The sequence below is a fragment of the Pseudonocardia hierapolitana genome, from assembly GCF_007994075.1.
Taxonomy (GTDB): domain Bacteria; phylum Actinomycetota; class Actinomycetes; order Mycobacteriales; family Pseudonocardiaceae; genus Pseudonocardia; species Pseudonocardia hierapolitana.
Genome location: NZ_VIWU01000001.1, coordinates 6,702,015 through 6,932,700, shown reverse-complemented (window position 1 = coordinate 6,932,700; position 230,686 = coordinate 6,702,015). Strand labels below are relative to the sequence as shown.

197 protein-coding genes and 3 pseudogenes (2 of these 200 only partly in view) are annotated in these 230,686 nt (G+C 72.0%); 75 read left to right on the top strand and 125 right to left on the bottom strand.

Going from position 1 to position 230,686, the window contains the following annotated elements; translation table 11 throughout:
* Positions 1 to 409, top strand: partial view of a glycoside hydrolase family 130 protein gene (locus FHX44_RS32750; RefSeq protein ID WP_147259317.1) — the end only. Its footprint begins 1,082 nt before the window's first position; the window shows 409 of its 1,491 coding nt (coding positions 1,083–1,491); its start codon lies beyond the left edge, outside the window; its stop codon occupies positions 407 to 409.
* Between the two features lie 7 nt (positions 410 to 416).
* Here the strand turns inward: FHX44_RS32750 and FHX44_RS32745 are convergent, their stop codons facing one another.
* The 4 genes from FHX44_RS32745 to FHX44_RS32735 form a co-directional block, all read right to left on the bottom strand.
* The gene (locus tag FHX44_RS32745) at positions 417 to 635 is read right to left on the bottom strand and encodes a hypothetical protein (RefSeq protein ID WP_147259316.1); all 219 of its coding nucleotides are present in this window, start codon (positions 633 to 635) and stop codon (positions 417 to 419) included.
* Positions 636 to 797, bottom strand: a complete 162-nt coding sequence (locus FHX44_RS42415; RefSeq protein WP_170309132.1) for a DUF6307 family protein — start codon at positions 795 to 797, stop codon at positions 636 to 638.
* Between the two features lie 27 nt (positions 798 to 824).
* Positions 825 to 1,274, bottom strand: a complete 450-nt coding sequence (locus FHX44_RS32740) for a DUF5994 family protein (RefSeq protein ID WP_246170715.1) — start codon at positions 1,272 to 1,274, stop codon at positions 825 to 827.
* Positions 1,275 to 1,368: 94 nt separating this feature from the next.
* The gene (locus FHX44_RS32735; protein ID WP_246170714.1) at positions 1,369 to 2,232 is read right to left on the bottom strand and encodes a TetR/AcrR family transcriptional regulator C-terminal domain-containing protein; all 864 of its coding nucleotides are present in this window, start codon (positions 2,230 to 2,232) and stop codon (positions 1,369 to 1,371) included.
* 241 nt (positions 2,233 to 2,473) lie between these two features.
* On the opposite strand from FHX44_RS32735, the gene FHX44_RS32730 reads away from it, so the two are divergent.
* Positions 2,474 to 3,451 (top strand): acyl-CoA desaturase, encoded by a 978-nt coding sequence (locus FHX44_RS32730; RefSeq protein WP_147259315.1) that lies wholly within the window; start codon positions 2,474 to 2,476, stop codon positions 3,449 to 3,451.
* Positions 3,452 to 3,504: 53 nt separating this feature from the next.
* On the opposite strand, the gene FHX44_RS32725 is transcribed toward FHX44_RS32730, so the two are convergent.
* A complete protein-coding gene (locus FHX44_RS32725) occupies positions 3,505 to 3,837 on the bottom strand; it encodes a hypothetical protein (protein ID WP_147259314.1) in 333 nt (110 codons plus the stop codon).
* A gap of 316 nt (positions 3,838 to 4,153) precedes the next feature.
* On the opposite strand from FHX44_RS32725, the gene FHX44_RS32720 reads away from it, so the two are divergent.
* Together FHX44_RS32720 and FHX44_RS32715 are read left to right on the top strand one after the other, a co-directional pair.
* Positions 4,154 to 4,903: a GAF and ANTAR domain-containing protein gene (locus FHX44_RS32720; protein WP_170309131.1), complete on the top strand. Its 750-nt coding sequence runs from the start codon at positions 4,154 to 4,156 to the stop codon at positions 4,901 to 4,903.
* Positions 4,900 to 5,652 (top strand): GAF and ANTAR domain-containing protein, encoded by a 753-nt coding sequence (locus FHX44_RS32715; protein ID WP_147259312.1) that lies wholly within the window; start codon positions 4,900 to 4,902, stop codon positions 5,650 to 5,652. The genes FHX44_RS32720 and FHX44_RS32715 overlap by 4 nt, the downstream gene beginning before the upstream one ends.
* A 359-nt stretch (positions 5,653 to 6,011) precedes the next feature.
* Here the strand turns inward: FHX44_RS32715 and FHX44_RS32710 are convergent, their stop codons facing one another.
* Positions 6,012 to 6,941: an EamA family transporter gene (locus FHX44_RS32710; protein ID WP_246170713.1), complete on the bottom strand. Its 930-nt coding sequence runs from the start codon at positions 6,939 to 6,941 to the stop codon at positions 6,012 to 6,014.
* 334 nt (positions 6,942 to 7,275) lie between these two features.
* Here FHX44_RS32710 and FHX44_RS42410 point away from each other — a divergent pair, with 334 nt between their 5' ends.
* Complete coding sequence (locus tag FHX44_RS42410) at positions 7,276 to 7,626, top strand: CAP domain-containing protein (protein ID WP_170309130.1); 351 nt, start codon at positions 7,276 to 7,278, stop codon at positions 7,624 to 7,626.
* A gap of 19 nt (positions 7,627 to 7,645) precedes the next feature.
* On the opposite strand, the gene FHX44_RS32700 is transcribed toward FHX44_RS42410, so the two are convergent.
* The 8 genes from FHX44_RS32700 to FHX44_RS32665 form a co-directional block, all read right to left on the bottom strand.
* Entirely contained in the window at positions 7,646 to 8,476 is an 831-nt protein-coding gene (locus FHX44_RS32700) for a class II glutamine amidotransferase (RefSeq protein WP_147259309.1), read from the bottom strand.
* 109 nt (positions 8,477 to 8,585) lie between these two features.
* On the bottom strand, positions 8,586 to 9,032 hold the full coding sequence (locus FHX44_RS32695) for a thioesterase family protein (protein WP_147259308.1): 447 nt from the start codon (positions 9,030 to 9,032) through the stop codon (positions 8,586 to 8,588).
* Positions 9,022 to 9,978: a 3-hydroxyacyl-CoA dehydrogenase NAD-binding domain-containing protein gene (locus FHX44_RS32690; protein ID WP_147259307.1), complete on the bottom strand. Its 957-nt coding sequence runs from the start codon at positions 9,976 to 9,978 to the stop codon at positions 9,022 to 9,024. The genes FHX44_RS32695 and FHX44_RS32690 overlap by 11 nt, the downstream gene beginning before the upstream one ends.
* Positions 9,975 to 10,862 carry a beta-keto acid cleavage family enzyme gene (locus FHX44_RS32685; protein WP_147259306.1) on the bottom strand — a complete coding sequence of 296 codons (888 nt, stop codon included), beginning with the start codon at positions 10,860 to 10,862 and terminating at the stop codon, positions 9,975 to 9,977. Before FHX44_RS32685 ends, FHX44_RS32690 begins: the two co-directional genes overlap by 4 nt.
* A gap of 13 nt (positions 10,863 to 10,875) precedes the next feature.
* Complete coding sequence (locus tag FHX44_RS32680; protein ID WP_147259305.1) at positions 10,876 to 12,657, bottom strand: ABC transporter ATP-binding protein; 1,782 nt, start codon at positions 12,655 to 12,657, stop codon at positions 10,876 to 10,878.
* Positions 12,658 to 13,482, bottom strand: a complete 825-nt coding sequence (locus FHX44_RS32675) for an ABC transporter permease (protein ID WP_147259304.1) — start codon at positions 13,480 to 13,482, stop codon at positions 12,658 to 12,660.
* Positions 13,479 to 14,519: an ABC transporter permease gene (locus FHX44_RS32670; RefSeq protein WP_147259303.1), complete on the bottom strand. Its 1,041-nt coding sequence runs from the start codon at positions 14,517 to 14,519 to the stop codon at positions 13,479 to 13,481. Before FHX44_RS32670 ends, FHX44_RS32675 begins: the two co-directional genes overlap by 4 nt.
* Complete coding sequence (locus FHX44_RS32665; protein ID WP_246170712.1) at positions 14,516 to 16,048, bottom strand: ABC transporter substrate-binding protein; 1,533 nt, start codon at positions 16,046 to 16,048, stop codon at positions 14,516 to 14,518. The genes FHX44_RS32670 and FHX44_RS32665 overlap by 4 nt, the downstream gene beginning before the upstream one ends.
* A gap of 109 nt (positions 16,049 to 16,157) precedes the next feature.
* Here FHX44_RS32665 and FHX44_RS32660 point away from each other — a divergent pair, with 109 nt between their 5' ends.
* From FHX44_RS32660 to FHX44_RS32640, 5 genes are all read left to right on the top strand, one after another.
* Positions 16,158 to 16,943, top strand: a complete 786-nt coding sequence (locus FHX44_RS32660; RefSeq protein WP_147259301.1) for an IclR family transcriptional regulator — start codon at positions 16,158 to 16,160, stop codon at positions 16,941 to 16,943.
* A gap of 143 nt (positions 16,944 to 17,086) precedes the next feature.
* The gene (locus FHX44_RS32655; protein WP_147259300.1) at positions 17,087 to 18,010 is read left to right on the top strand and encodes an ABC transporter substrate-binding protein; all 924 of its coding nucleotides are present in this window, start codon (positions 17,087 to 17,089) and stop codon (positions 18,008 to 18,010) included.
* The gene (locus FHX44_RS32650; protein ID WP_147259299.1) at positions 18,007 to 18,774 is read left to right on the top strand and encodes an ABC transporter permease; all 768 of its coding nucleotides are present in this window, start codon (positions 18,007 to 18,009) and stop codon (positions 18,772 to 18,774) included. Before FHX44_RS32655 ends, FHX44_RS32650 begins: the two co-directional genes overlap by 4 nt.
* Positions 18,771 to 19,520 carry an ABC transporter permease gene (locus tag FHX44_RS32645; protein WP_147259298.1) on the top strand — a complete coding sequence of 250 codons (750 nt, stop codon included), beginning with the start codon at positions 18,771 to 18,773 and terminating at the stop codon, positions 19,518 to 19,520. Before FHX44_RS32650 ends, FHX44_RS32645 begins: the two co-directional genes overlap by 4 nt.
* 2 nt (positions 19,521 to 19,522) lie before the next feature.
* The gene (locus FHX44_RS32640; protein WP_147259297.1) at positions 19,523 to 20,272 is read left to right on the top strand and encodes an ABC transporter ATP-binding protein; all 750 of its coding nucleotides are present in this window, start codon (positions 19,523 to 19,525) and stop codon (positions 20,270 to 20,272) included.
* A 20-nt stretch (positions 20,273 to 20,292) separates the two neighbouring features.
* Here FHX44_RS32640 and FHX44_RS32635 read toward each other — a convergent pair whose 3' ends face one another.
* From FHX44_RS32635 to FHX44_RS32610, 6 genes are all read right to left on the bottom strand, one after another.
* Positions 20,293 to 20,613 (bottom strand): hypothetical protein, encoded by a 321-nt coding sequence (locus FHX44_RS32635; RefSeq protein ID WP_147259296.1) that lies wholly within the window; start codon positions 20,611 to 20,613, stop codon positions 20,293 to 20,295.
* A gap of 32 nt (positions 20,614 to 20,645) precedes the next feature.
* Complete coding sequence (locus tag FHX44_RS32630) at positions 20,646 to 21,884, bottom strand: S8 family serine peptidase (protein WP_147259295.1); 1,239 nt, start codon at positions 21,882 to 21,884, stop codon at positions 20,646 to 20,648.
* Positions 21,885 to 21,935: 51 nt separating this feature from the next.
* Positions 21,936 to 22,676 carry a DUF2182 domain-containing protein gene (locus FHX44_RS32625; RefSeq protein WP_147259294.1) on the bottom strand — a complete coding sequence of 247 codons (741 nt, stop codon included), beginning with the start codon at positions 22,674 to 22,676 and terminating at the stop codon, positions 21,936 to 21,938.
* Between the two features lie 9 nt (positions 22,677 to 22,685).
* Positions 22,686 to 24,083, bottom strand: coding sequence for a tyrosinase family protein (locus FHX44_RS32620; protein WP_147259293.1), 1,398 nt, complete (start codon positions 24,081 to 24,083; stop codon positions 22,686 to 22,688).
* A gap of 115 nt (positions 24,084 to 24,198) precedes the next feature.
* A complete protein-coding gene (locus tag FHX44_RS32615; protein ID WP_147259292.1) occupies positions 24,199 to 24,798 on the bottom strand; it encodes a YdeI/OmpD-associated family protein in 600 nt (199 codons plus the stop codon).
* Positions 24,795 to 25,235, bottom strand: a complete 441-nt coding sequence (locus FHX44_RS32610) for a VOC family protein (protein WP_147259291.1) — start codon at positions 25,233 to 25,235, stop codon at positions 24,795 to 24,797. The genes FHX44_RS32615 and FHX44_RS32610 overlap by 4 nt, the downstream gene beginning before the upstream one ends.
* 93 nt (positions 25,236 to 25,328) lie before the next feature.
* Here FHX44_RS32610 and FHX44_RS32605 point away from each other — a divergent pair, with 93 nt between their 5' ends.
* A complete protein-coding gene (locus tag FHX44_RS32605; protein ID WP_170309129.1) occupies positions 25,329 to 25,931 on the top strand; it encodes a CGNR zinc finger domain-containing protein in 603 nt (200 codons plus the stop codon).
* Positions 25,932 to 25,943: 12 nt separating this feature from the next.
* Here FHX44_RS32605 and FHX44_RS32600 read toward each other — a convergent pair whose 3' ends face one another.
* The 3 genes from FHX44_RS32600 to FHX44_RS32590 are packed head-to-tail and all read right to left on the bottom strand — an operon-like array spanning position 25,944 to position 27,897.
* Positions 25,944 to 26,789 (bottom strand): alpha/beta fold hydrolase, encoded by an 846-nt coding sequence (locus FHX44_RS32600; RefSeq protein ID WP_147259290.1) that lies wholly within the window; start codon positions 26,787 to 26,789, stop codon positions 25,944 to 25,946.
* The gene (locus FHX44_RS32595) at positions 26,786 to 27,604 is read right to left on the bottom strand and encodes an SDR family NAD(P)-dependent oxidoreductase (RefSeq protein ID WP_147259289.1); all 819 of its coding nucleotides are present in this window, start codon (positions 27,602 to 27,604) and stop codon (positions 26,786 to 26,788) included. Before FHX44_RS32595 ends, FHX44_RS32600 begins: the two co-directional genes overlap by 4 nt.
* Positions 27,601 to 27,897, bottom strand: coding sequence for a YciI family protein (locus FHX44_RS32590; protein WP_147259288.1), 297 nt, complete (start codon positions 27,895 to 27,897; stop codon positions 27,601 to 27,603). Before FHX44_RS32590 ends, FHX44_RS32595 begins: the two co-directional genes overlap by 4 nt.
* 189 nt (positions 27,898 to 28,086) lie before the next feature.
* On the opposite strand from FHX44_RS32590, the gene FHX44_RS32585 reads away from it, so the two are divergent.
* Both FHX44_RS32585 and FHX44_RS32580 read left to right on the top strand, forming a co-directional pair.
* Complete coding sequence (locus FHX44_RS32585; RefSeq protein ID WP_147259287.1) at positions 28,087 to 28,392, top strand: YciI family protein; 306 nt, start codon at positions 28,087 to 28,089, stop codon at positions 28,390 to 28,392.
* Positions 28,393 to 29,388: 996 nt separating this feature from the next.
* A complete protein-coding gene (locus FHX44_RS32580; protein ID WP_212612752.1) occupies positions 29,389 to 30,822 on the top strand; it encodes an HNH endonuclease signature motif containing protein in 1,434 nt (477 codons plus the stop codon).
* Positions 30,823 to 30,855: 33 nt separating this feature from the next.
* Here the strand turns inward: FHX44_RS32580 and FHX44_RS32575 are convergent, their stop codons facing one another.
* Genes FHX44_RS32575 through FHX44_RS32550 form a run of 6 tightly spaced genes read right to left on the bottom strand, consistent with a single transcriptional unit; the run spans position 30,856 to position 36,026 of the window.
* Entirely contained in the window at positions 30,856 to 31,677 is an 822-nt protein-coding gene (locus FHX44_RS32575; protein ID WP_147259286.1) for an alpha/beta fold hydrolase, read from the bottom strand.
* A gap of 9 nt (positions 31,678 to 31,686) precedes the next feature.
* A complete protein-coding gene (locus tag FHX44_RS32570) occupies positions 31,687 to 32,259 on the bottom strand; it encodes a thiamine pyrophosphate-dependent enzyme (RefSeq protein ID WP_147259285.1) in 573 nt (190 codons plus the stop codon).
* A gap of 55 nt (positions 32,260 to 32,314) precedes the next feature.
* Positions 32,315 to 32,836, bottom strand: coding sequence for a thiamine pyrophosphate-binding protein (locus FHX44_RS32565; protein ID WP_147261634.1), 522 nt, complete (start codon positions 32,834 to 32,836; stop codon positions 32,315 to 32,317).
* Positions 32,837 to 32,844: 8 nt separating this feature from the next.
* Complete coding sequence (locus FHX44_RS32560; RefSeq protein WP_147259284.1) at positions 32,845 to 33,996, bottom strand: acyl-CoA dehydrogenase family protein; 1,152 nt, start codon at positions 33,994 to 33,996, stop codon at positions 32,845 to 32,847.
* A 9-nt stretch (positions 33,997 to 34,005) separates the two neighbouring features.
* The gene (locus tag FHX44_RS32555; RefSeq protein ID WP_147259283.1) at positions 34,006 to 35,184 is read right to left on the bottom strand and encodes a CaiB/BaiF CoA transferase family protein; all 1,179 of its coding nucleotides are present in this window, start codon (positions 35,182 to 35,184) and stop codon (positions 34,006 to 34,008) included.
* Positions 35,181 to 36,026 (bottom strand): HTD2 family dehydratase, encoded by an 846-nt coding sequence (locus tag FHX44_RS32550; RefSeq protein WP_147259282.1) that lies wholly within the window; start codon positions 36,024 to 36,026, stop codon positions 35,181 to 35,183. Before FHX44_RS32550 ends, FHX44_RS32555 begins: the two co-directional genes overlap by 4 nt.
* Before the next feature lie 83 nt (positions 36,027 to 36,109).
* On the opposite strand from FHX44_RS32550, the gene FHX44_RS32545 reads away from it, so the two are divergent.
* Positions 36,110 to 37,072 (top strand): LysR family transcriptional regulator, encoded by a 963-nt coding sequence (locus FHX44_RS32545; RefSeq protein WP_147259281.1) that lies wholly within the window; start codon positions 36,110 to 36,112, stop codon positions 37,070 to 37,072.
* Here the strand turns inward: FHX44_RS32545 and FHX44_RS32540 are convergent.
* Positions 36,987 to 39,371, bottom strand: a complete 2,385-nt coding sequence (locus tag FHX44_RS32540; RefSeq protein WP_147259280.1) for a bifunctional salicylyl-CoA 5-hydroxylase/oxidoreductase — start codon at positions 39,369 to 39,371, stop codon at positions 36,987 to 36,989. The genes FHX44_RS32545 and FHX44_RS32540 overlap by 86 nt on opposite strands.
* Before the next feature lie 57 nt (positions 39,372 to 39,428).
* On the opposite strand from FHX44_RS32540, the gene FHX44_RS32535 reads away from it, so the two are divergent.
* The 4 genes from FHX44_RS32535 to FHX44_RS32520 are packed head-to-tail and all read left to right on the top strand — an operon-like array spanning position 39,429 to position 42,535.
* A complete protein-coding gene (locus tag FHX44_RS32535; RefSeq protein WP_147259279.1) occupies positions 39,429 to 40,556 on the top strand; it encodes an acyl-CoA dehydrogenase family protein in 1,128 nt (375 codons plus the stop codon).
* Positions 40,553 to 41,380: an enoyl-CoA hydratase family protein gene (locus FHX44_RS32530; protein ID WP_147259278.1), complete on the top strand. Its 828-nt coding sequence runs from the start codon at positions 40,553 to 40,555 to the stop codon at positions 41,378 to 41,380. Before FHX44_RS32535 ends, FHX44_RS32530 begins: the two co-directional genes overlap by 4 nt.
* A gap of 4 nt (positions 41,381 to 41,384) precedes the next feature.
* Positions 41,385 to 42,140: an SDR family NAD(P)-dependent oxidoreductase gene (locus FHX44_RS32525; RefSeq protein ID WP_147259277.1), complete on the top strand. Its 756-nt coding sequence runs from the start codon at positions 41,385 to 41,387 to the stop codon at positions 42,138 to 42,140.
* Positions 42,137 to 42,535, top strand: coding sequence for a RidA family protein (locus FHX44_RS32520; protein ID WP_147259276.1), 399 nt, complete (start codon positions 42,137 to 42,139; stop codon positions 42,533 to 42,535). Before FHX44_RS32525 ends, FHX44_RS32520 begins: the two co-directional genes overlap by 4 nt.
* A 5-nt stretch (positions 42,536 to 42,540) precedes the next feature.
* Here FHX44_RS32520 and FHX44_RS32515 read toward each other — a convergent pair whose 3' ends face one another.
* Entirely contained in the window at positions 42,541 to 43,350 is an 810-nt protein-coding gene (locus FHX44_RS32515; protein WP_147259275.1) for a PaaX family transcriptional regulator, read from the bottom strand.
* Positions 43,351 to 43,458: 108 nt separating this feature from the next.
* Between FHX44_RS32515 and FHX44_RS32510 the strand changes: the two genes are divergently transcribed.
* Positions 43,459 to 44,496 carry a glycoside hydrolase family 183 protein gene (locus FHX44_RS32510; protein WP_147259274.1) on the top strand — a complete coding sequence of 346 codons (1,038 nt, stop codon included), beginning with the start codon at positions 43,459 to 43,461 and terminating at the stop codon, positions 44,494 to 44,496.
* A gap of 65 nt (positions 44,497 to 44,561) precedes the next feature.
* On the opposite strand, the gene FHX44_RS32505 is transcribed toward FHX44_RS32510, so the two are convergent.
* The 3 genes from FHX44_RS32505 to FHX44_RS32495 all read right to left on the bottom strand — a co-directional run bounded on the left by FHX44_RS32505 (position 44,562) and on the right by FHX44_RS32495 (position 49,254).
* Positions 44,562 to 45,689, bottom strand: a complete 1,128-nt coding sequence (locus FHX44_RS32505; RefSeq protein WP_246170711.1) for an acetate/propionate family kinase — start codon at positions 45,687 to 45,689, stop codon at positions 44,562 to 44,564.
* 2 nt (positions 45,690 to 45,691) lie between these two features.
* Positions 45,692 to 48,088: a phosphoketolase family protein gene (locus tag FHX44_RS32500; protein WP_425469163.1), complete on the bottom strand. Its 2,397-nt coding sequence runs from the start codon at positions 48,086 to 48,088 to the stop codon at positions 45,692 to 45,694.
* A 134-nt stretch (positions 48,089 to 48,222) separates the two neighbouring features.
* The gene (locus tag FHX44_RS32495; protein ID WP_170309128.1) at positions 48,223 to 49,254 is read right to left on the bottom strand and encodes an AraC family transcriptional regulator; all 1,032 of its coding nucleotides are present in this window, start codon (positions 49,252 to 49,254) and stop codon (positions 48,223 to 48,225) included.
* A gap of 150 nt (positions 49,255 to 49,404) precedes the next feature.
* Between FHX44_RS32495 and FHX44_RS32490 the strand changes: the two genes are divergently transcribed.
* A complete protein-coding gene (locus FHX44_RS32490; protein WP_147259272.1) occupies positions 49,405 to 50,268 on the top strand; it encodes a dioxygenase family protein in 864 nt (287 codons plus the stop codon).
* Entirely contained in the window at positions 50,258 to 51,313 is a 1,056-nt protein-coding gene (locus tag FHX44_RS32485; protein ID WP_246170710.1) for a maleylacetate reductase, read from the top strand. Before FHX44_RS32490 ends, FHX44_RS32485 begins: the two co-directional genes overlap by 11 nt.
* 95 nt (positions 51,314 to 51,408) lie before the next feature.
* On the opposite strand, the gene FHX44_RS32480 is transcribed toward FHX44_RS32485, so the two are convergent.
* Together FHX44_RS32480 and FHX44_RS32475 are read right to left on the bottom strand one after the other, a co-directional pair.
* Positions 51,409 to 52,275 carry an alpha/beta fold hydrolase gene (locus FHX44_RS32480; RefSeq protein WP_147259271.1) on the bottom strand — a complete coding sequence of 289 codons (867 nt, stop codon included), beginning with the start codon at positions 52,273 to 52,275 and terminating at the stop codon, positions 51,409 to 51,411.
* 100 nt (positions 52,276 to 52,375) lie between these two features.
* Entirely contained in the window at positions 52,376 to 52,831 is a 456-nt protein-coding gene (locus tag FHX44_RS32475; RefSeq protein WP_212612751.1) for a MarR family winged helix-turn-helix transcriptional regulator, read from the bottom strand.
* 66 nt (positions 52,832 to 52,897) lie between these two features.
* Between FHX44_RS32475 and FHX44_RS32470 the strand changes: the two genes are divergently transcribed.
* The 5 genes from FHX44_RS32470 to FHX44_RS32450 all read left to right on the top strand — a co-directional run bounded on the left by FHX44_RS32470 (position 52,898) and on the right by FHX44_RS32450 (position 58,852).
* Positions 52,898 to 54,100, top strand: a complete 1,203-nt coding sequence (locus FHX44_RS32470; protein WP_212613082.1) for a multidrug effflux MFS transporter — start codon at positions 52,898 to 52,900, stop codon at positions 54,098 to 54,100.
* Between the two features lie 94 nt (positions 54,101 to 54,194).
* Positions 54,195 to 55,130 carry a tetratricopeptide repeat protein gene (locus tag FHX44_RS32465; protein WP_147259270.1) on the top strand — a complete coding sequence of 312 codons (936 nt, stop codon included), beginning with the start codon at positions 54,195 to 54,197 and terminating at the stop codon, positions 55,128 to 55,130.
* 18 nt (positions 55,131 to 55,148) lie between these two features.
* Positions 55,149 to 56,093 (top strand): aldo/keto reductase, encoded by a 945-nt coding sequence (locus FHX44_RS32460; RefSeq protein ID WP_212612750.1) that lies wholly within the window; start codon positions 55,149 to 55,151, stop codon positions 56,091 to 56,093.
* A 43-nt stretch (positions 56,094 to 56,136) separates the two neighbouring features.
* Positions 56,137 to 57,717 carry a SagB/ThcOx family dehydrogenase gene (locus tag FHX44_RS32455; protein WP_147259269.1) on the top strand — a complete coding sequence of 527 codons (1,581 nt, stop codon included), beginning with the start codon at positions 56,137 to 56,139 and terminating at the stop codon, positions 57,715 to 57,717.
* Positions 57,718 to 57,721: 4 nt separating this feature from the next.
* Entirely contained in the window at positions 57,722 to 58,852 is a 1,131-nt protein-coding gene (locus FHX44_RS32450) for a cytochrome P450 (protein WP_147259268.1), read from the top strand.
* 36 nt (positions 58,853 to 58,888) lie between these two features.
* Here the strand turns inward: FHX44_RS32450 and FHX44_RS32445 are convergent, their stop codons facing one another.
* The 5 genes from FHX44_RS32445 to FHX44_RS32425 form a co-directional block, all read right to left on the bottom strand.
* Complete coding sequence (locus FHX44_RS32445) at positions 58,889 to 60,010, bottom strand: ROK family transcriptional regulator (protein WP_147259267.1); 1,122 nt, start codon at positions 60,008 to 60,010, stop codon at positions 58,889 to 58,891.
* Complete coding sequence (locus tag FHX44_RS32440; RefSeq protein ID WP_147259266.1) at positions 60,007 to 60,438, bottom strand: Rieske (2Fe-2S) protein; 432 nt, start codon at positions 60,436 to 60,438, stop codon at positions 60,007 to 60,009. Before FHX44_RS32440 ends, FHX44_RS32445 begins: the two co-directional genes overlap by 4 nt.
* Positions 60,435 to 61,511 carry an amidohydrolase family protein gene (locus FHX44_RS32435; protein WP_147259265.1) on the bottom strand — a complete coding sequence of 359 codons (1,077 nt, stop codon included), beginning with the start codon at positions 61,509 to 61,511 and terminating at the stop codon, positions 60,435 to 60,437. The genes FHX44_RS32440 and FHX44_RS32435 overlap by 4 nt, the downstream gene beginning before the upstream one ends.
* A gap of 6 nt (positions 61,512 to 61,517) precedes the next feature.
* Entirely contained in the window at positions 61,518 to 62,618 is a 1,101-nt protein-coding gene (locus FHX44_RS32430; protein ID WP_147259264.1) for an amidohydrolase family protein, read from the bottom strand.
* A 105-nt stretch (positions 62,619 to 62,723) separates the two neighbouring features.
* The gene (locus FHX44_RS32425; RefSeq protein ID WP_147259263.1) at positions 62,724 to 63,605 is read right to left on the bottom strand and encodes a sigma-70 family RNA polymerase sigma factor; all 882 of its coding nucleotides are present in this window, start codon (positions 63,603 to 63,605) and stop codon (positions 62,724 to 62,726) included.
* A gap of 66 nt (positions 63,606 to 63,671) precedes the next feature.
* Here FHX44_RS32425 and FHX44_RS32420 point away from each other — a divergent pair, with 66 nt between their 5' ends.
* From FHX44_RS32420 to FHX44_RS32405, 4 genes are all read left to right on the top strand, one after another.
* A complete protein-coding gene (locus FHX44_RS32420) occupies positions 63,672 to 64,400 on the top strand; it encodes a DUF6081 family protein (protein WP_147259262.1) in 729 nt (242 codons plus the stop codon).
* A 77-nt stretch (positions 64,401 to 64,477) separates the two neighbouring features.
* Positions 64,478 to 65,173 (top strand): DUF4230 domain-containing protein, encoded by a 696-nt coding sequence (locus tag FHX44_RS32415; RefSeq protein ID WP_147259261.1) that lies wholly within the window; start codon positions 64,478 to 64,480, stop codon positions 65,171 to 65,173.
* 146 nt (positions 65,174 to 65,319) lie between these two features.
* The gene (locus tag FHX44_RS32410) at positions 65,320 to 65,910 is read left to right on the top strand and encodes an RNA polymerase sigma factor (protein ID WP_147259260.1); all 591 of its coding nucleotides are present in this window, start codon (positions 65,320 to 65,322) and stop codon (positions 65,908 to 65,910) included.
* A complete protein-coding gene (locus FHX44_RS32405) occupies positions 65,907 to 67,076 on the top strand; it encodes a hypothetical protein (protein ID WP_147259259.1) in 1,170 nt (389 codons plus the stop codon). Before FHX44_RS32410 ends, FHX44_RS32405 begins: the two co-directional genes overlap by 4 nt.
* Positions 67,077 to 67,081: 5 nt before the next feature.
* On the opposite strand, the gene FHX44_RS32400 is transcribed toward FHX44_RS32405, so the two are convergent.
* The 10 genes and pseudogenes from FHX44_RS32400 to FHX44_RS32355 all read right to left on the bottom strand — a co-directional run bounded on the left by FHX44_RS32400 (position 67,082) and on the right by FHX44_RS32355 (position 78,698).
* Positions 67,082 to 68,329: an MFS transporter gene (locus tag FHX44_RS32400; RefSeq protein ID WP_147259258.1), complete on the bottom strand. Its 1,248-nt coding sequence runs from the start codon at positions 68,327 to 68,329 to the stop codon at positions 67,082 to 67,084.
* Positions 68,326 to 69,960: an AMP-binding protein gene (locus tag FHX44_RS32395; protein ID WP_147259257.1), complete on the bottom strand. Its 1,635-nt coding sequence runs from the start codon at positions 69,958 to 69,960 to the stop codon at positions 68,326 to 68,328. The genes FHX44_RS32400 and FHX44_RS32395 overlap by 4 nt, the downstream gene beginning before the upstream one ends.
* Complete coding sequence (locus FHX44_RS32390) at positions 69,957 to 70,859, bottom strand: amidohydrolase family protein (RefSeq protein WP_147259256.1); 903 nt, start codon at positions 70,857 to 70,859, stop codon at positions 69,957 to 69,959. The genes FHX44_RS32395 and FHX44_RS32390 overlap by 4 nt, the downstream gene beginning before the upstream one ends.
* Positions 70,856 to 71,719 (bottom strand): MaoC/PaaZ C-terminal domain-containing protein, encoded by an 864-nt coding sequence (locus FHX44_RS32385; RefSeq protein WP_147259255.1) that lies wholly within the window; start codon positions 71,717 to 71,719, stop codon positions 70,856 to 70,858. The genes FHX44_RS32390 and FHX44_RS32385 overlap by 4 nt, the downstream gene beginning before the upstream one ends.
* Complete coding sequence (locus FHX44_RS32380) at positions 71,719 to 72,759, bottom strand: ABC transporter ATP-binding protein (protein ID WP_147259254.1); 1,041 nt, start codon at positions 72,757 to 72,759, stop codon at positions 71,719 to 71,721. The genes FHX44_RS32385 and FHX44_RS32380 overlap by 1 nt, the downstream gene beginning before the upstream one ends.
* 287 nt (positions 72,760 to 73,046) lie before the next feature.
* Positions 73,047 to 74,189: pseudogene (locus FHX44_RS32375) on the bottom strand (ABC transporter substrate-binding protein); the annotation flags it as partial.
* Positions 74,190 to 74,386: 197 nt separating this feature from the next.
* Positions 74,387 to 75,451, bottom strand: coding sequence for an ABC transporter ATP-binding protein (locus tag FHX44_RS32370; RefSeq protein ID WP_147259252.1), 1,065 nt, complete (start codon positions 75,449 to 75,451; stop codon positions 74,387 to 74,389).
* The gene (locus FHX44_RS32365; protein WP_170309127.1) at positions 75,448 to 76,293 is read right to left on the bottom strand and encodes an ABC transporter permease; all 846 of its coding nucleotides are present in this window, start codon (positions 76,291 to 76,293) and stop codon (positions 75,448 to 75,450) included. Before FHX44_RS32365 ends, FHX44_RS32370 begins: the two co-directional genes overlap by 4 nt.
* Before the next feature lie 7 nt (positions 76,294 to 76,300).
* Positions 76,301 to 77,326 carry an ABC transporter permease gene (locus tag FHX44_RS32360; RefSeq protein ID WP_147259250.1) on the bottom strand — a complete coding sequence of 342 codons (1,026 nt, stop codon included), beginning with the start codon at positions 77,324 to 77,326 and terminating at the stop codon, positions 76,301 to 76,303.
* A gap of 13 nt (positions 77,327 to 77,339) precedes the next feature.
* Entirely contained in the window at positions 77,340 to 78,698 is a 1,359-nt protein-coding gene (locus FHX44_RS32355; RefSeq protein WP_147259249.1) for a Rieske 2Fe-2S domain-containing protein, read from the bottom strand.
* 208 nt (positions 78,699 to 78,906) lie between these two features.
* Between FHX44_RS32355 and FHX44_RS32350 the strand changes: the two genes are divergently transcribed.
* The 3 genes from FHX44_RS32350 (at position 78,907) to FHX44_RS32340 (ending at position 80,393) form a co-directional block, all read left to right on the top strand.
* Complete coding sequence (locus tag FHX44_RS32350) at positions 78,907 to 79,578, top strand: GntR family transcriptional regulator (RefSeq protein ID WP_147259248.1); 672 nt, start codon at positions 78,907 to 78,909, stop codon at positions 79,576 to 79,578.
* 99 nt (positions 79,579 to 79,677) lie between these two features.
* Positions 79,678 to 79,947, top strand: coding sequence for a hypothetical protein (locus FHX44_RS32345; RefSeq protein ID WP_147259247.1), 270 nt, complete (start codon positions 79,678 to 79,680; stop codon positions 79,945 to 79,947).
* Positions 79,948 to 79,973: 26 nt separating this feature from the next.
* Positions 79,974 to 80,393 carry a hypothetical protein gene (locus tag FHX44_RS32340; protein WP_212612749.1) on the top strand — a complete coding sequence of 140 codons (420 nt, stop codon included), beginning with the start codon at positions 79,974 to 79,976 and terminating at the stop codon, positions 80,391 to 80,393.
* A 25-nt stretch (positions 80,394 to 80,418) separates the two neighbouring features.
* On the opposite strand, the gene FHX44_RS32335 is transcribed toward FHX44_RS32340, so the two are convergent.
* From FHX44_RS32335 to FHX44_RS32300, 8 genes are all read right to left on the bottom strand, one after another.
* Entirely contained in the window at positions 80,419 to 81,165 is a 747-nt protein-coding gene (locus tag FHX44_RS32335; protein WP_147259246.1) for a hypothetical protein, read from the bottom strand.
* A 176-nt stretch (positions 81,166 to 81,341) separates the two neighbouring features.
* Positions 81,342 to 83,588: a catalase/peroxidase HPI gene (katG, locus tag FHX44_RS32330; RefSeq protein ID WP_212612748.1), complete on the bottom strand. Its 2,247-nt coding sequence runs from the start codon at positions 83,586 to 83,588 to the stop codon at positions 81,342 to 81,344.
* On the bottom strand, positions 83,528 to 83,986 hold the full coding sequence (locus FHX44_RS32325) for a Fur family transcriptional regulator (protein WP_147259244.1): 459 nt from the start codon (positions 83,984 to 83,986) through the stop codon (positions 83,528 to 83,530). The genes katG and FHX44_RS32325 overlap by 61 nt, the downstream gene beginning before the upstream one ends.
* Positions 83,987 to 84,137: 151 nt before the next feature.
* Positions 84,138 to 84,935 (bottom strand): IclR family transcriptional regulator, encoded by a 798-nt coding sequence (locus tag FHX44_RS32320; RefSeq protein ID WP_170309126.1) that lies wholly within the window; start codon positions 84,933 to 84,935, stop codon positions 84,138 to 84,140.
* Between the two features lie 50 nt (positions 84,936 to 84,985).
* Positions 84,986 to 85,933, bottom strand: coding sequence for a DUF6282 family protein (locus FHX44_RS32315; protein WP_147259242.1), 948 nt, complete (start codon positions 85,931 to 85,933; stop codon positions 84,986 to 84,988).
* A 66-nt stretch (positions 85,934 to 85,999) separates the two neighbouring features.
* The gene (locus FHX44_RS32310; RefSeq protein WP_147259241.1) at positions 86,000 to 87,409 is read right to left on the bottom strand and encodes an MFS transporter; all 1,410 of its coding nucleotides are present in this window, start codon (positions 87,407 to 87,409) and stop codon (positions 86,000 to 86,002) included.
* An 88-nt stretch (positions 87,410 to 87,497) separates the two neighbouring features.
* Positions 87,498 to 88,421 carry a hypothetical protein gene (locus FHX44_RS32305; RefSeq protein WP_147259240.1) on the bottom strand — a complete coding sequence of 308 codons (924 nt, stop codon included), beginning with the start codon at positions 88,419 to 88,421 and terminating at the stop codon, positions 87,498 to 87,500.
* A gap of 6 nt (positions 88,422 to 88,427) precedes the next feature.
* On the bottom strand, positions 88,428 to 89,216 hold the full coding sequence (locus FHX44_RS32300; RefSeq protein WP_170309125.1) for an HpcH/HpaI aldolase family protein: 789 nt from the start codon (positions 89,214 to 89,216) through the stop codon (positions 88,428 to 88,430).
* Between the two features lie 140 nt (positions 89,217 to 89,356).
* Here FHX44_RS32300 and FHX44_RS32295 point away from each other — a divergent pair, with 140 nt between their 5' ends.
* Positions 89,357 to 89,926: a carboxymuconolactone decarboxylase family protein gene (locus FHX44_RS32295; protein ID WP_147259238.1), complete on the top strand. Its 570-nt coding sequence runs from the start codon at positions 89,357 to 89,359 to the stop codon at positions 89,924 to 89,926.
* A gap of 108 nt (positions 89,927 to 90,034) precedes the next feature.
* Here the strand turns inward: FHX44_RS32295 and FHX44_RS32290 are convergent, their stop codons facing one another.
* On the bottom strand, positions 90,035 to 90,790 hold the full coding sequence (locus FHX44_RS32290) for an SDR family NAD(P)-dependent oxidoreductase (protein ID WP_147259237.1): 756 nt from the start codon (positions 90,788 to 90,790) through the stop codon (positions 90,035 to 90,037).
* On the bottom strand, positions 90,787 to 91,728 hold the full coding sequence (kce, locus tag FHX44_RS32285) for a 3,5-dioxohexanoate:acetyl-CoA acetone transferase (protein ID WP_147259236.1): 942 nt from the start codon (positions 91,726 to 91,728) through the stop codon (positions 90,787 to 90,789). The genes FHX44_RS32290 and kce overlap by 4 nt, the downstream gene beginning before the upstream one ends.
* A 210-nt stretch (positions 91,729 to 91,938) precedes the next feature.
* Here kce and FHX44_RS32280 point away from each other — a divergent pair, with 210 nt between their 5' ends.
* Positions 91,939 to 92,637, top strand: a complete 699-nt coding sequence (locus tag FHX44_RS32280; protein WP_147259235.1) for a GNAT family N-acetyltransferase — start codon at positions 91,939 to 91,941, stop codon at positions 92,635 to 92,637.
* Between the two features lie 54 nt (positions 92,638 to 92,691).
* On the opposite strand, the gene FHX44_RS32275 is transcribed toward FHX44_RS32280, so the two are convergent.
* From FHX44_RS32275 to FHX44_RS32240, 8 genes are all read right to left on the bottom strand, one after another.
* Positions 92,692 to 94,164, bottom strand: coding sequence for a protein adenylyltransferase SelO (locus FHX44_RS32275; protein WP_147259234.1), 1,473 nt, complete (start codon positions 94,162 to 94,164; stop codon positions 92,692 to 92,694).
* Positions 94,165 to 94,208: 44 nt separating this feature from the next.
* Positions 94,209 to 94,553 (bottom strand): nuclear transport factor 2 family protein, encoded by a 345-nt coding sequence (locus tag FHX44_RS32270; protein WP_147259233.1) that lies wholly within the window; start codon positions 94,551 to 94,553, stop codon positions 94,209 to 94,211.
* Positions 94,550 to 96,022 carry a carboxyl transferase domain-containing protein gene (locus tag FHX44_RS32265; protein WP_147259232.1) on the bottom strand — a complete coding sequence of 491 codons (1,473 nt, stop codon included), beginning with the start codon at positions 96,020 to 96,022 and terminating at the stop codon, positions 94,550 to 94,552. Before FHX44_RS32265 ends, FHX44_RS32270 begins: the two co-directional genes overlap by 4 nt.
* Complete coding sequence (locus FHX44_RS32260; RefSeq protein WP_147259231.1) at positions 96,019 to 97,209, bottom strand: CaiB/BaiF CoA transferase family protein; 1,191 nt, start codon at positions 97,207 to 97,209, stop codon at positions 96,019 to 96,021. Before FHX44_RS32260 ends, FHX44_RS32265 begins: the two co-directional genes overlap by 4 nt.
* Positions 97,210 to 97,223: 14 nt before the next feature.
* On the bottom strand, positions 97,224 to 98,528 hold the full coding sequence (locus FHX44_RS32255; protein ID WP_147259230.1) for an SLC13 family permease: 1,305 nt from the start codon (positions 98,526 to 98,528) through the stop codon (positions 97,224 to 97,226).
* 154 nt (positions 98,529 to 98,682) lie between these two features.
* Positions 98,683 to 99,396 carry a FadR/GntR family transcriptional regulator gene (locus FHX44_RS32250; protein WP_147259229.1) on the bottom strand — a complete coding sequence of 238 codons (714 nt, stop codon included), beginning with the start codon at positions 99,394 to 99,396 and terminating at the stop codon, positions 98,683 to 98,685.
* A 60-nt stretch (positions 99,397 to 99,456) separates the two neighbouring features.
* Positions 99,457 to 100,122: a hypothetical protein gene (locus tag FHX44_RS32245; RefSeq protein WP_147259228.1), complete on the bottom strand. Its 666-nt coding sequence runs from the start codon at positions 100,120 to 100,122 to the stop codon at positions 99,457 to 99,459.
* Between the two features lie 144 nt (positions 100,123 to 100,266).
* Positions 100,267 to 101,241 (bottom strand): helix-turn-helix transcriptional regulator, encoded by a 975-nt coding sequence (locus FHX44_RS32240; protein ID WP_147259227.1) that lies wholly within the window; start codon positions 101,239 to 101,241, stop codon positions 100,267 to 100,269.
* Between the two features lie 61 nt (positions 101,242 to 101,302).
* On the opposite strand from FHX44_RS32240, the gene FHX44_RS32235 reads away from it, so the two are divergent.
* Positions 101,303 to 101,875 (top strand): DinB family protein, encoded by a 573-nt coding sequence (locus tag FHX44_RS32235; protein ID WP_147259226.1) that lies wholly within the window; start codon positions 101,303 to 101,305, stop codon positions 101,873 to 101,875.
* A 1-nt stretch (position 101,876) separates the two neighbouring features.
* On the top strand, positions 101,877 to 102,314 hold the full coding sequence (locus tag FHX44_RS32230; RefSeq protein ID WP_147259225.1) for a VOC family protein: 438 nt from the start codon (positions 101,877 to 101,879) through the stop codon (positions 102,312 to 102,314).
* Positions 102,315 to 102,330: 16 nt separating this feature from the next.
* Here the strand turns inward: FHX44_RS32230 and FHX44_RS32225 are convergent, their stop codons facing one another.
* Both FHX44_RS32225 and FHX44_RS32220 read right to left on the bottom strand, forming a co-directional pair.
* A complete protein-coding gene (locus FHX44_RS32225) occupies positions 102,331 to 102,678 on the bottom strand; it encodes a hypothetical protein (RefSeq protein ID WP_147259224.1) in 348 nt (115 codons plus the stop codon).
* A gap of 213 nt (positions 102,679 to 102,891) precedes the next feature.
* Positions 102,892 to 104,631, bottom strand: a complete 1,740-nt coding sequence (locus FHX44_RS32220; RefSeq protein WP_147259223.1) for a sigma-54-dependent Fis family transcriptional regulator — start codon at positions 104,629 to 104,631, stop codon at positions 102,892 to 102,894.
* Between the two features lie 142 nt (positions 104,632 to 104,773).
* Here FHX44_RS32220 and FHX44_RS32215 point away from each other — a divergent pair, with 142 nt between their 5' ends.
* From FHX44_RS32215 to FHX44_RS32205, 3 genes are all read left to right on the top strand, one after another.
* Positions 104,774 to 106,288 (top strand): flavin-containing monooxygenase, encoded by a 1,515-nt coding sequence (locus tag FHX44_RS32215; protein ID WP_147259222.1) that lies wholly within the window; start codon positions 104,774 to 104,776, stop codon positions 106,286 to 106,288.
* Positions 106,289 to 106,301: 13 nt separating this feature from the next.
* Entirely contained in the window at positions 106,302 to 107,117 is an 816-nt protein-coding gene (locus FHX44_RS32210) for an alpha/beta fold hydrolase (protein WP_147259221.1), read from the top strand.
* A gap of 132 nt (positions 107,118 to 107,249) precedes the next feature.
* Positions 107,250 to 108,422, top strand: coding sequence for a serine hydrolase domain-containing protein (locus FHX44_RS32205; RefSeq protein WP_147259220.1), 1,173 nt, complete (start codon positions 107,250 to 107,252; stop codon positions 108,420 to 108,422).
* 9 nt (positions 108,423 to 108,431) lie between these two features.
* Here the strand turns inward: FHX44_RS32205 and FHX44_RS32200 are convergent, their stop codons facing one another.
* Positions 108,432 to 108,833 carry a nuclear transport factor 2 family protein gene (locus tag FHX44_RS32200; protein WP_147259219.1) on the bottom strand — a complete coding sequence of 134 codons (402 nt, stop codon included), beginning with the start codon at positions 108,831 to 108,833 and terminating at the stop codon, positions 108,432 to 108,434.
* A gap of 421 nt (positions 108,834 to 109,254) precedes the next feature.
* On the opposite strand from FHX44_RS32200, the gene FHX44_RS32195 reads away from it, so the two are divergent.
* The 3 genes from FHX44_RS32195 to FHX44_RS32185 are packed head-to-tail and all read left to right on the top strand — an operon-like array spanning position 109,255 to position 112,923.
* Positions 109,255 to 110,691 carry a GntP family permease gene (locus FHX44_RS32195; RefSeq protein ID WP_147259218.1) on the top strand — a complete coding sequence of 479 codons (1,437 nt, stop codon included), beginning with the start codon at positions 109,255 to 109,257 and terminating at the stop codon, positions 110,689 to 110,691.
* A 43-nt stretch (positions 110,692 to 110,734) separates the two neighbouring features.
* Positions 110,735 to 111,961: a CaiB/BaiF CoA transferase family protein gene (locus FHX44_RS32190; protein WP_147259217.1), complete on the top strand. Its 1,227-nt coding sequence runs from the start codon at positions 110,735 to 110,737 to the stop codon at positions 111,959 to 111,961.
* On the top strand, positions 111,958 to 112,923 hold the full coding sequence (locus tag FHX44_RS32185; protein ID WP_147259216.1) for a hydroxymethylglutaryl-CoA lyase: 966 nt from the start codon (positions 111,958 to 111,960) through the stop codon (positions 112,921 to 112,923). Before FHX44_RS32190 ends, FHX44_RS32185 begins: the two co-directional genes overlap by 4 nt.
* On the opposite strand, the gene FHX44_RS32180 is transcribed toward FHX44_RS32185, so the two are convergent.
* From FHX44_RS32180 to FHX44_RS32170, 4 genes and pseudogenes are all read right to left on the bottom strand, one after another.
* Positions 112,889 to 113,674: an IclR family transcriptional regulator gene (locus FHX44_RS32180; protein WP_147259215.1), complete on the bottom strand. Its 786-nt coding sequence runs from the start codon at positions 113,672 to 113,674 to the stop codon at positions 112,889 to 112,891. The two genes, FHX44_RS32185 and FHX44_RS32180, sit on opposite strands and share 35 nt — an antisense overlap.
* A gap of 112 nt (positions 113,675 to 113,786) precedes the next feature.
* Positions 113,787 to 114,095: pseudogene (locus FHX44_RS44070) on the bottom strand (aldehyde dehydrogenase family protein); the annotation flags it as partial.
* A 94-nt stretch (positions 114,096 to 114,189) separates the two neighbouring features.
* A pseudogene (locus FHX44_RS44065) lies at positions 114,190 to 114,393 on the bottom strand (aldehyde dehydrogenase family protein); the annotation flags it as partial.
* A gap of 132 nt (positions 114,394 to 114,525) precedes the next feature.
* Entirely contained in the window at positions 114,526 to 115,452 is a 927-nt protein-coding gene (locus FHX44_RS32170; protein ID WP_147259214.1) for an AraC-like ligand-binding domain-containing protein, read from the bottom strand.
* 300 nt (positions 115,453 to 115,752) lie between these two features.
* Between FHX44_RS32170 and FHX44_RS32165 the strand changes: the two genes are divergently transcribed.
* The 4 genes from FHX44_RS32165 (at position 115,753) to FHX44_RS32150 (ending at position 119,091) form a co-directional block, all read left to right on the top strand.
* The gene (locus FHX44_RS32165; RefSeq protein WP_147259213.1) at positions 115,753 to 117,408 is read left to right on the top strand and encodes an amidohydrolase; all 1,656 of its coding nucleotides are present in this window, start codon (positions 115,753 to 115,755) and stop codon (positions 117,406 to 117,408) included.
* A 133-nt stretch (positions 117,409 to 117,541) separates the two neighbouring features.
* Positions 117,542 to 117,922: a DUF6319 family protein gene (locus FHX44_RS32160; protein ID WP_147259212.1), complete on the top strand. Its 381-nt coding sequence runs from the start codon at positions 117,542 to 117,544 to the stop codon at positions 117,920 to 117,922.
* Between the two features lie 29 nt (positions 117,923 to 117,951).
* Complete coding sequence (locus FHX44_RS32155; RefSeq protein ID WP_147259211.1) at positions 117,952 to 118,551, top strand: gamma carbonic anhydrase family protein; 600 nt, start codon at positions 117,952 to 117,954, stop codon at positions 118,549 to 118,551.
* 117 nt (positions 118,552 to 118,668) lie between these two features.
* A complete protein-coding gene (locus FHX44_RS32150; RefSeq protein WP_147259210.1) occupies positions 118,669 to 119,091 on the top strand; it encodes a DUF4870 domain-containing protein in 423 nt (140 codons plus the stop codon).
* Positions 119,092 to 119,109: 18 nt separating this feature from the next.
* Here the strand turns inward: FHX44_RS32150 and FHX44_RS32145 are convergent, their stop codons facing one another.
* The 3 genes from FHX44_RS32145 to FHX44_RS32135 form a co-directional block, all read right to left on the bottom strand.
* Positions 119,110 to 120,477 carry an aldehyde dehydrogenase family protein gene (locus FHX44_RS32145; protein ID WP_147259209.1) on the bottom strand — a complete coding sequence of 456 codons (1,368 nt, stop codon included), beginning with the start codon at positions 120,475 to 120,477 and terminating at the stop codon, positions 119,110 to 119,112.
* Between the two features lie 93 nt (positions 120,478 to 120,570).
* A complete protein-coding gene (locus FHX44_RS32140; protein WP_147259208.1) occupies positions 120,571 to 121,164 on the bottom strand; it encodes a dienelactone hydrolase family protein in 594 nt (197 codons plus the stop codon).
* A 17-nt stretch (positions 121,165 to 121,181) separates the two neighbouring features.
* Positions 121,182 to 122,090 carry a LysR family transcriptional regulator gene (locus FHX44_RS32135; RefSeq protein ID WP_170309123.1) on the bottom strand — a complete coding sequence of 303 codons (909 nt, stop codon included), beginning with the start codon at positions 122,088 to 122,090 and terminating at the stop codon, positions 121,182 to 121,184.
* A gap of 147 nt (positions 122,091 to 122,237) precedes the next feature.
* On the opposite strand from FHX44_RS32135, the gene FHX44_RS32130 reads away from it, so the two are divergent.
* Positions 122,238 to 123,059 (top strand): NAD(P)H-binding protein, encoded by an 822-nt coding sequence (locus FHX44_RS32130; protein ID WP_147259207.1) that lies wholly within the window; start codon positions 122,238 to 122,240, stop codon positions 123,057 to 123,059.
* A 46-nt stretch (positions 123,060 to 123,105) separates the two neighbouring features.
* Here the strand turns inward: FHX44_RS32130 and FHX44_RS32125 are convergent, their stop codons facing one another.
* Entirely contained in the window at positions 123,106 to 124,089 is a 984-nt protein-coding gene (locus FHX44_RS32125; RefSeq protein WP_147259206.1) for a TerC family protein, read from the bottom strand.
* A 240-nt stretch (positions 124,090 to 124,329) separates the two neighbouring features.
* On the opposite strand from FHX44_RS32125, the gene FHX44_RS32120 reads away from it, so the two are divergent.
* The 3 genes from FHX44_RS32120 to FHX44_RS32110 all read left to right on the top strand — a co-directional run bounded on the left by FHX44_RS32120 (position 124,330) and on the right by FHX44_RS32110 (position 125,530).
* Positions 124,330 to 124,635 (top strand): DUF4232 domain-containing protein, encoded by a 306-nt coding sequence (locus FHX44_RS32120; RefSeq protein ID WP_147259205.1) that lies wholly within the window; start codon positions 124,330 to 124,332, stop codon positions 124,633 to 124,635.
* Positions 124,636 to 124,653: 18 nt separating this feature from the next.
* On the top strand, positions 124,654 to 125,058 hold the full coding sequence (gene tsaA, locus FHX44_RS32115; protein WP_246170709.1) for a tRNA (N6-threonylcarbamoyladenosine(37)-N6)-methyltransferase TrmO: 405 nt from the start codon (positions 124,654 to 124,656) through the stop codon (positions 125,056 to 125,058).
* A 79-nt stretch (positions 125,059 to 125,137) separates the two neighbouring features.
* Positions 125,138 to 125,530 (top strand): hypothetical protein, encoded by a 393-nt coding sequence (locus FHX44_RS32110; RefSeq protein ID WP_147261625.1) that lies wholly within the window; start codon positions 125,138 to 125,140, stop codon positions 125,528 to 125,530.
* A gap of 20 nt (positions 125,531 to 125,550) precedes the next feature.
* On the opposite strand, the gene FHX44_RS32105 is transcribed toward FHX44_RS32110, so the two are convergent.
* The gene (locus FHX44_RS32105; RefSeq protein ID WP_212612747.1) at positions 125,551 to 126,747 is read right to left on the bottom strand and encodes a TerC/Alx family metal homeostasis membrane protein; all 1,197 of its coding nucleotides are present in this window, start codon (positions 126,745 to 126,747) and stop codon (positions 125,551 to 125,553) included.
* A 355-nt stretch (positions 126,748 to 127,102) separates the two neighbouring features.
* Between FHX44_RS32105 and FHX44_RS32100 the strand changes: the two genes are divergently transcribed.
* Positions 127,103 to 128,041 carry a sporulation protein gene (locus tag FHX44_RS32100; RefSeq protein WP_147259203.1) on the top strand — a complete coding sequence of 313 codons (939 nt, stop codon included), beginning with the start codon at positions 127,103 to 127,105 and terminating at the stop codon, positions 128,039 to 128,041.
* 88 nt (positions 128,042 to 128,129) lie between these two features.
* Here FHX44_RS32100 and FHX44_RS32095 read toward each other — a convergent pair whose 3' ends face one another.
* From FHX44_RS32095 to FHX44_RS32085, 3 genes are all read right to left on the bottom strand, one after another.
* Positions 128,130 to 128,612 carry an NUDIX hydrolase gene (locus FHX44_RS32095; protein ID WP_147259202.1) on the bottom strand — a complete coding sequence of 161 codons (483 nt, stop codon included), beginning with the start codon at positions 128,610 to 128,612 and terminating at the stop codon, positions 128,130 to 128,132.
* Positions 128,613 to 128,774: 162 nt separating this feature from the next.
* Complete coding sequence (locus FHX44_RS32090) at positions 128,775 to 129,338, bottom strand: NUDIX hydrolase (protein ID WP_212612746.1); 564 nt, start codon at positions 129,336 to 129,338, stop codon at positions 128,775 to 128,777.
* 655 nt (positions 129,339 to 129,993) lie between these two features.
* Complete coding sequence (locus tag FHX44_RS32085; protein ID WP_147259200.1) at positions 129,994 to 131,055, bottom strand: LLM class flavin-dependent oxidoreductase; 1,062 nt, start codon at positions 131,053 to 131,055, stop codon at positions 129,994 to 129,996.
* Positions 131,056 to 131,126: 71 nt separating this feature from the next.
* Here FHX44_RS32085 and FHX44_RS32080 point away from each other — a divergent pair, with 71 nt between their 5' ends.
* A complete protein-coding gene (locus FHX44_RS32080) occupies positions 131,127 to 132,110 on the top strand; it encodes a GlxA family transcriptional regulator (RefSeq protein ID WP_246170708.1) in 984 nt (327 codons plus the stop codon).
* Between the two features lie 12 nt (positions 132,111 to 132,122).
* Here FHX44_RS32080 and FHX44_RS32075 read toward each other — a convergent pair whose 3' ends face one another.
* Positions 132,123 to 133,070 carry a TIGR03564 family F420-dependent LLM class oxidoreductase gene (locus FHX44_RS32075; protein WP_147259198.1) on the bottom strand — a complete coding sequence of 316 codons (948 nt, stop codon included), beginning with the start codon at positions 133,068 to 133,070 and terminating at the stop codon, positions 132,123 to 132,125.
* Between the two features lie 101 nt (positions 133,071 to 133,171).
* Here FHX44_RS32075 and FHX44_RS32070 point away from each other — a divergent pair, with 101 nt between their 5' ends.
* Positions 133,172 to 134,137, top strand: coding sequence for an AraC family transcriptional regulator (locus FHX44_RS32070; RefSeq protein ID WP_147259197.1), 966 nt, complete (start codon positions 133,172 to 133,174; stop codon positions 134,135 to 134,137).
* Positions 134,138 to 134,256: 119 nt separating this feature from the next.
* Here the strand turns inward: FHX44_RS32070 and FHX44_RS32065 are convergent, their stop codons facing one another.
* The 10 genes from FHX44_RS32065 to FHX44_RS32020 form a co-directional block, all read right to left on the bottom strand.
* Entirely contained in the window at positions 134,257 to 135,069 is an 813-nt protein-coding gene (locus FHX44_RS32065; RefSeq protein ID WP_147259196.1) for an SAM-dependent methyltransferase, read from the bottom strand.
* Between the two features lie 43 nt (positions 135,070 to 135,112).
* The gene (locus tag FHX44_RS32060) at positions 135,113 to 136,606 is read right to left on the bottom strand and encodes a purine-cytosine permease family protein (protein ID WP_170309122.1); all 1,494 of its coding nucleotides are present in this window, start codon (positions 136,604 to 136,606) and stop codon (positions 135,113 to 135,115) included.
* A 119-nt stretch (positions 136,607 to 136,725) separates the two neighbouring features.
* The gene (locus tag FHX44_RS32055) at positions 136,726 to 137,520 is read right to left on the bottom strand and encodes an SDR family NAD(P)-dependent oxidoreductase (RefSeq protein WP_147259194.1); all 795 of its coding nucleotides are present in this window, start codon (positions 137,518 to 137,520) and stop codon (positions 136,726 to 136,728) included.
* Between the two features lie 55 nt (positions 137,521 to 137,575).
* Complete coding sequence (gene pta / locus FHX44_RS32050) at positions 137,576 to 139,654, bottom strand: phosphate acetyltransferase (RefSeq protein WP_147259193.1); 2,079 nt, start codon at positions 139,652 to 139,654, stop codon at positions 137,576 to 137,578.
* Positions 139,655 to 139,715: 61 nt separating this feature from the next.
* Complete coding sequence (locus tag FHX44_RS32045) at positions 139,716 to 140,384, bottom strand: ferredoxin-NADPH reductase (RefSeq protein WP_147259192.1); 669 nt, start codon at positions 140,382 to 140,384, stop codon at positions 139,716 to 139,718.
* Positions 140,381 to 141,286: a carbohydrate ABC transporter permease gene (locus tag FHX44_RS32040; protein WP_147259191.1), complete on the bottom strand. Its 906-nt coding sequence runs from the start codon at positions 141,284 to 141,286 to the stop codon at positions 140,381 to 140,383. Before FHX44_RS32040 ends, FHX44_RS32045 begins: the two co-directional genes overlap by 4 nt.
* Positions 141,286 to 142,221 (bottom strand): carbohydrate ABC transporter permease, encoded by a 936-nt coding sequence (locus tag FHX44_RS32035; RefSeq protein ID WP_147259190.1) that lies wholly within the window; start codon positions 142,219 to 142,221, stop codon positions 141,286 to 141,288. The genes FHX44_RS32040 and FHX44_RS32035 overlap by 1 nt, the downstream gene beginning before the upstream one ends.
* Positions 142,222 to 142,279: 58 nt before the next feature.
* Positions 142,280 to 143,548, bottom strand: coding sequence for an ABC transporter substrate-binding protein (locus tag FHX44_RS32030; RefSeq protein ID WP_147259189.1), 1,269 nt, complete (start codon positions 143,546 to 143,548; stop codon positions 142,280 to 142,282).
* Between the two features lie 54 nt (positions 143,549 to 143,602).
* Entirely contained in the window at positions 143,603 to 145,471 is a 1,869-nt protein-coding gene (locus FHX44_RS32025) for a DUF2264 domain-containing protein (protein WP_147259188.1), read from the bottom strand.
* Positions 145,468 to 146,484, bottom strand: coding sequence for a hydroxyacid dehydrogenase (locus FHX44_RS32020; RefSeq protein ID WP_246170707.1), 1,017 nt, complete (start codon positions 146,482 to 146,484; stop codon positions 145,468 to 145,470). The genes FHX44_RS32025 and FHX44_RS32020 overlap by 4 nt, the downstream gene beginning before the upstream one ends.
* Positions 146,485 to 146,583: 99 nt before the next feature.
* On the opposite strand from FHX44_RS32020, the gene FHX44_RS32015 reads away from it, so the two are divergent.
* Positions 146,584 to 148,428, top strand: a complete 1,845-nt coding sequence (locus FHX44_RS32015; protein WP_147259187.1) for a heparinase II/III domain-containing protein — start codon at positions 146,584 to 146,586, stop codon at positions 148,426 to 148,428.
* Positions 148,425 to 149,528, top strand: coding sequence for a substrate-binding domain-containing protein (locus FHX44_RS32010; RefSeq protein ID WP_147259186.1), 1,104 nt, complete (start codon positions 148,425 to 148,427; stop codon positions 149,526 to 149,528). The genes FHX44_RS32015 and FHX44_RS32010 overlap by 4 nt, the downstream gene beginning before the upstream one ends.
* Before the next feature lie 12 nt (positions 149,529 to 149,540).
* Here FHX44_RS32010 and FHX44_RS32005 read toward each other — a convergent pair whose 3' ends face one another.
* The gene (locus tag FHX44_RS32005; RefSeq protein ID WP_147259185.1) at positions 149,541 to 150,479 is read right to left on the bottom strand and encodes a LysR family transcriptional regulator; all 939 of its coding nucleotides are present in this window, start codon (positions 150,477 to 150,479) and stop codon (positions 149,541 to 149,543) included.
* Positions 150,480 to 150,676: 197 nt separating this feature from the next.
* Here FHX44_RS32005 and FHX44_RS32000 point away from each other — a divergent pair, with 197 nt between their 5' ends.
* Positions 150,677 to 153,037: an arylsulfatase gene (locus FHX44_RS32000; RefSeq protein ID WP_147259184.1), complete on the top strand. Its 2,361-nt coding sequence runs from the start codon at positions 150,677 to 150,679 to the stop codon at positions 153,035 to 153,037.
* Between the two features lie 120 nt (positions 153,038 to 153,157).
* Here FHX44_RS32000 and FHX44_RS31995 read toward each other — a convergent pair whose 3' ends face one another.
* On the bottom strand, positions 153,158 to 154,699 hold the full coding sequence (locus tag FHX44_RS31995) for a PstS family phosphate ABC transporter substrate-binding protein (protein WP_147259183.1): 1,542 nt from the start codon (positions 154,697 to 154,699) through the stop codon (positions 153,158 to 153,160).
* Positions 154,700 to 154,978: 279 nt separating this feature from the next.
* Between FHX44_RS31995 and FHX44_RS31990 the strand changes: the two genes are divergently transcribed.
* Entirely contained in the window at positions 154,979 to 155,773 is a 795-nt protein-coding gene (locus tag FHX44_RS31990) for an SAM-dependent methyltransferase (protein ID WP_246170706.1), read from the top strand.
* Between the two features lie 40 nt (positions 155,774 to 155,813).
* Here FHX44_RS31990 and FHX44_RS31985 read toward each other — a convergent pair whose 3' ends face one another.
* From FHX44_RS31985 to FHX44_RS31965, 5 genes are read right to left on the bottom strand one after another with little or no spacing between them, the layout of a single operon-like run.
* Positions 155,814 to 156,047, bottom strand: a complete 234-nt coding sequence (locus FHX44_RS31985; RefSeq protein ID WP_147259181.1) for an MbtH family protein — start codon at positions 156,045 to 156,047, stop codon at positions 155,814 to 155,816.
* A 53-nt stretch (positions 156,048 to 156,100) separates the two neighbouring features.
* A complete protein-coding gene (locus tag FHX44_RS31980) occupies positions 156,101 to 180,052 on the bottom strand; it encodes a non-ribosomal peptide synthase/polyketide synthase (protein WP_147259180.1) in 23,952 nt (7,983 codons plus the stop codon).
* A 48-nt stretch (positions 180,053 to 180,100) separates the two neighbouring features.
* Positions 180,101 to 181,864, bottom strand: a complete 1,764-nt coding sequence (locus FHX44_RS31975) for an ABC transporter ATP-binding protein (protein ID WP_147259179.1) — start codon at positions 181,862 to 181,864, stop codon at positions 180,101 to 180,103.
* Positions 181,864 to 183,585: an ABC transporter ATP-binding protein gene (locus FHX44_RS31970; protein WP_147259178.1), complete on the bottom strand. Its 1,722-nt coding sequence runs from the start codon at positions 183,583 to 183,585 to the stop codon at positions 181,864 to 181,866. The genes FHX44_RS31975 and FHX44_RS31970 overlap by 1 nt, the downstream gene beginning before the upstream one ends.
* A 5-nt stretch (positions 183,586 to 183,590) precedes the next feature.
* On the bottom strand, positions 183,591 to 184,916 hold the full coding sequence (locus FHX44_RS31965; RefSeq protein ID WP_147259177.1) for a lysine N(6)-hydroxylase/L-ornithine N(5)-oxygenase family protein: 1,326 nt from the start codon (positions 184,914 to 184,916) through the stop codon (positions 183,591 to 183,593).
* A gap of 244 nt (positions 184,917 to 185,160) precedes the next feature.
* Between FHX44_RS31965 and FHX44_RS31960 the strand changes: the two genes are divergently transcribed.
* Together FHX44_RS31960 and FHX44_RS31955 are read left to right on the top strand one after the other, a co-directional pair.
* Positions 185,161 to 186,108 (top strand): ABC transporter substrate-binding protein, encoded by a 948-nt coding sequence (locus tag FHX44_RS31960; RefSeq protein WP_246170705.1) that lies wholly within the window; start codon positions 185,161 to 185,163, stop codon positions 186,106 to 186,108.
* 369 nt (positions 186,109 to 186,477) lie between these two features.
* Positions 186,478 to 188,133 (top strand): hypothetical protein, encoded by a 1,656-nt coding sequence (locus FHX44_RS31955; RefSeq protein WP_147259175.1) that lies wholly within the window; start codon positions 186,478 to 186,480, stop codon positions 188,131 to 188,133.
* 41 nt (positions 188,134 to 188,174) lie between these two features.
* Here the strand turns inward: FHX44_RS31955 and FHX44_RS31950 are convergent, their stop codons facing one another.
* The 3 genes from FHX44_RS31950 to FHX44_RS31940 form a co-directional block, all read right to left on the bottom strand.
* On the bottom strand, positions 188,175 to 188,417 hold the full coding sequence (locus tag FHX44_RS31950) for a hypothetical protein (protein WP_147259174.1): 243 nt from the start codon (positions 188,415 to 188,417) through the stop codon (positions 188,175 to 188,177).
* 173 nt (positions 188,418 to 188,590) lie between these two features.
* Positions 188,591 to 189,271: a hypothetical protein gene (locus tag FHX44_RS31945; RefSeq protein ID WP_147259173.1), complete on the bottom strand. Its 681-nt coding sequence runs from the start codon at positions 189,269 to 189,271 to the stop codon at positions 188,591 to 188,593.
* 11 nt (positions 189,272 to 189,282) lie between these two features.
* Positions 189,283 to 197,643: a hypothetical protein gene (locus FHX44_RS31940; protein ID WP_147259172.1), complete on the bottom strand. Its 8,361-nt coding sequence runs from the start codon at positions 197,641 to 197,643 to the stop codon at positions 189,283 to 189,285.
* 323 nt (positions 197,644 to 197,966) lie between these two features.
* Between FHX44_RS31940 and FHX44_RS31935 the strand changes: the two genes are divergently transcribed.
* Positions 197,967 to 198,152, top strand: coding sequence for a VOC family protein (locus tag FHX44_RS31935; RefSeq protein WP_147259171.1), 186 nt, complete (start codon positions 197,967 to 197,969; stop codon positions 198,150 to 198,152).
* A 98-nt stretch (positions 198,153 to 198,250) separates the two neighbouring features.
* Here the strand turns inward: FHX44_RS31935 and FHX44_RS31930 are convergent, their stop codons facing one another.
* Positions 198,251 to 199,171 (bottom strand): alpha/beta fold hydrolase, encoded by a 921-nt coding sequence (locus FHX44_RS31930; protein WP_212612744.1) that lies wholly within the window; start codon positions 199,169 to 199,171, stop codon positions 198,251 to 198,253.
* A 65-nt stretch (positions 199,172 to 199,236) separates the two neighbouring features.
* On the opposite strand from FHX44_RS31930, the gene FHX44_RS31925 reads away from it, so the two are divergent.
* From FHX44_RS31925 to FHX44_RS31910, 4 genes are all read left to right on the top strand, one after another.
* On the top strand, positions 199,237 to 199,782 hold the full coding sequence (locus FHX44_RS31925; RefSeq protein ID WP_147259170.1) for a helix-turn-helix domain-containing protein: 546 nt from the start codon (positions 199,237 to 199,239) through the stop codon (positions 199,780 to 199,782).
* 92 nt (positions 199,783 to 199,874) lie between these two features.
* Positions 199,875 to 200,240 carry a PadR family transcriptional regulator gene (locus tag FHX44_RS31920; protein ID WP_246170704.1) on the top strand — a complete coding sequence of 122 codons (366 nt, stop codon included), beginning with the start codon at positions 199,875 to 199,877 and terminating at the stop codon, positions 200,238 to 200,240.
* Positions 200,241 to 200,243: 3 nt separating this feature from the next.
* Entirely contained in the window at positions 200,244 to 201,584 is a 1,341-nt protein-coding gene (locus tag FHX44_RS31915; protein ID WP_147259169.1) for a permease prefix domain 1-containing protein, read from the top strand.
* A gap of 211 nt (positions 201,585 to 201,795) precedes the next feature.
* Positions 201,796 to 202,080, top strand: coding sequence for a hypothetical protein (locus FHX44_RS31910; RefSeq protein WP_212612743.1), 285 nt, complete (start codon positions 201,796 to 201,798; stop codon positions 202,078 to 202,080).
* Between the two features lie 44 nt (positions 202,081 to 202,124).
* On the opposite strand, the gene FHX44_RS31905 is transcribed toward FHX44_RS31910, so the two are convergent.
* From FHX44_RS31905 to FHX44_RS31885, 5 genes are all read right to left on the bottom strand, one after another.
* On the bottom strand, positions 202,125 to 202,730 hold the full coding sequence (locus FHX44_RS31905) for a TetR/AcrR family transcriptional regulator (protein WP_147259168.1): 606 nt from the start codon (positions 202,728 to 202,730) through the stop codon (positions 202,125 to 202,127).
* A 64-nt stretch (positions 202,731 to 202,794) separates the two neighbouring features.
* Positions 202,795 to 203,094, bottom strand: a complete 300-nt coding sequence (locus FHX44_RS31900) for a hypothetical protein (protein ID WP_147259167.1) — start codon at positions 203,092 to 203,094, stop codon at positions 202,795 to 202,797.
* A 160-nt stretch (positions 203,095 to 203,254) separates the two neighbouring features.
* Positions 203,255 to 203,983 (bottom strand): HlyD family secretion protein, encoded by a 729-nt coding sequence (locus tag FHX44_RS31895; RefSeq protein ID WP_212612742.1) that lies wholly within the window; start codon positions 203,981 to 203,983, stop codon positions 203,255 to 203,257.
* Between the two features lie 39 nt (positions 203,984 to 204,022).
* Positions 204,023 to 205,582, bottom strand: a complete 1,560-nt coding sequence (locus FHX44_RS31890; RefSeq protein ID WP_170309121.1) for an efflux RND transporter periplasmic adaptor subunit — start codon at positions 205,580 to 205,582, stop codon at positions 204,023 to 204,025.
* 232 nt (positions 205,583 to 205,814) lie between these two features.
* Complete coding sequence (locus FHX44_RS31885) at positions 205,815 to 206,474, bottom strand: TetR/AcrR family transcriptional regulator (protein ID WP_147259164.1); 660 nt, start codon at positions 206,472 to 206,474, stop codon at positions 205,815 to 205,817.
* Between the two features lie 96 nt (positions 206,475 to 206,570).
* Here FHX44_RS31885 and FHX44_RS31880 point away from each other — a divergent pair, with 96 nt between their 5' ends.
* A complete protein-coding gene (locus tag FHX44_RS31880) occupies positions 206,571 to 208,169 on the top strand; it encodes a DHA2 family efflux MFS transporter permease subunit (protein ID WP_147259163.1) in 1,599 nt (532 codons plus the stop codon).
* Between the two features lie 17 nt (positions 208,170 to 208,186).
* Here FHX44_RS31880 and FHX44_RS31875 read toward each other — a convergent pair whose 3' ends face one another.
* Positions 208,187 to 208,636 (bottom strand): substrate-binding domain-containing protein, encoded by a 450-nt coding sequence (locus FHX44_RS31875; protein WP_170309120.1) that lies wholly within the window; start codon positions 208,634 to 208,636, stop codon positions 208,187 to 208,189.
* Between FHX44_RS31875 and FHX44_RS42405 the strand changes: the two genes are divergently transcribed.
* The 4 genes from FHX44_RS42405 to FHX44_RS31860 all read left to right on the top strand — a co-directional run bounded on the left by FHX44_RS42405 (position 208,635) and on the right by FHX44_RS31860 (position 212,465).
* On the top strand, positions 208,635 to 208,871 hold the full coding sequence (locus tag FHX44_RS42405) for a hypothetical protein (protein WP_170309119.1): 237 nt from the start codon (positions 208,635 to 208,637) through the stop codon (positions 208,869 to 208,871). The genes FHX44_RS31875 and FHX44_RS42405 overlap by 2 nt on opposite strands.
* A gap of 231 nt (positions 208,872 to 209,102) precedes the next feature.
* Entirely contained in the window at positions 209,103 to 210,419 is a 1,317-nt protein-coding gene (locus FHX44_RS31870; RefSeq protein ID WP_147259161.1) for an MFS transporter, read from the top strand.
* A gap of 582 nt (positions 210,420 to 211,001) precedes the next feature.
* Positions 211,002 to 211,682: a DUF3159 domain-containing protein gene (locus FHX44_RS31865; RefSeq protein ID WP_246170703.1), complete on the top strand. Its 681-nt coding sequence runs from the start codon at positions 211,002 to 211,004 to the stop codon at positions 211,680 to 211,682.
* A 63-nt stretch (positions 211,683 to 211,745) separates the two neighbouring features.
* On the top strand, positions 211,746 to 212,465 hold the full coding sequence (locus FHX44_RS31860) for a helix-turn-helix domain-containing protein (protein ID WP_147261619.1): 720 nt from the start codon (positions 211,746 to 211,748) through the stop codon (positions 212,463 to 212,465).
* A gap of 58 nt (positions 212,466 to 212,523) precedes the next feature.
* Here the strand turns inward: FHX44_RS31860 and FHX44_RS31855 are convergent, their stop codons facing one another.
* Positions 212,524 to 213,336 (bottom strand): alpha/beta fold hydrolase, encoded by an 813-nt coding sequence (locus FHX44_RS31855; RefSeq protein WP_147259160.1) that lies wholly within the window; start codon positions 213,334 to 213,336, stop codon positions 212,524 to 212,526.
* 72 nt (positions 213,337 to 213,408) lie between these two features.
* On the opposite strand from FHX44_RS31855, the gene FHX44_RS31850 reads away from it, so the two are divergent.
* Positions 213,409 to 214,350 carry a LysR family transcriptional regulator gene (locus tag FHX44_RS31850; protein ID WP_147259159.1) on the top strand — a complete coding sequence of 314 codons (942 nt, stop codon included), beginning with the start codon at positions 213,409 to 213,411 and terminating at the stop codon, positions 214,348 to 214,350.
* A 127-nt stretch (positions 214,351 to 214,477) separates the two neighbouring features.
* Here FHX44_RS31850 and FHX44_RS31845 read toward each other — a convergent pair whose 3' ends face one another.
* The 8 genes from FHX44_RS31845 to FHX44_RS31810 all read right to left on the bottom strand — a co-directional run bounded on the left by FHX44_RS31845 (position 214,478) and on the right by FHX44_RS31810 (position 222,372).
* Positions 214,478 to 215,512, bottom strand: a complete 1,035-nt coding sequence (locus tag FHX44_RS31845; protein WP_147259158.1) for an alcohol dehydrogenase catalytic domain-containing protein — start codon at positions 215,510 to 215,512, stop codon at positions 214,478 to 214,480.
* Entirely contained in the window at positions 215,512 to 216,375 is an 864-nt protein-coding gene (locus FHX44_RS31840; RefSeq protein WP_170309118.1) for an MBL fold metallo-hydrolase, read from the bottom strand. Before FHX44_RS31840 ends, FHX44_RS31845 begins: the two co-directional genes overlap by 1 nt.
* The gene (locus tag FHX44_RS31835) at positions 216,372 to 217,412 is read right to left on the bottom strand and encodes an aldo/keto reductase (protein ID WP_170309117.1); all 1,041 of its coding nucleotides are present in this window, start codon (positions 217,410 to 217,412) and stop codon (positions 216,372 to 216,374) included. Before FHX44_RS31835 ends, FHX44_RS31840 begins: the two co-directional genes overlap by 4 nt.
* Entirely contained in the window at positions 217,409 to 218,362 is a 954-nt protein-coding gene (locus tag FHX44_RS31830; RefSeq protein WP_170309116.1) for a 2-hydroxyacid dehydrogenase, read from the bottom strand. Before FHX44_RS31830 ends, FHX44_RS31835 begins: the two co-directional genes overlap by 4 nt.
* A gap of 43 nt (positions 218,363 to 218,405) precedes the next feature.
* Positions 218,406 to 219,413 (bottom strand): 2-hydroxyacid dehydrogenase, encoded by a 1,008-nt coding sequence (locus tag FHX44_RS31825; protein ID WP_147259154.1) that lies wholly within the window; start codon positions 219,411 to 219,413, stop codon positions 218,406 to 218,408.
* Positions 219,410 to 220,207 carry an HpcH/HpaI aldolase family protein gene (locus tag FHX44_RS31820; protein WP_147259153.1) on the bottom strand — a complete coding sequence of 266 codons (798 nt, stop codon included), beginning with the start codon at positions 220,205 to 220,207 and terminating at the stop codon, positions 219,410 to 219,412. Before FHX44_RS31820 ends, FHX44_RS31825 begins: the two co-directional genes overlap by 4 nt.
* A 20-nt stretch (positions 220,208 to 220,227) precedes the next feature.
* Positions 220,228 to 221,424: an enolase C-terminal domain-like protein gene (locus FHX44_RS31815; protein WP_147259152.1), complete on the bottom strand. Its 1,197-nt coding sequence runs from the start codon at positions 221,422 to 221,424 to the stop codon at positions 220,228 to 220,230.
* 234 nt (positions 221,425 to 221,658) lie between these two features.
* A complete protein-coding gene (locus FHX44_RS31810) occupies positions 221,659 to 222,372 on the bottom strand; it encodes an RraA family protein (protein ID WP_147259151.1) in 714 nt (237 codons plus the stop codon).
* Positions 222,373 to 222,482: 110 nt separating this feature from the next.
* Here FHX44_RS31810 and FHX44_RS31805 point away from each other — a divergent pair, with 110 nt between their 5' ends.
* Both FHX44_RS31805 and FHX44_RS31800 read left to right on the top strand, forming a co-directional pair.
* Positions 222,483 to 223,163, top strand: a complete 681-nt coding sequence (locus FHX44_RS31805; RefSeq protein ID WP_147259150.1) for a FadR/GntR family transcriptional regulator — start codon at positions 222,483 to 222,485, stop codon at positions 223,161 to 223,163.
* A 53-nt stretch (positions 223,164 to 223,216) separates the two neighbouring features.
* Positions 223,217 to 224,002, top strand: a complete 786-nt coding sequence (locus FHX44_RS31800) for an inositol monophosphatase family protein (protein ID WP_147259149.1) — start codon at positions 223,217 to 223,219, stop codon at positions 224,000 to 224,002.
* A gap of 18 nt (positions 224,003 to 224,020) precedes the next feature.
* On the opposite strand, the gene FHX44_RS31795 is transcribed toward FHX44_RS31800, so the two are convergent.
* The 3 genes from FHX44_RS31795 to FHX44_RS31785 are packed head-to-tail and all read right to left on the bottom strand — an operon-like array spanning position 224,021 to position 226,751.
* Positions 224,021 to 225,046: an NAD(P)-dependent alcohol dehydrogenase gene (locus FHX44_RS31795; RefSeq protein WP_147259148.1), complete on the bottom strand. Its 1,026-nt coding sequence runs from the start codon at positions 225,044 to 225,046 to the stop codon at positions 224,021 to 224,023.
* The gene (locus FHX44_RS31790) at positions 225,043 to 225,735 is read right to left on the bottom strand and encodes an iron-sulfur cluster assembly protein (RefSeq protein WP_147259147.1); all 693 of its coding nucleotides are present in this window, start codon (positions 225,733 to 225,735) and stop codon (positions 225,043 to 225,045) included. Before FHX44_RS31790 ends, FHX44_RS31795 begins: the two co-directional genes overlap by 4 nt.
* A 2-nt stretch (positions 225,736 to 225,737) precedes the next feature.
* Entirely contained in the window at positions 225,738 to 226,751 is a 1,014-nt protein-coding gene (locus FHX44_RS31785) for an amidohydrolase family protein (protein ID WP_147259146.1), read from the bottom strand.
* Positions 226,752 to 226,926: 175 nt separating this feature from the next.
* On the opposite strand from FHX44_RS31785, the gene FHX44_RS31780 reads away from it, so the two are divergent.
* Both FHX44_RS31780 and FHX44_RS31775 read left to right on the top strand, forming a co-directional pair.
* On the top strand, positions 226,927 to 228,390 hold the full coding sequence (locus FHX44_RS31780; protein WP_147259145.1) for an AAA-type ATPase lid domain-containing protein: 1,464 nt from the start codon (positions 226,927 to 226,929) through the stop codon (positions 228,388 to 228,390).
* Between the two features lie 258 nt (positions 228,391 to 228,648).
* Positions 228,649 to 229,779 (top strand): PucR family transcriptional regulator, encoded by a 1,131-nt coding sequence (locus FHX44_RS31775; RefSeq protein WP_246170702.1) that lies wholly within the window; start codon positions 228,649 to 228,651, stop codon positions 229,777 to 229,779.
* Between the two features lie 39 nt (positions 229,780 to 229,818).
* Here FHX44_RS31775 and FHX44_RS31770 read toward each other — a convergent pair whose 3' ends face one another.
* Positions 229,819 to 230,686 carry the 3' portion of an IS5 family transposase gene (locus tag FHX44_RS31770; protein WP_147254064.1) on the bottom strand. It continues 38 nt past the right edge of the window, so 868 of the gene's 906 nt are visible here — the last part of the coding sequence; its start codon lies beyond the right edge, outside the window; its stop codon occupies positions 229,819 to 229,821.

The window sequence follows — 230,686 nt, the reverse complement described above, 5'->3', positions numbered from 1 at the left end:
ATCCGACGGCTTCGTGTGGGGGGAACCGCGCACGCTGCACGTCCCGAGCCGTGCGTGGGAGCTCACGCAGACCGGCAACTGCGGCTCCCCGGTCGAGACCGACGCGGGCTGGCTGGTCCTCACCCACGGCGTCGGGCCGATGCGCGAGTACGCCATCGGTGCCCTGCTGCTCGACCTGGAGGAACCGAGCCGCGTGATCGGCGCGCTGCGCGAACCGCTCATGCGGCCACGCGAGGACGAACGCGACGGTTACGTGCCCAACGTCGTGTACTCCTGTGGCGCACTCCTGCACGGCGACCGGCTCCTGCTGCCGTACGGGGCCAGCGACGCCTCCGTGCGTTTCGCCGTGGTCGATGTGCCGCTCCTCCTGGCGCAGCTGGCCACCGACGGGCCGCCGAGCACGGCGTAGTACGGCGTCACTCGCGACTCGGCTCCCGGTCGGCCTCGGCGCTGTACAGCCGGAACATCTCGGCCGCGTCGGGGCCGTCGTACACCGGCTTGCCGTTCGCGTCAGCGACGTGGTTCACCCCCTCGGACGGGTCGTTGCGCCACGGCAGTGGGCTTCTCGACTCCGGTACCTGCCCGGCGTCGGGCGACTTCCTGCGGGTGATCCGCCGCTTTTCACCGCTTCCCATCTACCGCACCTTCTCCGGAATGTGGTCGATGGCGTACAGCACGTGCACCGCGAGATCCGATGCGTCCTTCTCACTGAGCTTCGAGTGTTGCGTCAAGGCAGACGCGACCAGCTGGATGCGCTGTTCGTAGAGTGAGATGTAGTTCTTGCCGTTGCTTTCCATGATTGACTCCTCCGTGGATATGGCAGATCAGGCGCTGACGGGCTCTGCGAGCAGCAGCGCGTCGACGCGGTCGGTGTTGCCTCGATGGCCCGCTGCCATCAGCGCGCCGTGCGCGGACGCCGGGGCGGCGTCGGGCGCCACGACCAAGAGCGTGACCAGGTGTGCTGCGCTCAGGACGTCGACCGTGGCGGGGTTCTGCGACCGGTAGCCCGCGAGCCGGACGAGCCGGCCGTCGATGGTGATCCGGCGCGGCGTGGGGCCCCATGCGTCGAGGTTGTAGCTCACGCTCTCGACGGGCCCCATCCGGACCGCGAGCACGGCCAGCAGCGCCGGAAGTTCGGCCGGAAGGTCACGCGAGCGGGGCCACCATCCACCGTCGACGAAGCCGGTGACAGGTCCGGGCGGTTTCAACCGCAGCCGCAGTTGAGGGTGACCGTCGATCGAAGGAATGCTTCGGGTGGTGGAATCCGACGTCATGTCGGTGCTCCGTCCTCGGACGCGGGCGTCCCGTGAATTTCGCCGAGGACGACATGGGCTCGAGCGCCCGTGCACTGGCTGAACCCGACAAGTCTCACGATACACCCGCCGGCGGCTCGCGACCGCCGATTCGGCCGCTTTCCTGAGCGAATTCGCTCGCGTTCAGCACGCCGATGGAACTCGACGCATTCTCTGGCGAAACCGTCGTCCGCGGTCGCAGGCCCGTGAGGATGACGTCGAGGCCCTCGTCGAGCTCGCGTTCGCCGTCGTATGCGGCGAGCTCACCGGCGAGTGCGCGCAACCGCGGGAACTCGGGCACCGGCAGCCGGTGCAGACCCAGCCGCAGCAGGTCGTCGCCCTCGTCCGGGCCGTGCGCGCGCTCCTGCAGCTCGTTGAGCACGTGGCCGTAGAGGAAGCCCGCGTAGAGCCGGTAGGCGTGCAACGCGCCGCCACCGTCGAACCCGGCCCGGATGAGCAGGTCCAGCAAGGCCTCGAGCGGGCGCAACATGCCGAGGGGGCGCGTGGCGAGCGGGGTGGCCAGCGGCCGGGTCGCCATCAGCGGGACGAGATGCGGGTGGGCGAGGGCGAGCTCCCGGAAGGCGTGCGCAGCGCGGCGCAACGCCTCCTCCCAGTCGCCGTCCGCCGGCGTGGCGGGGACCGGCAGCTCGGCCATCGCGAACTCGACGATCCCGTCGAGCAGGTCCTCCTTGCTGGAGGCGTAGCGGTACAGCCGCATCGGGTCACGGCTGAGCGCCGCGCCGAGGCGGCGCATGGACAGCGCCTCGACCCCGTCGGCATCGACGAGCGCCAGCGCCGCGCCGAGCACGTCGGCCCGGGACAGCCCGGTGCGTCGCCTGACCCGTCGCCTGGCGGGGGCGGCGGGCGCTCCTGCACCGCGGTCGGTGTCACCGTCCACGTCGCTCACCTCCGCACCCGGCATCGTGTCCCGCCCCACCATCGGTGGAGGATCCGACCGCGACACCGTAGTGTCTACATCGTAGCGCTAGACCGTAGCGTCAGCTGTAGTGCTACATCTGTCGATTTCCGGGTATCCCTTGCCGGGACGCCCCCGGACGCCCGCGGATGTCGTCCCGCCGCCGGGCCTGTCGAACGGCCCTCGCTGCCGCCCGGACCAGCGCGGCACCCCCGCCTTGCACACCACTGCCTTGCACATCCGATTCACCGAGGAGAACCTCGATATGACGACGTCGACCCCCGCGTCCACCGCCCGTGGCGGCGCGCCACCCACCGGCGTCTCACGACCCGGCGGCGCCAAACCCGTCCTCGACGGCCGGCGCCCGCCCGGCGAGAGCGCCCTCGTCTACATCTTCACCCTGGTCCCGACATTCGCGCTGCTCGCGGCCATACCGCTGGCCTGGGGTTGGGCGTTGAGCTGGACCGACGTCGGCATCGCCGTCGGCTTCTACCTGCTGTCCGCCTTCGGCGTCACCGTCGGCTTCCACCGCCACTTCACCCACCGGGCGTTCAAGGCGAACCGTGGTCTGCGAGCCGGACTGGCGATCGCGGGCAGCATGGCCCTGCAGGGCGACGTCATCACCTGGGTGGCCGACCACCGCCGCCACCACGCCTTCTCCGACAAGGAGGGCGACCCGCACTCCCCGTGGCTGTTCGGGACCACTCCCGTCGCGCTGGCCAAGGGCTTCTTCCACGCCCACCTCGGCTGGCTGTTCGGCAAGGACCGCACGAACGCCGAGCGCTTCACCCCCGACCTGCTCGCCGACCGGGACATCGCCCGGATCAGCAGGCTGTTCCCGCTGTTCACCGTGATCAGCCTGCTCGCGCCCGCCCTGCTCGGTGGCCTGATCACCATGTCGTTCTGGGGTGCCGTCACGGCGTTCTTCTGGGCCGGGCTGGTCCGCGTGGCCGTGCTGCACCACGTCACATGGTCGATCAACTCGATCTGCCACATGATCGGCGAGCGTCCCTTCGCCGCGCAGGGCAAGGCGACCAACTTCTGGCCCCTGGCGCTCCTGTCCCTCGGCGAGTCATGGCACAACCTGCACCACGCCGACCCGACCTGTGCCCGTCACGGGGTCCAGGCGGGACAGATCGACCTGTCCGCCCGTCTCATCCAGGCCTTCGAGAAGCTGGGATGGGCCCGCGACGTGCGCTGGCCCACGCCCGCCCGCCTCGCGAAGCTCAACGCCGCGAGCTGACAGCCGGCCGGGCCCGTCGTCGTCCTCCCGGTGACGACGACGGGCCGACCCCCTCAGCCCGCGGGCTGCGCGGCCTCCCGCATCGCGACCGGCGCGCCCGCCAGGTCCTCCTCGTTGCAGAGCAGCTTGACCTCGTAGTACGGAGCGCCGTCCTGGTCGTTGTAGTCGAGGTGGACGGCGATCACATCGACGGGCTCGCCCAGCCACTCCTGAACGCGCCGCAACCACACGGCGGACCGTTCGAGTGCGGTCGGCAGGTCGTCATCGCGGAACTCGACCGGCCGGAAGGGCACATCGTGGATCTGGTCCTGCGCGTGGTCGGGTCGGGGCAGCTCGGCCGCCAATCCCGCGTCGTCGAGCCGTAGGCCCACCGGGTTCTCACTCACATCTGCAGTTTCGCGAGTCCGGCGAGACCGGACAAGCGCCACGCCGCGGTCACACCGTACTGCGGTTCGTCACACGTCGGTTCGTCACACGTCGAGGATGCCGACCGTCCCGTCGGTGAATCGGCGAGTACCGGCTCGCCGGCTCGACACAGGAGTACGGTGGCGGCCTAGGTTGCCGAGCGGGGGCGGGTCGATCGCATCGTCGATGTGTCGAGGGCCCGCGCCGACCAGCCCGGCGAGACGGAGCTGGTGGCGATGTGGTCGGGCTGGATGTGGTCGACGCAGTCGGTCGTGCCCCGGTTGCAGGGCACCGGCGATGGCTGAGCCGGGCGGACTCACGCAGCTGTTGGCCGACATCGTGGCCGAAGGCGGCGCTGCGGCACCGCGGCGGATCTGCGAGGCCTGCCTCGCGCTGCTGCCGGTCAGCCGTGCTGCCGTGACGATGATGGCGGGCCCGGACCGCCAGGAGCCGATCTTCGCAAGCGACGCGGTCGCGACCCATCTCGACGAGCTGCAGTTCCGCCTGGGTGAGGGACCGTGTGTGGAGGCGTTCACGGAGCGCCGACCGGTGCTCGTCCCGGACCTGATGGAGCTGACCGACAGCCGCTGGCCGATCTTCGCCGCCGCGGCCCGGCGCACACCGGTCCGTGCCGCCTTCGTGCTCCCGCTGCAGGTCGGTGTGATCGGAGTCGGGGTCCTGGACCTGTACCGCGACGAGCCCGGCATGCTCGACGACGACGACCTGGCAGGCGCGCTGCGTGCCGCCGACGCGGTGCTGTGGGCGCTGCTCGGCATCCGGGCCGGTGACCCGCCACAGCGTCCGGCGCAGGCGAACCCGGCGGACAACGGCGCCGACCCGCACGGCTGGTTGACCGGGTCGCCGTTGGACCACACCTCGGTCTACCAGGCCACTGGGATGATCATGGCCCAGCTGGACGTGCCCGCCGAAACGGCGTTGAGCAGGCTGCGCGCCTACGCATTCGTGCACGACCGATCGATCGACGACATCGCCCGGGACGTCGTGGCACGACGCCTGCGGTTCACAGCCGAGGAGGAGGAATCATGACGGACGCCGGGCAGGAGGGTCGCGAAAGGGTACTGACGGAGGCGTTCGTCAGCCTTGCCGACACCCTGGTGACCGACTTCGACGTGATCGACCTGCTGCACCGCCTGTGCAACGACAGCGTCGCGTTGCTACCGGTCGACGCCGCCGGTCTGATGCTGTCGGACCAGCGCGGCACGCTGCGGGTGGTGTCCTCCTCGACCGAGCAGGCGCACCTCGTCGAGCTCTTCCAACTGCAGGCCAACGAAGGTCCGTGCCTGGACTGCTTCCACACCAGCCGGCAGGTCGTCGTCGCCGACCTCGACGACGAAGCCCGCTGGCCGCGCTTCGTCGCGCACGCGCGGGAAGCCGGCTACCGGTCCGTGCACGCGCTTCCCCTGCGCCTGCGCTCGGAGACGATCGGCGGGCTCAACCTGTTCGCGAGCACACCCGGCGAGCTCTCGCCGCACGCACTCCGGGTCGGGCAGGCGCTGGCCGACGTGGCCACCATCGGCATCCTGCAGGAACGCGCCCTCCGCCGCCAGGAGATGCTCGCCGAGCAACTGCAAGGCGCGCTCAACAGCCGCGTGATCATCGAACAGGCCAAGGGCATGCTCGCCGAACGCGGCCGGATCGAACTCGATCAGGCGTTCACCCTGCTCCGCGCGGCGGCGCGGTCCCGCCAGCGACGGCTCAGCGACCTCGCCCGGGACATCGTCAGCGGCGCCGTCATCTCGGGTGTACTGCCCGACCCGCCCCGGCCGAACGAGTAGCGGGACGCTCAGGAGTCGCGGGCTCGGCGTCGTCGGCCTGCGGGCCTCGACGGGGTGCGTCGGGGGCCTCCGTGCCACGGCGACTCGTACTTCTGGAGGAGCCCGAGGCCGCTGTTGCGGTCGAGCGCACCGATCATGACGACCGTCACGAAGATGATTGCCCCGAGAAACGTGATCATCGCCGGCTTCCGTTCTGTCGCAGCTCGGCCTGGAGTCAGGCGAGGCGTCGGGGCAGAACGACAACGATCCTGAGGCCGCGTCTGAAATCCTTCTGCAACAGCAGCCTACTCCTGTTCCCCGCCGTGACCGCGGTCCTGGCCTGCGGACGTACCGCCGCGGTTCGGCTGCCGCCGGCCGCCTCAGGCGACGGGTGAGATCTGGGTTTCGAGGGCGCGGGCCGGGCGCCGCGATGTGATGGTCATGGCGACGCCGCTGAGGATCAGCGCCCCGCCCACCGCCTGCACCGGCGTGGGCACCTGACCCAGCAGCAGCCACGAGGCCACCGCGGAGGCGACCACCTCGAGCAACGCCACCAGCGAGCCGCGAGGCGCACCGATGCGGGCGATCGCGGCCACGCCCGCGAGGTAGGCGATCACCGACGAGATGAGCACCAGCAGTGTGGCGGCCAGGGGCCACCCGACATCGACGCCCGCGAGGAGCACACCGGTCGCGGCGGTGTCGATCACGATCGGCAGCACGCCCGCGACGCCGAGGAGGGCCACGACGACCGTGCCGATGGTCATCCCGACGCCGGCGAGCACCAGCGGCGGGGTGGCGCTGCCTGCGCGGTCGGCGACCAGGAAGTACGACGCCTGGCACACCGCGGCGGCGAGACCCCAGGCGATCCCCTCCCAGCGCAGCTCGACGCCGGTCCAGATCTGCACCACCAGTGACAGCCCGAAGAGCGCGACCACGGCGCCGAGCAGCGTGCGCGGGCCGAGCCGCTGCCTGCGCACCAGCCACACCCAGGCGAGCACCAGGATCGGGCCGAGGAACTCCAGCAGGAGTGCGACCGCGACCGGCACGTAGAGCAGCGCGTTGAAGAACGCCACCTGCACGCCTGCCACCGCGAGCACGCCGTACAGCACCAGGGCGGGGCCGTCGGCGCGCACCGCGGCCAGCACGCCGGGCCGGATCAGCGCGAGTATCACCAGCAGGACCGCCGCGGCCCCGCCCATCCGGACGAGCACGGCACCGTTGGCCGACCAGCCGGCGTCCGTCAGCGCCTTCGCGAAGGGCCCCGACAGCCCGAACGTGACGGCGGATACCACCGCGAGCGCAAGCCCCACCCCTGAACGTCCGGCGACCACGTGCAGACCAACTCCGACGGTGCAGCTCCCATTCCCGCGGGAGGGCGACGGGCCCCGCACCCGGCTGTCGGTCACTCGGAGTGACCGTCAGCGCTCCTGTCCGGACGACGTCCGACTTCTCTTTCGGGTCCTGAGCCCGCTGTTAGCTTTCCGGCATGGTCAGCCTCGGGCGCCATTCCGGCACTGTTCTCGGCATCGCACTCGTTCCCTGTTCGTCGGCTCACTGCTGATCAGCCCGCTGACCGGTGGAGCCGGCGCGGCCGCGGCACCCGCCGCGCAGGGCGCGGCCGCGGCGCGCGGTCTCGCCGCGGACGTGATCGCGCGCACCAACGCGATCCGGAAGCAGGCGGGCTGCGCCCCGGTGAAGGCCGACGAGCGGCTGCGCTCCGTCGCCCAGGCACATGCCTCGGAGATGGCGCGCCACCGCTATCTCGACCACGAGGATCGCGACGGGACGTCCTCGGACGAGCGGATCGGCTCCGCGGGCTACGGCAACGTCACCGGCGAGAACCTCGCGCACGGTTACGCCGGTGCCGCCGAGGTCATGGACGTGTGGATGCGTTCCGCGGGACACCGCGCGAACATCGAGGACTGCGCGTTCACGCACATCGGCGTCGGTTACGCCCCGGACGGCGGCTACTGGGTGCAGGACTTCGGCGGCTGACCGGGGCGGCCACGACCGGCTACGCGCTCCGCGGCCGGAACGGCCGCTCCTCGTCGGGGCCCTTCTGGATGACCAGCGCGCTGGACGGCGGCACCTCGTGCCACAGCCCCGGCAGGGCGACGAGCGGCTCGGACACGACCACGCGCGCGTCGTCGCCGAAGTGGGCGAACCGCTGGTCGGCGGGGTAGAGCTGGCGGACCGCCTCGATGTCCTCGCTCACGTGCAGGGTGTTGACGACCGGACCGCTCGCGTAGCGGACGGCGTAGAGCCGCTCGCCGTCGGACAGGCCGATCGTCATCTGCAGCGGCTCGGCAACGCCGTGGGCGGCGCCGAGCGCCTCGACGTGCCCCGCCATCCGCTCCAGACCGCCGATCGGGTCCTCCTCGAGACCGAAGGTCAGGGCGAGGTGGAACATCAGCTCGGAGTCGGTCGAGCCCCTGATGTTGGTGAAGAGGTCGGGCCGGATCGCGAACAGGAGCTCCCGGCGCAGCCGGAGGTAGTCGGCGACGTACCCGTTGTGGACGAAGATCCAGCGCCCGTAGCGGAACGGGTGGCAGTTGGTCTGCTGCACCGGCGTCCCGGTGGTGGCGCGGACGTGCGCCAGGAACAGCGGCGACTCGATCGCCGCGGTCAGCTCGCGCAGGTTCTCGTCACCCCACGCGGGGATCGTGCTGCGGAACAGCGCGGGGCCGTCCCGCGGCCCGTACCAGCCCAGGCCGAACCCGTCCCCGTTCGCGGCGGTCATGTGCGGCCCGGCACGCCTGCTCTGCTCGATGAGCGATCGCTCCGGGTCGGAGACGAGCTCCTTGGGCAGGATCGGGCTGCCGAAGTAGCCGAGCCAGCGGCACATCCCGTCACCTCGCATCCCTGCGGCAGACGACACGGTCCTCCGTGGATTCCCGTGCGTCGCGGTGATCATCCGGGCCGCGGGTCCGGGCCACTCCGCCTGCGCAGGCCGCTCACCCCGGCGCGATCCGCCGGGAGGCGTGCTCGGGGACCGGAACCCGCAACGCCTCGAGTCGCCAGCGCAGCTCGTCCGGGAACGGGCTGGACCGCCCGGCCCCGGCGTCGACGTGCACGGTGAGCACCTCCTCGGTGGCGCGCAGCCGACCGTCGGACCACATCTCGTGCCAGAGCCAGAGCAACTTGGCGGTCACCCCGATCACCGAGGTCCGCACCTCCAGCCGCGCCCCCGGCAGCACCTGGTCGAGGTAGCGGACATGCGCCTCGACCGTGTAGAGCGAGGTGCCCGTGACGGGCGGGTCGATGCCGAGCCCGAACATCACGGCGTCGGTGGCGTGCCCGAACACCAGCACGTAGTAGGCCTCGGACAGGTGGCCGTTGTAGTCGATCCACTCCGGCCGGACGTCCTCGCGCCAGGGCTGCAGCGAGGTCTCAGGCGCCATCGGGCACCTTGCCGAGCACCCGCAGCACGTCGACGAGCAGGCGGTCGCGCTCGCGCACGAGGTCGGCGATGGTCCGCCCGGCGGCCTCCTCCTCGGTGCCGGCCACCACGCTGTCGCGCAGCTCCGTCGTGAGCTCGGGCGCTTCGAGGCGCGTCCAGGGCGACAGCAGCGACGGCCCGAAGTGGTCGAGCATGTGCGCCATGCCTCCGGGGCCGCCCGCCAGGTGGAAGGTGAGCATCGGCCCGTGGAAGGCCCAGCGCAGGCCGGGGCCCTCGGTGATCGAGGCGTCGATCTGCTCGGGGGTGGCTTCGCCGTTCGCCACCATGTGCAGGGCTTCCCGCCACAGCGCCTCCTGCAGCCTGTTGGCGATGAAGCCGGGCACCTCCCGGTCCATGACGATCACCGACTTGCCGACGTGCCGGAGGAAGTCGGCGGTCCAGGTGACGACGTCGGCCGCGGTGCGCTTGCCCCCGACGACCTCGACGAGCGGGATCAGGTACGGCGGGTTGAACGGGTGCGCGACGACCAGCCGGTGCCCGCCCACGGCGTCGACCGCCATCTCGGTCATGCCGTAGCCGGAGGTGGACGAGCCGATGACGACGTGCTCGGGCGTGGCCGCGTCGATGTCGGCGAGCAGCCTGCGCTTGAGGTCGAGCTGCTCAGGGGCGCTCTCCTGGACGTAGTCCGCGCCGGCCACGGCCTCGGCCAGCTCACGGGTGACGGTGAGGTCGTCCCCGCTCGCGCCGGGCGCGAGGCCCAGCTCCGTGAGCGCGGGCCAGGCCGCCTCTACGAGCGTGCGCAGCCGTGCCTCGGCGTCGGCAGCGGGATCCCAGGCGCGCACCCGGAACCCGCGGGCCAGGAAGTAGGCCACCCAGCCGCCGCCGATCACCCCGGCCCCGATGCAGGCGACCGTGCGGACCCGCTCCGGAGTGATGCGGTCGGTCATGTGCGGGGCCGCAGGGAGAGGATCTCCCGCGCCTCGTCCGACGTGGCGACCTCGGCGCCCATCGCCTCGATGATCGTGACCGCGTTGGCGACGAGCGCCGCGTTGCTGACCTTGTTGCCGCGCCCGAGGTAGAGGTTGTCCTCCAGCCCCACCCGCACGTGCCCGCCGAGCAGCACCGACTGCGCCACCCACGGCATCTGCATCCGGCCGAGGGCGAACGATGCCCACACCACGCCGGGCGGGATCTGCGCCGCCATGGCCGCCAGCAGGGCCGGCTCGGGTGGGGCGCCGTACGGGATGCCCATGCACAGCTGGTACATGCCGGGCGGGTCGATCAGGCCCTCGTCCAGGAGCTTGTTGGCGAACCAGAGGTGCCCGGTGTCGAAGATCTCCAGCTCCGGCCGCACCCCGATTTCCTGGATCCGCTTGGCCCCGGCCCGCAGCATGTCCGGCGTGCTGACGTAGACCAGGCTGCCCTCGCCGAAGTTCAGGCTGCCGCAGTCGAGCGTGCAGATGTCGGGCAGCAGCTCCTCGACGTGGGCGAGCCGCTCGATCCCGTTGACCAGGTCGGTGCCCTCGGCGAACCCGGACGGGTCCTGCGGGTCCAGGTAGAGGTCACCGCCCATGCCCGCGGTCGTGTTGATCACGACGTCCACGTCGCTCTCCCGCAGCCGCCGCACCACCTCCCGGTAGAGCGCCACGTCGCGCGAGCCGGCGCCGGTGCGCGGGTCCCGCACGTGGACGTGCACGATCGCCGCCCCCGCTCGGGCCGCCTCGATGCCGGACGCGGCGATCTGCTCCGGGGTGACCGGCACGTGCTCGGACCGGCCGACGGTGTCCCCGGCACCGGTCAGCGCACAGGTGATGATGACTTTCCGGTTCAACCCCCGGCTCCCTTCAGCCGACCGCGGGCGAGTTGCTCAGCAGCCGCTTCGTGTACTCCTGCTGCGGCGAGTCGAGGACCTCGACCACGAACCCCGACTCGACGAGCTCGCCCCCGTTGAGCACCTGCACCCGCGCCGCGATCGAACGGACGAGGGCGAGGTTGTGGGTGACGAACAGCATGCTGATCCCGCGGGTCTTCCGGAGGTCCTCCAGCAGCGCCACGATCGAGCCCTGCACCGACACGTCCAGCGCCGAGGTGATCTCGTCGCAGACCAGCAGGTCGGGTTCCGCGGCCAGTGCCCTCGCGATCGCCACCCGCTGCCGCTCGCCGCCCGAGAGCCGGTCGGTGCGGAGGTCGAGCACGGTCGGTCCGAGCGCCACCGCGTCCAGGAGCTCCACCACCCGGTCCCGGGCGGCCTTGCCCTTGGCGATGCCGAACAGCTCCATCGGCCGGGCCACGATCTGGGCGATCGTCAGGCGCGGGTTCAGGGAGAGGTACGGGTTCTGGAAGATGTACTGGATCCGCTTGCGGTCCTCCACGCTGCGCGCCCGGGCGCCCTTGCCGAGGGCTCGCCCGTCGAAGGTCAGGTCGCCGGTCCACTCCTCGTGCAGGCCGCCGACGCACCGGGAGATCGTGGTCTTGCCGCTGCCCGACTCGCCGACCAGCGCCACCACCTCGGCCTTGCCCACGTCGAAGCCGACGCCGCGCACGACCTCCTTGCGGCCGTAGAACACCCGCAGGTCCTCGACCCTGAGGATGATGTCCCGCTTCTTGCTCGGGTCGGTGTCGGCGACGTTGCCCCGGTTGATGTCCCAGGTGCCGATCTCGCCGATGCGCAGGCACTTCGCGGTGTGGTCCGGGCCGACCCGGATGTCCGGCGGGTCGATCTCCCGGCACCGGTCCTGGACGTGTTCGCAGCGGTCGTGGAACCGGCAGCCGGACGGGCGGCGGCCCGGCCCCGGCGTGCTGCCGGGGATGCCGGTGAGCGCGCGGGCCCGGGACAGGTGCGGGATGGCGTCCAGCAGCGCCCGGGTGTACGGGTGCGCCGGCTGGGAGAACAGCGACTCGCTCGGGCCGAGCTCGATGATCCGCCCGGCGTACATGACCGCGACCCGGTCGGCGATGTTCGCCACGACGGCCAGGTCGTGGGTGACGTACAGGGCCGCCACCTGGTAGCTGCGGCACAGCTCGGCCATGGTGCGCAGCACCATGCCCTGGGTGGTGACGTCCAGGCCCGTGGTGGGCTCGTCGAGCACGAGCACCTTGGGCCTGGGCAGGAACGCCATCGCCAGCGCGACCCGCTGCACCTGGCCGCCGGAGAGCTGGTGCGGGTAGCGCGCGAGGAACTCGTCGTCGTCGGGCAGGCCCACCTCACGTAGCCCGGCCCTCGCGCGGGCGAGGCGCTCCTCGGCCGTGCCGACGTTGTACAGCTCCAGCAGCTCGACGATCTGGCGGCCGATCCGGATCGCCGGGTTGAGCGCGGCGCCCGGGTCCTGCGGAACGTAGGCGATCTTCATGCCGCGGTTCTCGCGGACCTGCTCCCAGGGCATGGCCAGGATGTCCTGGCCCTCGAACATCAGGGTGCCGCGCTCGATGACCGCGCCGTGCCGGCAGTAGCCCAGGAGCGCGGTGCCGACGGTGGTCTTGCCGGAGCCGGACTCGCCGACCAATCCGACGACCTCGCCGGGGTGCAGCTCGAGGCTGATCTCGTCGACGACGTCCACGGCGACGGCACGTCCGCTGAGCGCCACCCGGAGGTTGGTGAGGCTGCAGCGCGCTTCGAGGACGTTCATCTACTCACCCCGCCGTGCGAGCTGTGCGATGCCGTCGGCCATCAGGTTGGTGCCGACGGTGAAGATGCCGATCACGATCACGGGCGCCAACACGCCCCATGGCAGCACGAGCAGGGCCAACCGGTTCTCGTTGATCATCTGCCCCCAGTCGGCCGCGCCGGGGTTGGCGGCGAATCCGAGGAAGCCGATGCCGGCGACCATGCCGATCGAGTACGTGAGCCGCAGCCCGGCCTCGGCCAGCAGCGGCGCGTTCATGTTGGGCAGTACCTCGGCCACGATCACCCGCAGCCGCGACTCCCCGAGCGCCTCCGCGGAGTGGACGAAGTCGCGGGACACGATGCCCAGCGCCATCCCGCGGGCCACCCGCGCTACGCGCGGGGCGTGCGAGAAGCCGACCAGCAGCACGATCATCCACGCGGCCGGCTGGTCGACCGCGGTGAGCACGAGCAGCGCGAGGAGGATCTGCGGGAAGGCGAGCGCGACGTCGTTCAGCCGCATGATCGCCTCGTCGAGCCACCCGCCGGAGTACGCGGCCACCACCCCGATGATGATCCCGAGCACCATGCCGAGCACGGTGGCGAGCACGGAGATCACCAGGATCGAGCCGCCGCCGGCCAGCACCCGGCTCCACACGTCCTGGCCGAGGTAGTCGGTGCCCAGCCATGAGCCCTCCATGGTGAAGGGCTTGCCGACGATCTCGTTCTCGCCGTACGGGGCGAGCCACGGCCCGATGATCGCGATCACCGTGATCACCACCGTGATCACCAGGCCGGTGACCAGGCGGCGTTGCCGCCCGATTCGACGCGTTGCGGTTGCGATGCTCATGAGGCGATCGCCGTCCTCGCTCGCGGGGTGAACAGGATGGACAGGACGTCGGCGATCAGGTTGACCCCCACGTACACCGCGGCGATCACCATGGCCAGCACCTGCACCATCGGGAAGTCGGAGTTGCGCACGGAGTCGACGAGGCTCGCCCCGATCCCGGGGTAGGAGAACAGGTACTCGACGATCACGATGCCGCCTGCGAGCCACGCCAACTGCAGCGCGATCACCTGGATGCCCGGGACGATCGCGTTGAGCAGCGCGTGCTTGCGCATCACGATGCGTTCCGGCACGCCCTTGAGCCGGGCCAGCTCGACGTAGTCGGAGTCGAGCACCTCCAGGAGGCTCGAACGGACGATCCGGGCCACGTACGGCGCCACGGCGATCACCAGCGTGAGCACCGGGAGGACCATCGAGGCCGGGGCGAACCAGGGCGGGGCGCCCCCGCCGGCGATGGTGACTGCGGGCAGCAGGTGCAGCACCGTCGTGGAGAACAGAGCCACCAGCAGGATGCCGACCACGAACTCGGGCAGCCCGGCGAGGGTGATCATGACGATCTGGATCACGCCGTCGGTGCGCTTCCCCCGGTGGTTGGCCGAGATCATCGCGACGCCGAACGCGACGGGGATCATGACGATCGCCGACACGAGCACCAGCACGGCGGAGTTGACGATCCGGTCGCCGACCAGCTCGCCGACCGGCAGCCCGTTGGCGACGGAGTTGCCGAGGTCGCCGGTGAGCAGGCCGCCCAACCACTCGAAGTACCGGACGATCACGGGCCGGTCGAGGTGGAGCTCGGCCTGCAGCGCGGCCACGCGCTCCGGGCTGCTGGCGTAGTCCTTGCCGAGGATCGCGCGTACCGGGTCGCCGAGCGCGGCGGTGGCGAAGAAGACCAGCACCGAGCACAGCCAGAGCGTCAGGACGGCGAGGCCGATCCGGCGGGCGAACCACATCAGCCAGGGCCAACCGGCCGGCGCCGGGCGCGCCGGCGCGCTCGCCGTGGTCTCGGTTGCGGGACTCGGCGTCACGAGGTCGGTCATGGCTGCCTCACGAAGGACGCTCGGGAGAACCTGAAGTTCGAACACGGCAGGTACCGGTGCGGTTCGAGGCCCTGCACCAGGTTGGAGTAGGCGTCGAGCTGGCGTTTGAAGCCCCAGATGATGTAGCCGCCGGTGTCGTACTCGATCTCCTGCGCGTCGTGCAGGAGCTGCCTGCGCCGCGCCGGGTCCGGCTCGCGCTTGGCCTGCTCGATCAGCGCGGTGAACGTCGGGTCCTCGAAGTGGGTCTCGTTGTAGGTGGCGCCCTTGACCGACGACGTGGCCACCTGCGGGATGTAGTTGCGGGTGTTCCAGAAGTCCTGCGCGAAGTTCCAGGACAGGTAGCGGTCGCCGTAGAAGACGTTGGCGTCGGCCTTGTTCAGCCGGACCGTGACGCCCGCCTTGCGGGCCTGCTCGACGAACAGGTTGGCCGACTCGACCGCACCTGCCCCGACGGCCGTGGAGGTGACCAGCTCGACGTCGAGGTTCTCCTGCCCGGCCTGGCGCAGCAGCGACCTGGCCTGGTCGATGTCCTGCATGCGCTGCGGCAGGTGGCTCGCGTACGCCGGGTCGAACGGGGCGTACAGGTCGTTGCCGAGGATGCCGAAGCCGCCCAGCGCCTGGTCGATCATCTGCTGCCGGTCGACGATGAGTCGCAGCGCCTGCCGCACCCGGACGTCGGAGAACGGAGCGACGTCGACCCGCATCGTGAACGGCACCCAGGCACCGGTCTCGGACACCAGCGGTGACGCTCCCTGCTGCTCGATCGTGCCCGCGAGGTAGCTGGGCAGGTTGTCGATGCTCTGCACCTGGCCCGCGAGCAGGGCGTTGACCTTGGCCGCGTCGTCGGCGAAGTCGTAGATGAACAGCTCGTCGACCCATGCCGGGCCGTCCCAGTAGTTCTCGTGCCGCACGAACCGGGACAGCTGCCCGGGCACGAAGTGCTCGTAGGCGAACGGCCCGGTGCCGACCGGGTGCGAGATGTCGAAGTCGGTGGGGATGATCCCGACGGTGTACTCGGCGAGCAGCTGGTCGAGCACCGCGTACGGGGAGTTCAGCCGGAGCACGATCGTGCGGGGGTCGACGACCGTGGAGTTGTTCAGCTCCAGGATGGTGGCGAGCTCCGTGCCGCCCGACCCGGTGTTGTTCGGGTCGGTGACCGTCGCGAGGCTGTGCATGACGTCCTCGGCGGTGACGGTCTTGCCGTGGTGGAACTCCACGCCGTCGCGGATCCGCACCGTCCACTGCGTGTTGTCGGCGTTCGGGGTGACCGACTCGGCGACCGACGGCTCGATCTCGTAGTTCGCGTCCCACCGCAGGAGCGGCTCGTAGAGCTGCAGGCAGCGGCTGATGTCCGGGTTGGTGACCGGGAAGTACGGCTCGAGCGTGTCCTTCAGCCCACCGCCGGTGGCGCCGTGGCTGTACACCCCGCCACGGACGGGTGGCGTGCCCGGATCCGGTCGGCGCGGCACCGCGCTGCAACCGGGCATGCCGGCGAGTGCGGCGCCGGTGACCAGGCCGAACTTCAACACATCTCGACGGGACGGCGCTGTCTGTCGCATGATGCGAACCCCCTCGGAGTAATGTGAACGTAGTCACACCCGGGTCGACCGTCAATGCAGGTGATGAGGATGTTGCGTCGTGGCAACACGTGAGCCCGCGGCGTCCGTCCGGATCCAGTCGGTCGACCGCGCTGTGGATCTTCTCCTGGCCGTGGCCTGCGCGCAGCCCGAAGCGGCCACCGCCCCCGCGCTGGCGCGGGCGTGCGGGCTCAACCGCGCCACGGCGTGGCGGCTGCTCAAGACCCTGCAGGTACGCGGGCTGGTGACGGTGGACGAGTCGACCGGCCGCTACTCGATCGGGCTCACCACGATGGAGCTCGGCAACGCGGCCGGCCCGGACGCGTTGATCGCCGCGGCCCACCCGATCCTCGAGCGGATGTGCGAGCAGACCGGCGAGACCGCGTCGCTGGCCGTGCCCGGCATGGGCGGGCTGACCTATCTCGACGAGGTGACGCCGACGGCGGTGCTCACCGCGAGCTGGCTCGGCCGCTCCGTGCCACTGCACGCCACCTCCACGGGCAAGGCGCTGCTCGCGTTCCTGCCCGGGACGCAGGTGCGCCGGGTGCTCGCCGGTCCGCTGACCCGGTTCACCGACACCACGATCACCGACCCGGAGGCGCTCACCGCCGAGCTCGCCGCCACCCGCGCTCGCGGCTACGGCGTGTGCGCGGGCGAGCTGGAGTCGTCGCTGTACGGGGTGTCGGCGCCGGTGCTCGACCGCAACAGCCGCCCCCTCGCGGTGCTGTCCGTCTGGGGCCCGCGCGACCGGGTCACACCCGAGCGGTTCGCCGAGCTGGGCGAGGTGGCCATCCGTGCCGCCGCGGGGATCAGGGCGGCCCGGCGGGACGCCTCGGTCATCGCGTGAGGACCGGTGTCCGCTGAGTGGCCGGTCGATGACCTCGACCTGAGCGGGGTGCTGCCCGAGGTTCGGCTCGGCATGCGAGCACACCCGGGGGGACGGAATTGGACGGCGTCACGACACTCGACCGGAGACGGTTCCTCACGGCGATGGGGCTGCTGTCGACAGTTCCCGTCCTCGGGGCCTGCGGCGGCGGCGACAGCGGCGCCGCGGCCGGGCCGACCGAGGTCCGCGTCGGTGTGCTCCCGATCGTCGGGGCGGCGCCGCTGACGCTGGCCGCCGAGCAGGGCCTGTTCGCGGCGGGCGGGCTCGCGGTGCGGCCGGAGCGGGTGCAGAGCGGCGCGGTCGCGCTCCCCGCACTCGTGGCCGGCGACCTCGACGTGCTGTTCGGCAACCACGTCTCGACGATCGCGGCCCGGTCGAAGAACCTCGACGTCGTGATCATCGCCGAGGCCAGCAGGGCCCGGCCGGACAACTTCTCGGTGGTGACCCTGCCCGGCTCGGCCATCCAGCGGCCCACGGACCTCGCGGGTCGCACGATCGGCGTGAACGCGCTCAACAACGTCGGCGGGTTGACCGTCAGCGCGGTGGCCGCCGCCGAGGGCGTGCCGGCGGACCGGCTGACCTTCGTCGAGATCCCGTTCCCCGACATGGCGAACGCCCTCGCGGGCGGCCGGGTGGAGGCCGCGTTCCTCCCCGAGCCCTTCCTCTCGGAGGCGCGGCGCACGCTCGCCGTCCGGACGGTCCTGGACCCGTGCTCGGGCCCGACGGCCGGCCTCCCCATCGACGGCTACGTGGTCACGAGCAGGTTCGCGGAGGAGAACCCCGACACGGTTCAGGCGTTCCGGGACGCGCTGGTGGAGGCCCAACGACGGTGCGCCGACCGCGCGGTGCTCGAACCGTTGCTCGTGTCCTCGGCCGGGATCAAGCCGGAGACGGCAACCCGGATCAGCGCGAGCGCCTACCCGACCACCACGGACGCCGCGCAGATCCAGCGCGTCGCGGACCTGATGCTCCGGTTCGGCGCGCTCCCCCGGCCGGTCGACGTGAACGAGCTGGTCCTCGCGGCGTGACCCCGATCGCGGTCCGCGGCCTGGTCGGTGTGGTCGCGTTCCTGCTGGCGTGGGAGGCGTTCGGCCGCTCCGGCGCCGTGCGCGCCGAGCTGTTCCCGCCTGCGTCGACGGTGCTCACAGCACTGGCGGGCCTGCTCACCGACCCCGGTTTCCTCGCCGACGTCCTGGTCACGCTCGGCTCGTGGGCGGCGGCGGTGGCGCTGGCGGTGCTGCTCGCGGTGCCGTCCGGGCTCGTGCTCGGGAGCTTCGCCCCGGTTCGCACGGCCACGCGGTCGCTGGTCGAGTTCCTCCGGCCGGTGCCGTCGGTGGCGCTCATCCCCCTGGTGGTCGTCGTGCTCGGACGCGGCCCGGACACCACCGTCACCCTCGCCGCGTACGCGGCGGTGTGGCCGCTGCTGCTCACGACGAGCTACGCCATGGGCGAGATCGACCCGGTGCAGACCGACACCGCCCGCGCCTTCGGGCTCTCGACCCACCGGCGGCTGTTCACGGTGGCGCTGCCGCACGCCGCGCCGTTCGTCATGACCGCGCTGCGGGTCTCGGCGGCCGTCGCGCTCATCCTCGTCGTCAGCAGCGAGCTGCTCGGCGCCGGGACCGGCGGCATCGGCCAGTTCGTCTTCGTCGTCGGCAGTGGCGGCGGCCGGATGGACCTCGTCCTGGCCGGCACGCTCACCGTCGGGCTGGTCGGCTGCGCCGTCAACGCGGGGCTCGAGCTGGTGCACCGGCGCTTCTTCGGCTGGGACGCCGGGGAGGCGGAGCGGTGAGGGCCCTGCTCCACCGCTGGGCGGTCCTCGTGGTGGCGGTCGCGCTGTGGGAGCCCGCCGCCCGGGCAGGCGACAGTCCGTTCTTCCCGCCTCCGTCGGCGATCGCCGTGGCCCTGTGGGAGAAGCTGTGGCACTCCGACCTCGCCGTCGCCCACATCCTCCCCGGCGTCGGACGGATGCTCGCGGGCTGGGCGATCGCCGCGGTGTTCGGCGTGGTCGCCGGCCTCGCACTGGGACGCTCCGGCGTCGTCCTGCAGTACCTGAGCCCGCTCTTCGCGTTCGTGCGAGCGGTCCCGCCGCCGTTGCTCGTGCCGCTGTTCCTCGTGCTGTTCGACCTCGGAACCCCCATGCAGCTCGCCACGATCGTCGTCGGCGTGATCTGGCCGGTGCTGCTCAGCAGCATCGACGGCGCGACGTCGGTGCACCCCGTCCAGGTGGAGACGGCGCGGGTGCTCCGGCTGCGCCCCACCGAGTGGTGGCTCCGGGTCGTCCTGCCGGCTGCGGCGCCCAAGGTGATGGCCGGGCTGCGGGTGAGCCTGTCGCTCGCGCTGATCCTCATGGTGATCTCGGAGCTCGTCGGGGCGACCAACGGGCTGGGCTTCCAGCTGGCGCTCGCGCAGCGCCGGTTCGACTTCCTGACGATGTGGACCGTCGTCGTGCTGCTCGGCGTGCTCGGCTACGCGTTCAACTCGGGCCTCGTGGCCGTCGAGTCCCGGGTGCTGCACTGGCAGCAGAGAGGGTCGTGAGGATGTCCGTCGCGCTCGACGTGTCGGGTCTCGGCCACCGCTACGGGTCGGGCCCGGCCCTCCACGACGTCTCGCTCGACGCCGGGCCCGGCGAACTGGTGTGCATCGTCGGGCCGTCGGGCTGCGGGAAGTCGACGCTGCTGCGCGCCGTGGCCGGCCTGCTCACCCCCACCTCCGGCGAGGTGCGCCTCGACGGTGAGCCGGTGCGGGGTGTCGTCCCCCGGCTGGCGATGGTGTTCCAGGACTACAGCCGCTCGCTCTACCCGTGGCTGTCGGTGCGCGGCAACGTCGAGCTGCCACTGCGCGGGCGGATCGATCGCGCCGAGCGGCGGGGCCGGGCGGAGGAGGCGCTGAAGCAGGTCGGGCTCGACGGGCAGGGCGGGCGCCATCCCCGGCAGCTCTCCGGCGGCATGCAGCAGCGGGTGGCGATCGCGCGCGCCCTCGCCCACCGGCCCGCGCTGATGCTCCTGGACGAGCCGTTCGCCTCCGTGGACGCGCAGACCCGGGCCGACCTGGAGGATCTGCTCCTGCGCGTCCGGACCGAGTACGGGATGACCGCCCTGCTCGTCACCCACGACATCGACGAGGCCGTCTACCTGGCGGACCGGGTGGTCGTGCTCTCGCCCGCACCGGCGACGGTGGCCGCCGTGCTGGAGGTGGATCTGCCCGCCGACCGCGACCAGATCGGCACCCGCGCGGCGTCCGAGTTCGTCCGCCTCCGGACGGAGGTGGCGCGCCTGCTGCGGCGCTGACCGTAGCACCCGCGCCGTCGTCAGTCGGCCTCGGATCCGCTCGTCGTCTCGTTGGCGACGGCCGAGGTCACCTCGGGTTGCTCGATGAGCTCCCGGACGAACGTCTCGGACCCGCTCACGTAGGCGACTGCCATCCGGCCCAGCACGTGCACGTCGTCGGGCCGTTCACCGGTCGCGGCCGAGGCGCGCTCCACGGCCGCGTGGATCTGCGCCTCGCTCTCGGCCGGTTCCGTCGGCCGGCCTGCGGTGCGGTGGACCTGCACCACGACCCGGACCGGCTCGCCCGCCTTCCCCGCCGCATCGAGCTGACGCTGAAGCTCGGGGTCGATACGTGCTCGCACCGGCCGGCCTCCTCACCCTCGCCAGCGCGAATCTACCCCCGGGCGGCGCCGATCCGCTGCCGACGCAGCGCGTCGAGGGCCCGCACGCCGTGCACGGCCCCGCGGTTGACCCGCTCCTGCTCCATGTCGCCGCGCTGCGCGGACCGGAAGATCGCGCGTTCCACCTGGGCAGGCGTGGCCGCCGGCTCGGCCTCGAACAGCAGCGCCGCCAGGCCGGCGACGTGCGGGGTGGCCATCGAGGTCCCGGACAACGACTGCCAGCCCCCGCGCGGTCCGGCCGAGATCACGTCGACCCCGGGCCCGACGATGTCGGGGACGAGCGGCTGGGTGCGCCGGTTCAGCCGCTGGCTGGAGGAGAAGTCGGCCACCGCGAAGGCCTTGTCGTGCGCGCCGACGGAGAGCGACTGCGGATAGTTCCCCGGCGAACGGCTGGTCCCCGGCCCCTCGTTGCCGACCGCGATGACCGGCAGCACCCGGTTGTCCAGCAGCGCGTCGAGCACGCCGAGGAAATCGTTGACGACACCGCGGATGCCCAGCGACATCGACAGGATGCGCACCTCGTTCCCGACCGCCCAGTCCATACCACCGAGGATTCGCGCGATCACGTCACCGCCCTCGATCACCAGGGCGGAGAGCACCTCGCAGCCGGGTGCCACCCCGACGTGCCGGTTGTCGACCGGACGCCCGGCGACGGTCGCCGCCGTGTGGGTGCCGTGGTGGCTCCGCGGGTCGGAGTCCCGCGGTTCCGCGCCGGCGATCTCCCGGCCGTCCATCCCGAACTCGGCGAACATCGTCACCGCCTTCTCGAGCGCCGGGTGCGAGGCGTCCACCCCGGTGTCCAGGTGCGCGACCTTCACGCCGGATCCGGTCAGGCCGAGCCCCCACAGCTGCGGGACGCCCATCGCGGTCAGGCCCCAGGTGTGATCGACCTCCAGGGCCGTCGCAACCGGTGCGTCGACCGGGCGGATCGGGCTGAGCTGCGGGGCGAGGTTGACCCTCGTCACGGCCGGATCGGCCTTGAGAGCCGAGTAGCCGCCGCGATCGACCGTGCCGTAGACGATGCCGAGGTTCGGGTAGACGCGAGCCGGTTCCGGTTGCGGGTCGTCCTCACCGGCTTCCCGCGCCGCGGCGAGTGACGCCGACGCGAACTGCGAGGCCGGCTCGACCTGGAAGTGCCGCCGAACTCGTTCCGGGCGGGCCTGCTCGCGGTCGACCACGGCGATCACCGCCGCGAAACCCAGCGCACTCAAGTTCTGTCCGATCGTGCTCATCGCGTCCTCCTGGTGTGTCCGTCCTCGGTGGTTCGATCAGTGCCAGTTCGATCAGTGCCCGGCCGCCGGAGTGAGATCGAGGGCGAGGGGCAGGCTCAGGTAGCCGGCAGCGATGGCGCCCCACCGCCTGCCTTCGAAGATCCGCTCGGCCAGCGAGAGCCCGGTCAGGGCCACCATGAGCGCGATGCCGGCGGGCAGCACCAGCATCGCGAGCATCGGCAGCGCACAGAGCCGGGCGCAGCGCGCGGCGTCCAGCGCCCCGCCGCGGATCGCGTCCGGCAGCGCGGCGCGCAGACGGATCCGGGCAGGCCGCGCGCAGCCGGCCAGCCAGCGCCGACGTTCGGGATCGGCCTGGGCGAGCGCGGCGGCCACCAGCAGCAGGCAGCCCGCGGACTCGGCCGGGATCGCCCACGTCAGCGCGGTGCCCGCCAGGGCGAGGCCGGCCGCGATGGCCAACCAGGCGGCCAGGAACGCCCCGGTGTAGCAGGCGGCGACCCGTCGAGCCAGCCGCCACAGGCTCGTGAACACCGCCGTTCGCACGCCGGGCACCGCGAACGGGGCCGTCATCGCGATCACCATGACCGCGGTCATGGCCGCCGCGCCTCCGGGGCCGTCCCCCTGCCGGGAGTGCAGACCGGCGCCACCCGCACCCACCACGACCAGCCAGGCCGGCCCGGCCACCCCGAGCGGAACGAGCTCGGGCCGGCGGGCCAGCACGCTGCGCCGGCGGGCCCGCCGCGGTCCTGCCGCGGTGCCGACCGCCGCCGTGACCGCAGCCATCAGCGGGGCCATGACCGGGCGCTAGCCCTGGTAGATGCCGAAGGTGCCGACGCGGATCGGTGGCGGCGCCGCCAACGCGTCCGCCGGCTCGGGCTCCTCACCCAGCGGCTGCAGCGACACCCGTACCCGATCCGGCGCCCAGGTCCCTGCGGCGCGCAGCCGGTCGACCAGCGCGGTGACGTCGAAGCTGTAGCGCATGGCGTGCGCCGTCTCGTCGGAGGCGGCCGCCCCCTGCGGGGTGGTCAGCTCGACACCGAAGAAGGCCACGACCCCGGCCAGGTGATCCTCCCTGGCGACCTCGGTGGCGTCGGCGGGCAGGTTCAGGTAGACCCCGTAGACGATGCCGGGGTTGGTCTCGCCCTCGATGTCGGCGAGGTCGAGGTATATCCGCTCGGTCGGGGCGCCTGCGGCCGTCCGTTCGGTCAGACCCTCGATCTCGATCTCGACCTCACCGCCGCGGCGGTCGAGCTCCAGCGGTTCTGCATTGGCTCCGACCAGCACCGGCCGGTCCCGATCAGGCATCCTGGGCGCCCCTTCCCGCGCCACGACAACCAGCTGCGTGTCGTAGGTGTAGCCGAGCTGGGCCACCGGGTCGAGCACGTCGTCGACCTGCATCGACACCGCGAACCCCTGCGCGTCGCGCAGTGAGAAGGGCCGGTTGCGCCACGACGCGGCCGTCGGGTTGGTGTGCCCGGCCTCGCTCAGCCAGACCTCCCACAACCGGTCGACGTTGCAGTGGTGCAGCCAGAAGATGGGGTCGAGGGCAGCGGTGTTCGTGCTCGTCATGAGCCCGCCGCCACCACCGACCCAGACGTGCACCGGACCGTGCGGCTGCGCCTCCACCTGGCCGAACGCCGGTCCCTGGTGGGCGAAACCGGTGCGCGGGCCACCGAACCCGGTGGAACCGCCGATGCCGGGGCGGGTGAACAGGTCCTCGGCCATGGCCGCGCTCACGTCGGTGATGCCGGGCGGCAACGGATTCCCCTTGTTCACCTGAGCCCGCCGGGCCCCCACGAACAGCGGGTTGGTCGACCCGTCGGGTGCCGTCGGTGTACGGAACGCAGGCGGCAACGCGTGGCCCGGCGCTCCGCTGCTGTAGTCCCAGTACGGCAGGGCCCACTCGTCGGGATCGATGTCGGACGGCAGGAACGAGCGCACGATCTGTTCGAAGCGGTACAGGTACATGCGGTGCCAGGGCAGGAAGTACCAGGACGCGTGCTGGCACTGGTTCCATGGCGCGCCCCCTGGCGTCACCGCGTTCGAGATGCCGTGGATCGCCGCCTGGTACCGCCAGCTGCGCGGGTCCGTCAGCGGGCGTTGTTGCATCGCGCGGATCGCGTGCGCGTAACCGCGAAGCACCGGGTGCCAAGGATCCGCTTCCGTGCCCAGTGCCCAGACGTTGCGACGAACGGCGGTCATGGTTCCTCCTCAGCCGGATCGGCGATCCGACACGAAGAGGTGGGTGCCGGGCCGGTGATACCGCACGGCACCGGCTCGAACACGCTGAGCTGACTCCTGGGACGCGACGCGGCGTCTACGAGCCGGTGCGCCCCGAACCGGCGGCCGCCCGCGTCGGCGAGCCGGCGCCGGCAGCCCGGGCGACGATCGCGGCGATCCGCCGCTGCCGGGTCGGCGGCCGCACCGCCCGGGCGATCGACTCCAGTGCCGCGCGACGTACCGACGGCGACAGCGCGGCGAAACCGGCCGCTGCCGCCGGGTCGGCGTCGAGCGCGGACCGCAGGTCGTCGGGCACGACCCCGTCCTGTGCGTCGGCGAGCGCCGACCAGGTGCCGGTCCGCTTCGCAAGGTCGACCGCGGCCTGCCCGGCCGCCGTCATCCGGCCCTGCGCGGTGAGCTGTTCGACCAGCTCACGGTTGATCTTGCTCCAGTTGGCGGTGGGCCGTCGCGGGCTGAACCGCTGCCGCCAGGACGAGTCGTCGTGCCGGCGGGCCATGCTGTCGATCCAGCCGAAGCAGAGCGCCTCCTCGATCGCCTGCCGGTGGCTGATGCCCGGGCGGCCGCTGCCGGCGTGCGGGATGACGAGCCAGACCTCCGCCGCCGACGCCGCGTTCGCCCGCAGCCACTCGCGCCACTGCTCGCGCGTGGCCGGCTCGACGACGTCCGGGGCGTTCATGACGGCAATGCCGCGGCACGCTCGCGGGCAGCGAGAATGTCGAGGTAGTGCGGGTTGTGCATCACGCCGAGCACGTTGCCGAACGGGTCGATCACCGAGGCCGTGGTGAAACCGGAGCCGTCGCCGTGCTCGATGATCGGCCGGTGCTCGGTGGCACCCATCGCGAGCAGCCGCTCGACGGTGCCCCGCAGGTCGTCGACGTGCCAGTGCATGACCGCGCCCCCGGGCGACCCGGCGTCGCCGGGCGGGGCGTAGCGGCGGTCGATGAAACCGATCTCGTCCTCGTCGTCGCCGATGCGGAACTCGACGTACGCGGGGGCGGCGGGCGCGGGCGGGTAGACGTAGTAGGCCTCGACGCCGAAGAGCTCGGCGTACCAGTCGCGCGCGGCGGCGAGGTCGTCGGCATAGAAGTTGAGCGTCGCGAATCCACGGAACATCGTTCTCTCCCGGTCCAGTCGGTGTTACCAGTCACAAACGTTAGCCGGTCACACTGTGTCCAGTCAACGCCGAACGCTGGTAACATCTGCTCCGTGAGCAGAGCCGACGCACCCGCCCCCCTCGACGTCGTCCAGGACCTCGTCAACACGTGGTTCGGGCGGCTATCGGGTGGCGGGGACGAGGGCCTGCAATCCCCCGCCGACCTCGCCCGCTGGTGCCGCAAGCACGGCGTCGCCGTCATGGACGAGGCCGTTACGGCCCGCGAGCTCGAGCTCGCCCTCGCCGTCCGCGAAGGCCTGCGCGCCGCACTGGCGCGCCACAACGACGCCGCGCAACCCGTCGACGAGGCGGCACTCGGCAAGTTGGAGGAGGCCGCACCCGAACTGGGCCTGCGCGTCTCCTTGATCGACGACGAGCCGGCTCTGCACCCTCAGGACGGATCCCCTGTGCTGCGGATGATGGCGGCCCTCCTGGGCGCCGCCGTTCCCGCCGCCCGCGACCGGACGTGGCACCGGCTGAAGGTGTGCCGCGAGCCGCGCTGCCGCGCAGCGTTCTACGACGGTTCCCGCAACGCCTCCGGCGTGTGGTGCTCGATGAGCGCCTGCGGAACGGCCGCCAAGCAGCGCGCCTTCGTCGAACGCCGCCGCGTCCGCAACGCCGCGCGTCGAGCGGCCGGCCGGGAAGATCACGCGTAGCGGCTGTCGTACTCAGGTCCTGGCGTTCGCCGACAGGAACGAGCCGACCAGCTCGGCGAACTCCTCGGCCCGCTCGACCTGCGGCAGGTGCCCGGTGTCGGCGAAGACGTGCGACTGCGCGTGTGGCAACGCCTGCCGGGCGGCGGACACGTGGTGCGCGGGCAGGATGTGGTCCCGGTCGCCCCAGACGATCAGGGTCGGCCGCGGATGGCGTGCCACGTCGGCGAGCAGGGTGGAGCGCCAGCCCGGCCGGATGCCTCTCACGGTGCCGAGCTCGCGGATGATGTCGAGGAACAGCGCGGGACGGCCGGGCTGGGCGGCCACGCGCATCGCGTGCTCGATCCGCTCCTCGGTGACGAACGACTCGTCGTAGTAGAGGGCGCGCTCGGTGCGGCGGACCGCCGCCCGGCTGACGTGGCGCAGCAGCACGTGACCGAGGCCGGGGATCGCGACCAGCCGCAGGTCGAGCACGACCTCCTGACCGAATCCCGCCGGGGCGGCGAGGACGACGGTGCTCACCCGCTCCGGTCGCGCCGCCTGCATCGACAGCGCAACGGCCCCGCCCAGCGAGTTGCCGAACACGTGCACCGGCCGCTGCACGTCGAGGGCGTCCAGCACGTCGTGGACACCGGCGGCCAACCGGGAGAGCGTCATCGGCCCCGGTGGGGGTTCGGAGAGCCCGAACCCGAGCAGGTCCATGCTGATCACTCGGTGGGTGCTGGGCAGCAGCTCGTGCTGGGGCGCCCAGTCCTCCAGGCTGCGGCCGATGCCGTGCAACATGACGATCGCGTCCCCTGCGGGAGCGCCCGACTCCCGGACCCTGACCTTCGCCCCACCCGCCTCGACGATGTCGGTCATCGGGACGCGACCCGCGAGATCGCGGTCATGTGCCCGACCGGGAACAGGCGGGCGAGTACGTCGGGGATCTTCGCGCTCGCGGCCACCAGCAACCGGGCCTTCCTGCGCTCGACGGCGCGGAGTATGTCGGCGGCGGCTCGCTCGGGCGGGTAGGTCAGCAGGCGGGAGAACGACTTCAGCCCCGCGGCGAACTCCGCGGGATCCACGCCGGTGCCCACGCGCGCGTCCGCCGCGATCCTGGTGGCGATCCCACCCGGGTGGACCGTGGTCACCCCGATCCCCCGGCCGGCCAGCTCCGCCCGCAGGACCTGGCTGAAGCCGCGCAGCGCGAACTTCGAGGCGGAGTACGCCGACTGGCCGGGCGGCGAGATCAGCCCGTAGAGGCTGGAGACGTTCACGAGGTGGGCGCCCGCCTGCATGGTGGGCAGCAGGTGGTGGGTGAGCACGACCGGTGCGTGGAAGTTCACCTCCAGCACCCACTCGAACTCCTCGAGGGTGACCTCCTCGAACCGGCCGGCGAGCGCCACCCCGGCGTTGTTGATCAGCAGGTCGGTGCGCGGGTGGTCGCGGACGATCTGTTGGGCCGCCTCGGTGGTCGCGGTCCGGTCGGCCAGATCGACCTGGATCTCCGCCACCGCGATCCCGGGGTGAGCGCCGCGGATCGAGCTCGACACCCGGTCGAGGCGCTCCCCGTCGCGCTCGAGGAGGACGAGGTGGCTCCCCCGCTCGGCGAGGGCGCGTGCGAGCTGCTCGCCGATCCCGCTGCCGGCCCCGGTGACGACCGCCGTGCGCCCGGCGAACCGGTAGGGCTTCACGAGATTCCGGACCGCAGCGGGCCGAGCACCGGCTCCCACTCCGCGATCTCGCTCGAGGTGATCACCCCGGTGGTGGTGAACGGATCCTTCTCGATCATGGCGGCGACCTCGGACTTGTCGGCGGCTTGGAGGATCAGCAGAGCACCAGCCGGCTCGTCGGGGCCGAAGGGGCCGGACAGCAGCAGCCGGCCCTGGTCGGCGAGGCCGCGCAGGTACTCGCGGTGCTCGGGCCGCACCCGGTCGCGCGTGGCCACGTCCTCGGAGTACCGGTAGGTGACCGCGTAGATCGTCATGGACCTCATTCTGGTTGGGAGGCGGACGATCCGACAGCCCTCGCCCGGAGTGCGGCGAGCCGCGCCCGGACCATCCGCGGCGCACGCCATGAGCGCGAAGTGGACGATCCAGGCGAAGGCAGGGCCGCGACAGCCCAGCAGCTCGCCGGTAACAGGAAGGACGGCCCGCGCACGTGCGAGTATCGACACGTGGCCTCGACCTTCGCCGTCATCTACACCTACACCGACGACACCGCCCTCCGGGAGGCCACGCGCCCATCGCACCGGGACTACCTGCGGGGCCTCGCCGACGAAGGGGCACTGCTCGTGGCGGGCGCCTGGGCGCCCGCCGAAGCTCCCGGGGGCCTGCTGATCTTCCGGGCCGACGACAAGGCCGCGGTGCAGGCGATCGTGGACAAGGACCCGTACACGACGGCAGGTGTGGTCGCCAACTCCGAGATCCGGGAGTGGGCACCTCCGCTCGGACCGGTGGCGGCACAACTCAACGGCGAGTAGAGGATCTGTCTGATCGCACCGCCGCCGCTGCCTGCCTCGGCGGCCGTGGCCGGGTTGCCGTCACTGCCGACCCGACTTGTGGACACGGAGTTCACCATGCACTGGGATGCATGATCAGCGGTTCGGTGCATTTCCCGACGGATGCGCGATCGGTGCGCGAGGAGCCTCCAGCGATCAAGGCGAGATGGTTGTCAAACGATCTTCGAGGACGACCATTTGCCCTTGATCACCACTGTAGGACCCGACTGGTCTCCTAGTGGGGAATGCGCTCAATTGGTGATCATGCCGGTGGGCGCGCCGTTCTCGACTCGGGCGCCCAGGCAATCGCGCCCCGCCCAGACGCCTTGTAGTGACGATTCCGTTCACAGTTACCTCGCCTCAGCCGGGTGGCCGCGTTGGCATCACTACCGAATGACGTGGTTGCACTGACGGCCGTCCCCGACTGGAGGGCACGGCGGTGCACGACGAGACGCGTCACCGCCGGGTGCCCACGCAACTATCCTGTGGTCCCGCCCCCTCCCTCGCCGCGCAACCACACGCTAGTTGCCGCGCACCCCAACCGGACGGGCTCGCACGCAGGCCCGGCAGGCAACGCGAGCACCGCGCAACGCAACCACGGAATCGGCAGTTCCCACCCCGCCACCTACCCCGCCGGACACGTTCTCCCGCTCAAGCCGCGTTCACAATAGTGAACACCTCGATCACCCAAAAAGACCTACGCGTCGAACATCTGTTCGCGTAAACTGGAGGCATGTCGAAAACCGCGCCAACCCCACCAACTCCTGCCCTCACGCGAAGACCCGAAAAGTGCCCGCGGCACCAGCGAATACCCGGTAGCAAAGAATGCGCACCATGCTGACCGGCGCGCTACTCGAGACACCAGCCGACCCACCAGTTCCGGCGCCGGGCGCACTGCCAATCACCCCAGCCGAGGCGGCGGCCGAGTCCACCTCGGATGCCTTGCCGGACGCGCTGTCGGATCCGTCGCTGAACGCCGTGCCGAACGTGTCGCCGGACGCCGTGCCGGGCGCGCTGTCCGACGCGCTACCGGACGACCTGCTGAACTCCAGGGTGATCAACGCCTGGGTTGATCGGCTGTCCCGGTTCGACCGGGACGTCCCCGACGCCGAGCGGATCGAGCAGCTGCGGGCCCTGGAACGGTTGAAGTCGGCCGCCGCGGCCGCCCAGGCCCGGATCGCCGTCGACCTGGACACCTCGATGCGGGCCGGGCAGGCCGCCGCCGGGCTGCCGGCGCAGCGGCAGGGCCGCGGGGTGGCCGCGCAGGTGGCGCTGGCCCGCCAGGAATCCCCCTACCGGGGTGGCCGGCACCTGGGGTTGGCCAAGGTCCTGGTCGCCGAGATGCCCCACACCCTGACCGCCCTCGCACAGGGCGCGATCTCCGAATGGCGGGCCGGCCTGCTCGCCCAAGAAACAATCTTCCTATCCCGGGAGCATCGCCAGCTCGTCGACGCCCACCTGTGCGCGGACTCGTCCGGGCTGGCCGGGTGGGGGGACCGGCGGTTGACCGGCGAGATCCGCAAGATCGCCTACCGGCTCGACCCGGCCGGATACACCCGGCGCCGCGCCCGGGCCGAGTCGGAACGCCGGGTCACGTCCCGGCCGGCCCCGGACGTCATGGCCCGGGTCACCGCGCTGCTCCCGGTCGCCCACGGGGTCGCCGTCCACGCCGCCCTGCGCAAAGCCGCCGACACCGCCATCGCGGCCGGGGACGGGCGCACCCGCGGCCAGCTGATGGCCGACACCCTCGTGCAACGGGTCACCGGGCAGGCCACCGCGGCCGGGGTGCCGGCGGAGATCCACTTGATCATGACCGACCGCACCCTCCTCGGCGAAGGTCAAGGCGGGGGCGAAGACGGGGGCAGTGAGCAGCCGGCGCTGCTGGCCGGGTACGGGCCGATCCCGGCCGGCCTGGCCCGCCGACTCGCCGTCTCCGCCGCCGAAACCGAGGTCGCCTGGCTGCGGCGGCTGTACGCGACCCCCGACACGGGGCGGCTGGTCGGGATGGACTCCACCCGGCGGGTGTTCCCGGCCGGGCTGGCCCGGTTCATCGAGATCCGCGACCAGTACTGCACCACCCCGTGGTGTGACGCCCCGATCCGCCACATCGACCACGCCCTACCCCACCACCAGGACGGGGCCACCTCGGCGGACAACGGCAACGGCACCTGCGCCCAATGCAACTACGCCCGCCAGGCACCCGGCTGGGAAATCCGGGCGGAGCCCGGGCCGCGGCACAGCCTGCGGATCACCACACCGACCGGGCACGGCTACCGCAGCACCGCACCGCCACCGCCCGGACACCCGCGATCCGAACGCCGCAGTCCGACAAGTCCACGAGCTCGCCGCACCCGCGGCACCTCGTCATCGGAACGCCCGACTCCCGACGGCCCGGCGAACCGCGTCCGATAGGTGGACACCCGTTGTCATCCAGGCGCAGCCGGTTCACCGGTCCGTAGTTGCGCCCGCCTGGAAGGCTGCTATCCGCTTCCACATCACGGGCGGGTTGGAGTACATCGGGAAGTGGCCGCTGTGCGGAATCTCCGCCAGCTCGACACCGTTCGCGCGCAACAGCGGCAGGTACGACAGCCACGCGTTCTGCTCGCCGTACATGAACATCCGGGGAAAGGGCATGGCGAGGAACTTGTTCATCAGATCGCCGTGGTCGGACAGCTCGACCATGGACGTGAAGATCCCCGGCACGGCGTGCGCCCGCACCTTGTGACGGAGGCTCGCCGCGTAGAGGGCGCTCGACGAGAACGGCGAGTGCCGCATGCGTTCGATGAATCCGTCGAGGAAGCGTTCGGGGTCGTCCGCAGGATGGGTGACGATCTGACGGCTCAGGAAGCAGTCCTCGGGAGCGAGATTGCCCTCGATGTCGACGAAGCTCAGGACGCGATCGGGTTCCAGGTGAGCGAGCATCAACGTGGTGAGGCCGCCCATGGAGTGCCCCACGACGTGGAACCGGTCCACCCCCGCCTTGTCGAGCACCGCCTGGGCGGTGTCCACGAGGAACGGAATCGAGATCCTCGTCAGGTCCGCGCAGGCGGTCTCCCCGCAACCGGGGGCGTCGTAGGCCAGGAAAGGACGCCCGGCGAACGCGGGGTACCGCAGGACGTCGACGTAGTCCTCCTTGGTCGAGCCGAAGCCGTGCAGGAACACCACGGGGTCGAGCTCACCGGATCGGCGCGATGCCGCCACCCCGACGTCCGCCCCGGCGATCCGCAGATCCCACCGCTCGTTCGTGAACTCGGGCCCTGACGCCATCGCACCCCCTCAGAAGGTCGCCAGCCCCAGCGCGGCGCGGAACCGGTTCTTCACGAACACGCCGTCCCTCGGCGGGAGTGCGCGGGGTGGCTCGTCCGTGCTGATCAGCACCTGGGCGAACGCGGGGCCCGACCGCGCTCGAATCCGCTCGACCAGGTCCGGGACCTGGTGCGGCTCGCGGACGGAGAAGGCGTCCGCGATCCCGCAGCCCCGCGCCACGGCGACGAGGTCGGTGCCGCGGCTGGTGTGGCTCTGCTGCATCCCGGTCTCGCCGTAGTGGCCGTTGTCGAGCACCACCACGGTGAGGTTGGCCGGCCGGCGCGCCCCGACGGTGGCGAGGCTGCCGAGCCCCATCAGCTGCTCGCCGTCGCCGGTCAGCACGACGACCGATCGGTCCGGCTGCGCGAGCGCGACCCCGAGCCCGACGGGCACGGCGGAGCCCATCGCACCCCAGAGGTAGAAGTTCTCGTCCCGGTCGCCCGCGGCGTAGAGGTCGTAGGAGGCCGATCCGAGGCCGCTCACCACGAGGGCATCCCCGGCGACGAGCTCGGCGACGACGGCGCGCCGGTCGAGCCCGCTCATCGCTCGGCCGGCGCTTCGCGCAGGCGCTGTGACACTGATTCGCTCGCAAGCTCGCTCATTTCCGCTCCCACGTCTTGCGGCCGATCAGGCGCTGGCCGAGCAACACCGCCACCTGCTCGCCCGCGAGGAACGCCGAGTCGAGCGCCGCCCCGACGACCTCACCGACCTGCTCGGGAACGTCCGCGCGGTACACGCGGACGCCCACCAGCTCGAGCACCGCCTGCGTGCGCCGGCCCATCGGGCTCTGCCACGGGTTGAACTCGGCGTACTCGCCCCGCATCGTCACCAGCGTCAGGAACGGGAACCGGCACGCCTCCAGCAGCGAGAACGTGTTGACGCAGTTGCCGACCCCGCTGCTCTGCATGAGCAGCACCGCACGCTGCCCGCCGAGCCAGGCGCCGCAGACGACACCGACGCCCTCCTCCTCGGTGGTGAGCACGACGTCCTGGATGTCGGGGCTCGCGATCGCCTCCTTGATCACATACGAGTGCCCGGCGTCGGGCACGAAGGCGACCTGCCGCACGTCCGCGTCGCTCAGGGCGTCGAAGACCTCTTTCTGCCAGCCGGCGCCGGTCATGCAGCCGGTCACGCCTTGCCCAGCCCTCCGCGCTTGACCAGCTGGGCGGCGATGACGTTGCGCTGGATCTCGTTCGTCCCCTCCCCGACGATCATGAGTGGGGCGTCGCGGAAGTAGCGCTCGACGTCGTACTCGGTGGAGTAGCCGTACCCGCCGTGGATGCGCACCGCGTTCAGCGCCACCTCCATCGCCACCTCGGAGGCGAACAGCTTCGCCATGCCGGCCTCCATGTCGGCGCGCTCCCCTGCGTCGAACCGCTCGGCGGCGTGCAGGATGAGCTGCCGGGCCGCGGTGATCTTGGTGGCCATGTCGGCGAGGTAGTTGCCGATCGACTGGTGCTGCCAGATCGGCTTGCCGAAGCTCTCCCGCTCCTGCGCGTAGCGCAGCGCGTCGTCGAAGGCCGCCCGCGCGACGCCGAGGGCTCGCGAGGCCACCTGGATCCGGCCGGTCTCCAGGCCCTTCATCATCTGCGCGAACCCGCGGCCCTCGGCCCCGCCGAGCAGCGCGTCGACGGGGGCGCGGTAGCCGTCGAACACCAGCTCGCAGGACTCGACGCCCTTGTAGCCCAGCTTGGGCAGGTCTTGGGACACGGTGAGGCCGGGCCCGTGCTCGACCAGCAGGATCGACACGCCCTTGTGCTTCGGTTCCGCCGCCGGGTCGGTCTTGCACAGCAGTGCGATCAGCTGGGAGCGGCGCGCGTTGCTGATCCAGGTCTTCGCCCCGTCGACGACGTAGGTGTCGCCGTCGCGGCGGGCGACCGTCGTCATCGCCTGCAGGTCCGACCCGCCTCCGGGTTCGGTGAGCGCCATCGTCGCGCGGATCTCGCCGGTGGCCATCCGCGGCAGGTAGCGGTCCTGCTGTTCCTTCGTTCCGAAGGCGGCGAGCAGCTTCGCGACGACCGTGTGCCCGCCCATCGCCCCCGCGAGGCTCATCCAGCCCCGGGCGAGCTCGGCGGTGACCAGCGCGTAGCAGGGCATCGACACCGCCACCTCGCCCCACGGCTCCGGCACCGCGAGGCCGTAGATCCCGAGCTCCTTCATCTGCTCGATGAGCTTCTCGGGGTAGGTGTCGGCGTGCTCCAGCTCGCGGACAACGGGCCGGACCTCGTGGTCGACGAACTCGCGGACGACCTCGACGATGGCCTGCTCTTCCGTGTTCATGGGTTCCTCTCAGACGACGCCGCGGTCGCGCAGCGCCGCGATGTCAGCGTCGGTGCGGCCGAGCTCGCGCAGGATCGCGTCGGTGTGGGCGCCGAGCGCGGGGACCGGGCCCATCACCGGTTCGACGCCCGCGATGTCGACCGGCGGGCGCAATGCCGCGATCGTGCCGCCGGGCACGTCGACCGGCAGCCAGCGCTCGCGCTTCTCGAGCACCGGGTGGTCGAGGAAGTCCCGCACCTGGTTCAGCCGGGCGTTGGCGATCCCGGCCTCGTCGAGCAGGGCCGACGCGGATTCCGTGTCCAGATCCGCCAGCTTGGCCTCGATCAGCGCGTTCAACTCTCCGCGGTGCTCGACCCGCGCCGAGTTGGTGACGAACCGCGGGTCGTCGGCGAGGTATGCGTCGCCGAGCACGACGGCGCACAGCGAGCGCCACTCCCGGTCGTTCTGCAGCCCGAGCACGACGGCTCCGTCGGCGGTGGCGACCGGGCCGTACGGCGCGATGGTGGCGTGATCGGCACCGCTCCTGGCGGGTTGGCGGCCGCCGTAGGCGGTGTAGTTGGCGGGGGAGCCCATCCACTCCGCCAGTGCCTCGAACAGCGACACCTCCACCGCCGAGATCTCGCCGGTGGTGGCGCGCCGCAGCAGCGCCGTGAGGATCCCGGAGTAGGCGTACATGCCCGCAGCGATGTCGGCGATGGAGATGCCGACCCGTGCGGTGTGCTCGGGCGTGCCGGTGAGCGCCAGCACTCCGGTCTCGGCCTGCACGAGCAGGTCGTAGGCCTTCCGGCCGGCCCACGGGCCGTCGGTGCCCCAGCCCGACACCGTGCACGGGATCACCCGCGGGTGCGACCGCGCCAGGCTCGCCGCATCGACCCGGAGCCGCCCGGCGGCGCCGGGTCCGAGGTTCTGCACCAGCACGTCGGCGCGGTCCAGCAGCTCGCCGAGCACGGCCCTGCCCTCGGGCGACTTCACGTCCAGGGTCAGGGACTCCTTGGAGCGGTTCAGCCACACGAAGTAGCTCGAATTGCCGTGGACGGACTCGTCGTAGCCACGGGCGAAGTCGCCGCCGTCGGGACGCTCGATCTTGATGACGCGCGCCCCGAGATCCGCGAGCTGGCGGGTGGCGAACGGGGCCGCCACCGCCTGCTCCAGGCTGACGACGGTGATCCCGTGCAGGGGCGGGTTCATGCGAGACCGACCTTCGCCGTCAGGGACGGGCCTGCGCCCTGGGCGGCGACCACCACGTCCACATCGGATCCCCGCGCCCGTCCGGCACTCACGATGCGCGACGGGGCGAACGCCGGCCGGACGAGCCGGTACTCGAACGACCGGACGGGGCGGTCGGGGGCGTGGCGGCGCGGGAGCTCCAGGGCGAGGAGCGTGAGCAGCGGGCCGTGCACCACGAGCCCGGGATACCCCTCGACCTGGGTGGCGTAGGGCTGGTCGTAGTGGATCCGGTGCCCGTTGTAGGTCAGGGCGCTGAACCGGAACAGCAGGACCGGGTCGGTGTCGAGCTCCACCCGCCACTCCCCCTCCGGGTCGGCGCCGCCGGTCTCCGGCGCCGGCAGCGTGCGCGGGGGCGTACCCGGCGGTTCGGAGCGGTAGACGATGTCCTGCTCGTCGACCCCGACGAGCGCGTCGTCCACGAACAGCTCCGTCCGGACGGTCACGAACGCCATCTCGCCGGTGCGGCCGGTCTTCACCTTGACGTCCGAGACGGCGGAGCGGCTCGCCAGCCAGGCCCCCAGCGGGATCGGCGCGGCCTGGCGGAGCCGGCCGCCGGCGAACATCCGCCGCCGCCCCGGGATCGGTGGCAGGAACGGCGCGTCGGCCGGATGCCCGTCGGCACCGGTGTTCGATCCGGCGGGATGGTCCAGCAGTACGAACCAGTGCCAGAGCGGCGGCAGCAGCCCGGGCCGCGGTGCGTCGCACAGGTCGGCGAACGCCGCCGCGCACCACGGGTCGACGCGTCTCGTCATCTCGACCGATGGTGGCTGCCAGCCGTCCAGCAGGTCGGTCAGGGACGTCATCGCTCCATCATGCGTGGTGATCCCGGCGCGAGTGAAATAGTGAATCGTGATGGGGTGATGCAACCGCGGCATGAGGAGGCGTCGTGGAGCTCAGGCAGCTCACCGCCCTGGTCACGGTGGCCGAGGTCGGCAGCGTCACGAAAGCGGCGAAGCTCCTGCACGTCGTGCAGCCCGCGGTCACCCGCCAGATCCGCCTGCTCGAGGAGGAGCTCGGGGTGCCGCTGTTCCAGCGGACCCGCCACGGGATGGTCCCGACGCCCGCGGCCGAGGTGCTGATCATGCGAGCGCGCCGTGCGCTCCACGAGCTGGACGCCGCCCGCGCGGAGCTGCGGCCCGAGCCGGGCGAGGTCAGCGGCATCGTGAGCGTGGGCCTGCTGGAGAGCGTGCTCGACATCCTTGCGCAGCCGCTGACCGAAGCCGTCGCGCGGCGCCACCCCGGCATCGAGCTGCGGCTGTTCACCGGCTACTCCGGCCACCTCCAGCAATGGCTCGACACCGGCGAGATCGACCTGTCGCTGCTCTACAACCTCAGCGACACCCCATCGCTGTCGGTCGTCCCGCTGCTGCGCGAGCAGCTCTGGGCCGTGGCACCGCCGGACGCCGGGCTCTGCGCCGACTCCCCCGTCCCGTGGGCCACCGTGCTCGCCCACCCGCTCGTCCTGCCGGTCAGCGGCCACGGGCTGCGCGCGCTCATCGACCGTGCCCGCTCCGTTGTTCCGATGGCGCCACGCATCGTCGTCCAGACCAACTCGATGCTCCTGCAGAAGAACCTCGTCCTCGCCGGGCACGGCTGGACGGTGCTCCCCGCGGCCGGTGTGGCGGCGGACGTCGCAGGCGGGCGGCTCAGCGGGGCCCCGCTGACCGCACCGGACGTCGAGCGCTCGGTGGTGCTCGGGCTGCAGCACCGAAACCGGCTCCTCGCCCCGGTCGAGGCGGTGGCCTCGTCGCTCACGCGGTTGGTCAGCGACCTCGTGCGATCGGGTGCGTGGCCCTCCGCGCGCCCGGCCGCCACCGCAGATGCCCGTCCGAGGCCTGCCGACGGATGAGCTCCAGCCGCGGTTTCGGCCCGTCGCTGCGCCCGGTCTGGGGCTTGCGCCGGCCGGCCCGCCACGGGTCGGGCCACACCGCGCCCGGCCCGTCGTAGTCCTGCTCGACCGCGGCGTGCAGCGTCCAGTTCGGGTCGTAGAGGTGGGCGCGGCCCACGGCGCACAGGTCGGCGCGGCCGGACAGGATGATCGTGTTCACGTCGTCGGGCGACGAGATGACGCCCACCGCGATCGTGGGGACCTTCAGCACGTTGCGGATCGCGTCGGCGAACGGCGTCTGGTACGAGCGGCCGAAGGCCGGCCGCTCGTCCGGGGTGACCTGCCCGGTGGACACGTCGATGGCCGCGGCCCCGGCCTGCTCGAAGGCGCGCACGACGGCGAGGGTGTCGTCGAGGGTGATGCCGCCCTCGACCCAGTCGGTCGCGGAGATCCGGACGGTCATGGGCTTGTCCGCGGGCCACACCTCGCGCATCGCGGTGAAGACCTCGAGGGGGAACCGGAGCCGGTTCTCGATCGGCCCGCCGTACTCATCGGTCCGGCGGTTGGTGACCGGCGACAGGAACGACGACAGCAGGTAGCCGTGGGCGCAGTGCAGCTCGACGAGGTCGAAGCCGGCGCGCGCACCCCGCTCGGTGGCCGCGACGAACTCGGCGACGATCGCGTCCATCCCGGCGCGGTCGAGGGCCTTGGGCACCTGGTTGACACCCTCGCGGTAGGGGCGCGCCGACGGGCCGACGAGGGGCCAGTTGCCCGACACGAGGGGCTGGTCGATGCCCTCCCACATCAACTTCGTCGAACCCTTGGGGCCGGAGTGGCCGAGCTGCAGGCCGATCTTGGCCTGCGACGAGGAGTGGACGAACCCGGTGATGCGGCGCCAGGCCGCCGCCTGCTCGTCGGTCCAGATGCCCGTGCAGCCGGGCGTGATGCGGCCCTCCGGCGAGACGCACACCATCTCGGTCATGACCAGGCCTGCGCCGCCGAGCGCCTTCCCGCCGAGGTGGACCAGGTGGAAGTCGGTGGGCATGCCGTCGACGGCGAGGTACATGTCCATCGGGGAGACGACGACGCGGTTGGCCAGCTCCAGCTCGCCGAGGCGGAACGGGTGGAACATCGGAGGTCGCGGCTCCGCGCCGTCCGCGAACCAGGCGTCCACGCGGGCGACGAACTCGGGGTCGCGCAGCCGCAGGTTGTCGTAGGTGACGCGGCGGCTGCGGGTGAGGATGTTGAAGGCGAACTGCAGCGGCGGCTGGTGGACGTACTGCCCGAGGTTCTCGAACCACTCCAGGCTCGCCTGCGCGGCGCGCTGGGTCGACTCGACGACCGGCTTGCGCTCGGCCTCGTAGGCGACGAGCGCCGTGGGGACGTCCGGGACCTCGTGCAGGCAGGCCGCGAGCGCCAGCGCGTCCTCCATGGCCAGCTTCGTGCCCGAGCCGATCGAGAAGTGGGCGGTGTGCGCGGCGTCGCCGAGCAGCACGACGTTGTCGTGGCACCAGCGTTCGTTGCGCACCGTGGTGAAGCTGATCCACCTGGAGTTGTTCGCCAGCACCTGCCCGCCCCGCAGGACGTCGGCGAAGATCTCGCGCACGGCCTCGACCGAGCGCACGTCGGACTCGCCCGGCGCCAGGGTGAGCGCCTCGCTCGCCTGGAAGCCTGCGCGCCGCCACACGTCGTCGTGCATCTCGACGATGAACGTGCTGCCGTGCTCGTCGAACGGGTAGCCGTGCATCTGCATGACGCCGTGCTCGGTCTCCCGGACGTCGAAGGTGAACGCCTCGAAGACCGTGTCGGTGCCCAGCCACATGTAGCGGCACCGCCGCACGTCCAGGCTCGGGCGGAAGTGGTCGGCGTACTTGGTGCGCACCGTCGAGTTGAGCCCGTCGCTCGCCACCACGAGGTCGTAGGCCTGCCGCAGCTGCTCCACGTCGGGCGCCTCGGCGGAGAAGCGCACGTCGACGCCGAGCTCCCGGCACCGCTCCTGGAGGATCTGCAGCAGGCGCTTGCGGCCCATCGCCGCGAACCCGTGGCCGCCACTGGTGATCGTCTGCCCGCGGAAGTGGACGTCGATGTCGTCCCAGCGCGCGAACTCCCGCTCCATCGCCGCGTGCACGCTCGCGTCGGCGTGCTCGATCCCGCCGAGCGTCTCGTCGGAGAACACGACGCCGAAGCCGAATGTGTCGTCGGCGGCGTTGCGCTCCCAGACGGTGATCTCGTGGTCGGCCCCCTGCAGGGAACCGAGCTGCTTCGCGAGCGCCGCGAAGTACAGGCCGCCGGGGCCTCCTCCGATGACTGCGATGCGCACGACCCTCAGTATATTGTTTGTTTGACGGCCGTTGTCAATACGACATACGATGCCGGGATGGAGCAGGTCGCCTACACCGATCGCGTCCGCAGGCTCGCGACCGAGCACCTCGTCCCGCTCACGCGCGAGGACGGCCGGATCAACCGCCCGCTCGTCTCCGCCATGGGCGAGCTGGGACTGCTCAGGGACCTCTACGGCGGCCGCCCCGACGAACCGCCCCGCGACGCCGCGGCGCTGCAGCTGTGCCTGCTGCGCGAGACCATCGCCTCGGTCTCCCCCGAGGCCGAGACCGCCCTCGCCCTGCAGGGGCTGGGCAGCTACCCGATCCTGCAGTCGGGCACGGCCGCCACCGTCGATCGCTGGATCCCGGGCGTGGTGAAGGGCGACGTGATCGCTGCGTTCGCGCTCACCGAGCCGGGCGCCGGGTCCGACGCCGCGGCGCTGTCGCTGCGCGCCGAGGCCGACGGTGACGGCTGGCGCCTGTCCGGGGAGAAGCTCTGGATCTCCAACGCCCCCGACGCCGACGTCTACACCGTGTTCGCCCGGACGTCCGGCGCAGGCGCGCGCGGCGTCACCGCCTTCGCGGTCGCGGGCGACGCACCCGGGCTCTCGGGCGAGCACCTCGACATGCTCTCGCCGCACCCGATCGGCAGCCTCGCCTTCGACGGCGTGCGCGTCGAGCGGGCCGACGTGCTCGGCGAGGTCGACGCCGGGTTCCGCGTCGCCATGCGCACGCTCGACCTGTTCCGGCCCAGCGTCGGCGCGTTCGCCGTGGGCATGGCGCAGGCCGCCCTCGACGCCACCGTCGCGCACGTCACCAGCCGTGAGGCGTACGGCGGCCCCCTGTCGGCCCAGCAGGCTGTGGCGCACGCCATCGCCGACATGGCCACCGACCTGGAGGCCGCGCGCCTGCTCGTCCACTCCGCCGCCCAGGCCTACGACGCGGGCGCCGACCGCTCGACCGTCACCCGCTCCGCGGCGATGGCCAAGCTGTTCGCCACCGAGGCGGCGGGGCGGATCGTCGACCGGTGCGTGCAGCTGCACGGCGCCCGTGCGTTGCAGCGTGGACACCTGCTCGAACACCTCTACCGTGACGTCCGGGCGCCCCGGATCTACGAGGGAGCGTCCGAGGTGCAGCGGACGATCATCGCGCGAGAGATCTTCAGGGAAAGGACGAGCAGGTGAGCCGCTTCCGGGCCTCGGCACCGCTGACCACGGACTGGTCCCACTTCGGCTTCGCGATCGACGGGCCGGTCGCCACGGTCACCCTCGACCGCCCCGAGAAGCTCAACCCGCTCACGTTCGAGTCGTACTCCGACCTCCGCGACCTGCTGACCGAGCTGCCCCACCACGAGGGCGTCAAGGTGCTGGTGATCCAGGGCGAGGGCCGCGGCTTCTGCGGTGGCGGCGACGTCAACGAGATCATCGGCGAGCTGCTGAAGATGCAGGCGGCCGACCTGATGCGCTTCACGAAGATGACCGGCGACGTCATCCGGGCGATGCGGGAGTGCCCGATCCCGATCATCGTGAAGATCCAGGGCATCGCCGCGGGCGCCGGAGCCGTGATCGCCCTCGCCGCCGACTTCCGGATCGTGGGCGCTTCCGGCCGGTTCGCGTTCCTGTTCACGAAGGTCGGGCTCTCCGGCGGCGACATGGGGGCGGCCTACCTGCTCCCCCGCGTCGTCGGGCTCGGCCGGGCCACCCAGCTGCTCATGCTCGGCGACACGATCGACGCGGCCACCGCCGACCGGTACGGGCTGGTGTCGCAGCTCGTGGTGGACGAGGAGCTCGACGCCGCCGTCGCCGCCCTCGCGACGCGGCTGGCCACCGGCCCGACGCTCGCCTACGCACAGACGAAGTCGCTGCTCACCCGCGAGCTCGACATGCCGCTGTCGGCGGCGATGGAGCTCGACGCGATGACCCAGGCGCTTCTCATGACCACCGACGACCACGCCGAGTTCCACGCGGCGTTCAACGCGCGGCGCAAGCCGGAGTGGAAGGGGCAGTGATCCCGTGAGCGGGCCCGTCGCCGTCGTCACGGGCGCCGGGCAGGGCATCGGCCTGGCGACGGCGCGGCGGCTCTCCGGGGCCGGCTACCGCACCGTCCTGGTCGGCCGCGACCGCGCCAAGCTCGACGAGGCGGCCGCCGAGATCGGCGGCGCGACCCTGTGCGTCGAGGCCGATCTCACCGTGCCCGCGCAGGTCGAGGGTCTGTTCGACACCGTCGAGGCGACGTGGGGCTGGGCGGAGGTGCTCGTCGCGAACGCAGGCACCTCCCTCGCCGCGCCGATCACGCAGACCACCGACGCCCAGTGGCAACAGATGATCGATTCGAACCTGACGGCGCCGTTCCGGTGCATCCGCCGCGCGCTCCCCCCGATGCTCGAGGCCCGCCGCGGGCGCATCGTGGTGATCGCCTCCGTCGTCGCGAAGCGCGGCGAGCGGCTCGTCAGCGCGTACACGGCCAGCAAGCACGGGGTGCTCGGGCTGGTGCGCGCCGTCGCCGACGAGGTGGCGCGGCACGGAGTCACCGCCAACGCCGTGTGCCCCGGCTACGTCGACACGCCCATGACCGACGCGACGGTGGCCGCCATCGCCGACCGGATGGGCACGTCGACCGACGAAGCCAGGGCCGTGCTCGAACGACGCCAGCCGATCCACCGGCTGGTCCGGCCCGACGAGGTCGCGGCGGCCGTACTCTCCTGTGTGCAGAACGGCGCGATCAACGGTCAGGGCATCAACGTGGACGGAGGGGCCGTTCAGTCATGACGTTCGAACGCATCAACCCGCCACCGCTCGCCGCGCCGCGCGGGTTCAACCACGCCGTGGTCACCGACCGGCGGCGCACCGTCTACCTCGCCGGGCAGACGGCGCTCGACCGGTCCGGGACGATCGTCGGCGATGACATCGCCACGCAGTTCGAGCAGGCCCTGCTCAACCTCCTGCAGGCGCTGACGGCCGCCGGTGGCTCCGGCGACGACCTCGCCAGCGTCACGATCTACATCGTCGACATGGACGCCTACCAGGCCCGCTCACGGGAAATCGGGACGATCTGGCGCCGCCTCGTCGGCACCGAGTACCCCGCCGTGGCCGGCATCGGGGTCGCCCGGCTCTGGGACGCCGACGCGCTCATCGAGATCCAGGGCATTGCGGTGCTGGACTGACACCTTCAGGCGCGGATCGCGGCCAGCGCGTGCTCGCGAGCCGGGGCGCGCAGGAGGGCGTCGAGGTCGCCGAAGAGATCCGCGGCGCGGCCGCCGTTCCAGCCCTCCGGCAGGAGGTCGGGCGGCAGGCCGGGGTCGAGGTACGGCAGCCGCCGCCACGCCGTCAGCATCGGCACGTAGATCTCGAACGCGGTGCGCGGGGCGTTCTCGGAGCGCTTCCAGCGGGCCTGCGCGTCGGAGAACTGGCCGAGGAACTCCGCGTACCTGGCGTTGATGCCGTCCAGATCCCACCAGCGCGCCACCTGCTCGCGCAGCGCGCTGAAACCCTCGTGGTGGGCCGTGAACAGGTCGACGTAGGAGGCGAGCCCGCGCCGCTGCAGCGTGCGGCCGACCTCGTCGCGCAGGTGGCCGGGCGCGACCCAGACACCGGGTGCGGCCGTGCCGAACCCCAGATCCGAGAGCGTGGTGCGCAGCGTGTGGCGCTTCTCCCGCTCCGACTCGGGGATCGAGAACACCACGAGCACGAACCCGTCCGACGCAGGGGCCTGCCGCCGGTCGAAGATCCGCGTATCACCCTCGCGGAGCACCTCGAGGGCGCTCTCGGAGAGCGCGTAGCCCGCGGCGCGGCCGGACTTCATCGACACGAGCACGCCGCGCCGCTTGAGCCGCGAGATCGACGACCGCACGCCCGCCGAGTCGACGCCGAGGTCGCCCATCAGCCGCACCACGGACCCGACCGACATCCAGTTGTGCTCGTCGCGCGCGTACAACCCGTACAGCGTCAGGATGAGTCGGCGCGGTGCGAGCTCTGCCATGGCGGCAACTCTAAGCAGGAGTGACGCGAGCACGCCCGTCCACGGCCGACGCGATCAGAATGCCCCGACACCTCGTCCTCGTGGGCGCGGGGCAGGCAGGATGGCGGCGTGACGGAGCGGCTCGCCACCAAGATCGCCGATCTCACCGGGCCCGGGATCACCGACCGGTTCGGCATCGGCGGCACCGACCTCGGCGCCACCACGACCGCCCCGCAGGGACACCTGGTCTCGGTGTTCGGGGACACCTTCCGGCGGGCGGGCGTCGGCGGGCCCGGCTGGCGGTCCCCCGTCGTGCTGTTCGCCGACCCGGCGAGCGTCCCGACCGGGATACGCTGGACCGGCGCCGCCGGACGCCGCGGCACCGCCCGCCAGGTGGTGCGGTACATCCACCACGGCTGGCGCCGCAACGGATGGCGCATGCGGCGCGTCACGACCGTCCTCCCGACCGACGTGATCACCGTCGGGGACGACATGTACTTGCACGTCATGGTGTGCCGCGAGCTGGGCAACGTGCGCTGGACGGAGCTGCACCGCTCGCGCGACGGCGGCCGCACCTGGCGGCCCACCGGAACCCGGTGGCCTGCCGACCTGCACGACGGCCTGTTCCAGATGCTCACCTGGGAGCGCGGCAGCGACGGCTGGGTGTACGCCCTGACCACCGGCTTCCAGCGGGAGCACGGCCTGCTGCTGCACCGGGTGCCCGAGGCCGAGCTGACGGATCCGGGCGCCTGGCAGACGTGGGGCATCACGGACCGGCGCTGGGGCTGGGGGAACCCGCCCACCCTCGTGCTGCCCGGGCGGTTCGGGGAGCTGTCGCTGCGCCGCGTCCCCAGCGGTGACCCCGGGGACGGCCGGGACCGCTGGCTGCTGGCGGCTTTCGACGCCGGCCGCTACTGCATGGACGTCCGAGTGCTGGACGGGCCGACCGCCGACCTGCACCGCGCACCGCTCGCGACGGTGCTGCGCGGCTGCGGCTGGGACCGCGAGGACCACGCGTGCGGGCACGTGGCCCAGCTCTACGGCGGGTACGTGCTGCCCGGTTCGACGGTCCACGACCTGCACCTCGTCGTGAGCCACTGGAACACCGCGACGGGCTGGCCGTACCGGGCGATGCAGTTCCGCACCGACGTCTCGGGGCTGCCCTGAGCCGGGTGGGCGTTCCAGGCGCGCGACGATGCCCCCGGGACACCCGCACCGCATCGCGGCGGGCCTCACCCCCGTGCTGTGCCGAGGTGCTCCGCCACCTGCCGGGCGATCTCCAGGTCCTCCCGCGCGGTGACCACGACCGTGCGCACCGCGGCTCCTTCCGCGGAGACGTCGGCGTCGCCCGAGGCGGACTCGTTGCGCTCGGGATCCAGCCGGATGCCCAAGTACGCCAGCCGGTCCGCCACCCGGCCCCGGACGAGCGGCGCGTGCTCGCCGACGCCGCCGGTCATCACGAGCACGTCCAGCCCGCCGATGGCGGCCGTCATCGCGGCGATCTCGCGGCAGAGCTGGTGGACGAACACGTCGAAGGCCAGCGCGCAGTCCTGGTCGCCGTCCGCCCGGCCGGCCAGCACGTCCCGCAGGTCGCCCGAGGTGCCGGACAGGCCCTTCAGCCCGGACCGCTTCTCGAGCGCCTCGTTCAGCTCGTCGACGGGCATCCCGCCGTGCTGCAGCAGCCACATCAGCAGGCCCGGGTCGACGTCCCCGGAGCGCGTGACCATCACCAGCCCGGCCAGTGGGGTGAACCCCATCGTCGTGTCCCGGCTGATGCCGTCGCGAACCGCGGCCAGCGACGCCCCCGCGCCGAGGTGGCACGACACCATGCGCGCGCCCGGGGCGCCGACGAGCTCGCTCGCCCGCCGCGTCGCGTAGGCGTGGGAGAGCCCGTGGAAACCGTAGCGGCGCAGCCCCCACCGCGCGTTCCACTCGCGCGGCAGCGCGTAGGTGTGTGCCTCGGCGGGCAACGTGGCGTGGAAGGCCGTGTCGAAGCAGGCCACCGCCGGGGTGTCGGGCAGCACCTCGGCCACGGCGTGGATGCCGGCGACCGCCCGCGGGTTGTGCAGCGGGGCGAGGTCGCGGATCGAGTCCAGGTAGTCGATCACGTCGCCGTCGATCCAGGCCGGCTCGGAGTACCGAGGCCCACCGTGCACGACGCGGTGGCCGACCGCGTCGACGTGCCCGACGCCGTCGAGGAACGCCTGCACCGGCTCGAGATGGCCGCTGCCCTCCCAGCGCTGGACCGTGGCGCCGTTCTCGACCCGGCCGTCCCGCAGGACCGACAGCTTCAGGCTGCTCGACCCGGTGTTCACCACGAGCACGCGCTGTGGCACCCGTCCGCTCGCACGCTCGCTCACTGCTACGCAGGCTCCCACTTCCACTCGGCGACCTCGGGCATGTCCTCACCGTAGGTGCGCACGTACTGCCGGTGCTCGATCAGCGTGTTCTTGAGCCGCTCCCGGTAGTGGCCCGCGATCGGGCGCAGCCGGGGCACCCGGTCGATCACGTCGATCGCGATGTCGAACCGGTCGATGCGGTTGCGCACGCACATGTCGAACGGCGTGGTGGTGGTGCCCTCCTCCACGTACCCGCGGACGTGCAGGTTGTGGTGGTTGGCGCGCCGGTAGGTCAGCCGGTGGATCAGCCAGGGGTAGCCGTGGTAGTTGAAGATGATCGGCTTGTCGGTGGTGAACAGGGCGTCGAACTCCCGGTCCGACAGCCCGTGCGGGTGCTCGCGGTCGTCCTGCAGCCGCATCAGGTCCACCACGTTCACCACGCGCATCCGCAGGTCCGGGAAGAATCCGCGCAGGATGTCGACCGCGGCGAGCGTCTCCATCGTGGGGACGTCCCCTGCGCAGCCCAGCACGACGTCCGGCTCGCCGCCCGCGTCGGTGCTCGCCCAGTCCCAGATCCCGATGCCCTTCGTGCAGTGCACGATCGCGTCGGGCATGTCCAGGTATTGCGGCTGCACCTGCTTGCCCGCCACGACCACGTTGACGTACTGACGGCTGCGCAGGCAGTGGTCCACCGTGGACAGCAACGTGTTGGCGTCCGGCGGCAGGTAGACCCGGATGACGTCGGACTTCTTGTTCACGACGTGGTCGATGAACCCGGGGTCCTGATGGGAGAAGCCGTTGTGGTCCTGCCGCCACACGTGGCTGGTGAGCAGGTAGTTCAGTGAGGCGATCGGCCGCCGCCACGGGATGCCGTTCGTCGTCTTCAGCCACTTGGCGTGCTGGTTGACCATCGAGTCGACGATGTGGATGAACGCCTCGTAGCAGGAGAAGACCCCGTGCCGGCCGGTGAGGAGGTACCCCTCCAGCCAGCCCTGGCAGGTGTGCTCGGAGAGGATCTCCATCACCCGCCCGTCCACGGCGAGGTCCACGTCGTCGGGCTGGATCCGGGCACCCCACGTCCGCCCGCTCACCTCGAGCACCGCGTCGAGCCGGTTGGAGTTGTTCTCGTCGGGGGAGAACACCCGGAAGTCGGCCATGTTGTCGCGCATGACGTCGCGCAGGAAGCTGCCGAGCACCCGGGTCGATTCGGCCGTGCCGGCACCGGGCTGCTCGACCGGCACGGCGTAATCGCGGAAGTCGGGCATGCGCAGGTCGCGCAGCAGGAGCCCGCCGTTGCTGTGCGGGTTGGCGCTCATCCGCCGCCCGCCCGCCGGGTGCAGGTCGCGGATCTCGGGCACGGGCGCGCCGGTGGCGTCGAACAGCTCCTCGGGGCGGTAGCTGCGCATCCACTCCTCGAGCACCGCCCGGTGCGAGTCGTCGCCGCGCGCGTTGGCGAACGGCACCTGGTGGGAGCGGAAGGAGCCCTCGACCTTCAGCCCGTCGACGGTCTCCGGCCCCGTCCAGCCCTTCGGTGAGCGCAGGACGATCATCGGCCAGCGCGGCCGCTCGGGGGTGCCGCCACGGCGTGCCCGGCGCTGGATCTCCGCGATCTCGTCGAGGCAGCGGTCCAGGGTGGCGGCGAACTCCTGGTGCATCCGCGCCGGGTCGGAGCCCTCCACGACGTGCGGGGTGTACCCGTAGCCGCGCAGCAGCTGGTCCAGCTCCTCCGGCTCGATCCGGGCCAGCACCGTGGGGCTCGCGATCTTGTAGCCGTTGAGGTGCAGGATCGGCAGCACCGCCCCGTCGCGGCGGGGGTCCACGAACTTGGTGGAGTGCCAGCTGGTGGCCAGCGGCCCGGTCTCGGCCTCCCCGTCGCCGACGACCGCGGCGACGATCAGGTCGGGGTTGTCGAACGCGGCGCCGTAGGCATGCGAGAGCGAGTAGCCGAGCTCGCCGCCCTCGTGGATCGACCCCGGCGTCTCCGGCGCCACGTGGCTGGGGATCCCGCCGGGGAAGGAGAACTGCGTGAACAGCCGCTTCATCCCGGCCTCGTCCTGGGAGACGTCGCCGTACACCTCGCTGTAGGTGCCCTCCAGCCAGGCCGCGGCCACCGGGCCGGGGCCGCCGTGTCCCGGCCCCATCACGTACATCATGTTCAGGTCGCGCTCGACGATGCAGCGGTTGAGGTGGGCGTAGACGAAGTTGAGGCCCGGGGTGGTTCCCCAGTGGCCCAGCAGGCGGGGCTTCACGTGCTCGGGGCGCAGCGGCTCGCGCAGCAGCGGGTTGTCCATCAGGTAGATCTGGCCGACGGACAGGTAGTTCGCCGCCCGCCACCACGCGTGGATCCGGTCGAGCTGCCGGGCGTCCAGTGGCCCCTCCACCGTGGCCGTCGCCCGCGTCCCGCCGTTCTCGATCTCCACGGCCCGTTCCCCCTCCGTCGGCGTCCTGCTCCGGCCTTACCCGGCCGACGACGGTGGCAAGCAGGCCCGGATGCCGATCACTCGTGCGGACGGGCCGGGCGGGACGGGCTCGTCGCCGCGACCGCCGGGGTCCCCTACCTGTCGCCCGCCTCGGTCCGCGCCGTCTCCGAGGGCAGCTCGCCGAACCTGTCCCGGTAGGCCCTCGCGAACCGGCCCAGGTGAGCGAATCCCCAGCGGTACGCGATCTCGGTGACCCCGCCCGCTCCGGCCTGCAGTTCCTCGTGGACCCGGTCGAGCCGGACCGACCGCAGGTACCCCATCGGCGTGGTGCCGAGGTGCTCGCGGAACGCCTCCTGCAGCCTGCGGGCGCTCACCCCGGCGACGCGGGCCAGGTCGCCCACGGTGTAGGGCTCCTGCGGCTCGCTCTGCAGTACGTCGACCACCCGCCGCACCGAGCGCGGGGTCGCGGGAGCTCCCCCGGCCCGGAGCGCCTCCGTGTAGCTGTGCCGCTGCGCGAACAGCAGCCCGGTGGCGAGCAACCTCTCGTGGTACGAGCGCACCGCGGCGCGCCCGATCAGCCCGTCCGGGTTGTCGAGCTCCGCCAGCAGCAGGTCGAGGGAGGCCCGCCAGGCCCGCCCCGCGGGCGAGCTCAGGTCGAACTCCAGGGCGAACTCAACGGGAGCCTGCACCGGACGCCCGAGCAACGCCTCCAGCTCGGCGTCGACCAGCCGCCGATCGATCCGGATCCCGAGCTGCGCCGCGCCCTCGGCGCAGTGTGTGAGCCGGTGGGTGCGGTGCGGGGCGAACACGGTGGCCTCGCCCGCCGCCGAGATCGTCTCCTCATCGTCGGTCGTGGCGGCGATCCGGCCCGCGAGCGTGACGTTGACGTGGTAGCCGGCGCCGGTCCGGCCGGGATCGACGAGTGTCGGTTGGCCGAACCGCATCACCCCGACCGTGAGGTGCTCGGTGCGGACGCCGCGCAGCAGGCCGACGCCGGCGCCCGCGGGGCCGAGCGGCTCGACCCGCGCCGGGTAGTAGAGCGCGTTGAGCTCGTGCCGGAACTCATCGAAGCCGGCGTGCTCGCAGATGGCGTACTGCTCCAACACCGCGTACTCCAACACCGCGTACTCCAACACCGCGTACTCCAACACCGCGTACTCCGACACCGCATACTCCGACACCGCGTACTCAGACGCCGCCGCGGATTCCGGCCGTCGATCGCGCGAAGCGGCTGTCCCACCCGCGGCACGGCCACCTAGCGTGGTCTCCGACCCGGCTGTGCGCATGCCACGCGCCTCCTTCCCGCAGGAGCAAGGATGGACCTCACCTCCGAGAGCACCACCGCAGCGGTGACCGAGAGCTTCGCCGAGACGGCGGACCCGCGCCTGCGGGAGATCCTGCAGGAACTCGTGCCGCACCTGCACGACTTCGTACGCAAGGTACGTCTCACGCTGCCCGAATGGGAGGCGGCGATCCGGTTCCTCACCGCGGTCGGCCAGAAGTGCGACGCCAACCGGCAGGAGTTCATCCTGCTCTCCGACGTGCTCGGCGTCTCGATGCTGGTCGAAACGATCAACGGCCAGGAGGCGGGCACCGAGAGCACCGTGCTCGGGCCGTTCCACGTGGTCGCCTCGCCGGAGCGGGAGAACGGCGACAGCATCGATCTCGTCGGCGGGGCCAACCCGTGCGTCGTCACCGGGCGCGTCCTCGACACCAGCGGCACCCCGCTGACCGGCGCGACCGTCGACGTGTGGCAGTGCAGCGAGGACGGGTTCTACGACGTCCAGCAACCCGACGTGCAGCCGCTCGGCAACGGACGCGGCCTCTTCCACACCGACACCGAGGGCCGGTTCGCGTTCCGGACGGTGGTGCCCAGCCACTACCCGATCCCCACCGACGGCCCGGTCGGCCAACTGCTGCTGGCGACCGGGCGCCACCCGTACCGCCCCGCCCACATCCACTTCATCGCCGACGCGCCCGGCCACCGCAGGCTGACCACCCACATCTTCGTCGCCGGCAGCCCCTACCTGGACTCCGACGCCGTCTTCGCGGTGAAGAAGAGCCTGATCGCCGACTTCCGGGAGGTCGACGACCCCGAGCAGGCGCGACGGCACGGGGTGGACAACCCGTTCCGGACGGCATCGATCGATCTCGTGCTGGAGGCCGATCGTGTGGGATGAGTTCGTCCACCAGTCCCTGCCGATGCGGGTCGTCTTCGGCGCCGGGAGCTCGGCCCGGCTCGGTGAGGAGGTGGAGCGGCTCGGACTCGGCCGGGTGCTCGTCCTGTGCACGCCGGAGCAGGAGCCACTCGCCCGCCGCCTCGCCGACGGGCTCGGGCCACGGGCCGCGGACGTGTACCCCCACGCCCGGATGCACGTGCCCGTCGAGGTGGCCTCGCGGGCGCGCCAAGCGGCCGCCGAGGTGGGCGCCGACGGCTGCGTCGCGGCAGGCGGCGGGTCCACGATCGGCCTCGGGAAGGCGATCGCGCTCGAGCACGGGCTCCCCGTCATCGCGGTGCCCACCACCTACGCCGGGTCGGAGATGACCCCGATCTGGGGACTCACCGAGAACGGCCGCAAGCGCACGGGACGCGACCCTGCCGTACTCCCCCGCAGCGTCGTCTACGACCCGGAGCTGACGCTCACCCTGCCCGTCCCGCTCTCGGTGACCAGCGGCTTCAACGCGATGGCGCACGCCGTCGAGGGGCTCTACGCCCCGGACGCCTCGCCGATCATCTCGCTCATGGCCCGCGAGGGCGCGCAGGCCCTGATCGAGGGGCTGCCCGACGTGGCGGCCCGGCCCACCGACCTCGCGGCACGGACCCGGGCGCAGTACGGCGCCTGGCTGTGCGGCGCCGTACTCGGCGCGACGACCATGTCGCTGCACCACAAGCTCTGCCACGTGCTGGGCGGCACCTTCGACCTGCCGCACGCCGAGGTCCACACGGTCGTGCTCCCGCACGTCGTGGCGTTCAACGCCACCGCGGCGCCCGTGCTCGGCGCAGTGCTCGGGCCGGATCCCGGCGGTGCGCTGTGGGAGCTGGCGACGAAGCTCGGCGCCCCGCGCTCACTCGCCGAGCTCGGGATGCCCGAGTCCGGCGTCGCCGAGGTCGTCCGGCAGGCCGTCGCCTCGCCGTACGCCAACCCGCGCCCGGTCACCGCGGACGACCTCACCCGGCTCGTCGAGGCCGCCCATCGCGGCGAGCGTCCCACCCCGTCGCCATGACCTGAGGGGGTCATATCGGCTGTTCGGGTGGGCTCGGCCGGGGTGGCGTCGTGGGCGCCGGAAGTGTCGGTTGTCGATCGGCGACCCGGTCGGCCTCACGGCGCGGCCGTGATGACCCGCTCCGCGAGGCGGTCCAGGATCTCCACGAACCGCTCCGGGTGGATCTGGAAGTGCACGTGGCTGCTGTCCAGCGAGTGCACCTCGAACGGGTTGTCCGGGGTGAGGGCGTCGGCCTCGGCGATGAACCGGTCCTGCAGCGCGATCGGCATGGACCGGTCGCCGGTCAGCCGGACGTACGTGCGCGGGATGCGCCCCCACGTGGCCGCGTCCGCGCGCGTGGCTGCCTCGTCGACCACCAGGGCCTCGTCCGGCTCCTGGGCGTGGAGGTATGCGAGCAGCTCGGCGCGGGTGCCGTCGGCCAGGATCGCCTCCTGCAACCGATCGAGGACCGCGGGATCGGACGTGCGCCAGTTGAGCCGCAACGCCCCGATCGTCGTCGGGTCGCCCAGCGGGACGAGACCCGTGTGCGACAGCAGACTGGTCGCGTTCTCCGGGCCGGCCGCGTACTCGCCGGCCGTCGCGTCCACGCAGCACCACGCCGAGACGTAGACCAGGTGGTCGACCAGCTGGGGTGCGGCGTTGCCGACCGCGGTGAGTGTGAGGCCGCCGCGGCTGGCCCCGACGAGCACGACGGGGCCGTGCTCGTGGGCGCGGCGCAGCACGTCCGTCACGGCGGCGACGTCGTCGGCCGTGCTGATCCCGGCCATGCCGCTGGGCTCCGTCGCGAGCGCCTGGGCGTCCTGGGCGCCCAGGTAGCCGGCGGGGATCGTGGCGGCAAGACCGTGGCCGGGCAGGTCGACGGCGAGCGCGCGGTGCCCGCGCAGGGCGAGCTCGCGCACCGTCGACCCCCACACCGCGGAGTTGCAGAACGCGCCGTGCACGAGGACGAACGTGGCAGTCACGAGCCACACCCTGCCAAGGCGCTCCGCCGCCGGGGCCGACAGGGTGGCTCCCGGCTGCAGCACGACGCTGTCGTCGCCACGCCGGACCATGCAGCGGCCGTCATCCCTCGGCGCGCCGGCGAAGGGACTCGGCCAACCTGGTCAGGGCGGGCACCGCCGCCCGGATCGCCGCCGCGTCGCCGTCCTCGAGCTCCGCGAGCGCACCGGCGATGGAGCGGGACCACGCGCGTCCGAGCAGCCTCCTGTGCTCGTCGGCCAGCGGGCTCGACCGGAGCAGGCTCCTCCGGTGATCGCGCGGATCGGGTTGGCGGACGAGCAGCCCGCGCTCGACCAGCGCCCGGACCGTCGTGCTGACGTTGCTCGTCTGCAGCCGGAGCCCTCGCGCCACCTCCGACACCGACGCGGCCGGGTGGGTGACGACGAACCGCAGGACGTCCAGCTCCGAGGTGGGCAGCTGCTCGAGCCCCACCTCGAGCTCACCGGTGCGACGCAGCGTGCGCGAGAGGGTGTGGGCGGCCTCGGCGAGCTGGTCCAGCTGGACGTCGACGTCGGTCACATCCGGATCGTAGCGACGAAATTAGATATAAACTGATAACAACCTCGTCCGCTCCCCTCCGTGGAGATGACCATGTCGCTCGCCGCCCGGGCTCCCCTCGGCGTGTGGATCTGCGCGCTCGCATTGCTCACCGCAATCGCGCCGCTCGCGACGGACATGTACCTCCCGGCCCTCCCCGAGGTGGCCACTGAGCTGGGCACCACGGCCTCGAACGTCCAGCTGACGCTCACCGGTTTCCTGGTCGGGCTCGCCGCGGGCCAGCTCGTCATCGGCCCCCTCTCGGACGCATGGGGTCGCCGGCGCCTCCTCCTCGCCGGCACGGGCCTCTGCCTCGTCGCCACCGCCGCTTGCATCGTCGCGCCGACGATCGGCACGCTGGTGGCCGCCCGGTTCCTCCAGGGCTTCGGCGGCGCCGCCGGCATCGTGCTGAGCCGGGCCGTGATCGTCGACCGGACCTCCGGCAGCCGCACGGTGCAGCTGTTCTCGCTGATGATGGCGATCAACGGGATCGCTCCCGTCGTCGCCCCGTTGCTGGGCAGCGCCCTGCTCGGCCTCGGCAGCTGGCGCGGGATCTTCGTGGCGCTGACCGCGCTGACCCTCGTCATGGTGGTCGGCGCGTTCGTGGCCGTCCCCGAGACGCTTCCCCCCGAACGCCGGTCCCGCGGTGGGCTGCGGGCGACGGGCCGCGACGTCCGGTCGGCCCTGACCCGCCCGCGCTACGTCGGCTTCACGCTCGCCTTCGCGTTCGCGTTCGCCACGCTGTTCACCTACATCTCCGGCTCGCCGTTCGTCCTGCAGGAGGCGCTCGGCCTCTCCAACGGGGCGTACGCGGTCGCGTTCGGCGCGAACGCCGCAGGTCTGATCGTCGCGAGCATCGTCAACGGGCAGCTCGCGGGCCGCGTCGACCCGCGGCGCGTGCTCGCGCTCGCCACCAGCGCGCTGGTGGTGCTGTCGCTCGCGCTGCTGGGGATCGTCCTCGCGGGCCCGTCGCTGTGGCCGGTGCTGGTGGTCCTCTTCCTCGCCGTCACGAGCCTCGGCTTCGTCATGGGCAACGCGAGCGCGCTGGCCTCCCGCGAGGTGCGCGACATCGCAGGCACGGGCTCGGCGCTGCTGGGTGCGCTCCAGTTCGCGCTCGGTGCGCTCGTGTCCCCGCTCGTCGGGGCGAGCCCGCTCGTGATGGCCGTCGTGATGGTGGCCGCGTCCCTGCTCTCACTCGGCACCCAGGCCGTGCTCGGCAGGCAGCGGGAGAGCGTGCCCGCCGCCGCCTGAGAGCGATTGGTACGCGGGGCCCTCTCCCCCACCGCGCCTGCGCCTGTCACGATCTGGGCCAGCCTGATCGTTTTTCGACAATGCAGAGGTCCCCGTGCCCTGGCCCTTCAGCCGCCGCCCCACCCTCGACGCCGATCACCCCGACGCACTGGCCGAGGCTCACAACCACGCCGTCGAACTGGGCGCGCGGGGTCAACACCAGCAGGCCCGCGAGCTCGACGAGGACACCCTCGACCGCCGACGCCGTGTCCTCGGCCCCGATCACCCCCACACCCTCGCCACAGCGAACAACCTCGCCGCCGACCTGCGCGAGCTGGGTGAGCTCGGGCAGGCCCGCGAGCTCGACGAGGACACCCTCGACCGCCGACGCCGCGTGCTCGGCGACGACCACCTCGGCACCCTGGCCAATGCCAGCACCCTCGCCGGGGACTACCGGGCGCTGGGCGATTTCCGGAAGGCCCGCGAACTGGACGAGCTCGCCTTCCTCGGGCGCCTCCGTGTCCTCGGTGGCGACGACATCCAGACGCTGGAGTCCGCCCATTTCCTCGGGACCGACCTCCGCGCGCTGGGCGAGTTCCAGCGGGCCCGCGAGCTCGACGAGGACTCGCTGGCCCGCCGCCGCCGCATCCTCGGCGACGACCACCCCGACACCCTCGCCAACGCGCACAACCTCGCGATCGACCTGCGCGAGCTCGGCGAGCACCAGCGGGCCCGCGAGCTCGACGAGGACACGCTCGCCCGCCGCCGCCGCATCCTCGGCGACGACCACCCCAAGACCCTCAACTCCGCCAACAACCTCGCCGCCGACCTGCATGCGCTGGGCGACCACCAGCGAGCCCGCGACATCGACCGGGACACCCTCGACCGCCGCCGGCGTGTCCTCGGCGACCAGCACCCCGGCACCCTCGCCAACGCGCGCGCTCTCGCGGAGCACCTCCGAGCTCTGGGCGACCCCCAGGCAGCCGCCGCCGTCCTCGCCACGTTCGGGCTCGCACCCGAGGCCACCGGGCCGTCCCCGAACGGGGGATGATCGGTGCAGGATGAGGCGGTGATCGATGCGCGCACCCCACTGCCCACCGGCCGGATCCCCGGCGTCGACCGTGACATCTCCCGCCTCGTCATGGGCTGCGACAACCAGCGGACGTCGTCGCACGCCGCCGCCATGTTCGACGACTTCGTCGCGCGTGGGGGCAACGCCTTCGACACCGCCTACCACTACGCGGACGGGCTCCCGGAGCGGCTGCTCGGCCGGTGGATCGCCGACCGCGGCGTCCGCGACGACGTCGTCGTGATCGGGAAGGGCGCGCACACGCCGCACTGCGACCCGCCGTCCGTCACCAGCCATCTGTTCGAGAGCCTCGAGCGCCTGCAGACCGACCGCGTCGACATCTACTTCCTGCATCGCGACAACGTCGACGTTCCCGTCGGGGAGTTCGTCGACGTGCTCGACGAGCACGCCGAGGCCGGTCGCATCGGCGTCTTCGGCGGCTCCAACTGGACCATCGAGCGGATCGAGGAGGCGAACGCGTACGCGGCGGCCCACGGCAAGCGGGGCTTCGCCGCCGTGAGCAACCACTTCGGGCTCGCCCGTGCGCTCGACGTGCCGTGGGCGGGCTGCGAGCACGTCACCGACGACGCCGACCGCCAGTGGTTCGAACGTACCGCCACGCCGCTCTTCCCGTGGTCGTCGCAGGCGCGCGGGTTCTTCACCGGCCGCGCGGCACCGGACGACCGCTCCGACGCCGAGCTCGTCCGCTGCTACTACAGCGACGGCAACTTCGAACGCCTCGCCAGAGCCCGAACGCTCGGTGCGGAGCTGGGCGTCGCGCCCACCGCGATCGCGCTGGCCTACGTCCTCGCGCAGCCCTTCCCGACGTTCGCCCTGATCGGGCCGCGCTCGGTCGACGAGACGTGCTCCTCGACGGATGCGGCGAGGGTGCAGCTGACACCGGAGCAGGTCGCATGGCTCGACCTGCGCGAGCAAGGCCTCTGATCGTCAGCTGTGCAGGTGGTTGATCGGCGGCAGACTGGGTGAGGTGGCCGACGACACGCACCAGGCAGCAGCGTTCCACGACCTGACGAAGTACTACTCGCTCAGCGACGCCGAGCCGGGTGACGAGCGCATCGGCATCGGCGACCCGGCCGTACGGACCGCGGCGATCTGGCAGAAGGACTGGGACATCAAGCCGTTCCTGTACAAGGTGTACGAGACACCGCCGCCGATCGACCTGACCCGCGACCTGCCGGACACGGGCCCGCCGGCGCTCGAGGCCATCGCCGCCACGGGGGCCGAGGACTCGCACGTCGTCCCCGACCGGGCGCTGCTCGGCAGGCTCGGGCTGCTCACGAACGGCTCGCTCGACCGGACATGGACCACGCCCGACGGGCGAGTCCACCAGTACCGCACCGCAGGCGGCACCGGAGCCCAGTACCACCTCGAGCTGTACTTCGTCTGCACCGACCTCGCCGACCTCGACGCAGGCGTCTACCACTACTCCGCGCTCGACCACAGCCTGCGCCTGCTGCGCGCAGGCGACTTCCGCGGCGCGCTCGTGGAGGCCACCGGGAACGAGCCGTCGATCGCCGCTGCCCCCGTTGTGATGGCGATGACGAGCACGTTCTGGCGCAACGCGTGGCGCTACCGCGAGCGCGCCTACCGGCACGCGTTCTGGGACGCGGGCACGTCGCTCTCGCACATCCTCGCGGTGGCGGCGTCGGCGCACGTCGGAACGTCGCTCGTGTTCTCCTACGCCGACGCGGCCGTCGCCGAGCTGCTCGGGATCGACGGGCGGCGCGAGTCCGCGGTGGCGCTCGTCGCGCTCGGCCGCACCGGAACCGCACCGCCGCCCGCGCCGGGATTCGGTCCGCTCGACCTCCCCACGAGGCGGCTGTCGCCGGCCGAGGTGACCTTCCACGCGATCACCGACATGCACCTGGCGTCGACCCTGCGGAGCGTCGAGGAGGCCGCGCAGTGGCGGTCGCGGCGGTGGCACCGGCCGGCTTCCCTGCCGACCGGCGAGCTCACCGAGCTGCGCCCCCTGCCCGTCGACCAGCTCGATCCCAGGCCTGCGGAGCAGATCATCTTCCGGCGGCGCTCCACCCGGAACTACGACACCGACGTCGAGATCCCGTTCGAGGCGTTCTCCACGCTGCTGCAGCGCTCGACGCGTGGCGTCGCATCGGACGTGCTCACCCCGGGTGCACCGCTCACCGACCTCTACCTGATCGTCAACGCCGTCCAGGGTCTGGCCCCGGGCGTCTACCTCCACCACCCGGCGCGGAACGCGGTCGAGCTCGTCAGGGCGGGCACATTCCGCGAGCAGGCCACCCGCATCGCCGCGAACCAGAAGTACGCGGGCGACGCGCACGTGAACCTCTACTACCTCGCGCACCTGCCGTCGATCCTGGACCGCTACGGCGACCGCGGCTACCGGCTCGCGCAGCTCGAGGGCGCCCTGCACGCCGGCAAGCTGCACCTCGGCACGCACGCGCTGGGGCTCGGCGCGGTGGGCTCGACCTCCTTCGACGACGAGGTGATCGACTTCTTCTCCCCGCACGCCGCGGGGAAGGACTACATGTTCGTCACCGTGTTCGGCAAGCGCCGCCGCAAGGGGTGATCGCGTGAACATCGCCGCGTTCACCGCGAACCCGCATCCCACACTCGCCGGGCTGCGCGCCACCGAACCGGTCTCGTGGGTGCCGGAGCTCGGGTGCTGGCTGGTGACCAGCCGCGATGCCGCCCTGCGCGTGCTGCGCGACGCGCGGACGTTCACCGTGGACGATCCCCGGTTCTCCACGGCGCAGGTGGTGGGGCCGAGCATGCTGTCGCTGGACGGGCCCGCGCACACCGCGGCGCGCAAGCCGTTCGCGGGTCCCTTCCGCCCGGTCGAGGTGGCGCGCCGCTTCACACCACGGGTCGCGGAGCTGGCCGCCGACCTGGTGGCCGCGATCCGGCCGGCGGGCCGCGCGGAGCTGCGCTCGCGCTTCGCGGGACCGCTCGCGGTGCACGTGGTCGCCGAGACGTTGGGCCTGCCGGACGTCGACTCCACCACCGTCCTGCGGTGGTACTCGACCTTCGTCGCCGCCGTGTCCGACGTGACCGCCGGTCGCCCGGTGCCGGCCGAGGCCGCCGCGGCGTTCGAGGCACTCGCCGGGCACGTGCTCGGCGGCATCGACGAGAACGGCTCGTTGCTCGCCGACGTCGCGGCAGGCGGCCTCGGGAAGGACGAGGTGGTGTCCAACGCCGCCGTCCTGCTGTTCGGCGGCATCGAGACCACCGAGGGCATGATCCTCAACCTGCTCTGGCACCTGCTGCGCCATCCCGATCAGCTCGCCGCCGTGCGCGCCGACCTCGACCTGCTCCCGAACGCCGTCGAGGAGTCGCTGCGGCTCGAACCCGCGGCCGCGGTCGTCGACCGGTACGCGACCCGCGACGTCGAGGTGGCGGGTGCGCCGATCCGGCGGGGCGACGCGGTGACCGTGTCGCTCGCCGGCGCCAACCGCGACCCCGCGACGTTCCCCGACCCGGACGCGTTCGACGTGCGTCGCGCGAACGCCCGCAAGCACCTCGCCTTCGCGCACGGCCCCCACGTCTGCCTGGCGATGGACCTGGCGAGGCTGGAGACGCTGATCGGCGTCCGCACCGCGCTCGTCGAGCTGCCCGGCCTGGCGCTGGACGAGCGACAACCGGCCGCACCGTCGGGTCTGGTGTTCCGAAAGCCGCAGACGTTGCACGCCCGCTGGACGCCGTAGCCCCGGAACGCGAGCCCCGGAACACGGCGGGTCGGATCACGCCCGCAGGAGCTCGTCGATCGCCTCCGGCGCGTAGGCGCGACGCATCACCAGGTCGGCGAGGCCGCGGGAGGCGGAGGCCTCTCCCCATGCGCTCGCCTCGACCTGCAGGCCCTCGGCCACCCGGTCGACGACGTCGCCGTGCACGCGGGCCCGTACCCCGTCGACCATCGGCTGCAGGCGACCGACGGCACCGCCGAGGAGCAGCCGGCTCGGGTTGACCGTCGCCACGATCGCGGCGAGGGCGCGGCCGAGGTGGTTCGCGGCGGCCGCCAGCTCGGCGAGCGCGCCGGCGTCGCCGTCCTGCACGGCGGCGACCAGCTCGTCGAGGGTCGGCAGGGCGAGGCGCTCCATCATGCCGGCGCCCGAGCTGAAGGCGGCGAGGCAGCCACGGCGCCCGCAGCGGCACCGCGGGCCGTCGGGGTCCACGAGGATGTGCCCGATGTCGCCCGCGACGCCCCGGGAGCCCTCCACCACGCGGCCGTCCACGACGACGCCGCAGCTGATGCCGGTGGCGACCTTGGCGTAGACCATCGTCTCCTCGGGGGTGCTCTCCCCCAGCGCCTCGGCGCGCCCGTCGTTCTCCACGACGACCGGGACGGGGAAGCGGCGCCCGACCGCGGTGAGCACGGCGTCGGCCGGCCACGCGGCGATCGTCGTCGCCGAGCGGACCAGGCCGGTGCGCACGTCCACGGGCGCTGGTACGGCGACGCCGACCCCCGCGAGGATCTCGTCGCGGGCGAGCAGCATCGCGCCGATGTCCAGCAGCGGCTCGAGGACGTCGTCCGCCGGCCGGGCCAGCACGACGGGCAGGGTGCGCGACCGCAGCTCCCGCCCGTCCGGGTCGGTGACCGACACCCGTGCCACCGCCTGCCCGATCGCGACGGTGAGGACGACGCGGCCGCGGTCGTCGAAGCGGATCCGGCGCGACGGCCGGCCGCGCGCCGCACCGAGCGCCTCCCCCTCGTAGATCACACCGAGCGCGGAGAGCTCCTCGAGGCGGGCGTAGAGCGTGGAGCGCGCCATGCCGCTCACCTCGAGCAGCTGGGCGCGGGAGAGCCCGCCGGTCTCCCGGATCAGCCCGAGGATCGAGCCTGCGGAGGGCGCGGGACGAGTCATACGTGGACGACGACGAACTGCCGGTGCACCTCGACGTCGTAGCGCTCGGCGCTGTACGGCCCGGGCCGGTACCCCGCGTCGGACAGGTCCGCGTCGGCGGGCTCCACGGTGGCCTCGTAGGCCCGCACCCGCGTGCGGGCCGGGTCGAACCACGAGCGCCCGGTGGCGATGTCGAACTCCCAGCCGTGCCACGGGCAGCGCAGGATCTCGCCGCCCCGCAGGTAGGTGTACTCCCCCGGCGTGCTCGACGTGACCAGCCCGGTGAGCACCCCGTCGCACAGCCGCGCTCCGGCGTGCGGGCACCGGTTGCGCAGCGCGTAGTAGTGCCCGCCCACGTTGAACACCCCGATCGACCGCCCGTCGATCTCGACGATCTTGCGCTGGCCGGGCCCGATCTCGTCGGTCGTGCCCACGATGTGCCTGGTCATCGGTCGAGCCCGTAGAGCGCCATGGCGTTGCCGCCGAAGATCCGCGCCCGCGCCTCGGGCTCGAGCTTGGCCCTGATCGCACGGTCCGGGTCGTCGAAGTCCCAGTGCGGGTAGTCGGTGGAGAAGAGGATCTTGTCCGTGCCCTTGTCGTCACCACCGCCCATGTTGTCGAAGACGGTGAGCAGCTGCCGGGGGTCGGGCGGCTCCTCGATCGGCTGCGTGGTGAACCAGATGTGGTCGCGCACGTACTCCGACGGCCTGCGGGACAGGTGCGGGACCTCGTCGCGCAGCCGCGCCCAATGCTTGTCCAGCCGCCACATCAGCGACGGCACCCAGCCGAAGCCGCCCTCGATGAGCACCACCTTCAGCGTCGGGAACCGCTCGAAGACTCCCTCGACGACCAGGCTGACGAGCTGGGTCTGGAAGGCCTGGGCCATCGCCGTGTGGTCCTCGATGTAGAACGACGGCCACCCCGAACCGGTGAGCGGGTTGGCGCGACCGCCGCCGAAGTGGACCCCGACGGGGAGGCCGTTGCGGACGGCCGCCTCGTAGATGGGCCAGTACCTGCGGCGCCCGAGCGGCTCGTCGGTGCGCACGAGCAGCAGCACCTGCACGAACCCGGGGTGTGCGGCGGCGCGGTCGATCTCCTCCGCCGCGAGCGCCGGCTCCTCGTACGGGACCGAGATCCCGGCCCGCAACCGCGGCTCCTTCTCCAGCCACTCCTCGACCTGCCACTCGTTGACCGCGCGGCAGAGCGCGGCCGCGTACTCCGGGTTCTGCTGCCGGTTGGCCTTGCTCAGGCAGTTGAGGATCCCGTAGCGGATGTCGTAGGCGTCGAGGAGCTGCTCGCGCATGAACTCGAGGTCGCCGCCCGGGGGCAGCCCGGACGGCGGCCACGCGTCGGTGCGCGCCGCCCGGGGAGCGCCCTTCGGGTAGGACGAGCCGCCGTCGCCCCTGTTGCCGTAGGTCTCGTCGTACTCGCGCCACCGCCGCGGCAGGTACGGGCGCAGCGAGCCGGGGGCCAGCTCGTTGTGGATGTCGCAGTCGACGAGGGGCGGGCGGGGCCGGGACATCGACGATCACTCCCCGAGGCGGTAGGTGTCGAGTGCGTTGCGACCGAGGAACCGGGTCATGGCCTCGCCGGCGAGGCCGATCGGCGCGGACCGGGCGGGGTCGTCGAACTGGCGGTGCGGGTAATCGGTGGAGAACATCAGCATCCGGTCGCTCCCCAGCCGGTCGATCACCTCCAGCAACCGCTCCGGCTCGTCGGGCTCGTCGAGGGGTTGCGCCGTGAGCCGCACCGAATCGCGGATGATCTCGGACGGGAGCCGGTCGACCCACGGGACCTCCCGGCGAAGCCCCTTCCAGTTCTTGTCGAACCGCCACATCAGCGGCGGCAGCCAGGTGAACCCGCCCTCGACGAGCACGATCCGCAGGTCGGGGAACCGCACGAGCACACCCTCGCTGACCAGGCTCACCAGTTGCGCCTGGAACACCTGGGCGACGAGGACGTACTCCTCGAGGTAGTAGCTCGGCGCGCCGACCGGTGTGATCGGGTTGCCGCCCGCGCCGCCCGCGTAGACCCCGATGGCGAGCCCGTGGCGCTGCGCGGCCTCGTAGATCGGCCAGTACGACCGGCTGCCGAGCGGGGCACGTGCCCGCACGGGCATCAGGACCTGCACGAACTCCGGCCGGTCGCCGATCCGGTCGATCTCCGCTGCCGCCCGCTCCGGGTCCTGGCTCGCGACGACGACGGATCCGCGCAGCCGCGGTTCGCCCGCGAGCCACTCGGCGTGCTGCCAGTCGTTGACGGCCCGCGCCATCGCGACGGCCCAGTCGGGGTTGTGGATGCCGTCGACCCCGTAGATGCAGTGCGTGATCGCGATCCGTGTGTGCCAGGGGTCGAGCAGCTGCGTGCGGAGCAGGTCGGGGTCGGAGCCGGGCGGGCCGGCCGCGGGACGGGAACCCGGGATCGCGGAGAGCGGCGATCCGGGCGGGTACAGATCGGACTCGAGGCTCTCGATCCCGCTCTCCCGGACGTAGTCGCGCCAGCGCGCCGGCAGGTACGGGAACAGGGACTCGATCGAGCGCGGGGTGATGTGCACGTCGGTGTCGACGAGATCCACGTCCGGCCACTCCACCGGGCGTGCGTACGGCAGAGCAGTGGCGATCTCCGTCATCCGACCCCCGATTTCCGTCCGTTCGTCGAACGTAAATCGCCTGGGTGCGGGTGTCAACGGCGCCCGTCGGCCTGATGCACCGCGGGCGCGGCGCTCGGCAGCCGGTCAGATCGGGGAGTCGAAGATCGTGACGTCCAGCGCGGCGAGGCGGGCGGGGTCGCGCAGGATGTCCATCTCCCTGATCCGGTCGTCCCGCACGGTGAGAGCGGCGACCGCGTAGAGCTCCCCGTCGAGCCGGGCCACCCAGCCGGCCGCGCCGTTGACCAGCGCCGGCCGCGTGTCGAGACCGAGCTGCGAGAAGAACGCCGCCCTCCTGGCGACGTTCTCCGCGCCGCGCATCTCGAAGAGCGTCCCGCTCCCCGTGTCCTCGCGGATCACGATGTCGGGATCGAGCACGGCGACGAGGGCGTCGAACTCCCCGTGGCGCGCGGCGGCGAGGAATGCCCCGACGACCTCCTGCTGCGCGGCCGCGTCGGCGGCGGTGGTCGCCTCCACACCACGGATGCGGCGGCGTGCGCGGCTGGCGAGCTGGCGCGCCGCATCGGGCGAGCGCTCGAGGATTGCGCCGATCTCGTCGAAGGGAACCGAGAACATGTCGTGCAGGACGTAGGCCAGCCGCTCCGCAGGCGACAGCGTGTCGAGCACGACGAGCAGCGCGAGGCCGACGGAGTCGGCGAGCAGCGCCTCGTGCTCGGGGTCGATGGCGTCCGCCCGGTCGACGATCGGGTCCGGCAGGTATCCGTCGAGTGGCTCCTCGCGGCGCGTCGCCCGGGAACGGAGCATGTTGAGCGCCACGCGTCCGGTCGCCGTGACGAGCCAGGCTTCGAGGTTGTCGATCCCGGCGGCGTCCGCGCGGCTGAGCCGGATCCAGGCCTCCTGGACGACGTCGTCGGCCTCGCTCGTGGAGCCCAGCATCCGGTAGGCGACGGCTCGTAGCCGGGGCCTCAGCTCCTGGAACCGCTCCGCCAGCCGGTCGCGCTCGGCCATGTCACGTCCGCGAGCCGCCACGGGTCTTCCCCTCGAGAGCCCAGAAACGGAAGGAGTCCGATCATCATGTCGGCACACGACGGCTTCGTCACCTACGACGAGCTCAGCGGGCCTGCCCTGGACCCCGCCCGGTGGAGCCCCGCGCGCCTGCCGCTTCCGACAGGCGGCGACCACGTCCCGCAGGACCCTGCCGCGCAGGTTTCCGTCGACGGGGGCGAGCTGCGAGTGACGATCCCGCGCTTCTCGCTGTCGCACGACACGTTCCAGCCTGCCGACAGCGCCAAGTACCTCGTCTTCTCCACCCGCGAGTTCGCGCTGCCGGCCGACCGGCCCGCGACGTTCGCCGCCGACTCGGCCGTCGAGAACATCGGCGGCAACCCGGAGGACTACCGGAAGGGCATGGCCGCGTTCCACGTCTTCGACTTCGAGGCCAGTTTGCGCGTGTTCGCCGTCTGCGGGACGTCCACCCGCGTGCTCGCCCTGCACGAGCAGCTGGGCGCCTGGGGCGCGGGCGATCCCTTCTACCACGTGGTCGAGTCGCCGTACGAGGACTTCGACGACGACTTCACCCGGCTCCGCACGTGCGAGATCACGCTCGATCGGCGCAGCTCGGCCGCGACCTGGCGGGTCGACGGCCAGACCGTGTACCAGGCCCACGGAACCTTCATCCCCGAACAGGTCCGCATCGGGATCGGGATCTGGACACAGCTCCCGATCCGCGACGGCCGCAGCCGCTCGCTCGACGGTCAGGGCCTGAGCGCGCGGTGGAGCCGGTTCCGGGTGAGCGGAGTCTGAGCCGTGCCCCTTGACACAGGCCGGTCACGGGGCGTGTTCTCCACGGGGACACGCGCTCGACACCGGAGAGATTTCACATGGCGCAGCGACTGCTCGAGCCCGACACCAGTACGTGGAGCGGCCGGCTGCGTCGCAGGCGACCTCCGCTCAAGCTCCTCGCGGCCGTCGCGGCGCTGGCGATCGCGCTGCCGGTCGGCGCACAGCTCGCAGGGATGTTCCCGGCGCTGTCCGCCACCTTCGCGCCGAAGACCGTGGACCGGGGCCCGGCCCCACTGATGGCCGCGCTGAGCGACATCTCCGAGTACCACGCCGCCACCGGCACGTTCCAGGTGCTCGTCGACATCGAACGCGACACCCCGCACATCCCCGCGCTGATCAGCGGCGAACGCACGACGCTGTTCGCCACCGGCCACGTCGACGCACTGGTCGACCTCTCCGGGCTGGGGCCGGATCGGGTGAACGCGTCCGCCGACCAGAGCGCCGTGACCTTCACCCTGCCACCCGCGCGGCTGGCGCCGTCCACCCTCGACCCGGCGGCCACCCGGGTGGTCGGCCGCGAGCGTGGCGTCGTCGAGCGGCTCGCGGGTGTCCTGCAGAACAACCCCGTCGACGACGAGGACCTCTACCAGCTGGCGGCGCGCAAACTGGACGAGACCGCGCGGGCGAGCGACCTCACCGCTCGCGCCGAGGCCAACACCCGCGACATGCTGACGTCGCTGGCACGCTCGCTCGGGTACGAGCAGGTCACGGTGACGTTCGGCGAACCACTCTGACCGCGGGCCACGACTCGTCGCCGTCCGCAGCCTCCGCGACGGCACCGGCGGCGTCGGCCGCCACCGGCACCGAGCAGAAGCCCGTCACGGTCTGAGCCCGTCGGCGCTCCGTGCAACGCGGGGGCCGGTGCCGGCAATGATCGGGTATGACGACCAGTGAGGGGGCACCGGCCGCGACCGCGCCGCCGGGCGAGGACGTCGCGCTCTGGGCGGCGGCGCGGGCCGGCGACCCCGACGCGTTCACCGAGCTGTACCACCGCCACGCCGACCCGGTGTGGCGCCACGCCCACCGGTTGACCGGCTCCCCCACGGCGGCCGAGGACATCCTCGCCGCGACGTTCCTGACGATGTGGCGGCGGCGTGCGGAGGTGCAGCTCGCCGGCGGCTCGCTGCGTGCGTGGCTGCTCGCGGTCGCAGGCAACGAGGCACGCACGGAGTGGCGGCGCACGCACCGCCGGCACCGGCTCCTGCGGCGGGTCGGGCCCGCGCCGCACGTCGTCGACCACTCCGACGCCGTCGTCGCGTCGCTCGACGACCGCCGCCGCGTGCACCGGGTCCTCACCGCGGTCGCCCAACTGCCGTCCGCGCAGCGCGAGGCGGTCGCGTTGTGCCTGATCGGCGACGTCCCGTACCCGGAGGCGGCAGACGTGCTCGGGGTACCTGAGGCGACGCTGCGCTCCCGCGTCCACCGCGCCCGCGCAACTCTGCGCACCGTCGTGCCCGAGGAGGTCCGATGAACGAGCTGCAGCTCCCGCCCGCCCCACCGCTGCCGGACGAGGTGCGCGAGCGCGCCCTGCGCACCGTCCTCGCCGGGACGCGGGCCCCGCGGCGGCGCTTTGCTCCTCTCGTCGCGGCGGTGGTCGTCGTGATGGCGACGTTGGCGGCGGTCACCACGGCCGTCGCGATGACCGGACCGGGCGCGGACGAACTCGACCCCCGGCTCGCCGCCTCCGGCCCACCCGCTCCCACCGGCGATCCCGCCATCGACGAGGCGCTCGGCCGCTGCGCGGCGGCGGTCGCCACGTCTGGTTCTCGGGACGAGTACCCACCGACGGCGGGGTGGCGTGTGACCGACGTTCTGTCGCACGCGGGGGAGGGTCAGTTCTCGGACACCGATCTGGTGATCGACGGATCGTTCGCCTGTCACGCGGGTCCATACCACGTCTGGGTGTCGACCGTGGGCGGGCGCCCTGCCGGTGGGATCGAGGTCGCCCGGCTCGGCCCCGGCTCGCTCGTCCTGTTCAATCCGCAGCGGCTGCTGGTCGAGGTGGACCCGGGCGACGGGTACGTCAGGACGTCGACGACGGCCGTGCAGATCGTCAGCTTGACGCCGGCACACGAGGACTGGCCCGTACGGCGCTTGATCGTCCGCGGCTCGTACGACGGTCCGCTCCCCGATCCCGGCGAAGCCGCGGTCGAGGTGCAGGATCGGCCGATCCTGAACGGGCAGGCACAGCCGACGAACGTCGAGGCGTGCCTGGACGACCAGCTCGGCACGTGGGCGCTCGGATCGGACGAGCCACAGGAGACGGTCCTCACCCAGGACGCGCAGGGAGACCTACCGCGTGCGCTCGTCGGTCGCGTGAACGGGCGCTGGGCCGCCGTCTGCTACGACGGTCCGGAGGGACCGGTCGCGGTCGAGGGTCCGCTCGACCCCGCCCGCCTGTCGGAGACCCGCCTCGTCAGCTCCCGCCGCCGCGACGACCTGGTCGTCGCGCTCCTGACGGTCGCGCCGGACGGCGAACGGGTCGAGATCGCCACGACCCCCGAGCCCGGTGCGGTCGGCTCCGGGGCCGCCTGCACGCTCCGGGACGGCTTGGCGCTCTGCATGCTGCGCGCCGAGGGCGCTGTGGACGTGCGCATCTTCAGCGGCGGGGTAGGGACCACCATGCCGGTCCCCTGAGCACATCACGACCGCCGGGCACCGTCACCGGCCTCATCGCAACGCGGCCGCGCGAGCCCGGGCACCGGGCCGCGCGGCCGCCGCAGCACCACGAACGCGATCGCGCCCGCCGCGGTCACCGCGGCCAGCACGAGGAAGGCTGCGGGGTAGCCGCCGGTGCCGCCGGCGACCGCGGTGACGAGCAGCGGCCCCACCACCAGCCCGATCGATACGAACCCCGCGGACCACCCCATGATGGTGCCGAACGAGCCGACGCCGAAGTAGTCCGCGCGCAACGCGGTCATCACCGGACCGCGGAGCCCCCATGCGAACCCGTGGACGATCGCCGTCGCCATCAGGAGGCCGAAGCCGGACACGGTCGCGAACCCCACCAGCACGCAGGTCTGCACGACCATGCACGCGGCGGCGAGCCGGCGCTTGTCGAGGCGATCGGCGATCAGGCCCGTGACGACCTGGCCGATCAGCTGCGCCGTCGACATCACCGCAACCGTGAGACCGGCTGTCGCGAGCGGGATGCCGTGGTGGGTCATCAGTGGCACGAGGTGCAGGCTCACGGCGCTGACCGCGACCAGCGCCGTGCCGTGCCCCACGACGAGCAGCCAGAACGCCGCCGTCCGCAGGGCGCTCCCCAGATCGTGGTCGCCCGGGCGGCGGGGCGCCGCGGACACGCCCACCGGGCGCGGCCTCCGATCGGCGGGGAGGGCCGCGCTCGCGACCAGGCCCACCGCCAGGATCGCCACGGCGACGCCGACGAACGTGGCGCGCCAGCCGGCCCCGGCCAGCGCCCAGGTCACGACCGGCACGGCCAGCCCGCCGAGCGCGATCCCGGTCGGGAGCAGCCCGAGCGCCAGCGTCCGGCGATCCGTCATCGTCTGCACCACCGCCACGGTCAGCGGTGTGATGCCAGCGGCCGAGCAACCGAGCGCGATCACGACGACCGCGCCGACGAAGTGCGAGGCATCGGCAACGGCGGCGGCCACGGCGAAGCCGGCTGCCGTGACCACCGTTCCCGCCCGGGCCACCGCCCGCACCCCGACCCGGTCGCAGAACCATCCGGTGAGCGGGGAGAGGAAGCCGTTGCCGAGCTGGACGATCGCGTACCCGAGCGCGATCACCCCCGGTGACCAGCCCGTGTCGTCCGTGATCACCACGAGGTAGGCGCCGAAGGCACTGATGATCAGGCCGTTCTGCAGGGTGAGCAGGACCGACCCGCCCACCACGACCCACCAACCGCTGCGTGCCGTCGACCTCACGGGGCCATCGGAGCGGACACGTCACGGGCCTCCGCCTCGAACTGCCGGCGTGCCCACACCAGATCGGCCTTGCCCGTGTTGAGCCGCTGCACCTCGGGTACCACGACCACCCGGCGCGGCTTCTTGTAGCCGGCCAGCCGGGAGCCGACGAACGCGCCGAGCTCGTCGGGATCGGCGCCTGCCCCGCGCTCCAACGACACCGCGGCCGCGACGACGCTGCCCCAGCGAGGGTCCGGAACGCCGAGAACCACGGCGTCGCGCACGGCCGGGTGGCTGCGCAGCACGAGCTCGACCTCGTCGGTGAAGACCTTCTCGCCCCCGGTGTTGACCACCGAACTACCACGGCCGAGCAGCCGCAGTCGCCCGTCGGCCTCGAGGGTGGCCAGGTCGCCGGGCATCGTGTAGCGCACGCCGTCGAGATCGCGGAAGGCGCTCGCGGTCTTCTCCGCATCGCCCTCGTAACCCGCGCCGGGAACGACCGGTGCGGCGAGCACGCCGATCGCTCCCGAGCCGGGGACGACGTCGCGGCCGTCCTCGTCGAGCAGGCGCGCGCCGGGCACCAGCTCGAAGCTGCCCGCCTCGTCGTCGATGGAGGCCCGGTTGACCTCGGATCGGGCGTACACCCCGCCCTCCGCCGACGCGATGGTGTCCACCAGCGTGAGGTCGGCGTGGGCGAGCAGCCTGCGCTTCACGCCGGGGCTCCACACCGCGCCGATGCTGCGGATCCGGCGCAGGGAGTCGATCCCGAGCGGGCGACCGGCCGCGGCCCTCTCGTCGAGGGCGTCGAGCAGGCGCAGCCCGAACGCATCACCCACGATGACCAGGTCGGTGACGCGGTGCCGCGCGATCGCGGTCAGGAGCCCGGCTCCCGTCACACCCCTGCCGGTCAACAGCGCGACCGGCGCGCCGACGGACAGCGCGCCGAGCGCGGCGTACAGGCCGGTGCCGTGCATCAGCGGCGAGGCGGGCAGGTGCACCATTCCGCGCGGACCGTGCGGGTCGATGTCGAGCGCCTGGTGCAGCGCCTCCATCGCGTCGGTCTCGTCCACCCCCAGGGTCGCGAACCCGCCGGACCGCACCGAACGCAGCCGCTCGGCGTGGCTCCCGATCACGGCCTTCGGGTGGCCGGTGGTGCCGCCGGTGAACAGCCGCCACTCGGTGTCACCGCGAGGGCGCCGCGGGTGCCTGCCGGCCGCGGCGACCTCGGACCCGAACCCGCCTGCCGGGTCGATCCGGACCAGCAGATCGCACCCCGGAACGGGGCCGGCGGCCTCGGCGACGACGTCGGCGAGGTCCTCGTCGACGATCACGGCCCTGGCCCCGGAGATTTCCAGCAGGTACCGCACTTCCGCGGCCCGGTACCGGTAGTTGACGTTCACCGGTGCGGCCATCAGCTTGAACAGCGCGTGGAGTGCGATCAGGTACTCGGGCGAGTTCCGGGCGTCCAGCCCGACGCGGTCACCGGCACCCACGCCATGGGCAGCCAGGTACCCGGCCAACCGGTCGGCCCGTTCGTCGAACTGCGCCCAGGTCAGCTCCCGCTCACCGGCGGCCACCGCCACCCGCCCCGGCGCCAGGTCGGCGATGTGCTCGAAGTGCGAGGCGAAGTTGTCCTCCAGCCCGAGGGTCATGATTCCTCTTCCTCCAGGCCGAACAGCCGCGCCGCGTTGTGCAGCATGATGTCGGGCTTCACGCTGTCGCGGATCTCGGTCTTCTCCAGGTCCGCCATCCACCGCTCGGGGGTGAACAGCGGGAAGTCGGTCCCGAACATCACCTTCTTGCGCAGGAGGGTGTTCGCGTACTGCACCAGCTGCGGCGGGAAGTACTTCGGCGACCAGCCGGACAGCTCGATGTGGACCTGCGCCTTGTGCGAGGCCACCGCCAGTGCCTCGTCCTGCCACGGGAACGACGGGTGGGCCATGATGATCGACATGTCGGGGAAGTCGACGGCCACGTCGTCGAGGTGCAGCGGGTTGGAGTACTTGAGCCGCACGCCCCCACCGCCCCTCGTGCCGGCACCGACGCCGTTCTGCCCGGTGTGGAACAGCGCCGGCAGCCCGTGCTCGGCGAGCACCTCGTAGATCGGGAACGCGACCGGGTCGTTCGGGTAGACCTCCTGGACGCTCGGGTGGAACTTGAAGCCGCGGAACCCGTAGCCCTCGATCAGGCGTCGGGCGATCTTCGCCCCGGCCTTTCCGCGCGCGGGGTGCACGCTGGCGAACGGGATGATCACGTCCGGGTGCTCGGCGGCGATCTCGCCGATCTCCTCGTTGGTCGGGGCGTGCTCGTCCCGGTCGCCGAGCGAGTCGACGGTGAAGGCGACGGCCGCCATGCGCCGCTCGCGGTAGAACGCCGCGAGCTGGTGCAGGTCCATGCCGAGCACGTCGGACTTGAAGTGCGCCTTCATCTGCGCCATGCGCTCGGCGCCTGCCTCGGAGTGTGCAGCCTTCGTGGAGAAGTGCACGTGGGTGTGCACGTCGATCGCGACGAGATCGGCGGCCAGCAGCTCGGGCGGGTTCACGCCGGTCATCGACCGCCCCCGACGGTGGCGCCGACGGTCGCTCTGCCGCGGTCGATCACGACGGTGCCGTCGTCGGTGCGGGTGCGGTGCAGGATCTGCCCTCCGCCCTCGTCCCAGATGTCCACCGTCAGCGCCTGCCCAGGTGTGACGGTGGCGCTGAACCGCCCGTACATGCGGGTGAGGCGGGCCGGGTCGCCGCCTGCGACCTCGTGCAGCAGCGCCCGGCCGGTGACGCCGTACGTGCAGAGCCCGTGCAGGATCGGCTTGCCGAACCCGGCCCGGGCCGCGAACGCCGGGTCGGAGTGCAGCGGGTTGCGGTCGCCGGAGAGCCGGTAGAGCAGCGCCTGCTCGGGGCGGGTCTCGTAGCGCACGCTGTGGTCGGGCGCGCGGTCCGGCGCGGCCCACTCGTCGCGCGGCCCGCGGTCTCCCCCGAAGCCACCCTCACCGCGGATGAACAGGGCGCTGCGGTTCGTCGCGAGCGGTTCCCCGCCGCTGAGAACTGCGGTCGACTCGGTGACGACGAGGGCGCCCTTGCCCTTGTCGTACACGCCCGTCACCCGGGCCGTCGCCGTGACCGTGCCCTCGACCGGAACCGGACGGTGCAGGGTGATCTCCTGCTCGGCGTGCACCAGCATCGCCGGGTCGAACGTGCCGAACGGGGGCGGCGGCGCCTGCGACAGCAGCACCGCGAACGTCGGCAGCACCTGCTGGGGCACCCCGTCGCTGTTCTCGGTGGTGAACGCCAACTCCTGGGTGGGCTCCCCGAGCCCCGCCCCGACGCCGACGGCGTAGAGCAGGGAGTCGGTGGAGGTCCAGGTCCGGGTGCGTGGCTCCCCTTCGGTACCGACGGCTCCGGGATCGACGGGCATCAGGCTCCTTCCTGTTCGAGGATCGGTTCGAGGATCGGGTGGTGGCAGGCGGCGAACCTGCCCGGCTTGACCTCGCGCATCTCGGGCACCTCGGCGGAGCACCGCTCGGTGGCGGCGGGACATCGGGTGCGGAAGCGGCACCCGCTCGGCGGGTTGATCGGTGAGGGCATCTCGCCGCGACCGCGGTCGGCCTCTTCGATATCGGCTCCGGTGATCGTCTCCATCGACGGGATCGACGAGACGAGCAGCCGCGTGTACGGGTGCACCGGGTCGTCGAACAACGCCGTCGTCTCCCCGAGCTCGCAGATCCTGCCGAGGTACATCACGGCGACCCGGTCGCTGATGTTGCGCACCACCCCGAGGTCGTGGGCGATGAACACCAGCGTGAGCCCGTAGCGGCGCTTCATGTCCTCGAGGAGGTTGAGGATCTGCGCCTGCACCGACACGTCCAGGGCCGACACCGGTTCGTCGCAGATCAGCACCTCCGGTTCGAGCACCAGCGCCCTGGCGATCGACACCCGCTGGCATTGCCCGCCGGAGAACTGGTGCGGCCGCCGGTCGGCAACCTGCTGCGGGTCGAGCCCGACCGCTTCGAGCACCTCGGGCACGACCCGTGCCCGCTCGTCACCGCGGCCCCACACCACCAGCGGGTCGCCGACGATGTCCGGGATCCGGCGCCGCGGGTTCAAGGAGGAGATCGGGTCCTGGAAGATCATCTGCAGCTTGGGGCGCAGCTCCCGGAGCTCGCGGGGCGAGAGCGTGGTGAGGTCACCGCCGTCGAACACCACCGATCCGCTGGTCGGCCTGGGCAGCTGCATGATCGCCCGGCCGGTGGTCGACTTGCCGCAACCGGACTCGCCGACCAGCCCGAGCGTCTCTCCCCTGCGGACGTCGAGGTCGATCCCGGAGACGGCGTGCACCATCTGCCCGCCGCCCACCGGGAACTCCACGACCAGGTCCTTCAGCAGCAGGACGACGTCGCTCTCGCCCTCGCCCCGTGCGCGGGTGTCCGGACCCTGCTCCGTGCGCGCCGCGGTCATCGGTCGAGCCAGGCCGTCGCGAAGAACATGTCCCTCGTCAGGTAGCGCACCACGCCCTTCACCTCGGGTTTGGCCACGGTGGAGAGGTAGCCGCGGCTGTAGTAGGCGACCGCGATGTCCTGGTTGGTCTTGAGCCCGACCTGCTGGTAGAGCCTGGTCCGCTCGGCCTCGTCCGTGGTGGCGGCGGCGCGGTCGAGCAGCGTGTCGACCTCGGGGTTGGAGTAGCCGCCGTAGTTGGCGTTGCCGCCCGTGCGCATCAGGTTCACCACGGCGGGATACGGGACGTCGGTCGGGCCGCCGACCCAGCCCGCGATCTGGAAGTCGTGGCTCTGCACGACGCTCGAGGAGTACTGGGCGAGGTCGAAGAACTGCGGCTGGAGCGTGATGCCGATCTCGGCCATCTGCGCCTGCAGGAACTCCGCGAACTGCACGCGGTTGGGCGCGTTCGTCGTCTTGTACTGCACGGTGGCGCTGCCGCCCGCGGCCACGTACTCCTGCACCAGTTGACGGGCCCGCTCCGGGTCGTAGGACGGCCACGCCGCCTCCGCCTCGGGGGTCGAGTACCCGCTGTCGGCGCCGAACCAGTTCGACGCGCGCGCCATCTGCCCGCGGAACTGGGTGGCGGCCAGCGCATCGAGGTTGATCCCGCGGACGACGGCCTCCCGCATCCGGCGGTCGTCGAAAGGTGCCCGCCCGTGGTTGAAGTAGATGTACTCCGCGCCGTTCCCGGGGCCGTAGTACACCGTCAGGTTCGGGTTCTGCATCCCGCGCAACAGCTCGGTGTGGTAACCGCCGAAGATCAGGTCGACGTCGCCGTTCTCGATCGAGGCGTAGCGCGTCTCGGTGTCGGGCAGCGGGCGGAACTCGAGCGCGTCGAGGTAGGGCATGCCCTGCTGCCAGTAGTGGGGGTTGCGCGTCAGCACCATGCGGGAGTCGCGCACCCACTCCGACAGCACGAACGGACCCGCGCCCACGGGGTTCTTGCCGATCTCGTCGCCGTAGCGGGCCAGCGCCGCGGGCGAGACGATCGTTCCCAGGTTGCCTGCTGTGAAGTTCAGCGCGAACGCCGAGGCGAACGACCCGAACGGCTCCGTGAGCGTGAACTCGACCGTGCGCGGGTCGATCGCTCGCATCGAGCCGATGCGCTGCGTGTAGAGATGGCCGGGCGAGGCCGCCTTGTCGATGTGGCGCTGCACGTTGCTGATCACGGCCTGCGCGTCGAGCGGGGTGCCGTCGGAGAACAGGACGCCGTCGCGCAGGCCCATGCGCCAGGTGCGGCCGTCGTCGGTGGTCTGCATCGACTCGGCGAGGTAGGGCTGCGGCTCGCCCTTCTCGTCGAGCTTCAGCAGCGAGTCGTAGACGGCCACCGCGGCCTGGTTCGTGTTCTGGACCGTGGGGTCGAAGCTGACGGCCTCCCGGTCGGTGCCCATCGCCAGGGTGCCGCCGCGTCGCGGCGTCCCCTCGGCGGCGAGGTCACCCCCTCGGGCGTTGACCGCACTGATGCCGTCGCTGCCCGCAGGCGCCGACGCGGCAGGCGTGACGCTGCCACAGGCCGCGACCACCGTGAGGCCGAGCAGGAGTGCGAGCACCCGAGCTCCGGTGGACGAGCGCCGTTGCTCGTTCGCGTTCATAGGAGGACCTTTTCGTCGGTGACGGGGATACCCGCGGCGCTCACGCCGCGCTCGATGTTGCGCGCCCGGGCTTCCGCCCAGGCCGGGCTGCCCACCGGGAACCAGCACCGGTAGGTGTGCTCTGCGGATCCGGCCTCCCGCAGCGGTGGCTCCTCGGTGAGGCACCTGTCCTGGGCGAAGGGACAGCGCGGGCTGAACGTGCACCCCGCCGGCGGGTCGATCAGGTCCGGCGGGCGTCCGGGGATCACGTGGAGCCGGGTGTGGTTCGGCCCCGCGAGCGGCGGCACCGCGTTCATCAGGGCGGCGGTGTAGGGCATCCTCGGCTCGGCGAAGAGCACGGGCGTCGGGGCGGACTCCACGATCCGTCCCGCGTACATCACGGCGATGCGGTCGGAGCGGCTGCGCACCACCCGCAGGTCGTGCGTGACCAGCAGCATCGCCATCCGGAGGCGGGACTGCAGGTCGGCGAGCAGGTCCAGGATCTGCGCCTGCACGGTGACGTCGAGGGCCGTGGTCGGCTCGTCGGCGAGCAGCAGCCGCGGGTTGCAGGAGAGCGCGATCGCGATCGTGACGCGCTGCCGCATGCCGCCCGACAGCTCGTGCGGGTACTGGCGCACCCGCCGCTCCGGTTCGGAGAGCCCCACCGAGTGCAGCAGCTCGACCGCCCGGCCGAGCGCCTCCCTCTTCGGGACGCGCTCGTGCTGAACGATCGTCTCCGCCAGCTGCGCACCGATGCGCTTGACCGGGTTCAGCGAGGTCATCGGGTCCTGGAGGATCAGTGCGATCTCCGCACCCCAGTACGCCGACAGCTCCTTCGCCGAGAGCGCGGTGAGGTTCGTGCCGTCGAACGTGACGGTGCCCTCGACCTCGGTGCTGCGCCCTCCGGAGACGAGCCCCATGAGCCGGCGGGTGAGCACGGTCTTGCCCGAACCGCTCTCGCCGACGACGGCGAGGACCTCCCCGGCCTCGACCCGCAGCGAGACGCCGTCGACGGCGCGCACCACCCCCTTCTTCGTGTGGAAGCGCACGACGACGTCCTCAGCGGTCAGAAGGGCGGTCACAGGTTGCTCTCCTTGACCTCGAACTGCTTGCGCGTGCGCTCGCCGATGTAGTTGATCGACAGCACGGTGAGGAACATGACCGCGGCCGGGAACAGCGAGATGTAGGGGTAGGTGAGCAGCTCGGTGCGGCCGCCGGCGATCATGCCGCCCCAGCTGGGCGTGGGCGGCGGGATGCCGAGCCCCAGGAACGAGAGCGAGCCCTCCACCACGATGAAGACACCGATCATGATGAAGCCGTAGGCCGCCACCGGGAGCACGACGTTCGGGGCTATCTCCCGCGCGATGATCCGGAGCGGGCTGCACCCGTACGCTCGGGCCGCCAGCACGAACTCCCGCTGGGCCACCACGAGCGTGGCCGCGCGGGACAGCCGGATGAACGTCGGCACCGACAGGATCGCCAGGCCGAGGATCAGGTTGGTCAGGCTGGACCCGAGGATCGCGACGATCGCGATGATGAACACGAGTCCCGGGAACGCCAGCACGACGTCGGTGACGAGCGCGAGCATGCGTTCGATGCGTCCGCCGAAGTAGCCGGCCAGCATGCCGAGGAAGCCCCCGACCAGTGCGCCGAGCCCGACGGCGCAGATGCCGACCAGGAGCGACGCCCGCGCCCCGTAGACCACGCGGGAGAACGTGTCGCGGCCGAGGGTGTCCCCGCCCAGCCAGTGCTGCGGGGTGATCCCCCCGAACACGTTGGTGTAGTCGGGGACGGCCGGATCCCAGAGCGGCAGCAACGGGGCGAACACGGCCGCCAGCACCACGGCGGCCAGCCAGGTCCACGCCACGTACCAGCCGAACGGGGTGCGCTCGGCCCGGCGAACGCGGCTGGTCGTCTCAGGCATCGCCGTGTCAGGCATCTCTGCGCACCCGCGGGTCGAGGGCCAGGTACAGCAGGTCGATCAGCATGTTGATCACGACGTAGGCGACCGCGACGAACAGCAGCGCACCCTGGAGGATCATGTAGTCGCGGTTGAACACGGCCTGCACGATGAGCTGGCCGAGCCCGGGGATCGCGAAGAGCGTCTCGACGATCACCGTGCCGCCGAGCAGCCGCCCGATGTTCACCCCCGACAGCGTGATCAGGGAGAACGACGAGGGCCGCAGCGCGTGCCGGAAGAGGATCCTCGCCGGGCCGAGCCCCTTCGACCGGGCCATGAGGATGAAGTCCTCCTGCAGCGTGGACACCATGTCCGAACGCAGCAGCTGCCGGTAGACCGCCGCCTCGGTGATCATGAGCGTCAGGCAGGGCAGGACGATCGATCTCACGTTGCCGAGGGGGTCCTCGAACAGTCCCGTGTAACCGGTGGCCGGCAGGATGCTCGTCACCCCTCCGGCGAAGAGCACGATCAGCACCATCCCGAACACGAAGTTCGGCATCGCGGCGGCGCCGAACCCGATCGTCATCGACGCCCGGTCGACGAGCCCGCCGGGGCGGTAGGCCGAGTGGACGGCGAGCGGCACCGCGATCACCAGCGCGAGGAGCTGGGCGATGATCGTGATCTCGAACGTGACGGGGATGCGCTGGGCGAGCGCCTCCGCGACCGGCTGGCCGGTGCGGAACGAGCGGCCGAGGTCGCCGGTGACCACGCCGCCGAGCCAGTCGGCGTAGCGCACGAGGACCGGTCGGTCGAGCTGCAGGTCCTCGCGGACCTGCTGCACCTGCTCCGGGGTCGCGTTGTCGCCCGCCACGACCACGGCCGCGTCGCCGGGCAGCAGGTCGACGACCAGGAAGGACAGGAACGTCACGGCGAGCAGCACGAGCAGCAGGTGCACCAGCCGCTTGCGGATACGACGGACGGCGAACATCCGCCTGCCACCGCGGGGACCCGCCGCGGTGACCGGTACCGCCTGCGTGGTCGCCATCGTGTCGGCCATGGCCGCGGCGTCGTCAGTCGCCCGCCGCCGGGAGCCGGGAGTTGCCGGGGTCGTACCTCTGGACCATCGGATCGGCGTCGGTGCCCAGCAGGCGCCAGTCCTCGCCGTCCTCGAGGATCTTCTCGGCGGAGCGGATGCCCCGGTAGTCCATGTCGGGGGCGACCGCGGGTGGCTCGCCGCCCTCGGCGAGGCGCTTCGCCGCGGCGATCAGCAACCTGCGCATCCGGATGATCGCCTTGTCGGACGTGCCGAGGTGCTCCTGCGAGCGGTCGTAGATCGGACCCATCGTCTCGGTGACCATGAAGTCCTGGCTGATGAACTCGCGCACGCCCGAGTAGGTGGTGGTGCGCTGGTCCTCACGGTCGATGCCGAAGTCGTTCTCGAGCGTGTAGCGCCGCGGGATGATCCCGTTGCGGCCGACCTCTGCGGGGCCGAACTCGAAGGGGCTCACCGCGAAGAGGTTGGTGCCACCGACCTCCTCGATGCCCTCGTTCACCCGCGTGGCGAAGCTGTAGCGGTAGGTGTTGTGGTCGTCGACCGGCACGAACAGGCCGTGCTGGGTGCTGAACGGCACCGAGGCGATCACCGTGTGGTACGGGTAGCAGTACGCGCTCATCCGCACGTGGGTGTGACCGGCGGGGGTGGTGCGGATGCCGACGTACTTGAAGCCGTACCAGGTGTCCTCGATCTCCAGGCGCGGCGCGCGGTCGTGCTTCCAGAACGTCCACGACATCGCGTTCGAGGGGTAGCCGGGCTTGTCGCTCCCGTCGTCGGGGATGTCGTCGACGCCGTTCCACTGGTGCAGCCAGGAGATGTGGGAGGTGTCCATGTTGCCCTCCATCGCCTGCATCCAGTTGCAGCTGGTGTGCAGCTTGGTGGCGGCGACCTGGTCGGGCTCGAGCGACTCGGTGCCGAAGTCGCGGAAGGGCGTCATCGCCTCTGCCGGGCCCATGTACGTCCACACGATCCCGCCCGACTCGTGGGTGGGGTAGGACCTCGCGCGCACCCGCTCCTTGAAGGTGCTGGTCGGTGGCTCGCTCGGCATGTCGATGCACGTGCCGTCGGCACCGAACTGCCAGCCGTGGTACGGACACCGCAGCCCGCAGGTGCCGTCCGGGCCGAGCTCGTTGCGGCCGTAGTACAGGGAGGCGCCCCGGTGCGGGCAGTTCTCCTGGATCAGGCCGACCTTGCCGAACGCGTCCCGGAAGGCGACGAGGTCCTCACCGAGCAACCGCACGCGCACCGGGTCGCCCGCCGGTGTCGGCAATTCGCTCACCAGCAACGCGGGCGTCCAGTATCGGCGCAGGAGATCGCCCATAGGAGTGCCCGGTCCCACACGTGTCAGGAACTCGTTGTCCTGTGCAGAGAGCATCGTCGGCCTCTCGGATGTGGTGGTGTGTTCGGGAATTCGGGTGGCGGGGAATGACGAACCGTCGACCAGCGGCACTCGATCAACACGGCACAGCGCTGCTCGTCGGTGAGCTCGGCGCGCCCCGGCTCCGGGATCACACGACCATGACCATAGCTAAGGACAACCAGGCCGACAACCATATTGTTAACAATCTTGGTAATGTGCGTGCATGGTTGCTGGCGGCGAGACGGCCCCGAGCGAGGCCGTCGCCGCGGTGGTGCTGGCCGTGCGCGACGGGATCATGCAGGGCAGGTACGCGCCCGGGCAGCGGCTGCCCGAGGCCGACCTCGTGTCGCTCTACCGCGCGTCACGGGGAACCGTTCGCACCGCGCTCGCACAGCTGGAGAACGAGGGCCTCGTGCAGCGCGAACGCAATCGCGGAGCCCGGGTCCGCCCCATCTCGCTCGAGGAAGCCGTGGAGATCACCGAGACCCGGGCCGTCATCGAGGGGCTGTGCGCGGCCAAGGCCGCCGCGCGCGCCACGGACGACGACCGCACCCGGCTCCGCGAGCTGGGCGACGCGATGCGCTCAGCCGTCGAGAACGCCGACATCCCGGCCTACAGCCGCACCAACCAGCTCGTGCACCGCGCCGTGCGGGAGATCTCCGCGCACCAGACCGCGGGCCTGATGCTGGACCGCCTGCGCACCCAGAGCGTGCGGTACCACTTCCGGGTGGCCCTCCTGCCCGGCCGGCCGAGCGTCGGCCTCCGGGAGCACCTCGACGTCATCGAGGCGGTCTGCTCCGGGGACCCGGACGTCGCCGAGCGGACGATGCGCGCCCACCTGCTCAGCGTGGTCGGCGCGCTGGAGGAACTCGCAAGGAGCCAGCCCGGTTGGTGATAGCGGCCCGACCATCAGCGCCGTCGATACCCGGGTAGAAGCGATCGTTGTTTCCGGAGATCCGCCGCAATCGCCTACGCTCGCTCCGATGGAGGAGCCATGTGGCTGGTGACCGGGATCGACGAGGAGCACCGGTTTCCCGACTGGGTCGCCGCGGCCGCGTTCTACCGGCAGATCGTCGAGGACTGGGTCGCGAGGAACGGCGGGCCTGATCGATGTGGGGACCAGGCCCGGCGTGTTCAGGACCTCCCGCCGGGCGGTTCCCAGGAGGTCGAGTTCACCGCCGCGGACGGTAGCGGTGAGACGGTGCGGTTCGCGCTGTCGTGGGACATCGGCGGCGGCCGGACGGACCATTTCGTCGCCTGCTGAACACCCCTGGAGGTCGGACAGCGCTGATGAGAAGCACCACCGTTCTGGCCCTCACCCTCACAGCACTCGCGGCCTGCGGCGGCCAACCGGCGCAGCCGCCTCCCCCACCTCCGGGTCCGACCGGGCCGACGATCATCACCTACACGGCACCGGTCCCGATGCCGCCCGAGACGACGCCCGCGGCGCCCCCGGCGGGCTCGCAGGCGACGAGCTGGACCATGCCGGACCTCGTGGGCTCCGTTCTCCAGGACGCGCAGGACAGCATCCAACGGCTCACCGGCTACGGGATCGTCCTCACCACGTCGCACGACGCCACCGGAGCCGGGCGCATGCAGGTGGCCGACCGCAACTGGAAGGTCTGCACCCAGAACGTGCCGCCGGGTGCGGCGATCACGTCGTCCAGCCGCATCGACTTCGGGGTCGTCAAGGTCGACGAGTCCTGCTGACCGGATCGCTACGGGCCCGGTGCTGTCATCGACGCGTTCGATCGTCGGGCCGCGAGATCGGTTCCGTCCGACCGGCCACGGGGCGCTGCGCGAAGGCCTCGAGGAAGGCCTTGTTCCACGCCCCCTCCCCGCCGAGCAGGAACGAGCCGGACCGGTGACCCCGCCACAGCTGCGGCCGCCAGCGCTGCACGGCCTCACCGATCGGGACCCGCTGCCCCTGCCCGTCGCCGAGGCTCACCAGCCACCTGTGCTCCTCGCCGGGCGCCCTGACGCCGCCGAGCGCCCAGGCCCACTCCAGCTCCGTATGCCGCGCCACCGCCTGGGCGTCGGCCGGGTACAGCTCCAGCCAGATCGGCACCAGGACGATACGACGGCTCACCCAGGGCACGAGATCATCGCGGGTGCGGCGCAGCTGCCGGCGGCGACTGACCTCGTTCGTCATGACACCCACCCCGGACAGCTCGGTCCAGGCCAGCCGCACGAGCTTGCGCCCCCGCCCGTCGAGCACCCGGATCCCCTCGTGGTCGATCACCAACCGGGCAGGCAGGCGGCGGCGGGTGTGGATCACCCAGGCGTAGAGGAGAACGATCAGCAGACCGGCGGCGCCGGCGATCAGCCGGACGGCCGGCTCCTCCGGCCCGGCGACGAAGGAGGCCAGGCAGCCTGCGGCGATCAGCAGGGTGAGCGCGTGGACGATCGCCCGCGCGACCTGCGTGGATCGGGTGCGGGCGGTGAGGTCGATCTCGTTCGGGGCCACGGTAGGAGGTTCCATGCCGCGGAGGCTCGCAACCGGGCCGCTGCCGGTGAAGGAAGAGTTCTTCCGTCACCGAGCAGGCGGGAGCGCGGCGCCCACCGGCGGGGCACCTCCCGGGCGGTGGTCGAACGCCGGCGACGGTGCGGCGCCGACGCCACGCCCGGGAGGCCACGTGCCTCGGAGAGCCTCTTGGATCAGGTCAGGTCGAACCGGTCGAGGTTCATGACCTTGTCCCACGCCGCCACGAAGTCCCGCACGAACTTCTCCTTCGCGTCGGCGCACGCGTAGACCTCCGCGATGGCGCGCAGCTGCGAGTTCGCGCCGAAGACGAGGTCGGCGGCCGTGGCGGTCCACCTGACGTCGCCGGTGGCCCGGTCGCGGCCCTCGTACACGTTCTCCGTCTCCGAGACCTTCCACTCGGTCCTCATGTCGAGGAGGTTGCGGAAGAAGTCGTTGGTCAGCGTCTCGGGCCGGTCGGTGAGGACGCCGTGCCTGCTCTGCTTGAAGGTGGCGCCGAGCGCCCGCATGCCGCCGAGCAGGACCGTCATCTCCGGCGCGCTCAGGGTCAGCAGGTAGGCGCGGTCCACCAGCAGGGTCTCCGGCGGCAGCTTCTCCCCCGCCCGCAGGTAGTTGCGGAAGCCGTCCGCCTTCGGCTCCATCACGGCGAACGAGTCCACGTCGGTCTGCTCCTGCGAGGCATCGGTGCGCCCCGGCGTGAACGGGACCGTGATGTCGTGCCCGGCGTCCTTCGCCGCCTTCTCCACCGCCGCGCAGCCTGCGAGGACGATCAGGTCGGCGAGCGAGACCTTCTTGGCCGTCTGCGAGACGTTGAAGTCGCGCTGGACCTGCTCGAGGGTCTGCAGCACCTTGCCCAGCTCGTCCGGGTCGTTGACCTCCCAGTCCTTCTGCGGCGCGAGGCGGATCCGCGCCCCGTTGGCCCCGCCGCGCTTGTCGGTGCCGCGGAAGCTGGCGGCCGACGCCCAGGCGGTGTGGACGAGCTGGGAGATCGACAGGCCCGAGGCGAGGACCTTCTCCTTGAGGGCCGCGACGTCCGCGTCCCCGATCAGCTCGTGGTCCACCGGCGGGACGGGGTCCTGCCAGAGCTGGGGCTCCGGGACCCAGGGGCCCAGGTAGCGCGAGACGGGGCCCATGTCGCGGTGCAGGAGCTTGTACCAGGCCTTGGCGAACGCGTCCGCGAGCTGGTCGGGGTTCTCGTGGAAGCGCTTGGTGATCGGCCCGTAGATCGGGTCGACCTTCAGCGCGATGTCCGAGGTCAGCATCATCGGCGCGTGCCGCTTGGACGGGTCGTGGGCATCCGGCACCGTGCCCTGGGCCTCGGGGTTCTTGGGGGTCCACTGGTGCGCACCCGCGGGGCTGCGCGTCAGCTCCCAGTCGTACCCGTAGAGGTTGTCCAGGTATCCGTTGTCCCACCGGGTCGGCTCGTTCGTCCAGGCGCCCTCGAGCCCGCTGGTCATCGCGTGGGGGCCGGCGCCGGTGCCGACGCTGTTCTTCCAGCCCAGACCCTGGTGCTCGACCGGGCACGCCTCGGGCTCCGGGCCGATGTACCGGGGGTCGACCGCGCCGTGGCACTTGCCGAACGTGTGGCCACCGACGATGAGGGCGACCGTCTCCTCGTCGTTCATCGCCATCCGGCCGAAGGTGTCCCGGATGTCCCTGGCGGACTTCACCGGATCCGCGTTCCCGTTGGGCCCCTCCGGGTTCACGTAGATCAGGCCCATCTGCACGGCGCCGAACGGCTCGGCGAGGTCCCGCTCGCCGCTGTAGCGCTCGTCCCCGAGCCAGGTGTCCTCCGGGCCCCAGAAGATCTCCTCCGGCTCCCAGATGTCCTCCCGCCCGAAGGCGAAGCCGAACGTCTTCAGGCCCATGTCCTCGATGGCCACGTTGCCGGCGAGGACGAGCAGGTCGGCCCACGAGATCTTCCGGCCGTACTTCTCCTTGACCGGCCAGAGCAGCCGCCGCGCCTTGTCGAGGCTCGCGTTGTCGGGCCAGCTGTTGAGCGGGGCGAAGCGCTGCGCGCCGTCGCCGCCGCCGCCCCGGCCGTCGTGGATGCGGTAGGTCCCGGCGGCGTGCCAGCTCATCCTGATGAACAGCGGCCCGTAGTGGCCGTAGTCGGCAGGCCACCAGTCCTGCGACGTCCGCATCACATCGACGAGGTCGCGCTTGAGCGCCTCGACGTCGAGGGACTCGAACTCCTTCCGGTAGTCGAAGTCCTCGCCCATCGGGTTGGCCCGAGGCGAGTGCTGGTGGAGAACCTGCAGGTCCAGTTGGTTCGGCCACCAGTCCCGGTTGGTCCTGGGCCGGGTCACCTCGGGGGTCGGGGAGGGGATCGCCGGGTTCTCGGACTCGCTGATGCTCTCGGTCACGTCCGCTCCTTCGCCTGTCTCGCCTGTTCCTCTTGTGCCGCGGCGCACGCGGGGCAACGACCCTGGTACATGACCTCGGCCTCGTCGATGGCGAAGCCGTGGTCCTCGGACGGGGTCAAGCAGGGAGCCTCGCCGACCGCGCAGTCCACGTCCGCGATCGCGCCGCACGACCGGCACACGACGTGGTGGTGGTTGTCCCCCACCCTCGCCTCGTAGCGCGCCACCGAGCCCGGTGGCTCGATGCACCGCACCAGGCCCGCCGCGGTCAGGGCGCGCAGCACGTCGTACACGGCCTGGTGGGACACCTCGCCGAGATCGTCACGGACGAATCCGATGATCGAGCTCGTGTCGGAGTGCGGATGCTCGTGCACGGCGGAGAGCACGGCCAGCCGTGGCCGCGTCACCCGGAGCGCAGCCCCGCGCAACATGTGCTCGAAGTCCGACGTCGTTGGCACCGCGTCCCAGCGTGGCCCAGATTCTTGAACGTCTCAACTCGGGAGCACCGGCATCGCTCAACCGGTGCCCGGCCGCGCGCATCGGCTCATCGGCGAAACCCGATCGGGCCAGCGGGGTCGTACGCGCGGCCACGAGCCCGGTCGACTCGGGCTACGAGGCCTCCACGGAGTCCGCGACGTCGTCAGCGCCGCCGGGAACGAGCGACCGCCAGACCTCGGCGCCCCCCATCTCCACCGTGATCCGGAAAGCCGCGCGCCGGAGCGCGGCGGCGATCTCCGCGTCGTCGGGCGGCCCGCCGACAACGGCGACGGTGGCGGCGATGCCGTGATCGTCGAAAACGGGGGCGGCCAGGACGGCCATGCCCACCGGTGCGCTGACGGTGGAAAGGCCACGCTTGCCGGCGTCGGCCACCTCGGCCTCGATCCGGCGCCGCTTGACCGGGTCCAGGCTCTCCCAGTACTTGGCGATCGTCTCGTGGTCCTTGGAGAAGCACAGGAAGAGGTGCCCTTGGGCCGAGTCCATGTCGAGGGTGGTGCCCACCCGCACCGTGACCAGGATCGGGCCGGTGCCGATCTCGTTGACCAGCGAGACCACCGGGCCCGCCGAGCCCCACAGGGAGAGCACGACGGTGAGCCCGGTCTCGCGGGAGAGGCGGCGCATGTGGATCGGCGCCAGGTCGAGCACGCGGCGCTGGCCCTGCGCCACCGCGCCGAGCTGCACGAGCAGCGGACCGGGTTCGTAGGCGGCCTGCTCCTCACGCGAGCGCTCCAGGACGCCGGCCAGCACGAGGGAGCCGAAGTATCGGCTGACCGTGCTGCGGTTCAGCCCGACGAGTGAGGCCGCCTCGGCCACCGTGAGCCGGGGCCGGTTGACGGTGAACAGGGCCAGCAGCTGTCCGACGCGCTGCACCGCCTGGATGTCGCCGGTGCCGCCCGAGCCGCTGGTCAACAGTCCTCCTCCGCGTGCGTCCGGCGACTATACCGAGCACCCCCCGCCGCTCACGGGAACAGCAACTGCGCTGCGTTGCCGCCCACCATCGCCCTGATGTCGTCCTCGGCGTTCCCCGCGTCCAGCAGGGCGCGCACCATCCGCCGGTACGCCGTGACCGGCAACGGATTGCCCTTCTGCCCCAGATCGGACGAGAAGACGGTGTGCCCGACACCCGCCTCGCGGAGGAAACCGGCGACCTTCTCCACGGGCGGCTCGGTGGCGTTGCGCCCAACCACCATGGCCAGGCAGTGCTCGACGTAGGCGCCCTGCCGGCACCAGGCGCCGATCCGCTCGGGGGCCGCACCGACGATGAAGTCGGGGTGGCTGACGACGATCCGCTCGACCCCGGCCGCGACCGCCGCCGGCACCAGCACGTCGATCTCGTCGGCCGGCAGGTGCCCGCAGTTGAGGATCGCCGACTCCCCCGCGATGACCGACAGGATGTCCCGCGCCTCCGGGACGAGGGCACCGTCCTCGCCCACCACGCTGATCGGCTCGTTGTCGCGCAGCGGGATGCCGGCGACGGGGAAGCCGCTGTGGTGGTGGTGGCGATGGAACTCGATGTGCGCCGTGGACGAGATCGTCGGGAACCACACCACCCGCCCACCCAACCCCAGCGCGAGCTCCACCGCATACGGGTTGAGCCCGCCCACGGTGCGGTTCAGCGCGACACCCCCGAACACCCGCACCCCGGTCTCGGCCAGCCCGACCGGCCCCAACGCGAGGATGTCGGTCTGCATGCTGTGGTGGTGGGACTTCGCGACCAACGCCCGGAACCCGACCGAGGCCGCATCCACCGCGGCATCCAGGATCGACATCCGCCGCGGGAACGGGCTAGGCCCGGGATGGGTGTGCAGATCGACCGCGCCGACGAGCAACCCGTCGACCTCCGCGTCCGGGACGAACCGGTCCGCGTCGAGCGTCTCGTCCCACAGGCCGCTGACTGTCTGGGTCATCAGGAACTGCCCTTTCTCACGTGATTGCGGTCGCGTCGGGCGGCGAGCCGACCCGGCTCAGCGGTGTCACCCCTGCTCCTTCGCCGGGGTGAGGGACGGGGCGGGTATGACGCCGACCGGGGGCGTCACGTCCACCCGGTGCGCGTCCTCTCCCGCACGACGCAGGTCGATCCCCCTCGTCTCGGGCCCGCACATCGTCGCGACGAGGATCAGGATCGCGCCGAACGCGGCCAGGATGCCCGCGGTGTGGACGAACGGCACGAGGGCGCTGAGCCAGATCATGTAGTAGGAGAAGAAGGACGGGATGATCACCGCGGTCCCGTAGGCCACGCCCCATCCGGTGGACCGGACGATGGTCGCGAAGCGCTCGTTGATGTATGCCGGCAGCACGCCGAACGGGGCGACGGTGAGGCAGTGCGCCGCCACCGCGAGGAGGGTGAGGTTCCACCACCCGCGGACCGACCCGGATCCCACCAGCGTGATCACCACGGGGTACAGCGTCAGCTGGAGCGCGCCGCCGATGTAGAGCGCAGGCTTGCGGCCGATGTGGTCGGAGAGCCAGCCGAAGAAGATGTACGACGCCATGCAGACCGGGATGACCAGCTGGGTGTTGGCCAGGTCCGCGGGGGTGTAGCCCTCGTTCTGGAGCAGGAACTGGTTCAGAACGCTGGTGGTCACGGTGACGATGAAGAAGAGGCCCGTCATCGTCACCCACGCCTGGATGAACGCCCGGCCCGGCCTGCCCCGCAGGATCATCCGCACCGGCGACTCCACCTGTTCCCCTGCCTCGGCGACCGCCTGCTTCTGGATCTCCGACTCGTCGACCCTGCGGCGCAGGAACCAGGCGACGAGGAACGACAGGACGAAGCCGAGGACGAACGGCAGGCGCCAGCCCCACTGCACGTAGGGCGAGTCCAGCCCGCCGCTGGGCGCGACCAACAGGGTCAGTGCCATCGCGACCGCCACGAGGAGCGGGCCACCGCTCGCCGCGCACTGGATCAACGCGCCGATCAGGCCCCGCCGGTGCGGCGGGGCGTACTCGAGCGCCATCGGGGTGGCAGCGGTGTACTCCCCGCCGAGGAAGATGCCTTCGACGAAGCGGAGCACGAGCAGCAGGGTCGTCGCAGGGATCGCGCCGATCAGCTCCGCGCCCGGCAGGCAGGCGATGAGCAGCGAGATGGTCCCGAACCCGTAGATCGTGACGGCGCCGATGCGGCGGCGCCCGATCCTGTCCGCGAAGTGCCCGAAGATCAGGCCACCGAGCGGGCGCCCGAGCAGGGTCGCGGCGAGCGTCATGCCCGCGAAGATCGACTTGGTCTCCGCGGACATGTCGCCCTGGAAGTAGACGAGCGCCGGCAACAGCACCGACGACGCGATGTAGATCGAGTACGAGTCGACGGCGAAACCGGCCCAGGCGCTCAGAACCGCCCGCCGTCGCCGCGTGACCGCGCTCGGGCCGGAAGTGCTCTCGGGCATGACAAGTCTCCTTCAACGCTGAAGACAGCTTGACCATGGGGGCACTGCGGACTTGCCGTGACGAGATCCCGTCACGACCGGAGGAGGATCAGTCGACGGGGCTCGGGTACTCGTCGGCGTTGAGGACCCATCCGGGCCGCGCGGAGAAGTCGCGGCGGGGGCCGGCGAAGATGTCGATGAGGTGGTTGGCCCGCCACCCGATGCCCTGGGAGGTGTGGATCGTCGGCGGGGGGATGATCGTCAGGGACGGGCTCCCGACCCGCGCGTGGTCCTCCGGCCGCCACTGCCGGCCGTCCGTGCCCCACGGGGTCTGGATGTGGTGGATGTAGGTCCCCTCGACCACCAGGCTGGCCTGCTCGAAGTCCTCGTGGAAGTGCGGCGACATCCTGGACAGGTCCCGCGGGCCTGCCGACGGGGGCAGGAAGTTGACCATGAACGCCCGGGTCCGGAAGATCCGTCCGAAGCGCTTCGGGTCGGCCGGTACGTCGGACATGAGGTAGGTCCGCCACCGGTAGCCGTCCACCGGCTCCGGCCAGGGTTCGAGCGGAGCGACGTGCGGGTGCGGGGTCTCGTACGCCGCGGCGTTGGACGCCTTCGCGGCCCACTCGGCCTCGTCCGACTGCAGCAGCGAGACGACCGGGCCGGTACCCGTGCTCGTGATCGCGCTCTCCCCCGGCGGCACCACCACGAGCGCCGGGCCGGTCACCTCGTGGGTGTCGCCGGTGCCGGTCGTGCCGCTGACGGCACTGCTCTCGTCGATCAGCAGCAGCACCTGCTCGGACCGCAGCGCGGACTTCCAGACGAGGTCACCCGCCACCGGCTCCGTGTAGATCAGCACGAAGTTCTGCCCCCGGACGATCCACTGGCTGCTGCCTGCGGCCGACACGACGTCGGGCGGGAGCACGGAGAAGTCGAGGAACTGCGGAGCGGCGATACCGCCATCCGCCACCGGCGCCGATGCGCTGCTGGGCGCGGCCAGTGCCGAGCGCGGGTCGTCCTTCGCGTAGGCCATGGGTGGTCAGTCCTCCTCGTCTGCGGTGGGTGCGGCGAGCGCGGAGCGGGCCGTCGACGTGATCCGCCGCGCGGCCGTGCCGAACATCCCCGTGTCGTTCCCGACGAGGAGGAACCGGCAGCCCTGTTCGGCGCGCAGCCGGATCTGGTCCTCGCCCTGCACGACGGTCCCGACCGGCACGCCGGCCTCCACGGCCGTCGCGATGCACGTGGTGACCGCGTCGTGGACGGCGGGTGAGCCGGCGGGTTCCCCCATGGACAGGGAGAGGTCGCCGGGGCCGATGAACACGGCGTCGACGCCCGGTGCGGTCAGGATCGCCGGTAGGTCGTCGACGGACTCCTTCTCCTCGATCATGGCGATCCGGGCGATGTCCTCCTGCCCGACGCGCACGTACTCGGCGGGGCCGCCCGGGAGGTCGCCCCACAGCCCGGCCCGCGACGCGTACCCCATGCCGCGGGTGCCCTCGGGCGGGAAGAGGTACTGGCGCATGGCGGCGCTCGCCTGTCCCGCGTTGGAGACGTGCGGCACGAGGATGCCGGCGGCGCCCGCGTCCAGGTAGCGCTGCGCGTCGCCATAGCCGTGGTCGGTGATCCGGACCAGCGGCGCGACGCCCATCCGCGAGTACACGACCACCAGCGAGTAGACGTCCCGGACCGAGAGCAGCGCGTGCTCGGTGTCGATGACGACGAAGTCGAAGCCCGCCTCGCCGAGGAGCTCCGCCACCTCGAGCGCCGGGATCTTGACGAAGGTGCCCACGACCGGCCGGTCGGAGGATCGGAGCAGCTCACGGAACACGACGGCCCTGTCCTCCCTGTGTTCAGCTTGCGAACATGTTGTTCGCGATGCAGACTCGCATTCCGGGAGCTGGTCGCGCAAGAGGAAGCCCCGGCCCGGCGTCCCGTATCGGTTCAGTGGGAGAGAGAGGAGGGCACACCGTGACCGAGCGCCTGTCCCGCATCGCCCCGGAGGCCATGACCCCGGAGCAGGCGGAGATCTACGCCAGGTTCACCGGCGGCAAGCGCACGAAGTCGTCCTTCTCGCTCGTCCATCCGGAGGGTGGGCTCATCGGGCCACCGAACGCATGGCTGCTGAGCCCTCCCCTCGGGCGCGTGTTCGAGCGGATCGGCTGGACCATGCGGTACGAGCTCCAGCTCTCCGACCGGGCCTGCGAGATCGCGATCCTGCTCGTCGCGTTCCACCGCGAGAGCCCGTTCGAGCTGTACGCACACCGGAAGGCGGGGCGGGCCGCAGGCCTCACCGACACCGAGATCGAGGGTCTCGCCACCCGCACCCCGCCCACGTTCCGCTCCGACGAGGAGCGCACCGTCTTCACCACGACGCTGGCGATCCTCGACCACCAGAACCTCGACGACGCCGAGTACGCCGCGGCCACGGCCACGCTGGGCGAGCGCGGGCTCTTCGAGCTCGTGACCCTGGTGGGCTACTACGACCAGGTCGCCACCCAGCTCGCGATCTTCGGCGTGGAGCCGCCCGGCGACGCGTGAGCCGGCGGATCCCCGGGGGGAGGGACGCGTCGGCGGCTCCGAGGCGTCCGCCGCTGCCGCGCAGAGCCGGATCGAGGTGGTCGACCCAGGCCTTGCCGGCAGGTCCGGTCAGGCCGAGTACCCGCCGTCGACGGGCAGGACGACGCCGGTGACCTGGCTCGCGCGGTCGCTCAGCAACCACGCGGCGGCGTTGGCCACCTCCGTGGTCGTGCCTGCCTTCCGCAGGGGTACCGCGGCGATCCGGCGTTCCACGGCCGCCGGGTCGTTCTGCCGCCACTGCGTGAGCATCGGGGTCTCGGTCGGCCCGGGGGCGACCACGTTGACGCGGATGCCGAGCGGCCCGTTGTCGTGCGCGGCGGTGCGGGTGAGGCCGATGACCGCGTGCTTCGTGGCCTGGTACGCACCGAGGCCGGTGTTGCCGCGGAACCCGCCCACGCTGCTGGTGTTGACGATCGACCCGCCCGACTCGCGCATCGCCCGGATCTCCTCGCGCAGGCACAGCCACGTGCCCTTGACGTTCACGGCCATGATCCGGTCGAAATCGTCCTCCGACACGTCGTCGAGCCGGCCCTGCCCGTTGATGCCGGCGTTGTTGAAGGCGCCGTCGAGCCGGCCGAACCGGTCGAGGGTGGCGTCGACGAATCCCGCGACATCGGCTCCGACGCTGACGTCACCCGGGGCGTACGCGACATCGTGCCCCGCCTCCGTGAACTCCTCGGTGAGCGCCGCGAGCGCGTCCTTCGACCGCGCGGCGAGCATGACGGAGGCGCCCTCCCCGGCGAAGACCCGTGCGGCGTCGGCCCCGATGCCGGTGCTCCCACCGACGACGAGCACGACCTTGCCCGCGAGCAGTCCCGTCGTCATCGCTGCAACACCACCTTCTCCGCGCCCTTGAGCGCGAGCATCCGCCGGACGTCGGCCGGCGTCGCGATCTGCTTGCCCAGGTCGGCGAGGATCTCCCGGGCCTTGCGCACCTGTTGCGCGTTGCTGGTCGCCTTCTCGCCCTTGCCGATGTAGAGGTTGTCCTCCAGCCCCACCCGGACGTGACCACCGAGCCAGGCGCTGTGCGTGCAGAACTGCATCTGGTGGCGTCCCGCGGCGAACGCGGAGAAGTGGTAGTCGTCGCCGAAGAGCTTGTCGGCGATGGCGACCATGTGCGTGAGGTTGGCGTGGTCGGCCCCGATCCCGCCGAGGATCCCGAAGACGCCCTGGATGAGGAACGGCGGCGTGGCGAGCCCGCGCTCGGCGAAGTGCGCGAGCGTGTACAGGTGCCCGATGTCGTAGCACTCGTACTCGAACCTGGTGCCGCCCCGCTCACCCAGTTCCCGCAGCGCGTACTCGATCTGCTCGAAGGAGTTGACGAACGGCCTGCGGTAGGTGTTCTCGACGTAGGGCTTCTCCCACGCGTGCTTCCAGCTGGTCACCTTCTCGGCGATGCCGGAGAAGACGAAGTTCATCGACCCCATGTTGAGCGAGGCGAGCTCCGGGCTGAACCAGGTCGCCGCGGCGAGCCGCTCCTCGATCGTCATGGACGACGCCCCGCCGGTCGTGATGTTGACGACCGCGTCGCACCGGGCGGCGATCGGCGGGATGATCTCCTCGAAGACGGCCGGCTCGAAGGCCGGTCTGCCGTCCTCGGCGTGGCGGGCGTGGAGGTGGATGACCGCCGCCCCGGCCTCCGCCGCGGCCAGCGCCTCCGCCACGATCTCCTCCGGCGTGATCGGAAGGTGATCGCTCTGCGACGGCACGTGGACCGAGCCCGTCACCGCGGCACTGATGATCACCCGCTCCGCGGCGATCACGTCGATCCCCCGGCTGGAAGCATGTGTCGACCTCCGCGTCGTTCGAGATACGAACTCGCCGTTCACCATACGGGTCGGTTGCTGGCGCTGTCCACGGCGCCGGCGAGCACGACGACCCGCCGGAGCTACGCGGGACGGCAATTACCGTGAAGATCGGTCCCGGCTCGCCGCCGGCCCCGGTCCGCTCACCCCTACTGGAGGACCTCGCCCGTGAGCGAGCAGCACGTTCTCGACAACCCGATCCGCGCCTCCCTCCTCGGCCCGCACGCGCACTTCGCGGTGCGGCACGGGTCGGCGGTGCGGTACCCACCCGACGTCTGCCCGTTCGTGGCGCTGCCCGACGAACCGGACCTCGGCGCGTGGACGGACCTCGCCGCACTGGTCGGGCCGGACGCCACCGCGGCCGTGTCGGCACCGCGCGTCGAGCCGCCGCCGGGCTGGGAGGTGCTCGCCGAGATCGCCGCCGTTCAGCTCGTCGACGCCGGTGTCGAGGTCGACCCGGACCCCGAGGCGGTGGTCCTCGGTCCGGCGGACGTGCCGGAGATGCTCGCCCTCGTCGAGCGGACCCGGCCGGGGCCGTTCCTGCCCCGCACCGTCGAGATGGGCACCTACCTGGGCATCCGACACGGCGGCGAGCTCGTCGCGATGGCGGGCGAGCGGCTGCACCCGCCGGGTTGGACCGAGATCAGCGCCGTCTGCACCGACGTGCGGTTCCGCGGGCGCGGGCTGGCCACGCGGCTCGTGCTGGCCGTCGCCGCGGGGATCAGGGAGCGCGGCGAGATCCCGCTGATGCACGCCGCGGTGTCGAACGTGAACGCGATCCGGCTGTACGAGTCGCTGGGCTTCACCCTGCGCAGGCACACCCGGTTCGTCGGCCTCCGCGCGCTCGCCGACGCGGCCGTCGCCTGAGACGGCGGGCCGGCCGGGGCGCCGCCCCGATGGCGGCTGCCCGACCGGTCGGGCTCAGGTGCCGCAGTAGGTGACGTGGGGGCGGCTGCCCGCCGGCGCCGGTTCGGCGTAGCGGTCCAGCCCTTCACGCTCGACGAACGGTTGGGAGACGACCTCGACGAGGCGGTGGAACGGCGCCATGTCCCCCGCGGTGGCCGCGGCCAACGCGTCCTCCACCACGTGGTTGCGCGGGATGTAGACGGGGTTGACCCGGTCCATCGCCGCCGCCACGGCGTGGCGGTCCGGGGGCAGCAGGGCCTCCCACCGAGCCGACCACGCGTCGAACGCCTCCGGCTCGGTGAACAGCGACCGCGCCTGCCCACGGTGCGGATGATCCGGGCGCAGGTGCGACGACAGCGTCCGGAAGAACCGCGTGAAGTCCACGTGCTGGGCGTGCAGCAGCGCCAGCAGGTCCCGGAACAGCGACGCGTCCGGCGCCTCCAGGCCGAGCTTCGCGACCATGCCGTCCGCCCAGTACCCCTCGTACCGCTCGACGAACGAGATCACCACCTCGGTGGCGGCCCCTACCGCCGCGTCCACGTCGTCGTCGATCAGCGGAAGCAGTACCTCGCCCAGCCGGGCGAGGTTCCACTGGGCGATGCCGGGTTGGTTGCGGTAGGCGTAGCGGCCGCCGTGGTCGATCGAGCTGAAGACCGCGGCGGGGTCGTAGGCGTCGATGAACGCGCAGGGGCCGTAGTCGATGGTCTCCCCGGAGATCGTGGTGTTGTCGGTGTTCATGACGCCGTGCACGAATCCGACGAGCATCCAACGCGCCACGAGCGACGCCTGCGCGTCGACGACCTGCCGGTAGAACTCCAGGTAGGGGTCGGCCGCCTCGGCCGCGTCGGGGAAGTGCCGCGCGATCGCGTGGTCCGCCAGCTGCCGCACGAGCGCCGGGTCACCTGCCGCGGCCGCGTACTGGAACGTGCCGACCCGCAGGTGGCTCGCCGCGACCCGCGCCAGCACCGCACCGGGCAGCAGCGTCTCCCGCACGACCTGGTCCCCGGTGGCGACCACCGCGAGCGCGCGGCTGGTGGGGACGCCCAGCGCGTGCATCGCCTCCCCCATCACGTACTCCCGCAGCATCGGCCCCACCGCCGCCTTGCCGTCCCCACCGCGGGCGAAGGGGGTGCGCCCGGAACCCTTCAGGTGCAGGTCACGTCGCTGCCCCCGGCGGTCGACGAGCTCGCCGAGCAACAGCGCCCGCCCGTCGCCCAGCCGGGGCTGGTAGGCGCCGAACTGGTGGCCCGCGTATGCCTGCGCGACGGGACGCGCATCCTCCGGAAGCCCGGCACCCACGAGAAGCGCGACACCCGCCGGCGTCCGCAACGCCTCGTCATCGAGCCCCAGCTCACCGGCCAGTTCCTCGTTGAGGACCAGCAGGGCGGGCGACGGTACCGGCGCGGCCGTCCACGGCACCGACAGGCGGGGCAGCTCGCGGGCGTAGGAGTGGTCGAACTGCAGCAGCGGTCCGGCGCTGACGCTCATATCCCGAGGCTACGTGGCGGGCCGGTTCGGTTGCCCCGACTGGATCAGCCGGTGGGGCTGATCACCAGCCGGGCGATCCGGTCGCCACGGAACTCGAAGGTCATCGGCCCGGTGCCGTTGAACCCGTTGCCCGTGACCCGCAGCGTGGCGACCACCCGGTCGGGGTCGTCCGTCGGCTCCAGCGAGACCAGTTCGAAGTGCGACTGCTTGCCGATGTTGTCGGTGCGGTTCCACGACGCGATGCCGTCCCGGCCGTGGAACACGTTGCCCCAGTCGTCGAGGACCGCATCGTCGGTGAAGGCGGCGACGAACGCGTCGGAGTCGCCGGTGTTGGTGGCGTCGATGAAGGTCTGCAGCGCCGCGGGGACGGCGCTGGTGCTCCCGGTCATGGCTCTCTCCTCTTCCGCCCGTCCGCTCTGATCCGCGTCGCATCCCGGATGGCCGCGACGCAGGCCGCAATCATGGCGTGCGCGAATGCCTGCGGGTCGTCGTGGGCCGCGGGGCGTTCCGGCACCACGACGTGCACGATGCCCTCGTCGAGCAGGTCGAAGGCACTCACCCGCTGCCGCTCGGCCATGAGCGGCGCGTGAGCCGTGTCGTGGTGGACGATCGCGCTGGCGCCCTCCGGCGGCAGCGGCGACAGCCATGCGTGCTCGGCGGCGATCACGCGGTCGGCCGGCAGCAGGGCGAGTGCCGCTCCCCCGCTCCCCTGCCCCAGCAGCACCGACACCGAGGGCACCGACAGGCTCGACATGTCGGCGAGGCAACGTGCGATCTCCCCGGCGAGCGCGCCTTCCTCGGCGCGCGGGGAGAGGGCGGCGCCGGGCGTGTCGATCACGGCGACGAGCGGGAGGCGCAGCTCCTCCGCCAGCCGCATGCCCCGGCGCGCCTCGCGGAGCGCGGTGGGGCCCAGCGGCCGGTCCGGCGTCTGGTGGCGGCGGTCCTGCCCGACCAGCACGCACGGCAGTCCGCCGAACGCGGTGAGCGCGAGCAGCAGCCCGGCGTCGCGCTGCCCGTCGCCGGTGCCGCTGAGCGGGATGACGTCGTCGGCGCCGAGCCGCAGCAGGTCGCGGACGCCGGGGCGGTCCGGCCGGCGGGTCAGCAGCACCGACTCCCATGTCGACGTGCGCCGAGGCGGTGGCGCGCCGAGGCCGGGGGTGGGCAGCGGCACGTCACCGACGACGCTCGGGGTGAGCAGCCGCAGCACGCGGCGCGCCACCGAGGCCAGCTCCTCGGGGGCCACGACACCGTCGATGACGCCCTTCGCGACGAGGTTCTCGGCGACCTGGACCCCGCTCGGGAACGGCTTGCCGGTGAGCGCCTCCGCGATGCGCGGACCGAGGAATCCGATGAGCGCGCCGGGCTCGGCGACCGTCACGTGCCCCAGCGACCCCCAGGACGCGAACACGCCACCCGTCGTCGGGTTGCGCAGGTAGACGAGGTAGGGCAGGCCCGCGGCCTTGTGCGCCACGATGGCCTTCGAGATCGAGATCATCTCGACGAACGCGGGCGTGCCCTCCTGCATCCGGGTGCCGCCCGAGCAGGTGGCGACGAGCAGCGGAAGCCGTTCCCGGGTGGCCCGCCGGACCGCCGTCACGATGCGGCCTGCGGTGGCCCGGCCGATCGACCCGGCGAGGAAGGCGAACTCGCCCGCGATCACGGCGACGCCGGTTCCCTCGATCGTGCCCGCGCCCGTCACGACGGCCTCGTCGACGCCGGAGCGCTCCTGCGCCGCCACGAGCTGCGCCGCGTACCCCGGTTCGAGTCCGGTGAGGTCGATCGGGCTGTCCCAGCTCTCGAAGGTGTCACCGAGCACGAGCCGGATCAGGTCGCGGGCACTCGGACGGGTGCGGATCATCGGCGCTCCCCTCCCGCGAGCCAGGCGCGCACCGAGGCCCCCGCACCGTCGAGCGTCGGCGGTGCTGTGTGCTCCGTCCTCGTGACTTCACGGCCGTCCCGGTCGAAGAACCGCAGCGGCGGGCCCGCGAGCTGCACGCGACCCAGTGTGTCGTGGTCGACCTCGATGAGCAGTCCCTGGCTGCGGGTCTGCTCCCACGCGTACACCTCGTCGAGGGTCCGCACCTTGCCCGCGGGCACCCCCGCCTCGGCGAGCCGCACGAGCAGGTCGGCGGCCGGCCACCGTCCGAAAACGTCCTCGATGAGTCCGACGAGCTTCTCGCGGTGGGCGACCCGCTCCGGGTTCGTGGCGAAACCGGACATCTCGGGGTCGATGTCGAAGGCCGCGCAGAACCGCTGCCAGAGGCCTTCGCTCCCGACGGCGATCTGGACCGAGCCGTCGGCGCAGCGGAAGAGCCCGTACGGCGCGATGGACGCGTGGTGGTTGCCCTGCCCACGCCCGACCTCGCCGGCCACGGTCCACCTCGTGGACTGGAAGCCGTGCACACCGACCGTGGCGGCGAGCAGTGAGGTGCGCACCACCGTGCCTGCGCCGGTACGGCCGCGTTCGAACAGCGCGGCGATGGCCCCGTAGGCGCCGTACATGCCGGCCAGCAGGTCGGCGATGGGCGTCCCGACCTTCTGCGGGTCGTCCGGGCCCGGCCCGGTCAGCGACATCAGGCCCGCCTCGCCCTGCGCGATCTGGTCGTACCCCGCCCGGCCGCCCTCGGGACCGTCGTGGCCGAACCCCGTGATCGAGAGGATGACCAGCCGGGGGTTGGCCTCGTGCAACACGTCGAACCCGAGCCCGAGCCGGTCCAGCACGCCGGTGCGGAAGTTCTCGACGAGGACGTCCGCGCGCTGGACCAGCTCGATGAGGACAGCCCGGTCGTCGGGCGCCTTGAGGTTCAGCGCGATGGACTCCTTGTTGCGGTTGGCGGACAGGAAGTACGTCGACTCGAGCCGGTCCGCGTCACCCACGAAGGGCGGGCCCCAGCCGCGGGTGTCGTCCCCCGCGCCCGGCGCCTCGACCTTGACGACCCGCGCACCGAGGTCGCCGAGCATCATCGTGGCGTGCGGGCCGGCGAGCGCCCGGGACAGATCGACCACCAGCGTGCCGGAGAGCGGGCCGCGCGCGGTGTCGGACATCGAGCTCACCCCTTTCAGACCACGCCGGTGACGACGAAGGCGACCCAGGCGAGAAGCGGCCCGGCGACGGTGACGATCACGCTGTAGCCCAGGATCTGCTTGTAGAACCGATCCTCGGGGATGCTGTCCGGGCGGTTGGCGACCATCAGCGCGCCGTTGGTCGAGAACGGGCTGACGTCGACGATCGTCGAGGACACCGCGAGGGCGGCGACCACCGCGACCGCGCTGATGTCGCCGGAGGCGACCAGCGGGATCGCGATCGGGATGATGATCGGCAGGAGCGCCGTCGACGAGGCGAACGCCGAGGTCACGCCGCCGACGTAGCACAGCACCAGCGCGCCGACGAGCACCGTGCCGAGCCCGGCGGCCCAGGTGCCGACCGCCTCCGGGGCACCCGCCGTGCTGAGGATCGTCGCGAACGTGCTGACGCCGGCGACGAGAAGCACCGTCGACCACGCGATCTGCTTGATGGCGCCCTTCTGCTCCTTCGGGAAGAGCGCGGTGAGGATGACGGCCGCGGTGATGGCGGTGAATCCGATGTTCCGCTCGAACACCAGCGCCACGAGCGCCACCGCGACGAAGGCGACCAGGGTGATGACCTGGTCGGTGAGGATCCTCCGGCTGCTCTTGACCACGGGCGGCGCCGTCGCCACCCCACCGCCGGACGCGGGCGGGGAGGGCTCGACGGCCGACTCCTCGCCCTCGATCCGCCGCCCCATCAGCTCGCGCCCGCCGAGCACGAGGAACAGCACGACCGCGATGGCGAGGTTGAAGAGCAGGCTCGCCAGGAAGATCGCCTCCTCCTGCACGGGCAGGCCGTTCTCCCGCATCACCGAGTTGGTGATCACCCCGTAGATGCTGATCGGCGAGAACCCGCCTGCCTGGGCGCCGTGCACGACGAACATCGCCATCATCAACGCGTTGATCCGGTGCCGCCCGGCGAACCCGAGGGCGATCGGCCCGACGATGGCGCAGGCGGCGGGGCTCGCGGCGCCGATCGCGGTCAGCACCGCGGTGACCGCGAACATCACCCACGGGACGAGCCCGACCCGGCCGCCGACCAGCCGCACCGCGCCCCGGACGATCAGGTCGACGGTGCCGTTGTTGCGGGCGATGGCGAACAGGTAGGTCACACCCACCAGCGTCAGCACCAGGTCGCCGCTGATGCCGTCGATGATCTCCCGCTCGGAGAGCCCGAGGGCGTACATCCCCACGAACCACGCGGCGACGAAGCCGAGCGCTCCCATGTTGATCGGCAGCACGGTGCCGACGACGAACAGCGCGACGAGCGCGATGATGGACAACCACTCTGCGGACATGATCGTTCCCTGGGTCTCCGGGGCCGGGCGGCCCACACGAGGCGCGTCATCGTTGACTGAGATCACGCGTGGCTGAGTGGCCTAGCCAATAGGTCTCTGGGTCACTTGTCAAGGGCAGGCGTCAGCCAGGGAAGAGACCGGAGAGAACGTCAGATCACTCGTCGCGCAGCAACGCGACGTCGGAAACCGCTTCGATGTGCGCGGCCATCGCCGCGCCCGCGCCCGCCGAGTCGCCGTCGCGGATGGCGTCGGCGACCTTGCGGTGCGCGTCCAGTGACTCGCGGGGGCGGCCCGGTTGGGAGAGCGACTCCACGCGGCTCTCCCGGATCAGCTCGGAGATCTCGGCCATGAGCCGGGCGAGCAGGCCGGAGTGCGCCGCGGCCGTCACGGCGGCGTGGAACTGCTCGTCGCCGGCCACCCCGCGGCCGCCGCCCTCGATGTCGCGGCTCATCCCGTCGAGCGCGGCGTCGATGGCGGCGAGGTCGTGGTCGGTGCGCCGCTTGGCGGCGAGCCCCGCGAGCTTGACCTCGAGGGCCTCGCGGGCCTCGATCACCTCGCGGAGCCGGTGGCGCCGGGCGTGCAGCGCGGCGAGCACCTGCCGCTCGGCGGGGATGTCGCGGATCACCGCGCCGTCGCCGTGCCGGACGTCGATCACACCCTGGACCTCGAGCGCGACGAGGGCCTGGCTCACCGTCGCCCGGCTGACGGCGAGCTGGGCGGCGAGCTCGCGTTCGGGCGGCAGCCGGTCGCCGACCTTCAGACCCTCGGTGTGGATGTGGTCCAGCAGCCGCTCGACGAGCTGCTCGTACAGCCGGGTGCGGGCGAAGGGGCGCAGTGCGTCCCTCCGGCGCCCGGGAGCTGCGGTCACGGTCGACGTTCCTCTCCGGCTGTCATCACCCCGAAGAGTACAGGTGACCTACTGGCTAGGTCAGTGCGCGCGCCGGTAGGCGACGACGCCCGCGACGACCGTCCACACCATCGACAGCAACCGCCCGACCGGAAGGGCGATGCTCGCGTAGTAGATCACCAGCGACAGCACGGACAGCACGGCGATCCCGCCCGCGACCAGACCGAACCAGCGGGTGGGTGCGCCGAAGAGCCGTTCGCGGCCGAGCACCAGCGCCGAGCCGAGGACGAACACCCCGAGCGTGACGACGCTGAGCACGCCGCCCGCGTAGAAGCTCGCCTGGCGCAGGGCCAGGACCGCGGCGTCGCTCGCCGACGTCACGATCATCGCGAGCGTCACCGACAGCACGGACGAGAGCACCATCGCGGCGACCGACAGGTAGCCGACACGCGGGAGCCACGCGGTGCCGACCGCGCGCAGGGCAGGCGCGAGGAAACCGACGAACACCGCGAGGCAGACCACGGACAGGACCTGCAGACCGGCGGTGAGCCCGACGGCGAGGGGGTTCGCCGCGTAGAACGCGGCCACCTCCGAGGCGGGTGAGCCCGGCAGCGGCAGCGGGCGATCGGCGACAGCGCCGGACACCGGGCTCACCGCGAGGTACGCCCCGAGGAACCCGACGGGGGCGAGAACGCCTGCGGCGAGGTCCGAAGCGGAGCGGTTCCGGGACGAGGCGGGGACGGCCATGGTGCATCTCCTTCGATGGGATCGGAGTGCTCACGATCCGGAATCGGGCACGCCTGCGCGTCCCGCCCGGGAGGCGATCCCGGGTACCGCGCCCGCGGTATCCGCAGGTGCCGTCCTGCGCTCCGGGAGGTACGGCGGCCGGAGCTAACGCACCGTCCCCGCCATCGCGGCGACCCGGCGGGCGAGCCGGGCGGCGGCCTCGCGCAGCTCGGGAGGCTCCAGCACCTCGGCCTCGAAGCCCAGCCGGGCGATGTGCACGGCCAGCCAGTCCAGGTCCACCCCGCCGACGACGAGCACGCACCACCCGTCGCGATCGTCCTCGACGCGCCCCACCTGCGGCGGCACCAGGTCGCGCACCTCGTCGGGCCGCGCGTGCAGTCGCACCCGGGCGAGGTAGCGGTACGGCGCCGCGGTCACCGACCGCTGCACGTAGGAGACCGGGTCCGGGTGCTCCCTGGGCCGGAAACGCCACGTCGTCGCCGTCACGTCGCGCATCCGGTCCAGCCGGAACGTGCGCCAGTCGCCGCGGTCGACGTCCCAGGCCATCAGGTACCAGCGGCGGCCGGTGGCGACCATCCGCACGGGCTCGACCGTGCGCTCGCGCTCCTCGCCGGCGTCATCCCCCCTGCGGCTCGCGTACCGGAACCGCACCCGCACGGCGTCGCGGCAAGCCCGCGCGAGCGTCACCAGCAGCTCCGCGTCGATCTCGACGCCCGGGCCGACGAGGGTCTCGGTGGCGCCGTGGACCGCCCGCACCTCGGCGCGCAGCCGGGGCGGCATCACCTGGTCCAGCTTCGCGAGCGCCCGCAGCGCCGCCTCCCCTGCCCCCGCGACCGTGCCACCGGACGCCATCCGCAGGGAGACCGCCGTGGCGATCGCCTCCTCGTCGTCGAGGAGCAGTGGCGGCAGTCGCGTGCCCGCGCCGAGCTGGTAGCCCCCGCCGACGCCCGCGGTCGCGTGCACGGGGTAGCCGAGCGCGCGCAGCCGCTCCACGTCCCGGCGCACCGAGCGGTCGGTGACACCCAGCTCGGCGGCGAGCTCGGCAGCCGTCCACGACGGCCGGCGCTGCAGCAGCGCCAACACCCGCAGCACCCGCTCCGTGGTCGCCTCGACGGACACGCCCTCATCGTTCCACGAATCACGGAAGGCACCTGTCCGCTATTCGCGAGAGGCTGCTGCCGTGACCGACCAGACCTGGAACTCCCTGCTCCGCGACCAGATCGACTGGCACTGGACCCACCAGCTGCGCGATCGCCTCGACGGGCTCGGCGACGACGAGTACTTCTGGGAACCGGCGCCCGACAGCTGGAACGTGCGCCCGCGCGGCACCGGCACCGCGCCGGTGCAGGCCGGGTCCGGGGCGATGACCATCGACTTCGCGTTCCCACCGCCCGACCCGGCACCGCTGACGACGATCGCATGGCGGCTCGGGCACGTGATCGTCGGCGTGCTGGCGATGCGCAACGCCGCGCACTTCGGTCGCGCCCCCACCGACTACCAGTCGTTCGAGTACGCGCCGACCGCGGCCGCGGCGCTGGCCCAGCTCGACGAGGAGTACGCCACGTGGCTCGCCGGGGTCGAGTCCCTCGGCGAGGCCGGGCTCTCCCGTCCGTCGGGTAAGGCCGAGGGCCCCTACGCCGAGCTCCCCCTCGCCGCGCTCGTGCTGCACATCAACCGCGAGCTGATCCACCATCTCTCCGAGGTGTGCCTGCTCCGCGACCTCTACCTGCACACCAACCGAAAGGCCGGCTGACATGACGCGCGACGTACAGATCACCTTCGACTGCGCCGACCCGGCAAAGCTGGCGGCGTTCTGGGCCGAGGTGCTCGGATACCGGCTGCAGGACCCTCCCGAGGGCTTCGAGTCGTGGGAGCAGGCCCTGGATGCGCTGGGCGTACCACCGGAGCGGCGCAACGACGCCTCGGCGGTGGTCGACCCCGAGGGCTCGCGACCACGGCTGTTCTTCCAGCGGGTGCCGGAGGGCAAGCAGGCCAAGAACCGCGTGCACCTCGATGTTCGGGCCGCGCCCGGGCTCGCAGGCGACGCACGGATGGCGGCCCTGGAGGCGGAGGCCGAGCGGCTCGTCTCCCACGGCGCCACCCGGCTCGAGCGCCACGAGCCCGCTCCCCCGCTCGCCGGTGGTCACATCGTCATGGCCGACCCGGAGGGCAACGAGTTCTGCCTCGACTGAGATGCCGTGCGGCCGCTCACAAACCGACGGACCGGAACAGGCCTGCGAGCCAGATCAGGAAGTTGCTGACCACGCCGGGCGGGGTCGGGGTGCCCGAGCCCCCGGAGGGTGGCGGGGTCGCGCCGGTCGCCGCTGTGCCGCCACCCGTGCCGCCGCCCGCGGCACCGGCGGCGCTGCCGGAGGCCGCCGACCGGTCCCCGCCGTCAGTGCTCGGGCAGAGCAGCTCCTGCAGGCCGACCGGGAGGTGGGCACACGCCTCGCCGCCCGTGCCGCCGTCCGAGGACCCCGTCGACGCCGCAGGAGCGCCGGTGCCGGGAGCCGCGATCGCGGTGCCGGGTGCGAGGAGCAGCATCGCCGCTGCCATCGCAGAGCCTGCCGCAAGACCGGCCGCTCGCATCATGTCCCCTGACCCCCTCCTGAGCAGTTCCGCAGAACGCACGAACACGCTACAACTGCGCAATTCCCCGGGCAACGCGCTCGAATTCCCTCCGATCATTCATTCCCCGTTTCGGGATGAGGCGGGGCGCTCGTCCGGCGGATCGTGCTCCGCGTGGCCGCCCGCCGGCCCGCCGGTGGCTCAGACGGTGATCCCGTACTGGCGGATCTTGCGGTAGAGCGTCGAGCGGGCCAGGCCGAGCGCGGCGGCCGCGGCCACCCGGTTGCCCCCGGCGTCGCGCAGCGCGGTCACGATCGCGTCGCGTTCGAGCTGGTCGACGGGCCGCAGCGTGCTGCGCGGGGCGCTGTGGCAGAACTCGGGCAGGTCGGCCGCCTCGATGCGCCCCACCGGACGGCGGCGCAGCGCGGACGCGAGCGCGTCCCTGAGCTGGCCCACGTTGCCGGGCCAGTCGTAGCGGCCCAGCAGCCGCAGCGCGTCGCGGGACAGCCGCACGTCACGTCCCGGGGCCAGCTCGGCCAGCAGGGCATCGACCAGCACGGGCAGGTCTCCGGTGCGGTTGCGCAGCGGTGGCACCGTCGCGGACGTCCGGAACAGCGCCAGCAGCGCGTCGTGCGGGGTCTCCGCGGTGGTGGCGGCGACGGACGGCGCAATGCCGCCACCGAACGCCCCGAGGAGCGCGTCCACCGCGGCGCCCGACAGGCGGTCGACGTCGCGCAGCACGGGCAGGACGGACGGTGACTCCGGCCGCAGGATCGTCGCGGCCACGTCAGCCGGGGCGGCCTCGACGTGCTCGGCCTCGATCCCGACGACGCGCCCCGTCTCGTGGGTGCGCCGGTAGAGCTCGGACAGGAGCGTGAACCGCCCGCTGCCGGGCTCGCCGATGACGAGGACCGCCGAGCCGGCACGCAGCGCCCGCGCAACCGTCGCCGATGCGGCACGCCAGGCGCCGGACCCGCTGTCCGCCGCTCGAACGGCCCGCGCGAGCGGCCCCGCGCTGCCGTCGACCTCGTTCAGCACCGACACCACCGCGACCATCCCGGCGACACCGCCACCGGCGGTCACGGTCGAGCCACGCAGCCGCACCCTCGCCCCGGACGGCAGGTCGACCCGGTCGTCGACCCCGGGGTGGCGGAGCATGACGAACCGCACGTGGTCCTGCAGGGCCACCATGTCGCCCGCGTCGAGCAGGGTCTGCATCGGCGAGTTCGCCATCACCGTCCGCGGCCCGACGGCCAGCACGGCCTGCCGGCTGCGCCCGTCCACGCGGGCGTAGGCGTCGAACAGCGCCTGCTGCTGCTGGTTGCGGTCCGCCAGCAGGTTCTGCTGGATGCGGGCCGCCGCCGACCGGACGAGCGAGTGCAGGATCGGCGAGGAGTTCTCGCTCAGGCAGCTGATGTCCAGCACGCCCTCGATCCGGCCGGTGAACGGGTCGCGGATCGGGGCACCGGCACAGGCGTAGGGCTGCAGGCTCTCGACGAAGTGCTCGGCGCCGACGATGTGCACCGACTCGCCGAACTCCAGGACCGTCCCGACGCCGTTGGTGCCGACCGATCCCTCGGCGTAGCCGAAGCCCTGCGCGAAGTACTGGCGGTCCGCGACGCGGCCGAACAACGGGCTGCTGTCCCTCCGGACGAGCAGCCGGGCCCGGTCGTCGGTCAGCGCCACGCACGTGGGGATGTCCGCGATCTGCTCGGCGAGCTGCTCGATCACCGGCCGCGCGCAACGGACGAGGCGCGAGCCGACGTCGAGGTCGGCGTGGTACTCGGTGGTCACGACGCCCGGCTGGACCCCGCTGGCGACGCTGCGCCGCCAGGACGCCGCCACGTGGTCGGGCACCCCGCGCAGATCCGCGTCCGCGCGCTCGAGGAACTCGGCGCGGGCGGAGACGAGCAGGTGCCGGCGAGCCGCGAGGTCTCCCACCCGTCCGCACCTCCTCGTGCCTTCATCACATGGTGCGCCCGCGGTCAAGGACCGCGGCTGTCCGATTTTGGGACAGGACACGTTCCGAGAGTGCCGCGTACGGTGATCCACGTCACGACGTCCACGCGCCGAAGGGCGAACCATGACGACTGCACCAGGGACAGCGCCGCAGCAGGACATCGCCGGGATCCAGGACGGCGGCCACGTCGACGTCCTGATCGTCGGGGCCGGGGTCTCCGGGATCGGGGCAGCGCACCACCTGCGGGACCGGTTCCCCGACCGCACGTTCGTCATCCTGGACGCGCAGGACAACCGGGGCGGAACGTGGTGGACCCACCGGTATCCGGGGGTGCGCTCGGACAGCGATCTGTTCACCTACGGCTACCGGTTCAAACCGTGGCGCGGCCCGTCGATCGCGGAGGGCAAGGAGATCCTCGCCTACCTCGACGAGGTCATCGACGAGGACGACCTGCACCGCCACATCCGCTACCGGCACCGGGTCACCGCGGCGAGCTGGTCGTCGGAGGATCGGCGCTGGACCGTGGAGGTCACCCGGGAGGACAGCGGGCAGAGGCTGCGCTTCACCACCGGCTTCCTGTGGATGTGCCAGGGCTACTACAACCACGCCAAGCCCTATCAGCCCCGGTGGAAGGGCATGGACAGGTTCCAGGGCGTGATCGTGCACCCCCAGAGCTGGCCCGAGGACCTCGACCACACCGGCAAGTGCGTCGTCGTCATCGGCTCCGGTGCCACGGCGGCCACGCTGATCCCCGCGATGGCCGACAAGGCCGAGCACGTGACGATGCTGCAGCGCTCCCCCTCCTACTACTTCGCGCCGCCGGTCACCCACGAGCTCGCCGTGACCCTGCGCCAGCTGGACATCCCGGAGGAGTGGACGCACGAGATCCTGCGCCGCCAGTACATCTCGCAGCAGCAGTGGCTGACCCGGACGTCGCTCGAAGCGCCCGACGAGGCGCACGCGTTCCTCGTGGAGTCGATGCGCCCGCTGCTGCCCGAAGGTTTCGACATCGAGAAGCACTTCACCCCGCAGTACCGGCCGTGGCAGCAGCGCATCGCCGTCGTCCCGGACGGCGACCTGTTCGCGGCCCTGCGCGAGGGGAAGGCCTCGATCGTCACCGACACCATCGAGGAGTTCACCGAGAAGGGCATCCGGGTCGGCTCCGGGGAGGAGATCGAGGCCGACATCGTCGTCACGGCCACCGGCTTCAACCTGTCCGCCTTCGGCGACGTGGCGTTCACCGTCGACGACGAGCCGGTCGACTTCACGCAGCGAGTCACCTGGCGCGGCATCATGATCAGCGGCGTGCCGAACATGGCGTACGTGTTCGGCTACTTCCGGCACAGCTGGACGCTGCGGGTGGACCTGGTCACCGACCTGGTGGACCGCCTGTTCCGGCACATGCAGGACAAGGGCGCCACGGTGGTGGTCCCGACGCTGCGGCCGGAGGACGCCGACATGGAGATCCGGCCGTGGTCGGATCCGGAGAACTTCAACGCCGGCTACGTCATGCGCTCCCAGCACGTGCTGTTCAAGCAGGGCGACCGCGAACCGTGGACCCACATGATCGAGCACGAGCAGGAGATGGAGATCCTGCCGAAGGCCGACCTCGACGACGGATCACTCGCCTACCGCTGACCTGGAGGTCCCCATGCCCGTGCAGGCCGTTCGCACCGGAGTCTCGCTGAACTACGAGGTGAGCGGCGAGGGAGATCCCCTCCTGCTCGTGATGGGCACCTCCGGCTCCATCCCGCTGTGGGGCGAGCTGGTGCCCCGCCTCGCCGAGCGCTACCAGGTCATCGCCTTCGACAACCGAGGACTCGGGGGCAGCGAGCGCGGCGAGGGCCCGATCACCGTCGCGTCCCTCGCGGAGGACGCCTCCGCGCTGCTCGAGGCGCTCGAGGTGCCGAGGGCGCACGCCATGGGCTGGTCGCTCGGGTCGGCCATCGTGCAGGAGCTCGCCCTGGCGCACCCGCTGCAGGTCGCGTCGGCCGTCCTCTACGCCACCTGGGGCCGGTGCGACGGCTACCAGCGCGCGATGCTCTCCGCGCTCCGGCTTCCCTACGCCGTGCGGGACATGGAGGCCGCGCTGACCGTCGCAGGGCTGGCGTTCTCCCCCGAGCTGATGGATCGCCCGGACGTCCAGCAGCTGTTCGAGCCGATGTTGCCGGCCTTCCCCCAGACCGAGGCCCAGATGGCGGTCACCGTGGAACAGTGGGACGCCGACCTCGCGCACGACACGCTCGACCGCCTCGCGGACATCGAGGCGCCGACCCTGGTCGTCGTCGGCGAGCAGGACCTGCTGACCCCGCGGCGGCAGTCGAAGGCGGTCGCCGACGCCATCCCCAAGGCCCGGTACGAGCTGGTGACCGGGCCGGGGTCGAGCCACGGCCTGCACATCGAGCGACCCGACGACCTGGTGCGGATCGTCACCGGCTTCCTCGACGAGCACCGGATCCTGGCCTGAAGAGGGGGTGCATGCGGGGGATCCGGCCCAACACCCGGCTCCGGTGCGGGATCGTCGCGGTGAGGTGCACGTCATCGGGGCCGTGCAGCCGTCCCGGGGCGTGCGGTCGATCGCCGGCCGAGGGAGGTCGAGATGGGCAAGTCCATCGACGGGAGCGCCATCGACGAGGTCCTGCAGGGCGCCGTCCGCGCGGGCGCCGTTCCGCACGTGGCCGCGATCGCCGCGGATCGCGACGGGATCGTCTACGAAGGCGGTGCGGGGGTGCGGGCCGTCGGCGAGAGCGACGACCGGGTCTCGACGTCGACCCAGTTCCGGATCATGTCGATGACCAAGATGGTGTGCACCGCCGCCGCACTCCAGCAGGTCGAGCGGGGCGAGCTGGAGCTGCAGGCGCCGGTCGACGCCTACTGCCCCGAGTTCGCCGACGTGCAGGTCCTGGAGGGCTTCGACGGCGACACGCCCAAGCTGCGCCCCGCGGGCGGCCGGGCCACGGTGAGGCAGCTGATCACCCACACGACGGGCCTGGGCTACTGGTTCTGGAACGCGGACATCGCCAAGTACGAGAAGGTCACCGGGCTGCCGAACGTGGTCCCGGGATCGGCCGAGGCGTTCAAGGTGCCGATGGTCGCCGACCCGGGTGCGCGCTTCGAGTACGGGATCAACACCGACTGGCTGGGCAAGGTCGTCGAGGCCGTCGCGGGGCAGACCCTCGACGTCGTGATCAAGGATGGGATCACCGGGCCGCTCGACATGGGCGACACGATGTTCCGCCTCGACGAGGCCCGCCGGGAGAACTGCGTGACCGTGCACCTCAGGGGCGCGGACGGGGCGTGGACGTCGGCCGGCGAGATCCTCAACCAGAACCCCGACTGGTGGGCGGGCGGCCACGGGCTCTACTCGACCCCGAGGGACTACATCCGGTTCGAGCGGGCCCTGCTCCGCGGCGGCGAGCTCGACGGCGAGCGCATCCTCGCGCAGGACACCGTCGACGCGGCCTTCTCCAACCAGATCGATGATTTCGACTTCCCCGCCGAGATCCTGACGGCCGACCCGCCGACCTCGAACTCGCTGCGCGTGGGGCCGGGCTGGAAGTGGGGCTACGGCCTGCTGCTGAACACCCAGGACGTCCCCGGACGCCGCAGGGCGTTCACGGGAGCGTGGGCGGGGTTGCTCAACACGCACTTCTTCGTCGACCGCACGACCGGAGTGTGCGCATCGATCTACACCAACTCACTGCCGTTCATCACCGAGGAGGCCTGGAAGCTGTACGGGGACTTCGAGGCCGCGCTCTACGCCTCGCTCTAGATCCACGGCTCAGCGCGCCTCGGCGCCCTTCGGCAACGGGGTCGGCTGGTAGGCCAGCAACCGCCACGTCCCGTCCGCACGGACCCACACGGCCAGCGCGCGGTTGGCGAGCGTCTTGCGGGTGCCGCCCGCGGTGATGTCCGCGTGCATCTCGCCGATCACCAGCGCCGTGTCGCCCTCGACGACGATCCGGTCGATCGGGTGGTCGATCCGGTGGTAGTCGTAGTAGCCCGACTCGAGCTTCTCCCGGTAGGAGTCGAGGGTGTCCACGCTGCCGGTGGAGTGCGTGTAGGTCAGCTCCGGGTGGGAGAGTCCGGCGAACGCCTCGACGTCGCCGCGCACGACGGCGTCGTAGCGGGCGTCCTCGAGCGCCCGGATCGTCGCCTCGATCTCGGTCTCCGTGCCGGTCATCGGCTCGTCTCCTTCGTCCGAACGCCTGCACGGCGACGCCCGCGGCGTCGGGGTCCGGCAACGCCCTCTCCTTGTACACGACGTACGGGACGCCCCGCTGCGCTTGTGCGCAGCACCTCGTAGGAGACCGCGCGATCGAGCCCGCCGCCCTCGGCGATCAACGGACAGATCAGCCCCAGGGGCGGCCGCGTGCCCGGCCGCGCCGACGTTCCTCCCGCACGAGCTCCTCGACGGCCCCGGGCGGGTCGTCGAGGAATCGATCAACTCGGCGCGCGCACGGGCCGCGGCCTCAGACACGCCAGCTTGCTCACATCGTGGATGTGTGCTCATATTGTGAGCAACCTGGTCCGGGCGGTGGCATCCGTCCGACGTCAAACCTCGCTCCGCTCAACGCCGAGCGCACACAGAGGAGAACAAGCCGTTGTCCGACACCGTGGTCTTGATCAACACCGGGGTCGCCGTGCTCGCGGTGGTCCTGCTGATCGTCCGGTTCAGGCTCAACCCCGTCGTCGCGCTCGTACTGGGCTCGGCCTACCTGGGGCTCAGTACCGGGCTGGGCGTCGAGGGCACCGTGAAAGCGATCACCGGTGGATTCGGCGAGATCATGGCCGAGGTCGGGCTGTTGATCGCGTTCGGCGTCCTGACGGGCGCGATCCTGCAGGAGATCGGCGCGATCGAACGGCTCGTCGCCACGCTCCTGCGGGTGTTCGGCCCCAAGCGGATGCCCTACGCCCTGTCGGTCACGATCGCGACGGCCCTCCAGTCGATCTACCTCGACGTGCTGCTCGTGATCTCCGCGCCGCTCGCGCGCAACCTCGCCCCGCGGATCGGCAAGCTGGGTCTCGCCCGGATGGCGACCGCGCTCGCGATCGGGCTGGAGTGCGGGATCGTGCTGATGGTCCCCGGCGTCGGCACGCTGGCGCTGGCCGGCCTGCTCGGCGTCCCGCTGGGCAAGATGCTGGTCTTCGGCCTGATCCTCGTGGTGCCCACCGTGATCATCGCGGTCGCGATCATGTCGTTCCTGTTCCGGAAGGGGTGGTGGGATCCGGCGAAGGACGAGGGTCGCATCGACCAGGCGGCGATCGAGGACGGCGAGGAATCCGCCCCGCAGCCCCGCCCCGGGGTGACGTCCGCGGAGCGACCGGACGACGCCGGCGCCCCGGCCGCGGTGGCCGTCGACGTCGCCGCGGATCCTGCCGTCGAGGAGCGCCGGCACGTGCGGCTGATCGTGCTCTTCGCCCCGCTGCTCGGTGCGCTCCTGCTCATCGGGGTCGGCGCGATCACCGAGATCGCCGCGTTCCAGAACCCCGTGGTCGACTTCTTGTCGGAGCCGGTGATCGCGCTGCTCCTGGGCATGGTCGGCACCAGCCTCGTCGGGCGGTACACCGCGGGCCGCAAGCGGATCGAGCGGGCGATCGGGGCCGGCTTCCGCGAGAGCGGCCAGATCCTGATCCTCACCGCGGTCGGCGGTTCGCTCGCCGCCACGATCAAGGAGGCCGGGCTGGGTGACATCCTCGGCCAGTACTTCACCGCGCAGACCGCGGCACCGCTGCTCATGGTGTGGGTGATCGCCGCAGTTCTCCACGTGGCCGTCGGCTCGGTGACGATCTCGGCGATCACGGCCGCCGGCATCCTCGCCCCGGTCGCCCCCGTCATCGGGCTCGACCCGGTGCTCATCGCGCTCGCCGCGGGCGCAGGCTCGCTGTTCGCGGTGCACGTCACGAGCAACACGTTCTGGCTGCTCCAGTCGCTGATGGGCCAGACGACCCGCGGCACGCTCAAGACCTGCTCGGTGGGTGTCTCGATCGCCTCGGTCGTGGCGATCCTGCTCGTCCTGCCGCTGAGCCTGGTCGTGTGACCCCGACGGAGAGCAAGAGGGCCGGAACCCGAGAGAGGACGCAATGGACGACGCCCCGATCCAGCCCCTGCGCGGCGTGCGGGTGCTCGAGCTCGGCAACTACATCGCCGCACCGACGGCGGGGAGACTGCTCGCCGACTTCGGTGCCGAGGTGATCAAGATCGAGCGCCCCGGCACCGGGGACGAGCTGCGCAACTGGCGGCTGTACCAGGGGACGACCTCCCTGCTCTACCGCACGATCAACCGGGGCAAGAAGTCGGTCACGCTCGACCTGCGCACGCCGCAGGGGCGCGACGTCGTGCTCGATCTCGTACGCCGGTGCGACGTCCTGCTGGAGAACTTCCGTCCCGGCACGCTCGAGAAATGGGGGCTCGGCCCCGACGAGCTGAACGCGGTCAACCACGACCTGGTGATCGTGCGGATCTCCGCCTTCGGGCAGACCGGTCCGTTGGCGGAACGGCCCGGGTTCGCGGCGGTCGCAGAGGCCGTCGGCGGGATGCGCGAGCTCGTCGGCGAACCCGACCGTCCACCGTCGCGGGTGGGCGTCTCGATCGGCGACTCGATCGCCGGCCTGTACGCCGCGTTCGGTGCCGTGATGGGCCTGTTCCGGCGCCGCGCGGGGACCGGCACGCCTCCGCTGGCGGAACGGATCGTCGACGTCGCGCTCAACGAGGCCGTGCTCTCCATGATGGAGTCGCTCGTGCCCGACCACCTCGCCTACGGCGTGCACCGCACCCGCACCGGCGGCCGGATGGAGGGGATCGCCCCGTCCAACTCCTACCCGTGCGCAGACGGAACGAGTGTGATCATCGCCGGCAACGGCGACGGGATCTTCCGGCGCCTGACGACCGTGATCGGCCGCCCCGACCTCGGCGAGGACCCCGCTCTCGCCTCCAACAGCGGGCGCTGGACCCAGCGCGAGCGGCTCGACGAGGCGATCGGCTCCTGGACGGCCCGCCTGCCCCGCCCTGCGGTGCTCACCGCGCTCGACACCGCCGGGGTGCCAGCAGGCCCCGTCTACACGGCCGCCGACATCGTCGAGGACGAGCAGTACCGCGCGCGCAACATGATCCAGTACTTGCCGGTCGACACCGGGGAGGGGCAGCAGCGCGAGATCGGCTTCCCCGGGGTCGTCCCGGTCATCGGCGACGTCTCGCTGCCGGTGCGCAGCCTCGGCCCCGATCTCGGCGAGCACACCGCCGAGGTCCTCTCGGGCCTGCTCGGTATGGACGAGGAGGAGATCATGGTGGTCAGCGGGGCGCGGTCGTGACGGCGGTGGAACTGCGCGACGTGACCCTCCGCGACGGGCTGCAGCTCACCGGCAAGGTCCTGCCCACCGCCCGGAAGGTGGAGATCGCCCGCGAGCTGCTGCGCCTCGGCGTGCCGAGCCTGGAGATCGGCTCGATGGCCCGGCCCGACCTCGTGCCCGCGATGAGCGGCACGCTCGACGTCGTCGCCGCCCTGACCCCTGAGGAGCTCTCCCGCTGCTGGATCTGGGTGGCCACGCCGCGGCACGTGGAACGGGCGATCGCGGCGGGCGCGGTCAACGTGCAGTACTGCTTCTCCGCCTCCGACGCGCACAACCGCGCCAACATCGGCCGCTCCACCGAGGCGAGCCTGGAGGCGATGCCTGCCGCAGTCGAGCTGGTCCGCGCCGCGGGTGGGCGCATCCAGCTGTGCATCGCGACGTCGTTCACCTGCCCGTTCGAGGGGGCGGTGGCGCCGGAGCGCGTGCTCGCGATCGCGAACGACCCGCGGGCCGCCGGTGCCGAGGACGTCGTCGTCTGCGACACGCTCGGCCAGGCGACGCCTGCCGAGGTGGCGCACCTCGTCGGACGCGTGCGGCGCGAGACCCCGCCGCGGCGGATCGTGTTCCACGGTCACGACACCTGGGGTCAGGGCGTGGCCAACAGCCTCGCCGCCGTGAACGCGGGGGCGCAGGTCGTCGACGGCAGCCTCGGCGGGCTGGGTGGCTGCCCGTTCGCCCCCGGCGCGAGCGGCAACACCGCCACAGAGGACCTCGTGTTCGGCACCCGACCTGACTGGCTCACGCCCGGCCGCTTGGCCGGGCTCGTCGCGCTGGGGGAAGGCCTCCTCGCCGAGCTCGGGGAACCGAACCGCTCGAAGGCCGCGCAGGGTGCACGGTCGCGGGCCACGGCGTTCCCCTGGACGATCGCTAGTGCCCCGGTCCGGGGCACTAGCCGGGGGGGCGACCACCCAGCGTGCGCGTGAGCTTCTCCGCGGCCCCGACGAGCAGGTCGACCCACTCCTCGCAGCGGGATCGCGGCATCCGGATGGTCGGGCCGCTGAGCGCGAGCGCGCCGACGAGCTCGGTGGACGCGTCGAAGACCGGGGCGGACAGGCCCGAGGAGCCGTCCTCGCGCTCGGCGGTGGTGATCGCGTAGCCGTCTTTGCGCGTCTGCGCGACCAGCTCCCGGAGCAGCTCCGGGTCGGTGACGGTCGTGTCCGTGATCGACTCCAGCGGCTGGGAGAGGATGCGCTCGGCGAGCTCCTCGTCCCAGGCCAGCAGGACGCGCCCGGCCGAGCCCGCGTGCAGCGGGAGGAGCTTGCCCACGTACATGTCGCGACGCAGGGCGTGGCGCGTCTCCGCCATCGCGACGCACACGCGGAAGCCCTGCTCCTCTCGGAAGAAGCAGGCCGTCTCCCCCGTGGCGTCGCGGAGCTCGCGCAGCACCGGGCTCACGATCGTGAGCACGTCGACGCCCTTGACGGCCGGCGCAGCCCAGTACGCCATGCGAACCCCGATGCGGATCTGGTCACCGGTCCGGTCGAGCAGCCCCTGCGCCACCATGTTGGTCACCAGCCGCTGCACCGTGGAGGTCGGCATGCCGGTGGCCTGCTGGATCTCCGACAGCGTGAGCGACGGGCGGGCGAGCGAGAACGCGTCGAGGATCTCGGTGATCTTGCCCAGCACGAGCAGGGGCTTCTGGCTCGTCGAGGTGGCGCCTTCGTCCGCCGACATGACACGAATCTACTGGCTGGGAAGGAGCACCCGGTCGGGCGAGGCTCACGAAGACGCTCTTGACCTCGGTGTAGGCGTCGATGGCGTGGTGGCTCATCTCGCGCCCCAGCCCGGAGGCCTTGAACCCGCCCCACGGGGCGGCCGGGTCCGGCACGGGCAGGCCGTTGACGAACACCGAGCCCGCCCGGATGCCGGCGGCCAGGCGGTGGGCAGTGCGCAGGTCCTGGGTCCACACCGCGGCGGCGAGCCCGTAGTCGGTGTCGTTGGCGCGCGCGACCAGCGAGGCCAGCTCGTCCTCGTCGGAGTAGGTCAGCACCGACATGACCGGTCCGAACACCTCCTCCCGGGCGATCCGCATCTCGTCGGTCACGCCCGTGACCACGGTGGGCGCGTAGAACCAGCCGGTGTCGCGGGCCCGCATGCCGCCGGTGACGATCTCGGCGTCCTCCTTGCGGGGCCACCTCGACCAGGTTCTCGACGTGCGCGAGGTGGCGGGCCGACACCAGCGGGCCCAGCACCGTGCCCTCCTCCATGCCCGGCCCGATCCGCACGGACTCGGCGCCGGCGGCGAGCTTGGAGACGAACTCGTCCTCGCGCCGGGCGTCGACGTAGAAGCGGGTGTAGGCCGCGCAGACCCGGCCCGGGCCACGGTGGTGATCACGTCCTCGGTCGCCGGGTCGAAGGTCGGGTCCTCGGCCCCGCCGGAGCCGCCGACCCACTCGCCATCGATGTAGAGCTTGTTCGTGGTCATGGTGATCCCGTCTCGAGGAGCTGCGCTCCCGCGATCCTCCGCGACGGGCGGCCGCCAGCCGTTGTCCGTGCGTGCGCGCCGGTGGTTCCGGAGCGCGGTCCTACCCGGCCGAACGGAGCTCGCGGGGCGAGATCCCGAACTCCGCGCGGAAGCAGCGCGAGAAGTGCGCGGGGTCGACGAAGCCCCAGCGCCGCGCCACGGCCGCGATCGTCTCGCCCGCCAGCCGCGGGTTCTCCAGGTCGCGGCGACACGACTCGAGCCTGCGCCTGCGCACCCACGCCGACACCGAGGTCCCCTCGTCGTGGAACAGCTCGTGCAGGCGCCGGGTGGAGATGAAGTTCGCGGCGGCGATCGTCCCCGGGGACAGGTCCGGGTCCTGCAGGTGCTCCTCCAGCCACCCGACGACCCGCCGCAGCGGCGTGTCCGGGCCCGCCTCCCGGTACTTCTCCACCACGGCCGCGGCCACCAGGTCCGTGAGCGTCCGCGCCGTTCGTCCGCCGCACGGCCCGGCGAGGTGGTCGGGCCGTTCGGCCAGCTCGCGCAGGAACGGCCCGGCGAGCCGCCCGAGCCCGTCGCGTTCGGAGAGGCGCAAACCGACGGCGGTGGCGAGCCGGCGGTCGTCCAGGTCCAGCAGCCGCCGCGGCGCCATCAGGACGAGGGTGCGGAACCCGGCGTCGTTCTCGATCGCGTACGGCGCGTCCACGTCGTAGACGGCCATGTCGCCCGGCGTGAGGACGCGGCGCCGCCCGTGCTGGACGAGCACCGAGCGCCCCGCGAGCTGGAAGGAGATCTTGCACAGCCGCGTGCGTTCGCGGCCGATGTCCGCCGCGCTCCGGGTGACGGCGTTCGCGGTTCCGGCGGACACGTCACCCAGCACGACGTCGGGCGCGTGCTGGACGCGCACCCGACCGCGGAACGCGGCACGGCTTCCGTGGACCGACAGCTCCAGCGACGGGAACGTCGAGGCGACCGCCTTCCCCCACGAGGCGAAGCCGGCGATGGACGATTCGGCGTGCGGCGTCGGCACCGATCTCCTCCGATCCTCGCGGTTCCGCAGAGGATTCCAGCCGCTGCCGAGCCGCGCCACCGTCCCGGCGTCAGCCCTCGCGCAGGGGCAGCCGACGGCGGTCCTGGGCGAGCCTGCGATAGACGAACAGCACGACGCCGGAGAGCAGCGCGAGCCCGATCAGCACCTCTGACGGAGCGCCGCGCGCCCTGAGGACGGCGTTGTCCGTGCGCGCACGCCGGTTGTCCCGGAGCGCGGCTTCCGCCGGACCGGCCGTTCCTCCCGCGTACGTTGGTGCGGCTGCACGCGCGAAGGGAACCCATGTCGATCACCGCGGACCAGGTCCATCGCAACGCCCGCATCCACACGCTCGACCCGGCCCGGCCTGCGGCGTCGGTCCTGGTCGTGGCCGGGGGGACGATCGCCGCCGTCGGTGACGAGGAGCTGCTCGGCCGGGTCGTCGGCGAGCCGGAGGTCGTCGACCACGGCGGCGCCTTCCTCATGCCCGGCCTCGGGGACGTCCACAACCACCACCTGACCGCCGGCAGGGCAGACCTGTTCGAGCTCCAGCTCGACGCCGCCGCCGACCTTCAAGACCTGCTCGACGCCATCCGCGGCTGGTCGGCGAAGCTCGCCCCCGACGCCTGGGTGGTCGGCGGCGGCTGGGGGAGCCCGCTCATCCCGGCGCTGTCCGACCGGACGGCCCTCGCCGCGCTCGACGAGGCCGCAAGCGGCCGCCCCGTCCTGCTGCGCGACGACAGCTGCCACAACCGATGGGTCAGCTCCGCCGCGCTCGCCCTCGCCGGCATCGACGCCGACTCCCCCGACCCGGCCGACGGCACGGTCATGCGCGACCCCGCCACCCGGGCACCGGTCGGCCTGCTCATCGAGGCCGCCGTCATCCCGGTGGAGCGCGCCTACGCCGCGTCGGCCCCCACGAGCGTCGAGCAGAACGCCGAGGCCAGCCGACGGGGCATCGACATCCTGCACTCCTTCGGCATCACGTCCTTCCAGGACGCCGCAGCCTCGCTCGCGATGCTCCAGGCGCTGAAGCACCTCGACGACACCGGCCGGCTCGACGCATGGGTCGTGACCTCGCTGCAGGTCAACGACAAGATCTTCGGCACGTACCCGCTGGGGCAGGACCTGATCGACCGGCGCGAGGGTTACCGCAGCACGCACCACCGGCCCGACTTCGTCAAGATCTTCCTGGACGGCGTCCCCACCTCGAAGACCGCGGCGTTCCTCGACCCCTACCTGCCCGACGACGAGCACGGCACCGAGTGGCGCGGTGAGACCACGATGAGCCAGGACGAGCTGACCGGCTGGCTGCTCACCGTCGCCGAGCAGGGCCTGTCCGCGAAGATCCACTGCACCGGTGACGCATCGGTGCGCATGACCCTGGACGCGGTCGCGGCCGTCCGCGCCGCCGGGCACTCGCGCCCCACCTTCCACATCGCCCACGGCCAGTACATCGCAGACGACGACCTGCCCCGCCTCGCCGAGCTGGGCGTCGTCGCCGACATCTCCCCCGCCCTGTGGTTCCCCACCGTCATCTTCGACGCCATCTGCGCCTGCGTGCCCCGCGGTCGCGCCGAGAAGCTGCACCCCAACCGCAGCCTCCTCGACGCCGGCGTGCTCATCGCCGGTGGCTCCGACTGGCCCGTCGTGCCCTCCCCGAACCCCTGGTACGGCATCCAGGGACTGGTCGACCGCGCCGACCCCACCGGCACGATCCCCGGCCGCCTCTGGCCCGAGCAGGGGATCACCGTCGCCGAGGCCCTCCATGCCTACACCCTCGGAGCCGCACGCGCGATGGGCACCGACGACGTCACCGGCTCCCTCGAACCGGGCAAGTCCGCCGACTTCGTCGTGCTCGACCGCGACCCCCTCAGCGTCCCCGTCGACCAGCTCGCCGCGACCGCCGTCGAGCAGACGTGGTTCGCCGGACGCAAGGTCCACGAGCGGACGGGGTGAGAACGCGCGCCGGAGCGCTCAGCCGGTGGCACCTGCCGCTTCGTCCGACGACCGGCCGCTGACGGGCGAGTCGAACACGCGTTCTACGATCGCCGGCGACCCGCCGCACCGCCATGAGGGAGCACAGCCAGCGATGACCAGCCCCGAGGAAACCACCACCGCCACCACCGCGATCGCGGACGACGCGGCCGCCGAGCCCGCCAAGCCGCGCCGCGGCCGGCCGAAGGGTTCCGCCGCCCGCACCACCCGCACGATCGAGCTCACCCTGACCGTCACCGGCACCGCCGACGGCGACTGGCAGGCCGAGCTCAAGCAGGGCAACACGTGGCTCAGCCGCGGTCTGCCCGTTTCCGCCACGGCGGTGTCGAAGGCTGCGCAGGAGCTGCACGCCGAGCTGGCCGCCCCCATCGACGCCGTCATCGACGCCGCCCGTGAACAGCGCGCCGCTCGGGTCGCGGCGCTGGAGGCCGAGCTGGAGCAGGCGCGCAAGGCGTTGGCCGAGCTCGAGGAGTGACGGGGCGGGCCTGCGCCTACCATCAACCGATGCTCGTCGAGCACCGCGGCCGTCGCCCCGTCGTCCCCGCCTCCGCCTACGTGGCGCCCTCGGCAGTGGTGTGCGGCGCGGTCCTGCTCGGCGAGCGCACGCGCGTGCTGCACGGAGCCGTGCTGACCGCGGAAGACGGTGAGGTCCGCGTCGGCGACGACGTCGTGGTCATGGAGAACGCGCTGGTCCGTGGCCGTGGCACGCATCCGGCGGTCCTGGGTGATGCCGTGCTGGTCGGACCGCACGCCCACGTCAACGGCGCACGGGTCGAGGACGAGGTGTTCGTGGCCACCGGCGCCTCCCTCTTCCCCGGCTCGGTCGCGGGCGCGGGGTCGGAGCTGCGGATCAACAGCGTGCTGCACGTCAACTCGCGGCTGGCGCCACGGACCGTCGTCCCGATCGGCTGGGTCGCCGCCGGCGACCCCGCCGAGCTGTTCTCGCCCGACCGGCACGACGAGCTGTGGGAGGTCCAGCGGGAGCTGGACTTCCCCGGGACGGTCTACGGCGTTGCGCGGGGCACCCCGATGCGCACGATCATGGCCCGGCAGGCGGAGTTCTACGGGGCGCACCGCGGGGATCGCGTGGTGGAGGATTCCTGACGTCGGCACGATGGCGTTGCCGGCATCCGGCCAGGGGCCACCCGCGTCCTTACGGCCGGGCACGACCCGTCACGCCCGGTCGTTGACGGGAGGAGACCGCCGGCCGAGGAGGACCCGATGTCGTCGCCCTACGAGCCCTACGAGCCCTACCAGCGCGATTCCGACACCACGCCGATCGGGCGGCCCCTGCCGGCGAGCAGCCGGATCGGGGCCATCCTCGCCCACCTGTCGGCGCCGATCGCGGCGCTGCTGAGCGCGGGCTCGCTCAGCCTGCTCGGGCCACTGATCGTGTGGGTGGCCCAGAAGAACGACCCGTTCGCCCGCCGCGCAGCCGCGGGCGCGTTCAACTTCAACCTGAGCTTCTGGCTGCTCTACCTGGTCAGCTGGCTGCTGATCTTCACCGTCGTCGGCGCGCTCATCGGCATCCCGCTGATCATCGTGCTGTTCGTGGTGTCGGCCTGGTGCCACATCAAGGGGGCCGTCCGCGCGGCCGACGACCGCGCGTACGACTACCCCTTCCAGATCCGCGTGCTGTCCTGAGCCGCCACGCCGCGCCGGTCACTCCGTGGAGATGAAGACGTTCTTCGTCTCGGTGAAGGCGCTGACCGCGTCGGGGCCGAGCTCGCGCCCCAGCCCCGACTGCTTGAACCCGCCGAACGGCGTCCAGTACCGCACCGACGAGTGCGAGTTGACCGAGAGGTTGCCGCTCTCCCACGCCCGGGAGACGCGCAGCGCCCGGCCGATGTCGCGGGTCCACAGCGAGCCCGACAACCCGTACTCCGTGTCGTTCGCGAGCGCCACGGCTTCCGCCTCGTCCTCGAAGGGCATCACGGCGATGACCGGTCCGAAGATCTCCTCCCGCCACTGCCGCGCGTCCTGCGTGACGGGGGCGAGCACGGTGGGCGGGAACCAGTAGCCGGGCCCGTCAGGGGCGGTGCCGCGGAACGCGACGGAAGCGGTGTCGTCGACGTACGAGGCGACCTTGCTCCGGTGGTCCGCGGAGATCAGGGGTCCCATCGCGGTCGACTCGTCGGCCGGGTCACCCACGGCGTAGCCCTTGACGGCGGGTTCGAGCAGTTCCATGAACCGGTCGAGGACACTGCGCTGCACGAGGACGCGCGACCGGGAGCAGCAGTCCTGTCCCGCGTTGTCGAAGGCCGCGCCCGGCGCCGTGGCGGCGGCGCGCTCGAGGTCCGCGTCGGCGAAGACGATGTTCGCGTTCTTCCCGCCGAGCTCGAGCGTCAGCGACTTCACCTGGTCCGCACAGTGGCGCATGATCCGCTTGCCGACCGCGGTCGAGCCGGTGAAGACGACCTTGCGGACCAGCGGGTGGGTCACCAGGTGCTCGCCCGCCTCCCCGCCCGTGCCGGGCACGACCTGCAGAACGTCCTCGGGCAGCCCCGCCTCGAGGGCCAGCTCCTGCAGGCGCAGCGCCGTGAGCGGGGTGTACTCGGCGGGCTTGAGCACGACCGTGTTGCCCGCCGCGAGCGCGGGCGCGAAGCCCCAGGCGGCGACCGGCATCGGGAAGTTCCACGGCACGATCACGGCGACGACGCCGAGCGGTTCCTGGAAGGTGATGTCCACGCCACCGGGCACGGGGATCTGCCGGCCGGTCAGCCGTTCGGGTGCGGCCGAGTAGTACGCGAGCACGTCGCGGACGTTGCCCGCCTCCCAGCGGGCGTTGCCGATGGTGTGGCCGGAGTTGCGCACCTCCAGCCGGGCGAGGTTCTCGATGTCGGCGTCCACGGCCTCGGCGAAGCGGCGCAGGAGCCGGGCCCGCTCGCCCGGCGCCACGTCGCGCCACGGCCCGAACGCGCGCTGGGCACGCGCGACGTGCTCGTCCACCTCCTCGCGGCCGCAGAACTCGACGGTCGTCAGCACCTTCTCGTCGACCGGGCTGATGACGTCGTAGCTGCTCGTGGTCATGGGCACACCTTCCTCGACACGCTCGCGCCGCTGCCGTGCCGCAGCGACCGACCCAGTGAACAACCCGCGCGGCGCGGTGCTGCGCCGGGTGCCTCAGGCGCCCGGGACCCGGCCGAGGAAGTCCACGATCCGCGCGGTCAGCAGCTCGGTGGCAGCGGCGTCGTACGAGGCCAGCGAGCTGTCCTCGAACAGGTGCTCGTCCCCCGGGTAGAGGAACAGCTCTGCGGTCGGTCCGGCCGCCTCGACGAGCTCGCGGGCGGCGTCGATGTCACCCTCGCCCGCGAAGTACCCGTCGTCGACCATGCCGTGGATCTGAACCGGGACGCCCTCCGGCCACGGACCGATCGCCCACTCGCCGCTGACGGGCAGGCAGGACTCCATGAGGACCGCCCCCGCGGCCCCGGCCCGGGTCTGTGCGAGCCGCTGCGCCAGCACGGCGCCTGCGGAGATGCCCGCGTAGACCAGCTCGGCCGGGAGGTCGGCGGCCGCGGCGGCGGCCAGGCCCGCGAGATCCGGGGCCCCCGGGCCGTCGGTGAACGCCAGACCCTCCTCGATCGTCGGGAAGACGCGGCCCCCGTACAGGTCCGGGGAGTGGACCGCGTGCCCGGCGGCGCGGAGCCGGTCGGCGAACGCGACCACGCCGGGCGTGAGGCCCTGGACGTGGTGGAAGAACAGGACCTCCGCCATGCGGCGGAGCGTATCGATCAGTTCTGGAGCGGGTTCGGGGAGCGTGCGACCACGTCGCGGGCGACCTGGGTGAAGGCCCGGATCCGGTGCGTCTCCGCCGTGGTCCGCCAGATGAACCGGCGCTCCCTGCGCAGCCCGTCCCGGATGGGGACGTAGGCGATGTCCGGCCTGATGTCGAAACGGGCCGCGTGCGCGGGGACCGGGAACATCCCCCGACCGGCGCCGATGAGGGAGAGCATCTCCTGGACGGTGCCGAACTCGGGGCCCCGCTCGATCGGCCTGCCGCCCGGTGTTCGCCGGGGTACGAGGCTCTCGTCCATGTAGTCGGGCAACGCGCGCGGCCGCAGCACCTTGTCGCGGGCCAGGTCCTCCAGCGACACCGACTCCTGCCGGGCGAAGGGATGGCGGGCCGAGACGGCGAGCACCGTGGGTTCGTCGAAGAGGACCGGGCTCGTGGCGATGTCGGGTTCGGCGACCTTGACCGGGACGAGGACGAGATCGGCCTCGTCGGCGCGGAGTAGGTCGAGGAAGTCGCTGTAGCGGGCTTCGAGGACCTGGACGTGGCAGGCGGCGTGCAGATCCTGGAACGCGGCCGCCACCTGGTGCAGGAACTGCCCGACGGCGGTGCCGACGAAGCCGACCCGCAGCTCGCCGTCGATGCCGCGCCCGGCGGCGATCGCCCGGTCGATGCCGTCCAGGATCTGCTGGTAGGCGGGCCGCAGATCCTCCTCCAGGCGGCGTCCGATCGGGGTCGTGGCAACCCGCCGGCTGGTCCGCTCGAACAGCGCCGCACCGATCCGCCGCTCCAGCTTCCTGATCGTCTGGCTGACCCGGGCCGTGGACACGTGGAGGCGTTCGGCGGTGCGGCCGAAGTGCAGCTCCTCGGCCAGCATCAGGAAGATCTCGAGGTCGCGCCGCTCCACCATGAACCTCTCACCGTGAACCTGTGGGTTAACGACCGTTGCACACCTGGTCGTTGTTGCCAATCCCGTCGACGGCGATCGTCGAGTCGTCCACTTCGGCACCGGATTCACAGCACCGGATTCACAGCACCGGATTCACAGGGAGCGACCATGACCGACCAGCTCACCCTCGTCATCGGCGGCAACGGCAAGACCGGCAGGCGCCTCGTCCAGCGGCTCACCGCGCAGGACCGGCCCGTCCGCATCGGCTCGCGGTCCGGCGGGGTCCCGTTCGACTGGGAGGACCCCGCGACTTGGGAGCCCGCCCTCGAGAACGTGGACGCCGCCTACGTGTCCTACTACCCCGACCTGGCCGCGCCCGGGGCACCCGCGGCGATCGGCGCGTTCGCCGAGACCGCGCTGAAGGCCGGCACACGGCGTCTGGTGCTGCTGTCGGGGCGCGGCGAGGAGGAGGCCCAGGCCAGCGAACAGGCGCTGGCCGCATCGGGTGCGGACTGGACGGTGCTGCGGTGCAGCTGGTTCAACCAGAACTTCAGCGAGAGCTACCTGCTCGACTCCATCGTGGCCGGCCACCTGCACCTGCCTGCCGGCGACGTCACGGAGCCCTTCGTGGACGCCGACGACATCGCCGACGCCGCCGCAGCGGTGCTCAGCCAGGACGGGCACATCGGCCAGGTCTACGAGCTGACCGGTCCCCGCCTGCTCAGCTTCGCCGACGCCGTCGCCGCCATCTCCGCCGCCACCGGCCGCTCCATCGGCTACACGCAGATCCCGGTGGAGGACTTCGCCGCGGCCCTGGCCGCCGAGGGGCTGCCCGGGAACGAGGTCGAGCTGGTGAGCTACCTGTTCACCTCGGTGCTCGACGGCCGCAACGAGCACCTCTGCGACGGCGTCCAGCAGGTGCTGGGACGGCCCGCCCGCGACTTCGCGGACTACGCCCGCGACACCGCCACCACCGGCATCTGGCACTGAGACACCGGTACCGGCCGCCGGAGCGGCCGGTACCGGTTGGATCAGGTCACTCGGCCAGTGCGGGGTTGCGCTTCACCGCGACGAGGCTGGCGATCGTGGTGATCGCCAGCACCCCGACGATCACCGAGAGCGACAGCCCGATGCCGATCTCCGGCACCGGGATCGGCTCACCGCCGTTGAGGAAGGGCAGCTCGTTCTCGTGCAGGGCGTGCAGCACGAGCTTCACGCCGATGAAGGCCAGGATCACGGCGAGCCCGTACGGCAGGTAGATCAGCTTGTTGAGCAGGCCGCCGAGCAGGAAGTAGAGCTGGCGCAGACCCATCAGTGCGAACGCGTTCGCGCTGAACACCAGGTACGCCTCCTGGGTCAGGCCGAAGATCGCCGGGATGGAGTCGAGCGCGAACAGCAGGTCGGTGAGCCCGATCGCGACCATCACGATGAGCATCGGGGTCGCCCAGCGCTTGCCGTCGATGCGGACGGTGGTCTTGGAACCGTGGTAGTTCTCCGTGACGGGGAGCACGCGCCGGACCAGCCGGACGACCCTGGGCTCGGTCCACTCTTCCTCGCCGCCTGCGATGCCCTGCCGCACCATGTTCACCGCCGTGTAGATCAGGAACGCGGCGAAGAGGTAGAACACCCAGCTCAGGGCGTTGATCGCGGCGGCGCCCACTGCGATGAACAGACCGCGCATCACCAGCGCGATCACGATGCCGACCAGCAGCACGCGGTGCTGGTGGACCGCCGGCACCGCGAACGACGTCATGATGATCACGAACACGAACAGGTTGTCGACCGAGAGCGAGTACTCGGTGATGTAGCCGGCGAAGAACTCCCCGGCGTACGTACCACCGGCGAAGTACCAGACCCCGAGGCCGAACAGCACCGCGAGCGCGACGTAGAAGAGCACCCATCGGGTGGCCTCCTTTATCGTCACCGCGTGCGGCTTGCTGTCGACGAGGAACAAGTCCGCGATGATGATGGCGGCCAGGCCGCCGATGGTGGCGAACCACAGCCAGACGGGCACGTTCAAGGGGAGCCTCCAGGTCTCGGGCAGCAACGAGCCGCCCCGAGGTCTCTCCCCTTCGCGGTCCCGTGCCGGAACCGCGAATCGATGGCGCCGGGTTCGGGGTCCGCGTGATTGGAGTTCCTTGGCCGCGGGGCCCCTCACCGTGCTGACGGCGCCACCGTTGCCGGGATACTCCCCTACGGTGCCCCTTCAGCGTGCCCGATTGATCACGATCACCGCCATGGCAGGTGACCTAGAACACCTGTGACGACGCCCCTGGACGACCGGCAGGCCGTCCCGATCGGGTGGTCCTCCGACGCCTCCCCGGTGCCGGGTTTGCGGACCCCGGAGTCGTTCACCCTCGCGCCGGGCCACGCCGCGCACACCACGATCACGTGGCTGCCGCCGCAGGACGGCCAGGGTTGGACGCCGACCACGATCGTCGTGACCCCGCCGGACGAGACCCGCTCGGCCCGCCTCGACTGGCCGGGCGGGGCGGTCCTTCGGCAGGACGGCGCGACCCACCCGGGCACCTACGTCGGGCCCGTCAGCCCCGGCGCCGGGGGCTGATCCCGCACAATGGCGAGGGTGCAGACGTACGAACTGCGCCCGATCGGGTGGGTCCGCTCACCGCTGACCGATCCTGCCGCGGCGCCGAAGCAGGGCGACGAGGGCGCGCCGCCCGCCCGCATCGTCGTGCGCCCCGAGCTGGCCGAGGCGATGGCCGACCTCACGGCGGGAGCCACGGTCATCGTGCTGACCTGGCTCCACGAGGGCGACCGCGGCGTGCTGTCCGTGCACCCCCGCGACGACGCGACAAGGCCGCGGACGGGCGTCTTCTCGACCCGATCGCAGGACCGCCCCAACCCGGTCGGGCTGCACCTCGTCACGATCACCGGCATCGACGGCACCACCCTCGACGTGCGCGACCTCGAAGCCGTCGACGGCACACCGGTGATCGACATCAAGCCCGTGCTCGGACCGGAGCGCTGACGCCCGGCGGTCCCGCCCACGTCGGAAAGGAACCCACCTCGTGATCGTGCTGCCCGCGGCGGCGTTCATCTGGCTCGGCATGGTCCTGGCCATCTCGTTCCTCGAGGCGCCGCTCAAGTTCCGCGCTCCGGGGGTCACCGTGCCCCTCGGCCTCGGGATCGGGCGCATCGTGTTCGCCGCGCTCAACCGCGCCGAGCTCGCCCTGCTGCTCGTGGTCGGCGTCGCCCTGGCCGTCGGTCCGCGCACGCCGGCGCTCGTCGGGATGGCGGCCGCACTGGCCGTGCTGCTCGGCGTGCAGCTCGGGTTCCTGCGCCCGGCGCTGAGGCGCCGGTCGGACCAGGTGCTCGCCGGCGACGACACCGGGACAGAAGCGCCCCGCTCGCGCCATCACCTGGTCTACATCGCCCTCGAGGCCGTGAAGGTCGTCGTGCTCGCCGCTCTCGGCGCCGCCGCGCTCGTCGCGATCGCCTGAACCCCGCTCGGTCGGCGGGCTCAGCCCGAGGATCGACGGCCCGCCACCGCGGCGGCCTCGTGATCGGCATGGGCGCGCCGCAGGAGTGCCATGAGCTTCTCCTCCTCGCGGATGCGGGCCCGGTACTTCTCCGGGAGCCTGCGGAGCTGGGCCTCCTCGGCGAGGAGCTTCTGGAAGATGTCCTCGCGCACCGCGGGGTCGGTCTCGCACGTCAGGTACTCGGTGGCGTGCCGCCTCGCCGCGGCGACGAGGTTCACCGCCCGCCCCTTCGCGCTGGTCAGCGAGGCGATCACGGTGACCACCAGCACGCCGATGATGACGACGAGCGACACACCGGTGCTGATCTCGACGACGGGCACCGGTTCGCCGTCGTTGATGAACGGCACGTTGTTCTCGTGCAGCGCGTGCAGGATCAGCTTCACGCCGATGAACGCGAGGATCGCGGCCAACCCGAAGGAGAGGTAGACGAGCCGGTCGAGCAGCCCGTTCAGGAGGAAGTAGAGCTGGCGGAGCCCGAGCAGGGAGAACGCGGTGGCGGTGAACACCACGTAGGTGTTCTGGGTGAGCCCGAAGATCGCGGGGATCGAGTCGAGCGCGAAGAGGATGTCGGTGCTGCCGATGGCCGCCATGACCAGCACCATCGGCGTCATGACCCGGCGGCCGTCCACCACGGTGAAGAGCTTGTCCCCGTCATAGACGTCGGACGTGGGGAAGAGCCTGCGGGCAAGCCGCACCATCACGTTGTCCGCCGACCGTTCGTCGGAGTCGCGGTGCGTGACGATGTTGCCCGCCGTCATGAGCAGCACGACCCCGAAGACGTAGAAGACCCACGCGAAGGTGTTGATCAGCGTCGCGCCCAGGAAGATGAACGCGGTCCGGACGATGAGGGAGATCGTGATGCCGAACAGCAGCACCTTCTGCTGGTCGGCGCGCGGCACCCGGAAGCTGGTCATGATGACCAGGAACACGAACAGGTTGTCGATCGACAGCGCCTTCTCGGTGACGTAGCCGGCGAAGTACTCCGCCCCCATCGCGCCGCCACCGAAGATCAGCACCCCGACGCCGAACAGCAGCGCGATCCCCACGTAGATCGACGACCACACGGCGGCTTCGGACAGCCCTGGCACGTGCGCCCTGCGGACGTGGAAGAAGTAGTCGAAGGCGAGCAGAGCGAGGATCCCCAGTACCGTCGACCACCACAGCACGGCGGGCATCATCGTCGCCCCGTCCGGCCCGGCCGGGACCGGGGATAGGCCGGGAGGGAAGCCCCTCTCGTCACACCGCCTCCAGTGGATCTCGATGATCGTTCCGTGCGGTTTCCGCACCGGGGACGGCCTCAGCCAACCAGCAACACCGCAGTGGCGACAGATCCGGGTGGTCCGTCGATCGGGTCACGGGCTCGTCGCGGCCGGGTGCCACGGCGGAGGCGCGGACGACCGGACCGGGGCTCGCCACGGGCGGCACCCCGCGCCCGCTGCTCACGCGGAGATCCGTAACGCGGCACGGCGGATCGGCGACCAGTCGCCCGGTGAGTGCCCCTGAACGCCGATCGAGAAGGAGAGGTGCGGCGCCGTGGCGAGGGAACGGGCGATCGACATCGAGCTGGCGACCGACCGGCAGGCCTACCTGCCGGGCGACGCCGTGACGGCGTTCGTCCGGCTGAACCCGCGCGAGGATCTCGAGGACGTCGAGTGCTCGGTCGCGCTCGTGCACATCGACCGGTATCCCACCGGCGACAGCGGCTACACCGACGACCGCGCGGTCGCCGGGGAGTACGTCCTGGCCGAGGACGCCCTCGCCGGGGGCCTGGCCCGTGAGCTCACCGCCGTGCTGCCCGTGCCCCGGCGGATCGTGCCCCCGGAGAAGCCGGAGGACTGCGCCGACGAGCGCTTCCCGCTCTCCGGGGACGACGCCGATCCCGAGAGCTACGACAGCTGGATCGAGCCGGAAGAGCGGTGGGGCCCGCCGACCAGCGTGGGGCCGGGCGGATCGTCGCTGTGGCTGGTGCGCTGCGAGGTCACCGGTTCCGGCCGCTTCCCCGACCCGGTGGAAGTGCCGATCGCGGTGCTCGCCCCGCAGGTTCCGATGCCTGCGGAGCAGCCCGTTCGGCAGGGCGGTGGTACGCCGCTGTGCACGGTGTCGTTCTTCGGGCTCCCGCGCAGCAGCGTGCCGCCCGGCACCACGCTGCGCGGGACCGTGCGGCTCGTCGCGAAGGACCACCTGAAGGCCCGCGGCGTGCGCATCGAGCTGGTCCGGCACACCGCCGTCGCCTCCGGGCGCGGGCGCACCGCCGTCCGACACTCCGTGACGACGGTGGCCGCGAGCGGCCCCCTGGAGCTGCGGCCACGGCAGCCGAAGGACCTCGCGTTCGCCGTCGAGGTACCCGTTGACGCCGGGCCGTCGATCGTCTCGGAGGACTACCGGGTGGACTGGCTGCTCCGCGCTGTGATCGACCGCCCGCTGCGCCGCGACGAGGTGTGGGAACAGGCGATCGCGGTGCACACGAGCTGACCGCGATCACCTCCCGTCGAGGAGCTCGACCACGAGCAGTGCCGCCAGTACCGCGACGGGGGCAGCACGGGTCTGCCCAGCGGGCAGGTCAGCGAACCACGGATCTCCCGGGCCAGCGGTCGAGGGCGTCGCCGATCCAGAGCCGCATCGCCGGGTGCACCGGGAGGGTGTCGAGCCGCGCGGGGTCGATCCACGCCGCGTCGCTGGTCTCGACCTGGTCCGGCCGGGGAGATGTGGAGCCGGAGCTGGGCTCGGCGTGGTAGCAGACGGTGAACGGCTGGCGGACCCGGCCGGCCACCGAGCGGATGACGTGGCCGGGATCGGTGTAGACGCCGGAGACGCCCAGGACGCCGATGACGATGCCCGACTCCTCGGCGACCTCGCGCTGCAGCGCACCGACGGCCGTGTCCCCCACGTCCACCTGGCCCCCGGGGAGCTCCCACTTCCCGTTGTCCACCCGGCGCACCAGCAACAGCCGGCCGTGGTCGTCGCGCACGGCGGCGAACACCGACGGCGCCACGAGCTCAGCGGGCGGCGCGCCCGGATCGTGGAAGAACTCCTGCCGCGACACGAGCCACAGGATCCATCACGACTGACGGTGACGACGCCGGGTACGGGTCGGCGGCTCCGACCGGGCGTGCCGATTCCCCCGATGGAAGGCCGCAGCCGCCGCGATGGTCACCTTTGTCGGAAACCACAGGCCGAGGGGTCGGCACGGTCGGTCGAGATGCGATCAGTCGAAATGCACGTGGCCCGGCGCGGAGACGGCGTCGTTCACCCGGCGCCGCACGGCGGGGTGCATCACCAGCCGGTCCAGCTCGCCCCGCTCCGCCCACATCGCGTCCACCGTCTCCACGCAATCCGGGCGGACCCCGGTGGCCGGTTCCGCGCTGCGTCCAGGAGATCCGGGACGCCGGCCTGCGCCGGTCGTGCCGCCTGCGCCGTTGCCGCTCGGCTCGCCGCTCCCCCGGGGGCGGGCGTGGAAGCAGATCGCCAGTTGCTGGCGCACCCCTTCACCGGCGTACACCAGCACGTGCGAGGGATCGCTGTAGACGCCCGCCAGCCCGGTCACCGTGATCCCGAGACCGGCCTCCTCGGCCACCTCCCGCACCACCGCATCGACGGCGGACTCCCCCACGTCGATCCGCCCACCCGGCAACTCCCAGTTCAGATCATCGGCCCGCCGTACCAGCAACACCCGCCCGACACCATCACGCACCACCGCGAACGCCGCCGGCAACACACCGTCGGCCCGCGGCGCATCACGATCGTCGTAGAACTCCGCCGTCCGTGCCACCCGCCAAGCGTCCCCCCGGGTCGCACGGCCCGCCCGCACCAGGCGCGACCATTCCAGCGAGTGCGCCGCATGCTCATCCGTCGTCCACTTCTCCGCCATCTGATGAACACCTGGGGTTCATGTTCTGCACGGCCCCGCCGCCGGACGTTCATCCCGGTCGCCTTGTCCGCGTTCACCGAGGCGGCCGACGATCTGCACGTGATCGCGCGGCACACGCTGCGTCGAACGGTCCGAGCTGCGTCCGGCCGCCATGTTGTTCACCGGTGACCTCACCGAAGCCGGGGAACCGGCGCCTACCAGCGCCTCAGCGCGCTCGTCGACCCGGTGGCCGCGCGCATCGGCGCCACACCGCTCTACGTCATGGGCAACCACGACAGCCGCCCCGAGCTACGGGAACACCTGCTCGGAGAGGCGCCCGGCGACGAGCCGTACGACTACACCGTGCGGCTGGACGGGCTGCGGGTGATCGTGCTCGACACGACCGTGCCCGGCTACTCCCACGGCGAGCTCACCGGGCCCGCCCGGTGTTCGGCGCCGAGCTCGCCGACGACCTGGGCCCCCGCTACGTACCGGTCACCCGCTCCCCCACGCCGGTGCCGGGCACCCGGCCGGGCCGGTTCCACGTCGGGCAGGTGGTGGACGATCCGGCCGCCCGCTACTTCATCTGCGGCAGCCCGCGGTTCGTCGACGGGGTCCGAGCCGACCTGCTCGCGGCCGGGGTCTCCCGCACCCGGGTCCACACGGAGCGGTTCGACTCCTGATCGCCGCTGCCGAGGGCGCCGAGGACGCGCAGCACCGCGTCCTCCTGGTCACGCCGCACCCCTGCCGGCCACGGGAGGCTGACCAGCAGTTCGTCCTGCGTCGCCGCGAGCTCACCGAGCCGTTCGGCCATCGCCGCCTCGTCGCCTCCGACGACGAGCGCGTCGATCAGGGCAGGCGTCGGTTCGCGGTCCGCACCGACGGGCAGGCCTGCCGCCTCGAACATCGCCGTGTACTGGGCGTTCTGGGTGAACGGGAGCAAGGCGGCCCGCCCGGCGGCGAGGAGCTCCTCCCGATCGGTGCCCGCCATGACGTTCACGTGCGTGATGATCGGCGGCGCCGGGCGGTTCGCGGCCGCGGCGCCGCGGGCGATCGCGGGACGGGCGACCGTGTCCAGGTGGTCGAGCGGCACGTTCCAGGACATCGCGGCGTCGGCCACCGCGCCTGCGGACTCGAACATCCGCGGGCCGAGCGCGGCGAGGGAGACCTCGACCTGCGCCGGGTGGGGCAGCTTCGCGTCGACGGTGTGGAACTCCCCGGCGTGCCGGGCTTCGCCGGTGCCGAGCGCGGTGCGGACGATGTCGACGTACTCGCGCACCCGGGCGACGGGCCGGGTGATCGGCGTGCCGAACCCGTTCGCCATCACCGCGAGGTTCCCGGTGCCGACACCGAGGCGGAACCGGCCGGGAGCCAGCTCGGCCAGGGCGATCGCCTGGGTGGCGAGGTTGAGCGGGTGGCGGGTGAACGCGGGGACGATCGACGTCCCCACCCTGATCCGCGCGGTCCGGGCGAGTGCGGCCGCTGCGACGGTCATCGTGTCGTGCCCGAGTGGTGGCATCACCAGCCACGCCGTGTTCACACCGGCACGTTCGGCCCGCTCGACGAGGTCGATGGCGGCCGGAGCGCTGGCGGGGAAGAAGCCGATGCCGATCGTGGCGCGCTGTGCGTCGGAGGTCATGACGATCACCGTGCCGCCGTTCGGGCGAGGGATCGAGTGGCCCGGAAGCCATGATGCGCGAGAATCGGGCCATGCCAACCGCCCGACCGCACCGCGTCGCCGTCCTCGCGCTCCCCGCCGTGCTCCCGTTCGAGCTCAGCATCCCGGGCCGGGTGTTCGGGGCGGCCACCGATCCCTCCGGGTCACCGCTCTACGAGGTCGTCACCTGCTCGATCGACGGCGCCCCCGTCCCGAGCGCCGAGGACTTCACCGTGGTCGTCCCGCACGGGCCGGACGCGCTCCGTGAGGCCGACACGGTGATCGTCGCGCCCGTCGACCTCGCGTCCGCCGACGAACGCGCGATCGCCGTCGCCGCCGCCGCGCTCCGCGAGATCGGCGACCGACCGCGGATCGCGTCGATCTGCACCGGCGCCGACGTGCTCGCCACGGCCGGCCTGCTCGACGGGCGCCGCGCCACCACGCACTGGCGGCACACCGCCGAGTTCGGCCGCGACCACCCCTCGGTCCGGCTCGACCCGGACGTCCTCTTCGTCGACGAGGGCGAGATCCTCACCTCGGCGGGCGCGGCGTCCGGCATCGACCTCTGCCTGCACATCATCCGGCGCGACCACGGCGCCGAGGTCGCCAACCGCGCGGCGCGCGCCTGTGTCGTCCCGCCCTACCGGGACGGCGGCCAGGCGCAGTTCATCGACCACCCGGTGCCGGCCGAGACGGCGGCGTCGACGGCCGCCACCCGGGCGTGGGCGCTCGAGCACCTCGACCGCCCGCTCAGCCTCGCCGACCTCGCCCGCCACGCGACGATGAGCAGGCGCACGTTCACCCGCCGCTTCCGGGAGGAGGTCGGGATGAGCCCCAACCGCTGGCTCACCCAGCAGCGCGTCGAGCTGGCCCGCCGGCTCCTGGAGACCACCGACATCCCCATCGACCACGTGGCGGCGCGGGCCGGCATCGGCAGCGCGTCGTCGCTCCGGCTCCACCTGGGCACCGCGCTCGGCGTCGCGCCCAGCACCTACCGCCGGACCTTCCGCTCCCGGGAGGACCGCCCGAGCGAGTGACCGAGCCGGCCCTCAGGCGGGGATCGCCATGGCTCGCGACCGGTTGAGCCCGCCGAGCAGGCCGATCGTGCGCGCCTGCTCCTCGGGCGTACCGATGTCGGTGTACGCGATCGACACCTCGGTCGCGCCGGCGGCGAAGTAGCGCTCGATCGCCGCTGCCACGGTCTCCTCGTCACCGATCACCGCGAGCTCGTGGGCGTGTGCGAGGCCCTCGCGCCGCACCGACTCCTGGGCGGCGGGCACATCGTCGTAGAACGCCATGTGCGCCGCGGCCCGCTCACGCACACCGTCGACGTCGGACGTGACGACCGCGGGCACGACCATGACGATCCGCGGTGCGGGGCGACCGGCCGCCGCCGCGGCCGCCGAGATGGTGGGCACGATCGACCCGGCGAGCGTGGCCGGGCTCGCGAGGTAGGGGAACGTTCCGTCCGCCAGCTCGCCAGCCAGGCGCAGCGACTGCGTGCCGACCGAGGCGAGCAGGATCGGCGGTGGAGTTGTGGCGCCGGGTACGACGACGGGCATCGGGGTGACCGCGGTCAGCATCTCCCCGTGCAGGTCGACCTCGCCCGTCTCGAACACGGAACGCAGGGCCGTCAGGTACTCGCGGGCGTAGCGGATCGGACGGACCACCCGGGTGCCGTAGACGTGCTCGAGAAGCGGTGGGGAGCCGAGTCCCAGGCCGAGCTGGAAGCGGCCGCGGCCGGCGGCCTGCGCGGTCAGCGCCTGGGCGGCCACCACCAACGGGTGGCGCGGGTAGATCGGCACGACGGCCGTGCCGACGGCGATGTCGGGAACGGCGCGGGCGATGAGCGCCGCGAGCGAGAGCGCGTCGACGTCGAAGAACTGGCTGATCCAGATCGCGCCGACGCCGGCGTCGGCGGCCATCGCCGCGACCTCGACGTAGTGATCGACGGCGTTCTCCGACGCCGTCGGGGAAAGGCTGAGTCCGATGGTCACGTCCAGCACGCTACGGATGCCTCGCGATCGTTCCCATGCCACGGACGCTCGTTTTCATGTCCGATCGTCCACCGTGCTGGGTCGATCGGTACCGTGGCGGTGTGGACGTGCTCAGCGACGCGATCGCGGTCATGCGGCTCGGCCGCCCCCATGCCTCGCGCACCCTCGCGGCGGCGCCGTGGGGCTTCCGGTTCCTCCCGTCCAGCAGTGCGGGGTTCCACGTCGTCTTGCAGGGCTCGTGCTGGGTGCTGCCGCCCGACGCCCCGCCGATCCACGTGCACGCAGGCGATGTCGTCTTCCTGCCCAACGGCCGCGGGCACGGGCTCTGCGACGACCCCGCGACACCGCTGGTCGACGTGCCACCGACCGCGCTCGTCGAGTTCGGCACGCCCGCACCACCGGAGTCACCGCTCACCGACGCCTCCCCCGCCGCCACCGGCGGGCAAGCGAGCACGGCCCTGCTGCTGTGCGGTGCCTACCAGCTCGATCGCGGGCACACCCACCCGCTCCTGCTCGGGATGCCCGACGTCATCCACTTCCCGGCACGGGTCGGGCGGCACCCGTCGCTGCGCGCCGCCGTCGACCTGCTCGGCACCGAGCTGGAGACGCGCCGTCCGGGCTCGGATGCCGTCGTCACCGCCCTGCTCGAAGCCCTCCTGCTCTACATCGTGCGCGCGTGGTTCGAGTCGGCACGATCGCTGGACCCACCCGCCGGATGGGCTGCCGCGATCGGCGATCCCGTCGTCCACCGGGCGCTCCAGCTGATCCACGAGCGGCCCGCCGATCCATGGACCGTCGAGTCGCTCGCGGCCGGTGTCGGGTTGTCACGGGCGGCGTTCGCCCGGCGCTTCACCGAGCTGACCGGCCAGCCCCCGCTGACCTACCTCACGTGGTGGCGGATGGTGCTGGCCGGCCGCCTGCTGCGCTCGTCGGACGTGTCGCTGGACACCATCGCCGGCCGGGTGGGCTACTCATCGGAGTTCGCCTTCGCCAAGGCGTTCAAGCGCCACGTCGGGATCGCACCGGGCAGGTACCGCCGACAGGCAGCCCTGCCCGAGACCGGCTGACCCACCCTCCGGCACGCCATCACGCCGTCACGCCACCACTTCCCACGACGTCGAGACCGGACGGCTCCGCGGTTCGGTCCTCGACTGCGTAGCCCGAGCCAACGACGTCGAGGTTCTCGTCAGGACTTGCGACCGACGCCGCCGAACTCGGCGACAGCGGGGGGCTCGCCGAAGATGTTGGGTTCCGGTCGCCAGTGTTGGATCGGCACCACGCCGGGCTCAACCAGCTCCAGCCCCTGGTAGAACCCGCGAATCTGCTCGCGGCTACGGACGTTGTACGGGACGCCGCCGCTGTCTCGGTAGCGCTCGAGCGCCGCGACGTACGCGGGGCTGGTGTCGTCTCCATCGCATTGCACGAGGTAGCTGCCCGCGGGCAGCGCACCCAGCAGCCGCGACACGATCGACCGTGCCTCGTCGTAGTCCTGGATGTGGCCGAGCACCCCGATCAGGAGCAGCGCGATCGGCTGGCTGAAGTCCAGGGTCTTGCCCGCCTCCGCCATGATCGACTCGGGGTCGTGCAGGTCGGCGTCGATGTAGTTGGTGATGCCCTCGGGTGTGCTGGTCAGCAGTGCGCGAGCGTGTGCCAGCACGAGCGGGTCGTTGTCGACGTAGACGATCCGTGATTCCGGGGCATCCCGCTGGGCCACTTCGTGAGTGTTGTTGGCGGTCGGCAGACCGGTGCCGATGTCGAGGAACTGACGCACTTTCTGCTCGATCACCAGGTAGCGGACCGTCCGGAGCAGGAAGTGCCGGCACGCGCGCGCCTTGTCACGCTGCCCCGGGTAGATCGCGAGGAACTCGTCCCCCGCCTCTCGATCGGCTTCGTAATTGTCCTTGCCGCCGAGCCAGTAGTTCCAGATGCGAGCCGAATGCGGAGTCGTGGTGTCGATGTCGCGCTGCACCTGCCCGTGACCGTTCGTGCCGTCAGCCATGGCTGCCCACCGCCCCGTCCCCATCAACCGCCACGCCCGAACCCTAGCCCTGTGGCCGTGAGCCGCGATCTCCGTCCTCCGCCGGCGGCGCTGCCCTGACCGTGAGCAGGACGTAGACCAGTGCAGCCACCGCGGAGGCGGCGAGAAGACTGACGTCGACCCCGTTCGCGATGTCCGCGAGCGGGCCGCCGAACAGCGGCGTCTGGATCGTCAGCAGGCCGGCGATGGCACCGGCAGCCCACGCCAGCACAGCCGGGATCCGCCAACCACCGGTGTACCAGTACCGGCCTCCGGTCTGACCGCGGTTGAACACCTGGAGGTCGTCGGCGTGGAACCGACCGCGGGCCTGCACGAACCAGATCCCCACGATCACCGCCCATGGCGCGCTGAGCTCGGCGAGGACCAGCAGGGCCGCGGAGATCGACTCCTGGACGTTCGGCGCGAGCAGCCCGACATACACCAAGGCGACCGCGACAACCCCGATGATCACTGTGGCGCGGGGTCGCGTGAGCCGGACCACCACCGCGTCCAGGTCGAGCCCGGCGCTGTAGAGCGACGAGGCCGTGAGCCCCACGCCGCCCAGGACGGCGAGCGGCAGCAGTACGACCGTGTACCACGACGGGGACTCCCCGGCCAGGCTGACCGTGAAAGGAGCGAAGGGGTCGGTGAACGCAGTGGATACGACCGCCCCGACCGTCGCAGGAACCACGAAGCCCACGAATATTCCGGCGGAGGCGACGGGCACCAGTTTCCGCGCCGGATACCGATCCGACCGGATGTACCGTGACCAGTCCCCGAGAATGGTGCACACGACCAATGCCCCGGCAACCCCGACGGTCGCCGCGACCGACAGCCATGTCGGCCAGAACGTACCCAGCAGGTACTCCCCGCCGGCGTAGTCCCACTCGATGTCGGCGGCGAAGGCGACCGGCATCAGGATCAGCAGGATCCCACCGCTGACTGCGAGGATCGCGGTGGAGCGCACCAACCATCGGTATCCCCAGATGGCCACCGCTACCGCAATGGCTGTGATCAGGGCATACGCCCCGGTGTAGGAGGCCGGGGACTCCGGCAGGCCGAACAACCGGCTCGCGACCGCAAGGCCGGCCGAGCCGCTGGTCCACACCGTGAGCGCAACCGACACGAGGCAGGTCCCCAAGCCGATCGCACTTCCGATGAATCGCCCCCGGACGCCGAACGTCGCGCCCGACGCCGTCGCATTGTTGGTCGCGGTCCGCGAACCGATGAGAATCAGCGGTACCAGCAGGATCTGGCCGACCGCCGTCCCGATCGCGATCGCAGAGATCGTGGACCACAGCCCCAACCCGAACGTGATCCCGACCCAGCCGAACGCCACAGCACCCAGACCGACCGAGGTCCCCACGAAGATCACGAAAAACGTTCCGGGCGTGGAGGTGCGTTCCTCGACGGGAATGCGATCGATGCCACGCCGCTCGATGCCACGCCGGTCGATGCCGCCGCGCTCGGTGCCGGCCCGTCGGACGTCCGGGGACGGGCCCCGTGCATCCTCTGGCAACTGTTGACGCTCAACGCCCATGGGCCGCATCCCCCCAGCTCCGCATCAGCCGCTCGGGAACCCTATCGGGTGTACGGCGCATCCCACTCGAGCCGATCCCGGGTAGCGCGCCCGAGGGCTCAGGGCACGATCGCGTCGACGTAGCCGCCGTCCACGCGCACGGCGGCACCCGTGGTGGCCGAGGCGAGGTCCGAGCTGAGGTAGGTGACCATCTTCGCGATCTCCTCCGGCTCGATCAGCCGCTGGAGCAGCGACTGCGGCCGGTGCTCGCGCATGAACCGCCGCTGCGCCTCGTCCCACGGCAGGTCCGCGCCGACCATCTCGGCCACGAAGTCCTCCACGCCCCCGGTGTGCGTCGGCCCCGCCAGCACCGAGTTGACCGTGACCCCCGTGCCCGCCGCCGCCTTCGCGTAGCCGCGCGACACCGCCAGCAGCGCCGTCTTCGTGACGCCGTAGTGCACCATCTCGGCCGGGATCACCACCGCCGAGTCGCTGCCGATGAACTGCACACGCCCCCAGCCGCGCTCCATCATCCCGGGCAGGTACGCCCTGGTCAGCCGCACCCCGGACAGGACGTTGACCTCGAAGTAGCGGCGCCACTCCGCGTCGTCGACCTCCAGCACCGGGCGGGCGCCGAAGATCCCGAGGTTGTTCACCAGCACGTCGACGCGAGGCAGGTCCGCGACGAGGGCCGCGGTCGCCTCCGCGTCGGCCACGTCGGCGACCGCGGCGCGCAGCTCGGCACCGGGCACCTCCGACCGCAGCCGCTCCACCGCCTCCTGCACCCGCTCCGCGCTGCGCCCGTTCACCGCGACCGTCGCCCCGGCCGCGGCGAGCCCGGCCGCGATCGCGAACCCGATGCCCTGGGTCGAGCCGGTGACGAGAGCCGTGCGCCCGGTCAGATCGATCTCCATACCCGTCCGTTCCCACCGCGACGCCGGCTCGAACCCCGCACGGCGACCCGGCCGGTCAGCCCGGGCGCTGCGCCTGGATCGCGGTGATCGCGACGGTGTTGACGATGTCGGTGACCGTGGCACCGCGGGAGAGGTCGTTGACCGGCCGCGCCAGACCCTGCAACACCGGCCCGATCGCGACCGCGCCGGCGCTGCGCTGCACGGCCTTGTAGGTGTTGTTGCCGGTGTTCAGGTCCGGGAAGACCAGCACCGTCGCCCGGCCGGCGACGGCGCTACCGGGCAGCTTGGTGCGCGCGACGCCGGGGTCGACGGCGGCGTCGTACTGGATCGGACCCTCGACCGGCAGCTCGGGCGCGCGTTCGCGCACGAGCGACGTGGCCCGGCGCACGTGCTCGACGTCGCTGCCCGAGCCCGACTCGCCCGTCGAGTACGACAGCATCGCGACCCGCGGCTCGATCCCGAACAGGGCGGCCGTGCCTGCGGCGGAGATCGCGATGTCGGCGAGCTGCTCGGCCGTCGGGTTGGGAACGACCGCGCAGTCGGCGTAGACCAGCACGCGGTCGGACAGGCACATGAGGAAGGCACTGGACACCAGCGACACCCCCGGCGCGGTGCGGATCACCTCGAACGCCGGCCGGATGGTGTGGGCGGTGGTGTGCGCGGCACCGGACACGAGGCCGTCGGCGTGGCCCTGGTGCACCATCATCGTGCCGAAGTAGGTCGGGTCGGCCATCAGGTCCAGCGCCACCGGCACCGCGACGCCCCGGTGCCTGCGCAGGTCGGCGTAGACGCGGGCGAACGGCTCCCGCCACGACGAGGTCACCGGGTCGACGAACCGGGCCGCCGAGACGTCCACCCCCAGCGCGGCGGCCCTGGCGCGCACCTCGTCCTCGCGGCCGAGCAGCGTGAGGTCGGCGACTCCGCGCAGCAGCAGCTGCTCGGCGGCCCGCAGGATCCGGTCGTCCTCGCTCTCGGGCAGCGCGATGTGCCGCCGCTGCGCCCGCGCCCGCTCCAGCAGCTGCTGCTGGAACATCAGCGGGGTCGTCCGCCGCGGGCGGGCGACCGCGAGCTGCTCCCGCAGCCGCTCGTGGTCGACGTGGTCCTCGAACAGGGCGATGGCCGTGGCGATCTTGCGCGCGCTGTCGACGCGGATCGCGCCGCGCACCTCGCGGACCGCCGTGGCCGTCTCGTAGGTGTCGGTGTCGGCCGCCAGAACCGGGATGCCCGCGGCGTCGAACCCGGAAGCCATGCGCCGGACCGGCTCGATGACCATCCCGCCCGAGAGCAGGAGGCCGGCCACCGAGGGGTACCCGGCCGACGTGCACGCCGCGAGGATCCCCGCGACGATGTCGGCCCGGTCCCCGGGCGTGATCACCAGGTCGCCGTCGGCGATGCGGTCGAGGAAGGCGGGCAGGCCCATCGCCCCGACGATGACGCGCGCCACCTCGCGCGGGGAGGCGGGCGCCACGACCGAGCGGGCGCCCAGCCGGTCGGCGATCTCGGCGACCGTCGGCGCGGCGAGCAGCGGCACCTCGGGCAGCACGCCGCCCGGCAGCTCCCCCACCGCCGCGCTCATCCCGTCGCGCACCGCGTCCACCTGGTCACAGGCGACGCGGTTGCAGACCACAGCCAACACCGAGCACCCACGATCGGTGAGCACCGCGACGCCCTGGTGCGCCGCCTCGAGCACCTGCTCGGCGGAACGGGCCCGCCCGCCGACGACCAGCAGGACCGGCGCGGCGAGGTTGCGCGCGGTGTCGACGTCGAGGTCCAGCTCGACGAGCGGTGCGGCGGAGGTCGAGTCGCTCCCCTCGAGCAGGACGAGGTCGGCGTCCGCACCCACGCGGGCGCACCCGTCCAGCACGCGGGCGAGCAGGCGCTCGTACCCGTCCGGCCGGTCGGCGTCGTGCAGGTCGTCGGCGGTGAGCGCGAACGAGCTCCGGTAGTCCTGCGCAAGCGCGTACCGGCGGCGGATCAGCTCGACGTCCGGATCCGGCGGCTCGGCAGCGGCGACGAGCGGGCGGAACAGCGCAAGCCGTCCGGCGTGGCGGGACAGCACCTCCGCGAGGCCGAGCACCACCGCCGACTTGCCGGTGCCGGCTTCCATCGCCATGACGTACACGTGCCGGGTCACGGGGTCCATCATCGACGGCCGAGAGGCGGGCCGCCGGGGGACGTGATTCACGACCCGTGGTTCAGCCGACGCTCGTCCAGGCCGCGACGGAGTTGCTCCAGAGCACGTAGAGCGCGAAGCCGCCGACACCGAGCAGGCCTGCCACCGGCTGCGCCATGCACACCATGCCCCAGCCGGCCAGCACGACGAGCGAGAGCAGTGTCAGCGGCGCCCGGCGGACCGCCAACCAGGCCGAGGCACGCAGCAGCGCGAGCAGCGGGAGGCCCGGCATCCGGGACAGGCCGGCCAGCGCGATGATCGCGGTCGGCCCGCCGAGCAGGACCAGCGCTGCCAGCAGCGGACCGATGACGGCCGCCCACGGCGTCGCCCAGATCGCGAGGACGTCGACGACCACGACGAACAGCAGCGCGCACAGCAGCCCCCACACCGCGGTGGCCCGCCCGGCGTGGCGGCGCACGCCCTCCCACGCGTCCCGGAACGGCGCGGGGACCCCTCGCCCCCACGCCGCGCCGAACGCGTGGAAGGCGCCCGCGACGCCGGCGCCGAGCGGGAGCGCGGCGACGAGCAGGGTCGGCCACGCCGCGAGCGGGTCGGCCAGCAGCGTGACGGCGGCGACGAGCGGCAGTGCCGCACCGCCGAGGCACGCCGCCGCACCCAGCCCGAGGTAGGCGATCTCGAAGATCACCTCGTAGGTATCGGGCCGCCGCAGCGCCGCACGCAGGCCGCTCACCCCTTGAGCCCGCTCGTCGCGATGCCCTGGATGAACTGCCGCTGCCCCAGCAGGAACACGAGCACCACCGGGAGCACGGAGATCACCGATCCCGTCATGATCATCGCGTACGCCGCGTCGTACTGCCCGACGAACGAGCGCAGTCCCAGCTGGACCGTCCACAGCTCGTTGCTCGTGAAGTAGATGAACGGGCCCATGTAGTCGTTCCACGTCGAGACGAACGTGAGGAGTCCGAGGCTGGCGATGGCGGGGCGGGACAGTGGGAGCATGATGCGCCACCAGATGCGGTACTCGCTCAGCCCGTCGATGCGCGCCGCCTCGATCAGCTCGTCCGGGATCGACTGGTAGTACTGGCGCATCAGGAACACGCCGAACGCACCGAAGGCCTGCAGCAGGATGATCGACAGGTGCGTGTCCACCAGGCCGAGCTGTTCCATGATCAGGTACTGCGGGATCATGTAGGCCTGCCACGGCACCGCGATCGTCGCGAGGTAGGCGAGGAACAGCCAGTCCCGGCCGGGGAAGCGCAGCTTCGCGAAGCCGTACGCGGCGAAGCTGCCGGTGATCACCTGCAGGAACGAGATGACGACCGCGAGGAACGCCGAGTTGTGCAGGTAGGCGAGCATCGGGATCTGCGTCCAGATGTCCGCGTAGTTCGACCACACGAACTCCCGCGGGATCCACTGCGTCGGCACCGTGAAGACCTGGTTGTCGTGCTTGAGCGACGAGGAGATCATCCACACGAACGGCACCAGGATCAGCAGGCACAGGCCGGTGAGCAGGACGGAGTAGGCCACCGACCGCAACGTCAGCGGGGTGGCGCGCCGCCGCGGTCCTCGCTCCGGACCGGCTTCCGCGGTCGCCGGGTGCGGGATCGGCTCGACCGTCGGGTTCGCCGTCATCAGGCCTCCCTCCGGCGCTGGATCAGGAACTGGATCACCGTGAACCCGGCGACGAGGACGAAGAGCACGAGCGAGATCGCCGAGGCGAGCCCGAACCGCCCCTCCCGGATGCCCTCCTCGTAGATCATCTGGGAGAGCACCTTCGTCGCGCGACCGGGCCCTCCGTCGGTCATCACGACGATGAGGTCGAAGACCTTGAAGCTCGCGACGGTGCACATGACCAGCACGAAGAAGGTGGTCGGCCTCAGCCCGGGCAGCGTGATGTTCCAGAACCGCTGCCACGCGTTCGCGCCGTCCACCCGGGCCGCCTCGTAGAGCTCGTTCGGGATCGTCTGCAGCCCGGCGAGGAAGAGCACCATGTAGTAGCCCATGTCCCGCCAGACGCTCGCGACGATCACCGCCGGCATCGCCCACGCCGTGCTCGACGTCCAGCCCGGCGGATCGCTCACCCCGAGCAGCTGCAGGAACTGGTTCACCGGACCCGACGTGGGGTTGAAGAGCATGTTCCACACCACCGCGACCGCCACCAGCGACGTCACGTACGGGAGGAAGAACGCGGTGCGGAAGAAGCCGAGGCCGGCGAGCGTGCGGTTGAGCAGGAGCGCGAGGCCGAGCGAGATCGCCATGGTGAGCGGGATGTGCCCGGCCGCGTAGTAGGTGGTGTTCCAGAGCGCGATCCAGAACGTCGAGTTGCGGATCATCCGCTCGAAGTTCTCGAACCCGACCCATTCCGGGTCGCCCCACGGGCTCCAGTCCATGAAGGACAGCGCGAGCCCGAACACCATCGGCACGAGCGTGAGGAGGGCGAACCCGAGGAAGTTGGGCAGGATGAAGCTCCACCCGACCAGCGTCGGGCGCAGCGAGCGACGTCGCGTGGGGGCCGCGGGCTCGGGCGGACGTCGCTTCCGCAGGGCCGGCGCTGTGCTGACCGTCATGGGGTCACCGTCATGGCATCTCCCGGTGGGCCCGCCCTTCCCGGGCGGGCCCACGTGCTCAGAGGACCTCGTTCTTCACGCGGTCGCCGGCGTCCCTGATCCCGTCGGCGATCGACTTCTGGCCCGCCATGATCAGCTCGTGCTCCTCCTCGAGGATCGTGTCGATGTCGCTGGTCACCTCGCTGACCGGCATCTCGAGGGCGACCTTCTTGTTCTCGGTGAAGGTCGTCCTGGACAGCTCGTCGGCGGGCAGCGCCGTGAACGCGGCCGTGACCGCGTCGGAGCCGTACGCGGGCACGACGCCGATCCCGGCGAGCACCTTGGCGCCCTCCTCACCGGTCGCGAACCCGATGAACTCCTTCGCCACCTCGACGTTCTTCGCGTTCTCGTTGACCGCGAACGCCGTGGGCGAGCCGAAGGTGGCCGTCTCACCGCCGGGGTTGATCTGCGGCATGGGCGCCATGCCCCACTCGACCGAGCTCGTGCCGCCCTCGATCGCGGCCTTGATGCCCGCGATGTACCAGGTGCCCATCGGCATCATCGCGGTCTGCCCGGTCTCGAACATCGAGCGGTAGTTGACCTGCTGCGTCTTGGCCGTCCCGAAGTCGAGAGCGGCACCGGCGTTCTGCAGGTCCAGCGCGAGCGCGTACTGGTCGGCGAAGAACCCGTAGTCGCCGCTGAGCTGGTCACCGCCGGTCTGGGCCGCCGCGATCGCCTGGACGACCGAGCGCCAGGTGTGGTGGTAGGTGCCGTAGACCTTCTGGCCGTCGGCGGTGGTGCCGCTCGTCAGCTTCTTCGCGAGCTCGCTGTACTGGGCCCACGTGAGGCGGTCGGGGTGGGGCAGACCGGCCGCGTCGAACAGCGCCTTGTTGTAGTAGAGCACCCAGAAGTCCTGGCGGTAGGGCACCGCGGCGTACTTGCCGTCGATGTCGAACGGCTCGAGCCCGGCGATCTTGTCGGTCGGGAGCTCGCCGACGAGGTCGGTGAGGTCGAGCAGCTGGCCGCGGTTGGCGTAGCGGGCGTAGTCGATGACGTTCTTCATCGTGAGGACGTCGGTCGTGTCCCCACCCGCGAGCATCGTCGCGACCTTCTCCGGGTAGTCGTCGGCGAGGATCTCGACCGGCTGGATCGTGACGTTCGGGTGGGCCGCCTCGAACGCGTCGAACAGGGCGTTGAACTCCGGGGTCTTGTCCAGGTTCCACGCCGACACGGTGAGGGTCACCGGACCCGAGGGGTCCGCCGCGTCGGAGGCTGATGACGAGCAACCGGCGATGGCGAGGGTGGCCGCGGCCGCGATCGCGGCGAGGGCCGATGGGTAGCGCTTCATTGCGTCTCCTCGTGTGGGTCGGGAGGCGGGGCGGGGGTCTCGGGGAGCGGGCGATCAAGATCCGTGGCGCACCTCCGGCAGGTCGACCTGGCTCTTCGCACCGTCCGCCCAGGTCACGGCCACGTGGTCGCCCACGACGTCGACGACGGGCGGCTCGGCCGTCCGCCCGGCCGCGGCGAGCAGAACCCCGGCGACGTACCACCGCCCCTCCTGCACGGCGCCGGCGCTCGCCCGCCACGGGATCCGCGTGGTCGCCGAGAGCGGCGTCGCGTCGGGGAGCGTGAAGACCCCCGACTCCGGGAGCCCGCCGAGGTCGACCACGAGCGAGGTGACCCCGCCGGGTGCGACCGGCCAGCCGGTCACGCGCAGCGCGCCGGCGAACCCCTCCTCGACCCGCACGAGCCGCACCTCCCACGGACCGCGCACGATCGAGCCGACGAGGACGTCGGGTCCGACCGTGACCTCGCCGGACCGGCCCGAGCCGTGGTCGGGCTGTCCCGGGGTGGGCACCACCCAGTGCGCCGGCCCGATCGAGAAGCCGTGGCAGGCGTCGCCGGTGGTGCCGAGCGCGAGCGTGCGGAACCCGGCGCGGTGGGAGGCACGTCCCTGCGGGTCGAGCAGGCTCGCGGCGGCGTCGAGCGGCTCCTCCCAGCCCGGCGCCGACAGCACGGGGCTCGTGGCGGTGGAGTACCCGAGGCGCGCGTAGAGCGGCGAGTCGGTGACGAGCACGCCCTCCTGGCCGTGATCGGTGCCGTGGTTGACCACGCGGACGATCCCGTCCGACCGCGTGCCGGCCACGAGCCATCCCGGCGCGGGCATGGCCGTGGCGATGTCACCGCGCTCCACCGGGAGTGGCTCCTCGGCCGCCGTCCACACCGGGTGGTCGGCGGGGAGTGCGAGACCGGCCATCCCCTTGAACGCCCAGTACGGGGAGCCGGGGCCCGAGTAACGCTGGGCGATGGGGCGCCACGCGCCGTGCCAGCCCAGCGGGAGCAGGCCGTGCTCGTCGGGGACGCCGTGTGCGAGGAAGTGGTGCAGGACGCCGCTCGCGGCGCGGCGCAGCTCCCCCGGCGTGAGCGCAGTGCTGCCGGCGATCGCACCGGCCCAGAACGGTGCGGCGGCGGCGAATCGGTAGGTGAGGCTGCGGCCCTGGATCAGTGGCCCGCCGTCGGCCCCGACGAGCGCCGCGGCCTGCGGGAGGAAGGCGTCCAGCCGCGCGAGGTAGTGCTCCCGCAGCTCCTCGGCGCGCTCGTCGCCCCGAGCCATCTCCAGCCAGATCACCGGGTAGAAGTGCAGGGCCCAGCCCGCGTAGTGGTCGAACGACCGCTCCGGGCCGTCGGCGAACCAGCCGTCTGCCCGCACGAAGCTCTCGTGCACCGCGAGGTCGTGGTCGAGGTCCGCCTCGCTCCACGGGCCACCGACGCTGCGCAGGAAGGTCTGCGCGACGATGCGGAACCACACCCAGTTGATCGGCGGGATGCGGGCGCCGACCAGCTCGGCCAGGTAGTCGACGAGCCGGCCCCTCGTGCGCTCGTCGAGCCGGTCCCAGATCCGCGACCTGGTCAGGTGCAGCCCGAGCGCGAGGGCGGCCGCCTCGACCTTGGCCTGGTCGTGCTCGCCGGGCCGCACCCAGCGCCCCGGGTTGCGGGGGTCGACGCCGGCCGCGATCCCCTCGGCGTACCACTCGGCGAGCTCGGCGCTCGTCGCGTCGTCGGTGCCGGCGATGCGGAAGGCGGCACCCATGAAGCTGCGCGCGAAGCCTTCGAGGCCGTCGACGCGCGTGCCGTACCCGCCGGGTTCGCCGGGCGGCGTGATGGTGGCGTGGTCCGCGCTCGCCCAGGGCCGCAGCGCGGCGAGCAGGCGGTCGGCCGTCGCCAGCCAGTCGGCGCGGTCGAGCCCGGTGTACGGCGCCCGCTCGTTCATGCCGCCACGCCCAGGTCGGCCACGGTCACCTGGGAGGTCAGCGGCTCGCCCTTCACCCACCGCTCCAGCTCGTCGAGCGCGGCGTCGGTGAGCCGCAGCGTCTCGCTCCCGAGCGAGCCGGAGATGTGCGGGGTGATCGACACGTTGGGGAGGTCGTAGAGCGGGGAGTCCTCGGGGAGCGGCTCCGGCTCGGTGACGTCGAGGATCGCGTCCAGCCGCCCGCTCGCGCACTCGCGGGTGAGCGCGACGGTGTCGACGAGCGCACCGCGCGCGGTGTTGACGACGGTGGCGCCGTCGCGGAGCAGGGCGAGCTCGCGCGCACCGATCATCCCGATCGTCTCGGGCAGCAGCGGCGCGTGCAGGCTCAGCACGTCGACCGAGGCCAGCACCTCGTCGAGGCCCGTCAGCCGCGCGCCGGCGCGGGCGACGACGTCGGGGTCGGCGTAGGGGTCGTGGACGAGCACCTCGGCGGTGTCGAGCTGCTGCAGGTGGGCGACCACCCGGCGGCCGATGCGGGAGTACCCGACGATGCCGATCCGCCGCCCGTGGTTCGTGTACCGGCCGGAGTGGAGCTGGGCGCGCCACCCGTTGCGGAACTCCCGCGGGACCCGCGCGAGGTACTGGGCCCGCTTGCCGGCCAGGACGATCTGGGCGTAGGCGAACTCGGCCACCGGGATGGCGTTGGCCTCCGCCGCGGAGGTGATGACGATGCCCCGCTCCCAGAACTCGTCCGTCACGAGCGGGCGGATCGTGCCCGCCCCGTGGAACACGGCGCGCAGCCCGGGCATCCGGTCGAGCCGTTCCCCGGTGAGGGCGGGGGCGCCCCACGAGGTCACGAGCACCTCGACGCCGGCGAGCCGGTCCCCGAGGGCAGGGTCGTCGAGGTCGACCGGCGCGGGCTGATCGAGCCGGCACAGCCCGCCGAGGCGGGCGATGCGCTGGGCGTCGAACTGCGTGGCGAACGTGTCCGGCCACATCGCGAGGAGTGCGGACGGTCGCTGCGGCTCGCTCAAAGAACGTCTCCTCGTCGTCGTGCGGCCGCATTGCGCCGTCGGTGGCGTGGACCCTACGATCCCGGCGATCACAGTCAAGCCAATCGAACAGAAACGAACATGGTCGTTCACGCTCGATCGAGTGCCCAGCGCGCGATCTCGCCCGGCGTACTCGTCGACGCCTGGCGGGACGCGTCGCCGGTGAGCCCGCGCACGCTCTTCCCCGCAGCCCGGGACCGGGTGCCCGACCGGTCCGTGGAGGTGCTGGGTGCCGCCGTGGCGGAGGACCGGTCCGCCGGCTGGCCGCCCGCGCTCCTGCGCGACTACGCCGCCTATCCCCTGCGCGGCGAGCGGACGACGTACGAGGAGGTCGTGCGGGGCCGCCTCGGGCGCATCGCGCGCGCCACCGCCCTCGCCGCGGTCGCCCCCGAGAGCGGCGCGCTCGACGACGTCGCCGACGGGGCGTGGATCGTGGCCGAGCAGAGCACCTGGTGCTGGCCCGCACACGACGACGGCTTCACGCGCACCGGCGGGGTCGTCCCCGACCTGCACCGGCCCTACCTCGACCTCGGGGCCGGGGAGACGGCCGCCACCCTCGCCGTCGCCGCACTCGTGCTCGGCGAGGAGCTCGACGCCGCCTACCCCGGCCTGCTCGCGCGGGTGGCCGCCGAGGCGCGCCACCGCGTGCTCGACCCCTTCCACGCCCGCCGCGACTGGCACTGGCTCGGTCTGACGGGCAACGTCCACAACTGGAACCCCTGGATCCACGGCAACCTGATCGTCGCCGCCCTCGCCTTCGACCCGCCCGAGCGGCGACGGGAGACGCTCCGGCTGTGCGTCGAGGGCATCGACCGCTACCTCGCGTCGCTCCCCGCGGACGGCGGGATCGACGAGGGCGGCGGCTACTGGTGGCACGGCGCCTGCCGCGCGCTCGAGGCCCTCGACGTGCTCGACCGGATCTCGGGGGCCGCGCTGTTCGACCTCGTCGCGGTGGACGGGCTGCTCGCCTTCCCGCACCGGATGCAGATCTCCTCGCAGTGGTACCTGTCGTTCTCCGACGCCGAGCCCCGCCCCCGGGACGAGCAGCCGTGGTTCCGCCTGCGCCGCTGGGGCGAGCGACGGGGGCTCCCGGAGGTCGTCGCGCACGCCACGGCGCACCACGATCCCGCCGCACCGATCCCCCTCGGCTGCGGGGCGGCCCGGCTGATCGACGCGCTCCTGGACGCCGAGCCGTCCGCGGCAGGTGCCCCGCCGCTCCCCCGGTCCGTCGGGCTGCGGTCGATCGGCCTCGCGGCGGCCAGGGAGCGCGCGGGCACGCCCGACGGGCTGTTCGTCGGCGTGAAGGCGGGGCACAACGGCCAGAACCACAACCACCTCGACCTCGGCGCCGTCCAGATCGCGGTCGACGGCGTCCCGGCCGTGGTCGACCCCGGCCGCCCGACGTACGACGGACGGACCTTCTCCCCCCGCCGCTACGAGCTGTGGCCGATGCGCAGCGAGTGGCACTCGACGCTGCGCCCGCGCGGGCTGGACCAGGAACCCGGGGAGCGGTGGACGGCGACGCTCGACGGGGGCGACGACGGGTCGCGCGCCGCGTGGCGGATCGACCTGAGCGACGCCTACCCGCTCGCCGAGGGCGAGCGGCTCACGCGCGAGGTCGCGCTGGACCGGACGACCGCGACCGTCACCGTGCGGGACCGCTGGTGGTTGAACGACGACCAGGAGACCGCTTCGGTACTGGTCCTGCACGGTGTGGTGACGATGGAGCCGGGCGTTCTCGTCGTCCGGCCACCGGGCGCGCGGGCCCTGCGGATCCGGCACGACGCCGAGCGCCTCGAGGTCACCGAACGCGCGCTCGGCGATCCGATGCTCGTCGCCGCGTGGGGCGCCCGCCTCACCCGCGTGGAGCTCGTCGCGGCCGCCGACCGGGACGGCCTCGACCTGCAGGTGCAGGCTGTGCCATGAGCGACGGACCGGCCGCCCCCATGTTCGCCATCGCCCGGCGGGAACGCATCATCGAGGAGCTGCGCCGCACCGGGTCCGTGACGGTGCGCGAGCTCGCCGCGCAGCTCGGCGTCACCGAGATCACGATCCGCCGCGACATCACGGCGCTCGCCGACCGGGGCCTCGTCACGCGCGTGCACGGCGGCGCCACGCTGCGCAGCGCGCTCGACACGAGCGTCGCCCGCACGTCCGACGCGCTCGGCCCGGCGCTGTACCGGATCGGGATGGTCGTGCCTTCCCTCAGCTACTACTGGCCCCAGATCGTCAACGGGGCGCGGGCCGCGGCGGCACAGGGGCGCGTCCAGCTCGTGCTGCGCGGCGCGTCGTACGACCCCGCCGACCAGCGCAGGCAGATCGCCGCCCTCCTCGACGCGGGCGTCCACGGCCTGCTCGCCGCACCGGAGGTGAGCGGCCGCGACGGCCTGGCGATCCTCACCTGGCTCGACTCGCTGGACGTGCCCGTCGTGCTCGTCGAGCGCCGCGCCCCGCACTCCGCGGCCCTGCGCAGGCTCGAGTGGGTGAGCACCGACCACGACTTCGGCGCGAAGATGGCCGTCACCCACCTGTACGAGCAGGGCCACAGGCGGATCGGCCTCGCGATCTCCCGCGACTCCCCCACCGCGCCGCAGCTGCGGCGCGGCTGGGAGCAGGCGCTCACCGAGCTCGGCCTCGACACCGAGGTCGTCGCCGCCACGCTCACCGACGTCGAGGGCAGCGAGCGCGACGAGCGCTTCGGGGAGATCGTCGCGGCGTGCCGGGACACCGGGACGACCGCGCTCATCGTGCACGCCGACCCGCAGGCGATCCTGCTCGAGCACTACTGCACCGACCGCGGGATCGACATCCCGGGCGACCTCGCGATCGTCGCCTACGACGACGAGGTCGCCGAGAACGGCACCCCGCCCATCAGCGCGCTGCGTCCGGCGAAGGAGCACATCGGCCGGCTCGCGCTCGAGACTCTGACCACCCGGCTGCGGGAGGGGGACCGGCCGATCCAGCGCACGGTCGTGCTGCCGGAGCTCAACGTGCGCGAGTCGTCGGCGGCGCGGCTCGGCGGGTGAGCGGGCCCTCGGTCACGACGTCGGTATCTCCCCGCCGGCGTCGCCGCGTGACGAGTCGACGAATTCCGAATCGCCACCGGTTGCCGCCATGACGATTCGGAGGAACGCGCGGCCGGCCGGGGACAGCGGCGCACACCTCGAGAGCAACTGCACGCGACGGGACACGGGCGGATCGAGTGCGGCGATTCGCGCACCCTGGCGCGCCGCATCCTCGGCCATCGGCCGGGGCAACAGCGTCGCGCCCGCCCCGGCGAGCACCAACGGGACTATGGCGGCGCGGTGGGGCGTCTCGACCGCGACGCGCAGCGGGAGGGCCGCGCCGGACAGCGCGGACTCCAGGATGGCCCTGCTGTTCGTGCCCGGCGGGGTGACGACGAGGTCGAACGCCACCACCTGGGCGACCGTCAACGACCCGTTCGGCCCGGTGTCCGTGTCCGGCGGGAGAACCACCAGCATCTCCTGATCCGGCAGCTCGAAGGTCCGGAGGTCGTCGACCGGGATCGAGAAGTCGGTGAGCCCCAGTTCGGAGTGCCCGCCGCGCACCATCTCCGCCACCGCGGCCGCGTGCTCCGGATCCTCGATGCCCACGACGACCGCCGGGTACGCCTTCCGGAAGACCCCGACCAGATCGGCGAGCGGGTGGACGGCCAAGGTCGTCTGGGCCACGATGTCGAGCCGCCCCGCCGTCAGGTCGGACACCATCCGGACGGCGGCGCTCGCCGCCGCGAAGTCCATGAGCACCTGCTGGGCCGGCCTCAGCAGCGCTTCGCCCGCCGCCGTGAGCACCACGCCGCGACTGCGCCGGTGGAACAGCAGGGCGCCGACCTCGCGCTCGATCGCCTTGATCGAGTGCGACAGCGACGGCTGCGCCACGTGGAGGGCCGCGGCGGCGCCGGTGAAGCTGCCGTGTGCCGCGACCGCGAGGAAGTACTCCAGTTGCCGACGATCCACGGCGTCCTCCTGAGTGGGCTGCGCTGCGGCATGTTCTCACCCGCGGAGAAACGGCGCCTCACCCTCCCATAGGGCCGTTCTATCGGAGATATCGAAAACTCGTCTCGGACCGCCTGTCACTTCCGGCCGCGCCGAAGGTGATAATCCCGGAATCCGATCGAATTACGGTCGCCCCCTGTTCGCCGAAAGGACCCACTGTGAGCAGCTTCGCCGCGGGGCGCCACATCCTGCCGGAGCCGGAGCGCGCGCAGAACGTCGTCACGGCCATCGGCATCGACGACCAGAAGGCGGCATTCGAGCCCGTCCGGCCCATCCAGCCACCCGCGGGCGCACCCCACGTCGTGATCGTGGTGATGGACGACCTCGGCTTCGGCACCTCGAGCTCGTTCGGCGGGCCGTGCCGGATGCCCGCGGCCGAGCGGCTCGCCGACGGCGGCCTGCGCTACACCCGCTTCCACGTCACGGCGCTGTGCTCGCCGACCCGGCAGGCCCTGATGACCGGGCGCAACCACCACGCCGTCGGCATGGGTGGCACCACCGAGATGGCCACGTCCGCGCCCGGGTACAACGGGTTCCGCCCGCGAAGCGCGGCGACCGTCGCGCAGATCCTGCAGGGCAACGGCTACAGCACCGCCGCGTTCGGGAAGTGGCACCAGACGCCGCCGCGGGAGATCAGCCCTGTCGGTCCGTTCGAGCGCTGGCCCACCGGGGAGGGCTTCGACACCTTCTACGGGTTCATGGGCGCGGAGATGAACCACTGGTACCCCCTGCTGTACCGGGGCACCACACCGGTCGAGCCGGACCGCCGCCCCGAGGACGGCTACCACCTGTCCGAGGACCTGGCCGACCACGCCATCGACTGGGTGCGCACGCAGCGCACGCTCACCCCCGACCGCCCGTTCTTCACCTACCTCGCCTTGGGCGCGTCACACGCACCCCTGCACGTCGCGCCGGAGTGGCGGCGGCGCTACCGCGGCCGGTTCGACCACGGCTGGGACCGCCAGCGCGACATCACCCTCGCGCGCCAGAAGGAGCTCGGCGTCGTACCCGACACCGCTGAGCTCGCCCCGTGGGCCGACGGCGTGCCGCACTGGGACGAGCTCGGCGAGAACCAGCGCGCGCTCGCCGTCCGCTTCATGGAGACCTTCGCCGGCTTCACCGAGCACGCCGACGCCCAGGTGGGCCGGTTCGTCGACGCCCTCGAGGAACTCGGCGTGCTCGACGACACGCTGTTCGTCTACCTGCTGGGCGACAACGGCGCCTCGGGTGAGGGCGGCATCGAGGGCACCGTCGTGGAGCACCGGCTCGGCCACGGCATCGTCGACGACCCGGACGAGATGATCTTCGAGCTGGACGCCATCGGCGATCCGACCACCTACCCGATCGCCCCGGCGGGCTGGGCGCTCGCCCTCAACACGCCCCACCAGTGGACGAAGCAGGTCGCCTCGCACCTCGGCGGCACCCGCGACGGGCTGATCGTGCACTGGCCCCGTGGCATCGCAGGCCGCGGCGAGCTGCGCCACCAGTTCCACCACGTCATCGACGTGCTGCCCACGATCCTGGAGTGCGCGGGGATCCCGGCACCGACGAGCGTGGGCGGGGTCCACCAGCAGCCCGTCGACGGCATCAGCATGCGCTACACCTTCGACGCGCCGGACGCGCCGGACCGCCGCCGCACGCAGTACTTCGAGATGTGCGGCAACCGCGGCATCTACCACGACGGATGGATGGCGGTCACCCGGCACGGCACGCCGTGGGAGATGGTCGCGACCCCCGGCCGGAGGTTCGCGGACGACGTCTGGGAGCTCTACGACCTCGACGCCGACTGGACCCAGTCGCGCGACCTGGCCAACCGACACCCGGACCGGCTGCGGGCGCTGCAGGAGCTGTTCCTCGTCGAGGCGGCGAAGAACCAGGTCTTCCCGCTCGACGGCCGGGTCACCGAACGCGAGAACCCGACGCTCGCCTGCCGCGTGGACCTGCTCGGCGCGCGGAGGTCGGTGACCTACCGCGGCGGCATGCGCCGGTTCACCGAGGAGACAACGCCCAACGTCAAGAACCGGTCGCACAGCATCGTCGCCGACATCGAGACCGCCGAACCCGACGCCGACGGTGTGATCATCGCCCAGGGCGGCCGGTTCGGCGGGTGGTCGCTGTACTGCACGGCCGGGCACGCCTGCTACGTCTACAACCACTTCGGACTGGCGCTCTACCGGATCCGCACCCGCGACGCGATCCCGGCCGGCCGGCACGAGATCCGCATGGACTTCCTCTACGACGGCGGCGGGTTCGGCAAGGGTGGCACGGTCGTGCTCACCGTCGATGGCGAGAAGCTGGCCGATGGCCGCGTCGAGGACACCATTCCCTACTACTTCTCCTTCGACGAGACCCTCGACGTCGGCGTCGACCTGGGCACCCCGGTCACCGACGACTACCCCGAGATCGACAACGGGTTCACCGGCATCGTCCACACGGTCCGGATCGACCTCGGCGACGACGAGGCGGGCGCGGGAGAGGACGACGGCGGCCTGCACCGCCGGGTGATGACGTCCCAGTGAGGTGACCTCCCGGGATCGCACGTGCTTCCGGCCGCCGGAGCGATGATCAGCGGCCTGGCGCGAAACCGGTCGAATGCGGCCGTAGGTGCACCCACCCGCTGATCAAGCCCGCCCGTGGCGTCACGACGGGTGGCACAACACCGGGTTCTCCAGTTCGACGCAGGGACGCTGTCCGTGGGCCCGAATGATGTCCCGCCCGACCTCGTTGGTGAGGTACCTCAGAAAGCTGGCGGCCAGGGAGTGGGCGTCGGGCTCACCGTGGGTGTAGGCGTACTCGGTCTCCCAGAAGGGATAGGCCCCGTGATCAGCCGCCTCGAGCGTGGCCTCCTGGCCGCCGATGCGCAGCAGCAGGAGGCCGTCGTGACCGGATGCCGCCTCCAACTCGCCGTATCCAAGGGCACCGGGAGTCTGCGCAACGGCGTTCAGCACGTCATCGGTGGTGGGCCGCTCGCATCGGATGACTCCCGACGGGGCACCGCTGCCCACGCTCTCACAGTCATCGGAGTTGCGCGCCGGTTCCCACCGGCCCCCGAGAACCCGATTCTCGAACGTACGGCGAGTGCCGGAGTCGCCTGGCCGTCCGACGAGCCGCACGGGGAGGTCGTTGCCGTTGACCGCCGCCCAGTTCGTGATCCGTCCGTCGTAGATCTGCCGGATCTGCTCCAGTGAGAGATCCTGGACGCCCGCCGCGGGGTTGACCGCCATCGTGAAGAGCGGAAAGGCGATCGGCCGGGGCAGCAACAGCGGGTACCCGTCACCCTTGGCCCCGTCGGAGAATGCGAGCACGTCCGGGCTCGCCGCCTCGTCCAGGCTGCGCAGTCCTTCGAAGCTGCCCCTGAAGTCGAAAGCGAAGCCGGCGTCCGGACACGTCCTCTCGTACGCCGCGGCGGCCTCTCTCAGGACGGGCGCGAAGGCCGTGGAACCCACGAGCGTGAGGTTCCCACCAGCGCAGTCCAGCGGGACGTCCTGATCGACGAGGCCGAGCACGAACGGCTCGGTGAGGGCGACGAACACGAGGAGGCCGACCAGCACGGTGACCCAGCGCGGCAGTCCGGTGCGGCCCTCGGTCCTCGTGATCCGCCCATCACCCACGCCACCCGTGATCGTGCCGTGCACTTCCGGATCGGCGAAGCTGCCTGCCCCGTTGCCGTCGGCGCGTTCGAGCACGACGAGCACCTTGTAGTGGGCGGACCGGTTCAGCTTCACCTTGGGGAGCTTGACGACACCGACGCTCGGGGAGGCTTCGTCCTGCCCCATCCCGAACCCGGTGGCGTTCTCGTTCGGATCGAAGAACGCCGCCATGTTGGGGTCGCTCAGCTCCGTCGGGACGATGCCGGAAACCTTGCGCCCGGGGAACCTGACCCGGATGCCGACGGGGTCGCCCGCGGGAACCGCGTAGTCGGTCTCGTCGATCTTCGTCACGCCGATGTTCTCGATGCGCAACAGGACGAACGACGGGTCGGCCAACGGTGTGCTGTCCTCGCGTTCCAACCGTCGCCACGCCCCGGCGTGGAGCGAGCTCACGTCGGTGGGGGTCGTGTCCATCTGCACGCGATAGCCGAGGCGTTTGCGGCCGACGAAGAGGAACTCCCACAGGAATGCTCCGGCCGTGACCAGGACACCGATCATCGCGAGCAGGATTTCCCATGGAATGTCGGGCATGACCGCCTTCGGTTCATCGCGGAGCAAGGACCGTGTTCCGTCCAGCACGGTCTTCACATGATCCCGCCTCGGCGAACTCCTTCGACATCCGTTGGTAGAACGTTCGCTCGATGTTTACGAACGAACTCGTTCCCGGTGACGCATCGGGAACTGGTGGGTTCATCCCTGACCGCGTTCGAGCGCACCGGGCGCGGCCACGCCGCGGACACCCGTTGCGCCGCGGCGTACCCCGACGGGCTGACTAGGGTGGGCGCAGACGAGCCGAGGAGTGAGCAGACCGTGACGGAACCGAGTCGCGACATCAGAACCGACGTACCGGGCGCGGCCCGCATCTGGAACTACTGGCTGGGCGGCAAGGACAACTACGAGGCCGACCGGCTGGCCGCCGAGGCCGCCCTGCAGTACTACGACATGGCCACCTTCGCCCGGCAGTCGCGGCAGTTCCTCAACCGGGTCGTGCGGTTCCTCGCAGGCGAGGCCGGTATCCGGCAGTTCCTCGACATCGGCACCGGCCTGCCCACCATGCAGAACACCCACGAGATCGCCCAGTCGATCGCGCCGGAGTCCCGGATCGTCTACGTGGACAACGACCCCATCGTCCTGGCACACGCGCGGGTCCTGCTGCGGAACACCACGCCCGAGGGCGTCACCGACTACGTCGAGGCCGACTACCACGACCCGGACCTGATCATCGAGCGGGCGCGGACCATCCTGGACTTCGAGCAGCCCATCGCGGTCATGTTCATGGGAGTCCTCGGCCACGCGCGGGGCTTCGAGGAGTCGCACGCGATCGTGGCGCGGGTGGTGGACGCGGTGCCCTCCGGCAGCTACCTGGCCGTGTGGGACGGCAACGACACCAACGCGGCCCTCAACGCGCTCGCCGAGAACTACGCGAAGTCCGGGGGCGTGCCCTACATCCAGCAGCCGATCGAGCACATCCGCGGGTACTTCTCGGGCTTGGAGATGGTCGAACCCGGCCTGGTGTCCGTCACGGAGTGGCGGCCGGAACCCACCGAGGTCGGCACGGTCCAGCCTCTGCCCGAGACCACGGGTGGCGTGGCGCGCAAGCCCTGAGGATCACCACACCGGGTCGAGCCCGGCAGCCCGACGCCGCTCAGACGGCGGCCCGGCCTGCCGGGCGCTCCATCTGCTCCACCAGGCTGCGCGGACGCATGTCGGTCCAGTTGGTCTCGATGTGCTCGAGCATCTCCTGGCGGGTGCCGGGACCGTGCACCGCCGTCCAACCGGCCGGGACATCGGCGAACGTCGGCCACAAGGAGTACTGGCCCTCGCCGTTGATCAGCGCGTAGAACTCGCCGTTCTCGTCGTCGAACGGGTTCGTCGACATCTCCTACCGCACCTCCGAATCGCTACTTCACATCGCTGCTTCACATCGCCACTTCACTGCGCCAGAACTCGCGCGACCGCCGGGAACCACTCCCCGACCACCTCGGGGTCGAGCAGCTCCGAGTGCGCGCAACCGACCCGTACGACCTCGAGCTCACCGGCGACGTGGGGCCGCCACTGCTGCGACGCCGTACCGGTGAAACCCTGCTCGGGGACGGTGGCGTCGACGAAGACGACGTCGCTCGTGACGACGGCGAGCTCGGCGTGCTCGATCATGTGGTCGCTCGCGAGGTAGGTCTGCACCACGCGCGCGATCCGGTCGTCGTCGAGCACCGCGATGGAGCCGCCGTTCGCGCGCACCACCGCGACGGCGTCCGCCACGGTCATGGCACCGGAGAGATCCACGGGAATCGGGTAGCCGAGCTCGGTCAGCAGCCCCTCGATCGCGGCGGAGCCGTCCCATTCGTCGAGCTCTCGCCGCCCTGCGGGCAGGTGGGTGTCGAGCATCGCCAGCAAGGCGATCCGGCGCCCGCGCGCGGCGAGCTCGGCCGCGACCTGGTGGGCCACCGCGCCACCGAACGACCAGCCCATCAGCTGGATCGGCCCCTCCGGAGCCAGGCGCCCCACCTCGTCCGCGTAGCGCTGCACGGTTTCGGCGAGCGTCACCGGCGCGGTCTCGGGGTCCTGCAGTCGCGGCGCCTGCAGGCCGTAGAGCGGGACGTCGGCAGGCAGGTAGGGCTTCAGCCCGGCGAACTGCCAGCTCAGGCCGCTCGCGGGATGGACGGCGAAGAGCGGTGGCCGTCCGTCCCCTTGGTTCAGGACGAGGACCGGGTCCAGTCCCCCGCGGTGCTCGCCCGTACCGGCGATCCGCCGGGCCAGCGCCGACACCGTGGGTGCGGCCATCAGCTCGTGCACGGCGATGTCGACGCCCAGCTCGCGCCGGAGCGCGGTGGCGAGCCCGACGAGCAGCAGCGAGTGCCCACCGAGGACGAAGAAGTCGTCGTCGCGGCCGATGCCCTGCACGCCGAGGATCTCGGCGAAGATCGCGCACAGCCGCCGTTCGAGACCCGACTCCGGGGCGGTTCCGGAACCGCTCACCGCGACCTCGGGCGCGGGCAGCGCAGCGCGGTCGATCTTCCCGTTGGGGGTCTGCGGCAGCGCGTCGAGCACCGTGACGATCGACGGGACCATGTAGGCGGGGAGCCGCTCGGCGGCCGATTCCCGCGCGTCCGACGCGACGTCCCCGGACGCCGCCACCACGTACGCGACGACCCGGTCCTCGTGCACCGCCACCGCGGCGCGCCGCACGCCCGGCACGGACTCGAGCACGCTCTCGATCTCCCCGAGCTCGATGCGGAAGCCGCGCACCTTCACCTGGTGGTCGCTGCGGCCCAGGTACTCCAGCGTTCCGCCGGCGTCACTACCGGAAGGGGCCCAGCGGACCAGGTCACCGGTGCGGTACATCCTGGCTCCGCTCCCGAACGGATCGGCGACGAAGCGGGCGGCGCTGAGCCCCCGCCGGTTCAGGTAGGCCCTGGCCACCTGCGGGCCCCCGAGGTACAGCTCGCCGACAACGCCGGGCGGCACCGGCCGCAACCGCTCGTCCAGCACGTGCGCGGTGGTCCCGGCCATCGGACGCCCGATCCCGGGCTCGCGTTCCACGTCGGCGCTCGTCGCCCAGACCGTGACCTCGGTGGGGCCGTACATGTTGGTCAGCCCGGCCGCCCGCCGCCCGAGTGCGGTGGCCAGCCGCGCAGGCAGCGCCTCGCCGCCGACGAGCGCGGTGACGCGTGCCAGGTCCGGGTCGGCGGCGTCCAGCAACGCGGTCCAGAGCGACGGGGTCGCCTGCATCGCCGTGATCGACTCGGCCTCGATCATGTCGGCGAGCAGGCGCGGGTCGCGGACCTGCTCCGTGGAGGCCAGCACCACGCACGCCCCGCTGCTCAGCGGCAGCATCAGCTCGAGCGTGGCGATGTCGAAGGAGAGCGTGGTGACCGCGAGCAGCCGGTCCGAGGGGGTCAGCGGGAGCGTGTGCCGCGCGGCCGCGAGGAAGTGCGCCAGGTTGCCGTGCCCGACCACAACCCCCTTGGGACGGCCGGTCGAGCCGGACGTGTAGATCACGTACGCCGCGGCCGCCGGGTCCGGTTCGGAGAGCGAGACCGGATCAGCCGGGTCGGCGAGGTCGCCGACCGTCACGAGCTCGGCGGCGCACCCCTCGAACGACCCGCGGGTCTCGCCGTCGACGAGGACGACCGTAGGCGCGGCGTCGGACACCACGTACCGCAACCGGGCCGCCGGGAACTCCGGGTCCAACGGCAGGAACGCGGCACCGGCCTTCGCGATGCCCACCAGCGCGACGATCATGTCGAGCGACCGCGGCAGGGCCACGCCCACGATCGTCTCCGGGCCGGCGCCGCGCGCCGCCAGGCCTGCGGCGACCGCGTCGGACGCGGCGTCGAGGTCGGCGTAGCTCAGCGTGGTCGCGCCGGAGCGCACGGCGGGCGCGTCCGGGGTGCGTTCGGCCGCGTCGGCGAACTGCCGGAACCACGCGGGGCCGGGGGACGCCTCGGCGCCCCGGGACCATCGGGCGATCGCGCCAGCGTCGTCGTCGGTCAGCAGGTCCAGCGTCGGGTACGGGGCGTCGGGGTCGGCGAGGGCGCTGCGCAGCAGCACCTCGAAGCGTGCCGCGAGGGACCGTGCGATCTCCGCGGTGCAGCGGGCGGCGTCGTACTCGACGGACAGCTCCACCGGACGCCCCGGCCCGGCGTCGACGACGGTGAAGGTGAGGTCGACCTTCGGGTCGGCGGTGAATCCCGGCGCCTCCGCGGTCGGCAGGCCGAACATCTCGCCGCCGGAGATCCCTGCGCTGCCGTCGGGCCTGCGGTGGTATCCGAGCATCACCTGGAACAGCGGGTTGCGGCCCGGCACCCGGACCGGGTTGACCGCCTCCACCACCTGCTGGAACGGCAGGTCGGCGTGCTCGAGCGCGGCCAGCCCGGTCGCCCGCACCCGGTCGAGGAGCTGCGCGAACGACGGCGCCCCTTCGAGATCGGTGCGGACGACGACCGTGTTGACGAAGAAGCCGACCAGATCGTCGAGCGCCGCGTCCCCCCGGCCGGAGGTGGGGCTGCCGATCGGGATGTCGGTGCCCGCGCCCATCCGGGACAGCAGCATCGCGAGCGCGGCGTGCAGGGCGAGGAACATGCTCGACGACGACGCGCGCGCCTGCTCCCGCAGCCGGTCCGCGAGGGCGGCGTCGAGCCGGGCCGAGACGCACCCTCCACCCGTCTCGCCGGTCGCCACGGACGGCAGCGCCAGCTCCTGCGGCACGCCGGCCAGCTGCCGGACCCAGAAGTCGCGCTGCCGGCTGCACCGGCTGTGGGGGTCGTCGGGCGAGCCCAGGACGTCGCGGTGCCACAGCGTGTAGTCCGCGTACTGCACCGGGAGCGGGGCGAGCTCGGGCGCCGCGCCCGCCCGGCGGGCGTGGTAGGCGGCGTCGAGGTCGGCGAGCAGGGGCCGGTCCGACCACTCGTCGACCGCGATGTGGTGCAGCACGAGCACGACCACCGTGTCACCGGTGTCGGTCTCGCGGATCAGGGTGGCGCGCACCGGGATCTGCGACGACAGCGCGAACGGCCGCGCGATCGCGGCGGCCACGATCGACCCGGTGTCGGTCGTGAGCGCGTCCCGGACCTCGACCTCGGGCACCGCGTGATCGAGGACGCGCTGCTCGGGACCCTCCACCACTAGGGTGCGCAGCACCTCGTGCCGCGCGACGACGTCGGCCAACGCCGCGGTGAACGCGCCGGCGTCGACGGCACCCCGCACGCGCAGCAGCAGCGGGTAGTTGTAGGCCACCGACTCCGGGGCGAGCTCGTGCAGCAGCCACAGCCGCTCCTGGGCGGGTGACAGCGGCAGCCGCTCCGGGCGCGGCATCGGCGCCACCCGCGTCCGCGCCGGTTCCCGGCCTTCGTCGACCACCGCGGCGAGCCGTTCCGGCGTGGGGTGGTCGAACAGCTGCCGCAGGGAGACGTCGACGCCGAGGTCCTCGCGGATGCGACCGATCACGCGGGTCGCCAGCAGCGAGTGGCCACCGTGGTCGAAGAAGTCGTCCTCCACACCGAAGGCTCCGGCGCCGAGCGCCGCCGCGAAGATGGCGCACAGCGCCCGTTCGGTGTCGGTCGCGGCGTCGCGGCTGCTCACAGAGACGGTCCGCGGCGGGGGCAGCGCTGCGGTGTCGAGCTTGCCGTTGACGGTCAGGGGCAGCTCGTCGACCACCGCGTACGCGGTCGGAACGAGGTGGCCCGGCATCCGGTCCCGCAAGTGCCTGCGCACCTGGTCGATCAGCCGGTCGGGGTCCACAGGGGACTCCGCGGGGATCAGGTAGGCGACGAGCCGCTTGCCGCCGGCGCCGTCATCGGCGGCGATCACCGCGCTCCGGCGCACGCCGGGTGCCGCGGAGGAGTTCGCCTCGATCTCGCCGAGCTCGACCCGGTAACCGCGGATCTTCACCTGGTCGTCGGTGCGGCCGAGGAAGTCGATGTTGCCGTCGGGTCGGACGCGCACGAGGTCGCCGGTGCGGTACATCCGCGTGCCGGAGCCGTGCGGATCGGCGACGAACCGCTCGGCGGTGAGCGCCGGCCGCTTCAGGTAGCCGCGCGCGATGCCGACGCCGGCGATGTACAGCTCACCGGCGACGCCCGCGGGCACCGGGCGCAGCCACTCGTCCAGCACGAGTGCCCGCGTGTTCCAGATCGCGGTGCCCACGGTGGCCGTCGGGCTGTCCGCGGTGCCGCCGCCGAGGGTGTTGATCGTGTACTCGGTGGGGCCGTACAGGTTGTAGCCGAGCACCCCGTCGGCCTCGCGCAGGGTGGCCCAGAGGCTCTCCGGGACCGCTTCGCCGCCCAGCAGCACCAGCGCGGGCCGGTGCCCGTCGAGCAGTCCCACCTCGACCAGGTGCTGGGCGTAGGTCGGCGTCACGTTCACCACGTCGATCAGGTGGCGGTCGCAGTACTCCACGAGGGCACGCGCGTCGCGGCGCAGGTCCTCGTCGCACACGTGCACGTGGTGGCCCTCCACCAGCCACAGCAGCTCCTCCCACGACATGTCGAAGGAGAACGACACGGTGTGCGCGATCCGCAGCCCGCGCCCGGCCGCGGCGACCGTGGGTCCGAAGATCGCCTCCCGGTGGTTGAGCAGCATGTTCGTCAACCCGCGGTAGGGCGTGACGACGCCCTTCGGGCGCCCCGTCGAGCCGGACGTGTAGATGACGTAGGCCGGGTGGTCGAGGCGTCCGGGGGTTCCGGGCGCGAAGCCTGCGACCTCCTCGACCGGGGCGTCGGAGAAGTCCGCCCCGTCGGAGTCGGTGCGGATCAGCTCCACGCCGCACGCGGCCAGGCGCGGCGCCACCGCCGCCGTGGTGAGCAGCAGCGCCGGCGCGGCGTCGTCGACGACGGTCCGCAGGCGCTCGTCGGGGTGGTCGAGCTCCAGCGGCAGGTAGGCGGCTCCCGCGCGGAGCACCGCGAACAGCGCCACCACCATCTCGATCGACCGGGGCAGCGCGAGCCCGACGATCGTCTCCGGTCCGGCACCGCGCGCGATCAGCATCCGGGCCATCCGGGAGATCGCGCCGTCCAGCTCGCGGTACGTCAGGGTCCTGGGACCGGAGGTCAGCGCCGGGGCGTCCGGCGTCGCGAGCGCCTGCCGCGCCAGCAGCTCGGCGATCGTGAGGTCACCGATGGGGTGCTCACGGGCGGCGTCGGCCGCCTCCTGCGCCCCAACCTCGGCCGGGGTCAGCACGGGCAGCGCCGCGATCGGCGTGCCGGTTTCCGTGCCGGTGTCCATGCCGATGTCGTCGGCGAGGCGGTGCAGCAGTCGTTCGAGCCGTTCGAGCAGTGCCGCGGCCTCGTCGGAGCCGACGACGTCCGGCCGGTACTCGAGCTTCACCCACAGCCGCTTGCCGGGCATCACCACCCAGGTCAGCGGGTAGTGCGTGGCGTCGACGCTGCGCACGCCGACGATCCCGTTGCGGGTCTCGAGGTCGGAGAAGGTGTCGTCGTCGAGGAAGTTCTGCAGGACGTAGAGGCTGTCGAAGAGGGGGCCCCTGCCCGCCGCACGCTGCACGTCGCCGAGCCCGAGGTACTCGTGCGGCATCGCGTCGAGGCGGTGCCGCTGCACCTGCCGCATCGCCTGCGCGGGCGTCGCGCCCGGGGCCAGCCGGATGCGGGCCGGCACGGTGTTGAGGAAGACGCCGACGACGTCGTCGATGTCGTCGAGCTCGGTGGGCCGGCCTGCCACCGTCGTGCCGATGACGACGTCGGAGCTGCCCGCCGCGTGCCCCAGCACCACGGCCAGCGCGGTGCTGATCAGCGCGTTCATCGTGACGCCCGCCGCCCGGACCTGCGCGGTGAGCCGGGCGGTGACCTCCTCGGGGATCTCGGCGGAGATCCGCTGCGCCAGCACCGGCTCGGTGCCGACGGCCTGCGGGTACAGCAGGGTCGGCGCGGGCAGGTCGGCGAACGTCTCCCGCCAGAACGCCGTGGTCTCCGCGACGTCCTGGCGGCCCAGCCAGTCGAGGTAGTCGACGAAGCTCCCCCGCGGCGACCGGACCGGCTCCCCGCGGTAGGCCTCGAAGAGCCGGTTGAGCACCAGCTCCCGGGACCAGCCGTCCCACAGCAGCAGGTGGTAGGTGAACAGCAGGTGATCGCGACGATCGGCCCGGTGGATCACCGTCATCCGCGCCAGCGGTGGTTCCCGCAGGTCGAAGGGCGCGCTGCGGTCGGCGTCGGTGAGCTCGGCGATCCGGCGCTCCGCTTCCTCCTCGTCGAGGTGGGTCAGGTCGACCTCGGTCATCCGGCACCGCAACCCCGTGCCGACGAAGGCCACGGTGCGCCCGTCGCCGACGGTGCTGAAGCCCAGCCGCATCGCGGCGTTGGCGGCGAGCACCTGCTCGTAGGCGGCGGCCAGCCGGTCGGCGTCGAGCCTGCGGTCGAAGTCGAACGCGTTCTGCGCGAGGTAGACGTCGGCGTCGGCGGCCAGCTCGGACTGGAACCAGATCCCCTCCTGCAGCGGGGACAGCGGCCAGACGTCCTCCACCTCGACCGTCGTCGCGGCCGTCACGGCGTCGAGCTCGGATGCGGACAGGTCGGGGTGGTGCACGTCGGACGGCCGCAGGCTTCCGGTGCCGCCGGCAGCGGCCGCCAGCTCCCGCAGCACCGCGCCGAAGGCGTCCCGCAGGTCGCCGAGCGGGCCGTCGTCGAGCCACCCGTCGGCGTAGGTCAGCACGACCTCCAGCTCCGGCCCGCTCGCGGTGTCCTCGCAGTAGGCGTTGACCTCCAGCAGGTACGGGGTGCCCATGTCCGGCGCGGGTCCGACGCGCAGCGCGGCCGTCTCCGGTGCCGCATCCCACGCCTCGGAGCCCGGCGCCCCGAAGCGCCCCAGGTAGTTGAACAGCACCTGCGGCTGCCCCAGCCGGGCGAGCGGCGCCGCGGTGCGGGCGTTGCAGTAGCGCAGCAGCCCGAAGCCGCAGCCGCCGTCGGGTGCGGCGCGCAGCCGGTCGCGCACCTCGCCGATGCGGTCGCTCAGCTCACCGGTACCCACCGGCAACCGGACCGGGGCGATGGAGGTGAACCACCCGACGGTGCGCGACAGGTCGACGTCGCCGCGGGAGAGGTCCTCCCTCCCGTGCCGTTCCAGGTCGATCGTGAGGTCCCCGTCGGCCACGCCGCGTGCCTCGCGCCAGCGGGAGACCGCCGCCCGCAGGGCCGTCACCAGCGTCTCGGTGACGTCGGACCGCGCCGCGGCCGGCACGGTGGTCAGCAGCGGCAGCGTCTCGTCCGCCGTCAGCCGGAAGCGGTGCTCGCGGGTGTCGCCGACCGTGCGGCCCACCACGACCTGGGTCGGGTCGAGGTCGGCGCCCGGTGCGAGCACCTCGCTCCAGTGCGTGAACTCGGCCAGGCGGGCGTCCTGCGCGGAGGCCTCGTTGAGCACGCGGGCGTACGTCCGCAGCGACGTCGCGACGGGTTCGAGCGCGCCGCCCTCCCACGCCGCGCGCACGTCGTCGAGCAGGATGCGCCACGAGACGCCGTCGACCGCGAGGTGGTGCACCACCAGCAGCAGGCGGCCCGGTTCCGCACCGCGGTCGAAGAACACCGCGGCGACCATCCGGCCCTCGTCGGGACGCAAGCGGTTCGCCGCCGCGTCGGACTCGACGCCCAGCAGCTCCGCGAGGCCGTCCTCGTCGAGGCCACTTCCGTCAGGACCACGGGCGTCCACCACCGTGAACACGTCGTCGAGGGCGGGCAGCTCCCGCACGGTTTCCAGCGCCCACAGCATCGGTGCCGGCCGGGACAGGCGCAGCCGCAGCGCGTCGTGCCGGCGCAGGAGCGCGCTGACCACCGCACCGATCCGGTCCGCGGTGGCCCCGGGCGGGGTGAGCAACAGCTCGGACTGGTTGAACCGGTCGACGGTGCCGCCGAGCTCCGCGAGCCGGTGCACGATCGGGGTCAGCATCACCGAGCCGATCGCGTCCGGGTCGTCCTCGGGGACGGCGGGCTCCTCCGGAGCCGCCAGCGCCGCGAGGGCAGCGGGCGTCCGGTGGAGGAACACCTCGCGCGGGCTCACCCGCAGGCCGATCCGCTTCATCCGGTTCACCAGCTGCAGGGCGATGATGCTGTCGCCGCCGAGCGCGAAGAAGTCCGCGTCCGCTCCGGGCGCGTCGACGCCGAGGATCTCGCCGAACAACGCGGCCAGCGCCTCGGCCGAGACGCCCACCTGCGCGGTGCCGACGTTTTCGCCGACGGGGTCGCGGCGCGGCTCGGCGATCGCGGGCAGCGCGTCCCGGTCGAGCTTCCCGTTGATCGTCAGCGGCAGGCTCTCGACCACCGCGAAGACGGCCGGGACCATGTGCTCGGGCAGCACCGTCGCCGCGTGCCTGCGGACCGCGTCGAGGTTCGCGTCGAGGTCCGCGGCATCGCGCGCGACGAGGTGCGCGACCAGCCGCGGCCGCCCCTGTGCGTCGCGCTGCACGCTCACCGCGGCGCCGTCGACCCCGTCGAGCTCCAGAAGCGCCGCCTCCACCTCCCCGGGTTCGATGCGGAACCCGCGCAGCTTCAGCTGGTGGTCCGAGCGCCCCAGGTAGACCAGCTCTCCGGTCTCGGTCCAGCGGGCGAGGTCACCGCTGCGGTAGAGCCGCTCCCCCGCCGCGTTCGGGTCGGCGACGAACCGGGCCGCGGTCAGGCTCGCGCGGTCGAGGTAGCCGCGCGCGAGCTGCCCGCCGGCCACGTAGACCTCACCCGTGACCCCGGGCGGAACCGGCTGCAGGTACCGGTCGAGCACGTGCACCGTGAGACCGGCGAGCGGCGTACCGATCACGCTGTCGGTGCGCGTCACGTCGTCGCAGGACAGCGCCCGGACGGTGACGTGCACGCACGTCTCGGTGATCCCGTACATGTTGACCAGGCGCGGGCCCGTGTCGTCGACCGCGTCGCCGTGCCGCTCGAACCAGGGCGCCAGCCTGCGCAGATCCAGGGCCTCGCCGCCGAACACGACGTAGCGCAGCGCGAGCGGCCGCGTGCTGTCCCGATCGGCCGCGATCAGCGAGTAGAACGCCGACGGCGTCTGGTTGAGCACCGTGACGGCCTCGTCGGACAGCAGCGCGCGGAACCGTTCGGGGTCGCGGGCCACGTCGTGGTCGACGACGACGAGGCGGCCCCCGTGCAGCAGCGCGCCCCAGATCTCCCACACCGAGAAGTCGAAGGCGAAGGAGTGGAAGAGCGTCCACACGTCGTCCGGACCGAAGTCGAAGTCGGCCGCCGCGCCGGCGAACAGCGCGGTGACGCTGCGGTGCGGCACCGCGACGCCCTTGGGCAGACCGGTGGAGCCGGACGTGTAGATCACGTAGGCGTCGGCGTCCGGGTGCCCGGCAAGGGGTACGGGACCGCCTGCGGCGCCGGGGCCGTCCACCATGAGCACGGGCGGGCCGCCCTCGGGCAGCACGGTCGCCGTCTCGTCCACCGCCAGCACGCAGTCCGGCGCGGAGTCGTCGAGGATGTAGGCGATGCGGGCCGCCGGGGAGCCCGGGTCGATCGGCACGTAGCAGCCGCCTGCCTTGAGCACCCCGACCACCGCGACGATCAGGTCGACCGACCGCGGCAGCACGATCGCCACCCGCGACCCGAGCCGCACCCCCTGCTCCGCGAGCCGGTGGGCCAGCGCGTCCGAGCGGGCGTCGAGCTCGGCGTAGGTCAGCTCGCTCCGCCGGTCGCGCACGGCGACGGCATCCGGGTGGGCGCGCGCGACCTGCCGGAACCGGTCGGCCAGGGTGCGATCGTCGGCGTCCGGCACGGACGCGCGGCCGACGGGGGGCGCGGCGCCCACGCGGAGCCCGGCGACGGTGGTCGCGGGGTCGTCGGCGAACTGTTCGAGGAACAGCGCCATCTGCTCGACGAGCCGCCGGGCGAACCCGGCCTCGACGAGCCCGGTGTCGTAAGTGATCTTGAGCCGCAGCCGCTCGTCCGGATGCACCACCAGCGCCACCGGGTAGTGCGCGGCGTCGGTACCGTCGATCCACTCCGCGGTCGGGAGCCCGTCTGCGGTGGGTTCCGACGGCTCGGTGACCGCGAAGTTCTCGACGACCACGATGGTGTCGAACAGCTCGCTCACGCCGGCGATCCGCGCCAGCTCCACCAGCCCCAGGTGCTGGTGGTCGAGCACCGCGAGCTGCTGGTCCTGCAGCCGCGCGAAGACGCTGTCGAGCGGTTCGCCCGGCGCCCATGCCATCGGCACGGGCACGGTGTTGATCAGCGGACCGACGATCTGCTCGATGCCGGCCGCATTGCCCGCCCGGCCCGACACCGTGGAGCCGAACACCACGCGTTCCCGGCCGAGGGTGCGGCCGAGGAGCAGGCCCCACGCGCCGTGCACGACGGTGGACAGGGTCACCCCGGCGGCCCGCGCCCGGTCGGTGAGGCGTGCCGTCACCTCCGCCGGGAGCTCGTGCTGCACGTCGGCGTGCGACGTGACCTCGGCTCCCTGCGGTACGTCGATCAGCTTCGTGGGCCCGTCGACGCCGGCGAGCACGCCGGTCCAGGCCTCCCGCGACGCGGCGGGATCCCGCCCGGCGAGCTGCGCGACGTGGTCGGCGAAGGTGACCGCGGGCGCGGGCAGGTCGGTGCGCCCGGTCCGCACGAGCTGCCGGTAGGCCGCCATGACGTCGTCGAACATCAGCGGGTACGACCAGCCGTCGGCCAGCAGGTGGTGCATGGTCTGCACCAGCCGGTGCCGGTCGTCGGCGAGGGTCACCAGCGTGTAGCGCAGCAGCGGCGGCGCGGCGAGGTCGAAGACGGTGCGGAACCGCTCGTTCGCGATGTCGGCGAACGTGCCCGGCCGGTCGCGCAGATCCACCGCCTCCCAGTCCGGGGACACCTGGCCGGCGACGACCTGCACCACCCGGCCGTCCCCGAGCTCCCGGAACCCGGCGCGCAGCACCGGGTGCCGCGCCACCATGGCCTCCACCGCACGGCGCAGCAGCTCCGGATCCACCGCGCCACGCAGCTCGAGGACGTGCTGGATCACGTAGGGGTCGCGGTCGGCCACCTCGCCCGAGACGGCCTGCACCGAGTGGAAGTACATGCCCTGCTGCAGCGGCAGCAGCGGGAGCACGTCGGCGGGACCGCCGGGGATCGCGGCCTCCAGCTCGGCGACGTCGTCCATCGTCATCGTGACGAGCGGGAAGTCCGACGGCGTGTGCCCGGCCAGCTCGGCGGAGGCGGCGACGGCGCGCAGCGCCTCCTCCCACAGCCACGCCAGGTGCTCGATCTCGGCGCGCGACATGATGCCCGTCGGCCAGGTCAGCACGGCCGAGAACTCGGGGCCGGCCGCGGTGTCGTGGGCTGCGCTGTCATGGGTTATCGCGTTCACCGACAGCGCCCGCACCTCGGAGCTGGGGTCGACGCCCTCGCCGAGCGCGTCGTAGTCGCCGACGGGCTCCCAGTCCGCCTCCGCGCCTGCGCCGAACCGGCCGAGGTAGTTGAAGAGGATCTGCGGCTCGACGTCGGGCAGGTCGACCTCGGCGTCGAGGTCGTTCAGCACGCCGTAGCCGATGCCGCGCGCGGGCACCCGCAGCTGTTCCTTCACGGTCTTGACGGCGCGGGCCAGCCGCGGCCCGGCCGCGACGACGTCGTCCCACTCCAGCACGCCGGGGTCGAGTCGCACGGGGTAGAGGGAGGTGAACCAGCCGACCGTCCGCGACAGGTCCAGCTGCCCATCGGTCTCGAACGGCTCCGGCTCTCGGCCGTGGCCCTCGAGGCTGAGCAGCACCGCCGAGGACTCCGCCCGGCCCCGCAGACGGCGCCAGTGCGCCACCGCGAGCCCGAACGCGCTCAGCAGCACGTCGTTGATACCGCCGTGGATCGCGGCGGGCACCGTGGACAGCAGCGGCCCGGTGACCTCGGCGGGCAGTCGCAGCGTCACCGTGTCGGTGGTCGCTGCGACGTCGACCGCCGGGTCGAGCGCCCGGCTGCCGAGATCCGGGTCCGGCGTGGACACGATGTCGCGCCAGTACTCGGCCTCGCCGCGGAACAGGCCGCGGTCGGCGGCCGACCGCATCCGCCGCGCCCAGGTGCGGAAGGACGTGGCGACCTCGTCGAGCTGCGGTGGGCGCCCCGCTCGCACCGCCGACCAGGCCTGCGCGAGGTCGGCGGTCAGGATGCGCCAGGACACCCCGTCGATCACGAGGTGGTGCACGACGAGCAGCAGGCAGCCGGCACCGGCTTCGTCCCGGAACCAGTGCGCCCGCACCATCGTCCCGCCGCGGGCGTCCAACGCCGCCGCTGCGGCGCGGGTGGCCACCGCCATCTCGGCACGCGTGGGACGGCCGCTGCGCTCGGTGACCTCCAGCAGCCGGGAGACGTCGGTGGAGCCGGGGTCGCGCACCCACAGCTGCCAGGCGCCCGCCGAGCCGACCGCGTCCACCCGGGCCCGCAGCAGGTCGTGGCGCTCGAGGATCGCGGCCAGCACCGTCTCCAGCTCGGCCCTGGTCATGCCGGCCGGGGTGCGCACCACCATCGACTGGTAGAAGTTCTCGAGCGGCATCCGCTCGAACGCCGCCAGGATCGGGGTGGTCGGCACCGCGCCGACGCCCACGTCCCGCACCTCGCGGGGCCGTTCGGCCCGGACGGCCGTCCCGGCGGCCATCGCCTGCACCGTCCGCTTGCGGAAGACGTCGCGGGGGGCGATGTCCAGGCCGGCCTTGCGGGCCCGGCCGCACAGCGTGATCGAGGAGATGCTGTCGCCGCCGAGGGTGAAGAAGTCGTCGTCGACGCCGACCTCGTCCGCGCCGAGGCCGACGACCGACGCGACGATCCCGACGAGCACCCGCTCGGCCTCCGTGCTGGGCGCGCGGCCGCCGCGCCGCGCCACCGGCCGCGGCTCGGGCAGCGCTCCGGTGTCGAGCTTGCCGTTGACGGTCAGCGGCAGGTCGTCGACCACGCCGTACAGCGTCGGGACCATGTAGTCGGGCAGGACGTTCGCCAGCGCCGCCTGCAGAGCCGACGGCAGTTCGTCCCGGTCGGCCCCGGCGTCGGGCACCACGAAGGCCGCGAGCCTCTTCACCGCTCCGTCGGCGCGGGCGATCACCGCGACGCGCCGCACGCCGGGCTGCCCGGCGAGCACCGACTCGATCTCGCCGAGCTCCACGCGGTAGCCGCGGATCTTCACCTGGTCGTCGGTGCGGCCGAGGAAGTCGAGGTTGCCGTCCGGGCGGCGCCGCACGAGGTCGCCGGTGCGGTACATGCGCCCACCCGGGTTCCACGGATCGGCGACGAATCGCTCGGCGGTGAGCCCCGGCCGGTTCAGGTAGCCGCGCGCCAGCCCGGCGCCCGCGATGTAGAGCTCCCCCACCACGCCGGCGTCCACCGGCCGCAGCCAGCCGTCGAGGACGTAGGCGCGGGTGTTGAAGATCGGGTGCCCGACCGTCGACGTGGTGCTCTCGGCGGTGCCCGCGCCGAGGGTGTTGATCGTGTACTCGGTGGGGCCGTACAGGTTGTAGCCGAGGGAGTCGCTCTCGCGCAGCGCGGTCCACAGGCTGTCCGGCACCGCCTCGCCGCCGAGCAGCATCAGTGCGAGCGGGTGCCGGGTGACCAGGCCTTCCTCGATGAGGACCTGGGCGTAGGTCGGCGTCACGTTCACGACGTCGATCCCGTGGCGGCGGCAGTGGTCGACGAGCGCCCGCGCGTCGCGGCGCAGCTCCTCGTCGCAGATGTGGACCTCGTGCCCCTCGACGAGCCAGAGCAGCTCCTCCCAGGACATGTCGAAGGAGAACGACACCGTGTGCGCGATCCGCAGCCGCCTGCCCCCGGCGGCGGAGACCGTCGGGTCGAAGATCTCGACACGGTGGTTGAGCTGCATGTTCGTCAGCCCGCGGTACGGGGTGACCACGCCCTTGGGGCGGCCGGTGGAGCCCGAGGTGTAGATGACGTACGCGGGGTGGTCGAGGCGTCCGGGCCGGTCCGGCGCGAACGCGCCGAGCTCGGCGGCGCCGGGTGCCGCGGCGGGATACGCGCTGAGGTCCAGGGTGTCGAGGTCGGTGACGGGGGCGGCCGTCCCGGCGAACCTCGACGACACGGCGCTGGTCGAGAGCAGCAGCATCGGCCGCGCGTCGGCGGTCATGGCCGCGAGCCGCTCGTCCGGGTACTCCAGGTCGAGCGGCAGGTAGGCCGCGCCGGTGCGCAGCACCGCGAACAGCGCCACGACCATGTCGATGGACCGCGGGAGCGCGAGCCCGACGATGCGCTCGGGCGCGGCGCCTGCGGCCAGCAGGTGGTGCGCGAGCCGGTTGACGCGCGCGTCGAGCTCGTCGTACGTGAGCCGGGTGTCGCCGAACACCAGGGCGGTCTCGCCCGGCAGGGCGGCGGCCCGCTCGGCGAGGAGGTCGGCGATGGTGGCCGACCCGATGGGCTGCACCGCCTTCTCCCACTCGGCGTGCTGGGCCGCGGCGTCCGACGGCGTCAGCAGGCCGATCTCGCCGACCGGCTGCGCGAGGTTGTCGGCCAGCCCCAGCAGCACCTGCTCCAGCCGCGCGAGCAGGGCCGCTGCGATATCCCGGGGCACCACGTCGCTGCGGTGCTCGAGCTTGATCCACAGCCGCTCGCCCGGGTAGACCACCCAGGTCAGCGGGTAGTGGGTGGAGTCGACGCCTGCCGCCGAGAGGATGCCGTGCTCGGCCTCGAGGTCGGTGAAGGTCTCGTCGTCGACGAAGTTCTGCAGGACGTAGAGGTTGTCGAACAGCTGCCCCTTGCCGACGGCGCGCTGGACGTCGCCGAGCCCGAGGTACTCGTACGGCATCATCGCGATGCGCTGCTCGTGCATGCCGCGGACGGCGTCGGCCATGGTGGCGCGCGGGTCGAGGCGCACGCGGGCCGGGATCGTGTTGAGGAAGACGCCCACGACCGACTCGATGCCCTCGACCTCGGTGGGCCGCCCGGCGACGGTCATGCCGAACACCACGTCGTCGGTGCCGGCCGCGTGGCCGAGCACCAGCCCGAGCGCGGTGCCCACGACGGAGTTCAGGGTCACGCCGATCGCGCGCGCCTGCTCGGACAGGCGCGCGGTCATCTCGGGGGTGAGCTCCACCGACATGCGGGTGGCGATCACCGGATCGGTGCCGACGGCCTCCGGGAAGAGGATGGTCGGCTCCGCGAGGTCGGCGAAGGCCTGCGACCACGCGGCGGCCGACGCCTCGTCGTCCTGCTCGGCCAGCCAGGCCAGGTAGTCGGGGAACTGCGCAGGCACCGGCTCGGGTGGCGCCTCACCGCGCCGCACCGCCGTGTAGGCGCCGAACAGCCTGCGCAACACGAGCTCCCGCGACCAGCCGTCCCACAGCAGGAGGTGGCGGGTGAGGAGCAGCCGGTCCCTCCCGTCTCCGCGCAGCACCGTGAGCCGTACGAGCGGCGGGCGCGTGAGGTCGAACGGGGTGCGCCGGTCCGCGGCCATGATCACCTCGGTGCGCTCGGCGCGCTCCCCGGCCGACAAGCCGGACAGGTCGATCTCGCTCACCGACGGCTCGAGCCGGGCGGCGACGACGGCGACCGGACGGTCCAGCCCGCTGTCGGTGAAGCCGAGCCGCAGCGCCGAGTTCTGCTCCAGCAGGAGCGCGCAGGCCCGGGTGAGCGCGTCGACGTCGAGCCGGGAGTCGAAGTCGAACGCGTCCTGCGCGAGGTAGACGTCTCCCTCGCCGGCGATCCGCGACTGGAAGAACAGGCCCTCCTGCAACGGCGACAGCGGCCAGATGTCGGCGACCGGCACTGCGGCGGCCGCCTCGATCGCCTGCACGTCGTCGAGGGAGAGGTCGACGAGCGGGAAGTCCGACGGCGTGTGCCCGCGCAGCTCGGCGCACCCGACGAGCGCGCGCAGCGCGTCGACCCAGAGCGACGCCAGCTCGCCGACCGCGCCCGCGGCGAGGATGCCGGTCGGCCAGGTCATCGTCGCCGAGCCGCCGGTTCCCTCCCCCATGACGTTGATCTCGAGCGCGTCGACGGGCGAGCGCGGGTCCAAGCCGGATCCGACGCTGGTGAAACCCCACTCGTCGTCGGAACCGCCGGCGCTCCGGCCGCGGTAGTTGAACACGATCTGCGGGGTGACCGCCGGCAGGTCGGCGTCCTCGTCGAGGTATCGCAGGACGCCGTAGCCGATGCCGGCCGACGGCACCCGCAGCTGGTCCTTGACGAGCTTCGCCGCCCGGGCGAGCCGAGGCCCCGCAGAGGTCACGTCCGCCGAGGACACCTCACCCGGGTCGAGCCGGACCGGGTAGATGCTCGTGAACGATCCGACGGTCCGGGACAGGTCGATGTGCCGCCCGCTCGTGTCGAAGAGGTCGCCCTCCCGGCCGTGCCCCTTCACACGCAGCAGCACCGCCGAGCCCGCGTCGACGCCGCGGCGGCGCCGCCACTGCTGCAGCGCGACGGCGAGCCCGGTGAGCAGGATGTCGTCGACACCGCCGTGGATCGCCGGGGCGAGGCTCCCGAACACCTCGGGGGGCAGGTCGACGTCGAGGGTGTCGGTGGTCGCGTCGACGTCGGTCCGCGGATCGAGGGCGCGGTCGCCGAGAACCGGGTCGGGTGTGCTCAGCACGTCGCGCCAGTGCCCGAGCTCGGCGCGGAAGTCCCCGCTCTCCGCGGCCTGCCGCAGGATCCGCGACCACGACCGGTAGGAGGTCCCCACCGGCTCCGGCTCGGGTTCGCGGCCCGCCGCGAGGGCCTGCCAGGCGGCGGCGAGGTCGGCGGTGAGGATGCGCCAGGACACGCCGTCGATGACGAGGTGGTGCGCGACCAGCAGCAGCCGGCCCGCGTCGCGGAACCAGTGCGCCCGCAGCATGACCCCGCGCCGGGCGTCGAGCAGCGCGGCCTCCTCCCGGGTGGCGCGCTCGACCACCTCCGGCGACGGCTCGGCGTCACCCGTGCTCTCGGTGATCGGGACCGGCCCACCCGCGGCCTCGGGCACGTGGAGCGCCCACGCGCCGCTCGTGTCGTCCCCGGTGTCGACCGCGGCCCGCAGGAGCGCGTGCCGGTCGACGACCGCGCGCAGGATGCGTTCGAGATCCCCGCGCGTCAACGACGCGGGGGTGCGCACCAGCATGGACTGGAAGAAGTTCTCCAGCGGGATGCCGTCCTGCACGACCTCCGCCATCACCGGCGTGAGCGGCACCGGCCCGGCGCCGTCATCCGCCTCCGGGGCGGGGGCTGCGTCGAGGGCGGCGTCGAGGGCGTCGCCGAGGCCCGCGGCCAGTGCCTGCACGGTGCGCAGCCGGAAGATGTCCCGCGGCGTGATCCGCATCCCGGCGCGGCGGGCCCGGCCGGACACGGCGATCGAGGTGATGCTGTCGCCGCCGAGTGCGAAGAAGTCGTCGTCGATCCCCACTCGCTCGAGGCGCAGGGCGTCGGCGAAGAGGCCGCAGAGCCGCTCCTCCCGCTCGGTGCGCGGTCCGCGGTCGGACACGAGGCCGCCGAAGTCGGGGTCCGGCAGCGCCTTGCGGTCCAGTTTGCCGTTCGGGGTCAGCGGGAACGCGTCGAGCACCACCACGATCGAGGGCACCATGTGCTCGGGCAGGACCCGGGACACCTGCTCCCGCAACGCCTCGGGGTCGATCCCCGCACCGACGACGTAGGCGACGAGCCGGCCGTCCCGCACCACCACCACCGCGCGCGTGACCTCGTCGGCGGCCACCAGCGCGGCCTCGATCTCCCCCGGCTCGATCCGGAAGCCGCGCACCTGCACCTGGTGGTCGCTGCGGCCGAGGATCTCCAGCACGCCGGTGTCGTCCCAGCGGGCGAGGTCGCCGCTGCGGTACATCCGCTCGCCCGCCGCGTTCGGGTCGGCGACGAACCGCTCCGCCGTCAGCCCCGGCCGGTTGAGGTAGCCGTACGCGAGCTGCACGCCTGCGATGTACAGCTCACCGTCCGTACCGGGCGGCACCGGGCGCAGCGCCCCGTCGAGCACGTAGAGCCGGGTGTTGAAGACCGGCCGCCCCACGGGCACGGACCGCCGGTCCGGCCGTTCCGAGGTGTCCCAGCCGGTGACGTCGATGGCGGCCTCGGTGGGGCCGTAGACGTTGTGCAGCTCGGCGCCGGTCAGCTCGGTGATGGCCCGGAACCGCGCGACGACGTCCGCGGGCAGCGCCTCGCCGCCGCAGATCACGCGCCGGAGCGAGGTGCACCGGCGAACGGTGGGTTCCTCGAGGAACACCCCGAACATCGACGGCACGAACTGGGCCGTGGTGACCTGGTGGGCCTGGATCAGCTCGGCGAGGTAGGCCGCGTCCTTGTGCCCCTCCGGCTTCGCGATCACCATCGTGGCGCCGGACATCAACGGCCAGAACAGCTCCCGCAGCGACGCGTCGAAGCTCGACGGGGTCTTCAGCAGGGTGGGTTCGCCCGGTTCCAGTCGGTAGGTCTCCTGCATCCACGACAGGAAGTTGGCCGCGGCGCCGTGCGGCACGACGACGCCCTTCGGGCGCCCGGTGGAGCCCGAGGTGTAGATGACGTACGCGGGGTCGGCGGGCGTGACCTCCACGTCCGGGTTCGACTCGTCCCCGTCGGTGGGGAAGGCCGCCGGATCGTCGAGCACGTGGGCGGGCCGGGCGTCGTCGAGCATGAAGGCGATCCGCTCGGCCGGGTAGCCGGGGTCGACCGGCAGGTAGGCCGCGCCCGCCTTGTGCACCGCGTACAGCGCGACGATGAGCTCCACCGAGCGCTCGAGCACGACGGCGACCACCGACCCGCGCCTCACGCCCTGCGCGATGAGGCGGTGGGCCAGCCGGTTCGCGCGCGCGTTCAGCTCGGCGTAGGTGACCGCCTCGCCCTCGAACACCACGGCGGTGGTGTCGGGGGTGCGTGCCGCCCAGTGCTCGAAGCGGCTGCGCAGGGTCGGGGCGCCCAGGTCGTGGGCGGTGTCGTTGAACGTGTCGAGGACCAGCGTCCGCTCGTCCGGGCCGATCAGCTCCAGTCGGCCGACCGGGACTCCGGGATCGGCCGCCAGCCGGTCGAGGACGTGCGTCACCTGCCGCAGCAGCCGATGGGCACGGTCCTCGGACACCAGGCCGACGTCGTACTTCACCTCCACCCGCAACCGCTCGCCGGGGAAGGCGACCATCGACACGGGGTAGTGCGAGAAGGTGGTGGACGTGAACCCGCGCACCGACAGGCCGTCGTCGGCCGGGGCGTAGACCTCGGGGAAGTTCTCGACGATCACGAGCGTGTCGAACAGCGTGCGCAGACCCCGCGACCGGGTCAGCTCGGCCAGCCCGGCGTGCTGGTGGTCGAGCACCGCGGTCTGCTCGTCCTGCAGCCGGCGCACCACGGCGCCGACCGGCTCGTCCTTCGCCCACGTCATCGGCACCGGGACGGTGTTGATCAGCAGCCCGACCACGGCGTCGACCCCGGGCACGGAGTTCCCGGCGCGCCCCGAGACGGTCGATCCGAAGACGACGGTGTCCTCGCCGACGGTGCCGCCCAGCAGCAGGCCCCAGGCGGCGTGCAGGACGGTGCTGAGGGTGACGCCGAGGTCGCGCGCGGTCCGGGCCAGCGCCGCCGTCGCCTCGGCCGAGAGCTCCTCGGCGACGATGCGGTGCTCCCCGACCGCCGCACCCGGGTCGGCGTCGACGAGCAGCGTCGGCTCGTCGACGCAGGCCAGCGCGTCGGCCCACACGGCGCCCGTCTCCTGCGCGTCGGAGCGGGCGATCGCGGCGATGTGCTGGCCCAGCGCGACGGCGGGCAAGCCGCGCAGCGTGCCGCGGTAGGCGTCGACGATGTCGTTGAACATCAACGGGTACGACCAGCCGTCGGCGATGATGTGGTGCATCGTCTGCACCAGCCGGTGCTCGGTCGGGGTCAACGACACCACGCTGTAGCGCAGCAGCGGCGGCTCGGCCAGCACGAACGGCCGGGCCCGGTCGGCGGCGGCCGCCCGCTCCAGCTCGGCCACCGCGTCGGCGTGGCTCCGGTCGGTGAGGTCGATCGCCCGCCAGTCGAGGTCGACGTGCCCGCTGACGACCTGGACGACGCGCCCGTCGGCGAGACCGCGGAACCCGGCGCGCAGGGCGGGATGGCGGTCGATCATCGCGGCGACCGCGTCCTTCAGCTTGTCCGCGTCCAGCGGGCCGGTGAGCTCGGCGATCTGCTGGATCCGGTAGGCGTCGACCGTGTCGTCGGCGTCGTCCCCGTAGCTCGCGTGGAAGTACATACCCTCCTGCAGGGGCAGCAGGGGCAGCACGTCCTGCAGGTCGGGGACCTCGCGTTCCAGCTCGTCCACATCGGACGGATCGAGCTCGACGAGCGGGAAGTCCGACGGCGTGAACCCCGCGACCGTCTCGTCGCCCGCGATCGCACCGAGCCGTTCCAGCCAGAGCTCGGCCAGCGCCCCGACCTCTGCCTCGTCGAGCACGGCGGCCGGCCAGCTGAACCGCGCCGACAGCACCGGACCGTCGGTGGTGTCGACGGTGATGGCGTTGATCTCGAGCGCGCGCGGCAGCGGCATGCGCGGGTCGCGGTCCTCACCGACCTCGGAGTCAGCGGAGAACCGGCCGAGGTAGTTGAACAGCAGCGCGGGCGCCACCGCGAGATCGGCACGCGCGTCCGTGAGGTACTGCAATGCGCCGTAGCTCAGCCCGTTGCGGGGCACCGCACGCAGCTGCTCCTTGATCCCCTTGACGACCGCGGCCGACCCGCCGTCGGGGACCTCGATGGCGACGGGGTAGAGCGTGGTGAACCAGCCGACGGTGCGGGAGAGGTCGAGGTTCCCCGTCAGCAGCTCGGCCTCCCGGCCGTGCCCTTCCATCTCCAGGAGGAGCCTGCGGCCCGCAGCCTCGCCGCGCCACTCGATCACGGCCAGCGCCAGCGCCGCCACCAGCGCGTCGTTGACGCCGCCGTGGATCGCGGCGGGCACGGCGCCCAGCAGCGGCTCGGTGAGCGCGCTCGGCAGCGTGACGGTCAGCTCCCGCTCGGTCGCGACCGTGTCGACGCCCGCGTCGAGTGCCCGGCGGCCGATCACCGGGTTCGGGGCGGCCGCCACCTCCCGCCAGAAGGCGAGGTCGTCGTCGAACTCTCCCGCCCGCGCGGCGTCGGCGAGGGCGAGCGCCCATTCCCGAAAGGAGGTCGACGCCGGATCGGGCGTGCGGCCCGCCCACAACGCCTGCAGGTCCTCGGCCAGGATGCGCAGCGACACGCCGTCCACCACCACGTGGTGGACGGCCACGACGAGCCTGCCGTGACGTTCGCTCCCGCGGTCCAGCCACACGAACTCGACCATCCGGCCGGAGCCTGCGTCCAGCCGGGACACGGCGGCGGCCGTCTCCCGGCTCAGCCGCTCGTCGACGGACTCGTCCGCGCCCAGCCGCACGTGGGTGACGGACGGCGCCGGAACCTCGGCGGGCACCCGGACCGTGGGCCTGCCGTCGGCGCCCGTCGCGACCACCGCGCGGAGCACGTCGTGATGGCGCAGCAGCGCCGAGGCCACCTCCGTGAGGCGGTCGGGCGTGAGCTCGGCCGGGCTGTGCACGGTGATGGACTGGTAGAAGCCCTCCGACGGCCCGGTCTCCCAGAGCCACTCGAGGACGGGGGTGGCCGGCAGGCCGCCCACCGGCTCGACGGTCGCGACGCGCTCGGCGGGATCGGCATCGCTCGCGGCCAGCGCCAGCGCTGCCGGGGTGCGCAGCTCGAACAGCTCGCGCGGCCGCAGGACGAGCCCGGCGCGCCGGGCCCTGCTGACCACCCCGATCGCGACGATGCTGTCGCCGCCCAGCGCGAAGAAGTCGTCGTCGGCGCCGACCTCGGGGAGCCCGAGGACGTCGGCGAAGATCCCGCACAGCGTGCGCTCGCGCGGAGTGCGCGGCGCCCGCCCGGCCCTGCCCTCGCGCCGCGGTTCGGGCAGGGCCTTCCGGTCCACCTTCCCGTTCGACGTCAGCGGGAACGCGTCCAGCACGGTGAACGTGGTGGGAACCATGTACTCGGGCAGCCGGTCGGCGCACCACCGGCGGAGATCCTCCTCGCCGACCGTGGTGGCGAGCGCGTAGCCGGCCAGGTACTTCGCCCCCGCGGCGTTGTCCCGCGCCATCACGACCGCCTGCCGGACACCCGGGTGGGTGGCCAGCACCGCCTCGACCTCCTCCAGCTCGAGGCGCATACCGCGGATCTTCACCTGGTTGTCGGCACGGCCCAGGAACTCCAGCGACCCGTCCTCGTGCCACCGCGCCAGGTCACCGGTGCGGTAGAGGCGCGAACCGTCGTCGGCGAACGGGTTCGCGACGAACCGGGCCGCCGTCAGACCCGGCGCGTTGACGTAGCCGCGGCCGAGCAGGAAACCACCCGCGTAGAGCTCGCCCCCGACACCGACCGGCGCCGGGTGCAGGTTCTCGTCGAGCACGTAGAGCTGGGTGTAGGGGTTGGGCCGCCCGATGGAGGTGGCGATCCGCTCGGCGTCGTCCCGGTAGATCACGTGCGAGACGCCGATCGTGGCCTCGGCGGGGCCGTACCCGTGGTACAGCGTGGTGGTCAGCTGCGCCCGGAACCGCTCGAACAGCTCCGGCGTCAGGACCTCCCCACCGCACCAGACGTGCTTGAGCCCGTCGAGCTTCGCGGTGCCGCGCGCCATCTCCAGCAGCACGTCGAGCATCGAGGAGACGAGGTAGACGAACGTGACGCCCTCGGTGGCGATGACGTCGAGGAGGTACTGCGGATCGCGGTCGCCGCCCGGTTCGGCGACGACGACGTAGCCGCCGGAGACGAGCGGCAGCAGGATCTCGTTGACCGAGATGTCGAACGACAGCGGTGCCTTGAACAGCGCGGCGTCCCCCGGCCCGAAGCCCAGGATCTTCTCCACCTGCCACTGCAGCCGGTTGCAGATGGCCTCGTGCCGGATCATGGCGCCCTTGGGCTTGCCGGTCGACCCGGACGTGAACATCACGTAGGCCAGGCGCTGGGGCTCGACGGTCACGGCGGGCGGCCGGGCGGGGAGCCCGGCGTAGGCCCATGCGTCGAGGTCGACCACCGCCGCGGGCACGAGCGACCCGCCCTCGGGCGCGCCGGTCCCGGCCGGGGCGGTCACCATCATCACCGCACCGGCGTCGTCGAGCACCTGCCTGCGGCGCTGCTGCGGCCACTCCGGATCGACCGGCACGAAGGCGCCGCCCGCCACCATGATCGCCAGTACCGAGACCACCATCTCCGCCGACCGCGGGAGGTGGACGGCGACGACCTGCTCCGCGGTGAGCCCGCGCTCCAGGAGGTGGTGCGCGAGCTGGTTCACGCGCTCGGCCAGCTCGGTGTAGGTGAGCTGTACCGAACGCCCGCCTCCCCCGCTCCCGGCCACCAGCGCGAGCGCGTCGGGATGCGCACGCACCGCGCGTTCGAACATCTCGGCGACGGTCGTGGTGTGCGAAGGCAGCGTCGAGTCGTTCCACTCGGCCAGCGCCCGGAGACGCTCGGCCAGGGTGTCGAACGCGTCCCGCTCGATGGTCATGCCAGTCCCACCTCGTCCTCTCGGGAGGGTCCTTTCGGAGGGCGCTCGTCAGTCGGCTACGGCGGTGGCCCGCGACCGCCACGCACCCCACAGCTCGGCGTACCGTCCGCCGGCCGCGAGAAGTTCGGAATGGGCGCCTGCCTCGACGATGCGTCCGTGTTCGAGCACGATCACGCGGTCGGCGGCCGCCGCCTGGGTCAGCCGGTGGGCCACGATCAAGGTCGTGCGGCCGGCCGTCGCGGCCGCCGCGGCCAGCTCCAGCCCGCGCGCGCCGAGGCTGCCCGCCTCCGCGGTCGCCTCGTCGAGGATCGCCACGCCCGGATCACGCAGCACCAGCCTGGCGAGCGCGAGCTGTTGCGCCTGGGCCGCCGTGAGGGTGCGTCCGCCCTCCCCCACCCGCGTCTCGATGCCCTCGGGCAGCGCGTCGACCCAGCCGAGCGCGTCGACGCACGCCAGCGCCGCGCGCACATCGTCCGCCGTGGCGTCCGGACGCGCGAGCCGGAGGTCGTCGACCAGCGGCCCGGCGAACACGTGGACCTCCTGGCTGACGATCGCCACCTGGGCGCGCAGCTGGTCCGAGGTGAGCTCGCGCAGCGCGACCCCGCCCAGGCGCACCGAGCCGCCCGTGGGGACGAGCAACCCGGCGGCGATGGCCGCCAAGGTGGTCTTCCCCGCCCCCGTGGACCCGACGAGGGCGACCCGCTCCCCCGCCTCGATCCGCACGCTCACCCCGTAGAGCACCGGAATGCCCGGTTCGTAGCCGAACTCGATGTCCCGCAGCTCCAGGGAGGAGTCCTCGGGGGTGTGGGCCACGCGGAGCGCAGCGGGCGCCTCCTCCGGGATGCTCACCACCCCGACCAGCCGAGCCAGGCCCGCGCCTGCCGACTGCACCTCGTCGAAGCTGTGCAGCACCGTGCCGACCGGATCGAAGAGCCGGTGGAACAGCAACGCGGCCGCGGTCGCCGCGCCGACCGTGACCAGGTCCCCGCGGACCAGCACGAAGCCGACGATCAGAATCACCGACAGGCCCACGAACTCGGCGCGGTTGGTGCGTCCCACGAACCGGGTGAACAGCGTCACGATCCCGATCGAGAGGTCCCGCGCGCGGACGGCGGCGGCGTCGATCTCGGTGAGGTGCCGCCGTTCCAGGCCGTAGGCGTGCACGGTCCTCGCCCCGAGCATGCTCTCCATCAACGCCTGCGACCGGGCCGCGACCGCCTTGCGCTGGTCGGCGTACATCGGAGCCGACCGCGGCAGGTACCACCGCAGGCCGAGGACGTACAGCGGGACCGCGGCCAGCCCGGCGAGCCCGAGCCGCCAGTCCAGTCCCGTCATCGCGACGATGCCGAGCACCGCCACCAGCAGCGAGGAGATGACCTTCGGCAGGACCTCCGTGACGGCCCGGCCGATCGTGTTGACGTCGTCGCCGATCCGCGACAGGAGATCGCCCTTGCCGGCCTTCTCGATCACCGCGGTCGGCAGCGTCAACGCCCGCTGCACGACGCGCTCGCGCAGCGTGGCCAACACCGTCTCGCCGAGCCTCGTCGTGAGGTACGTCGCCGCCGCTGAGCTGATGCCGCCGACGACCGCGGCGACGACCAGGACGATCGAGATGGTCACGAGCGACGACGCCGGTTCCTGGCCGCGGACGCGGTCGACCAGCTGGCCGAAGACGTACGCCGGCAGCACGGCCGCGGCCGCCGCGACGATGCCGATCATCAGGGTGCCGACGGTCAGCGCGAGATGGTGGCGCAGCTCGGCGAACAGCCACGACCACGACTCGCGAGGCCCGGCGACGGGGAGCAGGGTCATCAGCGGAGCACCGCCTTCCGGTACTCGCTGTCCTGGTCGACGAGCTCGTCGTGGCTGCCGGTGGCACGCACGGCGCCGCCGTCGATCATGACGATCCGGTGGGCGGTGGCGAGCAGGATCGGGCTGCAGGTCACCAGCACCGTGGTGAACGTCTGCCCGGGCCCGTGCCGCAACCGGGACAGACCGCGGGCGATCGCGTGTTCTGTCACCGAGTCGACGGCGGTGGTGGGGTCGTGCAGCACCAGCACCGGAGGCCGGGCGAACAACGCCCTGGCGAGGGCCAACCGCTGCCGCTGCCCACCGGACAGGCTGGTGCCCCGCTCCGACACCTCGGTGTCGAGCCCCCCGGTCTGGGTGCTCACGACGTCGTCCGCGGCCGAGGCGCGCAGCGCCCTCTCGAGGAAGGTGCTGTCGAGGAGGGCGGGATCGCTGGTCGGTGCGTCGCCGACGAGGATGTTCGAACCGACCGTTCCGGTGAAGATGTCCGTGTTGTGCGGCTCGACCAGCAGTGCCGCGCGCGCCGCGCGATGCTCGACGGAGGCCAGGTCGACCCCGCCGACCGCGATGGTGCCGCGGTAGTCCTCCGGCGGGACCTGCCCGGACAGCGCGGTGACCAGCGCCTCCGCGTCGGCCGCCTGTGGTGCGACGACACCGACGAGCTCGCCGGGCCGCACCGACAGGTCGAGGCCGTCGATGCTCCGGTAGCGCAGGTCCACGATGTCGAGGCCGTGGGGCGGGGCGTCGAGGGCGCGCCGCCCATCCGGAACGAGCGGCGGCGCCGACAGCACCAGCGCGACCCGGTTGGCCGACGCCCTGGCCTCGGCGACCCAGCTGGGCACGACGGTCAGCTGGACGAGCGGTTCGACGAGGAACTGGGCGAGCCCGATCACCGTGACGAACTGCCCGATGCTGAGCGCGCCGTCGAGCGCCAGCAAGCCCGCGGCGATGGCGATCCCTGCGGCCAGGAGGTTGCTGATGGTCGTCGAGATCCCCTCGAACCCGCGTTGGGTGCGCGCCGCACGCAGCGTTGCCCGCAACGATCGCCTGCTCACGTCCCGATACCGCTGGGTGGCCGCGTCCTGCGCTCCGATACCGCGCAGCGGCCGCAGGCCCGAGACCAGGTCGGTGGCCACCGAGGCGGCCTCGCCCGCCGACTCCTGCTGGTGCTGGATCCGGCGCGTGATGAGCGGGGTGCCGAGGTGCAGGAGCACCAGCACCAGCGGCGTGCCGACCACCACGGCGAGGCCGAGCGGGACGTTGATCACCAGCAGGGTGATCGCGCACACCGCCGTCGCCGTCACCGAGGCGACGATCCGGGGGATGTAGTCCAGCAGGTACGACGCGTTGTCGGCGTCGCTGCTCGAGATCGTCAGCAACTCGCCGGAGCGCAGGTCGGATCGGATGCCGCGCGGCTGCAGGATCTTCCCGGCGACCTCCACGCGCAGGGCGCACCCCTCACCCGCCTCCGCGTAGGTCAGCAGGCGTGCGCCGAACCGCCACATGAGCGACAGCACCACGAACAGGACCGCCAGCACCGCGACCCAGAAGACCAGCGCCCCGACGTCACCCGTGGCGACCGCCCGGTCGATGATCACGCCGATGACCACGGGGACGAGCGCCTCGCAGATCTGGTGCCCGCCGTACATCGCCGACCCCGTGGTCAGCCAGCGCCGGTTGCGGCGGATCCCGTCGAGCAGAACACGTGAACCGGTCGTCGCCATGGGCACTATGCGCGGTCGCCGGTCGGCTGCAGCGACTCGGTGATCGACTGCAGGATCTCGGCGGACCGCACCGCGATGTTCGACAGCAACGACGAGGTGAGCCCGTGCGTGTGCTCGGTGCCGCCCTGGAGGTAGATGTTGCCGGAGTGACGCTCGGAAGTCTGCAGGCGGTAGTCCCGGGTGACCTGCGGCCCGTCGGCCGGTATCTGCGGACCGCCGAGATCCCCGAGGATGTCGCGCAACGGCATCGGATCGAATCCGGTGGCGTACACCACGGCATCGCACTCGAGCGTGGTCACGCGCCGGGTCGGCTTGTGGACGACCTCCACCCGCACGCCGGTCGAATCCTCCCGCACCGCGCGCACGCTCGACGCGCCGTGCATGAAGAGCCGCCGCGCACCGGAGACCCGCTCGGCGTACTCGCGCCGGTAGAGACTCTCGATCAGCGGGAGATCGACGCACGAGTAGTTCGTCGACCGGTGGTAGTCGAGCAGTTGCCTGCGCACCGCGGGATCGGCGGAGAAGAAGTCGTCGACGGCCGCGGGATCGAAGACGCGGTTCGCGAACGGGCTGTCGTCGGCCGGGCTGTAGCCGTAGCGGGCGAACACCCCGTGCACTTCTGCGGCGCCGAAACGGTCGTGCAGGTACTCGGTGACCTCCGCCGCGCTCTGGCCGGCGCCGACCACCACGAATCGCTGGTGCCGCAGCTCGGGAAGCTCCTCGAGGTGGTCGAGGAAACGGTGGTTGTGGAACTGCCGCACGGAAGGCCGGACCCCGCTCGGCAGCCGGGGTGTCAGTCCTCCGGCGAGAACGACGTTCCGGGTGGGCAAGGCGTACGAGCCGTCGGGTCCCTCCACGACGACCTCGAGCCGGCCGTCGGCATCACGCACGGCGACCGCTTTCGTGTCGTACCGCACCCGCGCGGACACCGACTCCGCCGCCCAGAACAGATAGTCGTGGAACTCGAGCCGGGTCGGGAAGAAGGTCTGATGATTGATGAACTCGGTGAGCCTGTTCCGCTCCGCCAGATAGTTCACGAAGCTGTAGCGGCTGCGCGCGTTGCGCTGGGTCGCGAGGTCCTTCAGGAAGGAGATCTGCATGGTGGTGCCGGGCAGGAGCATCCCGGTGTGCCACCCGAACTGCTTCTTGACCTCCACGAACTCGGCCCGGACCGGTCGCGGGTTCGTCGCGTTGTACTCCTCGATCGCGATGGCGAGGCCGAGGTTGGACGGCCCGAAACCCACGCCGACGACGTCCAGGGGCTCATCCCCCTCGGCGTGCGGCTCCGCGATCCCCGGAGGCATGGCCTCCTCGGACATGACGAGCGACATGATCACCTTTCCCCCGAGAGATGAGCGAAGCCTAGCCTAACTACACCGGCCTTCGAGCAACGTTGCGAACATCACCTTCCGGCCGCGGCGCCGGTGCGCCACCGACTCCTACCTGGCCACGTGAGGTAATGCTAGCCTCAGCTAACTTCTCGAAGGGGTGTCGATGCAACCCAGTCACAGCGGACACAGCAACAGGGGCCTCTCCGGCGTAGCCCGCTGGAAGCTCCGAGGTCACGGTGTCCGATTGGCCGCGCTCGTCGCATTTCTTCTCGCCATCGCCATGGTCGGCGCCTGCAGCTCCGCCCCGGCCCCGGGCCCCTCGGACGAGGCGGTCTCCATCTCGCACAAGTTCGGCGAGACCGAGGTTCCGAAAGACCCCGCCCGCGTCGTCACCGTCGGCTGGAACGACCAGGACTTCGTGCTGGCACTGGGCATCGTCCCGATCGTGACCCGCGCCTGGTTCGACAGCTACGACAACTACCCCTGGGTGCAGGAGGCCACCGGCGGAAAGGGCGTCGCCACCATGGGCGGCGACGGGATCGACTACGAGGCCGTCGCCGCGGCGAAACCCGATGTGATCTTCGCCGTGTACGAGACCGTCGACCGGCCGACCTACGACCGGCTCTCCCAGATCGCTCCGACGGTCATCCAGTCCGGCGAGTACCCGGACGAGGAGACTCCGTGGAACGTCCAGCTGCTTCTCACCGGTAAGGCGCTGGGCAAGGAGGCCGAGGCGCAGACCCTCGTCGACGAGGTGAACGCCAAGATCGAAGCGGCCAAGGCCGCGAACCCCGGGTTCGCCGGCAAGGTCCTCGTCGAGGACTTCGGCCCGGAGAACGGCGGGCATTACCTCATCGGCAAGGGTGATCCGCGCCGCGCGCTGTTCGACGCACTCGGATTCGAGGCCCAGGAGCACGTCGGCGACCTCAGCGAGGAACAGCTCGCACTGATGGACCGCGACGTGCTGTTCGTCAACGGCGCCACCAAGCAACAGATGACGGCTTCACCGGTATTCGCCCGGCTGGGCGTCGTGCAGAGCGACCGCACGCTCTACACGACGTTCGACTCCAACCTGAGCGGAGCGCTCTCCTACAGCGGCCCGAAGGCACTGCTCTATGCGCTGGACCAGCTGGTTCCGCAACTGTCGAACGCGGTCAACGGAAATCCGGTCGCGGACCTCTCCAACGCCTGAGACGGACGTCCGGGTCGAGGCGTCGCAGGTGTGGCGGCGACTCTAACGATCAGCACCATCCGGGTGAAGGTCGATCACCGACGGTGACGCCGCCGCACGGCGCGGCAACTCGTTGCAGGCCGCGTCGATCTCCCTGCTTGCGCCGTTCGGACTTCCCGCTGTCGGCCGCCGGCAGGAGTTCACCGAGGTCGGCGTCGACGGGCGGGCGCCGGGTAGCGCCGGGCGGCCTGCGGGGAGCCGTCGAGCTGTTCGGGTGACGGGGGACGAACGAGCGGACCGACCCTTCTCGGGGCCGCAACGGGACGGCGGCGGGAGGCGATTGTTCAGCTGCCCACCGCCTGTTCGAACGCCAGCAGGAAGGCGTCACCCGTGCAACCGCCCGCCAGCCCGCACCGCCCTCACCCTCGAGGCGGCGAGGCCATCACCGTCGCCGAGCTGCTCGCCCGGTACCGAGGCACCCCCGTCCCCGTGCAACCCCGACGCAACTCGGGCGACGGGGTCTCGGTCGCGGCCCTCCTGCGCCGCGAAGGGCGCGGCCCGCACGCGGCGGACCGGCCACTGCTGCCGCGCGGACACGCCCGGATCGCGGCGGCGCCCGCCGATCCGCCCCGCCACGGCGGCCGCAAAGCGGCAGCGGTGGCGGGCGTGCTGTTCGCCGCCACCACGGTCCTCGCGCCCGCGGTGGTCGACGACGGCTCGGGTCGTTCGGCCCCCTGGGCCGGCTCCGACGCCCCACCACCGCTCACCGACCTGTTGGGGCTCCCGGGAGAGAGCACACTCGCCGACCACGCCGACGCTGGCAGCCTCGTCACCGCCGCGGTGCGAGAGCTCTTCGCCGACGCCCTCCCTTCCGAAGTGGACTCCGCGGCGGTCCACGCCGCTGCGCAGCAGAAGGGCGGCCGGGTCCTCGCCGTGCGGTACCCGGCAACGCCGGGCGCGGCACCCACCGGGCCCATCGCATCCCTGCCCGGGAGCCTCCCGCCCACCGGAACCGACGCGCCGCCCGGCGGGACGGGGCCGTGGCCGTACCCACCGGGCGCCGGCGCGCCTGCTCCCGGTGGCGGCACCACTGATCCCGGAGCACCGCCCGACGGCGGCCCCGGTGGCGCACCGGGCCCCGGTCCCTCTTCCGGAGGGCCGACGATCGGTGCGGCGCTGTACCCACCCACGCTGACGACGCCTGCGGCGCACCTGCCGGCGGCGGGCCTCGAGCTGCCCGTGGTCGGTCCGGTCCGCGCACCTGCCGTGACCGCAGGGGCCGGGGTCGTCGATCCCCCGACGGTCCGCGCCACCCTCGACCGGGACGGGTTGGAGGCGGTCACCGGAACAGCGGAGATCGGCCTGCCGGACGTCGATGTCACCGACGTCCAGGTCGGCGCGGTCACCGCCTCCGGGGCGAGCGTCACGACACCCGACGTCGACGTCTCCGGCGCCCGGGTCGCGCTGTCCGCCGACGCGCCGCCCGCGCTGACACTCCCCGCCGTGACCGTCTCGGCCACGCAGATCGAAACGCCGGACCTCGCGCTGGGGCCCGCGGAACTGGCACTCCCCGACCTCGAGCTGCCCGCCCTGCAGCTCAACGCGGCCGACGAGCAGGACGCGGACCAGGACACCCCTGAACCGGTGGAGCCCGAGCCCGATCCCACCGACCGGCCGGCCGAGAGCGACGACGCGACCCCGGCAGCCGAGGATCCCGAGACCGCCGAACACGCTGCCGAGCCGGCAGGCGACACTCCGACCGGCGAATCCGACGAACCCCGGGCGGGCAACAACGGGAACGACACCGACGCCGTCAGCACCGACCCCGACAGCGACACCGACAGCGACACCGACACCGACAGCGACAGCGACAGCGACAGCGACAGCGACAGCGACAGCGACAGCGACAGCGACAGCGACAGCGACAGCGACAGCGACAGCGACGATCGCGACGGCGACGATCGCGACGGCGAGAGCAGCGCCGGCAGCGAGGACACGCCGGTCGACACCGGTAGCAGTCGCGGCACCGACGACGTCGACGAGTAGGCGACGTCGTCCCACGGCGCCCGCTCGGCGTCCCGCGCTGCTCACGGCCCGGGGGGAAGGTGCACGATCGCCGTGTCGTCGCTGGCGAGGTCGACCGGAATCTCGACGTCAGGCCACCACACCACGACGACGCGCGTACGAGCCCCATCGGAGGTCCCGTAGTGGTGCACCTCGCTGAGAATGCCGCTGAGCCCGTGCCCGCCCGCGCGCTCGATGAAGATCGGCTTGCCTCGGTGTCCCGAGTGGAGCTCGCCCAGGAAGATCGATCTGGGTTCGTTGTTCACAGGTCCCCGACCTGTCCGCTGCCGACGACGACGGCTCACCGTAGCGGGTGATCACTCATCTGATGCGTGCAGCCGCCTCCCGATCACCCTCGGCGATCGACTCGAGGGGGACGGGCCGGACTATTCGGCGCCTGCGCTCGTTGAAGTCTCGAGCCGGAACGCCCGATCGTCGTTCAGGCGCCGGTCTCGGAACGGCGCGGCGGCAGGTGGAGCACCCGTCGCGTGCGCTCGTCGATCTCGGCGCCGCCTTCCTCCGAGTGCCGGATGCCGCTGTACACGAGATCCCAGAGCCGTTGATTGGCCTCCAGCAGCCCGAACGGCAGGGTGAGCCGCTGGCCGGCCGGCCCGACGAGCCGGAGCGCGAGACCTCGCGGCGAATCCGTGACGCTGACCGAGCGCAGCTCGTAGAGCGGTAGGTGGGTTCCGGCGCCGTCCGCGTCCACCTCGGCGACGGCACGCGCACCGGCCCGCAGCACGACGGTCGGCTCGGAGGCGTTGTACCAGAACGCCAGCACGGCAACCGCCGCGACGACGGCCGCGGAGATCAGAAAGGCGAGCGTCCGGTCCTCGGCCGTGAACCACACGACGAGCGCGATCACGACGGCGACCGGCAGGACCATGTACACCGCCCCGAGAGCGGCGTCCCGCAGGCGTCTCGGCGGGCGGGCCGCGACGCTCTCCAGCAACGGATCACCCTGCCCGGTCGAGGCGACGAACAGCCGGTCGGCGACCTGGTGGTGGGCGGCCTTCAGCCGGTAGCGCTCACCCTGCCAAGGACCGTCGACGCGCGGCGCGGTCGGCGGCCTCCGCTGCCCGGACGAGTCCGGTGCGGGAGGCAGATCCCCGTTCGACACCACCACCTCCTCTAGAACAGGCCGCCGAAGAAGTCGCCGACAGCGCGACCCGCGGACTTGACCCCGCCCCACGCGTCTTGGGCGCGGTCCCCGATCCAGTCGTCGACGTTCGTGTTGGCGAACAGCATCGAGGCCCCGACACCCACCAGGATGCCGCCCGCGACCGCCCACCCCGCGACCGGAACCGCGGCCGCCGCCCCGGCCGCAATGATCGCCGCCTGCGCCCCGGCACCCGCGGCCGCACCGACGATCGCGGTCGAGCCGGCCCGACCGACCGCGTGCGCCGGGTCCTCGCCACCCGAGATTCCGGCGGCGACATCGATTCCCACACCGATGATCGTGCTCGCCCCGGTGACCTTGGTCAGCCCGCGACGGACGGTCTCCTTGACCCGGCTGTCCCCCATCACCCGGCTCCCGTCCGGCCCGGTCGTACGGTTGATCGGGTCCGCAGCGGTGCGCGCGCTGAACCGCTGCGCGCCTTCGGGGATGTGCCCGTGGATCCCCCGCGGCACCCGCCGCTGCGTGATGTCCCTCAGCTGGCTCGACGCCTGGCGGTAGTAGTCCGCGAGCCGCTGGTGGCGAGCGGCCGCCTCCGGCGTGCTCGCCCTCGCCGCAGCCCGCTCGTGCCGGGTGGCGGCATCGTTGTAGGTGCCGATCCCCCGGTAGTAGTTGTTGGCCAGGTCCACGCCGACCCCGGCGACCGTCGGCGCCGCGCCCGGGTCCCAACCCTGCCGCTGGTCGTTGCCACGCAGCCCGTTACCCGTGTTCCGATCGCCGATGTTGCCGTTCCCGGCGTTGTCGTTGCCCTGGTTGTCGTTGCCCAGGTTCCGGTCACCGACGTTCCGATCGCCCACGTTGTCGTTGCCGCGGTTGTCGTTGCCCTGGTTGCGGTCACCGACGTTCCGGTCGCCCAGGTTGTCGTTGCCCTGGTTGTCGTTCCCGACGTTCCGATCCCCGACGTTCCGGTCACCGGTGTTGTCGTTGCCCCGGTTGTCGTTCCCGACGTTCCGATCCCCGACGTTCCGATCCCCGACATTGTCGTTGCCCCGGTTGTCGTTCCCGACGTTCCGATCACCCACATTCCGGTCACCGGTGTTGTCGTTACCCCGGTTGTCATTACCCCGGTTCCGGTCACCCACGTTCCGGTCACCGACATTGTCGTTACCGCGGTTGTCGTTCCCGACGTTCCGATCACCCACATTCCGGTCACCGGTGTTGTCGTTACCCCGGTTGTCATTACCCCGGTTCCGGTCACCCACGTTCCGGTCACCGACATTGTCGTTACCGCGGTTGTCGTTCCCGACGTTCCGATCACCCACATTCCGGTCACCGGTGTTGTCGTTACCCCGGTTGTCATTACCCCGGTTCCGGTCACCCACGTTCCGGTCACCGACATTGTCGTTACCGCGGTTGTCGTTCCCGACGTTCCGATCACCCACATTCCGGTCACCGGTGTTGTCGTTACCCCGGTTGTCATTACCCCGGTTCCGATCACCCACGTTCCGGTCACCGACATTGTCGTTACCCCGGTTGTCATTACCCCGGTTCCGGTCACCCACGTTCCGGTCACCGACATTGTCGTTACCGCGGTTGTCGTTCCCGACGTTCCGATCACCCACATTCCGGTCACCGGTGTTGTCGTTACCCCGGTTGTCATTACCCCGGTTCCGATCACCCACGTTCCGGTCACCAACGTTGTCGTTACCCCGGTTGTCATTGCCTCGGTTCCGGTCACCCACGTTCCGGTCACCAACGTTGTCGTCACCCCAGTTGTCGTTCCCGACGTTCCGATCCCCGATGTTCCGGTCACCAACGTTGTCGTTACCGCGGTTGTCATTACCCCGGTTCCGGTCACCCACGTTCCGGTCACCGACATTGTCGTTACCCCGGTTGTCGTTCCCGACGTTCCGGTCACCCACGTTCCGGTCACCAACGTTGCCATTGCCCCGGTTGTCGTTGCCTCGGTTGTCGTTTCCGATGTTGCGGTCACCGATGTTCCGGTCGCCGACGTTGTAGTTGCCGACGTTGTAGTTGCCGACGTTGCCGTCGCCGCGGTTGTGGTTGCCGACGTTGGAGTTGCCGATGTTGTAGTTCCCCCGGTTGTAGCTACCAACGTTGCCGTCGCCCCGGTTGTAGCTACCCACGTTGGAGTTGCCGACGTTGTAGCTACCCCGGTTGTAACTGCCGACGTTGCCATTGCCCCTGTTGTAGCTACCGACATTCGAGTTGCCGACGTTATAGTTCCCGCGGTTGTAGCTGCCGACGTTGCCATTGCCCCTGTTGTAGCTACCCACGTTCGAGTTGCCGACGTTGTAGCTACCCCGGTTGTAGCTACCGACGTTCCCGTCGCCGATGTTGTAGCTACCGCTGTTGCCGTTGCCCCGGTTCCCGTTCCCCCGGTTCCGGTTGCCGATGTTGCCGTTGCCGACGTTGTAGCTTCCGGTATTGCTGTTGCCCCGGTTCCCGTTGCCCCGGTTGCCGTTGCCGCGGTTGTTGTCGCCGATGTTGCGGTTGCCGTGGTTGTTGCTACCCCGGTTCCCATGGCCCTGGTTGTTGTGGCCGTGGTTGTTGTTGCCCCGGTTGGCGTTGCCGACGTTCCCGTTGCCGATGTTGTCGCTGCCGGTGTTGCCGCTGCCTCGGTTGCGGTCACCCCTGTTGCCGTCCCCGACATTCCCGCTTCCGGTGTTCCCGCTACCGAGGTTGCGGTCGCCCTTGTTCGCGGAGCCGCGGTTCAGATCGCCGCGGTTGCGGTGCCCCACGTTGCGGTTGCCGATGTTGTGGTTCCCGACGTTCAGGTCGCCCACGTTGTGGTCGCCGACGTTCCGATCGCCGGTGTTGTGGTCGCCGAGGTTGAGATCGCCCTTGTTGTGGTTGCCGATGTTGCGGTCGCCGACGTTGTGGTCGCCCTGGTTCAGGTTCCCGATGTTGTAGTCGCCGTTGTTGCCGTCGCCGACGTTGCCGACGCCGTTGTTCATCTCTTCCTCGACCGTCCCGGTGCACCCGATGCCGCAGCCGACGAGGACCGCGCTGGTCCGGGAGTTGCCGGACGGTCCGCTGCGGGGCTGGTCGGCGGCGGGCTGCTCCGTGACCGCGTCGTAGATGACGAACTCAGGGGCGCTGGAGGCCTGGGAAGCCGTCTGGCCGGTGCAGCCGCCGCCGGCAACCGTGCAGGCCGCGGTGCTGTTCGAGCCCCGCCGCCGCTCGCTGGCACCGAGGTCGATCGCGTTCGTCTCGCTCGCAGCCTTTCCGCCGCACGACATCGAGCCCACGGGGCAGGTGCTCTGCGCGCTGGAGCGGGAGACGCTGACCGGCCCGGAGACCTGCACGGGTCCGTGCGCGGTCATCACCGGCTCGGAGCGGTTCTGCACCAGCGTGTTCGTGTCCGCCCCGCAGCTGCCGCCCGCGCCGCGGGTCTCGCAGGACGTCGTGCCCACGCTGTCGCGATACGCCACGTCGCCGGACGCGGAGCCGGTCGTGGCGCTGCCGGCCCGCCCCGAGCAGTCGGCGGTCTGGCAGGCGACCCGCGCGTGCGCCTCGCTCCACGCGATCAGCGGTCCGGTGTCGCCGGTCGTGGTCGTCCGCTCCGTCTCCTCCGCCGGGGCCGGTGCCGCCGGATCCGTGCTCGGGACCGAGTCGACCCTTGCCGCGAGTGCGCGGGCGGCGGACTCGGCGTTGCGGTCGGCCAGCCAGGCGTCGGCGGCCGTCGGTTCGTGGTCGTTGCTCACACGCGACGTCGAGTCCGACACGCACCCCGTGGCGTTGGCCTCGCAACTCGACGTGCCGGTGGTCTCACGCACCGGTGCGGACGCGCCACCGGCCGCGACCCCGACGCCCTTCGCCCGGGTGCCGCTCGCACCCTTGCCGCCACACCCGGCGACGCCCGCGCAGTCGACGACGGCGTTCGCCGAAGCGGTGCCGGTGGAGTTGGCGGTGTCGCCCGGCCCATCGACGCTGCCGGACGAGCCGTCCGCGACGGCGTGGCTGTCGGCCATGCAGGCGCCTGCGCTGATCTCACAGCTGGACGATCCCTCGCCGAGCCGCTGGGAACCGGTCCCGCTCGCCGCATCCGCGCTGGCCGCCGTCGCGCCCTTGCCCGTGCAGCCGGCCACGCCACCACAGTCGACGGTCACCTCCGACGAGCTGGTCACCAGCGCATCGCCGTCCGACAGCGCCGGCCCGTCCGCGGACTCGGATTCGGACTCGTCGATCGACGTCTCGGTCCCGGTTCGGCTCGTCGCCTCGCACCCGCCGCCCCGCACCTCGCACGACGCCGTCCCACGGCTGTCGCGACGCGTTCCGGCCGTCGCTCCGTCCGCGGACCCGCTCGTCGCGGTCGTCCCGCTCCCGGAGCACTGCGCTTCGGCGCAGTCGACCTCGACGCGGGCGGCACCGTCGATGTCGAAGCCGTCACCCGACCCGTCGACGTCGGACTCGGAGACCGCGCGGCACCCGCCGCCCCCGACCGTGCAGCTCGCAGTGGCGTCCGTGGCCGCCTCGGGCGCCTGTGTCGCGGTACCCGCGGTCCCGGCACGGTGATCTGCGGCGGTCGACGTGGCAGCCGAACCGGCGCAACCGGCGCCACAGTCGACCTCGGCCTCTGCCTCGGCCTCACCGGCCTCGTCCAGCTCCACCGAGCTGGACGTCGCGCAGTCGCCGCCTTGGCACCGTGCCGACGCGCTGCCGGCGCCTGCCGCCGCATCCACCCGGTCGGCCGTGCCCTCACCGTCGCTGCTCGCCATCCTGGCCCCGCCGGCGCGGTCGCTCCCGGAGCTGTTGCTCTCACACGACCCACTCGTGCTGTGGCAGTCCGCCGAGGCGCCGTCCGGCACGGCCCGGGAACGCTCTTCACACACTCCACTGCAGCGCGCCGACGCCTGGGTAGCCCGGCCGTCCTCGTCGCGAGCGGCAGCGCTGCTCTCACAACCGCCGGACACGTCGCACGACGCGGATGCCTCGTTGTCCCCCGACCTGGACGACGCGCCGCACCCCGACACACCCGACAGCGCCACGCACCGATCCGAGTCGCGCTCGCCGTCGGCGTCCTCGGTCGCCGCCCCGCATCCGACGAACACACCGCTCGACCCGCAACCGGAGACCGCTCCCTCGCCGTCGAGGTCGTCCTCGGACACCACGTCCAGGTCGTGCCCGGTGGCGTCCATCAGCTCGTCGGTGGCCTCGTAGACCTCGTCGCGCCGCTCCTCGTGATCCGCGACGTTGCGCTCGTGCTCACGCTCGGAGGTGGTGCCCGCCGCGACCATCCGCTCCTCGGTCGCCAGCTCTTCCTCGCGGTCCGCCAGCTCCCGGTGCCCGTCGACGACCTCGTCGATCAGCTCGACCCGCTCGGGCGACAGTTCCGCCCTGGCCGCTTCTGCCTCCGCCACCCGCCGCTCGTGCGCGGCCTCCTGCTCGGCGTGCTCAGCGGCCGTCTTCTCACCCGCCGCGACCTCGCGGCGGCTCTCCTCGAGCGCCTCCGCGCTCTTGTCCGTCTCGATCCGGTCCCGCAGAACCTGCTCTGTCAGCTCCTCGGAATCGGAGTACTCGTCCTCATCCTCGTCATCATCGGAGTGGCGCGCCGAGGACGGAGGACCACGCGCGCTCTCTGCAGACAACAGGCGCGAACTCAGCGTCCCCTCCGCGCATCCACCGCCGGACGCCTCGCACGAGTCGGCGTCGGTCCCGTCGGCCGGGATCGCGTCATCGCCGTCGCCCGGCGCGACCTGACGTTCGCCCGCGTTCTTGGTGCTCACGTCCCGCGTCAGCACGGCCTGCTGCGGCTCCGGCCGATCCGACGGCCCCTCACGCGACCGAACCGACCGGGACACCTCATCGGCCAGCTCGTTCACGGCATCGGCGAGATCCTCGCCGAGACCGTCGGCATCGCCGTCGGACTCCACCGCTTCCCGGACGACCTCGACCACCCGGTCACCGATTCGATCCAGCTCCTCGGCGTCCACCCGCGGGCGCCGGTCCGACGCGTCGCGCATCACGACCTCGCCACGCCGCTCCGACGGCGCCACCAACCGGTCGACGACCTGCGCGGTCTCCGCGCCGGCCCGCTCGGCCAGCTCACGCAGATCCTCCGACTCGCCGGCATCGTCGTCCTGCTCCGACCCGTCGCGCGTCACCTCGAACCGCTCACGCAGTACCGACTCGGCATCATCATCCGCGTCGGACAACCGCTCCCGGGCCGGCGACCCGACCGCCTCCCCATCGGGATCGTCCGAGTCCGACAGCCGTCCTGTGCCCGTCACGCCGTCGTCATCGAGGTCACCACTGCGCCGCGCCGGCCCCCGGTCACCACCGATCCGCTCGGTCAGCTCCCGCACCGCCCGCGCGACGTCGTCGCGCTCGATGTCGTCGCGCTCTGTGCCGTCGCGACCTGTGACGTCGCGGTCGGTGTCTTCCCCGTCGGCGGCATCGTCACGATCACGTTCGGCCCACTCGGCGCGAGCCGCCTCCACGCGGTCGCTGATGTCCTCCCCGGAGGACGCAGCCTCGACCCACTCGGGGATGCGCGCCAGCACGTCCCGCGCTGCTTCGCCGGCATCGTCGCCCTGCTCTTCCACCAGATCCTCGACGGAGTCGGTGACCTCGCGCGAGACGTCCTCCGCCGCGACGACCGCGTCCCGGTTCTCGCGCTCGTCCCCGTCCTCGCGGGACTCGCGGCCTCCCCGGCTCAGCTGCCGCGCATCATCCGACACCTTCTCGGCGAGCGCAGACCACCGCACGGCACCGCCGTCGTCGCCTGCCGCCGACACGCTTCGTCCGGCGGTCCGGTCGCGCTCGTCACCCGCCCTCGACCGCACGTCCGGCGACTCATCGCGCTCCTCGAGCGCTTCGGCCCCGGACCGTCGCCCGTCACCGATCCCGCTGTCGTCGGCTGCCTCGACCCGATCCCCGCGGTCGGCCTCGCCCGTGACCTCGCTGCCCTCCGCCCGGCGCCGCACGGAGGCGCTCACGTCGGCCGAGTCGGTGTCAGCGGCGTCGGCCTCACCGTCGGTGTCGGTCGGGCTCCAGGGGGCCGCCAGATCCTCGCGGTCGGCCTCGTCCCGTCCGAGCCCCGGCCGGTCGGCGCCGCTGTCACGATGGCCGTCGTTCGTGCTGCGGCGCGCCCCGGTCTCGGTCCGGTCCGCCGGGTCACCGCCCCCGTCGACCGGCCGCGTCCGATCGCGGCGATCTTCACGCCCCTGGCCGTCGTCGCCGTCGCGCCGTCCGGCTCGCGCGGCGAGCTCGTCGCGGACGGTCTCCCCGGCCTCCTCGGCGCGGTCACCGCCGTCCCCCTCGGAGGCGGTCTGCGGATCGACGCCCTCAGCCTCGGAGTCCCGCGCCTGCCCGCGTTCACGCGTCCCACCCGGCTCCTGTGCGGCGGAGCGGTCGCCGCCGTTCGTGTTCTCCCGGTCCGCCGGGTCGTGGTCGGCCTGGTCCTGGTTCGCCGGTTCCCGGCTCTCGTCGTCCCCGGCGTCCCCGGTGCTCTCGGTGCCCGGCTCCCGCTCCGCGTTGCGGCTGCTGCCGTCGGAGCGTCGTTCCTCCCGGCGGGACTCCTCGTCGTCGGACTGCCGGCGCGAGGTTCGTTCACCCGTGCGCTCGCCGCCGTCGACCGGACCGCTTTCCTCCGACCTGCGATCGCCGGACGACCCGTCCTCGGTATCGGCCCGGCTGGCCCGCGAGCTGTTCCCCTCCCGGCTCTCGGAGCCGTCCGAGTCCTCCGGGTTCCGCTCGCGAGACTCTTCCTTCTCGGAGTCCTTCTTCTCGGACTCCTCTTTCTCGGACTCCCGCTCCTTGGACTCCTGCTCCTTGGAGTCCTTCTTCTTGGAGTCCTTCTTCTTGGAGTCCTTCTTCTTGGAGTCCTTCTTCTCGGAGTCCTTCTTCTCGGAGTCCTTCTTCTCGGAGTCCTTCTTCTCGGACTCCTTCTTCTCGGACTCCCGCTTCTCGGACGCCCGCTTCTTGGACTCCTTCTTCTCGGAGCCCTCCTCGCCGGAGTCCTTCTTCTCCGACTTCTTCTCCGAATCCGAGCCTTCCGAGTCCGATCCGGAGTCCCCACCGTCATCGCCACCGTCAGAACCCGAATCGCCGTCTCCGGAATCCGAGTCGCCATCTCCGCTTCCTGCGGGGCTGATGCCGCCTTCCTTCATCAGACCCTGCTTGACGGCTGCAACCTGCACGACCGGTATCGCTGCCGCCGCGGATGCCGGGGCCGCCGTCAGGAACGCCGCCCCGACCCACAACACCACGACCGCTCCGGCGAGCGTGCACAGCCACCGCACCACCTGCCACAGCCGGTCGACCGGCGAGAGCCGCAGCCGCACGGCGTCGACGTCGGCACGCACAGCAAGGCCGAAGGCCTCGCCTTCGCGCACAGACACCTGACCCATGACGAAACTCCAGACAGTCGCCGCCGCGCGGCAGAGTGGACGGAAACATCGGGACGTGCGGCCAGGGATCGGCCCGCTGACGTCCGGGTACGGCTGTCACCGGCCCACGCCGCGCCTGAGGCAAGCGGCCCTACCGGCGATCCACGCCGCACCACGCCCCGGCGGCCCGCCAGTTGCGACACGTCAGCAACCGACTCGGGCCCACCGTGGGCAACTGCGAGACTGCACGGCGCCCGCATACGGCGAGCACCGGACGCATGAAGCGTGCATGGCGCCCGGATGACGATCAGGTGCTTCCTGGACTCGAACCACGTGGACGGTCGGTGCGCCCGCATCTGCCCACCGACGTACTGGTGGGCATGTGCTGGGATCGCGCGCGGACCGAGTTGGAGACAGCCGGGATCGAGTTCTTCACCGACACCCAGCGAGACGACAGCGGGTCGTGGTTCCATTTCCGCGGCCCGGACGGGAACGTCTACGAGCTCATCAGCCGAACCCGTTCGGCGTGACGCCGCCGGGACATTTTTCGATCCCGGCAACTGCTGTCACGGTTGATCGACCACAGCCGTCGTGGACACCTGGACGAGGCGCAGAGCACCGCCGCGCACTACATGCCGAGCAGGTCGTGGATCGCGCGCAGTACCGCGTCGGGGCGGCGCCAGTGGATGGAGGCGTGTCCGGCGCCGTGGACGAGGCGGTTCTCGCCGCGCGGAACCGATGCGGCCAGGTCGGTGTACAGCCGCCGCTTGCCCTCGATCTCCTCGCGCAGCAGCGCATCGGACTCGCCGATCAGCACCGCATTCTTGAAGTCGTCGACATCCATCGCGGTGAGGAGGATCAGCGGTACGTCGGGGAGCGGCCCTGCCTGGCGCAGCTCGTCGAGGAACCGGTCGCGGTAGGGCACCAGCGCGTACCCGTCCATGATCCATTCAGGACTGACGTGGCGGTCGACGAGCGGCTCGCGGATCTCCTCCGGCCAGTCCGCCATCATCCGCGCGAACAGCCCGCGGTAGAGCTGGACGGCCTCCTCCGGCAGCTCGTCGGGCAGCTCCTGGTCGGGGTCCCACGCGGCCCGCATCTCGGTCAGCTCGCGGGGCATGTAGGAGTCGTAGTCCTCGTGATCGGTCTCCATGAGGACGAGGCCGGCCACCTCGTCGGGAAAGCGCGTCGCGTAGTGCCGGGCGAAGAGGCCGCCGAGGGAGTGGCCGACCAGCACGTAGGGAGCGGGCGTGCCGGCGGCCCGCAGCAGCTCGCGCAGCTCCTCGGTCACCTCGGCCGAACTGAGCGGAACGGCGACCCGGTCGCTCCACCCCGTCCCGGTCCGGTCGTAGACCACGCTCGTGGTGAGCTCGGCAGCCTTCTCCTGGACGTCCCAGTAGTCCAGGCCGACCCCGCCGGCCCCCGCCAGGAACACCACGGCCGGAGCCCCGCTTCCCGAGCTGTGCAGCAGCAAGCGGCGACCCCCCACGTCGAAGTACCGCCCCAGGGGTGGTCGGTCCTGCATCGCCGCCCTCGCGTTCGTGCTCATGGCAGACCCCTCGCCGCAGCCATTCCCAACTTTGGAAACGGTACCAGATGTGGGATCGTCGGCTCGTGGATACGCTCGGCCTGCTCGTGCATCCGGTCCGGCTGCGCATCGTGTTCGCCATGTCCGGCGGACAGACGCGGACGACATCCGATCTGTGCGCCCGACTGCCCGACGTCCCCAAGACGAGCGTGTACCGGCACGTCGGGGTGCTGGCCGACGCCGGCGTCCTGGAGGTGGCGCGCGAGGAGCGCGTGCGCGGCGCGGTCGAGCGCCACTACCGGCTGCGGCACGAACGGGCGGCGATCGGCGCCGACGTGGCCGCAGCGATGTCGCTGGACGACCATCGCCGCGCGTTCGCGGTCGGGATGGCCGCGGTGCTCGCTGAGTTCAACTCCTATCTCGACCGGCCCGGCGCCGATCCGACCGCCGACCGGGTCGGCTACCGGCAGGGCGTCCTGTGGCTGCGCCCCGACGAGCTCACGATGCTGATCGATGGGCTCCGGTCGGTGCTCCGGAACGTGGTCGACAACGAGCCCACGCCGGACCGCAGCCCGCACCTGGTCACCGCGATCTTCTTCCCGGCCGGCGAGGAGACCCCGCACACGCGCTAGGAAGCCGTCGACGTTCTCGGCAGCCGCGCCCCCGGGCGTTTGCGGCCCTTGATACATTGTGCTTCTATGCATAAAGGTTCAAGCTATGCGAGGTGGTCGTGCAGATCGACAAGGACCTGGTCGCGGCGTCGGCGACACCGCTCGTGCTCGCGATCCTCGTGGAGGGCGAGAGCTACGGATACGCGATCCTGAAGCGGGTGCGCGAGCTCTCCGGGGGTGAGCTCGAGTGGACCGACGGGATGCTCTATCCGCTGCTCCACCGCCTCCAGCGGCTCGGGTACGTGACGACGGAGTGGCGGACGCCGCCCGAGGGACGTCGCCGCAGGTACTACGCGATCACCGACGACGGGCGAGCGGCACTCGCGGAACAGCGACGGCAGTGGGTCACGGTCACCCGCGCACTGGGCGACATCTGGCGAGGTCCCGGTGGACTGATGCCCGCGCTCGGCGAGGTGTGAGCCATGGATCGGGTGGAGTCGCAGATCGCCGAATGGCGGGCCTACGTCACGAAGGCACCGGCGGTCGCGGACCGCGACGTCGACGAGCTGGAGGCCCATCTCCGCGACCAGATCGCGGAGCTGGGCGCGGCCGACCTCACGGCCGACGAGGCGTTCCTCGTCGCCGTGAAGCGGATGGGCGACCTCGACAGCCTGTCCCGCGAGTTCGCGCGCGAGCACAGCGGCCGGCTGTGGAAGCAGCTCGTCCTGGGCGGTGAGGACGAGGCGGTGCGCTCGTCCGGCGGGTGGTTCGAGGCGCTCGTCCCCGCCGTGGGTGCGGCGGTCACCGTCCAGATCGCACGCCTCGCCGCCGGGTTCCCCCAGGACGAACCGGGCTGGCTGCTGCGGAACGCGGGCCTGCTGGTGCTGCCGTTCCTCGCGGCGTACTTCGCCCGGAGGCGGCGGCTCGACGCGCGGCGGTGGCTGCTCACGGCCGCACCGTTCGTGCTCGCCGCGCTCGTGGTCAACCTCTACCCGTACCGCCCGGGCTCGGCCACCGAGCTGCTCGTCGCGCTCCACCTGCCCGTCGTGCTGTGGTTGGCGGTCGCCTACCCGTACATGGACGGCACGGTCCGGTCGCACGAGCGGCGCATGGACTTCGTCCGCTTCACCGGTGAGTGGGTCATCTACTACGTGCTCATCGCGCTCGGTGGCGGCGTGCTGCTCATGCTCACCGGCGCGATCCTCGATCCGATCGGTGTCGAGGTCGAGCGGATCGCCGAGTGGGTGCTGCCGTCGGGCGCGGCCGGTGCCGTGATCGTCGCGGCGTGGCTCGTGGAGTCCAAGCAGCACGTGGTGGAGAACATGGCGCCGGTGCTCACGATGCTCTTCACCCCGCTGTTCGCCGTGATGCTGACCGTCGCCGCGGTGACCTATGTCGTGTCCGGGGTTGCCGCCGCGTTCGACCGCGAGCTGCTCGGGGTCTTCGACGCCCTCATGGTGGTCGTGCTCGGGCTCGTCCTCTATGCGATGTCGGCGCGGGACCCGTCCCGGCCGGCCGGGCTGATGGACCGCGTCCAGCTGCTCGCCGTCGGGAGCGCCCTCCTGCTCGACGTGATGGTGCTCGGCGCGATGGTCGCCCGGATCGGCGATCTCGGGTTCACCCCGAACCGGACGGCAGCGCTCGGCCTCAACCTCGTCCTGCTCGTGAACCTGGCGGGTACCGCATGGCTCTCGATGCGGTTCCTCGGCGGGCGGGCCCCCTTCCACCGCGTCGAGCGATGGCAGACCCGGTACCTGCCCGTCTTCGCCGCCTGGCCGGCAACGGTCGTCGCCGTTCTCCCGCTCGTCTTCGCGTTCACCTGACCCGCGCTTCGTATCCCACAAAACGATCTCTGCGAGTAACTTTCCAACTACTCCTCGTGACCTCGCGGCAGCGTGGTCGTTGTGCCGGGTGCACGACCGACAGGGACCCGAAGGACCGATCAGCCCGTCGCTACGCCACCTGTCGAGCTTCGAGACCAGGACAACGACCGCCGGCCGAGCGCCCGGCGGCTTCGGACGAGGAGTGTCCAGAATGATGTGGTGGCACGGGCCCGCGATGAACACCTGGGGCTACGCGCTCACGACGCTCGGCATGGTGCTGTTCTGGCAGCTCGCGGTCTTCGGCGCGATCGTCGTGGTTCGTCATCTCGGCCGCTTGAACGAGTCCGTGCCCGAACGACCCCTGCCGCCCAGCTACTCGCCGAGCGCTCCGCCCGCCGCGAGCTCGACGAGCAGGAGCAGCGAGGACATCCGGACAGGAGTGGACCGCAGCGAGCCGGCCGCGACGTCGCAGCGACCGATCCTCAGGCTCGTGTAGGAACGCCGGCTCCGTTGCCCGCCGGGTGCGTCCCGGCGCGTGAGTCAGGACGGGCTCACGACCTCGCTCGCCGTGGCGGCCGCGATGGGCAACTGCCCGAAGAGGGTGCGCTCCACGTACTCGGTCGCGATCGCGACCACGTCCCGGTCGTCCAGGCCGACGACGGGCGGCAGCCGGAGTATGTGACGCGTCAGCGCGACCCCGAGCAGGTGTGTACTGAGCAGGCCTGCGCGCAGCTCCACCTCGGGCCCCTCGCCCAGTAGCCGGCGGACCATGGCGCTCACCTGGCCCGAGAACACCGCGCGGAGCCGCTCGGCCGCTTCCTCGTGGGTCACGGCCGAGCGCAGCAGGATGCTGAGCGGTCCGTTCCGGTCGTTTCGCCACATCGTCACGAAGTGCTTGGCGAGGACCCCCGCGGCCTCGTCCCGGGAGATGGCAGCGAGGTCCGGCAGCTCGAGGTCGACGTCCACCGCCGCCGTGAACAGGCCGTCCTTGCTGCCGTAGTACCGCATCACCATCGACGGGTCGATGTTGGCGTCGGTGGCCACCTGCCGGATGGTGGTGCGCTCGTAGCCCTGCTCGGTGAAGCGCGCCCGCGCGGCACCGAGGATCGCCTCACGCGCGGCGAGGGATCGGTTGGTGAACGGCACTCGCCGACACTATGCGAACGGTTGTTGGAGGGCGAGCAATGCCCCGGCCCGAGCCGCCGGCGGCTCAGGGCCGGACCGGATCCAGTGCCGCGCTGGTCGCCCGGCTGATCACCACCTCACCCGAGATCGTGTCGACCTCCTCGACCGCGAAGGCCGCGAGGCTCTCCCGGATCTGCCGAGCGCCCTGTTGCGCGCGCTCCAGGTGCACCGCCGATTCGAAGACGGTGATCGTCAGCAGAGTGTCGGGGCCCGTGCGCACCGCCTGGTAGCTGACGATCCCGGGAGGCACCTGGACGGCAGCCGCGGAAGCGCCACCACCCATCGCCTCGATCTGACGCGCAAACTGCACGTCGACGGTGCGCATCAGCTCGTCCATCGAACCCTCCATTCGGTAGCGGCGGATCATGACGCTCTTCCGGTCGCTCATCGGCTCCTCCTGCTGGAATTGCGAATGATGCCAACGATTGTAGGCCAACAGACGTTGGAGTCCGCCAGGCTCCGTTCGCCCCCGCAGCCTGCGGCGGTCACCCCTTGTGGATCTTCACGGTGACGCTCATGCCGGGCACGAGGGCGAGGCCCCGCGGGTCGTCGAGGGCGATCTCGACCGGGATCACCTGGGTGACCTTCTGGAAGTTCCCCGAGGTGTTGGACTCGGGCAGGACGGAGAAGACGCCGGCCGCGCCACCCTGGACCTCGCGGACGCGGCCGGTCAGGTTCCCGCCGGGGAACGCGTCGACCTCGATGTCCACGCGCTGGCCGACGCGGACGTCGTCGATGTCCGTCTCGTCCACCCGTGCCGTCACGTAGATCGTGGAGAAGTCGTAGGCGACCGCGAGCTGGGTGCCTGCCGTGACGAAGGCGTCCTCGACCGCGTTGTCGATCACGACGGTGGAATCGGCCGGCGCCCGCACCGGTATCTCCGGCTGGACGAACGCGCCCTGCATGCGGATCCGCCCGACGACGTGGTCCGCCGTCAGCCGCGCCCCCTCCCCCGCCGTCCAGTCGACGACGTACCCGCTGGTCGGCGCGTTGACCGAGATCTCGTCCCCGTCGACCTGGGCGTTGTCCGTGGTGACGTAGCTCTGCGCGTCGATCACGAACCACGCCGTGGCACCGCCGCCCAGCACCACCGCGAGTACCAGAACGACCAGCAGGCCGATACGGGTGGTGCGCCTCATCCTGCGGCGCCCCGCCGGCGAAGGGGATGCACCCTCGCTCGTCGCGATGGGCTCCGTGTCCGGGCCCTCAGTCATCGACACACCTCCATGGGATGACGGCTCCGACGCGCTCACTCATCGCGCGGCAGGCAGCAGCACCTGCTGCCCCTCCCGCAGGCCCGAGATCACCTGCGTCCGGTCGGGCCCCACCACTCCGGGATCGAAGGGAACCGGCTTCTGCGCACCGCCCGGCTCGACGACGGTCACCGTCGCGCGGCCGTCCTCCTGGCGCACCGCCGCACTCGGCACGGTCAGCACGTCGCCGATCTCCTCCGTCACGACGGTGGCACGCACGGTCTGGCCGTCCTTGAGCCGCGGATCGTTGCCGCTGATGATCATCGTGACGTAGAAGTTGACGACCCCCGAGACGGCGGTGCCGCTCGGGGCGACAGCGAGCACGGTGCCGGTCAGCGTGAGATCCGGGATGGCGTCGACCGACACGTTCGCCTTCTGGTTCGCCGCGATCCTCGCGGCGTCCGACTCGTTGAACGGGGCGACCACCTGGAACGCGTCGATGTCGTCCAGCACCAGGAACTGCGTGCCCCCGGGCCGGGCGGGATTCGCGACGGCGCCCATGGCGGCCTGCGCCGCCGACGGGCTCTCCACACCGGGGATCGCCGCGCCGCTGCCGGGCGCGAGCGCGCTGGTGCCGTTGCTCGGCGTGAGGTACTCGCCGACCGCCCCGTTGAGCGCGGAGACGGTGCCTGCCACGGGGGCGCGCAGGGTGGCGTCGTCGAGGTCACGCTGGGCCGCCGCCAGGGCGGCCTGGGCCGTCACGACCACGCCCCGCTGCTGCTCGATGTCGAAGGGGCGATCCGACTCCTCCGAGTTCGCGCTGTTGCGGGCGCTCACCAGCGCCTGCTCGGCGTTGGCGATCGCGATGTCGCCGTTCGCCTTGTCCACGTCGCGCTTCTCGACGGCGCTGTCCAGCGTGTTCTCGCTGGCCGTGACCTTCTGCTCCGCCGCGGTGACCGCCGCCTCGGCGGCGCTGCACGCGGGGTCGGTCGGGTCGAGGACGGGCAGCGATGCCTCGGAGGAGTCCTCGTCGTCCTCGCTGCCGTCGCCCGCTGAGTCGCCGCACGCCTCCCGGTCGCGCTCGAGCCGGTCCTCCGCCTCCTCGTGCGCCTCCCGGTCGGTCGCCAGTTGCCGCTCGGCGTTGTCGATCGCGACCTCGTCCGCGTTCAGCACCGCTTTCGCCTGCCTGCGCGTCGCGTCGAGGATCTCCTCGGCCTGCGAGACGGCGTCCTGCGCCCCCTCGACAACAGGCGAGTTGATCAGCCGGTCGAGCACGGCCTGCTGCGACCTCAGCTGCCCTTGCCGCTCGGCGAGGACCTGGCGGAGGAAGAAGTCGTCGAGGGTGGCCAGCACCTGGCCGGCCTCGACGCGATCCCCGACCTTCACGAACACGTTGGTGAGCTGACCGCCGTACCGGAACCCGAGGTTCTGCTGGCTGATCGCGCTCATCGAGCCGCTCGCGGATACGCCGGTGGTCACGGAGCCGCGCGTCACCGCCGCGGTACGCGGCGCCGACGGCTCCTCCCCCGTGCACCCCACCACGGTCAGTGCGACCACAACGGCTGCCGCCGCCTGCGCGGCCCGCCGCAGCTGGCCTGTACGCGCATGACGCCCGTCCATCTCCACGCTCCCCCCGCTGCCTCTGCCCTCGTCTTGCATTAGGTACTCGGAGTTCTCAATTTGAGATCGCTGGGAGCCTAGCGGCCGGGTCCTGTGCCAACACACGTAGGTCTCGGACACGCAGGGGAGACGGCTCGACCCGCAGGCACCGGCAGGCAAGGGTCAGCTCGATCCGGCGGCACCGGCTCGGAAGCGACTCCGGCTCGCCGCGGGGCGCGCCGGGGCCGGGGGGTCAGGCGCGCGTCAGCGGGACGACGACGGTGTCCACGATGTCGACCAGCAGCGCGTCCGGGATCGGGCCACCGCGCAGCAGGAAATGCTCGCGGAGCACGGAGGGGCCCACGTTCGCCACGAGCGGGGTGAGCGCCGCCGGCCGCACCTCGCCGCGAACGACGCCGCGCCGCAACGCCTCGAGCATGCTCGCGGTCACCGGCTCGATGAACCTCGCCCGGACGACGGCGCTCAGCTCCGGATCCTCCACCGTCTCGACCAGCAGGCCGCGCACGGCCACGCCGATCGGCCCGTTCAACACGGTGGCGATCCGGCGCAGGAAACCGAGCACGTCGTCGCGGACGCTGCCGACGTCGGGAACCTCCAGCGCCACCGGCACCGCGTGCTGCACCGCGTCCACCACGAGTTCGGCGCGACCGGACCAGCGGCGATACAGCGACCCCTTGCTCGCACCGGCCCGCTGGGCGATGCCCTTCATGGTCAGGTCGGCGTACCCGACGTCCACGAGCTCGGCCAGGGTGGCCTCGTAGATGGCGGAGTACAGCTTCTCTCCCCGCCGCCGGGACCCCTTGCGGTGATCGGGCGCTTCGACGGGCGGCGCGCCAGCGGAATCACGCTCGCGCTGCGCAACCGTGGTCCCACCCTCGCCCGCCGCTGCCATCGGAGCGAGCATACCCAAGGTGCCGTCAGTTTCGGTTTACGACTCCTCATCGACTCTATTAGAGAACTTCTAGATCTCTATGCGACGATGATGGGCATGACGGAGACAGCGAGCCGAGCGACGCCCTCCACGGGCCGGGCGGGCGAACGAACGCAGGAAGCAGCGGGCGCGTCGCCGGCACGAGGGGAGCCGCCCGACACGGGCCGGTCGTGGGTGGTGTCGCTGCTGGTGCTGATCGTCGGGATGTTCATGTCCGTACTGGACGTGACGATCGTGAACGTGGCGATCCCGGCCATTCAGGACGACCTCGGCACCACCACCGAGGACGTGCTCTGGATCGCCACCGCCTACACCCTCACCTTGGGCGTGGTTGTTCCGCTGAGCAGCTGGCTCGGTGACCGCTTCGGGCTGAGCCGGGTCTACATGGCGACGCTGCTCGGCTTCGCGGCCGGCTCCGCGTTGTGCGGCCTGGCCTGGAACCTGGACAGCCTCATCGCGTTCCGCGTGGTGCAGGCGGTGCCCGGCGGGATCATGCCGGTGGTCACCTTGACGATGGTGTACCAGATCGTGCCGCGGGAGAAGATCGGCATCGCGATGGGCATGTACGGGCTCGGCATCGTGTTCGCGCCCGCGGTCGGCCCGGTGCTGGGCGGCTACCTCGTCGAGAACGCCGACTGGCGGCTGATCTTCTTCATCAACGTGCCGATCGGCATCCTCGGCCTCGTGGCCGCGTACCTGCTGCTACCGGACTCGGGGCGCGGGCCGCGCCGCCCGTTCGACCTGCTCGGCTTCCTCACGATCGGGTCCGGCCTCTTCGCCATCCTCCTCGCCCTCCACGAAGGCGAGGACTGGGGCTGGACGTCCTACCCGGTGCTGATGCTGATCACGTTCGGGCTGCTCGGCCTCGCCCTGTTCGTGCTGATCGAGCTGGAGGTGGCGCACCCGCTGCTGGACGTGCGGGTGTTCCGCCACTGGGCGTTCACCAACTCACTGCTCCTGCTGTCCATCCTGACCATCGGGCTGTTCTCGGTGCTGTTCTACGTACCCGTGTTCCTGCAGCAGGGCCAGGGGCTGACAGCGTTCGAGGCGGGGGGGCGGATCCTGCCCCAGGCACTGGTGGTGGCGGTGATGATGCCGCTCTCCGGCCGGCTCTACGACAAGATCGGCGCCCGCCCACTGGCGATCACCGGCTTCGCGATCTCCGCCTACGGCACCTACCTGCTCTGCGGCATCAACCCCGACATGACACGCGGCGACGTGGTGGTGTGGACCTGCGTGCGCGCTGCCGGCATGGGCATGGCGATGATGCCGGTGATGACCGCCGGCATCGCCAGTCTCCCCAAGGAGAAGGTGAACGAGGGCAGCGCGCTCAACAACGTCACCCGCCAGGTGGCGGGCGCGATGGGCCTGGCCGTCCTGACCGCGATGGCGAGCGGGCGACAGGCCCAGGCGATGGCCGACCGCGCCGCGCTGCTGCCGGCCGCCACCACCGAACTACCCGCGCTCGGCCTCGCAGGCGGCGACGTCATCGGCATGTACGCCTTCGTGCAACGCACCCAGCTCGACGCACTGGCCTCCTCCTACAGCGACGTCTTCCTGGTGACCGCGCTGGTCACCCTGCTCGGCGCGCTGCTCGCGATTCCGCTGCGCGCCGGGCCGGCGAACGGACACGCAGGGGCACCACCCGAGCTGTGACCAGGCCGCCACGCCGTCTAGGTCATGTGACCGGACAGCTCGCCTGCCTTCGCCTGGACGAGCCTGCGGACGATGAGGGCCGCACGGGACGGCTGGCTGTCCTGACGCTGGGAGAGGCAGAGCGTGACGGGCTGACCGTCGCGCAGCGGTAGCCACGCGAGGTCGTGGATGTCGGCCGACGTGTCGAACCGCGCGAGGATGCCCAGCCCGGCACCCTCGCCGACCATGACCTTGACGGTGCGAGCCGACATGGCCTCGACGACGATGTCGGGACGGGCGACGTGCCGGTGCAGCATCTCCCACAGCACGGTTCCCGATCTCATGGCCACGATGGGCCAGGTCTCGAGGTCGCGCCACCCCAGCTGCCCGCGGGAGGCGAGCGGGTGATCGACGCGGACGTAGACGCCGACCGGGGCCGAGACGAGCGGCACGCGTCGTAGTCCCGCCGCGGCAGGAGCCGTCGGCATGCTGATGACCGCGAAGTCGGTGGCCGCCGGTGTGTCGCCGGTGGGCGGAGTGCTCGCGCTCGCTCTCGCCTCGATCCTCGTCGACATCAATCCCCTCGGGATCACCGGCGGGTTGATCCTCGGCGCCGCCGAGCCGTCGGTACGGCCCCGCCTCTTTCGCCAGCTCCTCACCTACGGCCTGATCTCCGTCGTCATCGCACCCTTCCTCGCGTGGCTCGCCTTCGGTGGGTGGTAGCCACCCGCACATCGAGGACCGGTTCGGAAGGGAATGCCCGTGCGCACCCGTATACGACGTCGTCCGGTTCACACCTTCGGCGAACGGATCGTCGAATTCGCATTCGGTCGCAGGAGCGAGCCGGGTTCCGTCGCATGAGAAGACGTCTGTTCCTGCCGACGTCCGGGCACGTATTCTCCTTGATCAAGCGAAACGGAGAGTCCGCATAGCGGAACACAGAGGGGTTCACCGATGCATCCTGCTCCGCCCGCACTCGACCCGGTCCGCACGCGCAGGGTCGCCATGGCCACCCTGATCGGCACGTCCATCGAGTGGTACGACTTCTTCGTCTACGGCGCGGCGGCCGCGCTGGTGTTCGGCAAGCTGTTCTTCCCGACCGCGAACCCGCTCACCGGAACGCTGCTCGCATTGTCGACGTTCGGCGTGGGCTTCGTCGCCCGCCCGGTCGGCGGGGTGGTGTTCGCGCACTTCGGCGACCGGATCGGCCGCAAGTCGATGCTCGTGCTGTCCGTGCTGTTGATGGGCGGCGGCACCTTCCTCGTCGGGCTGCTGCCCACCGCCGAGACGATCGGGGTGGCCGCACCGATCCTGCTGGTCCTGCTGCGCATCGTCCAGGGCATCGGTCTCGGCGGCGAGTGGGGTGCTGCCGCGGTGATGGCGGTCGAGCACGCGCCGCCAGACCGACGCGGGTTCTTCGGCAGCTGGCCGCAGGTGGGGGTGCCGGCCGGCATGCTGACCGCCAACCTGGCGCTGCTGATCATGTCCGGCAGCATGCCCGAGGAGGCGTTCCTGTCCTGGGGCTGGCGGGTGCCGTTCCTGGCCTCGATCGTGCTGGTCGTGGTCGGCATCGTGATCCGGCTCAAGGTGCACGAGTCACCGGTGTTCGAGCAGGCCAAGGCGGCCGGGAAGATCGAGCGGCTGCCGGTGCTCGCGGTGCTGCGGAAGCAGCCGACGAACGTGCTGCGCGCGGCGGGCCTGAGGTTCGCCGAGAACAGCACGTTCTACATCCACACGACGTTCGTGCTGACCTACGGCACGACGCAGCTCGGCATGGAACGCGGCGATCTGCTGCTCGCGGTGATCATCTCGTCGGCTGTCGGGCTGGTCAGCCTGCCGTTCTACGGCTGGGCCTGCGACCGTTTCGGTCGCCGGCCGGTCGTGCTCTGGGGTTCACTGGTCCTGCTCGCCATGAGCTGGCCGTACTTCTGGGCGCTCGACACCCGGTCGTTGCCGATCATCGTCCTGGCGACCGTGGTGGCGGTGAACGTCGGCAACAGCGCGGTGTACGCGCCGCAGCCGGCGTACTTCTCCGAGCTGTTCGAGCCGGAGGTGCGCTACAGCGGGGCGTCGATCGGGGCGCAGGCGGCCAGTGTCTTCGCGGGCGGCCTCGCCCCGGTGATCGCGACCGCACTGCTGAACGCCACCGGCGGGTACGACCTGATCGCCCTCTACATGTCGGCGATGGTGATGATCACGATCGTCACCGCGCTGTTCTCGCCCGATCCTTACGGTGCGTCGCTGCGCCGCCGCGAGCAGGTGGTCACATGACCCGCCCAGTTCCTCGACCCAACCCAGCCACCCCGCCCAGATGCGGGCTCGGGGCGAACCGGATCGACACGACAGTAGCCCCGAGCCGGGCGTGAGACAGCGCGGCCCGAGCTGGGAACGGCGCGCCCACGAGACGGACCACCCCGGCAGCGGCACCCGGGGTACGTTCCGCGGAACGCACCGCGATCGCGTACGGCTCGGTCAGCGACCGCATTCCCCGCGTCGCCCCACCGATACCGGAGCGATCCGGCTCGATCCAGGCCGTCGGAGTCGACGTCGTCGCGAACACCATTTGTCGTTGCGCCGGACAACAGCGTGGCGAGGTCCCGGATAGCGCGCCGTCCGAACGCGCGGGCGTGCTGTTTCCCGCGAACCCTCTTCGGAGATCGGCTGCACCGAAACCCGTCGGATATCTCCGATCCGCCAGTACGCGCGCCCGGGTCGGTGACCGTCGCCGAGCCCGTGGGCGTCGAACTGCGCCGCCGTGGCTCTCGTCACACCGCCCTCGTCTTGAGTGTGCCGCTACGGCACGAGGTCTCCTGGGGCCACCGCAGCACCACTCACCGACGGAAGGACGGACCCGTGATCGACCAGAGGCGTGGCCGCGAGACGGACCTGCCCACCAGGCCGGAGCCCGCCGCGGCGCAGCCGACGCTGCTCGACCACATGGGCGGACCGATGGGTTTCGTCTACTCCACCGTCCCGGTCGTCGTGTTCGTGGCGGCCGGCGCGTTCCTGCCGCTACCGATGACGATCGGCGTCTCGCTCGCGGCCGGGCTGGCGCTCACCGGGTTCCGGCTGCTGCGCGGGGAACGCTTCACCTCGGCGATCGGCGGGCTGCTCGGCCTCGCGATCGCCGTGGGCATCGTCGCCTGGACCGGGTCGGCGAAGGACTTCTTCGTGCTCGGGATCTGGATGGCGCTGGCCGGCTTCGTCGTCACCTTCGGTTCCGTACTGGCCCGCAGGCCGCTCACCGGCGTGATATGGAACCTGATGCACGGCAACGAGCACGCCTGGCGCGCCGACGCGGTCACGCTGCGCGCGCACGACGTCGCCACCCTCGCCGCGGCGGCCGTGTTCGGCGCCCGGTTCGTCGTCAAGGAGTGGCTCTACCTCGCCGACTCCACCACGTGGCTGGCCATCGCCAAGATCATCATGGGTACCCCGCTGACGGTGCTGGCCGCGCTGGTCGTCCTCTGGGCGTTCCGGCGCACCACCGAGCGCCTCGTCCCGCAGCAGCGGACGCGCCCGACGGGATCGTGACCGGACCCCGAGTCCGACAGCGGGCCTTGACCATGCCGTGACGGCATGGTGTGGACTGCAGGCATGGCCTGGAGCACGCGGGAGATCGCCGAGCTCGCCGGCACCAGTCTGCGGGCGGTTCGGCACTACCACGAGGTCGGGCTGCTGGCCGAACCCGAGCGACGCGCCAACGGCTACAAGCAGTACGGCGTCTCGCACCTGGTCCGGCTGCTGCGCATCAAGCGCCTCACCGACCTCGGATTCTCGCTGTCCCAGATCGCCGCGATGGGCGACGCCGACGACCATCCGCAGGAAGCTCTGCGCACCCTCGACGCCGAGCTCGCGGCCACCATCGAGCGCCTCCAACAGGCCCGTCTGGACCTCGGCCTGATCATGCGCCAGTCGCTGCCGACCGACCTGCCGCCCGAGTTCGCCACGGCCGCCCGGGTGCAGATGTCCGACGCAGACCGATCACTGATCACGGTGATGACGCGGGTCATCGGATCGGCCCCTCGCCAGGCCTACGCGGACATGTTGCAGAACCTCTCCGACGAGCCCGTGAACAGGGAGTTCGACACGCTGCCCCCCGACGCCGACGAACAGACCCGCCGGGACCTCGCCGAGCGCATGGCGCGCTACGTCCGGGAGCTGTTCGACGCCTACCCCGACCTGCGCGCACCGCACATCGACGCTCCTCGCGGCGAGGCCTTCGCCATGAAGACGATCGGCAAGGCCCTCAGGGACCTCTACAACCCCGCACAGCTCGACGTCATGCGGCGCATCAACACGCTGCTCGACCCGTAGCCGCCGGGTGCCGCGGTTGCCCGGGATCGCCGTTCCGGCGCTCACCCGCCGGCGCCCGTCAGGACCGTTCGGTGAGAAAGGTCAGTACGGCGTCCAGGAACTCGGCCTGCCGTTCGACGTTCGCCATGTGCACCGTGGGCAGCACGGTGAACCGCGCGCCGGGAATCGTGGCGGCGAGCTCCTTCCCGTGGCCTGCGGACGTGACGGTGTCGTGCTCGCCCGCGATCACCAGTGCGGGGTTGGGGATGATCGCAGCCGTGCGGCGCAGGTCGTAGTCGCGCACCGCGGCCCAGCTGCCGGCCACCCCCTCGCGCCGCGTGGCGAGCAACGTGCGGCGGAAGCCCTCGACGACCTCGTTGTCGCCCTCCAGCATGTGGGCCGGGAACCAGTTGCGCAGGAACATCTCGGCGGTGGCGCGCATGTCGGGGGCCTCCAGCAGCTCGGCGATCGGCCGGTCCCACTGCTGCGGCGGGCCGAGGTACGCGGCGGTGTTGGAGAGCACGAGGCGGTCGATGCGCTCCGGCACGTGGATCCCCAACCACTGCGCGACGATTCCGCCGAGCGACAGACCGAGCACGTGCACCCGCTGCAGGCCCAGCGCGTCCAGCAGCTCCACCACGTCGCGCCCCAGCCGGTCCAGCGAGTACGGGCCGCTCGGGACGTCGGAGGCGCCGTGGCCGCGCGCGTCGTAGCGCAGCAGGCGGAAGTGCTCGGTGAGGGCCGGCACCTGGCCGTCCCACATGTGGAGGTCGGTACCGATCGAGTTCGACAGCAACAGCACCGGCAAGCCCTGCTCGCCGTCGAAGCGGTAGGCGATGCGGACGCCGTCACCGGTGGTGATGGAGGAGGAGGTGGAGGGCTGAGCGTTCATGCCCTCAGCCTAGGAACGCCGTTGCAGATTGCCATTACAAAGATCAGACGTGCTCTGTAGGCTGACTCGACAATGTCCCGCTTCACGCTCCACGAGTTGCAGTGCTTCGACGCCGTCGTGAGCGACGGCGGCTTCCAGGCCGCCGCCGAGCGGCTGCACCGCTCGCACCCTTCGGTGTTCGCGGCCGTGGCCAAGCTGGAGCGCCAGCTGGGACTGGACCTGCTCGACCGCTCGGGCTACCGGGTGCAGCCCACCGAGGCCGGACGCGCCTTCCACCGCAAGGTGCGCTTCCTGCTGCACGAGGCCGAGGACCTGCAGACGTACGCCGCACAGCTGGCGATGGGCGAGGAGGCCGAGCTCCGCGTCGTGCTCGGGGACCTGTGCCCGTTGCCGCCGGTACTGGCGCTGCTCAGCGGCTTCTTCGGGCAGCGTCCGCAGACGCGGCTGCACCTGCAGTTCGAGACGATCACCGGCCCCTGGGAACGGCTGCTGGAGGACGAGGCCGACCTGATCGTGCACCGGGTCCCCAAGAGCGACGTCCGGATGGAGTGGATCGACCTCGGGCGCGTCGCGATGGTGCCGGTCGTGGCGCCCGGATTCCTGCCGTTCCCCCCGTCCGCCGACCTCACGCCGCAACGGATGCAGGCCTTCACCCAGTGCGTGATCCGGGACTCCGCGCGGCACCCGGCCGAGCCGGGCCATTTCCTCGTCGAGGGAGCGCCCCAGTGCTCCGTGCCGGACCACCTCATGAAGAAGGAGCTGGTCCTGCACGGCATGGCGTGGGGGCACCTGCCCCGGTTCATGATCGAGGCGGAGTTGCGCGACGGGCGCCTGCTGTCCATCGCAGGCCGGCATTTCCCCGGAGTGGTCGAGGACCTCGCGGCGGCGCGCAGGCGCGACCGGCCGCACGGGCCGGTCGGCGACCAGCTGTGGGCCTTCCTGGCCGACCACGCACCGGTCCTGCAGCCGCGGCTGGGCCGGGTGCCCAGGGCGAAGGGCGTACCAGCGGCATGACGAGCGGCGCAGCCCGCGCCGAGCAGGACACCAGCGCCCTCGAAACCGCACTGCGGTGCTGCCGGGACCGATCGTGGTGCGACCGCTCGGCCGGGAACGGTGCGCCGACGCGAAGACGTCCTGTCGATCACGCGGTGAAGTGGACGACCGCCTTGATCCGCTCGGGGTCGGTGTCGAACGCGGCAGGCCAGCTCTCGAGCGGCACGCAGTCGGTCAACAGCCCGTCGAGCCACGCCGGGTCGGCGCGGCGTAGCGCGGCGTGTGCCGCCTCGAAATGCCGGCGGTTGGAGTTGACGGTGCCGATCAGCGTGCGGTTCCGGGAGATCAGCCTGCGCGCCAGGTCGGCGGGGTTGATCGCGCCCGCCGATCGGACGTCTCCGGCGCCGACCAGGCAGGCGGCTCCGCCGGGTGCGGTGCGCTCGACGGCCTCGGCGAGGAGGGCGCCGCTGCACTCCACGACGGCGTCGAACGTGCCGCGCGCGGATTCGGGTGAGGAGTGGTAGGTGGCGCCCAGAGCGCGAACCTGCCGCGGCTTCGGACCGTGTGCCAGCCGGTCCACGACGTGGACGTCCAGGTCGCGCTGCACGGCGAGGAAGGCGGCGAGGAGACCGATCGGGCCGGCCCCCAGGATCAGGGCCCGTCGCCGGGGTCGCCGCACCGCGTGGTGGTCGAGCAGCTCCCAGGCCTTCGCGACCACGCTGGTGGGCTCGAGCAGCACACCGGCCAGGTCGAGGGCGGGGTCAACCCGCACGGCGTAGTCGGGTTCGAGCCGGAACCGTTCGGAGCCGAACCCGTCCCGGCCGAGGATCCCGCGCTCGGTGAACCGGCCGTTCTCGCAGAGGTCGAACTGGCCCGCGGCGCAGGAGGCGCACGGAACCGGGTCGGGGCGGCGCACGATGCCGACCACGAGGTCGCCCGCCGTGACGGGCGACCCGGGAGGTGCTTCCAGCACCCGGCCCAGTGACTCGTGGCCGAGGATGAGCCCCGTACGGCCCGCCGGGATCTGCCGAGGCCCCTTCGCGACGATCTCGCGGTCCGTCCCGCACACGCCCAGGGCGACGGCCTCCACGAGGAGGTCGCCGTCATCCGGCGCGGGTTCGGGGACGTCGTCGAGCACGAGGGTGCCGCCGTGCTCGTGCTGGTGGACGCTGAGCGCGCGCATCAGGCCGCTCCCTGCCCGAACCGGCGGAGCCCGATCGGGCGTGCCTTGCTCGGAACGAGCACGGTCAGCTCCGGGTGGTCGCGTTCGGCCAGCGCGACCGCGCGCGAGGGGTGGCCCGGGTTGCCCTCGAACATGTCCCAGTGCATCGGGACGAGCACCTCGGCTCCCGCGCGCACGGCGAGCTCGACCGCCTCCTCGGCGGACATGTTGCCGACGATGCCGCGCGCCTCGCGCTCGGCGTCGCGGCCGTTGACGGGCAGCAGCACGACGTGCGCCTCCAGCCGGGCGAGCTCCTCCGCCAGGCCGGGGTAGGCCAGGCAGTCGCCGGAGTGGTAGATGCGCGTGCCGGCGAGGTCGAGGACGTAGCCGAGGAAGCGCACCAGCCCGCCGGACAGCGCCGCGCCGGTGCCGTAGGCGTCCGCCATGTCGACACCGTGGTGCGCTGCGAGCGGGTCGACCCGTACCGATCCGATCGTGACCGGCTGGCCGGGCTGGGCCGGTTCGATCAGCTCACGGCGGATCCCGAGCGACTCGAGCCGGTCGGCCACCGGCTCCGGCACCACCCACCGGGCCTCCGATCCGGCCTCGGCGAAGGCGCGGGCGACGTCGACGTCGAGGTGGTCGCCGTGCTCGTGCGTCACCAGGACGGCGTCCACCCCGGCCGCGTCGGCCGCGGGGAACGGCGGCGGGAACCGGCGCGCCCCGCCCGGGGTCAGGTAGGGGTCGACCAGAACCGTCGCGCCTGGGCCGCGGAGCAGGAACCCGGCCTGCCCCAGCCACCACAGCAGCACCTCGCCCTCGCCGAGCGGCACGCCCGCCGCGTCGGCGAACGACCAGGCCCGGGTGCGCGCTGCCGCCGTCATGCCGGCGTGGGGGCGTCGGGGGCCAGCAGGCCCTCGTCCCGGAGCGCGGTCCACAGCTGCGTCGGGACCTCGCGGGAGAAGGCGTCGAGGCATGACTGCGCCTCGTCGGCGTTCTTCACCCCGGGGATCACGGCGGCGACGGCCGGGTGCCCGAGCGGGAACTGCAGCGCGGCCGCGGGCAGCGGCACGTCAAACGAGGCGCAGACCTCCTGCAGGCGGCGGGCCCGTTCCCGCTCCTGCTCGCCCGCCTCCCGGTAGTAGTAGGTCGCGCCGGCGGCCGGGCCGGTGGCGAGGATCCCCGAGGCGAACGGCTGGCCGATCACGACGCCGACCCCGCGCTCGGCGCACCGGTCGAGCTCCGCCAGGCCGCCCTGCTCCATCAGCGTGTACGGGCCCGCGACGAGGAACACGTCCGGGTCGAACCGGTCCAGCCAGTGCGACACCAGCCCGATCTCGTTGATGCCGAAGCCGACGCCGCGGATCACGCCCTGCGCCTTGAGGTCCTGCAGTGCCGCCCAGCCCGACCGCAGGAGGTCGTCGGTGTGGGCCTCCATCCGCGCCTGCGGCGCGAGGTGGACCGTGTCCAGGTCGTGCACGAGCACCAGGTCGACCGCGGAGACGCCCAGCCGCTGGATGGAGTCCTCCAGCGAACGGAGGACGCCGTCGCGGCTGTAGTCGTAGTGCACCTCCCAGGTCGCGCGGTCGCCCATCGCGATCCGGGCCGACGGGCGCTGCACCGAGCGGGCCGGGCGGATCAGGCGCCCGACCTTCGTCGAGAGGACGAACGGCTCGTCGCCCTGGCCGCCGGAGCAGCGTCCGCCGAGATAGCGGCCCAGCCGCTGTTCGCTGATCCCCCGCCCGTAGAACGGGGCGGTGTCGTAGTAGCGGACGCCGCCCGCCCAGGCCGCGTCGAGGGCGGCCACCCCGTCCTCCTCCCGGTACTCGGACCGGGGCGGCTTGAGCGCGCCCCCGCCGAAGCCGAGCTGCGTGACCTCGACCCCGGTGCGTCCGACCTCCCGTGTCGCCGCCGGCTTCACGACGGGACGGGGGTGATGGCCTTGCCCGTCGAGAACCACGAGCGGATGTTGTCGATCACGCACTGGTCCATGTCGCTGCGGGTCTCGAACGTGTTGCTCGCGATGTGCGGCACGAGCACGACGTTGTCGGCCTCGACCAGCGGCTGCGGGACGTTCGGCTCGTCGTCGAAAACGTCGAGGCCCGCGCCGCCGATCGTGCCGTTCGTGACGGCGTCGACCAGCGCCTGCTCGTCGACGAGCCAGCCCCGGGCGACGTTGACGAACACGCCCTCCGGGCCGAGCGCCGCGAGGGTCTCGGCGTCGACGACGTGGCCGACGCCCGGCCCGCCCGCCGCGCACAGGAACAGGAAGTCCGACTCGCGCGCGAGCTCGACGCCGGTGCGGTGCAGCCGGTACTCCACGTCGGGCGCCGGGCGCGGGTCGTAGTAGGCGATCTGCATGTCGAACGCCTCGAGCCGCTTGGCGAGCATCCGGCCGATCCGGCCCATGCCGAGGATCCCCGCGCGCTTGCCGGAGAACCGCCTGCCGGACGCGGCCGCGCCGCCTGCCGCCCAGTGCCCGGCGCGCACCCAGCGGTCGCCCGCCGTGATCCGGCGGGAGACGTCCATCGCCAGCACCACGGCGGTGTCGGCGACGTCCTCGTACAGCACCGGGGTGGTGGTGACGACGATGCCGCGTTCGCGGGCGGCCGCGAGGTCGGTGCGCTCGAGCCCGACCCCGAACAACGTCGTGATCTCCAGCTTCGGCAACGCGTCCATCATCGCCGCCGACAGCCCGATCATCGGGTTCGACAGCGCGCCCCGGACGCGCTCGGCCGCGGGCCCCAGCGAGCCCGCGATGTCGTCGAGCGATGCGACCTCGTGCAGGGTGAACTCGGCGCCGAGCGCTTCGAGCACGGCAGGGCGTTGCCTGCCGATGACGGCGATCTCGACCCGATCCGGCGTGCTCACGAAGACCCCCATGGGTATCGGGAGACGGATGTCTCCTTGCTGGTCATGGACGCTCCCCCGGCGCCGCGATCCGATCGGCGACCTCGGGGTTCACCAGGTTCTCCGGCCGCTTGCCGGACAGCGCGTCGCGGACGTTGCGGGCAGCCATCCGGCACATCTCCCGGCGGGTGGTTCCGGTGGCGCTGCCCAGGTGCGGCAGCAGCACCACGCGCTCGCGCAGCTGCAGCAGCTGCGGGTCCACCTCGGGTTCGCGTTCGAAGACGTCCAGGCCCGCCCCGGCGATCACGCCGTCGCGCAGCGCGGCGGCCAGCGCCGCCTCGTCGACGATCGGGCCGCGCGCGGTGTTGATCAGCATCGCACTCGGCTTCATCTTCGCGAACGCCGCGGCGTCGAACCGGTGGCGCGTCGAGTCGGTGAGCGGCGAGTGCACCGACACGAAGTCGCTGCGGGCCAGGAGCTCGTCGAATTCCACGTACGTCACGCCGAGCGTGCGCTCGTCCTCGGCCGGCAACCGCTGCACGTCGTGGTACAGCACGGTCATGTCGAAGCCGCGGGCCCGTCGCGCCACGGCCCGCCCGATCTGGCCCAGCCCGAACAGCCCCAGCGTGGCTCCGAAGACGTCCACGCCCATCTGTTCCTGCTTGATCCGCCAGTGCGTGTACTTCCCCGCCCGCAGGAACGCGTCCCCCTCCGGCACCCGGCGGGCGGTGGACAGCAGCAGCGTGAACGCCAGGTCGGCGGTGGCGTCGGTGAGCACGCGCGGGGTGTTGGTGACCGCCACCCCCGCGCGGGTCGCCGCTGCCACGTCGATGTTGTCGAAGCCGACGGCGACGTTGGCGACCACCCGCAACCGCGGGCACGCCGCGAGGAACTCCGCATCGATCCGGTCGGTGAGCAGGCAGATCAGCCCGTCGTAGTCCGCGGCCGCCGCCCGCAGCTCGGCGGCGGGCAGCGGCCGGTGGTCGCGGCGCAGGTCCACCTCGATGCCGGTGCCGTCGAACTCCTCGAGGGCCTCCTCGAGGATCTCCTGCGAGACGAGGACGCGAGTCATGCGTACTGCCCCGTCGCCGGGACCTTGATCTCCCGGCCGCCCTCGAACGCCTGCGCCACCACCGCCGTCGCCGCCGAGCGCATCAACGCGGCGTCCGAGCCGACGGTGAACATCCCGTAGCCGCGGGCGTGCCAGCGGCGCACGGTCTCGACGCTGTCGCAGTGGATGCCCGCGACGACCCCGTGCCGCCGGCAGGTGTCGACGATCCGGTCGATCAGCTTCTCGTGCTCGGGGTTCTCGACCTTCAGCGTGGGCGTCATGCCGTGGCCGAGCGCGAGGTCGGACGGGCCGACGTACACCGCGTCGACGCCGGGGACCTGCAGGATCTCCTCGAGGTTCTCCACCCCGCCGGGTGTCTCGATCATGACTGCGACGATCGTGCGCCGGTTGGCCGACTCGGGGCTGTAGTCCGGCACGTCGAGCGCGGCCCGGATCGGGCCCCAGCTGCGCATGCCCATCGGCGGGTACTTCGCGGCCGCGACCGCCGCCTTCGCGTCCTCGACGGTGCTCACCATCGGCACGATCACGCCCTGCGCGCCGGCATCGAGGGCCTTCATGATGTGGTCGGGCTGGTTCCACGGCACCCGCACGAACGCGGGCGTCCGAGTGATCGACAGCGCCTGCAGCATCGGCATCATCTCGTCGTAGCCGATCACGCCGTGCTGGGTGTCGATGCAGACCCAGTCGAAGCCGCAGCGGCCCATCATCTCCGCCGAGAACGAGCTGGGGATCGAGCACCAGCCGCCGATCGTCGCCTCGCCGCCGTCCCACAGCTCCCGCAGTGTCCTACCCATCTGTCCTCCCTGGTCGGCATTCACGCGAAGGTCAGCTCCCGCTTGCTCTCGATCTTGTTCACGTCCAGGTCCATGCCCAGGCCGGGCTCCGTCGGCGGTGTCACCTTCCCGTCCACCGGGTGGACGGGGTGGGCGAGGAACCACTGGTGGATGACGTTCCACTTCAGCAGGTACTCCACCATCGGCGTGAGCGTCACCGGCTGGGCGAAGCTGAAGTGCGTGTTGGCGGGCACCGAGTGGCCGTGCGGGATCAGCTGCACGTCGTACGCGCTCGCCAGCGCCGCGATCTTGAGCATCTCGCTGATGCCGCCCGCCCAGTACGTGTCGGGCTGGTAGATGTGCATGGCGCCCGCGGCCATGAGCTGGTGGATGCCCCAGCGCGTGTACTCGTGCTCGGCGCCGGACACCAGGATCCCGGTGCGCATCCGGCGGGTGATCTCGGCGTAGGACTGCGGCTTGTCCGGCAGCACCGGCTCCTCGATCCACCGCGGCGCGTACTCGGCCAGGCGGTCGACCATCTGCAGCGTGTACGGCACGTCCCAGGACATCCAGGCGTCGACCATGATGTCGACGTCGGGCCCGACGGCCTCGCGCAGCGCCGCGACGAGCGCGACGTTCGCCGCCATCCCGGCCTTGCCGTCGGTCGGCCCGTGCCGGGGGAACCACTTGGTGGCGGTGAACCCCTGCCCCGCGATCTCGGCGGCCCGCTCGCGGGCTCTGTCCAGTTCGAGCGAGTAGCCGAGTGCCGAGGCGTACGCGGGGATGGAGTCCCTGGTCGGCCCGCCGAGCAGCACGTACACCGGGACGCCGAGGTGGCGGCCCTTGAGGTCCCACAGCGCGCAGTCGAGCGCGCTGATCGCCAGCATCTCCACGCCCTTGCGGCCGTGCACCGCGTGGCGGTACATGACGTCCCACAGGTACTCCGTGGCGAGCGGGTCCTGGCTCATCAGCAGCGGCGCGAAACCCGTCTCGATGACGTGGGCCTGCTCGCGCGTGATCGGGCCTGCCGTGCCGGTGACGCCCACGTCGGTCTCGATGTGCACGAACACCGAGGTCATGCGGTAGGAGCCGGAGCCGGCCCGCGGCAGGAACCACGGTCCCTCGGCCTGGAACTGCGGATAGATGTCGACCGGGCGGATCAGGCGCTCCTCCCAGAACGCGCCCGGGTGATCGAGGGTCCCGCTGTACTCCACGCAGCGAACGGCTGCGATCTTCACGGTCGGTTCTCCTTCGTCGTCCGGCTCATCCCACCTCGAACAGCTCGAGCTGCTCCTGGATCTGCCGCAGCGCCGCCTGCAGCGCACCGGGGCCCGGCGGCGTCGGGCACGGTGAAGGACCCCGGATCACGTTCTCGGGCTGCGTGAAGCACGAGTGGCGCGTCGATCGATCGTCAGAACGGTCGAACCACGTTCTCCTCGAGGAGAGGAGGAACAGGTCACGGACGCGCCCGGTCAGCGAGAACGCTCGGACGCCTGTGTGAAAGCCGCCTTCATCGTCGCGCGGCGCTCGGGCAGCTGCTCCGGATCGAACTCCGGCGACCGGATCCAGCCGATGAGCTCCTGCTCGGCGGCGATGATGCGGTCGGCCGCGGCAGGCAGCTCGGCGGCGATCTCGTGCGGGATCAGCAGCACCCCGTGCTTGTCGGCGTGCAGCAGGTCGCCGGGCCGCACCGTGATGCCGCCGACCCGCACCGGCTCACCCACGCCCTCCACCCGGGCGTAGCCGTGCGACACGGTGACGGCGGGGGCGAAGAAGCGGAAGCCGATCGCGTGCGCCTCGTCCAGGTCGCGCACCGAGCCGTCGGTGACCGTTCCGAGGCAGCCGAGGGCGGTGAACGTCGTGGCCATGACCTCGCCCCACAGGGCGCCGTGCGCGGGCCGCTCGTCGAGGTCCTGGACGACCACGATCCGCGGTCCCGGGACCGCCTGCACGTGTGCGGCCAGTGCGTCGGGCGAGTACCCCTCGCTCGCGCCGCGCGCCCGCATCGTCGCGGTGGCCGCGTAGCCCACCATGACGCCGAGATCGGGGAACTGGCACCGGATGTCGTGGCTCATGTAGCCCTCGTCGCGAGGGCGGACGTCGAACAGCTCGATCGCGTTGGACAGGGTCGGAGCGTCGTACTTCTTGAGCGCATCGAGCACGGACGGGTCGAGCGCATCGGACATCTGTACTTCTCTCCCTCGACGATGAGAGCGGCGCCGGGACGGCCGCGGACCGGCCCGACGCTAGCATCTGGACAGACCAGATTGGAAGGCCAGATGTCAGAGGAGTCCGCGTGAAGGAACAGCACGTGCTGGTGGCGGAGCTCGTCTCGTTCCTGCTCTCGCGCGACTACGGCCCCAACGAGCGCGCGCCGTCCGAGCGGGAGCTCGCAGAACGGTTCCAGGCCGGCCGACCGCAGGTCCGCGAAGCCCTGTCGGTCCTCGAGGCGCTCCGGCTGATCGAGCGCCGGCCGAAGTCCGGCATCTACCTGACGCCCGAGTCGGCCAGCATCGAGACGCTGCGGCTGTTCGCGGAGGTCGGCATCCCGCTCTCGCGCGACGAGGTCGGCCAGATCATCGAGGTGCACCGCATCCAGGAACTGGAGGCCATCCGGCTCGCGTGCCGCCGGCACAGCGCGGAGAACATCGCCGAGCTGCGCGCCTGCCTCGGCGACTGGGAGGAGGCGATCGCGAGCGACGGCCCGTTCGCCGAGCTGGACCGGGTCTTCCACTGCGGACTGGTCAAGGCCACCCAGAACACGGTGCTCCTGCGGCTGGTCAACATCTTCTACCTCATGACGCAGCGGCGCCGGGAGTTCTTCTTCCGCGGCCTCGACCGCCGCAAGCAGTCGTTCACCGAGCACCAGAAGATCTTCGAGGCGGTCGTCGAGCGCGACGAGGAGCGCGCGGTGGCGCTGCTCGACGCCCACCTGCAGGGCGCGGACAGCTACTGGCAGGACCTGATCGGCCGCTGACCGGCTCGCCTCTGGCACCATGATCTGCCGGACCCCACCACGAAGGGCGCAGCGTGAACCGCGATCTGGACGCGTTGCTGGACGTCGCCGTCGGCCTGGCCCACCGGGCGGGGCGGCTGCAGCTCGAGCGCCGGGCCGCGCTCGTCGTCCAGGGCGCCAAGGCCCACGCCAACGACCTGGTCTCCGACGTCGACCTCGCGAGTGAGCAGCTGCTCGTCGACGGCCTGCTGCGGGCGTGCCCCGATGACGGGCTGCTCGGCGAGGAAGGCACGTCCCGGGCGGGGACCACCGGGTGGAGCTGGGTCATCGACCCGCTCGACGGCACCCGCAACTACATCTCGGGCACCGGGCCGTGGTCCGTCTCGATCGCCCTGCAGGAGGGCGACAGCACACGGCTCGGCGTCGTGCACGACCCGGTTGCGGGCGAGACGTTCACCGCGGTGGCCGCGCATCCGCCCCGGCTCGGCGGGCACGCGGTCACCGCGAGGCGCGCCACCCGCTTGACCGAGGCCCTCGCAGGAGTCAGCTACAACCCCTCCCCTGCCACGAAACAACGGATCGGCCCGGTCCTCGCCACGCTCCTGCCGCGCGTCGGCGACGTCCGGAGGCTGCCCGCTGCCCTCGAGCTCGCCTACCTCGCCGTCGGGCGCCTCGACGTCGGCGTCGTCATCGGCACGCACCCGTGGGACGTCGCCGCCGGACTGTTCCTCGCCTCCCAGGCCGGCCTCGTCCTCACCGGTCCGGACGGGGAAGCGACGCCGGAGCTGACCATCTGCGCCGCACCGCAACTGTGGGACGACTTCGCCGCGGTGCTGGCCGAGACCGATCTGCTGTCCTGAGGCCGCCGGCTGCCCCGCTCAGGGCACGAGGATCGCGCGTCCGCGGACCCGGCCGGCCGCGAGATCGTCGATCGCCTGCTGGAAGTCGTCCAGCCGGTACCGCGCGGTGTGCAGCGTGACCAGGCCCCGAGCGGCGAGCTCCATGAGGTCGCACAGGTCGTTGTAGCTGCCGACCAGGTTGCCCACGATGTTCTTCTCACCGGAGATCAGCTCGATCGTCGGGACGTCGACGTTCTCTCCGTAGCCGACCACGTGGTAGTCACCTGCCTGCCTGGTCATCCGCAGGCCCTCGGAGGTGCTGCCGCCCTCGCCGACGAAGTCGACCACGACCTCGGCGCCCGCGCCGTCGGTGAGCCCGAGGACGTGGTCGACGTGCCCGCCGTCGGCCACCACGCCCTCGTCCGCCCCGATCGACTCGGCCAGTTTCACCGCCTCCGGGTTGCGGTCCAGGACCACGATCCGCGCCGGTGTCAGGGCCTTGAGCACCTGGATGCCGATGTGCCCCAGACCGCCGGCGCCGATCACGACGCAGGTGTCGCGCGGACCGAGCCGCCGGGCCGCCTTGGCCGCCGCGTGGTACGCGGTGAGGCCCGCGTCGGCGAGGGCGGCGACGGCGGCCGGCTCCAGGGAGTCGTCGAGCTTGACGACGCTGCGGGCGGAGGTCCGCAGGTACTCGGCGTATCCGCCGTTCGTGTCAATGCCCGGGAACTGCGACTGCGTGCAGTGCACGTCGTCGCCGGAGCGGCAGGCGCGGCACAGCCCGCAGGTGATCAGCGGGTGCACGATGACCTTGTCGCCCTCGCGCACGTTGGTCACCGCGCTCCCGACGGCGTGCACCCAGCCGGCGTTCTCGTGCCCGATCGTGTAGGGCAGCGCGACGCCGGACTTCTCCTCCCACTGCCCCTCGAGGATGTGCAGGTCCGTGCGGCACACCCCGGCACCGCCGATCTTCACGATCACGTCGAACGGCTCGACGACGGTCGGCTCGGCCACGTCGGTCATCTCGAGGTCGCGGTGGTACCCGACCACCTGCACGGCCTTCACGATGCTGTCTCCTCCAGGTCGTAGCGGGTGGCCAGCAGGCCACGGCAGAAGTGGGCGTTGCCCTCGAGCGAGATCCGGGTGGACCGGGCCATCCGCAGCCGCAGCGGCACCTCGTCGGGCCGGTAAGGGGTCCCATCGGAGTCGACCAGGACCGGGAGGACGGGGTCGTGCCCCAGTCCGATGGCCGCGCGCCGGCGCAGCAGCGCCGCGGTCGCGTCGTCGGCGGGGAGGTCGCCGATCGTCACCCGGTGCAGGTCGGCCTCCGTCCGATGGGGGTCGGCCCGCATGAGCCGGGTCAGCACCCGCTCCATCGCAGCGGTGTGCGCCTTGCGCCGGAACGTCTCGCGCAGCTCGTCCAGGCTCTCCTCGGCCTCGTGGGTGAACGTGCCCCGGTAGCCCGCGTCGGCGGCCAGTCCGCGGTTGATCAGGTCGGAGTCGTGGTGGTCGTCCAGCTCCACCGTGACCCGGCGGGTCCAGTGCAGCGACACGAGCGCGTCCTTGGCGTCCGAGGCCATGAGGTAGGCGAAGTTCGGCGAGCAGAAGGACGTGGGCAGGCGCAGGTGCACCGTGACGCGGTCGCCGTCGACATCGAGCGAGCGGACGAAGCCGAGGTCGGTGATCGGCTCGTCCAGCTCCGGGTCGACGACCGTGCCGAGCGCCCGGAGCGCGTCCTGTTCGGGGGTGGGCATGCTCAGGCCACCGCCACGGCCTGCGGCTCCGCGCGGGGGAGCTGCAGCTCGGCGGGAACCGGGATGTCGTACATCGCGGCGGCGTTCAGTCCGAGGATCTTCTTCTTCTGCGCGGTGGTGAGCGGCGCGTACTCGGTCATGTCCTCGGGGATCTGGAAGTCGACGAACTTCTCGATCAGCCAGCGCGGCGTCCAGAGCGCGTAGTCGCTGGAGAACTGGATGCGGTCCTCGTCGAGCCAGTACAGGAGCTCGCCGATGATCTGCGCGAAGTACTTCGGGCGGGTGTGGATGAACGGGATCGCCACGGCCAGGCCGGCGTGCACGTTGGGCTCCTGGGTGGCGATCCAGCAGAAGTCCTCGAGCCGCGGCAGGCCGCAGTGCTCGATGACGAAGTTCATCTCCGGGAAGTCGGTGGCGACCTTGTCGACGTCGGCGACGTCGAACGCGTCGCGGTCCAGCGGGCGGATCGTCGGGCCCTTGTGGATGTGGATGTTGCGGATGCCCAGCTCCTGCGCCGCCTCCAGGTAGCGGTACGACCACGGGTCGTCGAGCTTCCAGCCGCGGGACTGGCCGTACCACTCGGCGGTGTAGAGCTTCACGCCCTTGAGCCCGAACCGCGCCGCGTCCTCGCGGAGCTGCTTCAGGCCCTCCTCGCCATTGCGGGGATCCCAGAAGTGGTTGTAGGTCAGCTTCTCCGGGTGCGCCTTCGCGAGCGCCGACGCCTCCTCGGTCTGGCCGAATCCGTTCCGGTAGAACTCGCCGAGGAAGGCCGGCTGGAAGATCGCGTGGTCGACGTACCCGACCTCGAACAGATCGTGCACGAGCCGGTCGGCGCCCTGGTGGAGGTACTCCTCGTAGGGCCACACCTCGGAGTCGGGGCTGAGGTTGCGGTGGTAGTCGTAGAAGCAGTCGATGAACTGCTTGCCGTGGATGTTGCGCTGGTTCTGCGGACGCGCGTCCCAGAGCGCGATGTGCGCGTCCACGATGAAGTAGTTCTCGCCGTCCTTCGAGTACATCGTTGTCTCCTCGTCCCGCGGCAGGTGTGGTGGTCCGCGATGGCCGGGGACGCTAGACAGCCGGCAGCCCGGTGCGGGCCCGGGAGCGTCTCAATCTGAGACCACATCACGGCGACGCCCCGACACCGTTGTGTCACAGTTCGAGGACGCAGCGAAGCGTGCGAGGAGGTGTCCGGTGGACGGAGAGGCGCAGCTCGCCGAGCGCGAGCTCATCGCGCGGGAGCGCGGCGGAGCGGTCCCGGTCTCGTCGCGGCTCACCGCGTCCTGGCGCCGCAGCGCGGGCTACGGGGTGTCCCTGGACGCGGTGAACCCGGTCTTCGCCGGCCAGGTCGACGACGGCTCGCTCTTCTTCGAGTGCGGGCAGGAGGTGTTGCGCGGGCTGCACGCCACGCTCGCCGACGAGCCCGTGAGCCTGATGCTCACCGACAGCGCGGGCCTGGTGCTGAGCCGGATGTGCAACGACACGACCCTGCTGCGGGCCCTCGACCGCGTGTACCTCGCGCCCGGCTTCGCGTTCTCCGAGCGGGAGGCAGGCACCAACGGGCTGGGCCTCGCCCTCGCCGACCGCGCGCCGTCACTCGTGCGGGCCGACGAGCACTACTGCACCGGCCTGTGGGGCTACACCTGCGCCGCGGTGCCGGTGGCGGACCTGGCGACCGGACAGCTGCTCGGCAGCGTGAACCTCACGACGTGGTCGCGGCAGGCGGACAACCTGCTGCTCGCGCTCGCCCAGATGGCGGCGGGCCACACCGCTGCCCTGGTGCAGGCCCGCTCGCGCGGCGCCCGGCCGCGGCCGGCTCCCCGCGGTGAGGTGTTCCGGGTCGCCCCGGCCGAGCCGGACGAGCCCTCGCCCGCCCTGTCCGCGGCCTGGCGGGACCCCCTGGACACGGTCGTGGCGGCGTTGCAGGCGGGGCGCGGCGTCGCGGTCGTCGGCGAGCCGGGCGCCGGTAAGGCGGCCCTGCTCGCCGCGGCCCACCGCCGGGTCCGCCCGCACGACCGGCTGCTGACCGCCCGTCCGCCCGCCCCCGGTGACTCCGAGTCCTGGCTCGCCCTGTGGACGCCCGAGCTGGGCAAGGAGAGCACGAGCGTGGTCGTCGGCCGCGTCGACACGCTCTCCTCCTGGGCCGCCGCGGAGCTCGCCGCGATCCTCGAGCGGGTCGGGCGGCGCGCCTTCGCCCTCACCGCCGAGGACCCGGCCGCCATCCCGGCCGCGCTGCAGCAGCTCGTGGACGAGGTGGTCGAGGTGCCCCCGCTGCGCTACCGGCCCGACGACGTGCTGCCGCTCGCGCGCTGGTTCGCCCGCCGCGCCCGGGGTCGCGACGTCCGGTTCTCCCCCGACGCCGCCCGGGCGCTGACGACCTACCACTGGCCGGGCAACGCGACGCAGCTGCAGCGCGTCGTCCGCGAGGCGGTGACCCGCGGTGACGTGGTCGACCCCCGCCACCTCCCGGCCGAGGTGTTCAGCGGCGCCACCCGCCGCCTCACCCGGATCGAGACGATCGAGCGCGACGAGATCGTGCGCTGCCTGGTCGAGCCGGGCACCACCGTGGGCCGGGCGGCCGCCGAGCTGGGCATGAGCCGGGCGACGATCTACCGCAAGATCGCGCAGTACGGCATCCGGATCCCCGGCCGCGGCTGATCCCCGACCGCAGGCCCCCGGCGGCCGGGGGCAGCGGCAGGCACCGAGGAGTAGGTTGCCGAGGACCGGCAGCGTTCGCGCCGGCGCGGAAGGTGGCGGCTTCGTGGATCGTCGACGGGTGTCGCCGGCCCGGCAGCGTGTGGTCGGAGGAGCGCCGTGACCGACAGCGGCACCCCGCAGCGGGCTCGGGCCGGGAGCGATCTCCGCACTGCGAGCGACTCGTGGTTGGCAGACGTCGCCCGAGGCGCGGGTCGCGAGGTGGGGAACGTTCCGATCGAGCTCCTCGGCGACTACCTCCCGCTCCTCGCCGAGGCCGCGGTGTCCGGTCGAAAGCCCGATGCCGTCGAGCTCGATGCCGTGGGGCTTCTGGGTCGGCGGGCCGCGGAGCTGGGAGTCTCGGCAGGCAGCGTCGTACAGCTCTACCTGTCGGCAGCGCAGCAGCTGTGGCAGCACCTTCCCGCGGTCGTCCGCTCCCGCGACAGCGAGGTCGTGCGTACCGCGGCCGCCGCCGTGCTGCACGTGGTCGACGAGGCCGTCGCGCGCCTGGTCGAGGCGTACACCGACGCCCGCCGGCAGATGGTGCGGTGGGAGGAGACCCTGCGACGCGAGTTCATCGAGGACCTCCTGCGCGGTGACGCCGACGTCGGCCGGCTCGTGGAGCGCGCAGAGCCCTTCGGCCTCGACATGACCCGTCAGCACCAGGTCGCGCTGGCCGCACCGGCGGGCCGGCTCACCGAGACCGAAGCGACGATCAGCTCACTCGAGCGCGCCGTTGTGCACTGGGCGGGCGACCGCGACGTCCTGGTCGCCACGAAGGACGGCTGGATCGTTGCCATCACCCCGGCCGACACGGACGTTCCCGGGGCGCGAACCGGGCCGAAGACGCTCGGCGATCTCCTGCTCAAGGAGCTCGAGCACTCCCGCGGAGGGCCGTGGCGGGTCACCGTCGGTCGCCCCTATCTCGGGTCCTACGGGATTGCCCGGTCCTACGAGGAAGCCCGCGAGGGCCTCACGATGGCCGTGCGATTGCGCCTCGACAGCCCGCTGATCCAGGCCGAGCAACTGCTCATCTACCGGGTGCTGCTCCGCGACCAGCCCGCGATCGCCGACCTGGTCCAGTCCGTACTGGGCCAGCTGGTGCGTGCGCGCGGCGGGGCCGAACCCCTTCTCACGACCCTCGACGCCTACTTCGCCACGGGCAGCGTCACCACGGAGACGGCGCGCCGACTGCACTTGTCCGTCCGCGCCGTCACCTACCGCCTCGACCGGATCAAGACCCTCACCGGATACGACCCCACCGACCCGGCGCAACGTTTCACCATCCACGCCGCGGTGCTCGGGGCGAGGCTGCTCGGCTGGCCGGAGCGTGACTTCACGGTGGACCGCTAGCCCGAGACCACGTGCAGGCCCACCCAACCGAGCCAGGCACTAGCGCGTGTTTACTAATCGGCGGAGCCAGATGTTGATCTCTACGATCTGGGTGGTGGCTTCGAAGCGCAGGGCGAGCTTGTCGTAGCGGGTGGCGAACCCTCGGTGCTGTTTGTGCAGGTTGATGCTGCACTCAACGGCATGCCGCTGGCGGTAGATGTCGGGGTCGAACCGTGGAGGCCGTCCACCACGTGATCCACGCTTACGCCGGTGGGCCTGCTGGTCGCGCTTGATCGGGATAGTCGCGCGGATACCGCGTCGGCGTAGGTAGGCGCGGTTGGCCCAGGATGAGTAGGCCTTGTCGGCCAGTACCCGGTCCGGTCGGGTCCGGGGCCGCCCCTGCCCGGGCCGCAGGACCCGGATGCGTTCCAGGACCGGCACGAACTGCGGGCTGTCTCCTCGATGCCCGGCGGTGAGCAGCATCGACAGCGGCTTACGCCCCTGCTCAGAAGCCAGATGCAGCTTTGTGGTCCATCCGCCACGGGACCGGCCGAGTGCGTGGTCGGCCGGCTCATCACCGGGTGGTTCGACTTGACCGGCCGGGTCTTGGCGGGCGCCCGCGGCGTGCTGGTGCGCCCGCACGATCGTGGAGTCCACCGACACGTCCCAGCAGATCAGGCCAGCCTCGTCACCGAGTTGCTGCAGGCGTTCCATGATCCGGGTCCAGATGCCGTCACGTTGCCAGGCCCGGAACAGGCCGTAGACCGACTGCCAGGACCCGTACCGCTCGGGTATGTCCCGCCACGGTGTGCCGGCACGGGTCCGCCACCGGATCCCGTCGATCAACTGTCGTCTGGTCCACGTTCGGGGCCGCCCACGCCCACTCACCGCAGGTAGCAGGGGTGCAAGCAGCTGCCACTGCGCGTCG

Coding starts and splice junctions, on each gene's coding strand:
- FHX44_RS32745 (WP_147259316.1), bottom strand. CDS start 635: ATGGGAAGCGGTGAAAAGCGGCGGATCACCCGCAGGAAGTCGCCCGAC.
- FHX44_RS42415 (WP_170309132.1), bottom strand. CDS start 797: ATGGAAAGCAACGGCAAGAACTACATCTCACTCTACGAACAGCGCATC.
- FHX44_RS32740 (WP_246170715.1), bottom strand. CDS start 1,274: ATGACGTCGGATTCCACCACCCGAAGCATTCCTTCGATCGACGGTCAC.
- FHX44_RS32735 (WP_246170714.1), bottom strand. CDS start 2,232: ATGGTGGGGCGGGACACGATGCCGGGTGCGGAGGTGAGCGACGTGGAC.
- FHX44_RS32730 (WP_147259315.1), top strand. CDS start 2,474: ATGACGACGTCGACCCCCGCGTCCACCGCCCGTGGCGGCGCGCCACCC.
- FHX44_RS32720 (WP_170309131.1), top strand. CDS start 4,154: ATGGCTGAGCCGGGCGGACTCACGCAGCTGTTGGCCGACATCGTGGCC.
- FHX44_RS32715 (WP_147259312.1), top strand. CDS start 4,900: ATGACGGACGCCGGGCAGGAGGGTCGCGAAAGGGTACTGACGGAGGCG.
- FHX44_RS32700 (WP_147259309.1), bottom strand. CDS start 8,476: ATGTGCCGCTGGCTCGGCTACTTCGGCAGCCCGATCCTGCCCAAGGAG.
- FHX44_RS32695 (WP_147259308.1), bottom strand. CDS start 9,032: ATGGCGCCTGAGACCTCGCTGCAGCCCTGGCGCGAGGACGTCCGGCCG.
- FHX44_RS32690 (WP_147259307.1), bottom strand. CDS start 9,978: ATGACCGACCGCATCACTCCGGAGCGGGTCCGCACGGTCGCCTGCATC.
- FHX44_RS32680 (WP_147259305.1), bottom strand. CDS start 12,657: ATGAACGTCCTCGAAGCGCGCTGCAGCCTCACCAACCTCCGGGTGGCG.
- FHX44_RS32675 (WP_147259304.1), bottom strand. CDS start 13,482: ATGAGCATCGCAACCGCAACGCGTCGAATCGGGCGGCAACGCCGCCTG.
- FHX44_RS32670 (WP_147259303.1), bottom strand. CDS start 14,519: ATGACCGACCTCGTGACGCCGAGTCCCGCAACCGAGACCACGGCGAGC.
- FHX44_RS32655 (WP_147259300.1), top strand. CDS start 17,087: ATGGGGCTGCTGTCGACAGTTCCCGTCCTCGGGGCCTGCGGCGGCGGC.
- FHX44_RS32640 (WP_147259297.1), top strand. CDS start 19,523: ATGTCCGTCGCGCTCGACGTGTCGGGTCTCGGCCACCGCTACGGGTCG.
- FHX44_RS32630 (WP_147259295.1), bottom strand. CDS start 21,884: ATGAGCACGATCGGACAGAACTTGAGTGCGCTGGGTTTCGCGGCGGTG.
- FHX44_RS32625 (WP_147259294.1), bottom strand. CDS start 22,676: ATGGCCCCGCTGATGGCTGCGGTCACGGCGGCGGTCGGCACCGCGGCA.
- FHX44_RS32620 (WP_147259293.1), bottom strand. CDS start 24,083: ATGACCGCCGTTCGTCGCAACGTCTGGGCACTGGGCACGGAAGCGGAT.
- FHX44_RS32615 (WP_147259292.1), bottom strand. CDS start 24,798: ATGAACGCCCCGGACGTCGTCGAGCCGGCCACGCGCGAGCAGTGGCGC.
- FHX44_RS32610 (WP_147259291.1), bottom strand. CDS start 25,235: ATGTTCCGTGGATTCGCGACGCTCAACTTCTATGCCGACGACCTCGCC.
- FHX44_RS32600 (WP_147259290.1), bottom strand. CDS start 26,789: ATGACCGACATCGTCGAGGCGGGTGGGGCGAAGGTCAGGGTCCGGGAG.
- FHX44_RS32590 (WP_147259288.1), bottom strand. CDS start 27,897: ATGACGATCTACGCGGTCACCTACCGGTACTCCGAGGACGTGGCCACG.
- FHX44_RS32575 (WP_147259286.1), bottom strand. CDS start 31,677: ATGGCGTCAGGGCCCGAGTTCACGAACGAGCGGTGGGATCTGCGGATC.
- FHX44_RS32570 (WP_147259285.1), bottom strand. CDS start 32,259: ATGAGCGGGCTCGACCGGCGCGCCGTCGTCGCCGAGCTCGTCGCCGGG.
- FHX44_RS32565 (WP_147261634.1), bottom strand. CDS start 32,836: ATGACCGGCGCCGGCTGGCAGAAAGAGGTCTTCGACGCCCTGAGCGAC.
- FHX44_RS32560 (WP_147259284.1), bottom strand. CDS start 33,996: ATGAACACGGAAGAGCAGGCCATCGTCGAGGTCGTCCGCGAGTTCGTC.
- FHX44_RS32555 (WP_147259283.1), bottom strand. CDS start 35,184: ATGAACCCGCCCCTGCACGGGATCACCGTCGTCAGCCTGGAGCAGGCG.
- FHX44_RS32550 (WP_147259282.1), bottom strand. CDS start 36,026: ATGACGTCCCTGACCGACCTGCTGGACGGCTGGCAGCCACCATCGGTC.
- FHX44_RS32535 (WP_147259279.1), top strand. CDS start 39,429: ATGGAGCAGGTCGCCTACACCGATCGCGTCCGCAGGCTCGCGACCGAG.
- FHX44_RS32520 (WP_147259276.1), top strand. CDS start 42,137: ATGACGTTCGAACGCATCAACCCGCCACCGCTCGCCGCGCCGCGCGGG.
- FHX44_RS32515 (WP_147259275.1), bottom strand. CDS start 43,350: ATGGCAGAGCTCGCACCGCGCCGACTCATCCTGACGCTGTACGGGTTG.
- FHX44_RS32490 (WP_147259272.1), top strand. CDS start 49,405: ATGGACCTCACCTCCGAGAGCACCACCGCAGCGGTGACCGAGAGCTTC.
- FHX44_RS32470 (WP_212613082.1), top strand. CDS start 52,898: ATGACCATGTCGCTCGCCGCCCGGGCTCCCCTCGGCGTGTGGATCTGC.
- FHX44_RS32445 (WP_147259267.1), bottom strand. CDS start 60,010: ATGACTCGTCCCGCGCCCTCCGCAGGCTCGATCCTCGGGCTGATCCGG.
- FHX44_RS32440 (WP_147259266.1), bottom strand. CDS start 60,438: ATGACCAGGCACATCGTGGGCACGACCGACGAGATCGGGCCCGGCCAG.
- FHX44_RS32435 (WP_147259265.1), bottom strand. CDS start 61,511: ATGTCCCGGCCCCGCCCGCCCCTCGTCGACTGCGACATCCACAACGAG.
- FHX44_RS32430 (WP_147259264.1), bottom strand. CDS start 62,618: ATGACGGAGATCGCCACTGCTCTGCCGTACGCACGCCCGGTGGAGTGG.
- FHX44_RS32425 (WP_147259263.1), bottom strand. CDS start 63,605: ATGGCCGAGCGCGACCGGCTGGCGGAGCGGTTCCAGGAGCTGAGGCCC.
- FHX44_RS32420 (WP_147259262.1), top strand. CDS start 63,672: ATGTCGGCACACGACGGCTTCGTCACCTACGACGAGCTCAGCGGGCCT.
- FHX44_RS32415 (WP_147259261.1), top strand. CDS start 64,478: ATGGCGCAGCGACTGCTCGAGCCCGACACCAGTACGTGGAGCGGCCGG.
- FHX44_RS32410 (WP_147259260.1), top strand. CDS start 65,320: ATGACGACCAGTGAGGGGGCACCGGCCGCGACCGCGCCGCCGGGCGAG.
- FHX44_RS32405 (WP_147259259.1), top strand. CDS start 65,907: ATGAACGAGCTGCAGCTCCCGCCCGCCCCACCGCTGCCGGACGAGGTG.
- FHX44_RS32395 (WP_147259257.1), bottom strand. CDS start 69,960: ATGACCCTCGGGCTGGAGGACAACTTCGCCTCGCACTTCGAGCACATC.
- FHX44_RS32390 (WP_147259256.1), bottom strand. CDS start 70,859: ATGACCGGCGTGAACCCGCCCGAGCTGCTGGCCGCCGATCTCGTCGCG.
- FHX44_RS32385 (WP_147259255.1), bottom strand. CDS start 71,719: ATGCCCGTCGATCCCGGAGCCGTCGGTACCGAAGGGGAGCCACGCACC.
- FHX44_RS32380 (WP_147259254.1), bottom strand. CDS start 72,759: ATGACCGCGGCGCGCACGGAGCAGGGTCCGGACACCCGCGCACGGGGC.
- FHX44_RS32365 (WP_170309127.1), bottom strand. CDS start 76,293: ATGCCTGAGACGACCAGCCGCGTTCGCCGGGCCGAGCGCACCCCGTTC.
- FHX44_RS32360 (WP_147259250.1), bottom strand. CDS start 77,326: ATGGCCGACACGATGGCGACCACGCAGGCGGTACCGGTCACCGCGGCG.
- FHX44_RS32355 (WP_147259249.1), bottom strand. CDS start 78,698: ATGCTCTCTGCACAGGACAACGAGTTCCTGACACGTGTGGGACCGGGC.
- FHX44_RS32350 (WP_147259248.1), top strand. CDS start 78,907: ATGGTTGCTGGCGGCGAGACGGCCCCGAGCGAGGCCGTCGCCGCGGTG.
- FHX44_RS32345 (WP_147259247.1), top strand. CDS start 79,678: ATGTGGCTGGTGACCGGGATCGACGAGGAGCACCGGTTTCCCGACTGG.
- FHX44_RS32340 (WP_212612749.1), top strand. CDS start 79,974: ATGAGAAGCACCACCGTTCTGGCCCTCACCCTCACAGCACTCGCGGCC.
- FHX44_RS32335 (WP_147259246.1), bottom strand. CDS start 81,165: ATGGAACCTCCTACCGTGGCCCCGAACGAGATCGACCTCACCGCCCGC.
- FHX44_RS32315 (WP_147259242.1), bottom strand. CDS start 85,933: ATGACCCAGACAGTCAGCGGCCTGTGGGACGAGACGCTCGACGCGGAC.
- FHX44_RS32310 (WP_147259241.1), bottom strand. CDS start 87,409: ATGCCCGAGAGCACTTCCGGCCCGAGCGCGGTCACGCGGCGACGGCGG.
- FHX44_RS32305 (WP_147259240.1), bottom strand. CDS start 88,421: ATGGCCTACGCGAAGGACGACCCGCGCTCGGCACTGGCCGCGCCCAGC.
- FHX44_RS32290 (WP_147259237.1), bottom strand. CDS start 90,790: ATGACGACGGGACTGCTCGCGGGCAAGGTCGTGCTCGTCGTCGGTGGG.
- FHX44_RS32275 (WP_147259234.1), bottom strand. CDS start 94,164: ATGAGCGTCAGCGCCGGACCGCTGCTGCAGTTCGACCACTCCTACGCC.
- FHX44_RS32270 (WP_147259233.1), bottom strand. CDS start 94,553: ATGACCGGGAGCACCAGCGCCGTCCCCGCGGCGCTGCAGACCTTCATC.
- FHX44_RS32265 (WP_147259232.1), bottom strand. CDS start 96,022: ATGATCCGCACCCGTCCGAGTGCCCGCGACCTGATCCGGCTCGTGCTC.
- FHX44_RS32260 (WP_147259231.1), bottom strand. CDS start 97,209: ATGTCCGACACCGCGCGCGGCCCGCTCTCCGGCACGCTGGTGGTCGAT.
- FHX44_RS32255 (WP_147259230.1), bottom strand. CDS start 98,528: ATGTCCGCAGAGTGGTTGTCCATCATCGCGCTCGTCGCGCTGTTCGTC.
- FHX44_RS32245 (WP_147259228.1), bottom strand. CDS start 100,122: ATGGCCGTCCCCGCCTCGTCCCGGAACCGCTCCGCTTCGGACCTCGCC.
- FHX44_RS32230 (WP_147259225.1), top strand. CDS start 101,877: ATGACGCGCGACGTACAGATCACCTTCGACTGCGCCGACCCGGCAAAG.
- FHX44_RS32225 (WP_147259224.1), bottom strand. CDS start 102,678: ATGGCAGCGGCGATGCTGCTCCTCGCACCCGGCACCGCGATCGCGGCT.
- FHX44_RS32215 (WP_147259222.1), top strand. CDS start 104,774: ATGACGACTGCACCAGGGACAGCGCCGCAGCAGGACATCGCCGGGATC.
- FHX44_RS32210 (WP_147259221.1), top strand. CDS start 106,302: ATGCCCGTGCAGGCCGTTCGCACCGGAGTCTCGCTGAACTACGAGGTG.
- FHX44_RS32205 (WP_147259220.1), top strand. CDS start 107,250: ATGGGCAAGTCCATCGACGGGAGCGCCATCGACGAGGTCCTGCAGGGC.
- FHX44_RS32200 (WP_147259219.1), bottom strand. CDS start 108,833: ATGACCGGCACGGAGACCGAGATCGAGGCGACGATCCGGGCGCTCGAG.
- FHX44_RS32190 (WP_147259217.1), top strand. CDS start 110,735: ATGGACGACGCCCCGATCCAGCCCCTGCGCGGCGTGCGGGTGCTCGAG.
- FHX44_RS32180 (WP_147259215.1), bottom strand. CDS start 113,674: ATGTCGGCGGACGAAGGCGCCACCTCGACGAGCCAGAAGCCCCTGCTC.
- FHX44_RS32165 (WP_147259213.1), top strand. CDS start 115,753: ATGTCGATCACCGCGGACCAGGTCCATCGCAACGCCCGCATCCACACG.
- FHX44_RS32160 (WP_147259212.1), top strand. CDS start 117,542: ATGACCAGCCCCGAGGAAACCACCACCGCCACCACCGCGATCGCGGAC.
- FHX44_RS32155 (WP_147259211.1), top strand. CDS start 117,952: ATGCTCGTCGAGCACCGCGGCCGTCGCCCCGTCGTCCCCGCCTCCGCC.
- FHX44_RS32150 (WP_147259210.1), top strand. CDS start 118,669: ATGTCGTCGCCCTACGAGCCCTACGAGCCCTACCAGCGCGATTCCGAC.
- FHX44_RS32145 (WP_147259209.1), bottom strand. CDS start 120,477: ATGACCACGAGCAGCTACGACGTCATCAGCCCGGTCGACGAGAAGGTG.
- FHX44_RS32140 (WP_147259208.1), bottom strand. CDS start 121,164: ATGGCGGAGGTCCTGTTCTTCCACCACGTCCAGGGCCTCACGCCCGGC.
- FHX44_RS32135 (WP_170309123.1), bottom strand. CDS start 122,090: ATGGTGGAGCGGCGCGACCTCGAGATCTTCCTGATGCTGGCCGAGGAG.
- FHX44_RS32130 (WP_147259207.1), top strand. CDS start 122,238: ATGACCGACCAGCTCACCCTCGTCATCGGCGGCAACGGCAAGACCGGC.
- FHX44_RS32110 (WP_147261625.1), top strand. CDS start 125,138: ATGGTCCTGGCCATCTCGTTCCTCGAGGCGCCGCTCAAGTTCCGCGCT.
- FHX44_RS32105 (WP_212612747.1), bottom strand. CDS start 126,747: ATGATGCCCGCCGTGCTGTGGTGGTCGACGGTACTGGGGATCCTCGCT.
- FHX44_RS32085 (WP_147259200.1), bottom strand. CDS start 131,055: ATGACCTCCGACGCACAGCGCGCCACGATCGGCATCGGCTTCTTCCCC.
- FHX44_RS32080 (WP_246170708.1), top strand. CDS start 131,127: ATGCCAACCGCCCGACCGCACCGCGTCGCCGTCCTCGCGCTCCCCGCC.
- FHX44_RS32065 (WP_147259196.1), bottom strand. CDS start 135,069: ATGGCTGACGGCACGAACGGTCACGGGCAGGTGCAGCGCGACATCGAC.
- FHX44_RS32055 (WP_147259194.1), bottom strand. CDS start 137,520: ATGGAGATCGATCTGACCGGGCGCACGGCTCTCGTCACCGGCTCGACC.
- FHX44_RS32040 (WP_147259191.1), bottom strand. CDS start 141,286: ATGACGGCGAACCCGACGGTCGAGCCGATCCCGCACCCGGCGACCGCG.
- FHX44_RS32035 (WP_147259190.1), bottom strand. CDS start 142,221: ATGACGGTCAGCACAGCGCCGGCCCTGCGGAAGCGACGTCCGCCCGAG.
- FHX44_RS32030 (WP_147259189.1), bottom strand. CDS start 143,548: ATGAAGCGCTACCCATCGGCCCTCGCCGCGATCGCGGCCGCGGCCACC.
- FHX44_RS32025 (WP_147259188.1), bottom strand. CDS start 145,471: ATGAACGAGCGGGCGCCGTACACCGGGCTCGACCGCGCCGACTGGCTG.
- FHX44_RS32015 (WP_147259187.1), top strand. CDS start 146,584: ATGGTCGTTCACGCTCGATCGAGTGCCCAGCGCGCGATCTCGCCCGGC.
- FHX44_RS32010 (WP_147259186.1), top strand. CDS start 148,425: ATGAGCGACGGACCGGCCGCCCCCATGTTCGCCATCGCCCGGCGGGAA.
- FHX44_RS31995 (WP_147259183.1), bottom strand. CDS start 154,699: ATGCCCGACATTCCATGGGAAATCCTGCTCGCGATGATCGGTGTCCTG.
- FHX44_RS31985 (WP_147259181.1), bottom strand. CDS start 156,047: ATGTCGACGAACCCGTTCGACGACGAGAACGGCGAGTTCTACGCGCTG.
- FHX44_RS31980 (WP_147259180.1), bottom strand. CDS start 180,052: ATGACCATCGAGCGGGACGCGTTCGACACCCTGGCCGAGCGTCTCCGG.
- FHX44_RS31975 (WP_147259179.1), bottom strand. CDS start 181,864: ATGACCCTGCTCCCCGTCGCCGGGCCTCGCGAGTCGTGGTCGTGGCTG.
- FHX44_RS31970 (WP_147259178.1), bottom strand. CDS start 183,585: ATGGCGACGACCGGTTCACGTGTTCTGCTCGACGGGATCCGCCGCAAC.
- FHX44_RS31965 (WP_147259177.1), bottom strand. CDS start 184,916: ATGTCGCTCGTCATGTCCGAGGAGGCCATGCCTCCGGGGATCGCGGAG.
- FHX44_RS31940 (WP_147259172.1), bottom strand. CDS start 197,643: ATGGGTCAGGTGTCTGTGCGCGAAGGCGAGGCCTTCGGCCTTGCTGTG.
- FHX44_RS31930 (WP_212612744.1), bottom strand. CDS start 199,171: ATGAGCACGAACGCGAGGGCGGCGATGCAGGACCGACCACCCCTGGGG.
- FHX44_RS31915 (WP_147259169.1), top strand. CDS start 200,244: ATGGATCGGGTGGAGTCGCAGATCGCCGAATGGCGGGCCTACGTCACG.
- FHX44_RS31910 (WP_212612743.1), top strand. CDS start 201,796: ATGATGTGGTGGCACGGGCCCGCGATGAACACCTGGGGCTACGCGCTC.
- FHX44_RS31900 (WP_147259167.1), bottom strand. CDS start 203,094: ATGCGCACCGTCGACGTGCAGTTTGCGCGTCAGATCGAGGCGATGGGT.
- FHX44_RS31895 (WP_212612742.1), bottom strand. CDS start 203,983: ATGACTGAGGGCCCGGACACGGAGCCCATCGCGACGAGCGAGGGTGCA.
- FHX44_RS31890 (WP_170309121.1), bottom strand. CDS start 205,582: ATGGACGGGCGTCATGCGCGTACAGGCCAGCTGCGGCGGGCCGCGCAG.
- FHX44_RS31885 (WP_147259164.1), bottom strand. CDS start 206,474: ATGGCAGCGGCGGGCGAGGGTGGGACCACGGTTGCGCAGCGCGAGCGT.
- FHX44_RS31880 (WP_147259163.1), top strand. CDS start 206,571: ATGACGGAGACAGCGAGCCGAGCGACGCCCTCCACGGGCCGGGCGGGC.
- FHX44_RS42405 (WP_170309119.1), top strand. CDS start 208,635: ATGCTGATGACCGCGAAGTCGGTGGCCGCCGGTGTGTCGCCGGTGGGC.
- FHX44_RS31875 (WP_170309120.1), bottom strand. CDS start 208,636: ATGCCGACGGCTCCTGCCGCGGCGGGACTACGACGCGTGCCGCTCGTC.
- FHX44_RS31870 (WP_147259161.1), top strand. CDS start 209,103: ATGCATCCTGCTCCGCCCGCACTCGACCCGGTCCGCACGCGCAGGGTC.
- FHX44_RS31860 (WP_147261619.1), top strand. CDS start 211,746: ATGGCCTGGAGCACGCGGGAGATCGCCGAGCTCGCCGGCACCAGTCTG.
- FHX44_RS31855 (WP_147259160.1), bottom strand. CDS start 213,336: ATGAACGCTCAGCCCTCCACCTCCTCCTCCATCACCACCGGTGACGGC.
- FHX44_RS31850 (WP_147259159.1), top strand. CDS start 213,409: ATGTCCCGCTTCACGCTCCACGAGTTGCAGTGCTTCGACGCCGTCGTG.
- FHX44_RS31845 (WP_147259158.1), bottom strand. CDS start 215,512: ATGCGCGCGCTCAGCGTCCACCAGCACGAGCACGGCGGCACCCTCGTG.
- FHX44_RS31840 (WP_170309118.1), bottom strand. CDS start 216,375: ATGACGGCGGCAGCGCGCACCCGGGCCTGGTCGTTCGCCGACGCGGCG.
- FHX44_RS31825 (WP_147259154.1), bottom strand. CDS start 219,413: ATGACTCGCGTCCTCGTCTCGCAGGAGATCCTCGAGGAGGCCCTCGAG.
- FHX44_RS31820 (WP_147259153.1), bottom strand. CDS start 220,207: ATGGGTAGGACACTGCGGGAGCTGTGGGACGGCGGCGAGGCGACGATC.
- FHX44_RS31810 (WP_147259151.1), bottom strand. CDS start 222,372: ATGTCCGATGCGCTCGACCCGTCCGTGCTCGATGCGCTCAAGAAGTAC.
- FHX44_RS31790 (WP_147259147.1), bottom strand. CDS start 225,735: ATGCCCACCCCCGAACAGGACGCGCTCCGGGCGCTCGGCACGGTCGTC.
- FHX44_RS31785 (WP_147259146.1), bottom strand. CDS start 226,751: ATGTACTCGAAGGACGGCGAGAACTACTTCATCGTGGACGCGCACATC.